This is a genomic window from Actinomadura sp. K4S16 (genome assembly GCF_008327685.1).
In the GTDB taxonomy this organism is placed as follows: Bacteria; Actinomycetota; Actinomycetes; order Streptosporangiales; family Streptosporangiaceae; genus Spirillospora.
The window spans coordinates 57,672-283,117 of sequence record NZ_BDDE01000010.1 but is presented as its reverse complement, the minus strand read 5'-3'; the positions used below and the strand labels follow the sequence as shown (position 1 = coordinate 283,117).

The 225,446-nt window shown below is 73.5% G+C and carries 199 protein-coding genes and 1 pseudogene (2 of these 200 cut by a window edge); 99 read left to right on the top strand and 101 right to left on the bottom strand.

All coding sequences use genetic code 11. The annotated features are described in order from the left end of the window. From K4S16_RS02040 to K4S16_RS02005, 8 genes are all read right to left on the bottom strand, one after another. Positions 1-527, bottom strand: partial view of an RNA polymerase sigma factor SigF gene (locus K4S16_RS02040; RefSeq protein WP_149257082.1) — the 5' portion only. 256 nt of this gene lie to the left of the window's left edge; the window shows 527 of its 783 coding nt (coding positions 1-527); its start codon is at positions 525-527; its stop codon lies off the left edge, out of view. 278 nt (positions 528-805) lie between these two features. Then, complete coding sequence (locus tag K4S16_RS02035; RefSeq protein WP_149257081.1) at positions 806-1,678, bottom strand: alpha/beta fold hydrolase; 873 nt, start codon at positions 1,676-1,678, stop codon at positions 806-808. A 71-nt stretch (positions 1,679-1,749) separates the two neighbouring features. Beyond that, positions 1,750-2,196, bottom strand: coding sequence for a response regulator (locus K4S16_RS02030; RefSeq protein ID WP_149257080.1), 447 nt, complete (start codon positions 2,194-2,196; stop codon positions 1,750-1,752). After that, the gene (locus tag K4S16_RS02025; RefSeq protein WP_149257079.1) at positions 2,193-3,989 is read right to left on the bottom strand and encodes a CHASE3 domain-containing protein; all 1,797 of its coding nucleotides are present in this window, start codon (positions 3,987-3,989) and stop codon (positions 2,193-2,195) included. The genes K4S16_RS02030 and K4S16_RS02025 overlap by 4 nt, the downstream gene beginning before the upstream one ends. Then, positions 3,986-5,263 (bottom strand): PP2C family protein-serine/threonine phosphatase, encoded by a 1,278-nt coding sequence (locus K4S16_RS02020; protein ID WP_235036507.1) that lies wholly within the window; start codon positions 5,261-5,263, stop codon positions 3,986-3,988. The genes K4S16_RS02025 and K4S16_RS02020 overlap by 4 nt, the downstream gene beginning before the upstream one ends. Positions 5,264-5,486: 223 nt before the next feature. Then, a complete protein-coding gene (locus K4S16_RS02015) occupies positions 5,487-5,855 on the bottom strand; it encodes an STAS domain-containing protein (protein WP_149257078.1) in 369 nt (122 codons plus the stop codon). A 67-nt stretch (positions 5,856-5,922) separates the two neighbouring features. Next, positions 5,923-6,270 (bottom strand): STAS domain-containing protein, encoded by a 348-nt coding sequence (locus K4S16_RS02010; RefSeq protein WP_149257077.1) that lies wholly within the window; start codon positions 6,268-6,270, stop codon positions 5,923-5,925. Beyond that, positions 6,267-10,442, bottom strand: a complete 4,176-nt coding sequence (locus tag K4S16_RS02005; protein WP_200841646.1) for a SpoIIE family protein phosphatase — start codon at positions 10,440-10,442, stop codon at positions 6,267-6,269. The genes K4S16_RS02010 and K4S16_RS02005 overlap by 4 nt, the downstream gene beginning before the upstream one ends. Positions 10,443-10,701: 259 nt before the next feature. On the opposite strand from K4S16_RS02005, the gene K4S16_RS45490 reads away from it, so the two are divergent. Beyond that, positions 10,702-12,021 carry a PP2C family protein-serine/threonine phosphatase gene (locus K4S16_RS45490; RefSeq protein ID WP_235036506.1) on the top strand — a complete coding sequence of 440 codons (1,320 nt, stop codon included), beginning with the start codon at positions 10,702-10,704 and terminating at the stop codon, positions 12,019-12,021. Then, a complete protein-coding gene (locus K4S16_RS01995; protein WP_235036505.1) occupies positions 12,018-12,377 on the top strand; it encodes an STAS domain-containing protein in 360 nt (119 codons plus the stop codon). The genes K4S16_RS45490 and K4S16_RS01995 overlap by 4 nt, the downstream gene beginning before the upstream one ends. Before the next feature lie 30 nt (positions 12,378-12,407). On the opposite strand, the gene K4S16_RS01990 is transcribed toward K4S16_RS01995, so the two are convergent. Further along, positions 12,408-13,067 (bottom strand): response regulator transcription factor, encoded by a 660-nt coding sequence (locus tag K4S16_RS01990; protein WP_149257075.1) that lies wholly within the window; start codon positions 13,065-13,067, stop codon positions 12,408-12,410. After that, a complete protein-coding gene (locus tag K4S16_RS01985; RefSeq protein ID WP_149257074.1) occupies positions 13,064-14,206 on the bottom strand; it encodes a sensor histidine kinase in 1,143 nt (380 codons plus the stop codon). The genes K4S16_RS01990 and K4S16_RS01985 overlap by 4 nt, the downstream gene beginning before the upstream one ends. A 165-nt stretch (positions 14,207-14,371) precedes the next feature. Between K4S16_RS01985 and K4S16_RS01980 the strand changes: the two genes are divergently transcribed. Further along, positions 14,372-15,823, top strand: a complete 1,452-nt coding sequence (locus K4S16_RS01980) for an MFS transporter (protein WP_149257073.1) — start codon at positions 14,372-14,374, stop codon at positions 15,821-15,823. Positions 15,824-15,920: 97 nt separating this feature from the next. Here the strand turns inward: K4S16_RS01980 and K4S16_RS01975 are convergent, their stop codons facing one another. After that, entirely contained in the window at positions 15,921-16,412 is a 492-nt protein-coding gene (locus K4S16_RS01975; protein WP_149257072.1) for a flavin reductase family protein, read from the bottom strand. A 121-nt stretch (positions 16,413-16,533) separates the two neighbouring features. Between K4S16_RS01975 and K4S16_RS01970 the strand changes: the two genes are divergently transcribed. The 7 genes from K4S16_RS01970 (at position 16,534) to K4S16_RS01940 (ending at position 22,783) form a co-directional block, all read left to right on the top strand. Beyond that, positions 16,534-17,688 (top strand): FAD-dependent oxidoreductase, encoded by a 1,155-nt coding sequence (locus K4S16_RS01970; protein WP_149257071.1) that lies wholly within the window; start codon positions 16,534-16,536, stop codon positions 17,686-17,688. A 50-nt stretch (positions 17,689-17,738) separates the two neighbouring features. Next, positions 17,739-18,278, top strand: coding sequence for an SMI1/KNR4 family protein (locus K4S16_RS01965; RefSeq protein WP_149257070.1), 540 nt, complete (start codon positions 17,739-17,741; stop codon positions 18,276-18,278). Positions 18,279-18,517: 239 nt separating this feature from the next. After that, complete coding sequence (locus K4S16_RS01960; RefSeq protein WP_149257069.1) at positions 18,518-18,991, top strand: hypothetical protein; 474 nt, start codon at positions 18,518-18,520, stop codon at positions 18,989-18,991. A gap of 155 nt (positions 18,992-19,146) precedes the next feature. Next, complete coding sequence (locus tag K4S16_RS01955) at positions 19,147-19,830, top strand: DUF4389 domain-containing protein (protein WP_149257068.1); 684 nt, start codon at positions 19,147-19,149, stop codon at positions 19,828-19,830. Positions 19,831-19,921: 91 nt separating this feature from the next. Next, positions 19,922-20,962: a zinc-dependent alcohol dehydrogenase family protein gene (locus K4S16_RS01950; protein WP_149257067.1), complete on the top strand. Its 1,041-nt coding sequence runs from the start codon at positions 19,922-19,924 to the stop codon at positions 20,960-20,962. Positions 20,963-21,029: 67 nt separating this feature from the next. Further along, positions 21,030-21,863, top strand: coding sequence for a universal stress protein (locus K4S16_RS01945; protein WP_149257066.1), 834 nt, complete (start codon positions 21,030-21,032; stop codon positions 21,861-21,863). A gap of 53 nt (positions 21,864-21,916) precedes the next feature. Further along, positions 21,917-22,783, top strand: a complete 867-nt coding sequence (locus K4S16_RS01940; protein WP_160160838.1) for a universal stress protein — start codon at positions 21,917-21,919, stop codon at positions 22,781-22,783. Between the two features lie 140 nt (positions 22,784-22,923). Here K4S16_RS01940 and K4S16_RS01935 read toward each other — a convergent pair whose 3' ends face one another. Beyond that, positions 22,924-23,349 (bottom strand): pyridoxamine 5'-phosphate oxidase family protein, encoded by a 426-nt coding sequence (locus K4S16_RS01935; RefSeq protein WP_149257064.1) that lies wholly within the window; start codon positions 23,347-23,349, stop codon positions 22,924-22,926. Positions 23,350-23,464: 115 nt separating this feature from the next. Beyond that, positions 23,465-25,882 (bottom strand): glycoside hydrolase family 65 protein, encoded by a 2,418-nt coding sequence (locus K4S16_RS01930; RefSeq protein WP_149257063.1) that lies wholly within the window; start codon positions 25,880-25,882, stop codon positions 23,465-23,467. Between the two features lie 184 nt (positions 25,883-26,066). Between K4S16_RS01930 and K4S16_RS01925 the strand changes: the two genes are divergently transcribed. Beyond that, a complete protein-coding gene (locus tag K4S16_RS01925; RefSeq protein WP_149257062.1) occupies positions 26,067-26,954 on the top strand; it encodes a universal stress protein in 888 nt (295 codons plus the stop codon). 54 nt (positions 26,955-27,008) lie between these two features. Here K4S16_RS01925 and K4S16_RS01920 read toward each other — a convergent pair whose 3' ends face one another. Both K4S16_RS01920 and K4S16_RS01915 read right to left on the bottom strand, forming a co-directional pair. Next, the gene (locus K4S16_RS01920; protein ID WP_149257061.1) at positions 27,009-27,533 is read right to left on the bottom strand and encodes an HPP family protein; all 525 of its coding nucleotides are present in this window, start codon (positions 27,531-27,533) and stop codon (positions 27,009-27,011) included. Further along, the gene (locus tag K4S16_RS01915; RefSeq protein ID WP_149257060.1) at positions 27,530-30,253 is read right to left on the bottom strand and encodes an HAD-IC family P-type ATPase; all 2,724 of its coding nucleotides are present in this window, start codon (positions 30,251-30,253) and stop codon (positions 27,530-27,532) included. The genes K4S16_RS01920 and K4S16_RS01915 overlap by 4 nt, the downstream gene beginning before the upstream one ends. Before the next feature lie 199 nt (positions 30,254-30,452). Here K4S16_RS01915 and K4S16_RS01910 point away from each other — a divergent pair, with 199 nt between their 5' ends. The 3 genes from K4S16_RS01910 to K4S16_RS01900 are packed head-to-tail and all read left to right on the top strand — an operon-like array spanning position 30,453 to position 32,694. Then, a complete protein-coding gene (locus K4S16_RS01910; protein ID WP_149257059.1) occupies positions 30,453-31,337 on the top strand; it encodes a universal stress protein in 885 nt (294 codons plus the stop codon). After that, entirely contained in the window at positions 31,334-31,831 is a 498-nt protein-coding gene (locus K4S16_RS01905) for a flavodoxin domain-containing protein (RefSeq protein WP_149257058.1), read from the top strand. The genes K4S16_RS01910 and K4S16_RS01905 overlap by 4 nt, the downstream gene beginning before the upstream one ends. Continuing rightward, entirely contained in the window at positions 31,828-32,694 is an 867-nt protein-coding gene (locus K4S16_RS01900) for a universal stress protein (protein WP_149257057.1), read from the top strand. Before K4S16_RS01905 ends, K4S16_RS01900 begins: the two co-directional genes overlap by 4 nt. A gap of 80 nt (positions 32,695-32,774) precedes the next feature. Here K4S16_RS01900 and K4S16_RS01895 read toward each other — a convergent pair whose 3' ends face one another. Next, a complete protein-coding gene (locus tag K4S16_RS01895; protein WP_149257056.1) occupies positions 32,775-33,464 on the bottom strand; it encodes a response regulator transcription factor in 690 nt (229 codons plus the stop codon). 204 nt (positions 33,465-33,668) lie between these two features. Here K4S16_RS01895 and K4S16_RS01890 point away from each other — a divergent pair, with 204 nt between their 5' ends. Further along, positions 33,669-34,676 carry an Acg family FMN-binding oxidoreductase gene (locus K4S16_RS01890; RefSeq protein WP_235036504.1) on the top strand — a complete coding sequence of 336 codons (1,008 nt, stop codon included), beginning with the start codon at positions 33,669-33,671 and terminating at the stop codon, positions 34,674-34,676. Here the strand turns inward: K4S16_RS01890 and K4S16_RS01885 are convergent. Beyond that, positions 34,657-35,091 carry a pyridoxamine 5'-phosphate oxidase family protein gene (locus K4S16_RS01885; RefSeq protein ID WP_149257055.1) on the bottom strand — a complete coding sequence of 145 codons (435 nt, stop codon included), beginning with the start codon at positions 35,089-35,091 and terminating at the stop codon, positions 34,657-34,659. The genes K4S16_RS01890 and K4S16_RS01885 overlap by 20 nt on opposite strands. Positions 35,092-35,236: 145 nt before the next feature. Between K4S16_RS01885 and K4S16_RS01880 the strand changes: the two genes are divergently transcribed. Next, positions 35,237-36,904 carry a GAF domain-containing sensor histidine kinase gene (locus K4S16_RS01880; RefSeq protein ID WP_200841707.1) on the top strand — a complete coding sequence of 556 codons (1,668 nt, stop codon included), beginning with the start codon at positions 35,237-35,239 and terminating at the stop codon, positions 36,902-36,904. Between the two features lie 8 nt (positions 36,905-36,912). Here K4S16_RS01880 and K4S16_RS01875 read toward each other — a convergent pair whose 3' ends face one another. Continuing rightward, positions 36,913-37,497, bottom strand: coding sequence for a hypothetical protein (locus tag K4S16_RS01875; RefSeq protein WP_149257053.1), 585 nt, complete (start codon positions 37,495-37,497; stop codon positions 36,913-36,915). 238 nt (positions 37,498-37,735) lie between these two features. Here K4S16_RS01875 and K4S16_RS01870 point away from each other — a divergent pair, with 238 nt between their 5' ends. Next, positions 37,736-38,299, top strand: coding sequence for a DoxX family membrane protein (locus K4S16_RS01870; RefSeq protein ID WP_149257052.1), 564 nt, complete (start codon positions 37,736-37,738; stop codon positions 38,297-38,299). A 123-nt stretch (positions 38,300-38,422) separates the two neighbouring features. On the opposite strand, the gene K4S16_RS01865 is transcribed toward K4S16_RS01870, so the two are convergent. From K4S16_RS01865 to K4S16_RS01840, 6 genes are all read right to left on the bottom strand, one after another. Further along, positions 38,423-39,904: an AAA family ATPase gene (locus K4S16_RS01865; RefSeq protein ID WP_200841644.1), complete on the bottom strand. Its 1,482-nt coding sequence runs from the start codon at positions 39,902-39,904 to the stop codon at positions 38,423-38,425. 4 nt (positions 39,905-39,908) lie between these two features. Further along, positions 39,909-40,598 (bottom strand): CBS domain-containing protein, encoded by a 690-nt coding sequence (locus K4S16_RS01860; protein ID WP_149257050.1) that lies wholly within the window; start codon positions 40,596-40,598, stop codon positions 39,909-39,911. A 27-nt stretch (positions 40,599-40,625) separates the two neighbouring features. Further along, a complete protein-coding gene (locus tag K4S16_RS01855; RefSeq protein ID WP_149257049.1) occupies positions 40,626-41,069 on the bottom strand; it encodes a universal stress protein in 444 nt (147 codons plus the stop codon). Positions 41,070-41,205: 136 nt separating this feature from the next. Further along, on the bottom strand, positions 41,206-41,985 hold the full coding sequence (locus K4S16_RS01850; RefSeq protein ID WP_149257048.1) for a sulfite exporter TauE/SafE family protein: 780 nt from the start codon (positions 41,983-41,985) through the stop codon (positions 41,206-41,208). 33 nt (positions 41,986-42,018) lie between these two features. Then, positions 42,019-42,603 carry a rhodanese-like domain-containing protein gene (locus tag K4S16_RS01845; RefSeq protein ID WP_149257047.1) on the bottom strand — a complete coding sequence of 195 codons (585 nt, stop codon included), beginning with the start codon at positions 42,601-42,603 and terminating at the stop codon, positions 42,019-42,021. Positions 42,604-42,663: 60 nt separating this feature from the next. Beyond that, complete coding sequence (locus K4S16_RS01840; protein WP_235036503.1) at positions 42,664-44,055, bottom strand: rhodanese-like domain-containing protein; 1,392 nt, start codon at positions 44,053-44,055, stop codon at positions 42,664-42,666. A gap of 253 nt (positions 44,056-44,308) precedes the next feature. Here K4S16_RS01840 and K4S16_RS01835 point away from each other — a divergent pair, with 253 nt between their 5' ends. From K4S16_RS01835 to K4S16_RS01825, 3 genes are all read left to right on the top strand, one after another. Further along, a complete protein-coding gene (locus tag K4S16_RS01835; RefSeq protein ID WP_149257046.1) occupies positions 44,309-44,719 on the top strand; it encodes an OsmC family protein in 411 nt (136 codons plus the stop codon). Positions 44,720-44,816: 97 nt separating this feature from the next. After that, on the top strand, positions 44,817-45,662 hold the full coding sequence (locus K4S16_RS01830) for a universal stress protein (RefSeq protein ID WP_235036502.1): 846 nt from the start codon (positions 44,817-44,819) through the stop codon (positions 45,660-45,662). Between the two features lie 68 nt (positions 45,663-45,730). Next, positions 45,731-46,201 carry a Crp/Fnr family transcriptional regulator gene (locus K4S16_RS01825; RefSeq protein ID WP_235036621.1) on the top strand — a complete coding sequence of 157 codons (471 nt, stop codon included), beginning with the start codon at positions 45,731-45,733 and terminating at the stop codon, positions 46,199-46,201. 155 nt (positions 46,202-46,356) lie between these two features. Here K4S16_RS01825 and K4S16_RS01820 read toward each other — a convergent pair whose 3' ends face one another. The 5 genes from K4S16_RS01820 to K4S16_RS01800 all read right to left on the bottom strand — a co-directional run bounded on the left by K4S16_RS01820 (position 46,357) and on the right by K4S16_RS01800 (position 50,180). After that, positions 46,357-47,205, bottom strand: coding sequence for a universal stress protein (locus K4S16_RS01820; RefSeq protein ID WP_149257044.1), 849 nt, complete (start codon positions 47,203-47,205; stop codon positions 46,357-46,359). A gap of 24 nt (positions 47,206-47,229) precedes the next feature. Continuing rightward, entirely contained in the window at positions 47,230-47,454 is a 225-nt protein-coding gene (locus tag K4S16_RS01815; RefSeq protein ID WP_149257043.1) for a hypothetical protein, read from the bottom strand. Positions 47,455-47,598: 144 nt separating this feature from the next. Then, a complete protein-coding gene (locus K4S16_RS01810; protein ID WP_200841642.1) occupies positions 47,599-48,372 on the bottom strand; it encodes an FAD:protein FMN transferase in 774 nt (257 codons plus the stop codon). Further along, a complete protein-coding gene (locus tag K4S16_RS01805) occupies positions 48,365-48,808 on the bottom strand; it encodes an FMN-binding protein (RefSeq protein ID WP_149257042.1) in 444 nt (147 codons plus the stop codon). Before K4S16_RS01805 ends, K4S16_RS01810 begins: the two co-directional genes overlap by 8 nt. A gap of 13 nt (positions 48,809-48,821) precedes the next feature. Next, complete coding sequence (locus K4S16_RS01800; protein WP_149257041.1) at positions 48,822-50,180, bottom strand: ferric reductase-like transmembrane domain-containing protein; 1,359 nt, start codon at positions 50,178-50,180, stop codon at positions 48,822-48,824. Positions 50,181-50,294: 114 nt separating this feature from the next. On the opposite strand from K4S16_RS01800, the gene K4S16_RS01795 reads away from it, so the two are divergent. Next, positions 50,295-51,035, top strand: a complete 741-nt coding sequence (locus K4S16_RS01795) for a response regulator transcription factor (protein ID WP_149257040.1) — start codon at positions 50,295-50,297, stop codon at positions 51,033-51,035. Then, positions 51,032-52,465 (top strand): cell wall metabolism sensor histidine kinase WalK, encoded by a 1,434-nt coding sequence (locus K4S16_RS01790; RefSeq protein WP_149257039.1) that lies wholly within the window; start codon positions 51,032-51,034, stop codon positions 52,463-52,465. The genes K4S16_RS01795 and K4S16_RS01790 overlap by 4 nt, the downstream gene beginning before the upstream one ends. Before the next feature lie 54 nt (positions 52,466-52,519). On the opposite strand, the gene K4S16_RS01785 is transcribed toward K4S16_RS01790, so the two are convergent. Both K4S16_RS01785 and K4S16_RS01780 read right to left on the bottom strand, forming a co-directional pair. Then, complete coding sequence (locus K4S16_RS01785) at positions 52,520-52,894, bottom strand: hypothetical protein (protein ID WP_149257038.1); 375 nt, start codon at positions 52,892-52,894, stop codon at positions 52,520-52,522. Positions 52,895-53,003: 109 nt separating this feature from the next. Further along, positions 53,004-54,122: a class I tRNA ligase family protein gene (locus K4S16_RS01780; RefSeq protein WP_235036501.1), complete on the bottom strand. Its 1,119-nt coding sequence runs from the start codon at positions 54,120-54,122 to the stop codon at positions 53,004-53,006. An 89-nt stretch (positions 54,123-54,211) separates the two neighbouring features. Between K4S16_RS01780 and K4S16_RS01775 the strand changes: the two genes are divergently transcribed. After that, a complete protein-coding gene (locus K4S16_RS01775; protein ID WP_200841641.1) occupies positions 54,212-56,911 on the top strand; it encodes a bifunctional GNAT family N-acetyltransferase/acetate--CoA ligase family protein in 2,700 nt (899 codons plus the stop codon). Positions 56,912-56,924: 13 nt separating this feature from the next. Continuing rightward, entirely contained in the window at positions 56,925-59,639 is a 2,715-nt protein-coding gene (locus tag K4S16_RS01770; RefSeq protein WP_200841640.1) for a cation-transporting P-type ATPase, read from the top strand. A 56-nt stretch (positions 59,640-59,695) separates the two neighbouring features. On the opposite strand, the gene K4S16_RS01765 is transcribed toward K4S16_RS01770, so the two are convergent. Both K4S16_RS01765 and K4S16_RS01760 read right to left on the bottom strand, forming a co-directional pair. After that, positions 59,696-61,072 carry a wax ester/triacylglycerol synthase family O-acyltransferase gene (locus K4S16_RS01765; RefSeq protein ID WP_235036500.1) on the bottom strand — a complete coding sequence of 459 codons (1,377 nt, stop codon included), beginning with the start codon at positions 61,070-61,072 and terminating at the stop codon, positions 59,696-59,698. 31 nt (positions 61,073-61,103) lie between these two features. After that, entirely contained in the window at positions 61,104-61,673 is a 570-nt protein-coding gene (locus K4S16_RS01760) for a hypothetical protein (protein ID WP_149257036.1), read from the bottom strand. Positions 61,674-61,933: 260 nt separating this feature from the next. Between K4S16_RS01760 and K4S16_RS01755 the strand changes: the two genes are divergently transcribed. From K4S16_RS01755 to K4S16_RS01740, 4 genes are all read left to right on the top strand, one after another. Next, the gene (locus K4S16_RS01755) at positions 61,934-62,659 is read left to right on the top strand and encodes a hypothetical protein (protein WP_200841639.1); all 726 of its coding nucleotides are present in this window, start codon (positions 61,934-61,936) and stop codon (positions 62,657-62,659) included. Between the two features lie 256 nt (positions 62,660-62,915). Continuing rightward, positions 62,916-63,776 (top strand): universal stress protein, encoded by an 861-nt coding sequence (locus tag K4S16_RS01750; RefSeq protein ID WP_149257035.1) that lies wholly within the window; start codon positions 62,916-62,918, stop codon positions 63,774-63,776. A 75-nt stretch (positions 63,777-63,851) separates the two neighbouring features. Further along, positions 63,852-64,784: a hypothetical protein gene (locus K4S16_RS01745; protein ID WP_149257034.1), complete on the top strand. Its 933-nt coding sequence runs from the start codon at positions 63,852-63,854 to the stop codon at positions 64,782-64,784. Between the two features lie 150 nt (positions 64,785-64,934). Beyond that, complete coding sequence (locus K4S16_RS01740; RefSeq protein ID WP_149257033.1) at positions 64,935-65,798, top strand: universal stress protein; 864 nt, start codon at positions 64,935-64,937, stop codon at positions 65,796-65,798. A 73-nt stretch (positions 65,799-65,871) separates the two neighbouring features. Here K4S16_RS01740 and K4S16_RS01735 read toward each other — a convergent pair whose 3' ends face one another. Together K4S16_RS01735 and K4S16_RS01730 are read right to left on the bottom strand one after the other, a co-directional pair. Then, positions 65,872-67,329 (bottom strand): MFS transporter, encoded by a 1,458-nt coding sequence (locus tag K4S16_RS01735; protein WP_149257032.1) that lies wholly within the window; start codon positions 67,327-67,329, stop codon positions 65,872-65,874. Between the two features lie 211 nt (positions 67,330-67,540). After that, positions 67,541-67,957, bottom strand: coding sequence for an Hsp20/alpha crystallin family protein (locus K4S16_RS01730; RefSeq protein ID WP_149257031.1), 417 nt, complete (start codon positions 67,955-67,957; stop codon positions 67,541-67,543). A 288-nt stretch (positions 67,958-68,245) separates the two neighbouring features. On the opposite strand from K4S16_RS01730, the gene K4S16_RS01725 reads away from it, so the two are divergent. After that, positions 68,246-69,130: an ABC transporter ATP-binding protein gene (locus K4S16_RS01725; RefSeq protein WP_200841638.1), complete on the top strand. Its 885-nt coding sequence runs from the start codon at positions 68,246-68,248 to the stop codon at positions 69,128-69,130. Beyond that, positions 69,127-70,773, top strand: coding sequence for an ABC transporter permease (locus K4S16_RS01720; protein WP_149257030.1), 1,647 nt, complete (start codon positions 69,127-69,129; stop codon positions 70,771-70,773). Before K4S16_RS01725 ends, K4S16_RS01720 begins: the two co-directional genes overlap by 4 nt. Here K4S16_RS01720 and K4S16_RS01715 read toward each other — a convergent pair. Next, a complete protein-coding gene (locus K4S16_RS01715; protein WP_149257029.1) occupies positions 70,760-71,341 on the bottom strand; it encodes a flavodoxin domain-containing protein in 582 nt (193 codons plus the stop codon). The two genes, K4S16_RS01720 and K4S16_RS01715, sit on opposite strands and share 14 nt — an antisense overlap. A 138-nt stretch (positions 71,342-71,479) precedes the next feature. Then, positions 71,480-73,795, bottom strand: coding sequence for a heavy metal translocating P-type ATPase (locus tag K4S16_RS01710; RefSeq protein ID WP_149257028.1), 2,316 nt, complete (start codon positions 73,793-73,795; stop codon positions 71,480-71,482). 232 nt (positions 73,796-74,027) lie between these two features. Here K4S16_RS01710 and K4S16_RS01705 point away from each other — a divergent pair, with 232 nt between their 5' ends. Continuing rightward, positions 74,028-74,876, top strand: a complete 849-nt coding sequence (locus K4S16_RS01705; RefSeq protein WP_149257027.1) for a universal stress protein — start codon at positions 74,028-74,030, stop codon at positions 74,874-74,876. 110 nt (positions 74,877-74,986) lie between these two features. Here K4S16_RS01705 and K4S16_RS01700 read toward each other — a convergent pair whose 3' ends face one another. From K4S16_RS01700 to K4S16_RS01655, 10 genes are all read right to left on the bottom strand, one after another. Then, positions 74,987-76,126 carry a site-2 protease family protein gene (locus tag K4S16_RS01700; protein WP_149257026.1) on the bottom strand — a complete coding sequence of 380 codons (1,140 nt, stop codon included), beginning with the start codon at positions 76,124-76,126 and terminating at the stop codon, positions 74,987-74,989. Between the two features lie 51 nt (positions 76,127-76,177). Then, positions 76,178-77,347, bottom strand: a complete 1,170-nt coding sequence (locus tag K4S16_RS01695) for a 4Fe-4S dicluster domain-containing protein (protein WP_149257025.1) — start codon at positions 77,345-77,347, stop codon at positions 76,178-76,180. After that, positions 77,344-77,832 carry a hydrogenase maturation protease gene (locus tag K4S16_RS01690; RefSeq protein WP_200841637.1) on the bottom strand — a complete coding sequence of 163 codons (489 nt, stop codon included), beginning with the start codon at positions 77,830-77,832 and terminating at the stop codon, positions 77,344-77,346. Before K4S16_RS01690 ends, K4S16_RS01695 begins: the two co-directional genes overlap by 4 nt. After that, complete coding sequence (locus K4S16_RS01685; protein WP_149257023.1) at positions 77,829-79,154, bottom strand: Ni/Fe hydrogenase subunit alpha; 1,326 nt, start codon at positions 79,152-79,154, stop codon at positions 77,829-77,831. The genes K4S16_RS01690 and K4S16_RS01685 overlap by 4 nt, the downstream gene beginning before the upstream one ends. Then, positions 79,138-79,926, bottom strand: a complete 789-nt coding sequence (locus K4S16_RS01680) for an oxidoreductase (protein WP_149257022.1) — start codon at positions 79,924-79,926, stop codon at positions 79,138-79,140. The genes K4S16_RS01685 and K4S16_RS01680 overlap by 17 nt, the downstream gene beginning before the upstream one ends. 2 nt (positions 79,927-79,928) lie before the next feature. Continuing rightward, on the bottom strand, positions 79,929-80,792 hold the full coding sequence (locus K4S16_RS01675; protein WP_235036499.1) for an FAD/NAD(P)-binding protein: 864 nt from the start codon (positions 80,790-80,792) through the stop codon (positions 79,929-79,931). Beyond that, entirely contained in the window at positions 80,789-81,271 is a 483-nt protein-coding gene (locus tag K4S16_RS01670; RefSeq protein ID WP_200841636.1) for a cyclic nucleotide-binding domain-containing protein, read from the bottom strand. The genes K4S16_RS01675 and K4S16_RS01670 overlap by 4 nt, the downstream gene beginning before the upstream one ends. 93 nt (positions 81,272-81,364) lie before the next feature. Next, a complete protein-coding gene (locus tag K4S16_RS01665; protein ID WP_149257021.1) occupies positions 81,365-81,679 on the bottom strand; it encodes a hypothetical protein in 315 nt (104 codons plus the stop codon). 117 nt (positions 81,680-81,796) lie between these two features. Further along, positions 81,797-82,420, bottom strand: coding sequence for a class F sortase (locus tag K4S16_RS01660; RefSeq protein ID WP_149257020.1), 624 nt, complete (start codon positions 82,418-82,420; stop codon positions 81,797-81,799). 1 nt (position 82,421) lies between these two features. Next, positions 82,422-82,985, bottom strand: coding sequence for a hypothetical protein (locus tag K4S16_RS01655; protein ID WP_149257019.1), 564 nt, complete (start codon positions 82,983-82,985; stop codon positions 82,422-82,424). A 318-nt stretch (positions 82,986-83,303) separates the two neighbouring features. Between K4S16_RS01655 and K4S16_RS01650 the strand changes: the two genes are divergently transcribed. Further along, positions 83,304-84,155, top strand: coding sequence for a universal stress protein (locus K4S16_RS01650; protein WP_149257018.1), 852 nt, complete (start codon positions 83,304-83,306; stop codon positions 84,153-84,155). Positions 84,156-84,170: 15 nt separating this feature from the next. On the opposite strand, the gene K4S16_RS01645 is transcribed toward K4S16_RS01650, so the two are convergent. Beyond that, positions 84,171-85,523: a nicotinate phosphoribosyltransferase gene (locus tag K4S16_RS01645; protein ID WP_149257017.1), complete on the bottom strand. Its 1,353-nt coding sequence runs from the start codon at positions 85,521-85,523 to the stop codon at positions 84,171-84,173. Positions 85,524-85,735: 212 nt separating this feature from the next. Between K4S16_RS01645 and K4S16_RS01640 the strand changes: the two genes are divergently transcribed. The 8 genes from K4S16_RS01640 to K4S16_RS01605 all read left to right on the top strand — a co-directional run bounded on the left by K4S16_RS01640 (position 85,736) and on the right by K4S16_RS01605 (position 93,237). Next, positions 85,736-85,984, top strand: a complete 249-nt coding sequence (locus tag K4S16_RS01640; protein ID WP_149257016.1) for a DUF1876 domain-containing protein — start codon at positions 85,736-85,738, stop codon at positions 85,982-85,984. Between the two features lie 40 nt (positions 85,985-86,024). Further along, positions 86,025-87,800, top strand: coding sequence for an acetate--CoA ligase (acsA, locus tag K4S16_RS01635; protein ID WP_149257015.1), 1,776 nt, complete (start codon positions 86,025-86,027; stop codon positions 87,798-87,800). Next, positions 87,797-88,846: a pyruvate dehydrogenase (acetyl-transferring) E1 component subunit alpha gene (pdhA, locus tag K4S16_RS01630; RefSeq protein WP_200841635.1), complete on the top strand. Its 1,050-nt coding sequence runs from the start codon at positions 87,797-87,799 to the stop codon at positions 88,844-88,846. Before acsA ends, pdhA begins: the two co-directional genes overlap by 4 nt. Next, positions 88,846-89,874, top strand: coding sequence for an alpha-ketoacid dehydrogenase subunit beta (locus K4S16_RS01625; protein ID WP_149257014.1), 1,029 nt, complete (start codon positions 88,846-88,848; stop codon positions 89,872-89,874). The genes pdhA and K4S16_RS01625 overlap by 1 nt, the downstream gene beginning before the upstream one ends. Beyond that, positions 89,867-91,240 carry a dihydrolipoamide acetyltransferase family protein gene (locus tag K4S16_RS01620; RefSeq protein WP_149257013.1) on the top strand — a complete coding sequence of 458 codons (1,374 nt, stop codon included), beginning with the start codon at positions 89,867-89,869 and terminating at the stop codon, positions 91,238-91,240. Before K4S16_RS01625 ends, K4S16_RS01620 begins: the two co-directional genes overlap by 8 nt. Next, a complete protein-coding gene (locus tag K4S16_RS01615) occupies positions 91,237-91,479 on the top strand; it encodes an acyl carrier protein (protein ID WP_149257012.1) in 243 nt (80 codons plus the stop codon). Before K4S16_RS01620 ends, K4S16_RS01615 begins: the two co-directional genes overlap by 4 nt. Before the next feature lie 123 nt (positions 91,480-91,602). After that, complete coding sequence (locus K4S16_RS01610; protein WP_160160837.1) at positions 91,603-92,241, top strand: phosphoribosyltransferase family protein; 639 nt, start codon at positions 91,603-91,605, stop codon at positions 92,239-92,241. 141 nt (positions 92,242-92,382) lie between these two features. Further along, positions 92,383-93,237: a universal stress protein gene (locus tag K4S16_RS01605; RefSeq protein WP_308800773.1), complete on the top strand. Its 855-nt coding sequence runs from the start codon at positions 92,383-92,385 to the stop codon at positions 93,235-93,237. 16 nt (positions 93,238-93,253) lie between these two features. Here the strand turns inward: K4S16_RS01605 and K4S16_RS01600 are convergent, their stop codons facing one another. Further along, positions 93,254-94,192: a universal stress protein gene (locus tag K4S16_RS01600; protein WP_149257009.1), complete on the bottom strand. Its 939-nt coding sequence runs from the start codon at positions 94,190-94,192 to the stop codon at positions 93,254-93,256. Positions 94,193-94,414: 222 nt separating this feature from the next. On the opposite strand from K4S16_RS01600, the gene K4S16_RS01595 reads away from it, so the two are divergent. Further along, a complete protein-coding gene (locus K4S16_RS01595; protein WP_149257008.1) occupies positions 94,415-94,747 on the top strand; it encodes a histidine kinase in 333 nt (110 codons plus the stop codon). A gap of 73 nt (positions 94,748-94,820) precedes the next feature. On the opposite strand, the gene K4S16_RS01590 is transcribed toward K4S16_RS01595, so the two are convergent. Then, on the bottom strand, positions 94,821-96,620 hold the full coding sequence (locus tag K4S16_RS01590; RefSeq protein WP_149257007.1) for a chloride channel protein: 1,800 nt from the start codon (positions 96,618-96,620) through the stop codon (positions 94,821-94,823). 94 nt (positions 96,621-96,714) lie between these two features. On the opposite strand from K4S16_RS01590, the gene K4S16_RS01585 reads away from it, so the two are divergent. Continuing rightward, a complete protein-coding gene (locus K4S16_RS01585) occupies positions 96,715-97,185 on the top strand; it encodes a CBS domain-containing protein (RefSeq protein WP_200841634.1) in 471 nt (156 codons plus the stop codon). A 108-nt stretch (positions 97,186-97,293) separates the two neighbouring features. On the opposite strand, the gene K4S16_RS01580 is transcribed toward K4S16_RS01585, so the two are convergent. The 3 genes from K4S16_RS01580 to K4S16_RS01570 form a co-directional block, all read right to left on the bottom strand. After that, positions 97,294-98,694, bottom strand: a complete 1,401-nt coding sequence (locus tag K4S16_RS01580) for a DUF1996 domain-containing protein (protein ID WP_149257005.1) — start codon at positions 98,692-98,694, stop codon at positions 97,294-97,296. A gap of 167 nt (positions 98,695-98,861) precedes the next feature. After that, complete coding sequence (locus K4S16_RS01575) at positions 98,862-99,758, bottom strand: RNA polymerase sigma-70 factor (protein WP_149257004.1); 897 nt, start codon at positions 99,756-99,758, stop codon at positions 98,862-98,864. A 116-nt stretch (positions 99,759-99,874) separates the two neighbouring features. Further along, complete coding sequence (locus tag K4S16_RS01570; RefSeq protein WP_149257003.1) at positions 99,875-100,525, bottom strand: TetR/AcrR family transcriptional regulator; 651 nt, start codon at positions 100,523-100,525, stop codon at positions 99,875-99,877. Positions 100,526-100,677: 152 nt separating this feature from the next. On the opposite strand from K4S16_RS01570, the gene K4S16_RS01565 reads away from it, so the two are divergent. Further along, on the top strand, positions 100,678-101,970 hold the full coding sequence (locus K4S16_RS01565) for a cytochrome P450 (RefSeq protein WP_149257941.1): 1,293 nt from the start codon (positions 100,678-100,680) through the stop codon (positions 101,968-101,970). A 95-nt stretch (positions 101,971-102,065) separates the two neighbouring features. On the opposite strand, the gene K4S16_RS01560 is transcribed toward K4S16_RS01565, so the two are convergent. From K4S16_RS01560 to K4S16_RS01545, 4 genes are all read right to left on the bottom strand, one after another. Further along, positions 102,066-103,343 carry a cation:proton antiporter gene (locus tag K4S16_RS01560; RefSeq protein WP_149257002.1) on the bottom strand — a complete coding sequence of 426 codons (1,278 nt, stop codon included), beginning with the start codon at positions 103,341-103,343 and terminating at the stop codon, positions 102,066-102,068. A 9-nt stretch (positions 103,344-103,352) separates the two neighbouring features. Continuing rightward, positions 103,353-103,835: a cation:proton antiporter regulatory subunit gene (locus K4S16_RS01555; RefSeq protein WP_149257001.1), complete on the bottom strand. Its 483-nt coding sequence runs from the start codon at positions 103,833-103,835 to the stop codon at positions 103,353-103,355. 164 nt (positions 103,836-103,999) lie between these two features. Next, on the bottom strand, positions 104,000-105,307 hold the full coding sequence (locus K4S16_RS01550; protein ID WP_149257000.1) for an MFS transporter: 1,308 nt from the start codon (positions 105,305-105,307) through the stop codon (positions 104,000-104,002). Positions 105,308-105,309: 2 nt separating this feature from the next. Then, the gene (locus tag K4S16_RS01545) at positions 105,310-105,831 is read right to left on the bottom strand and encodes a MarR family winged helix-turn-helix transcriptional regulator (protein WP_149256999.1); all 522 of its coding nucleotides are present in this window, start codon (positions 105,829-105,831) and stop codon (positions 105,310-105,312) included. A 161-nt stretch (positions 105,832-105,992) separates the two neighbouring features. Between K4S16_RS01545 and K4S16_RS01540 the strand changes: the two genes are divergently transcribed. Together K4S16_RS01540 and K4S16_RS01535 are read left to right on the top strand one after the other, a co-directional pair. Beyond that, on the top strand, positions 105,993-107,033 hold the full coding sequence (locus tag K4S16_RS01540) for a hypothetical protein (RefSeq protein ID WP_149256998.1): 1,041 nt from the start codon (positions 105,993-105,995) through the stop codon (positions 107,031-107,033). A gap of 190 nt (positions 107,034-107,223) precedes the next feature. Further along, a complete protein-coding gene (locus K4S16_RS01535; RefSeq protein ID WP_149256997.1) occupies positions 107,224-108,297 on the top strand; it encodes a hypothetical protein in 1,074 nt (357 codons plus the stop codon). A 24-nt stretch (positions 108,298-108,321) separates the two neighbouring features. Here the strand turns inward: K4S16_RS01535 and K4S16_RS01530 are convergent, their stop codons facing one another. From K4S16_RS01530 to K4S16_RS01510, 5 genes are all read right to left on the bottom strand, one after another. Beyond that, complete coding sequence (locus K4S16_RS01530) at positions 108,322-108,948, bottom strand: dihydrofolate reductase family protein (RefSeq protein ID WP_149256996.1); 627 nt, start codon at positions 108,946-108,948, stop codon at positions 108,322-108,324. Continuing rightward, entirely contained in the window at positions 108,945-109,421 is a 477-nt protein-coding gene (locus K4S16_RS01525; protein WP_149256995.1) for an SRPBCC domain-containing protein, read from the bottom strand. Before K4S16_RS01525 ends, K4S16_RS01530 begins: the two co-directional genes overlap by 4 nt. Continuing rightward, a complete protein-coding gene (locus K4S16_RS01520; protein WP_149256994.1) occupies positions 109,418-109,753 on the bottom strand; it encodes a helix-turn-helix transcriptional regulator in 336 nt (111 codons plus the stop codon). The genes K4S16_RS01525 and K4S16_RS01520 overlap by 4 nt, the downstream gene beginning before the upstream one ends. Positions 109,754-110,025: 272 nt before the next feature. Next, entirely contained in the window at positions 110,026-111,894 is a 1,869-nt protein-coding gene (locus tag K4S16_RS01515) for an FAD-dependent oxidoreductase (protein ID WP_149256993.1), read from the bottom strand. Positions 111,895-112,020: 126 nt separating this feature from the next. Continuing rightward, complete coding sequence (locus tag K4S16_RS01510) at positions 112,021-112,605, bottom strand: TetR/AcrR family transcriptional regulator (RefSeq protein WP_149256992.1); 585 nt, start codon at positions 112,603-112,605, stop codon at positions 112,021-112,023. 68 nt (positions 112,606-112,673) lie between these two features. On the opposite strand from K4S16_RS01510, the gene K4S16_RS01505 reads away from it, so the two are divergent. From K4S16_RS01505 to K4S16_RS01495, 3 genes are read left to right on the top strand one after another with little or no spacing between them, the layout of a single operon-like run. Further along, positions 112,674-114,209: an NAD(P)/FAD-dependent oxidoreductase gene (locus K4S16_RS01505; RefSeq protein WP_149256991.1), complete on the top strand. Its 1,536-nt coding sequence runs from the start codon at positions 112,674-112,676 to the stop codon at positions 114,207-114,209. Positions 114,210-114,224: 15 nt separating this feature from the next. Further along, the gene (tatA, locus tag K4S16_RS46705; RefSeq protein ID WP_149256990.1) at positions 114,225-114,494 is read left to right on the top strand and encodes a twin-arginine translocase TatA/TatE family subunit; all 270 of its coding nucleotides are present in this window, start codon (positions 114,225-114,227) and stop codon (positions 114,492-114,494) included. 36 nt (positions 114,495-114,530) lie between these two features. Further along, positions 114,531-115,877: an oxygenase MpaB family protein gene (locus K4S16_RS01495; RefSeq protein WP_149256989.1), complete on the top strand. Its 1,347-nt coding sequence runs from the start codon at positions 114,531-114,533 to the stop codon at positions 115,875-115,877. A gap of 3 nt (positions 115,878-115,880) precedes the next feature. Here K4S16_RS01495 and K4S16_RS01490 read toward each other — a convergent pair whose 3' ends face one another. Beyond that, the gene (locus K4S16_RS01490) at positions 115,881-116,486 is read right to left on the bottom strand and encodes a TetR/AcrR family transcriptional regulator (RefSeq protein WP_149256988.1); all 606 of its coding nucleotides are present in this window, start codon (positions 116,484-116,486) and stop codon (positions 115,881-115,883) included. 203 nt (positions 116,487-116,689) lie between these two features. On the opposite strand from K4S16_RS01490, the gene K4S16_RS01485 reads away from it, so the two are divergent. Both K4S16_RS01485 and K4S16_RS01480 read left to right on the top strand, forming a co-directional pair. After that, entirely contained in the window at positions 116,690-117,058 is a 369-nt protein-coding gene (locus tag K4S16_RS01485; RefSeq protein ID WP_235036498.1) for a nuclear transport factor 2 family protein, read from the top strand. A 58-nt stretch (positions 117,059-117,116) separates the two neighbouring features. After that, entirely contained in the window at positions 117,117-117,470 is a 354-nt protein-coding gene (locus K4S16_RS01480) for a maleylpyruvate isomerase family mycothiol-dependent enzyme (RefSeq protein WP_200841633.1), read from the top strand. Between the two features lie 77 nt (positions 117,471-117,547). Here the strand turns inward: K4S16_RS01480 and K4S16_RS44865 are convergent, their stop codons facing one another. Beyond that, a complete protein-coding gene (locus K4S16_RS44865) occupies positions 117,548-119,005 on the bottom strand; it encodes an OmpA family protein (RefSeq protein WP_235036497.1) in 1,458 nt (485 codons plus the stop codon). A gap of 156 nt (positions 119,006-119,161) precedes the next feature. Next, positions 119,162-119,632: a ribosomal protein L7/L12 gene (locus K4S16_RS01470; protein ID WP_149256986.1), complete on the bottom strand. Its 471-nt coding sequence runs from the start codon at positions 119,630-119,632 to the stop codon at positions 119,162-119,164. A 268-nt stretch (positions 119,633-119,900) separates the two neighbouring features. Between K4S16_RS01470 and K4S16_RS01465 the strand changes: the two genes are divergently transcribed. Both K4S16_RS01465 and K4S16_RS01460 read left to right on the top strand, forming a co-directional pair. Beyond that, positions 119,901-120,338 carry a DUF6153 family protein gene (locus tag K4S16_RS01465; protein ID WP_149256985.1) on the top strand — a complete coding sequence of 146 codons (438 nt, stop codon included), beginning with the start codon at positions 119,901-119,903 and terminating at the stop codon, positions 120,336-120,338. 76 nt (positions 120,339-120,414) lie between these two features. Then, positions 120,415-121,029, top strand: coding sequence for a DUF305 domain-containing protein (locus K4S16_RS01460; RefSeq protein ID WP_149256984.1), 615 nt, complete (start codon positions 120,415-120,417; stop codon positions 121,027-121,029). A 107-nt stretch (positions 121,030-121,136) separates the two neighbouring features. Here the strand turns inward: K4S16_RS01460 and K4S16_RS01455 are convergent, their stop codons facing one another. Then, positions 121,137-121,940 (bottom strand): SAM-dependent methyltransferase, encoded by an 804-nt coding sequence (locus K4S16_RS01455; protein WP_235036496.1) that lies wholly within the window; start codon positions 121,938-121,940, stop codon positions 121,137-121,139. A gap of 836 nt (positions 121,941-122,776) precedes the next feature. Here K4S16_RS01455 and K4S16_RS01450 point away from each other — a divergent pair. The 7 genes from K4S16_RS01450 to K4S16_RS01420 are packed head-to-tail and all read left to right on the top strand — an operon-like array spanning position 122,777 to position 129,557. Then, positions 122,777-123,253 (top strand): cupin domain-containing protein, encoded by a 477-nt coding sequence (locus K4S16_RS01450; RefSeq protein ID WP_200841632.1) that lies wholly within the window; start codon positions 122,777-122,779, stop codon positions 123,251-123,253. Further along, a complete protein-coding gene (locus tag K4S16_RS01445) occupies positions 123,250-124,533 on the top strand; it encodes a beta-ketoacyl synthase (RefSeq protein WP_149256982.1) in 1,284 nt (427 codons plus the stop codon). Before K4S16_RS01450 ends, K4S16_RS01445 begins: the two co-directional genes overlap by 4 nt. After that, the gene (locus K4S16_RS01440; RefSeq protein WP_149256981.1) at positions 124,530-125,864 is read left to right on the top strand and encodes a ketosynthase chain-length factor; all 1,335 of its coding nucleotides are present in this window, start codon (positions 124,530-124,532) and stop codon (positions 125,862-125,864) included. The genes K4S16_RS01445 and K4S16_RS01440 overlap by 4 nt, the downstream gene beginning before the upstream one ends. 1 nt (position 125,865) lies before the next feature. Then, the gene (locus K4S16_RS01435; protein ID WP_149256980.1) at positions 125,866-126,141 is read left to right on the top strand and encodes an acyl carrier protein; all 276 of its coding nucleotides are present in this window, start codon (positions 125,866-125,868) and stop codon (positions 126,139-126,141) included. Further along, positions 126,138-127,637 (top strand): methyltransferase, encoded by a 1,500-nt coding sequence (locus tag K4S16_RS46765; RefSeq protein WP_200841631.1) that lies wholly within the window; start codon positions 126,138-126,140, stop codon positions 127,635-127,637. Before K4S16_RS01435 ends, K4S16_RS46765 begins: the two co-directional genes overlap by 4 nt. 55 nt (positions 127,638-127,692) lie before the next feature. After that, positions 127,693-128,403 (top strand): TcmI family type II polyketide cyclase, encoded by a 711-nt coding sequence (locus tag K4S16_RS01425; protein ID WP_160160836.1) that lies wholly within the window; start codon positions 127,693-127,695, stop codon positions 128,401-128,403. After that, positions 128,400-129,557 carry a cytochrome P450 gene (locus K4S16_RS01420; RefSeq protein WP_149256978.1) on the top strand — a complete coding sequence of 386 codons (1,158 nt, stop codon included), beginning with the start codon at positions 128,400-128,402 and terminating at the stop codon, positions 129,555-129,557. The genes K4S16_RS01425 and K4S16_RS01420 overlap by 4 nt, the downstream gene beginning before the upstream one ends. A gap of 24 nt (positions 129,558-129,581) precedes the next feature. Here the strand turns inward: K4S16_RS01420 and K4S16_RS01415 are convergent, their stop codons facing one another. Beyond that, positions 129,582-130,586 carry an adenylate/guanylate cyclase domain-containing protein gene (locus K4S16_RS01415; protein ID WP_149256977.1) on the bottom strand — a complete coding sequence of 335 codons (1,005 nt, stop codon included), beginning with the start codon at positions 130,584-130,586 and terminating at the stop codon, positions 129,582-129,584. A gap of 211 nt (positions 130,587-130,797) precedes the next feature. On the opposite strand from K4S16_RS01415, the gene K4S16_RS01410 reads away from it, so the two are divergent. From K4S16_RS01410 to K4S16_RS01395, 4 genes are all read left to right on the top strand, one after another. Beyond that, positions 130,798-132,378 (top strand): hypothetical protein, encoded by a 1,581-nt coding sequence (locus K4S16_RS01410; RefSeq protein ID WP_149256976.1) that lies wholly within the window; start codon positions 130,798-130,800, stop codon positions 132,376-132,378. 170 nt (positions 132,379-132,548) lie between these two features. Further along, the gene (locus K4S16_RS01405; RefSeq protein ID WP_235036495.1) at positions 132,549-133,706 is read left to right on the top strand and encodes a MoxR family ATPase; all 1,158 of its coding nucleotides are present in this window, start codon (positions 132,549-132,551) and stop codon (positions 133,704-133,706) included. Beyond that, the gene (gene fxsT, locus K4S16_RS01400; RefSeq protein WP_149256975.1) at positions 133,703-138,196 is read left to right on the top strand and encodes an FxSxx-COOH system tetratricopeptide repeat protein; all 4,494 of its coding nucleotides are present in this window, start codon (positions 133,703-133,705) and stop codon (positions 138,194-138,196) included. Before K4S16_RS01405 ends, fxsT begins: the two co-directional genes overlap by 4 nt. Positions 138,197-138,543: 347 nt before the next feature. Next, entirely contained in the window at positions 138,544-138,759 is a 216-nt protein-coding gene (locus tag K4S16_RS01395; RefSeq protein ID WP_149256974.1) for a DUF397 domain-containing protein, read from the top strand. A 90-nt stretch (positions 138,760-138,849) separates the two neighbouring features. On the opposite strand, the gene K4S16_RS01390 is transcribed toward K4S16_RS01395, so the two are convergent. Next, on the bottom strand, positions 138,850-139,059 hold the full coding sequence (locus K4S16_RS01390; RefSeq protein WP_149256973.1) for a DUF397 domain-containing protein: 210 nt from the start codon (positions 139,057-139,059) through the stop codon (positions 138,850-138,852). A 944-nt stretch (positions 139,060-140,003) separates the two neighbouring features. After that, the gene (locus tag K4S16_RS01385) at positions 140,004-140,435 is read right to left on the bottom strand and encodes a hypothetical protein (RefSeq protein WP_149256972.1); all 432 of its coding nucleotides are present in this window, start codon (positions 140,433-140,435) and stop codon (positions 140,004-140,006) included. Between the two features lie 243 nt (positions 140,436-140,678). Here K4S16_RS01385 and K4S16_RS44860 point away from each other — a divergent pair, with 243 nt between their 5' ends. Both K4S16_RS44860 and K4S16_RS01375 read left to right on the top strand, forming a co-directional pair. Further along, positions 140,679-142,436, top strand: coding sequence for a helix-turn-helix domain-containing protein (locus tag K4S16_RS44860; RefSeq protein ID WP_308800772.1), 1,758 nt, complete (start codon positions 140,679-140,681; stop codon positions 142,434-142,436). Positions 142,437-142,490: 54 nt separating this feature from the next. Then, positions 142,491-144,530, top strand: coding sequence for a bifunctional serine/threonine-protein kinase/ABC transporter substrate-binding protein (locus K4S16_RS01375; protein WP_149256971.1), 2,040 nt, complete (start codon positions 142,491-142,493; stop codon positions 144,528-144,530). Between the two features lie 62 nt (positions 144,531-144,592). On the opposite strand, the gene K4S16_RS01370 is transcribed toward K4S16_RS01375, so the two are convergent. Next, a complete protein-coding gene (locus K4S16_RS01370) occupies positions 144,593-146,512 on the bottom strand; it encodes a carboxypeptidase-like regulatory domain-containing protein (RefSeq protein WP_149256970.1) in 1,920 nt (639 codons plus the stop codon). Positions 146,513-146,670: 158 nt separating this feature from the next. Here K4S16_RS01370 and K4S16_RS01365 point away from each other — a divergent pair, with 158 nt between their 5' ends. After that, entirely contained in the window at positions 146,671-148,575 is a 1,905-nt protein-coding gene (locus tag K4S16_RS01365) for a hypothetical protein (protein ID WP_149256969.1), read from the top strand. A 91-nt stretch (positions 148,576-148,666) separates the two neighbouring features. Here the strand turns inward: K4S16_RS01365 and K4S16_RS01360 are convergent, their stop codons facing one another. Genes K4S16_RS01360 through K4S16_RS01345 form a run of 4 tightly spaced genes read right to left on the bottom strand, consistent with a single transcriptional unit; the run spans position 148,667 to position 152,787 of the window. Beyond that, positions 148,667-149,530, bottom strand: a complete 864-nt coding sequence (locus tag K4S16_RS01360) for an SDR family oxidoreductase (protein ID WP_149256968.1) — start codon at positions 149,528-149,530, stop codon at positions 148,667-148,669. Positions 149,531-149,550: 20 nt separating this feature from the next. Then, positions 149,551-150,396, bottom strand: a complete 846-nt coding sequence (locus K4S16_RS46760; protein WP_149256967.1) for a MaoC/PaaZ C-terminal domain-containing protein — start codon at positions 150,394-150,396, stop codon at positions 149,551-149,553. An 11-nt stretch (positions 150,397-150,407) separates the two neighbouring features. Then, positions 150,408-151,568 (bottom strand): acyl-CoA dehydrogenase family protein, encoded by a 1,161-nt coding sequence (locus K4S16_RS46350; protein WP_149256966.1) that lies wholly within the window; start codon positions 151,566-151,568, stop codon positions 150,408-150,410. A gap of 40 nt (positions 151,569-151,608) precedes the next feature. Then, positions 151,609-152,787 carry an acyl-CoA dehydrogenase family protein gene (locus K4S16_RS01345; protein ID WP_149256965.1) on the bottom strand — a complete coding sequence of 393 codons (1,179 nt, stop codon included), beginning with the start codon at positions 152,785-152,787 and terminating at the stop codon, positions 151,609-151,611. 130 nt (positions 152,788-152,917) lie between these two features. Between K4S16_RS01345 and K4S16_RS01340 the strand changes: the two genes are divergently transcribed. Beyond that, a complete protein-coding gene (locus tag K4S16_RS01340) occupies positions 152,918-154,105 on the top strand; it encodes a lipid-transfer protein (RefSeq protein ID WP_149256964.1) in 1,188 nt (395 codons plus the stop codon). A 20-nt stretch (positions 154,106-154,125) separates the two neighbouring features. After that, positions 154,126-154,971, top strand: coding sequence for an SDR family NAD(P)-dependent oxidoreductase (locus tag K4S16_RS01335; protein WP_149256963.1), 846 nt, complete (start codon positions 154,126-154,128; stop codon positions 154,969-154,971). Here the strand turns inward: K4S16_RS01335 and K4S16_RS01330 are convergent. Beyond that, complete coding sequence (locus tag K4S16_RS01330; RefSeq protein WP_149256962.1) at positions 154,947-155,612, bottom strand: TetR/AcrR family transcriptional regulator; 666 nt, start codon at positions 155,610-155,612, stop codon at positions 154,947-154,949. The genes K4S16_RS01335 and K4S16_RS01330 overlap by 25 nt on opposite strands. A gap of 81 nt (positions 155,613-155,693) precedes the next feature. Here K4S16_RS01330 and K4S16_RS01325 point away from each other — a divergent pair, with 81 nt between their 5' ends. Together K4S16_RS01325 and K4S16_RS01320 are read left to right on the top strand one after the other, a co-directional pair. Further along, positions 155,694-156,125, top strand: coding sequence for an SRPBCC family protein (locus K4S16_RS01325; RefSeq protein WP_149256961.1), 432 nt, complete (start codon positions 155,694-155,696; stop codon positions 156,123-156,125). 79 nt (positions 156,126-156,204) lie between these two features. Further along, a complete protein-coding gene (locus tag K4S16_RS01320) occupies positions 156,205-157,848 on the top strand; it encodes an AMP-binding protein (RefSeq protein WP_149256960.1) in 1,644 nt (547 codons plus the stop codon). Between the two features lie 13 nt (positions 157,849-157,861). On the opposite strand, the gene K4S16_RS01315 is transcribed toward K4S16_RS01320, so the two are convergent. The 4 genes from K4S16_RS01315 to K4S16_RS01300 are packed head-to-tail and all read right to left on the bottom strand — an operon-like array spanning position 157,862 to position 162,947. Beyond that, entirely contained in the window at positions 157,862-160,069 is a 2,208-nt protein-coding gene (locus K4S16_RS01315) for an MMPL family transporter (protein ID WP_149256959.1), read from the bottom strand. Continuing rightward, positions 160,063-160,815, bottom strand: coding sequence for a DUF2993 domain-containing protein (locus K4S16_RS01310; protein ID WP_149256958.1), 753 nt, complete (start codon positions 160,813-160,815; stop codon positions 160,063-160,065). Before K4S16_RS01310 ends, K4S16_RS01315 begins: the two co-directional genes overlap by 7 nt. Before the next feature lie 36 nt (positions 160,816-160,851). Next, the gene (locus K4S16_RS01305) at positions 160,852-162,249 is read right to left on the bottom strand and encodes a HAMP domain-containing sensor histidine kinase (protein ID WP_149256957.1); all 1,398 of its coding nucleotides are present in this window, start codon (positions 162,247-162,249) and stop codon (positions 160,852-160,854) included. Further along, the gene (locus K4S16_RS01300; protein ID WP_149256956.1) at positions 162,246-162,947 is read right to left on the bottom strand and encodes a response regulator transcription factor; all 702 of its coding nucleotides are present in this window, start codon (positions 162,945-162,947) and stop codon (positions 162,246-162,248) included. The genes K4S16_RS01305 and K4S16_RS01300 overlap by 4 nt, the downstream gene beginning before the upstream one ends. Positions 162,948-163,147: 200 nt before the next feature. Here K4S16_RS01300 and K4S16_RS01295 point away from each other — a divergent pair, with 200 nt between their 5' ends. Then, positions 163,148-163,552, top strand: a complete 405-nt coding sequence (locus tag K4S16_RS01295) for a hypothetical protein (RefSeq protein WP_149256955.1) — start codon at positions 163,148-163,150, stop codon at positions 163,550-163,552. A gap of 10 nt (positions 163,553-163,562) precedes the next feature. Here the strand turns inward: K4S16_RS01295 and K4S16_RS01290 are convergent, their stop codons facing one another. Together K4S16_RS01290 and K4S16_RS01285 are read right to left on the bottom strand one after the other, a co-directional pair. Continuing rightward, a complete protein-coding gene (locus K4S16_RS01290) occupies positions 163,563-164,393 on the bottom strand; it encodes a hypothetical protein (RefSeq protein WP_149256954.1) in 831 nt (276 codons plus the stop codon). Positions 164,394-164,928: 535 nt separating this feature from the next. Next, the gene (locus K4S16_RS01285) at positions 164,929-166,317 is read right to left on the bottom strand and encodes an FAD-binding oxidoreductase (RefSeq protein WP_149257936.1); all 1,389 of its coding nucleotides are present in this window, start codon (positions 166,315-166,317) and stop codon (positions 164,929-164,931) included. 208 nt (positions 166,318-166,525) lie between these two features. On the opposite strand from K4S16_RS01285, the gene K4S16_RS01280 reads away from it, so the two are divergent. After that, positions 166,526-169,966 (top strand): AfsR/SARP family transcriptional regulator, encoded by a 3,441-nt coding sequence (locus K4S16_RS01280; RefSeq protein WP_149256953.1) that lies wholly within the window; start codon positions 166,526-166,528, stop codon positions 169,964-169,966. A 1-nt stretch (position 169,967) separates the two neighbouring features. Here K4S16_RS01280 and K4S16_RS01275 read toward each other — a convergent pair whose 3' ends face one another. The 6 genes from K4S16_RS01275 to K4S16_RS01250 form a co-directional block, all read right to left on the bottom strand. After that, positions 169,968-170,837: a cytochrome c biogenesis CcdA family protein gene (locus K4S16_RS01275; protein WP_149256952.1), complete on the bottom strand. Its 870-nt coding sequence runs from the start codon at positions 170,835-170,837 to the stop codon at positions 169,968-169,970. A 3-nt stretch (positions 170,838-170,840) separates the two neighbouring features. After that, entirely contained in the window at positions 170,841-171,389 is a 549-nt protein-coding gene (locus K4S16_RS01270; protein ID WP_149256951.1) for a redoxin family protein, read from the bottom strand. Between the two features lie 113 nt (positions 171,390-171,502). After that, positions 171,503-172,240 carry an SDR family oxidoreductase gene (locus tag K4S16_RS01265; protein ID WP_149256950.1) on the bottom strand — a complete coding sequence of 246 codons (738 nt, stop codon included), beginning with the start codon at positions 172,238-172,240 and terminating at the stop codon, positions 171,503-171,505. A 112-nt stretch (positions 172,241-172,352) separates the two neighbouring features. After that, the gene (locus K4S16_RS01260) at positions 172,353-175,163 is read right to left on the bottom strand and encodes an AAA family ATPase (protein WP_149256949.1); all 2,811 of its coding nucleotides are present in this window, start codon (positions 175,161-175,163) and stop codon (positions 172,353-172,355) included. A 157-nt stretch (positions 175,164-175,320) separates the two neighbouring features. Continuing rightward, positions 175,321-176,328 (bottom strand): zinc-dependent alcohol dehydrogenase family protein, encoded by a 1,008-nt coding sequence (locus K4S16_RS01255; protein ID WP_200841628.1) that lies wholly within the window; start codon positions 176,326-176,328, stop codon positions 175,321-175,323. A gap of 36 nt (positions 176,329-176,364) precedes the next feature. Further along, positions 176,365-177,198 carry an alpha/beta fold hydrolase gene (locus K4S16_RS01250; RefSeq protein WP_149256948.1) on the bottom strand — a complete coding sequence of 278 codons (834 nt, stop codon included), beginning with the start codon at positions 177,196-177,198 and terminating at the stop codon, positions 176,365-176,367. 306 nt (positions 177,199-177,504) lie between these two features. Between K4S16_RS01250 and K4S16_RS01245 the strand changes: the two genes are divergently transcribed. After that, positions 177,505-177,816 carry a hypothetical protein gene (locus tag K4S16_RS01245; protein ID WP_149256947.1) on the top strand — a complete coding sequence of 104 codons (312 nt, stop codon included), beginning with the start codon at positions 177,505-177,507 and terminating at the stop codon, positions 177,814-177,816. 127 nt (positions 177,817-177,943) lie between these two features. Here the strand turns inward: K4S16_RS01245 and K4S16_RS01240 are convergent, their stop codons facing one another. Beyond that, positions 177,944-179,368: an MFS transporter gene (locus K4S16_RS01240; protein ID WP_149256946.1), complete on the bottom strand. Its 1,425-nt coding sequence runs from the start codon at positions 179,366-179,368 to the stop codon at positions 177,944-177,946. Positions 179,369-179,480: 112 nt separating this feature from the next. Here K4S16_RS01240 and K4S16_RS01235 point away from each other — a divergent pair, with 112 nt between their 5' ends. Then, a complete protein-coding gene (locus tag K4S16_RS01235) occupies positions 179,481-179,864 on the top strand; it encodes a helix-turn-helix domain-containing protein (RefSeq protein ID WP_149256945.1) in 384 nt (127 codons plus the stop codon). A gap of 50 nt (positions 179,865-179,914) precedes the next feature. Here K4S16_RS01235 and K4S16_RS01230 read toward each other — a convergent pair. Further along, a pseudogene (locus K4S16_RS01230) lies at positions 179,915-181,450 on the bottom strand (carboxylesterase/lipase family protein). Positions 181,451-181,784: 334 nt separating this feature from the next. Here K4S16_RS01230 and K4S16_RS01220 point away from each other — a divergent pair. From K4S16_RS01220 to K4S16_RS01185, 10 genes are all read left to right on the top strand, one after another. Further along, positions 181,785-182,417 (top strand): TetR/AcrR family transcriptional regulator, encoded by a 633-nt coding sequence (locus K4S16_RS01220; RefSeq protein ID WP_149256942.1) that lies wholly within the window; start codon positions 181,785-181,787, stop codon positions 182,415-182,417. Positions 182,418-182,433: 16 nt separating this feature from the next. Next, on the top strand, positions 182,434-183,690 hold the full coding sequence (locus K4S16_RS01215) for a CdaR family transcriptional regulator (protein WP_149256941.1): 1,257 nt from the start codon (positions 182,434-182,436) through the stop codon (positions 183,688-183,690). 70 nt (positions 183,691-183,760) lie between these two features. Beyond that, positions 183,761-184,633, top strand: a complete 873-nt coding sequence (locus tag K4S16_RS01210; protein ID WP_149256940.1) for a serine/threonine-protein kinase — start codon at positions 183,761-183,763, stop codon at positions 184,631-184,633. A 70-nt stretch (positions 184,634-184,703) separates the two neighbouring features. After that, positions 184,704-184,946, top strand: a complete 243-nt coding sequence (locus tag K4S16_RS44220) for a hypothetical protein (RefSeq protein ID WP_160160833.1) — start codon at positions 184,704-184,706, stop codon at positions 184,944-184,946. 362 nt (positions 184,947-185,308) lie between these two features. Beyond that, a complete protein-coding gene (locus K4S16_RS01205) occupies positions 185,309-186,733 on the top strand; it encodes an amino acid permease (protein ID WP_200841627.1) in 1,425 nt (474 codons plus the stop codon). Beyond that, on the top strand, positions 186,730-187,977 hold the full coding sequence (locus K4S16_RS44855; RefSeq protein ID WP_200841626.1) for an arginine deiminase: 1,248 nt from the start codon (positions 186,730-186,732) through the stop codon (positions 187,975-187,977). The genes K4S16_RS01205 and K4S16_RS44855 overlap by 4 nt, the downstream gene beginning before the upstream one ends. Next, positions 187,974-188,909 carry an ornithine carbamoyltransferase gene (argF, locus tag K4S16_RS01200; RefSeq protein ID WP_149256939.1) on the top strand — a complete coding sequence of 312 codons (936 nt, stop codon included), beginning with the start codon at positions 187,974-187,976 and terminating at the stop codon, positions 188,907-188,909. The genes K4S16_RS44855 and argF overlap by 4 nt, the downstream gene beginning before the upstream one ends. Beyond that, positions 188,906-189,889 carry a carbamate kinase gene (locus tag K4S16_RS01195; RefSeq protein ID WP_149256938.1) on the top strand — a complete coding sequence of 328 codons (984 nt, stop codon included), beginning with the start codon at positions 188,906-188,908 and terminating at the stop codon, positions 189,887-189,889. Before argF ends, K4S16_RS01195 begins: the two co-directional genes overlap by 4 nt. Continuing rightward, positions 189,886-191,247 (top strand): NAD(P)/FAD-dependent oxidoreductase, encoded by a 1,362-nt coding sequence (locus K4S16_RS01190; protein ID WP_149256937.1) that lies wholly within the window; start codon positions 189,886-189,888, stop codon positions 191,245-191,247. The genes K4S16_RS01195 and K4S16_RS01190 overlap by 4 nt, the downstream gene beginning before the upstream one ends. Before the next feature lie 305 nt (positions 191,248-191,552). Then, on the top strand, positions 191,553-192,404 hold the full coding sequence (locus tag K4S16_RS01185; protein ID WP_235036492.1) for an alpha/beta fold hydrolase: 852 nt from the start codon (positions 191,553-191,555) through the stop codon (positions 192,402-192,404). A 107-nt stretch (positions 192,405-192,511) separates the two neighbouring features. Here K4S16_RS01185 and K4S16_RS01180 read toward each other — a convergent pair whose 3' ends face one another. From K4S16_RS01180 to K4S16_RS01165, 4 genes are all read right to left on the bottom strand, one after another. Continuing rightward, entirely contained in the window at positions 192,512-193,063 is a 552-nt protein-coding gene (locus tag K4S16_RS01180) for a dihydrofolate reductase family protein (protein ID WP_149256936.1), read from the bottom strand. Between the two features lie 108 nt (positions 193,064-193,171). After that, positions 193,172-193,714 carry an NUDIX hydrolase gene (locus tag K4S16_RS01175; RefSeq protein ID WP_149256935.1) on the bottom strand — a complete coding sequence of 181 codons (543 nt, stop codon included), beginning with the start codon at positions 193,712-193,714 and terminating at the stop codon, positions 193,172-193,174. A 96-nt stretch (positions 193,715-193,810) separates the two neighbouring features. Next, positions 193,811-194,191, bottom strand: a complete 381-nt coding sequence (locus tag K4S16_RS01170; RefSeq protein ID WP_149256934.1) for a VOC family protein — start codon at positions 194,189-194,191, stop codon at positions 193,811-193,813. 49 nt (positions 194,192-194,240) lie between these two features. Then, the gene (locus tag K4S16_RS01165) at positions 194,241-194,993 is read right to left on the bottom strand and encodes an AraC family transcriptional regulator (protein ID WP_149256933.1); all 753 of its coding nucleotides are present in this window, start codon (positions 194,991-194,993) and stop codon (positions 194,241-194,243) included. Between the two features lie 178 nt (positions 194,994-195,171). Between K4S16_RS01165 and K4S16_RS01160 the strand changes: the two genes are divergently transcribed. The 3 genes from K4S16_RS01160 to ligA all read left to right on the top strand — a co-directional run bounded on the left by K4S16_RS01160 (position 195,172) and on the right by ligA (position 198,801). Further along, positions 195,172-195,579 carry a YciI family protein gene (locus K4S16_RS01160; protein ID WP_149256932.1) on the top strand — a complete coding sequence of 136 codons (408 nt, stop codon included), beginning with the start codon at positions 195,172-195,174 and terminating at the stop codon, positions 195,577-195,579. 5 nt (positions 195,580-195,584) lie between these two features. After that, positions 195,585-196,730, top strand: coding sequence for an RNA polymerase sigma factor (locus tag K4S16_RS01155; protein WP_149257933.1), 1,146 nt, complete (start codon positions 195,585-195,587; stop codon positions 196,728-196,730). Positions 196,731-196,809: 79 nt separating this feature from the next. Next, positions 196,810-198,801 (top strand): NAD-dependent DNA ligase LigA, encoded by a 1,992-nt coding sequence (gene ligA, locus K4S16_RS01150; protein WP_149256931.1) that lies wholly within the window; start codon positions 196,810-196,812, stop codon positions 198,799-198,801. Positions 198,802-198,821: 20 nt separating this feature from the next. On the opposite strand, the gene K4S16_RS01145 is transcribed toward ligA, so the two are convergent. The 3 genes from K4S16_RS01145 to K4S16_RS01135 all read right to left on the bottom strand — a co-directional run bounded on the left by K4S16_RS01145 (position 198,822) and on the right by K4S16_RS01135 (position 200,895). Beyond that, the gene (locus K4S16_RS01145; protein WP_268843207.1) at positions 198,822-199,628 is read right to left on the bottom strand and encodes an SAM-dependent methyltransferase; all 807 of its coding nucleotides are present in this window, start codon (positions 199,626-199,628) and stop codon (positions 198,822-198,824) included. Positions 199,629-199,959: 331 nt separating this feature from the next. Further along, positions 199,960-200,433, bottom strand: a complete 474-nt coding sequence (locus K4S16_RS01140) for an HIT family protein (protein WP_149256929.1) — start codon at positions 200,431-200,433, stop codon at positions 199,960-199,962. Between the two features lie 54 nt (positions 200,434-200,487). Next, complete coding sequence (locus K4S16_RS01135) at positions 200,488-200,895, bottom strand: MarR family winged helix-turn-helix transcriptional regulator (protein WP_200841625.1); 408 nt, start codon at positions 200,893-200,895, stop codon at positions 200,488-200,490. 97 nt (positions 200,896-200,992) lie between these two features. Between K4S16_RS01135 and K4S16_RS01130 the strand changes: the two genes are divergently transcribed. From K4S16_RS01130 to K4S16_RS01120, 3 genes are all read left to right on the top strand, one after another. Then, positions 200,993-201,907, top strand: coding sequence for an amidohydrolase family protein (locus K4S16_RS01130; RefSeq protein ID WP_375708316.1), 915 nt, complete (start codon positions 200,993-200,995; stop codon positions 201,905-201,907). Between the two features lie 94 nt (positions 201,908-202,001). Then, a complete protein-coding gene (locus tag K4S16_RS01125) occupies positions 202,002-203,519 on the top strand; it encodes a long-chain fatty acid--CoA ligase (protein WP_149256928.1) in 1,518 nt (505 codons plus the stop codon). A gap of 41 nt (positions 203,520-203,560) precedes the next feature. Further along, a complete protein-coding gene (locus K4S16_RS01120; RefSeq protein ID WP_149256927.1) occupies positions 203,561-206,053 on the top strand; it encodes a tetratricopeptide repeat protein in 2,493 nt (830 codons plus the stop codon). Between the two features lie 71 nt (positions 206,054-206,124). Here K4S16_RS01120 and K4S16_RS01115 read toward each other — a convergent pair whose 3' ends face one another. The 4 genes from K4S16_RS01115 to K4S16_RS01100 form a co-directional block, all read right to left on the bottom strand. Next, positions 206,125-206,541: a hypothetical protein gene (locus K4S16_RS01115; protein ID WP_149256926.1), complete on the bottom strand. Its 417-nt coding sequence runs from the start codon at positions 206,539-206,541 to the stop codon at positions 206,125-206,127. A 23-nt stretch (positions 206,542-206,564) separates the two neighbouring features. After that, positions 206,565-207,173, bottom strand: coding sequence for a carboxymuconolactone decarboxylase family protein (locus tag K4S16_RS01110; RefSeq protein ID WP_149256925.1), 609 nt, complete (start codon positions 207,171-207,173; stop codon positions 206,565-206,567). Next, positions 207,173-207,565, bottom strand: a complete 393-nt coding sequence (locus K4S16_RS01105; RefSeq protein ID WP_149256924.1) for a rhodanese-like domain-containing protein — start codon at positions 207,563-207,565, stop codon at positions 207,173-207,175. Before K4S16_RS01105 ends, K4S16_RS01110 begins: the two co-directional genes overlap by 1 nt. A gap of 131 nt (positions 207,566-207,696) precedes the next feature. Then, entirely contained in the window at positions 207,697-209,178 is a 1,482-nt protein-coding gene (locus K4S16_RS01100) for an MFS transporter (protein WP_149256923.1), read from the bottom strand. A 362-nt stretch (positions 209,179-209,540) separates the two neighbouring features. Here K4S16_RS01100 and K4S16_RS01095 point away from each other — a divergent pair, with 362 nt between their 5' ends. The 5 genes from K4S16_RS01095 to K4S16_RS01075 all read left to right on the top strand — a co-directional run bounded on the left by K4S16_RS01095 (position 209,541) and on the right by K4S16_RS01075 (position 217,972). Beyond that, a complete protein-coding gene (locus K4S16_RS01095) occupies positions 209,541-211,871 on the top strand; it encodes an ATP-binding protein (RefSeq protein ID WP_160160832.1) in 2,331 nt (776 codons plus the stop codon). After that, complete coding sequence (locus K4S16_RS01090) at positions 211,871-212,251, top strand: DUF742 domain-containing protein (RefSeq protein ID WP_149256921.1); 381 nt, start codon at positions 211,871-211,873, stop codon at positions 212,249-212,251. The genes K4S16_RS01095 and K4S16_RS01090 overlap by 1 nt, the downstream gene beginning before the upstream one ends. After that, a complete protein-coding gene (locus K4S16_RS01085; protein WP_149256920.1) occupies positions 212,232-213,548 on the top strand; it encodes an ABC transporter substrate-binding protein in 1,317 nt (438 codons plus the stop codon). Before K4S16_RS01090 ends, K4S16_RS01085 begins: the two co-directional genes overlap by 20 nt. Before the next feature lie 186 nt (positions 213,549-213,734). Further along, positions 213,735-215,801 carry a PQQ-binding-like beta-propeller repeat protein gene (locus K4S16_RS01080; protein WP_149256919.1) on the top strand — a complete coding sequence of 689 codons (2,067 nt, stop codon included), beginning with the start codon at positions 213,735-213,737 and terminating at the stop codon, positions 215,799-215,801. Between the two features lie 14 nt (positions 215,802-215,815). Then, positions 215,816-217,972 carry a serine/threonine-protein kinase gene (locus tag K4S16_RS01075; RefSeq protein WP_149256918.1) on the top strand — a complete coding sequence of 719 codons (2,157 nt, stop codon included), beginning with the start codon at positions 215,816-215,818 and terminating at the stop codon, positions 217,970-217,972. 22 nt (positions 217,973-217,994) lie between these two features. Here K4S16_RS01075 and K4S16_RS01070 read toward each other — a convergent pair whose 3' ends face one another. After that, complete coding sequence (locus K4S16_RS01070; protein WP_235036491.1) at positions 217,995-221,024, bottom strand: glycosyl hydrolase; 3,030 nt, start codon at positions 221,022-221,024, stop codon at positions 217,995-217,997. 290 nt (positions 221,025-221,314) lie between these two features. Here K4S16_RS01070 and K4S16_RS01065 point away from each other — a divergent pair, with 290 nt between their 5' ends. The 4 genes from K4S16_RS01065 to K4S16_RS01050 form a co-directional block, all read left to right on the top strand. Then, on the top strand, positions 221,315-222,625 hold the full coding sequence (locus K4S16_RS01065; protein WP_149256917.1) for an ABC transporter substrate-binding protein: 1,311 nt from the start codon (positions 221,315-221,317) through the stop codon (positions 222,623-222,625). A gap of 114 nt (positions 222,626-222,739) precedes the next feature. Continuing rightward, positions 222,740-223,738 (top strand): carbohydrate ABC transporter permease, encoded by a 999-nt coding sequence (locus K4S16_RS01060; protein WP_149256916.1) that lies wholly within the window; start codon positions 222,740-222,742, stop codon positions 223,736-223,738. Then, the gene (locus K4S16_RS01055; protein ID WP_149256915.1) at positions 223,735-224,571 is read left to right on the top strand and encodes a carbohydrate ABC transporter permease; all 837 of its coding nucleotides are present in this window, start codon (positions 223,735-223,737) and stop codon (positions 224,569-224,571) included. Before K4S16_RS01060 ends, K4S16_RS01055 begins: the two co-directional genes overlap by 4 nt. After that, positions 224,568-225,446: the 5' portion of a GH1 family beta-glucosidase gene (locus K4S16_RS01050; protein WP_149256914.1), read on the top strand. 504 nt of this gene lie beyond the right edge of the window; only the first 879 of its 1,383 coding nucleotides appear in the window; it begins with the start codon at positions 224,568-224,570; its stop codon lies off the right edge, out of view. The genes K4S16_RS01055 and K4S16_RS01050 overlap by 4 nt, the downstream gene beginning before the upstream one ends.

Sequence of the window (225,446 nt, the reverse complement as noted above, 5' to 3'; positions counted from 1 at the left end):
TCCTCGGAGCCGCCGGCCGGGGCGTCCAGGGACAGCGGGCGATAGGCCTCGCTGGCCACCAGCGCGTCGAGCGTCTCCTCCAGGCCGACGCCGAGCCGGTCGGCGAGTTCCGCGGCGGTGGGGGAGCGGCCGTGCGCCGCGGTGAAGTCGGTCATCGCCCGGTGCAGCATCGGGCGCAGCTCCTGTATGCGGCGCGAGACCTTGACCCCCCAGGTCCGGTCGCGGAAGTGCCGGCGGACCTCCCCGGTGACCACCGGGTAGGCGTAGGCGAGGAAGCGGATGCCCCGGGCGGGCTCGAACCGGTTGATGGCGGAGACCAGGCCCACGAAGGCGGCCTGCTCCAGATCCTCCACCGGTTCGCCGCGGCCGGCGTAGCGGCGTGCGACGCTGCGCACGAGGGCGGTGTTGAGCGTGACGATCTCGGCGCGGAGCCGCTCGCGGACGGGATCGTCCGGGGCGAGGCGGTGCAGCCGCTCCAGGAGCTGATGGGTGCGCCGGTCGATCGATTCGCGTCGGTCCGCTGCCAATGATCGCCTCTTCCCGCGGCGCGCGGCGCACGACCTGTGGAGACGTCCTCGGGCGGAGGGAGGCGCCCGCGCGACCACCGTGATCTTTGTATTGGGCAATAATCCGCCGCTCGGTTCCGTACCCGGTATCGGCGTGCTCACACGGCACGGCGGTCCCAGAAGCGGAGAGGCTCTCCGCCATGCGGCGACGAAGGGTCTTCCGGGCGTGACGGCCGAGCCGGGCCGCCCTGTCCGGCCAGGGCGGCCCGGCTCGGCCGGGGGGACTCTCCTGCGGGTTTCTAGGGCGCGTGCCGATCGAGGAAGGCGCCGATCGCGCCGGCCACGGCCTCGGGGGCCTCCTCGGCCATGTGGTGGCCGGAGTCGACGGGGCGGCCGGTGACGTCGCCGGCCCAGTCCCGCCAGATCCGCACCGGATCGCCGTAGAGGTCCTCCAGGTCGTCGCGGGCGGACCACAGCACCAGCGTCGGGCACTGGACGCGGCGGCCGGCGCGGCGGTCGTCCTCGTCGTGCCGGCGGTCGATGCCCAGGCCGGCGCGGTAGTCCTCCAACATGCCGTGCACGGTCGCCGGGTCGTGGATCGCTTCGCGGAAGTCGGCCCACGCCTCGGGGGCCATGTGCTCGTCCGTGGTGGTGTACCAGGCGCCGGGGTCGGCGCTGATGATCCGTTCCGCGGGCTTGTCCGTCTGCCCGAAGAACCACCAGTGCCACCACTCCGCCGCGAAGCGGGCGTCGCAGCGCTCCAGGTGCTCGACCACCGGCAGCCCGTCCATGGCGATCAGCGCGGTGGCCGCCGCCGAGTGGTCCATCGCCGTCCGGAACGCGACCAGCGCACCGCGGTCGTGCCCCGCGACCGCGAACTCGTCGTGGCCGAGCGCCCGCATCAGGGCGACCATGTCCCCGGCCATCGCGCGCTTGGAGTAAGGGGTGTGGCCGGCGTCGGTCGGGGGTTTGGACGACTTCCCGTAGCCGCGCAGATCCGGGCACACCACGCTGTACCGCTCTGCGAGGAGGGGAGCGACCTTGTGCCAGGTGGCATGCGTCCGGGGATGACCGTGCAGCAGCAGCACGGGCTTCCCCGCTCCGCCGTGCCGCACTCGCAGCGTGACCTCACCGACGTCGACATGGTCCAGTGTGAAGCCGTCGAAGAACATCACTGCGCACTACCCGCGCCGCCTTCTGCCAACCCGGCCTCCGGGGCGGGCCAGGCGGTACGGGGCGCGGGTCAGTGGCGGGTCGGGAGGCGGACGACGGTGACGAAGAAGTCGTCGATCTGGCGGATGGCCTTGATGAACTGGTCGAAGTCCACGGGCTTGGTGACGTAGGCGTTGGCGTGCAGCTTGTAGCTGCGCAGGATGTCCTCCTCGGCCGACGACGTGGTCAGCACCACCACCGGGATGGAGGCGAGCTCCGGGTCGGTCTTGATCTCTTCGAGGACCTCGCGCCCGTCGCGCTTGGGCAGGTTGAGGTCGAGGAGGACCAGGTCGGGGCGGGGCGCGTCCGGGTGGTCCCCGCGCCTGTAGAGGTAGTCCAGGGCCTCCGCGCCGTCGCGGACGACGTGCAGGGTGTTGCCGACCTTGTTGTGCTCGAAGGCCTCGCGGGTCATGAGTTCGTCACCGGGGTCGTCTTCGACCAGCAGGACGGTGATGGGCTGGACGGCGGTGCTGGTCACGAACTGGCTCCTTGGAGGTCGGTGGTCGGGGACGGAACGCCGGCGTCCGGCGCGGCGGTGTCGGACGTGGCGGTGTCGGACGTGGCGGTGTCGGAGGCGGCGGTGTCGGAGGCGGCGGCGCCGGACGCCGCGTCGGCGGGCCGGTCGGACTGCTCGGGTTCATCGGGCCGTTCCTCGACCGGGAGGGTGAAGTGGAAGCGGGAGCCCTCCGCGCGGTCGGGATCGAGCCAGATCCGCCCGCCGTGATACTCGACGATCTTCTTGCACAGCGCCAGGCCGATGCCCGTGCCGGCGTAGGCCTCGCGGCTGTGCAGCCGCTGGAAGATGACGAAGATCTTGTCGGCGTACTCGCCGGGGATGCCGATCCCGTTGTCGGTGACGGTCAGGTGCCAGAACCCGTCCTCCCGCTCGCACGTGACGCGGACGACCGCGTCGCGGTCGGGGGAGCGGAACTTGACCGCGTTGCCGAGCAGGTTCTGCCACAGCATGACCATGAGCGTCGGGTCGGCGGTGACCTGCGGAAGGTCATCCGGCCTCTCGATCCGGGCGCCGGCCTCGGCGACGACGTCGTCGAGGTTGGCCAGCGCCTGGTCGAGCGGCTCGTCCAGCGCGAGCGTCCGCTGGTGCTGGTGCAGCCGGCCGACCCGGGAGAAGGTCAGCAGATCGTTGATCAGGACCTGCATCCGCTTGGCGCCGTCCACCGCGAAGGCGATGTACTGGTGGCCCCGCTCGTCGAGCTGGTCGGCGCAGCGGCGCTCCAGCAGCTGGCAGAAGGAGGCGACCTTGCGCAGGGGTTCCTGGAGGTCGTGGCTGGCGACGTAGGCGAACTGCTCCAGCTCGGCGTTGGAGCGGCGCAGCTCGACGGTCTGCGCGTCCAGTTCCGCGGTCTGCCGCTGGAGCAGGCGCTCGCGCTCGGTGGACTGGTCCAGCGCCATCGTGATCCGGCCGCGCATCGCCTCCACCGCGTGGGCCACCTCGCGCACGTCGGCGGGGCCGTGCGCGCCGATGACGTGGGTGAAGTCGCCGTCGGCGACCCGCCGCGAGGCGGTGCTGAGCATGCGCAGCGGCCGGTCCACGGCGTAGTGCAGCAGGGCCGCCAGCAGCGCCGCGGTCGCCAGCAGCGCGATGAACAGGGACGTCAGCGTCCAGTCCCGCACCGCGCGGGTGTGCCGGAGGTCGGTGCGGCTCTCGGCGCGGACCTGGGCCAGGTGGCGGTTCTGGACCGTCCAGGTGGCGCGGACCGTGTCGAAGGAGGACTTGCCGCGCGCCGCGGTGGCGGCCGCCTCCACGCCGGGCCCCCGCTCGTCGACCTGGGCGACCACGACGGCGCCGTAGTCGCGGCGCCACACGCCGATCGCCCGCTGGAGCGCGTCGATGTCGGCGCGGAGCTCGGGCTCGTCGGCCAGCAGCCGCCGCAGCCGGGCGAGGGACTCCTGCTCGGTGGCCACCCCGTCGGTGTAGGGCCGCAGGAACTGCCGATCGCCCACCAGGGCGTAGCCCCGCACGCCGGTCTCCTGGTTCAGCATGGCCATCTGCAGCCGGCTCGCCTCCACCTGCGCCGGTGCGATCCTGTCGACCAGCCGGTCGGAGGCCCGCGCGGTCTCCTCCAGCAGGTTGTGGACCACCACGGCGCCGGTGACGGTGAGCCCGACGATCAGCAGCGCGGCCAGCATGAACCATGCCCGGACGGTCGGTCCGCGCCGCGGCGGGGGGCCTTTCGCCGGCGCCGGCGCGGCGGAACCGGCGGGTTCGCCCGGCTCGGCGTCCTGCACCGTCAGGGGCGGTGTGCTCATGTGGGAGTCCATCCAAGGTGTATGACGGCGACGTCGTCGTCCAGGCCCCCGTGCTGGAGCGAGGCCGCCTCGACGTCGGTGATCAGTGTGTCGACGAAGTCGTCGGGGGAGCGTTCGCGGTGGCCCTGGGCGAGCCGGAGCAGGCCGGTCAGGTCCAGCCGCCGGCCGCCGGCGTCGATCTGGCCTTCGAACAGCCCGTCGGTGAACAGGACGAGGGAGGAGCCGGGCGGCAGCGCGACCTCGTGCTCGCGCCAGGTGCCGAGTCCGGGCACCATGCCCACGCCCAGCCCGCCCGGCGGCTCGACCAGCCGGACCTCGCCGCGCCCGTGCAGCAGGAACCCGGGGTGCCCGGCGCGCACGACCTGTGCCACCGGGCGGTCGGGGAACAGGGTCGCCGTGGTGAGGGTGACGAACATCTCCGAGCCGCCGTCCTCCCCGGCGAGCAGCTCTTCGAGCAGCTCGACCACCCGGGCCCCGCGGGTCCCGGCCAGCACGAACGACCGCCACGCCACCCGCAGGCTGACGCCCAGGGCGGCGGAGGCGGGACCGTGTCCGGCCACGTCCCCGATCACGGCGTGCACCAGGCCGTCGCCGGTCTCCACCACGTCGTAGAAGTCGCCGCCCAGCAGGGAGTGCGCCCGTCCGGGCCGGTAGCGCGCGACGACCCGGAGCCCCGGGTTGGACACCCTCGGGCGCGGCAGCAGCCCGCGCTCCAGCCGGGCGTTCTCCTGGGCCCGCATCTGCTCCACCTGCAGCGCCGCGACCGCCTGCTGGACCTGGCGCCGCTGCACCGCGTAGCGGATCGCCCGCCCGAGCCGATCCGACTCGAGCTGGTCCTTGGACAGGTAGTCCTGCGCGCCGGCGGCCAGGGCGGCGGTCCCCGCCTGCGACTCCGCGAGCCCGGTCAGCACCACCACCGCGGCGCCGGGCGCCCACTCCAGCACCTGCCGGAGCACCGCCATGCCCTGCGACTCGCCCAGGTTCAGGTCGAGCAGCACGCAGTCGGGCTCGGGTTTCGCGGACAGCGGGCCCCGCGCCTCGGGAAGGGAGCGCACCCACTGCAGGGACGCCCGCAGCCCGGTGTCGGCCAGCGTGTCCTCCACCAGGAGCGCGTCGGCGGAGTCGTCCTCGACCAGCAGCACCCGCAGCGGCCCCAGCTCCGGCCCGCCGTCGGCGGCGCCGTCCACCGGGACCGGTATGCGCGGCCCGGGCAGCGCGGGAGAGGTCGCCTCAAGACCGGTCGCCTCCAGACCGTGCGACATCAGTCCGTCCACCACCTCTTCCCCCTCCGCCCCGCCGGTGCCGCGCCGATAGTAGTTGCCTTATGGCAAATATGCATCCGCGGCACACCGCGCTCCGACCCGTCCGCCGCCCGCACGGCCTGCGCGACCGCGACCGTAATGTACCGGTGGTCCTCCGTCCGCCCGGCCGGGCCGTGCCCGCCGGGGTCCACGCCGGACGGCCGCCGTCGCCGCGCGGACCGGCCGGCCGCCGGACTCAGGTCCTCCGCAGGTCGGCACCCGGCGGCCGCGCGCCCGCCAGCGCGTCGTCGAGGGTCGGATGGATGGTCAGGCGCTCGTCGACGTGGGTGATCTGCAGGACGCGCCGGACCGAGTCCTGCAGCGGTCCGGCCAGCACGGCGCTGCCGCCGCGTCCCTCGGCCGCCAGGTAGAACCGCATCAGCAGGCTGAGGCCCACCGAGTCCAGGTAGCGCAGGCCGCTCAGGTCGAGGACCAGGTGCTCGCCGTGCTCGCCGCGCAGCCGGCGCATCTGCTGCTCGGCCTGCTGCGCGGTGTCCAGGGCCAGGTCACCGGTCATCGTGATCACAGTCCGGCCGTCCCGCGCGTGGCCGGTCACCTCGGCCATGGCGTTGCCTCCACGTCGTTCCGCTTTCCTCTGGGTCGGGGTCCGGCGCCACCGGTGCGCCGGGACTTCAGGTGTGGTCGGTCTCGGGCCGCGCGGGCTCGGGGGGTGCGGCCCCGGGGGGCGCGAGGCGGACGGTGGCCAGCTCCGGAAGCCCGGAGAGGGTCAGCACCGGTTCCAGGAGCCGCGGAGCGATCAGTTCGAGATGGTCCGCGTGGGCGAACAGAACGCTCAGTCCCGCGCTATCAAGGTACTCGACCGCGGTGAGGTCGAGGACGAGACCGCCCCTCTCCTCGTGCGCGGTGGCCAGCGCGGCGGCGAGGGCCCGGCTGTTGCTCATGTCGATCTCGCCGACGGCCGTCACGAGCGCCCTCCCGTCCGGGCGCCGGGCGGTCGTGAGGGACAGGGGTGTGCTCATGAGCCGATCCTGGTGTTCATGTGGACGGTGGTTCCGTCCGGTCCTGGCGTGATGGTGAGGTTGCTCATCAGCGCGCGCATCAGCGCGGTGCCGCGCCCGCGGTTGAGGCCGCCGTCCGGGCCGGGCGGCTTCCAGCGGCCGGTGTCGGCGATGGTGAGATGCAGCTGGTCGACGAAGGCCTCGGCCCGCAGCCGGATGGTGTGCACGCCGCCGGTGGGGCGGCCGTGCTCGACGGCGTTGGCGCAGGCCTCGCCGGCGGCGACCAGGACGCCCTGGGCGGTGCGGCGGGGGAGCTGGCACTGGGCGAGCCAGCCGCGCAGCGCCTCCCGGAGCGGGGCGAGCTGCGAGGACTCGGCGGGGAAGCTCACGTCCAGCGGCGCGGGATGCCGGTACAGCATGAGCGCGACGTCGTCGTCGTAGCCGCCCGGTGGGGCCAGGCTCGTCATGATGCGGGTGGCGAGCTCGTCGACTCCCTGCTCGCGGCCGTCCTGGACGGCGTCGCCCACCTGCCGGATGCCCTCGTACAAGGAGCGGCGGCGGCGTTCCACGAGGCCGTCGGTGTAGAGCAGCACGGTGGCCCGGGCCGGGATCGTGGTCGCGGCGACGGGCCGGGGCCGTGCCGAGCCGACGGCGATCGGGACGGACCGGCCCCCGTCGAGCAGCTCGGTGGTGCCGTCCGGCTGGGCGAGGATGGCGGGCGGATGCCCGGCGCTGGAGTAGGTGAGCTCGCCCGTCCGAGGGTCGAGGACGCCGCAGAAGACGGTGGAGCACCGCGCGCCGGGGATGCCGGCGGCGAAGCGGTCGAGGGCCGTGAGGGTCCGGGCCGGCCCGGCGTCCTGCAGCAGGAGGGCCCGGCAGGCGCTGCGCAACTGGCCCATGACGGTGGCCGCCTCCAAGCCGCGGCCGACGCAGTCGCCCACGATGATGCCGATGCGGCCGTCGGGGAGGGCGAAGATGTCGTACCAGTCGCCGCCGACCTCCAGCGGCCGCGCCGCGGGCTCGTAGCGGACGGCGAACCCGTCGGGCAGCTCGGACGGGCCGAGGATGGCGCGCTGCAGGGCGAGGGCGGTCTCGCGCTGCTGGTCGATCAGGTTGGCGCGGGACAGCCCCTGGGCGAGGCGTCCGGCCAGCAGGGACAGCAGCAGCCGGTCCTGGTCGGTGAAGGGGCGGCGGTCGTTCAGGTCGATCCAGAGGACCAGGGTCCCGCGGGGGTGTTCGAGCGTGATCGCGGTGGCGTGCTCGGCGACGGGGGTGAGGGTCGGGTGCTCGCGCAGCGCGGCCATCTCCTCCCGGCGCTCCTCGGGCAGGTCCTGCCAGGCCAGTCCGGGCTCGGTCGAGGTCAGCTCGGGCGGGCCGCCGGTGAAGACGGCCGCCAGCACCCGGTCGGCGTGCCACAGGTCGCGCAGTTCCTCCAGCGCGCCGGCCAGGGTGTCGGGCAGGTTCACGGCCTCGGTGAGGCGCATGCCGAGGGCCGCGAGGGCGCTCTCGCGCTGGATGGCGTAGTGGTCGGCGGTGACGTCCCGGAAGGTGCCGACGATGACGCGCCGCCCGGTCTCGGGGTCGTGGACGTGGTTGTAGGCCACGCTGACCCATACCCGGTGCCCGTCGCGGTGCCGGAGGGAGACGTTGCGGGTGCCGCGCTCCTGCACCAGCATGTCGGCGAAGGCGGCGGCGACCTCCCGGCGCGCCTCGGGATCGGTCTTCTCGTCCGGCCACCAGGGGGGCTCCGGGGGATAGGGCAGCCCGGCGGCCTCGTAGCCGAGGATGTCGGTGAAAGCGGTGTTGAACTCGATGCAGGAGCCGTCCTCGTCGCAGACGAAGAACGCCTCCTGCATGGACTCGACCAGTGCGGTGCGCCAGCGGGCGTGGTGGCCGCGCAGCCGGGCCAGCTCGACGTTGGCCCGCACGCGGGCCAGCAGCTCGGCGGCGGCGAAGGGCTTGAGCAGGTAGTCGTCGGCGCCCGCCCGCAGGCCCTCGATCGAGGCCTCCTGCCCGGCGCGGGCCGACAGCAGCAGCACCGGCAGCGCGGCGGTGCGCTGGTCGGCGCGCAGCGCGGCGACCAGCTCCAGCCCGTCCACGTGCGGCATCATCACGTCGCTGACCACCATGTCGAAGCCGGTCTCGCGGACCGCCTCCAGGGCGGCCCGGCCGTCGGCGACGGAGTCCACCTGGTAGCCGGCGCCTCGCAGCAGCCGGGTGAGGTACTCGCGCATGTCGGCGTTGTCGTCGGCGACCAGGACCCGCGCGGGGACCTCGGGCCCGAGCGCCGGGACCGGCTCGGGCGGCGTCGGATCGGTGGAGTTCGGGTCGCCGCCGAGCTGCTCGGCGGGCAGCCAGCGCAGCGCCTCCTGGACGTAGGGGTCGGCGGTGACCGACGCCGCCGTGGAGGAGCGCGGCGGGGCGACGGCGTCCGGGGGCAGGTGGTCGCTCCCGAACGGCAGCCGGACGGTGAAGCGGGTCCCCTCGCCCTCGGTGCTGGCGGCGGTGATGGTCCCGCCGTGCAGGCCGACGAGCTCCTTGACCAGGGCCAGCCCGATGCCGCTGCCCTCGTTGGAGCGGGCGCGGGTGTGCTCGACGCGGTGGAACCGCTCGAACAGCCGCGGCACCTCGTCGGCGGCGACCCCCACCCCGGTGTCGGCCACCGTCACCTGCGCCATCCCGTCCACGGCGCCCACCCGGACATGGATCGCCCCGTCGAAGGTGAACTTCAGCGCGTTGCTGAGCAGGTTCAGCATCACCTTCTCCCACATGTCGCGGTCGACGTACACCGGCTCGGGGAGCGGGTCGCACTCGACGGCGAAGGCGAGGCCGGCCTTGTCGACGGCGGAGCGGAAGACGCTGGCCAGCTCGGCCGTGACCTCGGCGAGGTCGACCGGCTCGTAGCGCGCCTGCATCCGGCCGGCCTCGATGCGGGAGAAGTCCAGCAGGGAGTTGACGAGCCTGCCGAGGCGCAGCCCGTTGCGGTGGATGACGTCCAGCTCCTGGTGGACCTGGTCGCCCGCGTCGCCCAGCCGGGTGCGCAGCTCCTGCACCGGGCCCATGATCAGCGTCAGCGGGGTGCGGAACTCGTGGCTGATGTTGGAGAAGAACGTCGTCTTGGCGCGGTCGAGTTCGGCGAGCTCCTCGGCGCGCCGCCGCTGCGCCTGGTAGCCGCGGGCGCCGCCGATACCCGCCGCGATGTGCCCGGCGGCCAGCTCCACGAAGCCGCGGTAGGCCTCGTCCATCTGGCGGTACGGGTTCAGCGCGGCCACCAGGAACCCGTACGGCGCGCGGCCCTGCCTCAGCAGCGGCACCAGCAGGGCCTGGTCGGGGGGCTGGGTCCAGTCCCCGGAGGGCAGGACCCCGAATCGGGGATCATCGAGCCGCATCAGCACCGATTCTCCCCGCGCCAGCGCCGCCACGGGCCAGATCGCGTCCGGTTCGTCCACCGCCACCCCGGCGGGGGCGGCCGGGTGGCCGCGGGAGACGCCCGTCGCCCCGGCGAGCCGTGCCGTCCCCCCGTCCTCGAAGAGGTAGGTCAGCGTGAAGGGGAGGTCCTTCCGGTTGCGGTCCAGCTGCCGGTCGGCGAAGGCGAGCGTCTCCTCCTCCGTCCGGATCATGCTCGGGTCGGATCCCAGGTCCCGCAGGGTCGTCATCCGCCGCTCGCCGATGACCCGCTCGGTGTCCTCGTTGACCACGCACAGCATGCCGACCACGTCGCGGGCGTCGTCGCGCAGCGGGCTGTAGGAGAAGGTGTGGTAGGTCTCCTCCGGGTATCCGGATCGTTCGAGGAACAGCAGCAGCCCCTCGTCCCAGGTCGCCTCCCCGGTGCCGAGCACGGTCTCGATCTTGAAGGCGACGGCGTCCCAGGCCTCCGCCCACACCTCGCTCGCGGGTCGGCCGAGGGCCCATGGGTACTTGCGGCCGAGCGTGTCGCGGCGGTACGCGGCGTTGCAGAAGAACGTCAGCTCGGGGCCCCAGGCCATCCACATCGGGAAGCGGGACGACAGCAGGATGTCGACCGCCGTCCGCAGATTCTGCGGCCACCCGCCGGGTGGCCCCAGCGGCGTCGCCGCCCAGTCGACGGCCGCGAGATCCGGGCCGATCTCTCCGGCGGCGGAGAACAGCCCGGCCCCCGCCCGCGGCTCGCGTCCGGCGCCCCCGGCACCTTTGGCGTCCTCCGAAACCGCCACCGCACCCCTCTTCCACTCAGGCGATCACCCACCGCATCCGGCGGACGCCCCGCGCGTCCGCGCACCGCATGGCCAACCCTTTACCCCAGCAGACCCGGAGCCAACAACCGTTTCCCCGGTACCTGGACGTGCGGCGCGCCGCGTCCGCGGTGACCGGCGACCGTCAGATCGCCGCCGAAGTGATAAGCAGTACAAACAGGGTAAAGCCCATCTTCTGGCGGAATCGCCGCCGACCCGTTCCCGACCACAGGAGGTGACGGTGACGGACTCCGGCCGCCACCTCGGACCCGACCCCGCTCTGCCCGGCGAGCGGGAGCGGCTGGCGGCCGTCCGCCGCTACCGAATACTCGACACCCCGCCCGACGGCGCCTTCGACACCATCGCCTCCCTGGCCGCGCGCAGCTGCGGCACGCCCATGGCCACCGTGGGCATCGTGGACCGCGACCGCGTCTGGTTCAAGGCCGTCCACGGCCTGCCCGGCGTCTCGCAGATCGCCCGCGGCCCCGGCCTGTGCGCCTCCGCCATCCTGCGCGACACCCCGTACGTCGTCACGGACGCGCTCACCGACCCCGCGGCGGCCGCCAACCCGCTCGTCCGCGGCGAGCCGGGCGTCCGCTTCTACGCGGCCGCGCCCATCACCACCGCGGACGGCCACTGCCTCGGCACCGTCAGCGTGCTGGACACCCGCCCCCGTGACGCGACCGAGGAGCAGCTGGGCATCCTGGGCGACCTGGCGGCGCTGGTCGCCCAGGAGCTGGAACGGCGGCTGTCCTCGATCTGCACCATCACGGCCGAGCGGACCATGCGCGCCGGAGCCGAACGCCTGGTGCGCACCCTGCAGCGCACGCTCCTGCCGCCCGCCCTGCCCGAGGTGCCCGGCCTCGACGCCGCCGCCGCGTACCACCCCGTCTCCCAGGACGAGGTCGGCGGCGACTTCTACGACCTGTTCCCCCTGGACGACGGGCGCTGGGCGTTCTTCCTCGGCGACGTGTGCGGCAAGGGCGCCGAGGCCGCCGCCCTGACCTCCCTCACCCGCTACACCCTGCGCTCCGCCGCCATCTACGACCCCGACCCCTGCGCCGTGCTCGGGAACCTCGACGCCGTCCTCAAGGGCGAGTACCAGAGCGACCCCCGGTTCTGCACCGCCCTGTTCGGGGTCATGGCCCCCGAACCGGACGGCTCGTTCGCCGTGACCCTGGCCGGGGGCGGTCACCCGCCCGCACTGGCCGTCCGCGCGGACGGCACGGTCGACACCGTCCCCACGCCCGGTGGGCAGCTCATCGGGATACTGCCCGAACCGCGCTTCGCCCAGGCAGACGTCCGCCTCGCCCCAGGTGACGCCCTCCTGCTGTACACGGACGGCCTCACCGAAGCCCGCACGCCGGACGGTGCGATGCTCGGAGACGAGGGTCTGACCGCCCATCTGACCAGCAAGCCCAGTGACGGAGCGGATAATCTGCTGGCGAACATCCATAAACTTCTCACGGAACTGGGCGCGGGAGTCGGTGACGACACGGCGTTGCTGGCCCTCTCCGTGCCCCGCCGTCCAGCCGCGTCCGGACAGGAGCCTCCTCGGTGACCGAGCCCACCTTCACCGTCAACCTCCCGTCCGAGGGAGCGGAGGTCCCCGTGCTGCGCGTCGCGGGAGACCTCGACTACCACACCGCCCCGCGCCTGCGGGAGGCGCTGGAGGCCTTGCCGCTGGCCCCCGGGGGCGGCGCCGTGCTCGACGTGACCGACCTGAACTACTGCGACTCCACCGGCATCACCGTGCTGATCGCCGGCTACCGCCGGGCCCAGGCCGCGCAGAGCAGGATCGTGCTCGCCGGGCTGAACCCCGACCTCACCCGGGTCTTCGAGATCACCGGGCTCGACCAGGTCTTCGCCTTCCACCCCACCGCCGACGAGGCCGTCAAGGCGCTGCGCGAGCAGTGAGGCCGCGCGAGCAGTGGGGCCGCGGCCGCGTCAGCCGCGCCGCGGGGTGACGAGGCCGGATTCGTAGGCGAACACCACGAGCTGGGCGCGGTCCCTGACATGCAGCTTCGCCAGGACCCTGCTGACGTGCGTCTTCGCGGTGGCCGGGCTGATCACCATGTGCGCGGCGATCTCGTCGTTGGACATGCCGCGGGCCACCAGCACGGTGACCTCCCGCTCGCGCCTGGTCAGCATGTCGAGCCCCTCGGGGGCGGGCTCGGGGCGGCGCGCGACGTACTCGCCGATCAGGCGGCGGGTGATCGCGGGGGACAGCAGCGCGTCGCCGCGGGCCGCGACCCGCACGCCCTGCACCAGGTCGGCGGGCTCGGTGTCCTTGACCATGAATCCGCAGGCGCCCGCGCGGAGCGCGTTGAAGACGTACTCGTCGAGGCCGTAGTTGGTGAGGATCACTACGTGGACGCCGCTCAGCCGCCGGTCCGCGGCGATCAGCCGGGTCGCCTCGATGCCGTCCATCACCGGCATCTGGACGTCCACGAGGGCGACGTCGGGCCGGTGCTCGACGGCGAGCGCGACGCCCTGCTCGCCGTTCGCCGCCTCGGCCACCACCTCGATGTCGTCCTCGATCTCCAGCAGCGCGCGGAAGCCGCCGCGGATGAGCGCCTGGTCGTCCACCAGCAGCACGCGGATCACGAGGGCTCCCCGAGGGGGAGCTCGGCGCGGACGGTGAAGCCCCCTTCGGGGCGGGGCTCGGCCCGCAGCCGGCCGCCGAGCGCCGCGACGCGCTCGCGCATGCCGAGCAGGCCCGTGCCGGGGACGGGCGGCGCGGCCGGGTCGGCCTTGCCGTCGTCGTCGACCTGCACGATCAGTTCCCCGCCCGCGTAGTCGATGCGCACCGCCGCGGCCGCGCCACCGGCGTGCCGCGAGACGTTGGTGAGCGCCTCCTGGACGATCCGGTACGCCGCCCGGTCCACCTCGGGCGGCAGCTCCCGCGGCGTGCCGGAGACCGTCACCGTGGCCGGCAGCCCGGTCGAGCGGGCCCGCTCCACCAGGCCGTCGAGCCGGTCGAGACCGCTGCCCGCGGACTCGCCCTCGGGCTGGTCGGAGTCGCGGAGCACCTCCAGGGTGGCGCGCAGCTCGCGCATGGCGTCGCCGCTGGCCTCCTGGATGGCCAGCAGGGCGGGCGGCACGTCCTCGCCGCGCCTGCGCGCCAGGTGGACGGCCACCCCGGCCTGCACCTTGATGATCGAGATGCTGTGGGTGAGCGAGTCGTGCAGTTCCCTGGCGATGCGCAGCCGCTCCTCGCCGGCGCGCCGGCGGGCCGCCTCCTCGCGGGTGCGCTCGGCCTCGGCGGCCCGCCGCTCGGCCTCCTCCAGGTACGCCTGCCGGTGCCGGGCCACGGTCGCCGCCACGCCGGCCGCCGCGAACCAGCCGACCAGCAGCGAGAGGCTCTGGAGGTCGCGCAGCGACCCTTCGGCGCTGGGCAGCCCCACCATCAGGCCGGCGCCCAGGAAGGCCGCGCCCACCAGCGCCGTGGCCAGCCGGTGGCCCGCGCTGAAGGCGGCGAACACGGCCACGATCACGGGAAAGGCGGCCGCCGGGCCCGGCCGGACGTGCGCCGCGAGCGCGAGCATGCAGCCCGCGCTGCCCACCAGCGACACCAGGGGCGCGCGCCGCCAGGCGACGAGCACGAGCGAGCCGGCGAGGGCGAACGCGAGATCGAGCATGCCCGCGTGCGGGGTGATGGCCACGACGAGCGACAGGAAGAGGGCCATCGCCACGGCGAGCAGGCCGTCCTCGGCGAGCGGCCGCCACCGGTTCATGGAGCTCATTCGTGCAGATTAGGACTCTTTCCGGCGAGATTCCTCGGCGTCGCGGCGGAGAAATCCACTACTCCCCGCGGTGTAGCGGTGCCGTTCGTACGCCGCGGGCGTCAGGGCTAGAAGCCATCCCCGGCCCGATGACCGTCGACCTGCTCGAACACCACGATGTCGGGCATGCACACGAACGAAGTGAAGGACGCCGCCCGCCCCGGGCCGACGCTCGCCGCGGTGGCCGTCGTGCAGTTCATGGTGTCGCTGGACCTGTCGGTGGTGAACGTCGGGCTCCCGCAGATCGCCGCCGGCCTCGGTTTCAGCGCGGTGGGCCTGACATGGGTGATCCACGCCTACGCCCTCTCCTTCGGAGGGCTGCTCCTGCTGGGCGGCAAGGCCGCCGACAGGTACGGCCGCAAGCCCGTCCTCCTGCTCGGCCTCTGCCTGTTCGGCCTGGCGTCCCTCGCCGGGGGACTGGCCCAGGAACCGGGCCAGCTCGTCGCCGCGCGCGCCGCCCAGGGGGTCGGCGCCGCCGCACTGGCGCCGGCGGCGCTGGCGCTGCTGAGCGCGACGTTCCCGTCGGGCCGGGAGCGGGTCCGGGCGTTCGGGATCTGGAGCGCGATGAACGCCGCCGGCGGCGCGTTCGGCGTCCTGATCGGCGGCGTGCTCACCGAATACGCCGGATGGCGCTGGGTGATGCTGGTGAACGTCCCGATGACCGCCGTCGCGCTGGCGCTGGCCTGGCGCGGTGTCACCTCCGGCCCGGCACCGGACCGCGCCCGCCGGCCGGACGTCCTCGGCGCGGTCCTGGCCACCGCGGGGATGACCCTGCTCGTGTTCGGCATCGTCCGCACTGACCGGCACGGATGGACCTCCCCGACCACCCTGGCGACCCTGGCCGCCGCGGCGGTCCTGCTCGCCGCCTTCCTCTGGCAGGAGCGGACCACCGCCCGGGAGCCGCTGGTCAGGCTCGGCCTGTTCGCCAACCGCTCGGTGGCCGGCGCCAACACCTTCAACCTCCTGGTCGGCGCCGCGATGGCCTCCTCCTTCTACTTCATGTCCCTCTATCTGCAACGGGTCCTGGGGCACGGACCGGCTCTGGCCGGGACCATGTTCCTGCCCTTCGCCCTGGGGGTCGTCACCGGATCGGTGCTGGCCGTCAAGCTCGGCTACCGGCTGGCCCCCCGGACCCTCCTGGTCGCCGGCGGGCTGCTGACCGCCACCGGGTTCGCCTGGTTCGCCATGATCAGCTCGGACGGCGCGTTCGCCACCGATGTGCTGGGGCCCTCGATCGTCGCAAGCGTGGGCTCCGGGCTCTGCCTGGCGCCGGTCGTCTCCATCGCCACCGCCGGCGTCGCGTCCCAGGAGACCGGCACCGCCTCGGCGCTGCTCAACAGCTCGCGCCAGATCGGTGCCTCCCTCGGCCTGGCCGCCCTCGGCACGGCCGCCCAGCACCGCACCGGCGGCGTGCCCACACCCGAGGCCCTCAACGACGGCTACGCGCTCGGCCTCGGCCTCGGCGCCGCGCTCCTGGCCGCCGCCGCCCTGATCGCCCTCGCGGTGCTGCGCCGGACCGGCCCGCCGGCGCGGACCGAGCAGATCGGCGACCGCGACCTGGTGCCCGTCCAGGACTGACAGGCCTCACCGCTCAGCAGACCACCCCAGAAAGGACCGTGCCAGGCGGCTGAGCCACCGCGGGTCCGGTGCGAGGCCTCGGGCCTCGGGGGAGCGGTCAGCCGGCCTCGTGGCCCGGTTCGAGATCGGGCAGCGTGCGGAAGGTGAGCGGGGCCGTGTCGGCCCCGATCGCCACGTCGACCGGGGCCAGGAGGAACCCGGTGTGGTCGCCGAGCTCGACGCGCTCCTCGATCCGTCCGACGAGGCGGCGGGGGGCGTCGGTGAGCAGGGGCACCCCTTCCGGACCCGGCCGCCAGGAGCAGCGGGCGAACTTGTCGATCTCGTCGCCCGTCCGCTCTCCGAAGAGCGCCGCCAGCCGCTGCTGCTCCTCGCTCCGCCCGAGGACGTGCACGGCGAGGACGTTCGCCGCCTCCGCCGCCCGGTAGGTGCGGTTCCGCCGCGACAGGCACACCAGGAACCTGAACGGTTCGATGCTGGTCTGCGTGGTGAACCCGACGAGGCAGCCCGCCCGCGTCCCCGTGCCCGGATCGACGGTGGTCACCACGAACATCGGGTAGTCGAATCCGGCGACGAACTCATCGCTGTCCATCCGGTCACCCTATGGTGGTGCGGCCGGGGCGAGATCCGAGGCCGCGGGGGTCGCTCCCCGACCTCAGGGGCGGGCGACCGCGTTCCCGGCGACCGGACACGCTGAGAAGGAAGGCATCACGATGAGCACGTTCGTCGTCGTCGGGGCCGGCCTCGTCGGTGCCGCGACCGCGTGGCAGCTGGCCCGCCGCGGCCACGAGGTGACGGTGCTGGAGCGTGACACGCCGGCCAACGCCATGGGCAGTTCGCACGGGTCCGCGCGGATCCTCCGGTACGGCTACGCCGATCCGTTCTACGTCCGGATGGTCGTCGACGCACGGCGCGAGTGGGACGAGCTGGAGCGGCTGTCCGGCGAGCGGCTCTTCACCCGGACGGGCTCCCTGGACGCCGGGGCGGCCCGCGACCCTGCGGCGCTGGCCGCGGTGTTCGCGGAGGTCGGCGTCGACCACGAACTGCTCACCCCGTCCGAGGCCGCCGCGCGGTGGCCGCGGTTCCGTTTCGCGGGCGGGGCCGGTGTGCTCTGGCACCCGGCCGCCGGCGTGGTCGACGCGGAGACCGCGGTGTCGGCCATGCTGCGGCTGGCACGGGCCGAGGGCGCCCGGGTCGAGACCGGCCGGCCGGTGGCGTCGGTCGAGCGGGCGGGCGCGGGCTACCGGGTGGCGGGTCCGGACGGCCGGGCGGTGGAGGCCGAGAAGGTCGTCGTCGCCGCCGGCGGCTGGCTGCCCGACCTGCTCGGCGGCCTCCCGCTGCCGGAGGCGTTCCTGTCGGCGTTCCCCCCGCTCCAGGTGATGCAGGAGCACGTCTTCCACTTCCCCTACCGGGAAGCCCCGTCGGAGACGTGGCCGACGTTCATCCACACGGAGGCGGCCATGCTGGTCTACGGCCTGCCCGGTGGCCGGGACGCCGTCCTCCCCGGCGGCCGGAGCGGCCAGAAGGTGGCCGTGTTCAACGGCGGGCGGCCGGTCCGGAGCGCCGCCGCGCAGGACGGCGCGATCGACCGGGCGAGCCGTGAACGGATCACCGCCTACGCCCGGCGGGCCCTGCCGGGCGTCGTCCCCGAGCCGTACGCGGAGACCACCTGCCTGTTCACCAACACCCCCACCGAGGACTTCGTGGTCGACGGCGCCGACGGGATCACGGTCGCCTCGCCGTGCTCGGGGCACGGCGCCAAGTTCGCGCCGCTGCTCGGCCGGATCATCGCCGAATCGGCGGCGGGCGAGCGCGCGGCCCCGGACCGGTTCCGGGTGGGCGGCGGACGTGGGGCTCCGCCTCCCTGACGGCCCCGGTCCCGGCCTCGGGGGCGACGAAGATCGCGTAGCCTGCCGGGATGACGGAGACGCCTGAGGACCTCGCGCTGCCCCCCGCCCTCGCCGAGGTGGCCGAGATCGGCTTCGAGTGGGAGTGGGACGAGGAGACCGACGAGGCGCGCGGCTGCGACTTCGAGCTCTACGACCGCTTCGAGGAACCCGCCGAGACGACGTGGTGGTTCCGCCTGTGGACCGGCAACCCCGAAGCGGACGGCGGCGAGTTCCGCTTCTTCGGCACGACCGGGGCCGGCGACTACACCGGCTTCTGGCTGGCGCGGCCCGGCGCCCCGGTCACCGGCCAGCCCGTGGTCTACGTCGGCTCCGAGGGCGATCGCGGTGTGATCGCCCGGGACCTCGGCGACCTGCTCTGGCTGTTCGCCGCCGGTCTCGGGCCCAGAGAGGCCTTCGACGACCCCGGCTCCCCCGCGGAGCCGAACGACGCCTTCCGCGCGATCGCCGAGCGCCACGCCCCGGGCCGCCGCTCGCCCACCGAGATCGTGGCCGCCGCGCAGGCGGAGTTCCCGCACTTCCCGGACCACATCGAAGCGCTGTGCCGCTGAACCCGCTGTGCCGCTGAACCCGCTGTGCCGCTGAACCCCGTGTGCCCGTGAACCCCGTGTAGGGCTGAGGGGGAGCCGCCCCGCCGGCGCCGCGATGCCGGGCGGGTTCGGGACCTTTGTCCTTTCGCGCGGGACCTCTCTCCCTACCCGCCCGCCGCCCGGAGCCGGGATCGTCGAGGTGCGCGGCGGCCAGGACGGGCACGGCGGGCCGGCGTGCCGCCACGGGACGGAGAGGGCACATGAGCGGCACAGGTACGGGTGTGATGGAGCGGGCGGTTCCGGAGGACCGGCTGCGCGAGCACCACCGGCGCTGCCTCCCCGCGCTGAGCAGGCTCAGGCTGGTGGCGAGGAGCGGCCTCGGGACGGGCGTCGACGTGCGGGCCGCCACCGCCGAGGTCATGGCCGAGCTGGGCGCCGCCGAGGCCGTCCTGCTCGACACCCTCGCCGGGAGCGTGCGGCAGGAGGCGCTCGCGCACTTCCTGGCGTGCCGCGTCAACCGCCTCACGATCGTGGCCGAGCACGCCGTCGCGACGGCGTCCGCCGGGGACCTTCCGGCCCTGCGGCGCCTGCTCTACCAGTTCCACGCCCTGGCCGAGGCCATGTGGAAGGTGCAGCTCGGGCTGCAGAGGCCCGAGACGCGTCCCGCGACCGCGACGCGACCGGACCTCCGGGCCGCCCAGGCGCCGCGGAGGGGGCCGGCGGCGCGGACCTGACCGCCCCCCACCGGGCCGTCGTCGCGCACGGACCTAGGTCCTTCCGGGTACGGACGTTCCTCCCTACGCCGCGGCGGGCCGGAAGCCGACCGTGGGTCTAGGACATGCCCGGTCGCACCGGGGCCGCCGGGCGCTCGCCTGAGGGGGAGGTCGAGATGGACGGTCGAGACATGCCGGTCCACGTCGAGGGGCGGCTGGAGGAGCCGCTGTCGCGGTGGCTGTGGCTGGTGAAGTGGCTGCTCCTGATCCCGCACTACATCGTCCTGTTCTTCCTCGGGATCGCGTTCACCGTGCTCACCGTGGTCGCGTTCTTCGCGATCCTGGTCACCGGCCGGTACCCGCGGGCGATCTTCGACTTCGACGTCGGGGTGCTGCGCTGGGCGTGGCGGGTGGCCTTCTACGGGTACGGCGCGCTGGGCACCGACCGGTACCCGCCGTTCACGCTCCAGGACGTCCCGGACTACCCGGCCCGGCTGCGGATCGACTACCCCGAGCGGCTGTCGCGGGGGCTGGTGCTGGTGAAGTGGTGGCTGCTGGCGATCCCGCACTACCTGGTGGTCGCGGTCTTCACCGGCGGCGGCTACGGCGGGGAGGACACGGACTGGGACGCGCCGAGCCTGGTCGGCCTGCTGGTGCTCTTCACCGCCATCGCGCTGCTGTTCACCGGCCGCTACCTCCGGGGCGTCTTCGGGTTCGTGATGGGGATGGACCGGTGGATCCTGCGGGTGGCCGGCTACGCCTTCCTGATGACCGACCGCTACCCACCGTTCCGGCTCGACATGGGCGGTGCCGAGCCCGAGCCTGAGCCCGGGCCGGTGCCCGCGGCGCCGGGACGTTAGGCCCGCCCGGCGGGACGTTAGGCCCTGCCGCCGCCGCACCGCCGGATCCGACCCTGGTAGCGAACCTGAGGACGGATGAGGGAGGCTCGCCATGCGAGCGCTGGTGTACCACGGGCCCGGCCGCAAGTCCTGGGAGGACGTGCCCAAGCCCGAGATCGTCGCGGACGGCGACGCGCTGGTGCGGGTGGACGCGGTGACCATCTGCGGCACGGACCTGCACATCCTCAAAGGGGACGTCCCGGCGGTGACCGACGGGCGGATCCTCGGGCACGAGGCGGTCGGCACGATCGAGGCCGTCGGGCCGGGCGTCAAGACGGTCAAGCCGGGCGACCAGGTGCTGGTCTCCTGCATCACCGCGTGCGGCACGTGCCGGTTCTGCCGCGAGGGCCGCTACGGGCAGTGCCTCGGCGGGGGCGGCTGGATCCTCGGGCACAAGATCGACGGGACGCAGGCCGAGTACGTGCGGGTGCCGTTCGCCGACACCTCGGTGCACCCCCTGCCGCCCGGCGTGCCCGCGCAGGACGTGCTGATGCTGGCCGACATCCTGCCGACCGGCTACGAGGTCGGCGTGCTCAACGGCGCCGTCCGCCCCGGCGACGTGGTGGCGGTCGTGGGCGCCGGCCCGATCGGCCTCGCGGCGATCATGGGGGCGCGGCTGTTCAGCCCGAGCCACATCGTGGCGATCGACCTGGCCGACAGCCGACTGGAGGCGGCCAAGCAGTTCGGCGCCGACAGCACGGTCAACAACTCCCGGCAGGACGCCGTGGAGGTGGTGCGCGAGATGACCGACGGGCTCGGCGCCGACGTGGCCATCGAGGCCGTCGGCGTCCCCGAGGCCTTCGAGCTGACCGTCGCGCTGGCCCGGCCCGGCGGCCACATCGCCAACATCGGCGTGCACGGCGCCCCGGCCGCGCTGCACCTGGAGGAGCAGTGGATCCGGGACATCACCATCACCACGGGCCTGGTGGACACCTTCTCCACGCCCACCCTGCTCCGGCTCGTCGCCGGACGCCAGCTCGACGCCGGACGGTTCGTCACCCACCACTTCACGCTGGACGAGTTCCCGAAGGCCTACGAGGTCTTCGCCGACGCAGCCCACACCGGCGCCCTCAAAGTCGTCCTGACCCGCTGAGCCCGGCCGGCCGCCGACCGGGCGCCTTCCAGGCCCGGCCGGCGGGACGGCTCGGAAAGGAATCACCATGCCGACTCGGATCATCGTGGGGATCGACGGCTCCGCCCACGCCTGGCAGGCCCTCGACTGGGCCTCCGACTACGCCGTCCGGCACCGGATGCCGCTGGAGCTGGTCCACGCCTCCCGGGCGCTGGTCGACGACGGGACGATCCCGCCGGACGCGCTGCGGCGGCTGGCCGCCGAGCGGGAGGACCTGCTCGGCGAGGCCCGGCAGTACACGCTGAAGGTGCATCCGGACCTCGACATCGAGATGCGGCTCGTCCGGACGGATCCGGGGACCGCGCTGGTGGAGGGCAGCGAGGACGCGGCGCTCGTGGCCGTGGGCTCGCGGGGCCTCGGCGGGTTCGAGGGGCTGCTGTTCGGGTCGGTCGGGCTGTACACCGCGGCGCACGCCCGGTCCCCGGTCCTGGTGGTGCCGCGCGCGGCGCCCTACCCCGCCGACGCCCCGGCCCTTGTCGTGGTCGGGATCGAGGGGAGGCCGGGGGAGCGGGCCGTGCTCGCCTGGGCCTTCGAGGAGGCCTCCTCGCGCGGCGCCGGGATCCTGGCGCTGCACGCCGTGGGCGCGGAGTTCGGGTCCCCCCGCCGGAGGGTGCTGGAGGACCTGGAGCTGTCGGAGGCCCTGGCCGGCCTGCGCGAGCACCACCCGGACGTCCGGGTCGAGCAGCTCGTCTCGGACCGCACGCCGCCCCAGGCCCTCGTCGAGGCGTCGCGGTCCGCCGCCCTCGTGGTGGTCGGAGCCGCCCGCCGGACGGGGCTGGTCGGCATGGCGCTGGGCCGGGTCAACCACGCGGTCCTGCACCACGCGCAATGCCCGGTGGCCGTGGTGCCCATCGACCAGTGACCGGCGCCGTCCCGGCGGGACGTCCGCCGGAGGGACCGAAAGAGGAGTTGACCATGTCCGATCCGATCATCGTCGGGGCCGACGGCTCCGTCCCGTCCGAACGGGCCGTGGCCTGGGCCGCCGACGAGGCCGCCCGGTACGGGCGCGAACTGAAGATCCTGCACGCGGTGGAGCGGTGGGGCTACGACGTCCCGCTCAACACCGCTCCCGGCGAGGTCGTCTTCCTGTCGCGGGAGGGCGAGGAGGTGCTGGCCGCCGCCGAGCGCGTCGCGCACGCCCGGAGGCCGGAGGTGCCGGTGACCCTGGAACTGGCCTCCGCGCGCACCGTCCGGGCGCTTGCCGAGCACTCCGAGGAGGCGTTCGAGCTCGTGGTGGGCCACCGCGGCCTCGGCGGGTTCGCGGACCTCGTCCTCGGGTCGGTCGGGCTCGGCGCGGTCCGCCACGCCGCCTGCCCGGTCGTGGTGGTGCGGGGGGAACCGGCCGCCGACCGCCGTGAGATCGCCGTGGGGATCGGCCTCGGCGACGACTCCGCGGCCCTGGAGTACGCGTTCCGCGCCGCCGCGGCACGGGACGCCCGGCTCCGCGTCGTGCACGCCTGGCCGTTCCCGGCGGCCCTGGACGAGCCCGGAGCGGGCGTCGACATCCGCCGCGTCGAGGAGCGGGCCCGGTGGCGCGTCATCGAGGCGCACGCGCCGATGCGCAAGCGCTTCCCCGGCGTGGACGTCGTGGAGGACATCGTCCAGGACAACCCGGCCGCCGCGCTCGTCTCCGCGTCCCGCGACGTCGACCTGGTGATCGCGGGTTCGCATCCCCGCGAGGGCCTGAACGTGCCGCGCAGCCGCGCGGTTACGCACGGGCTCCTGCACCACGCGCACTGCCCGGTCGCCGTGGTCCCCGCCGCGGGCACCCCCGCGACCTGAGGGAACCGGACACGGCGAACGCCGCACGACCAAAGGCCCGGCGACCACCGGGCCTTTCGTCGTGTTCAGGGTGTTTGTGCTCAGGGCTTTTCGTCAGGGGCGAGTAGGAGGCCGGGCGGTGCCGTCCGCCCCGGGCGGAGTCAAGCGGCGGTCTCGCAGTCGCCGGCGGAGACGGCTCCGACGCGCAGGCCCGTGACGCGCTGGCAGGACACGCGGATGAACTCCGGGTCCGTTCCGGCGGTCCAGGGCAGGAGGGCCTCGTGGGCGCCGTCCCCGGGATCGGGGACGATCCGCGCCCGGCCGATGGCGGTGACCGACCAGCCGGTACGGGAGGCGGCGTCCAGGTCGTCGGCCTGGAACGCCACGATCGCGCCGCGGGTCGCGGCGACCAGCCGGGAGCCGCGCGGCACCGGGATGACCACGTCCCCGCCGTCGATGACGAAACCGACCGGAGCCACCGCGGGCAGCGCCTGCTCGGTGAAGACGATCCGGCCGACGGCGGCGGTGCTCATGAGGCGCAGGCACTCCGCTCGCGAGAGGCCTGCCGCCCCGTCCGCGCTCCTCATGGCTTCCTCCTTCATGACTCCATGCTCGCCGCCGCCCGCGAGGGAGGGCAGAGGTCCAACGTCACCGTGCCGGACGCCGTCGGTCCCCTTCCGGCCGGGCCTTTCGCCGCCCGGCTCAGCCGATCGCCGGCGGCGGCCTTCCGGCCAGCAGGGGGCTCTCCCAGGACGTGCCGGGCTGGATCTCGACGTCCTCGGCGCCGTAGGAGACGCGGATGGGGGAGGCCGCGCCGGGGCGCAGGGCGACGCGGACCAGGTCCTGGCGGCAGGTCAGGTCGACGCCCCAGTGGCCGCGGTAGCGGAGCCCGAGCCGCAGCTCGCCGATCGCGGAGGGCAGCCGCGGCTCCAGCCGCAGCGCGCCGCCCCGGGTGCCGACGCCGGCGTGGCACCGCTGGACGAGGTCCACGGTGCCGGCCATCGCGCCCAGGTGGACGCCCTCGGAGATCGTGCCGTGCGGGCCGCCGGTGATGTCGGCGAACAGCGATTCGAGGAAGACGCCCCAGGCCTCGTCGCCGTCGGTGTGCGCGAGGAGCCACGCGTGGACGAGCGAGCTCAGCGTCGACCCGTCGCTGGTGCGCGGCAGGTAGTAGGCGATGGTCCTGGCGGCCAGTTCGGGCCCGTACTCGTACCCGAGGCGCCGCAGGACGGCGTCCACCTCGTCCGGCGAGAGCACGTAGAACAGCATCAGCACGTCGGCCTGCTTCGACGCCTTGTAGCGGTTGGGCGAGTCGTCCTCGGCCTCCAGGATCCGGTCCAGCCGGCGGATGTCGCCGTAGCGCTCCCGGTAGCGGGCCCAGTCGAGCTCCTCCAGGTCGCCGTAGCCCTCGAACTGGCTGATCACTCCGGTGTGGAACGGGACGTACATCTTGCGCGCCACGTCCTCGAACCGGGTGATCTCCTCGCGGGTCAGCGCGAGCCGCTCGCGCAGCTCCCCGCGGCGGTCCTCGGGGAGCACGGCGAGCGCCTCCAGCGCCCGCTCCAGCAGCCAGGCGGCGAGGACGTTGGTGTAGGCGTTGTCGTCCAGGCCCGGATGGTCTCGTCCCGGGTAGGCGTCGTGGTACTCGTCCGGGCCCATGACGCCGCGGATCGAGTACCGGTCGGTGGAGTGGTCGTAGACGGTCAGGTCCGCGAAGAACCGGGCGACCTCCAGCATGATCTCGGCGCCGTACTCGGCGAGGAACTCGGCGTCGCCGGTCGCCTCGTAGAAGCGCCAGACGTTGAGGGCGATCGTCAGGCCGACGTGGCGCTGCAGGTGCGTGTGGTCGGGCAGCCACCGCCCCGACCGCGGGTTGAGGTGGACCAGCTGGGTCTCCTCGCGGCCGTCGGCGGCGCTCTGCCACGGGTACATCGCGCCGCGGTGCCCGGCGGCCGCCGCCGCGCGCCGGGCCGCGGGCAGCCGCCGCCACCGGTACAGCAGCAGGGCCCGGGCGATCTCGGGGAACCGCATGGTCAGGAACGGGAGGATGAACACCTCGTCCCAGAAGACGTGGCCGCGGTAGGCCTCACCGTGCAGTCCGCGGGCGGGGACCCCGACGTCGAGGTCCACGATGTGCTCCGACACGGTCTGCATCAGATGGAAGATGTGCAGGTTGAGGATGCGCTGGACCTCGATCTGGTCGACGCTCAGCTGGCAGCGCCGCCACAGCCGGCTCCACGCCAGCGTGTGCCGCTCCAGCAGGGCGTCGAAGCCGCCCGCCCCGGCCGCGGCGTCCAGCGCCGCCTCCCCGCACTCCTCGATGGCGCGGTCGCGCGAGGTGAAGACGGCCGCCACCTTCTCGATCGTGACGTGCGCGCCCTTCTCGGCGTCCACGGTCAGGTCCTGCGCGACCAGGCCCGCCTCGGCGAGCCGGACGGCCTTGGCGGGGACCGACACCCGGGTGCGGGCCGCGACCCCGACGCCGATCTTCGATGAGACGGTGGAGGCGCGCAGCAGGAGCAGCTCCGGGTCGCGCTGCGGCGGCGGTTCCTCGCGGGTGAGATGGGTCCCTGGCAGATTCCGGTACCGCTCCACGCCGGCGTTGGCGACCCGTCCGTCCACCCCGGACCGGATGTGCAGCGCGCCGCTCCAGTCCTCGGCGACGATCGTGGTCTCCAGCGCGGCCAGGTGCGGCTCGTCCATGGACACGATCCGGCGCTGGGCCAGGCGGAACGTCCGCCCCGCCCGGTCGCGCACGCGGACGAGCCGGGTCAGGACGCCGCGCCGCAGGTCGAGTTCCTGCCGGTAGGACAGGAGCCGGCCCTCGTCGAGGGCCGCGTCCGGATCGAACCACTCGCCGTCCTCGGCGCGGAAGGTCAGCGGCAGCCAGTTCGGCATGTTGACGAGGTCGGCGTTGTCGGCGTGCAGCCCGCCGACCTCGGCCTGGAGCCGGTCGTAGCAGCCGGCGACGTAGGTGCCGGGATAGTGGACGCCGTCCGCCGAGGACTCCGGCGCGGCGCCCCGGGTGGCGAGGTAGCCGTTGCCGAGGGTGCACAGCGCCTCCCGCAGCCCCTCCGCCGCGGGATCGTAGCCGTCGTGGGCCAGGATCCACCGCCTCATGGCGTCTCCTCACCGTCGTCCGAGCCCCTCCGGTGGGCTTTCCCCCTCTCACGCTGGCACCGGCCGGCGGCTGCCCGGCAGTACCGGACGACCCGGCGCGGCGGGACCTTCGGCCCCTCCCCAAAGGGTTCTGACCGGCGAAAACTGAAGGCGAGACCGTCGTTCGAGGGAGGGGACCGGACGGATGGCCGCGCTGACGAGGGCCCAGAGGTCGAACGTCCTGTTCGGCTACGACGGGACCAAGGAGAACGACCCCGCGCTGCGCTGGGCGGTCGAGGAGGCGCGGCTGCGCGGGCTCGACCTGGAGCTGTGCTATTGCTGGCACTGGCCTTACCCGAGCGGCCACGTGGACGCCGGGGTGGAGGCCATCCTCCAGCGGGCGGGGGAGAACATGCTGCGCAAGGGCGCGCGCCGCGCTCGCGACCTGGGCGCGCAGGGGAAGGTCCGCACGCTGCTGAGGCGCGAGCCCGCCTGCGAGACCCTGGTGCACGAGTCCGACGACGCGGAGCTGATCGTGGTCGGCTCGCACGAGCGGCACCGGCTGCCCGAGGGCTCGACGGCGGTGGAGCTGCCCGCGCGGACCCGCCGCCCCGTGGTCGCCGTCCGCGACGCGGGCGGGGACCGCGGCCTCGTCGTGGCCGGCGTCGACGCGTCGGCGCACGCGGACGCGGCGGTGGGGTTCGCCATCGAGGAGGCGGCGCTGCGCGACTGCGACCTGCGCGTGGTCCACGGGGCGTGGGAGCCTGGGGCCGTGCCCGCGAGCGACCTGACCCTGTTCACCGACAAGGCCCGGCTGTACCAGGCGCGGGCCGCGATGCTGGAGCGGACCGTCCATCCCTGGCGGCGGCGGTACCCGAAGGTCCATGTGGACGTCTCGCTGCTGCTGGAGCCTCCGCGCGAGGTCCTGCTGGCCGCCGCCGCGGACGCCGACCTGCTCGTGGTGGGGGACCGCGGTACCGGGAGCCTCGACCCGCTGCTGCTGGGCGCGACCAGTTCGGCGATGCTGCACCACGCCCCGTGCTCGGTCGCGATCGTCCCGTCGCCGCGGTACGCCGCCCAGCGCGTCGCCTGAGGCGGGCCCTCACCGGCCGCCTCGGGCACCTTGCCGCGGGGCGGTCGGCAGGGATCAGTCGGGTTCGATGGGGCTCCGCCCCGGATGGCGCGCCGGCGCCTCGCGCGGGAGCACGGGCTCGATCCGGTACAGGGACGGCATGCCCCCGGAGCGCGCCGGGATCTCGCGGTGCACCCCGGCCAGGGCGCTGATCAGGTCCCGTGCGGTGATGAGGCCGGCCAGCGCGCCGTGCTCGTCGGTCACCGCCACGTAGTCCTTGTCCGACTCCAGCATGGCCAGCGCCGCGTCGGCGACGGTGGCCGACGGGCGCACCGTCGCGGCGGGCCGGGACGGCAGGAGGTCGGTGACGGGGCGGCGGGCGTCGCGCGGAGCGGTGGCGCTCCAGGTCGAGGTGAGGGTCTGGGCGTCGAGGACGCCGAGGAAGCCGCCCTCGACGTCGGTGACCGGCAGGTGGTGGATCTCGGCCCGGCACATCAGCTCCCAGGCCATGATCACCGACTCGTCCGCGGCGATGGTGAGCAGGTCGCGGCTCATCAGCTCGGCGGCGGTGCGCTGCTCCAGGGGCGGGCTGGCGGTCATGGGTCCTCCTCGGGGCCGGACGGAGTGCCTCCGGCTCCAGCCTCCCGCCGGGCGGTGCCCGGCGGCAGGGGCGAACGTCCCGGACCGGTGGCCTGGAGGGCCGGATCCGCGCCCCGCTGGACGTACTTGAGAAGCTCGATCGCCACGTAGGAGATGACGGCGATGACGACGATGCGGCCCCAGGCGGCGCCACCGAGCGGCGCGGAGTGGAACAGGTCGTTCATGAAGGGCGCGTAGGTGTAGAGGGCCTGGATCGCTATGAGGGCCAGGACGCTGGCGCCGACCCAGGGGTTGCGGCGGACGCCGTGCCACAGCAGCGGGCGGTCCAGCGAGAGGCAGTTGAACAGGTAGGTGAGCAGCGTCAGCGCGAAGACGTTGACGACGATCGTCTGCGCCACCGCCGGGCTCGCCCCGTGGGCGCGTTCCCAGTGCTGGAGCCCGAACGCGCCGGCGAGCAGGATCGCCGAGACCAGCAGGATGCGCAGCGTCATCGCGCGCGTGAGCAGCGGCAGTGACGGGTCGCGGGGCGGGCGGCGCATGATGTGCTCGTCCTTCGGCTCCACGGAGAACGGCAGGCCGAGCACGAGCACCGCCGTCATGTTCAGCCAGAGGACCTGGAGCGGCAGGACGGGCAGCGCCGTGCCCGCGACGATCGCCGCGACCAGCACGAGCCCGAGCCCGATGTTGGACGGCAGCGCCCAGACGATGAACTTCACCAGGTTGTCGAAGACGCCGCGCCCCTCCTCGACGGCCTGCTCGATCGAGGCGAAGTCGTCGCCGGTGAGCACCATGTCGGCCGACTCCTTGGCGGCGTCGGTGCCCGTGCCCCCCATGGCGACGCCGATGTCGGCCTGCTTGAGCGCGGGCGCGTCGTTGACTCCGTCCCCCGTCATCGCGATGACGTGCCCGGAGTCCTGGAGGATCTGGACGAGCCGGAGCTTCTGCTCGGGGGAGACCCGGGCGAAGACGGTGGTGGCCTGCACGCGTTCGGGCGAGACGTCGGCGGTGAGCTCGGCGCCCGTCATCACCTCGCCGTCCAGCCCGACGCGGGTTCCGACGGCGCGGGCGGTGGCGGCGTGGTCCCCGGTGATCATCTTGACCTGGACGCCGGCGTCGTGGCAGGTCCGCACGGCCCGGGCGGCGTCCGGGCGGGGCGGGTCGAGCATGGCCTGCAGGCCGAGGAAGGTCAGCGGCGGCGGCTCGTCCAGGCCGGGGCCCTCGGCGCGCCCCCGGGCGAAGGCCAGCACGCGCAGCGCCTGGCCGCCGTAGTCCTCGGCGCGGGCGTGGACCGCCGCGTGGTCGAGCGGGACGGGTGCGCCGTCCGGACCGGCGGCGTCCTCGCACAGCTCCAGGATCCGCTCGACCGGGCCCTTGACGTAGACGGTGCCGTCCTCGTGCAGGGTGGCCATGTAGCGCCGCTCGGCGGTGAACGGCAGCGTCGCGACGCGGCCCGGCGCGCGGTCGAGGCCGGCCTTCGCGGCGCTGGTCAGCAGGGCGCCTTCGGTCGGGTCACCGGTGATGTGCCAGCCGTCCGCCTGGTGCAGTTGCGCGTCGTTGCAGCCGAGGCCGGCCAGCAGCGCCTCCCGGAGCGCGGGATGGGCGGCAGTGTCGACCTCCCGCCCGTCCTGCTCGATCGCGCCCGTGGGCGCGTAGCCGGTGCCGGTGACGGTGTAGTCGCGGCCGCCGGCGGTGACGGCGGTGACCGTCATCTGGTTCTGGGTGAGTGTGCCGGTCTTGTCGGTGCAGATGACGGTGGTGCTGCCGAGCGTCTCCACGGCGGGCAGGTGCCGGACGATGGCGCCGCGGCGGACCATGCGGGAGACCCCGAGCGCGAGGGTGATCGTGACGACCGCGGGCAGCCCCTCGGGGATCGCGCCGACCGCGAGGGCGACCGCGGCGGTGAGCATCTCGGTCGCGCCGCGCCCGCGGAGCACGCCGATGAGGAAGGTCAGCGCGGCCAGCGCCAGGATCGCCACCGTCACGATCTTGCTGAAGTCGGTGATCTTGCGGGTGAGGGGCGTCTGGACCGCGCCGGTGCCCTGCACCAGCCGGTGGATGCCGCCGAGCTCGGTGGCCGCGCCGGTCGCCACCACCAGGCCCGCGGCGCCGCCGGCCGTCGCCAGCGTGCCGGAGAAGGCCATGCCGGTGCGGTCGGCGAGGGCGGCCTCGTCCTGCGCCGCGGTGTTCTTGGCGACGGGCACCGACTCGCCGGTGAGCGCCGACTCGTCCACGGCGAACTCGTCGGTGCGCAGCAGCCGCAGGTCGGCCGGGACCTTGTCGCCGGCCTCCAGCCTGACCAGGTCGCCCCGCACCAGCCCGGCCGACGGCACGCGCTGGGCCGCGCCGTCGCGGACGACCAGCGCCGTCGTCTCGGCCATGGCGGCCAGGGCGCCGAGAGCCTTCTCCGCGCGCGACTCCTGGACGAACCCGACGATGGCGTTGACGACCACCACACCGAGGATCACCAGCGCGTCGACGTGCTCGCCGAGCAGGCCGGTCACCAGCGCCGACACCAGCAGCACGTAGATCAGCGGGCTGTTGAACTGCAGGAGGAACCGCACGACCGGGCCGCGCCCGCGCGCGGCGGGCAGCGTGTTGGGACCGTCCCGCTCCAGCCGCCGCGCCGCCTCGGCGGAGGCCAGCCCGTCGGCGGCGTCGCCGCCGAGCTCGCGCACGACGTCCTCGACGGGCCTGCGGTAGGGCGCGGGAGCCGTCGTCATCGGGCCGTGCGGCCGCCGCCGCGGGGTCCGGCGGTCTCGGGGCCGTAAGGGACGTTCATCGTCGCACCTCCTGCCGCAACCATATTGGCCGCTCGCGGCGGCGCGGTTCAGGGCCTAAGGTCCCGGCGCCCGCGGACCCACGACTCTGACCACCGGCCCCCCGGGCTTGTGAGGCTTGGGGATCTGGAGGTGGAACACGATGGATGGACCACATGTCCTGGTCGGGTTCGACGGTTCGCCGGCCGCCGGGCGCGCCCTGCGCTGGGCCGCGACGGAGGCGTCCCTGCGCGGCGTGCCCCTGCGGGTCTGCCACGCCTGGACTTGGCCCTATCCGCCGGGACCGCGGGGAGACGAGGCGCAGGAGATCGTCCGCGGCATGGGGGTCATCGCCCTGGAGGACGGTGTCCGGATCGCCCGGGAGACCGCCCCGGACCTCGACGTGCGGCCCCTGCTCGCCGAGGGCACGCCGTCCGCCGCGCTCCTCGGGGCGGCGCGGGACGCCGAACTGATCGTGGTGGGCGCCCGCGGCGCGGGCGGTTTCGACCGGCTGCCGCTCGGCTCCACGGCCGTGCACGTCCCCGCGCACGCCGATCGTCCCGTCGTCGTGGTGCCCGCCCATGAACCGGCACGGGTCGAGAAGCGGATCGTCGTGGGCGTCGACGGGTCGCCCGCGAGCCGGGCCGCGCTGGGGTTCGCCCTTCGCGAGGCGGCGCTGTGGCACGCCTCGGTGACGCTGGTGTGCGCATGGTGGGACCCCGCCGTGCTCCCCGGCCCGGACCGCCTCCCGTTCACCGATCCGCGGGGGCTCAAGGAGGAGGCCAAGGCGCGGTTCGCCGCCGCGGTCGCGCCCGTCCTGGCCGCGCACCCCGAGGTCGCCGTCGAGCAGCGGTTCGTCCTGGAGCGGGCGGGGCGCGTCCTCGCCGACAACGCCCGGGACGCGATGCTGCTCGTGGTCGGCGACCGCGGGATCGGATCGTCCCCCAAGACCGCCCTCGGCGCCGTCACGCGGTCCGTGCTGCACGAGGCGCCGAGCCCGGTCGCGGTCGTCCACGACCGCGACACGCAGGTGAAGGAGTCGTCATGATCCGAGTACTGGTGGCGTACGCCTCCGAGCGCGGAGGAACCGCCGAGATCGCCGAATGGGTGGGCGCCGCGCTGCGCGAGGCGGGCGTGGAGGCCGACGTGCGGCCCGCCGGAGACGTCGAGACGCTCGACGGGTACGACGCCGCAGTCGTCGGCGGCGCCCTCTACGTCGGGCGCTGGCATCGGGAGGCGCGCCACTTCGTCCGGCACCACGCGGACGAGCTGGCGCACCGGCCGGTGTGGCTGTTCAGCAGCGGTCCCCTGGACCGCAGCGCCGAGGAGCGCACGGTCGACCCCGTGTCCGGCGTCGCCAAGTTCGCCCGCCGCCTCGACGCCCGCGGCCACGCCACCTTCGGCGGGCGGCTGGCGCCCGACGCCAAGGGCTTCATGGCCGCCAAGGTCGCCCGGACCGCGTCCGGGGACTTCCGCGACCGCGACCGCGTCGCCGAGTGGGCCGCCGGCATCGCCCGCGAGCTGCGGAGCGTGTCGGCATGAACAGGATCGTCGTCGGGGACGACGGGTCGGAGCCGAGCCTGCTCGCGATCGACTGGGCCGCCGACGAGGCCGCCCGCAGGGGCGCCGCGCTGCACGTGGTGTACGTCGTCACGCCGTGGCTGTTCGACGTCCCGACGGATCCGGGCGCGGCCCAGGTCCGGGAGCGGCTGCTCGACGGCGGCCGGGACATCGTCGAGCTCGGCGTCGCGCGCGCCCGCGACCGCGTGCCCGGGCTGGAGGTGACCGGCGAGCAGACCGGCGGGCAGCCCGCCAAGGTGCTCGTCGAGCAGGGACGCGACGCGGTCATGGTCGTGACCGGCTCCCGGGGGTCCGGCGGTCTCTCGGGGCTGCTGCTGGGATCGGTGGCGATGCAGGTCGCGACGCACGCCACGTGCCCCGTGGTGGTCACCCGGGCTCCGAACGCGGACGTCCGGGGAGACGTCGTGGTCGGCGTGGACGGCTCTCCGGCCGGGGCGGACGCCGTCGGGTTCGCCTTCGAGGAGGCGGCCCTGCGCGGGGTGCGGCTGCGGGCCCTGTCGGCCTGGTCGCACCCGGTCCCCTCGGGCCGGGGCGACATGCAGCCCCTCGTCTACGACCGCGCCGTCGTCGCCGCGGAGGAGGAGCGGGTCCTCGCCGAGTCGCTCGCCGGCTGGTGGGCGAAGTACCCCGACGTCGACGTGGTGTCCGAGGCCGTCCACGGCGGGGCCGCAAGGGTCCTGGCGGGGGCGTCCGTCCACGCGGGCCTTCTGGTCGTCGGCTCACGGGGGCACGGGGGCTTCGGCGGGCTCCTGCTGGGGTCCGTCGGCCACGCGATGCTGATGCGCGCGCACTGCCCGGTCGCCATCGTCCGCGGACGCGGGTGACGGGGATCGTCCGCGGACGCGGGTGACGGTTTGGGAGGGCCTGGCCCGGCCGCCCCCCCAGGATCGGCCGGGCCAGGGTTTCAGCCGCGCCCTTCCCGGGACTGGGCGCCGTCGGCCTTGAGCTGCGCGGCCAGCGCGGCGGCCTGGGTCCGGCGGCTCATGCCGAGCTTGGCGAAGATGTTCGAGATGTAGTTCTTGACCGTCTTCTCGGCCAGGAAGAGGCGCTCGCCGATCTGCCGGTTGGTCAGGCCCTCCCCGATGAGCTCCAGGATGTGGCGCTCCTGCTCGGTCAGGCCCTTGAGGGGGTCGGTCTTCTCCTGGCGGGTGCGGAGCCGTTCGAGCATGCGGGCCGTGCTGCGCGGATCGAGCAGGGACTGCCCGGTGGCGACGGTGCGGACGGCGCCGACCAGGTCCGAGCCGTGGATCTGCTTGAGGACGTAGCCGGACGCGCCCGCCATGACCGCCTCGAACAGCGCGTCGTCGTCGTCGAAGGAGGTCAGCATCAGGCAGGCCAGCTCCGGCAGCTGGGAGCGGAGCTCGCGGCAGACGCTCACGCCGTCCCCGTCGGGCAGGCGGACGTCCAGGACGGCCACGTCGGGCCGGACGGCGGGGATCCGCGCCAGCGCCTCGGCCGCGGTGCCCGCCTCGCCGATGACCTCGATGTCGTCCTCGGCGGACAGCAGCGCGGCCACTCCGCGGCGGACGACCTCGTGGTCGTCCATCAGAAAGACCCGGATCGTCCCCGCGTTCTCTGGCGTCTCGGCGGTCATGGCTCTCGTTTCCTCGGTCCAGTGGTGACGGAATGGACGCTACCCCGCCGACCGGGCCGTCCCCCAGTCAGCGGACGTCCCGCCCCCGCGGGACGAACGTCCCGACCTGACGCGCGTCCCTGCGCCCCTTCGGGACGGACCTTCGGCCCTGCCGCAGGTCAGGTCGCGCGGGCGAGGCTGAAAGGTGACGGAAGGGAGCCATCCATGCAGACGAGGTACAGGACTTCCGCGGACATGGCGGAGGACATGCGCCGCGCCGTCGAGGACGCCCTGTGGGCGCCGTCGGTGCACAACACCCAGCCGTGGCGGTTCGGCGTGCGCGGCTCGCGGATCAGCCTGCGCGCCGACCCGGACCGCCGCCTGGGGGTGGCGGACCCGAAGGGCCGGGAGATGCTGATCAGCTGCGGTGCCGCCCTCTACAACCTCCGGCTGTCGCTGCGCGCGCAGGGCTACGAACCCGTGCTGCGGCTGCTGCCCGACCCGGACCGCCCGCACCTGCTCGCCGACGTGCATCTGGAGCCCGGCGAGGAACCGGACCAGCAGACCCTGGGGGAGTACGCGCAGATCCGGCGCCGGCGCAGCCACCGGGGCGCGTTCCGTCCGGAGACCGTCCCCGCCGGGGTCCTCACGGCCATGCGGTACGACGTCGAGCGCGAGGGCGCCCGGCTGATCGAGGCCGTCGACTCGCACGTCAAGGGGGCCCTGGCCGCCCTGACCGACGCGGCCGAGCACCTCCAGCGCCGCACCCCCGCCTACGCGGCGGAGATCAGCCGCTGGGCGCCGTCGCCCCGGACGGCCCGCAAGGACGGCATGCAGGAAGGGGCCTACCCGAAGCAGACCCCTGAGACCAGCCCGAACTTCCCCACCCGTGACTGGGCGCGGGGCCAGGGCTGGGGGGCCGAGCCCCCGCACCCGGGCCAGCCGGGGGTGGCCGGGGTGGCGCTGCTCCTGGTGTCCGACGGCGAGGGGCCGGCCGACTGGCTGCACACGGGCCTGGCGCTCCAGCGGGCGCTGCTGAGGGCGGCCGAGAGCGACCTGGCGGCCGCCTTCCACACCCAGGCGCTGGAGGTGCCGGAACTGCGCGCCTTCATCCGCGCCCACTTCTGCCGGGACGCCTACCCGCAGATGCTCCTGCGCATCGGCGTGCCCGAGGGGGAGGGGCTGGAGACCGTCCGGCGGCCCATCGACGACGTCATGATCGTGGAGCCTTGAGCGGGACGCGGTCGGGGATCCGGCGGCCGGTGATGAGCCGGGGGCGGATGACGATGAACTGGTCGCGCTCGCCGGGCGCCCAGCTGCGGAGGGGGAGGGCGGAGAGCCGGGCGATCTCGGCGGGCTCGGTGGCGCGGCGCGCGGGCCCCACCGTGACCACCGACCAGCCCTTGCCCGCGTCCGCGTCGATGTCGTCGATCTCGAAGGCGACGATCGTGTCGGAGGCGGCGGTGGCCAGTCGCGAGGCCGACGAGGTCTTCACCACGATGTGCTCGCCGTCGAAGACGTAGTTGACCGGCTGGACGGTGGGCAGCGCCTGGAGGGTGAACACGATCCGGCCGATCGCCGACCGGCGGAGCAGTGACCGGCATTCCCCGTCGTCGAGGATCTCCATGCCGCTGTGGTCGAGATGCATGCCCTCCAGGGTGACGCATCGGTGACCAAGGTCATCAGGGACGAAGGTCCCTGACCTGACTTCTAGCCCCGCGCAGGGTAATACTGGACCTGTGGCACAGGATTCGGGCACCGGTCATGACAGGGCACGACTGATCCTGCCGCAGATGCAGCTCGACGACCTGCTGTCGGAACTGCAATCGCGGCTGGAGGCGGCGCGCTCGACTCGCGACCGCGTGCACGCGCTGCTGGAGGCCGTGGTCTCCATCGGCAGCGAGCTGGACCTCGAATCGGTGCTGCGGCGGATCACCGAGGCGGCCACCACCCTCGTCGACGCCCGCTACGGCGCCCTCGGCGTGATCGACGAGGAGGGCGAGCACCTGGTGCAGTTCGTCACCGTGGGCGTGAGCGACGAGGAGATCGAGGCGATCGGCCACTGGCCGCACGGGCACGGGATCCTGGGCCTGCTGATCCGGGATCCGCGGTCGCTGCGGCTTCCGGACCTCGGTGAGCATCCCGCCTCCAGCGGGTTCCCGGCCAACCACCCGCCGATGCGCACGTTCCTGGGCGTCCCGATCCGCGTGCGGGACGAGGTGTTCGGCAACCTCTACCTCACCGAAAAAGCCGACGGCGGCCAGTTCGAGGAGGAGGACGAGGTCGTGGTGATCGCGCTGGCCACGGCCGCCGGCGTCGCGATCGAGAACGCCCGCCTGTACCAGGAGACGCGCCGCCGGGAGCGGTGGCTGGAGGCGTCGGCCGAGGTGTCCACCGCGCTGCTGTCGGGCACCGACCCGCACGAGGTGACGAGGCTGGTGGCGCAGCGGGCGCAGGAGATCGCCGAGGCCCGGCTCGCGACCGTGGCGCTGGTGGAGGACGGCAGCAGCCACCTCGTGGTGGAGGCCGCCCGCGGTGCGGACGCCGAGCAGTTGCAGGGCCTGCGGGTGCCGCTGGAGGAGTCGGTGGCCGGTCCCGTGTTCACCGAGGGGGTCGCCCTGCGGCTGGCCAACGGTGAGAAGGCGGCGCGCGAGTCGAACGTGCCCATGCGGGTGCCGGTGGGTCCGCTGCTGGTCGTCCCGCTGGGGCTCGGCTCGGCGGCGCGCGGCGTCATCTCCGTGGCCAACCCGCCGGGCGGGGCGCTGTTCTCGGAGGGGACGCAGCGGCTGCTGGAGGCGTTCGCGGGCCAGGCGGCGGTGGCCCTGGAGCTGGCCGAGCGCCGCCGCGACGCCGAGCGGCTCGCGCTGCTGGAGGACCGCGACCGGATCGCCAAGGACCTGCACGACACCGTCATCCAGCGGCTGTTCGCGACCGCGATGGGGCTGATGGCGGCGATCAAGATCACGCAGAAGCGGGAGGTCGCCGTCCGGGTGCAGCGGGCGGTGGACGACCTCGACGACACGATCCGGCAGATCCGCTCGTCCATCTTCGCGCTCCAGGGCCCCGAGACCGACGAGACGTCGCTGCGCAGCCGGGTGCACGCGCTGGCCGACAGGGCGGCCGAGCACCTGGGGTTCGCGCCCTCGGTGCGGCTGGACGGCCTGCTGGACACCTCGGTCGACGAGGAGATCGGCGAGCAGCTCCTGGCCGTCGTCCGGGAGGCCATGTCGAACGTCGCCCGGCACGCCCAGGCCACCGCGACGGCCCTGAACATCGATGTCGGGGACGACGTCACGGTGCGGGTGGAGGACAACGGCGTCGGCATCACCGAAGGCGGCCGCCGCAGCGGGCTCCGCAACATGGAGGCCCGTGCCGAGGGGCTCGGTGGAACGTGCACCGCCGAGCGGCGCCCTGAGGGCGGCACGGTGCTGGTCTGGCGCGTGCCCCTCAAGCCCGCCTGACCGGAAGGTCACGGGCCGATGCGGTGGTTGTCGAGGCGTGCCCAGTCGGCGTCCCACATCCGGTAGCGGCTCCGGTCGCACCGCGCCCGGACGAGCCAGTAGAAGCCGAGCAGGGGCAGTCCCGTGGCGAGGACGACCCCCGTCCCGTTCACCGCGGTGTGGACGACCGTCTGCGCGTGCCGGCGCGGCGGCGTGATCGAGACGCCGTCGGGCCCGGCCCACAGGATGAGGCGCTCCCCGACCGAAGCTCCCCGCCATGTCGTGTAGTCGGCGGTCCGCCGCGTCCCGTTCGGGTCCGTCCAGGCGACGGTGACCGTGCGCCTGCCTCCCGGGTCCTGCACCTTCACGATGGTGGCCTCGACGCGGTGCCGGGTGGCGGCCTGCCGGTGCTCGGCCCGCACCCCTGAGCCGTAGGCGGCCCGGACGGCATGGGCCACCAGCGGCGGCGTCGCACTGAGGAAGACCATGAGCAGCAGCAGACCGAGCCTCCACTGGATCCGGTCCACACCGCGCCGCAGGTCGTTGCGGTCGAAGCCGCAGCTGCGCCGCCGGCGGTCGATCCGCTCGCGCCAGCGGCCGGTCCGTGCTCGCATGGTCGTCGCTCCCATGACGCGGTCCCTTCACCTTCCCTCCATGGCGACGCTACGCATCCGGGGCCGGCGGCCGCAGAGGCGGAAGCCCCTCGCGCCCGGGACCTCCCGGGTCCTCCGGCCACCGCACCCGGGGACCTTCGTCCCGCCGATCGTGCGCCTAACGGTCCTACAGGCAAAGGCCGGTTCAGGATTCAGTAAGAGGTGACGAGATCAACGAAGTGATGGAAGGTGAGAGGCGATGGCACTCTCCGAGCACAAGACCCACGTGGGACGCGACACCCTCATCCGCGTGGTCACCCCCAAGCCGCTGACCGAGTCGCCCGCCGCCCGCTACATGTGGGCCGCCGCCCGCTTCGCGCTCGGCTGGATCTTCTTCTGGGCGTTCCTGGACAAGACCTTCGGGCTCGGCCACGAGACCCCCGCCGCCAAGGCGTGGATCGACGGCGGCAGCCCCACCGAGGGGTTCCTGGCGCACGCGCCCGTCGGACCGTTCGCCGGCTTCTACCACGACATCGCGGGAGCGGGCTGGGCCGACTGGCTGTTCATGATCGGGCTGGCCGGCGTCGGCGCCGCCCTCATCCTGGGCGTGGGCATGCGGATCGCCGCCGCGGCGGGAGCCGCCCTGCTGGTCATGATGTGGTCGGCCGTCCTGCCTCCGGAGAACAACCCCTTCATGGACGACCACCTCGTCTACGCGGTCCTGATCATCGGCCTGGCCCTGGTCAGCGCCGGCGACACCCTGGGACTCGGCCGCTGGTGGGGGAGCACCCCCCTGGTCAAGCGCCTCCCCTTCCTCAAGTGACCTGATCCGCGACACCCGAGGGGCGCTCCGAGAGGAGCGCCCCTCGTACGCGTGTCCGCGGCCGTCGACACCCGGTGAGCGGGAGAGCCGGGGATCGGATCCGGTGTCCGGCGCCGCCGCGCGTCAGGCGGAACGGCCCGCCTGCGAACGCGCAGGCGGGCCTGCCGGGTGGTGGAGGGCGGCGAGGGCCTGCTCGACCGCGTGGGGAAGCTCCCGGGCGGTGTCAATGGCGATCGATCCGGGCCAGGGCGCGGAGTCGGCGCGCATGGCGGCGGCGATGCCGGGGTCGGCGTCGGAGGGGCCCCGGGGACGGGTCCGCATGCGCTCGGCGCAGACGGCCTCCGGTGCTTCGCAGCGCAGCGAGGTCAGGTGGGCGTGCTCGTGCTCGGCGACCGCGGCGACGAGGTTCCGGTTCTCCTGGGACGTCCAGGAGGCGTCCAGGATGACCGTCTCGCCCATGCGCAGCAGCCGGGCGGCGCGCGCGGCCATCTCGCGGTAGGTGCGCCGGCCCCATTGCGGGGTGTAGATGCCGGAGCCGTAGGACGCCGCCGCCGGCGCGGTGGGCGCCAGCCCGGCGAGCTCCTTGCGGATCCGGTCGCTGCTGAGCAGTGTGCAGCCGAGCCGGTCGGCCAGCGCCCCGGCCAGGGACGTCTTCCCGGTGCCCGGGAGCCCGCCGACCATGATCAGGCCGACGCGGCCGGCGCGCAGGTGGCGCAGCGCGACGTCGGCGTAGGCGCGCGCCTCGGCGGCCGCGTCCGGGGCGCCCTGGCCGTGCCGCAGGCACGCCACCTTGGCGCGGACGAAGGCGCGGTAGGCCACGTAGTGGTGGCGGAGCGAGGGCGGAGCGGGGTCGGCGGCGAACTCGGCGTACCAGCGGAAGAAGCGCTCCGCGTCCTCGGGGGCGCCCAGGCGTTCGAGGTCCATCGCCAGGAACGCGGCGTCGTCCAGGCCGTCCAGCCGGCGGAGCCGCTCGTCGAACTCCAGGCAGTCGAGGATCCGCGGCCCGTCGTCGAGGCAGAAGATGTCGCCGGCCAGCAGGTCGCCGTGCCCGTCGACCACGCGGCCGTCGGCGATGCGCGCGTCGAACAGGGGCTCGCGGCCGGCGAGGAACTCGTTCGCGAGCTCCTCGGTCTCGGCGGCGGCCCCGGCGTCCAGGACGGTGCCGTGGAAGGGCCTGACCTGGTCGAAGCTGTCGTGCCAGCGGCCCCGGACGGCGTCGCGGGTCTCCTGCGCCGCGATGGCGGGGCCGCGCGGCGCCCTCGCGTGCCAGGCGGCCAGGGTCCGCGCGGTCTCGCGCAGCGCGTCCCGCACCGGCGCACCGGCCGCGACCAGGGTGGACAGGCGCCGGTCGGCCGGCATCCGCCGCATCACCACCAGGTGGTCGCAGACGCCGCCGTCCGGGCCGTGGACGTCGGCGACGCCGAGGTAGACGTCGGGGGCGAACCGCCGGTTCAGCCTGACCTCCTCGTGGCACGCGCGCTCGCGCAGCTCACGGGTGCTGAAGTCCAGGAACCCCAGGTCCACCGGCTTCTTGAGCTTGTAGGCGCGGTCCCCGACGAAGAAGACCACGCCGATGTGGGTCTCGGTGACGGCGGCGCCTTCCACCGGCTCACGCCCTCGGATAGGCGGTGGGGAGGGTGTCGTCGTAGTCGTAGCCGAGGTTCTGGACGACGTCGACGACGCCCTCCGTGGCGGCGGTCATGCGCACGATGATCGGGATGAGGCTCTTCTGCTCGACGCGGCCGGTGAGGTGGACGACCCCCTCCTGGACGCGGACGTGCACCTCGGCGGGGTCCTGCCAGAGCCTGCAGACCAGCACGTCGTCGATGATCTCGTCGCGGACGGCGGCGTCCGAGCGGTGGAACACCGAAAGCAGGTCGCGGCGGGCCACGATCCCGGCGAGCCGGCCGTCCTTGCGCACGACGGGCGCGGCCTTGAACCCGTGGGCGTTCAGCAGCCGGGCGGCCTCGGCGACGGGGGTGCCCGGCTCGACGGTCACGACCGGCGCGCTCATCAGGCCGCGGGCGTCGACGGCGGCGGCCTTGGCCCGCGCCCGGGCCTGCGCCTGGGCGAACCGCCGCAGCGCGAGGCGGCGCGGTTCCGCGCCGGCCGGCCGCTCCTGCTTGCGCAGGAGGTCGGCCTCGGTGACGATGCCGGCGAGCCGGCCGTCGTCGTCCACGACGGGCACCGCGCTGATGCGGCGCTCGGCCAGCGCGTCGGCGATCTCGACGAACGGGGTGTCCTCGGAGACCGTCACGACGTTCTTCGTCATGACGTCCCCGACCGTGCGGCGTTTCATGGCTCTCCTCCCGGGCTTCGCTGGGCCTCAGCGGCTCTCGCCGACGGCGGCCCTGTGGTCCGCGCAGATCACGACCTCGCAGCGCGCCCGCTCCCGCACGACGGGGACGGTGTCGCCGCCGAGCGGATTGCCGTACTCGGAGTGCAGCCGGGCGCCCACCACCAGCAGTTCGGCGCGCTCGGCCGCCTCGACCAGCGCCTCGCCCGGCTCACCGGAGAGGACGCGGAGCCTGGTGGTCAGGTGCCGGGACCGGGGGATCTCGCGGGCGACCAGGCTTCGGAGCGCCAGCCACTCCCTGACGGCGCGCAGCGGGCGCCGCACGGGGGTCTCACCGGGCTTCAGGACGCGGACCACGTCCAGGCGCGCGCGCCGCTCGGACGCCTCGCGGGCGGCCCGGCGCAGGGCGGCCATGGAGTTGGGGGAACCGTCGACCCCGACGACGACGGAACGCTGTTCGGGCACGACCCACATCGGCGACCTCCTCAGTCACCCCCACCATCCCGCGCGGGACGGTCCGCGGATCAGTGCCGAGCGTCCCGCCGGGCCGGGACCTTCGGCCCGGGCCGGGCACCGGCCGGCCGGGCGCCGCCGGGTCGTCCGGTGCGGGTCATCCGGTGGCGCCCGGATTGAAGACGGCCTGCGCGGCGACGAAGGCCGCGACCGCGAAGACCAGGTAGGCGAACCAGCGCCGCAACCGGTCGGCGTCCAGGCGCCGGGCGAGCCGGGCGGCGCCGAGCGACCCGGCGACGGCCGCCAGGGTGAACGCCGCGACGATGCCGTAGTCCAGCGCCCCGTCCCCGGCGTGCGCGGCGAAGCCCGCGGCCGAGTTGACCACCACGATGACCAGCGAGGTGCCGACCGCGACGGTCATGGGCAGGCCCAGCCCGACGACCAGCGCGGGGATGATGAGGAAGCCGCCGCCGACGCCGAACAGGCCGGTCAGCACGCCGACGATCGCGCCGGCGCCGATCGACTTGGGCAGGCAGCTGCGCCAGTCGACGCCGCCGCCCGGCAGGGCGCACGACCCGCCGAGCCGGTCCCGCTCGGCCAGCATCCGCCAGCCGGCGGCCACCATGAGCGCCGCGAAGCCGAGCAGGACCGCCTGGTCGGGCAGGAGCCGGTTCAGGGCGGCGCCGCCGAAGGCGGCCACCGCTCCGGCGGCCCCGAAGACGCCGGCGATCCGCCATCGCACCTGCCCGGCGCGGACGCGGGGGAGCGCGGCCGTGGCCGAGGAGATCCCCACGACCAGCAGCGAGGCGGGGACCGCCGAGGCCAGCGGCAGGCCCGCGCCGTAGACGAGGGCGGGGACGGCGAGGATGGAGCCCCCGCCGCCCAGGAGCCCGAGCAGGACGCCGATGAGGGCGCCGAGGACGAGCGCGGTCAGCATTCCTTCACCTCCTGGGCGGGCGTGGGGGGCGCGTCATAGGCGGTCCGCGGCGAGGGCGTCCAGGATGGCGGACATGTCGCTCTTCGGCCCGCGGTTGTAGGGGAGCTTGGACAGGACCATTCCCATGGCGCAGGTGTTGGACAGCGCGGCGAACGTGAGGCCGCCGCCGATGGCCCCCGCGACCCACTTGGCGCGCGGGACGGCCGTGCTGGCCAGGACCGAGCCGAGCACGATCGAGCCGGCGACCAGGCGGACCTGGCGCTCCAGGTCCCAGCGGGCGCGTCCCGCGGCGACCTGCTCGCCCGCGGCCTGCCAGGCGCCGATGCCGCCGCGCAGGACGCGCAGGTTGGGCAGGCCCGCGGACGCCAGCGCCTGCGAGGCCTGGTCGGCCCGCTGCCCGGAGCGGCAGACGAGCACCACCTGCTCGTCGAGGTGGGCGCGCAGCTCCGCGCGGTGCTCCCGCAGCAGGTCGAGCGGCACGTTGTAGGACCCGGGGATGTGGCCGGTCTCGAACTCGCCCGGAGTCCGGACGTCGATGAGCCGCGGCCGGTCGCCGGAGTCCAGGAGCTCGCGCAGGGCGGGGACGTCCACGGTGGACGCGGAGGGCGGAGTGGTCACGAAGTCTTCTCCCGTGTGTCGGTGGCCGGTGGCCAGTGGCCAGTGGCCAGTGGCCAGTGGTCAGTCGTCGGTGGTGGCGAGGCCCGCGGCGCCGGCCTCGGAGTAGTCGTCGTCGATGTGCACGGCCCGGCGTCCGGCCCGCCGGAGCAGGCTGGTGGCCGCCGCGGCCCGGTACCCGGAGCCGCAGTGCACCCAGACGGTCCCGTCGGGCACCTCGTCCAGCCGGTCGGGCAGCTCCGGCAGGGGGAGGTGGACGGCGCCCTCGATGTGCCCGTCCCGCCATTCGCCGGCCAGGCGCACGTCCAGCACGGCGTCCGGCGGCGGCAGGTGCCGGGGGACGCTGCCGGACCGGGCGGCGGCCAGGTCGGCGAACGTCGCGACGGGCGTGTCCGCCAGCCTGGCGGGGTCGCCGCCGGCCCACTGCTCGGGCGTGCCGGAGGCCGCCGCGGCCGGACGGTCGATGCCGATGCGGGCCAGTTCCCGCTGGGCGTCGGCGATCTGCTCGGGGCTGTCGCCGAGCAGGGTGAGGGGCGCGCCCCACGGGGCCAGCCAGCCGAGCCACGTCGACATCGCCCCGTCCAGGCCGAAGCTGAGGGTTCCGGCCAGATGCCGCTGGGCGAAGGCCTTGCGGGAGCGCAGGTCCACGACCCATTCCCCGGCGGCGACCCGGTCGCGCAGCTCGGCGGCGTCGGCGACCCGCGCGGGGGTGAGGTCGATCAGGTCGGCGCCGGCGCCGTTGCGGACGCCCATGTGCGCGTAGTACGCGGGATAGGCGTCGAGCCCCGCGAGGGTCTCGGCGACGAAGTCGTCGGCCTCCAGGCGCAGTGCCGGGTTGGCCCGCCTCTCCTGCCCGATGGTCGAGGAGGCGGCGTCGGACTGGCCCGCCGAGCAGAAGCTCCCGAAGCCGTGCGTGGGCCAGACGTGCGCGCCGTCGGGCAGCAGGTCGGCCAGGCGCCGCGCCGAGGCGTGCTGCCGTTCGGCCAGCAGGTGGGCGTGCTCGGCGCCGAGCAGGTCGGTGCGTCCGGTGGTGCCGAACAGCAGCGATCCGCCCGTGAAGACCCCTTCCGGCCCGCCGGGTCCCGACAGGATGTAGGACAGGTGGTGGAAGGTGTGGCCGGGGGTGGCGACGGCGCGGAGGCCCAGCGCGTCGGAGACGGCGATCTCGTCGCCGTCGGAGATGCCGGTCCGGTCGAACGCGACGTCCTCCTCGGCCGAGATCACGTAGGCCGCCCCGGTCGCCTTGGCCAGTGCCAGTCCGCCGGAGACGTAGTCGTTGTGCAGGTGCGTCTCCAGGACGTGCGTGATGCGGACGTCCAGCCGCCCGGCCAGGGCGAGGAAGCGGTCGATGTCGCGCTGCGGGTCGACCACCAGGGCCACCCGGCCGTCGTGGGCCAGGTAGCTGCGGTCGCCCAGGGACGAGGTCTCGACCACCTGGACGTGTACCATCGGCATTCACTCCTCATACCCGTATGGGTATCTGTCGCTGACATCGCGGCCCGGGTCCTGTCCGCTCGCCGGGCGACGGGCGGAACCGCCGCGGTTTCCGCGTTCGGTCTCCACCATACCCCTAGGGGTATGTGTCCATGGGTGAGTTACCTCACCTCCGCCGGGACCTCCGGCGGGACCTTCGCCTCTACCTGCGAAGACTCCCCAAATCGAGACTGGGGCCCAAACGAGGCAACCGCCAGTGAGGGAGGTGGCACCGATGAGCGAGATGCTGGTCGTCCACCGGGAGGACGACGCCTTCGCGGTGATCGTCCGCGACCACGTCATCCATGTGGACCAGCCGTACATGCTGGGAGGAATGGACGCCGGACCGACCCCGGTCGAGTTGTTCGTGGCGTCCCTCGCCGCCTGCACGGCGCACCACGCGCGGACCTACCTGGTGCGGCGCTGCCTTCCCGCGAACGGGCTGGAGGTCACCGCCGACTACGCGATGAGCCCGGAGGGCCCCGCCCGCGTGACGCGCATCGAACTGCGCCTGCGGCCCCCCGTCCGGCTGCCCGACTGGGAGGTCGGGGGACTGATGGAGGCGGCCATGGCCTGCACCGTCAACAACTCCATCATCGACACCCCGCGCATCGGAGTGCGGCTGGAGTCCGAGGTCGCCGCCTGAGCCGGCGCCAGAGGTCCCGCAGGCGAGGGGCCGTTCGGCCCTGGGGCCGTGCGCGGGCGGGCCGGTGCAATGGAGGCGGACCCAGGAGGTGGGCGTCATGAGCCACGTGGTCGTCGGATACGACGGAACGAGGGAGAGCGGGCGGGCCCTGCGCTGGGCGGTGGAGGAGGCCCGGCTGCGGCGGCTGCCGCTCACAGTGTGCCATGCCTGGCGGTGGCCGTATCCGGTGAGCTACATGGACTACGAGGGCCTGGCCATCGTCCGCCGGATGGGCGAGCACATGCTCGACCACGGCGTGGCGCTGGCGCACGAGCTCGCCCCCACTCTGAAGGTGCACAAGCGGCTCGACACCGGGGGTCCCTACGACGCGCTGGTGAACCAGGGACCGGACGCCGAGCTCATCGTCATCGGGTCCCACCCTCCGGAGGAGACGCCGGTCGGGTCGACGTCGCTGAGGGTGCCGGCGAGGGCGGGCGCTCCGGTCGTGGTCGTGCGCTCGGCCGCGCCGCGCGACGGCCGGGTGGTCGTCGGCGTGGACGGCTCCGCGGGCGCGGACGCGGCGCTGGCGTTCGCCTTCGAGGAGGCCGCGCTGCGCGGCTGGCGGCTGCGCGCGGTGTACGGGTGCTGGGAGCCCGGAGCCGCCCCCGACGGGGACCTGTCGCTGTTCGGCGACGAGGACAAGCTCCGCCACGTGTGCGGAGCGGTGCTGGAACGGGCGGTCGCGCCCTGGCTGGTCAAGTACCCCACCGTCCAGGCGGCGACGTCGCTGGTGCTCGAGCCGCCCCGGGAGGCGCTGCTGGAGGCGGCGGACGGCGCCACGATGACGGTGCTGGGCGCGCGCGGGGCCGGCGAGGTGCAGCCGCTCACGCTGGGCGCGACGAGCGACGCGCTGCTCAAGCACGCCCCGTGCACGGTCGCGATCGTCCCGCAGCGGGTCGGATAGGACGGGAGCCCGTCCCCGTGCCGGGGACGGGACCTCTGGAACATCGAAGGTAGGCGAGTCGAGTGAGCATGGTGACCGCGGCGGATCTCGCGCGCGAGCCGTTCTTCGAAGGCATGCGGAGCCTGGACCTGTCCAGGCTGGCGAAGGCGGGGCGGCACACCGACATCCCGGCGGGGCGCCGCATGTTCGCGGAGGCCGCCCCGGCGGAGCGGTTCTGGCTCGTCCTGGACGGGATCGTGGCCGTGGACATGCGCGGCCCCGAGGGCGGGACGCTCGTCATCGACACCTTCGGGCCCGGATCGGTGGTGGGCTGGTCCTGGCTGTTCCGCCCGCACCGGTGGCGGTTCGGAGCCGTCGCGAGCACGCCGGTCCGGGCGATCGAGTTCGACGGCAGGCTGGTCCGGACGCTGAGCGCGGTCGACCCGGCGCTTGGCTACGAGCTGACGCGCCGCTTCGCCGAGCAGGTCGTCAGCCGCTTGGAGGCGACCCAGACGCGGCTCGCCCGGACCGCACCCGAGGCGCTGGGGCAGGCCGGCTGACCGGCGCCCGACCCGATCGGCGCCTGATCCGATCGGCCACAACGCCCGCCCGCCGGAGGCCGGGGCCGTCCGGCCCCGGCCTCCGGCGGGCGGGTCGCGCGTTCTCGGCGCCTCCTCCGTTCGGCGCCTCCTCGGTTCAGGGGCCGGGCCGCCGCTCAGGCGTAGGGGCGGACGACGGCGACGGGGCAGTGGGCGTGGTGGATCACGCCGTGGCCGACCGACCCGAGCGGGAACGACCGGCCCCGGGACCCGACCACGACCAGGTCGGCGTCCGCGGAGGCCTGCGCGAGCATCTCCACGGGGTGGCCGATGACGACGTCCTCGACGACCTTGAGGTCCGGATGGCGCTCGCGCCACGGTGCCAGGGCCGCCGCCAGGCGGTCGTAGCGGGCGTTGGCGGCGAGCTGCACGTCCACCCCGGAGCCGACGGGGGGCGCGGCGGGCCGCCAGGCGTGCAGCACGCGCAGCCGGGCGTCCCGGGCGGCGGCCGCGGCGAACGCGTGGTCGAGCGCCGGTGCGGGGTCCTCGGCCAGGTCCAGGCCGACCACGACCTCGCCGAGCGGGGTGTCCGAGTGGCCCCGGACGATGACCACCGGGCCGGGGTAGTGCCCGGCCAGGTCCAGGCCGGTGGAGCCGAGCAGCAGCGAGGCGAAGCCGCCCCGGCCGCGGTGGCCGACGACGACCTCGGCGGCCTCGCCGGTGTAGTGCCGCAGACCGCCCGCCACGGTCCGGTCGTGGACGAGCATGGTCTCGACCTTGAGACCGGGGTGCCGGCGCAGGGCGACGTCCCGTCCGGCGCGCAGCACCGGGTTCCACGAGTCCACGAGCGAGGCGACGTCGCCGCCGGTGTTCCCGGGCGCGGTCTTCGTGGGGGTCTCCAGGACGTGCAGGATGTGCAGTTCCTTGCCGAGGCGCGCGGCCTCCTCGGCGGCCCAGCCGATGGCGCGGTCGGAGGGGGCGGACCCGTCGGTTCCGACGAGAACGGCCGTTCTTTGGGTGGACATGTGCTTCTCCTGGGGGTACGGGGGTCAGCGACCGGCGGTGGGGGTGAGCGGCGGAAGCAGGAGCAGTTCGTGCGCCTGCCGCGCCGTCGGCGCCGTGCCGCCGCGGTCGGGGGTGTCCAGGGGCGTGCCCTCCAGGGCCGCGGCCAGCAGCCGGGCCGCTTCGGTCAGCGCGGCGACCTGCCGCTCCAGCACCGCGACGCGGTGTTCCAGAGCCGGGACGGACGAACCATGAATGATCTGCCTCGCCATCGCGAAGCTCCTTAACCTCGGCGAGCCGCCCCGACGGCGGCCAACGGTGCCGACTCAAGCGTCGATCACGCGTCCGCGCGCCCGTAGGGACCTTGGTCCCCGCCTCGGCGGCGACGGTCCCCCCCCGCGTCCCGGACGCGGACCTCAAGCCCGGTCGCCGGCGAGCAGGGCGATGCCCTCGAAGCCGGGCGTCCACCAGAGGCGGCCCTCGGACGACACGCCGAGCGCCTCGACCAGCGGGCAGGCCTCCGCCCAGGCCTGGGCCGCGTCGCCCATGACGAAGGCCGCGGTCGCGAGCGCGTCGACGTCGGTGAGGTGGCGTCCGACCAGCGTGACGGAGGCGAGGCCCGCGGCGGGACGCCCGGTGCGGGGGTCGATGATGTGCCGCCCGCGTTCGGCGGTTCCCGAGGTCGCGACGGCGATGTCGCCACCGGACACGACGGCGATGAGCCCGTCGCGGTCGTGCGGGTCGGCGAGGCCGAGCCGCCAGGGTTCTCCGGGGCCGGCCTCGCCGCGCGCCTGGATGTCGCCGCCGCCGTTCACGCAGTGGTCGTGCGCCCCGGCCTCGTGCAGGATCGTCGACGCCCGCTCGATCGCCCAGCCCTTGACCAGGCCGCTGGGATCGAGCCGCCCCCCGGGTTCGCAGGTGAACGCGCCGCCGGTCATCCGTCCGATCTCCGCGCAGAGGCGCAGGACCTCGGCGACCTCGGGGGCGCAGTCGCCGAGCCCGGCGCGGCCGTCCGCCAGCCGTGTGATCTGGCTGTCGGGGCGGTAGGGGGAGAAGACGCGGTCGACGTGGTGCAGCCAGGCGACGGCCTCGGCGAGGCCCGCGGTGACGGCCGGCGAGCGCGGTGTGCGGATGTCGAAGGAGAACACCGTCCCCATCACGTGCTCGACATGGCTGATTCCCTCAGGCACGGGCTTTGTCCAGAGCGCTCTGCAAGGAGGTGATGTACCCCTCGCTGGTGTAGGTGGCGCCGGAGACGGAGTCGATGCGCGCGTTCCCGGCCTTGAGGGCCTCCTTGGTGAGTTTGGGCAGGGCGAACGCGGCGATCTCGCGGTCGCGGCCGTTCTCCGAGGGGGAGCGCAGGACGCGGACGCCGGTGAGGTGGCCGGAGGACATCTTGATCTCGACCTGGACCGGGCCGTAGCGGGTGTCGACGGTCTGACCCCGATAGGTCCCGTTCGCCAGGTTCGCCCCTCCGCCGCTCGACCCTCCGGTCGTCCCGGTGCCCGTTCCGCCGCCCGCGGTGGCGGGCGGGGTGGCGGGGGCCTCCTGATGGTGCGGCTTCAGCGACAGCAGGAGCACGACCCCCGCGATCGTCGCGCTCGTGGTGAACACGGCTCGGCGCATGTGGTGGGTCCCCTCAGAACTCGAAGGATTCGGTACGGACGTGGCGGCGCCGCACGCCTGCCTGCTTGAGTGCGCGGTGGGCGGCGGTCATCATGCCGGGAGGGCCGCACAGGTAGACGTCCCGGTGCCGGATGTCGGGGACGAGGCCCCGCAGCGCCCGGCCGGTCAGCGGCAGGGAGTACTGGGACGGCTCGTCCACGAAGTAGTAGGCCTGCGCGCCCCGCACGCGGGCGATGTCGTCAAGTTCGCCGCGCAGGGCGAGGTCCTCGGGGCGCCGGGCCAGGTAGACGAGGGTCACGTCGCCGGGCAGGGTCTCGAACAGCGTCCGCAGCGGGGTGATGCCGACGCCGCCGGCGATCAGCAGGGCCCGGTCGTGGCTCGGCCGCGCTCCGGTGAGCCCGCCGTAGGGCCCCTCCGCCCACACCCGCGTCCCGGGGCGGAGCCGGGCGAGGGCCTTGCTGTGGTCCCCGGCCTCCTTGACGGTGATCCGGAGCCGGTGCCCGCGGGCCGGTTCGGACAGCGAGTAGGGGTTGGCCGTCCACCAGTGGCCCGGGGCGAGGAACCGCCAGCGGAAGAACTGGCCCGGCTCGGCGCGCAGCTCGTCGAGGCGGCGGCCGCTCATGTAGACCGAGAAGACCCCGGGCGCCTCGGCCTGGACGTCGGTGACCCGCAGCCCGTGCCGGAGCCCGCGCACCGCGGGCATCAGGAACCGGAACCAGGCGAGGACGACGGCGACGCCGATGTACAGGGTGTACCAGGCGGCCTTGGCCCAGGGCGATCCGGCGAACTGGGCGCCGTTGGCGAGCTGGTGCGAGAACGCGAGGAAGATCGCCAGGTAGGTGGCGAAGTGCAGGTAGTGCCACGTCTCGTAGCGCATCCGCCGCCGGGCCGCCCTCGCGGAGGTGATGCCGACGCCGAGGAAGAGCAGGAACCCGAGCGTCCCCTTGAGCATCTCGGGGTAGTCGACGACCACCCTCGCCGTCTCGTGGACGACGTCGGTCCGGGCCGTGACCGCGTACCCCCAGATGATCAGGAGGGCGTGCGCCAGCGCGAGGAAGACGGTGTACCGCCCGCCCATCGCGTGCCAGCGCGCCAGCCGGTCGGTGCCGACCCCGCGCTCCAGCGCCGGCACGCGGGCCATCAGGGCCAGCAGGACGGCGCAGCCGTATCCCGCCAGCAGTCCGGTGACGCGCCCCGCCTCCGTCAGCCAGCCGTCGAGGCCGGTGATCGGGCCGGTGCTCCGCCACCACAGCGCCAGCACCGCCACGGCGCCGGCGTAGATCAGCACCTGCGGCCACCAGGGCGGGATACGCCACGCCGACCGCCGGGCCTGCTGGGGCGGCCGCATGATGTCGTACCTGGTCGTGGTCATGCCGGCCACCCTGCCAACGCATTTTCTGCGTTCCCTCTGACACCATGGGAGAACGCGCATCTCAGAGCCTTTTCAGAGGAAAGGCAGAGGTTGGAGAGGGATGCTGAGCGGACCATGACGAACGACGAACCCGTGGTGGCGGGCTTGCAGCGGGCCGACGGGACACCCGTACGGGTCCTCGTGGTCGACGACGAACCGGATCTGGCGGAGGTGCTGTCGCGCGTCCTGGCCTCGGAGGGCTGGGCGGTGCGGACGGCCGGCGACGGCGCGGGCGCGCTCGCCGCCGCGCGCGACTTCCGCCCGGACGCGGTCGTGCTGGACGTGATGCTCCCCGACATCGACGGCCTGCAGGTGCTTCGGCGGCTGCGAGCCGACTCGCCCGACGTCTGCGTGCTGTTCCTGACCGCCAAGGACGCCGTCGAGGACCGCATCGCCGGCATCACCGCGGGCGGCGACGACTACGTGACCAAGCCGTTCAGCCTGGAGGAGGTCCTGGCGAGGCTGCGCGGGCTGCTGCGCCGGGCGGGCATGGCCCGGCAGGCGGGCGCCGGTCGGCTGCTCACCGTCGGCGGCCTGGCCATGGACGAGGACGCCCGGGAGGTGACCCGCGAGGGCGAGGTCGTGGAGCTGACCCCCACCGAGTTCGAGCTGCTGCGCTTCCTGATGCGCAACCCGCGCCGGGTCCTCAGCAAGGCCCAGATCCTCGACCGCGTCTGGGACTACGACTTCGGCGGCCAGGCCCATGTCGTCGAGCTGTACATCAGCTACCTGCGCAAGAAGATCGACGCGGGCCGCGCGCCGATGATCCACACCGTGCGCGGGGTCGGGTACGTCCTGAAGCCGGGGGCTCCGTGAGGGGCCCGCGCACGCTGCGGGCCCGGCTCACCGCCGGACTGCTCGTCCTGCTGGCGCTGAGCTGCCTCGCCGTGGGGATCGCCACCGCGACCGCGCTCGACCGGTTCCTCGTCGGCCGGCTGGACGAGCAGCTCACCGCGTCCGGCGGGCGGTTCCCGGCGAGCCTGGAGCACGAGCGGCGCAAGGACGCCGACGACCGTCCCGACACCCGCGGTCAGGCGCCGGGGACGTTCGGCGCGCGGCTCTTCGGCCGCACGGTGACGGAGGCCGCGGTCGTGCGCGACAGCTCCGACGAGCCCGTGCCGCTCGACGCCGCCGACAGGCGCGCCCTGGCCGCCCTCCCGCCCGACGGCCGGGGGCGTTCGCTCGACCTGTCGGCGCTGGAGGAGTACCGGGTGATGGCGCTGCGCGGCGACGACGGGGACGTCCTGGTCACCGGCCTGCCGCTGCGGCCGGCCGAGGAGACGCTGCACCGCCTCATCATGGTGGAGGCGGTCGTGTTCGCGGCCGTGCTCGCCGCGGCCGGGATCGCGGCTGCGGCCTGGGTCCGGCTGGCCCTGCGCCCGCTGCGGCGGGTCGCCGCGACCGCGTCCCGGGTCACCGAGCTGCCGCTGGCCAGCGGCGAGGTGGCGATGCCCGAGCGCGTCCCCGACACCGACCCCCGCACCGAGGTCGGGCAGGTCGGCGCCGCGCTGAACCGGATGCTCGGCCACGTCGAGAACGCGCTGGCCCGGCGGCACGCCAGCGAGGAGCGGCTCCGGCGGTTCGCCGCCGACGCGAGCCACGAGCTGCGCACCCCGGTCGCCGCGATCCGCGGCCATGCCGAGCTCGCCCTGCGCATGCCCGAGCCCGTCCCGGACGAGGTGCGGCACGCGCTGGGGCGCATCGAGGCCGAGTCGGTCCGGATGTCCGAACTGGTCGACGACCTGCTGCTCCTCGCCCGCCTGGACGCCGGCCGGCCGCTGGAGGCGGACCCGGTCGACCTGACCCGCATCGTGCTCGACGCCACCGCCGACGCCCGTGCGGTCGGCCCGCGGCACCGCTGGGAGCTGGTGCTCCCGGAGGAACCGGTGACCGTCACCGGGGACGCGCGCCGGCTCCACCAGCTGGTCGCCAACCTGCTCGCCAACGCGCGCGCCCACACGCCCCCCGGCACGCACGTCACCGTGCGGCTCACCGTCCAGGGAGCCGCCGTCCTCCTCGACGTGGAGGACGACGGCCCCGGCATCCCGGCCGAGCTGCGCGAGGAGATCTTCCAGCGGTTCGTCCGCGCCGACAAGGGCCGGGCGCGCAGCGCGGGCGGCACGGGCCTCGGGCTGGCCATCGTCCAGGCGGTGGCCGCCGCCCACGGCGGCCGCGCCGAACTCGTCGCCGGAGAACACACGCTCTTCCGCGTGACGCTCCCGATCTCGAAGGCCGAAGCCCCGTAGCGGGGCTTCGGCCCTGGAGCCCGGCGCTCGCGGCGCGCCGGCGACCGCGTGTTCCTACAGCGGCGCGCCCTCGCCGGTCGCGCTGGTGTGCCCGCGAGCCCTGCGGCGGGTCTCCCTGTACTGGGCGGTGCTCTCCACGCGGGCGCGCAGGCGGGTGCCGGCCAGGCTGACCGCCTCCGGCATCGAGGCCGCCGCGGCGTGGGCGTTGACCGGCAGGCCGTTGAGGTCGACCCGGAACGAGGCCAGGCAGGGCCGGGGGACGGCCGGGTCGTGGAGAACGCTGAGCATGGCCTTCGCGTACAGGACGGGACGCGGGGCATGAGCCAGCGCTCGGGCGACGGTCTCGCGCGCCTGCCGCAGGTCCTCCTGCGAAACGTCCTTGCTGGTCGCGAACTGGATGTCGAGCTCGTTCGGAGCTGTGGCGGGCAACGTGGGCCTCCCTATTCGCACGGGCCGGTGACACCAGCATTGGGCTCGTGCAGGGGGCGCCCCAGGGACTTTGGTCCCTCCGGGTGCGGCCTTAGGACCGCCATGGGACTCAGCCGAGAGCCAGGATCCGCATGGCCAGGCGAGCGGTCCGGCCGCCCTCCTCCTCCGCCACACCGAGCGCCGTCCGCACGTCGAGGTCGTCGAGGAGCGCCCGTTCCACGGCGGCCTCGGCCGCGGTGGAGGAGTTCCCCCGGCCCGCCGCGAGATGCAGCCGCTCCAGGTCGGCCGCGGCGCGGTCGAGGGCGCCGGGCGTGTAGTCCCACTCCCGTGCCCAGGGCTCGGTGAGGAGCATGAACCGGACGGCCGCGGCCGGGTGGTCCTGGACCAGGTCGGAGACCAGCACCAGGTTCCCGGTGGACTTCGCCATCTTGACGCCGTCCCGGCACACCATGCCCACGTGCAGCCAGGCTCGGGAGAACGGCCGTACGCCCGTCAGCGCCTCGGCCATGGCGGCCTCGTAGGCGTGGTGGGGGAACCGCAGGTCGGCGCCGCCCGCGTGCAGGTCGAGGGCCGGGCCGAACGCCGTCATGGCCATCGCGGCGCACTCGGCGTGCCAGCCGGGCCGGCCGGCGCTCCAGGGGCTGGGCCAGGCGGGCTCGCCCGACCGCGACGGCCGCCACACCGCGACGTCGAACGGGTCCTCCTTGCCGGGGTCGTCGGGTGCGTCGCCGTACTCGGCGAGGAGGTCGTGGGCCCGGCCGGCGTCGAGGCCGGCGCGCTGCGGGACGTCTCCGCCCCGGAACAGGACCGCGCCGTCCCGGACGTAGGCGAGGCCTGCGGCGAGGAGGCCCTGGGCGAGCGCGACGACCTCGCTGACATGGGTGTGGGCGCGGGGCTGGAGGTCGACGGCGTGGACGCCGAGCACCTCCAGGTCGCGTTCGAAGTAGAACTGCTGGACGGCGGCGAAGCTGTCGTACGGACTGCCCGCGCGGTGCGCCGCCTGGTCCAGCACGTCGTCGACGTCGGTGACGTTGCGGCACACGCGCACCTCGGCGCCGGCGTGCCGCAGGACGCGTGCGGCGACGTCGGCCCAGACGAAGGTGCGGGCATGGCCGAGATGGGTCGCGTCGTAGGGGGTGATCCCGCAGACGTACATGCGGGCGGGGCCGACGACCGGGAGGGGCCGGCCGCCGATCCGGAGGGTGCGATCGGGTGCGTTGAGATCCACGAGAGCGCCGTTCGTCAGGGTGGCAGGGCACCTTACTCCCTCCCGTCCTACCCCGGGCAAGGCTTCCCGGCCGGGGGACGAAGGTCCCGATGACCGGTGACCTTGGGGCGCTGACCCGCCGGGCCGCCCCGTCCGACGCTGGGGGCATGACCGAGAGCCTTTCCGGCGCGCGCGTGTTCGCGCTGCTGACCGATGGAACGCAGGTCGAGATCAGGCGGCTGGGCGAGGCGGACCGGGAGGCGGTGCGCGACCTGCACCGCGGGCTGCGGGAGGAGAGCCTCTACCTGCGGTTCTTCGGCCTCAACCGGGCCGTGGCCGAGCAGGTCGCGGCGCGGGTCTGCCGCGCGGACGGCGCGGGCCACGCGGCGCTCGGCGCGTGGCTGCACGGCGAACTGGTCGGCGTGGCGGAGTACGAACCGACCGACGTGCCGGGCGAGGCCGAGTTCGCGATGGCGGTCGCCGACCGGATGCACCACCGGGGGGTCGGCACGCTGCTGCTGGAGCACCTCGGATCCCTGGCCCGCTCCCAGGGGATCGTGGCCTTCCGCGCCGACACGCTCGCGGAGAACACCGCGATGCTGCGCGTCTTCGCCGACGCCGGGATGGCGGCGCGGCGCCGCTCCGCGGGGAACGTGGTCGAGCTGACGCTGCCGCTGGTCTCCGACGAGGGATACCTGGACGCGGTGGCCGAACGGGAGCGGCGCGCGGACGTGGCGAGCCTGGAGCCGCTGCTGCGGCCGCGGACGGTCGCGGTCGTCGGGGCCTCCCGGCGGCCGGGGACGGTCGGGGCCGAGATCCTGCGCAACATCCTCTCCGCCGGGTTCGGGGGCGCCGTGTACGCGGTGAACCCGCACGCCGCCGGCGGCGACCTGCACGGGGCGCCCTGCGTGGCGACGCCCGCCGACCTGCCGGAGCGGCCCGACCTGGCGGTCGTCACCGTGCCCGCCGGCGCCGTGGTCCGCGCGGCGGCCGAGTGCGGGCGCGGCGGGGCCCGTGCGCTGGTGGTGGTCAGCTCCGGGCTCACCGCCGTCCAGGGGCGCGACCTGCTGGCGGTCTGCCGGGAGCACGGCATGCGGCTGGTCGGCCCGAACTGCCTGGGGACGGCCAACACGGCGGTCTCGCTCGACGCGACGTTCGGCGCCGCGCATCCCGTCCCCGGGAGCGCGGGGGTGGTGGTGCAGTCGGGCGGTGTCGGGATCGCGCTGCTGGAGCAGCTGTCGCGGCTGGGGGTCGGGATCTCCTCCTTCGCCTCGGTCGGGGACAAGTACGACGTCAGCGCGAACGACCTGCTCATGTGGTGGGAGTCGGACGAGACGACCCGGGTGGGGATCCTGCACGTGGAGTCGTTCGGCAACCCGCGCAAGTTCGCCAGGACGGCGCGGCGGGTGGCGGCCCGGATGCCGTTGCTGACCGTCCTCGCCGGGCGGTCGGCGCCCGGCACGCGGGCGGCGGCCTCCCACACCGCGGCCGCCGCCACCCCGGAGATCACGCGGCGGGCCCTGTTCCGGCAGGCGGGCATCGTCGCCACCGACGACCTCGGGGAACTGGTGGACGCGGCGGCGCTGCTGGCGACCCAGCCGCTCCCGGCGGGGCCGCGCGTCGCGGTGGTGTCCAACGCGGGCGGGGCGGGGGTCCTCGCGGCCGACGCCTGCGCCGACGCGGGGCTCACGGTCCCGGTCCTCGGGCCGGCCACCCGGCGCCGCCTCTCCGCGATGCTGCCCCCGTGCGCGGCGGTCTCCAACCCCGTCGACACCACGGCCGCGGTCTCCGCCGAGCTGTTCCGGGAGGCCCTCGACGCGGTCGCCGCGGACGAGTCCGTCGACGCCGTCCTGGCGCTCGTGGCGCCCACGGCGCTCGCCGATCTGCGCGGAGCGCTCGGCGGCGGCGGCAAGCCGGTCGCCGCCGTCGTGCTGGGGCAGGCCGAGACCGTCAGGGTCAACGAGATGGGCGTCCCCTGCTACGCCTATCCGGAGAACGCCGTCCGCGCGTTCGCACGCGCCTTCTCCTACGCGCGGCGGCGGGGCCTGCCGCCCGGCACGGCCCCCGTGCTGCCAGGCCTGCTGCCGGTGGAGGCTGCGGCCGTCATCGACGAGTTCCTGTCGGCGGAGCCGGAGGGCGGCTGGCTGCCGCCCGTCGGCACCTTCCGGCTGCTGGAGTCCTACGGGCTCCCCCTCGCCCCCTGGTGCTGGGCGCGGACCGAGGACGAGGCCGCCGCGGCGGCCCGCGAGATGGGCGTCCCGGTGGCGATGAAGGCGCACGTGCCCGGCGTCGTGCACAAGACGGCGGCGGGAGCGCTCCGGCTGGGCCTGGACGGAGAGCGGGAGGTACGAGAGGCCTTCCGGGGCCTCGCGGGCCGGTTCGGCGAGGACCTGAAGGGCGTGGTCGTCCAGGCCATGGTGGAGGAGGGCGTCGAGGTGCTGTGCGGCGCCGTCCAGGAAGAGGTGTTCGGGGCCGTCGTCGTCTTCGGAGCGGGCGGCATCGACACCGACGCGCTGGCGGACCGCACCGCGCGCCTCGCCCCGCTGACCGCGCAGGAGGCCGACGACCTGATCCGCGAGCCGCGCCTGTCGGCCCTGCTGCTCGGCCATCCCGCCCGTCCGCCCGGCGACGTCGCCGGCCTGCGCGAGGCCCTGCTGCGGCTGTCCAGGCTGGCGGCCGACCACCCCGAGATCGCCGAACTCGACCTCAACCCCACCGTCGTCCGCCCGGACGGGGTGGTGGCCGTCGACGCGCGCGTGAAGGTCGTGCCCCGGCGCGCCTGGGACCCCTACCTGCGCCGCCTCCGCTGAAGGGGACGAGATCGTGAGACATCACCAGGAGACCGTGCGGCACCACCACCAGGGCCCCGAAACCGCCGCGGACGAGGCCGTCTCGACCGCCGACCCGCGCGAGCCCCTGCCCCGGCTCCGCAAGGAACTGCGGACGGGGGAGCGCGGGCTGTCTGAGCGCGAGGCGGCCCGCAGGCTGGCGGTCTACGGCGCCAACCAGGTCCGGCGGCGCGAGAAGCGATCCCTGGCCAGGCTGCTGTCCGCCCAGTTCCTCCACCCTCTGGCGCTACTGCTGTGGGGCGCGGCCCTGCTGGCGTTCGTGGCGGGCATGGCGGTGCTGGGCTGGGCGATCCTGGCCGTGATCCTGGTGAACGCGGTGTTCGCGCTGCTCCAGGAGCACCAGGCCGAGCGGGCCGTCGAGGCGCTGGCGGCCTACCTGCCGGAGAAGGCCCACGTCGTCCGGGACGGGACGGCGCGGGCGGTGGAGGTCACCGGCCTCGTCCCGGGAGACCTGATCCTCCTGGAGGAGGGCGACAAGGTCCCCGCCGACGCCCGGCTCACCGAAGGGGCCCTGGAACTCGACCTGTCGATGCTGACCGGCGAGTCGGCGCCCGTGGACAGGGTGGCGGCGCCGGCCGAGCAGGGCGTCGCCCTGCTCCACGAGCCCAATCTGGTGTTCTCCGGGACGACCTGCACCGGGGGAGAGGCGCGGGCGATCGTGTTCGCGACCGGCGGGCACACCGAGCTCGGCCGCATCGCCGCGCTCAGCCAGCGCGCGCCCCGCGGGGAGAGCCCGCTGGAGGCCCAGGTCAAGAAGGTGGCCTGGCTGATCGCCGCGGTCGCGGTCGGGATGGGCGTGGTGTTCCTGCTGATCGGGGCGCTGGTCGGCCTGCCGCTGACCGACGCCCTCATGTTCGCGATCGGGCTGCTGGTCGCCAACGTGCCCGAGGGCCTCCTGCCGACCATCACCCTCGCGCTGGCGGTCGGGGTCCGGGTCCTCGCCCGGCAGGGCGCGGTCGTCAAGCGGCTCAGCGCCGTCGAGACGCTCGGCTCCACCAACGTCATCTGCACCGACAAGACCGGCACCCTCACGCAGAACCGGATGCGGCTCCAGGCGTACTGGACCCCGGACGGCGGCACGGTCACGGCGCCGGAGCGACCGCCGCCCGCCGAGCTGGTGCGGGCGATGACCGAGTGCACCACGGTCTCCTACGACGAGGCCGGCGACCTGCAGGGCGACCCGACCGAGATCGCCCTGGTCCTGGGCGGCGGTCCCGACGCGCCCGCCCGCCTCACGGCGCGCGACGACCGGCGCCGGGCCGCCTTCCGGTTCGACGCCCGCCTGCGGATGATGTCCGTCGTCGCCCGGCGCGACGACCACCTGGCCGTGTACGCCAAGGGCGCGCCCGAGGCCGTGCTGGCCCGCTGCTCCGGCGCGGACCGGCACGCGGTCATGGACGTCGTCGACGAGCTCGCACGCCGGGGCCTGCGGGTGCTGGCGGTCGCCGACCGGGGCCTGCCGCCCGGCGCCGCCCCGCCCGAACGGCGGGAGGACGCCGAGACCGGGCTGCGCCTCCTCGGGCTCGTCGGGCTGTACGACCCGCCGCGCCCGGAGGTCGCGGACGCCGTGCGCCGCTGCCACGGCGCGGGGCTGCGCGTCCACATCGTCACCGGCGACAACGGCGCCACCGCCGCGGCCGTCGCCGCGGAGGTCGGCATCGGCGTCCCGCGCCTGCGCGTGGTCGCCGAGTCGGAGAAGGTGCACGACCACGAGCTGGACGAGCTGCTGACCGGCGACGACGAGATCGTCTTCGCGCGGTCGTCGCCGGAGACCAAGCTCAAGGTCGCCGACGCGCTGCGCGCCCACGGCCGGATCGTGGCGATGACCGGGGACGGCGCCAACGACGCCCCGGCCCTGCACCAGGCCCATATCGGCGTGGCGATGGGGCGCTCGGGCACCGACGTCGCCCGCGAGGCGTCCACGATGGTGCTGACCGACGACAACTTCGCCACGATCGTGACCGCCGTCGAATCCGGCCGGCGCGTCTACGACAACGTCCGCAAGTTCATCCTCTACATCTTCGCCCACGCCGTCCCGGAGATCGTCCCCTTCCTGGTGTTCGCGCTCAGCGGCGGCCTGGTGCCGCTGCCCCTCACGGTCCTGCAGATCCTCGCGATCGACCTCGGCACCGAGACGCTCCCCGCGCTGGCCCTCGGCCGCGAACCCGCCGAACCCGGCATCATGGACCGGCCGCCCCGCCCGTCGTCCCAGGGCGTCATCTCCCGGGACATGCTGATCCGCGCGTGGGGCTACCTCGGCCTGATCTCCGCCGTCCTGGTCATGTCGGTGTTCTTCTACACGTTGTGGCGGGCCGGCTGGCATCCCGGCGACCCGACCGGCACGGGCGCCCCCCTCCACCACGCCTACCTGACCGCCACCACCGCGACGTTCGCGGGCCTGGTCACCTGCCAGATCGGCACCGCGATGGCCTCCCGCACCGACCACGCGTCCCTCCGCGAGGTGGGGCTCACCACCAACCCGCTCCTGCTGGCCGGCATCGCCTTCGAGGTCCTGTTCGCCGCCGCCCTGATCTACCTGCCGCCCTTCCAGCACCTCTTCGGAACCGCCGCCCTCCCGCCGGACGTCCTGGGCATCATCGCCGCGTTCCCCGTCATCGTCTGGGCGGCCGACGAGTACCGCCGCCACCGCCGCCGCGCCCGTGCCGTCCCGGCGCCGAGCGCCGGCTGACCAGGGGCCCGGGCCGACGCACCGGCGCGGGCGGTGGAGGGGCGGTCCCCGCAGTTTCAGGCCGTGGGATGCGCGGCCCGCGCCGCTTCCTTGACGAGCTCGTCGACGCCGTCGCGGATCCCCGCGCACAGGGTCCGCAGATCGGGGAGTGCGTCGTGGTCGCCGGTGATCCCGAACGACAGGACGCCGTCGTAGGAGACGATGCCGACGGACACGCGCAGCCCGGCGACGATCGGGATGTAGGGGTCCATCTCCAGCATCCGCCGCCCCATCGCGTACAGCGGGAAGGAGGGGCCGGGGACGTTGGTGACGATCGTGTGGACCAGCGGCTGCCGCAGCCGCAGCGCCGTGTGGGCCGCCACCGAGAACAGGCCGGGGGCGCCCCCGAGGAGCTGGAGGAAGGCGTCGAGTCCGGCGGCCTGGTCCGCGCTCTTCGCGCCGTCCATCTGCTCGCGCAGCAGCCGCAGGCGGCGCACGGGGTCCGGCTCCCCGCAGGGCAGGTCGGCCAGGACCGCCGACACCCGGTTCGCCAGGACCCCGCGTTCGTCGGCCGACCGGACCGAGACGGGCACCAGCGCGCGGACGGTCGAGTCCGCGGTGAGTTCGCCGCGGGCGGCCAGCAGCGTCCGGAAGCCGGAGGCCGTCGCGGCCAGCGCGACGTCGTTGACCGAGCCGCCGAAGGCGCGCCTGATCCGGGCCACCTCGTCCAGGCCGGCGGAGGTCCGCGACCAGCGCCGGAGCGGGACGGTCGGGCCGTTGAGGGAGGACGCGCCGGGGCCGGTGAGGCGCGCGGCGTAGCCGGGCACCGCGCCCGCGACGGTGATCGAGTCGCGCAGGGCCGGGAGGAAGAGCCGGGCGGCCTGCCGCCCGAGGCCCTTCAGCCGGTCCGCCACGGCGCTGCGGACGACCGCCCGCCCGGACGGCTCCGGCGCGGGCGTCCACAGCCGGGGATCGGCGGGCGACCAGCCGGGGCCGGCGTCGAGCAGGACGCCCAGCAGGTCGATCCCGGCCAGCCCGTCGACCATGCAGTGGTGCACCTTGGAGATCAGCGCCCAGCGGCCGTCCCGCAGGCCCTCGACCAGCCACACCTCCCAGGGGGAGCGGGTGAGGTCCAGCCGCCGGCCGAGGACGTCGCCCGCCAGCTCCTGCAGTTCCTCCGGGCCGCCGGGCGCTGGCGCCTCCACGTGCCGGACGTGGTCGGCCATCCGGAAGCGGCGGTCGTCGACCCACACCGGGTGCGCGAGGCGGAGCGGGACCGTCCGGACGCGCTGCCGGCAGCGGGGCGCGAACCGGAGCCGGGCGAAGATCTCCCGCTCCAGCTCCGCGTGGCCGGGGGCGGGGCCCTCGAACACCGTCACGGTGCCGATCTGGAGCGGCGTCGTGTCGTTCTCGGCGAAGAACATCCCCGCGTCCAGCGCGTTCATCCGCTGCATCGTGCACCTCCGGCGTGCGGTCTCCGGCCTGCTAGGCCGAGCGGGAGCGGCGGTCGAAGTCGGCCCATTCGTCCTCCCACCGGCGGTAGCGGCACCTGTCGCAGCGCCGGCGGACCAGCAGGTAGAAGGTGAGCAGCGGCAGCCCCGTCACCGCCGCCGTCGCCGCGCCGGCCGACGCGTCGTCGCCGATCGTCCGCACGTGCTTCCGCGGCCCGGTCTCGCCCAGACCGCCGTGGGGTCCCGCCCACAGTTCGCGCCGCTCGCCGAGCCGCGTCGCCTTCCAACTCGTGTAGTGGCCGGTCCGCATGGCGCCGTCAGGTCCGGTCCAGACCACCGACACGTCGCGCCCGGACTCCAGCGGCCTGACGCCGACCACCGTCGCCTCGACCCGGTGGCGCGTCGCGGCCTCGTACCGCTCGGCGCGGACCCCCGCCGTGTGGACGGACCGGACGGCGTGCGCGCAGGCGATCGGGGCGACGACCAGGAAGACCAGGAGCAGGAGCAGCCCGACCCGCCACTGGACCCGGTCCACGCGGCGGCGCAGGGGGTTGCCGTCGAACCCGCAGCGGCGCCGCAAGCGGTCCGCACGCGTCTGCGTCATGGCCTGCTCCCCGGGTCGATGCCCGAACGACCTCGGAAGTCGCCCGGAACGGCGTACACCAGCAGCCTTTCTCGGGGGCGCACCGGGCGCCACGGACCGATGTCCCCACCCCCGGACCCGAAGGTCCCTTCCGGCCGGTCCGCCGAACCTCCCGGGGCGGAGGGACGAACGTCCCGCGGCCGAGGTGGCGAAGGCCTCTGCGGAGGCGCACTGCCGCCCGGCAGCGTGGGACGGAACGGTCATCGACAGGGGGAGGGCACGTGAAGAGCACGAACGTCCGCAGGGCCGCGCTCGCCTGCGGCGCCGCCACCGCCTATGTGTTCGCGCTCCGCCCCACGCTGCTGTGCTGGGGGGCCACCTACAGGGAGGCGGGCGCCCGGTATCCGAGCGACGATCTGATCGAGAACGCGACGAGCCAGTCGACCATGGCCACCTCGCTGCCCGCGCCGCCGGAGGCGGTCTGGCCGTGGCTGGTGCAGATGGGGAACGGCCGGGCCGGCTGGTACAGCTGGGACCTGCTCGACAACGGCGGGCGGCCGAGCTCGGACCGCGTCGTCCCCGAATGGCAGGACCTGGCGGTGGGCGACCGCCTGCCCGCGGTGCCGAGCGGGGAGATGTACTTCCGGGTCGAGGTCCTCGACCCGGGCAGGACCCTGGTGCTGCGCAGCGACCTGGAGCTGCCGTCCGGACGGTCGTTCGACCCGCGCGGGCCGCGGCCCAGGGCGTACTCCGACGGGATCTGGGCCTTCCATCTCCGCCCGCTCCCCGACGGGTGCACGCGGCTGGTCGTCCGGACGCGCGGCCGCGGGGAGCCCTCCGTCCCGAACCGGCTGTTCGCCTGGCTCTTCGGCGAGCCCGCGCACTTCGTCATGCAGCAGCGGCAGTTCCGCAACCTCCGGCGGCTCGTCGCCGGCCGCGCGGCCGCGGGGCCGGAGGGCGCGGAGACCGGCGCGGCCCGCCGAGCCGACCTCCGGCCGCTCCGGTAGCGGCCGCGGGCCGGGCGGTGAACGAAGGACTTTCGTCCCTGGCCCGGGCCCCGGAGGGGCGGTGGAATGGAGTAGGGCGAGAGAAGTCGAGGAGGAAGGGACGGAGAAGTGGGAGACCACGCACCGTCCATCTCGAAACGCTGCCTAAGCGGCGGAGGGCTTCTCCCGCCCCCAACCATGTTCCGCGGACGCCGCCTCCCGGCCACCGGCCGTGCGCGCCGTCCGCGGACGCGGCCGGAGGGGACGGAGGGGCCCGATGTCTGACGGAGGCACTGCCCGCGAGGTGGTCGTCGGCTTCGACGGATCGGTCTACGCCATGCAGGCGCTCGACTGGGCGCTGGACGAGGCGGAGCTGCGCGGGTCGCCGCTGGTGCTGTGCCACGCGTGGCACTGGCCGTACCAGGGGGTCGCCCCCGAACTGGAGGAGGCGGGCCGCCGGTCGCTGCACGAGGCGGCGCAGCACGTGCTGGCCCACGGCGTCGAGTGCGCCCGGGAGCGCACGGCCGGGGTCGCGGTCCGACCGGTCTCGGAGGAGGGGTCGGCGGCGGAGCGGCTCACGGAGCTGTCGGCCGGCGCGGAGCTCCTGGTGCTCGGATCGCGCGGGCTCGGCCGGCTCGCGCGCGTGCCCGTCGGCTCGGTCGCCGCGCACGTGGCCATGCACGCCCGCTGCCCGGTCATCGTGGTCCGGGGAGTCGGCGCGCTGCCCCGTCCCGAGGACGTGCGGCCGGTCGTGGTCGTGGTGGACGGCTCGCCGGCCGCGGAGAGCGCGCTCTCCTTCGCCGCGCGCGAGGCGGAGCTGCGCCAGCTGCCCCTGAAGATCGTCTACTCGGGCGCCGAGGCCGAGGAGGCGCAGGGCCCCGCGGTCCGGCACTCGTCCGCGCACGACCCGATGGAGCGGGCCGTGGCGGTCGTCCAGGAGCGGCACCCGGACGTCCTCACGCACCCCGAGAACCCCCTCGCGCCGCCGCCCGAGGCGCTGCAGGAGGCCGCGCAGGAGGCGCGGCTCCTGGTGGTCGGGGCCGCGCACCCCGCGTTCGGTTCGGTGGCCCAATGGCTGCTGTACAACGCGGTCTGCCCCATCGCGGTGGTCCCGCCGGAGAGCGCCGGCGATTTCTGAGATCTGCCCGAACGGCCCCACAGGACCGGACCTTCGAACCTTTCTCGGGGGCGGGCGCGGGCGGACGCTGGGATCATGAGGACGGACGCCGAGAGCGGCATGAGGGACCTGCGCCGGATCGTGTCGGGCGGACCGGCGCCGAACGCGTTCGAGATGCCCGGGGTGCGGCTGTCCGACGTCCTCGTCCGCGCACCCGTCCCGTACGTGCGCCCGCTCGTGGCCTGGCTGCAGGAGAGGCCGCCTTACGCCCTCGCCCTGACCGACCGCGAGGGCGCGGACATCGAGATCCATCACGGCGGGCTCCAGCAGCGGATCGTGCGCACCGCCACAGGCCCGGACGACGGCGTGAGGCGTGCCGTCCGGGGATCCGGAAGGCGGCGCGACCGCCCGGCGGACCCGGACGAGCGCAACGCCGTCCGGGTCGCGGAGGCCCTCTGCGACGGGCTCCTTCGCAGTCCCGCGGAACTGCTCCTCCTCGCGGGCGACATCCGCGTGGTGTACGACATCGACAAGCGCATCCCGGGCGGGGTGCGGCGCAGGGTCTCCGTCCGGCATGTGCCGTGCGTCCTCACCCGCGAGGATTCGGGGCGGCGCCTGGCCCCCCGGGTCGACCAGCACGTCCGCGCCTGGGTCGCGGAACGGAACCGGGGCCTCCTGGCGCGCATGGCCGAGGCGGGCGGGTCGGCCGACTGGGTGGTGGAGGGCGCGGCGGCGACGCTGGACGCCCTCTCGCGCGGCCGGGTCCGCGCCCTGGTCGTCGTCGACGACCCGGCGGACCGGCGCATCGCGTGGTTCGACCGGGCGTCCGGCCGGACGGCCCTGAGCCCGGACGCCTGGACGCGTCCGGGCACACCGGCGGACGGCGACCCCGTGATCGAGGCCGCCCCCCTGATCGACGTCGCTCTGCGGGCCGCGCTGCTCGCCGGAGCCGACGCCCGGCTCGTTCCACCGGGCACGCCCCACGCTCCGATCGAGGGCATCGGCGCGCTCTGCCGTTTCGGCGGTTGACGGGGCCCGGGGCCGGGGGCCGGCCCGCGAGAGGCCCTCGGCCGGAGGGCCGAAGGTCCCTGTTCCTCCGGACCGTCGACCCTCCTGCGGCACGCCCCCGCAGGAGAGGCTGAGATCGACCAGGCAGGAACCCTGAAGGGGAGTTCACTCATGAACGACGAGCAGATCACCGGTGTGGTCGTGGGCTACGACGGCTCCACGGGCGGTGTGCAGGCACTGGAGTGGGCCGCGGGCGAAGCCCAGGCCCGGGGACTCTCCCTGACGGTGCTCCATGTGTGGGACGTCTACGTCGGAGGGCCGATCGCCATGCCGGTCGTCGACCTGCGGGGCGTGGCTGAGGAGAACCTCAACAACGGTGTCGCGCACGTCCGCGAGGTCGCGCCGGACCTGAGCGTGCGGGGGGTGCTGGCCCGGGGGCAGGCGGCGGCCAAGCTGATCGAGGCCGGCCGCGGCGCCGACATGATCGTGCTCGGCCCGCGCGGGCTCGGCGGCTTCGCCGGACTGGTGCTCGGCTCGGTCGGCGCGCAGGTGGCGGCGCACGCCCCGTGCCCGGTCGTGGTCGTCCGGGGCGAGCTCGTCCCGCCGCCGGAGCAGGTGCACGGCCACGTCGTGGTGGGCGTCGACGGTTCGCCGGCGTCCCGGGAGGCGCTCTCGCTGGCCTTCACCGAGGCCGGCGCGCACGGCTGGGACGTCCACGCGGTGATCGCCTGGGAGGCGGTGCCCGAGAGGGTGAACCCTCCGCTGGTGGACGAGGCCGGGATGCGCGAGGCGGCGCAGGCCCGCCTGGCCAGGATGATGATCCCCGCGCGCGAGCTCCACCCCGACGTGAAGGTCCAGTCCGACATCGTGACCGGCCAGCCGCGCGAGGTGCTGATGAGCGCCGCGGAGGAGGCGCGCCTGCTCGTCGTCGGCTCGCGGGGCCTCGGCGGCTTCCGCGGCCTGCTGCTCGGCTCGGTCAGCCACGCCCTGGTCCACCACGCGCCCTGCCCGGTCGCGGTCGTCCACGCGACCTGAGCGGGCACGGGCATCCCTGCCCGGTTCCTCCGAAGGCTCCGGGGGCCGCATCGCGGCTCCCGGAGCCTTCCGGTCAGTGCCCCGGGGCGTTCTCGTGCTCCGTCCGCGGTGCGGGCGCGGGCGCGGGCTCGGGGCGCGGGGCCCGCAGGGTGACGGCGGCCAGTGCCGCGCCGGCCAGCGCGACCAGCGCCGCCCCGGTGAACGCGGCGGAGAAGCCGTCGGTGAGCGCGGGCAGGTCGCCGAGCCGGCCGGCGCCGAAGGATGCGGCGATGGCGGTCATCGCGGCCAGGCCCAGCGCCGAACCGACCTGGTAGCCGGTGTTGACGATGCCGGACGCCAGGCCGCCCTCCTCCGGGCGGGCCGCCGAGATCGCGATGCCCAGGGAGGGGATGAAGGCCAGCGACATGCCCAGCGCGGCGACCAGCGACGCGGGCAGGACGTCCACCCAGTAGTTCCCGTCCGGGCGGATCAGCGCCAGCCAGCCCATCCCGGCGGCCAGCACGACCAGCCCGGTGACGGTGGTTGCCTTCGGACCGAGGCGGCCGATGGCCCGCGGCGCCAGGACGATCATCCCGAGCATGATCAGTGCGGTCATCGGGACCAGCGCGGCGCCGGAGGGGAACGCGCTGTAGCCGAGGACCCGCTGCAGGTAGAGGTTCAGGAAGAACCACATCGGGATCCACGCGCCGCCGAGCAGGAACTGGGCGAGGTTGGCGGCGCCCAGGTTCGGCGCGCGGAAGATCGACAGCGGCATCAGCGGGCTGCGGCGGGACGCCTGGACGGCCAGGAACACGCCGAGCAGGACCAGCCCGCCGGCCAGCACCGCCCAGGTCGCGGCCGCGCCCCAGCCGACCTCGGGGGCGCGCACGACGGCGAAGACGACGGCGCCGAGCCCGGCGGTGACGGTGAGCGCGCCGACCACGTCCACCGATCCCCGGGCGCTCCCGCCGCCGCCCGGCATCAGCGCCGGCGCGGCCGCCAGCGCCAGGACGGCGATCGGGATGTTGATGTAGAAGACCCACGGCCAGGACGCGTACTCGGTGATGACGCCGCCGAGGAAGACCCCCGCGGTGCCTCCGGCGGGGGCCGCCGCGCCGTAGAGGGACAGCGCCTTGGTCAGCTCGCGCGGTTCGGAGCCGAACAGCATCATCAGCAGGGTGAGCGCGGCGGGCGCGATGAGCGCGGCGCCGACGCCCTGCAGGGCGCGGCCGGTCAGCTCGACGGCGACGGTGCCGGCGGCGCCGGCCACGGCCGACCCGGCGAGCAGGACCACCCACCCGGCCGAGAACAGCCGACGGGCGCCGAACAGGTCCGCCAGCCGGCCGCCGAGAAGGAGCAGTCCGCCGAAGGCGACGACGCAGGCGTTGAAGACCCAGGACAGGTCCTCCTGGGAGAAGGCCAGGTCGTCCTGGATGCGGGGCAGCGCCACCCCGATGATCGAGGTGTCCATGATCACCATGAACTGGGCGGCCGCGATGAGCGCCAGCGCCCACCAGCGGCGGCCGGCGGCGGGTGCGGAACGAGTGGACATGTCCCCTCCTATGTACCCCTAGGGGGTATCTCTGCAAAGTGCGGCTTACCCTACGGGGGTATATCGGGAAGAGCAAGGGCTCATCGAGGTGCTCGAAGGGTGATCTGAGGCACGTATACGGGGTAGGGGTAGAAGGTGGAGGGGCGCCGACCGGAAAGCCGAGGGCCTCGGATCGAGTGCTCGATCCGAGGCCCTCGGCTCTGCTCCGGTGCTACCTCTCGACGGGGATCCGCTTGGCCTCGGCCTTGACGGCCTCGGACACCGGCACGCGGACGGTGAGGATGCCCTTGTCGTAGGACGCCTTGATGTCCTCGACCCTGGTGTCGGCCGGGAGGGTGAAGGACCGGGTGAAGGAGCCGTAGTGGAACTCCGACCGGTGCGCCTCCTTCTTCTCCTCCTGGCGTTCGGCGTGGATCCGCAGCACGCCGCCGGCGACGGTGATGTCGACGTCCTTGTCGGGGTCGATGCCGGGCAGCTCGGCACGGATCACCTGGACGCCGTCGTCCATGTAGTCCTCGACCCGCATGGCCTGGCCGCCGCCGCTCCGGAACATGGCCAGCGGGGACTCGATCCAGTCGAACAGGTCCGGGAAGATCCCACGCGTCTCGCGCCGCTCCATCTCGCTCATGATGCCTCCCTCGGCTCGCGGACATCCGCCGCCCGGGGAGCGTCCTTGCCGCGTCCCCGCCGCCGGGGTGCCCGACTTCATGCTCGCTCCGCCGGCACCGGGCCCCTACGGACTTGGGTCCCCTCGGCCCGGGACGAAGGTCCGTCCCGCCCGCCCCGGAACCGCGCGCGGGCGGTGCGCTTCCGCGCTCCGCGGTCGGGGCCATCGGCGCCGCCTTCGGGACCTTCGGCCGCTGCCGACCGCTGATCATCCGCCTACCGTCGGGCATGGGGGGCGAGGAGGTGCGCGGTGGACGCGTGGGCGATACGGACCGAGGGCCTGACGAAGCACTTCGGGCGGGTGGTCGCGGTGGACGGGCTGCGGCTCGAGGTCGGCCGCGGAGAGATCTTCGGCTTCCTGGGGCCGAACGGCGCGGGGAAGTCGACGACGATCCGGATGCTGCTCGGGCTCGTCCGGCCGACGGCCGGCCAGGCGTGGATCATGGACGTGCCCGCCGGGGACGTCGAGCGGGCCCACCGCCACGTGGGCTACGTGGCGGGCGACGTCGCGCTCTGGCCGCAGTTGACCGGACTGGAGACGCTCACCTATCTGGGCCGCCTGTCCGGACGCGTCGACGTGCCGTTCCGGGACGAGCTCGTCGAACGGCTGCGGTTCGATCCGGGGAAGCGGGCCCGCTCCTACTCCAAGGGGAACCGCCAGAAGCTCGCGCTGATCGCGGCGCTGATGACCCGGCCGGACGTGCTGCTCCTGGACGAGCCGACGGCCGGTCTCGACCCGCTGATGGAGGCCGAGTTCCAGGCGCTGGCCAGGGAGGCCGCAGGCCGGGGGCAGACGGTCTTCCTGTCCTCCCACATCCTCGACGAGGCCCAGGACGTGTGCCACCGCGTGGCCATCCTCCGCGACGGGCGGCTGATCGAGGTCGCCGCGCTGGAGGACCTGCGCGGGCTGGGCGGCACGGTACTGGAGGCGGTCGTGGACGGCCCGGTGCCCGACCTGTCCGGGGTGCCCGGCGTGACCGGGGTGGAGCCCATCGACGGAGGCGTCCGCGTGTCCGTCACCGGGTCCCCGTCCGCCGCGCTGTCCCGGCTGAGCGCCTGCCCGCTGGTCCGGCTCCGCAGCCACGAGCCGACGCTGGAGGAGATCTTCCTGAGCTACTACGAGGGGGAGAGATGACCAGGGCCGCCCCGGTCCAGCGCGCCGTGACCCGTCCGCGCGCGGAGCGACACCGCCCGGCGGACGCCCCCGCCGCCCGGCTGACCCTGCGCCTGGTCCGGCGCGGGCTCGGCTGGCTGGCGGCGGCGGTCGCCTTCTACGTCGTGGTCGAGGTCCTCACCTACGAGCAGACGTATCCCGACAGGGCCTCGCGGCAGCGGCTCGCGGCGCTGTCGGACGACCCCGCGATGCGGATGCTCCAGGGCGTCCCGCACGCCGTCGACACGACCGGCGGCTTCGTCGTCTGGGACGCGGGCTGGGTGCTGGCCGCGGTGGTCGGCATCTGGGCGCTGCTCGTGGCGGGCCGCCTGCTGCGGGGCGAGGAGGAGTCGGGGCGCGCCGAGCTGGTCCTCGCCGCGCCGATCCGCCCGGCGCGGGCCGCGGCGGTACAGCTCGGCGTCCTCGCGGGCGCCGCGGTGGTCGCGGGCGCGGCGGCGGCCGTCCCGCTGGCGGTGCTGGGGACCGGCGTGGCCGGCTCGCTGCTGTTCGGGCTCGGGCTGGCCGGATTCGCCGCGACGTTCGCGGCGGTCGCGGCCGTGGCCGCCCAGCTCTTCCCGGCGCGGCGCCGGGTGACCGGCGTGTCCGCCGCCGCCTTCGGCGCCCTCTTCCTGCTCCGGATGGCCGCGAACAGCGCCGACTCCCGCGGCGGGCTGCGCTGGCTCACCCCCTTCGGCTGGCTGGACGAGCTGCACCCCTACCGCGATCCGAACTGGGCGGCGCTCGCCGTCACGCTCACGGCACCGGTCGTCCTCGGCGGCGTCGCGGTCGCGCTGCGGACCCGCCGCGACACCGGGGGCGCGCTGCTCAGCGAGCCGGACCACGCCCGGACGCGGCTCGGGCTGCTCGGAAGCCCCGCGGCGTTCGCCTGGCGCAGCACCCGGGGAATGCTGGCCGGCTGGCTGCTCGGCATCGCCGCGTACGCGTTCGTCGCCGGCGCCCTCATCGCGACCGTGCTCGACTTCGTCGCCGACGACCCGAACTACCAGCGCGTCCTGGAGCGGATCGGCTGGGACGCCGGCGACGTCGCCGACGGCTTCGTCGGCGCCATGGGCGTCCTGATCGGCCTGCTGATCGCCCTGTACGCGTGCTGGCGGATCGGCGCGGCCCGCGCCGAGGAAGCCGCGGGGCGGCTCGACCACGTCCTCGTCCGGCCCGTCACGCGGCGCCGCTGGCTGGGCGGGCACGTCCTGCTGGCCCTGGCGTCGTCGCTGCTGCTCGCGCTGGCCGCCTCGGCCGCGATGTGGGCCGGCGCCGCCGCCACGGGCGCCGACGTGGGAATGACCGACACCTTGGCCGCCGTCCTCAACCCGCTCCCGGTGGTGGCCCTGGCCACGGGCCTCGCGGTGCTGCTCTTCGGCGCCCGGCCCCGGCTCACCGTCCCCGGCTCGGCCGCGGCGGTCGTCGCCGCCTATCTGATCGAGACGATCGGGCCCGCCCTGGGCTGGCCGGACGCCGTCCTGGACGCCTCCCCGTTCCACCACCTCGCGCAGGTCCCGGCGGAACCCTTCCAGCCCGTCGCCGCCGCCGTCATGACCGCCCTGGCGGTGGTGCTCGCGGGGGCGGGCCACCTGCTGTTCGAACGGCGGGACCTCACCGGCGAGTGATCGGCCGCTGGGGCCGGTCACCGGCGGGCCGTACGGGCCGCGTGCCCGGACGGCTGCGCTCGCGGAGCCCCGGCCGCGGCTCGATCGTCGAGGCCCACGCGTCGATCCGCGCCCAGTCGCGGTAGTCGCCGTACCGGCTTCCCATCGCCCTGAAGAGCAGGTGCCCGACCAGGGACGTGTGCTCGCGGCGGAAGACCCCCGAGAACAGGCGGTGGTCGCGGGCGGTGACCAGTTCCTGGAGCTCGTCCTGCACGAGGCCCTTCTCCTTGGCCCCGAAGTTGCGCCACGGGCCGCGCAGCGCCGCCGGCATCCCGACGCTGAAGAGCCACACCGGCCGGCCGGCCAGGGTGTCGCGTTCGCGTTCGAGGAAGTCGACGGCCTCGGGCAGCCAGGCGCGGTCGTGGATCGCGCTGCCCAGCACGAACGCCTCGTAGGCGCCGGCGTCCTCCACCTCGGCCATGGAGCGGACGTCCACCTGGAAACCGCGCTCGGCCAGCAGCGTGCCGATCCGTTCGGCGATGCTCCGTGTGGAGCCGTGCGCGGTGGCGTAGCCCACCAATATGGTCATTTCTTCACCTCCGGCGGTGTCTCACCCTCAGCTTCGGCTCTGCCCGCGCTCGTCCCCAGGGCCGAACGTCCCGCGACCGGCCGTTCAGGCGGGGGCCGGAAGTCCCTCCGGCAGGCGCCGGACACGCTCCCCGGCTCGTCAGGGTTCGGCGGGGCCGTGGACGTCGGCGAGCACGAAGTAGTTCTCCTCCTCCTGGGCGAAGTGCAGCCGGAGGACGGCGTAGAGCTCCTGGACGGTCCGCCTCAGGTCGCCGGCGGGCTCCGGGGACGCCGGCGCGGCGCGGAGCTCCTCCAGCAGCGCGCCGACCCGCCGGGCCAGCTCGGCGATCTCGGTGTGCCCGCGGCTCATCGCCCCCGTGGGGTCGGAGCCGCCGAGGACGCGCGCGACCGCCGGATAGAGCAGCCGCTCGTCCTTGCGCTCGTGGGCCGCGAGGTCCGACAGGAAGCCCGACAGCGCCTCCGCGGCGGTGTCCCGCTCCCGCCCGGCGGGGCCCGCGGCGGCGTCCGCCAGCGCGGGGAGCCGCTCGATCCGCGGCCACAGCGCCTGGTGCTCCTCGTCCAGCCGCCGGACGAGGTCGGCCTCGTCCCCGCGAAGGCGCGGCGCCCGGTCGCGCCCCGGGCCGAGCACGCGCAGCGCGGACAGGATCGCCGCCACGTCGATGCCCTCCTGGAGCAGCGCCCCGGCCGCCGGGGTCAGGAACCCGAGCGCCGCGACGATCATCGCGGCCAGCGACAGCCCCATCCCGGCGAGGACGCTCTGGCGCGCGACCGACCGGGTGCGCCGCGCGATCGCGAGGGTCTCGGCCACCCGCTCCAGCCGGTCCACGGTGATCACCACGTCGGCCGCCTCGGACGAGGCCGTCGCGCCCCGGGCGCCGAGCGCGACGCCGACGCCCGCGGCCGCCAGCGCGGGCGCGTCGTTGACCCCGTCGCCGACCATCACGGTGGGCGCGCGGGCGCTCTCGTCCCGGGCGACCTCGACCTTCCCGGCCGGCGAGAGCCCGGCGTGCACGGTGTCGGCCCCCACCAGTTCGGCGATCGGCCCGGCGACGTCCGCGCGGTCGCCGGTCACCATCACCGCGCGGCCGATGCCCGTCCGGCGGAGCAGCCGGAACGTCCGCGGCGCGTCCGGGCGCATGCGGTCGCGCAGCAGCAGGACGGCCGCGAGCCGCCCGTCCACCCCGACGAACACGGTGATCGCGCCGCGGGCGGCGGCGCGGCCGCGGACCCGGTCCAGCCACGCGGCGTCGGCGCGGCCGGCCCAGCTCGCCTTGCCGACGCTCACCCGGCGCCCCTCGACGGTGCCCCGGACGCCGCGGCCCGCGCGCTCCTCGACGTCGGACGGCTCGGCGAGGCGCATCCCGCGCTCGCGGGCGCCGCGGACGATCGCCGAGGCCAGCACGTGCGGGGACACCTGGTCCAGCGACGCCGCGAGGAACAGCGGATCCTCGCGGCCGGCCGGATCGGCGGGGATGATCTCGGAGAGCGCGGGCCGCCCGGTGGTGACCGTGCCGGTCTTGTCGAACAGCAGGACCCGTGCGCCCGCGAGCCGCTCCAGCGTGCCGCCGCCCTTCACCACGACGCCCCGCCGGGCGCACCGGGACAGGCCGGAGACGAACGCGATGGGCGCCGCGAGGATCAGGGGGCAGGGCGTGGCGACGACCAGCACCGCGACCGCCCGGACCGGGTCCGCGGCGGCGATCCACGCCGCTCCGGCCAGCACCAGGGTGACCGGGATGAACACGGCCGAGTAACGGTCGGCCATCCGGATGAACGGCGCGTTCTCGGCCGCGGCCTCCTCGGCCAGCCGGACGATCCCGGCGTAGGTGCTGGACCGGGCGTCGTTGGTGGCGCGCAGGTCGAAGGGGCCTCCGGAGTTGACCGTGCCGCCGCGCACCACGTCCCCGGCGGGACGCTCCACCGGCAGGGACTCCCCGGTGAGCGTGGACTCGTCCAGCACCGCCGTCCCGTTCTCCACCAGTCCGTCCACGGGCACGGTCTCCCCGGAGCGGACCAGCAGCAGCTCGCCCGGCCGCACCTCGGACACGTCGACGGTCACCAGGCCGCTCTCGCTGCGGCGGTGCGCCACCCGGGGCGCGAGCGCGAGCAGCGCGCTGAGGTCGCGGCGGGCCCGCCGCCCGGCGCGCTCCTCCAGCAGCCGCCCCCCGGTGAGCATCACGGCGATCACGGCGCCGGCGAGGGGCTCGCCCACGGCGATCGTCCCGCCCAGCGCGAGGACGGCGATCACGTCGCTGCCGAACCTGCGGTGCCGCAACCCGTCCACGACCCACCACACGGCGGGGATGAGCGCGACCACCGTCGTCACCAGCCAGATCAGGTCTCCCGCGCCGGCGCCGACCGTCCAGCGGACCGCGGCGCCCGCCGCCAGCCCGCCGGCCGTCAGGACGAAGAGCAGTTCGTGAGCGTTCCGACCGAACGCGGTCTTGACCGCCATCCACCTCGCCGCCTGTGTGAGTCCTTTTCGTCCACGCTCCCAGGCCGTGCCCGGGGCCCCCAGGGGCGGTCGGCTCGCGGCCGGTGGGACGAGGGGGTGCCTGACATGGGGACCTTCGTCCCTAGGGGGCGCGCCGGAGGGCGAGGGAGCGTGGAAAGGAGCGGCCGTGCCGCTGTGCGCGCCGGATCGCCTCGGAGGAGGCGATCGCCGCCAACGCATGTGAGGAGACGCGATGTCCGAGCCGATCGTCGTCGGCACCGATGGTTCCGACGAGGCGGCGAGCGCCCTCGACTGGGCCGCCGCCGAAGCCGCCTTGCGCGAGCGCCCCCTGCACATCGTCCACGCCGTGGAGAGCTGGCCCTACAAGGCGCCGCTGTTCGCGCCGCCCGAGACCGCCGAGCGCATGACCCGCGCGGGGCGCATGGTCCTGGCGGCGGCGCGCGAGCGCGTCAAGGAGCGGTGGCCGGACCTCGAGACGACGACCGAACTGGTCGCCGAGGAGGCGTGGCAGGCCCTGCGGGCGCAGTCCGAGAAGGCGTTCGAGCTGGTGGTGGCCAGCCGCGGCCGGGGCGGGTTCGCCAGCCTGATGCTCGGGTCCACGAGCCTGCGCCTGGCCGGCCACTCCGCGGTGCCGGTGGTGATCGTCCGCGGCGACGCCTCCGACACCGGCGAGGTCGTCGTGGGGATCGACCTGGCCCAGGAGGCGGGCCCGGTGCTCGAGTACGCCTTCGAGGCCGCCGCGCTCCACGGCGCCCGGCTCCGCGTCGTCCACGCGTGGCAGACGTTCGCGACGCTGATCGAGGCCGGCTACGCCGTCGACGCGGAGCAGATCGAGCAGGACCTGCGCAAGGAGGTCACCGCGGTCTGCGAGCCCGTGCGGAGCAGGCATTCCGGGGTCGACGTCGCCGACGAGGTCGTCCTGGAGCACCCGGTGACCGCGCTGGCCAACGCGTCGCGGAACGCCCGCCTGGTCGTGGTCGGCGCCCATGACCGGAGCTGGACCTCTCCCCGGCTCGGGTCGACCTCCCACGGGGTCATCCATCACGCGCAGTGCCCCGTCGCCGTCATCCCCGCCGGCTGATCCGGACGGAACATCGGCAGCGGCCCGGGGCCGCTGCCGATGTTCCGTGTCCAGCAGATGTTCTCCATGTCGTCCGGGTGGAGAACCGCGGGTCCGCGCTGGGGCGGGGGTCAGGCGGCGGCGGGGCTGCCGCGCCGGAGCCGGGTCTGGCGCATCATCCGCTGGAGGTCCTCGGTCGTGACCATCCCGACCAGGTGGTGGTCGGCGGCGACGGCCGCGACGAGGTCGCCGACGACGGGGGCCATCTGGAGGAGGACGTCCACGGGCCTCTCGGGGTCGACGACCCGGTCGGAGCCGAGCGGGACGCTGAGATCGCCGAGCGTGGCGCCGGTGTCCCAGGCCGGGACGCGGGTCAGCCGGTCCGAAGTGACGGCGCCGACGGGCTCGCCGGACACGCTCACGACCGGGAACACCGACTGGCGGGACGGCACCGCCACGTCCCGGATGAACGGGGCCGCGGCCTGCCAGGTCCAGCCGTTGTCGGGGTCGCGGGTCATGATGTCGGCGACCCGGAGGTCCCTCGCGGCCTCGCGGAGGTCCGTCCAGCGCTCCTCCGCCCGCGCCGAACTGGAGATGAACCATCCGATCAGGGCCAGCCACAGCCCGTTCCACCAGCTCCACAGCAGCAGCATCAGCAGACCGGCGCCGATCATGACGCGGCCGAGCGCCAGCCCGGCGTGCTGGGCGGTGCGCGTCGCGCGCGGCTTGTCCCCGCTCCTGCCCCACAGCAGCGCGCGCAGGATGCGCCCGCCGTCCAGCGGCGCCCCCGGAAGCAGGTTGAACACCGCGATGAGGACGTTGGTCACGGCCAGCCAGCTCAGCGAGGCCGAGACGATCACGGGGGCGCCGAGCGCCTCCCCGGCCTGCCAGAGCCCGGCGAACACCGCGCCGGCGACCGCGCTGGTCAGCGGGCCGACCCCGGCGATCTGCAGGTCGGCGCGGGCGGTGGCCGGCTCGCCGTCCAGCTCCGCCAGGCCGCCCAGCGCCCACAGCGTGATCGAGCCGACTCCCACACCGTGCCGACGGGCGACGATCGCGTGCGCGACCTCGTGCGCGGCCAGCGATCCCATGAACAGCACCGCGGCCAGGACGGCCGCCGTCCAGCGCACGCCGGGTGACGCGGCCGGGTCGGCGGCGGGCAGTACCGAGCGGCCGAGGATCTCGGTGATCAACAGCATGATCACCAGAACGGACCAGTGCATTCCGACCGGGATCCCCCGGAAGGTGCCGAACCTGAACGTCTGCTTCATCACGAGCCTCCTACCGATGCCTTCAGGCTCGCGCCGCGTTCCGCCCGGCGGTCAGGGGCGAATTTCCCCTCCCGGTGGGCCTTTCGACCCCTCGGGCCGGCCCGGGCCCTCCCCGGCGGCCTCGGTGCGCAGCGCCGCGACCTCGACGGTCAGATCGATGCCGACCGGGCACCAGACGATGCACCGGCCGCAGCCCACGCAGCCGGAGGAGCCGAACTGGTCGTGCCAGGTGCCGAGCTTGTGGGTGAGCCACTGGCGGTAGCGGCTCCTGGGCGACGCCCGGACGTCGCCCCCGTGCAGATGGGTGAAGTCCGGATCGAAGCAGGAGTCCCAGAGCTGCCACCGTTCGGCGTGGTCACCGGTCAGGTCGGTGGTGTCGCTGACCCTCGTGCAGAAGCAGGTCGGGCACACCATCGTGCAGTTGCCGCAGCTCAGGCAGCGCTCGGACACCTCGTCCCAGCGGTCGGCGTCCAGGGTCCCGGCCATGAGCTCGCGCAGTCCCAGGGCGGGCATCTCCCGGCCCATCCGGCCGGCCGCCGCCGCCACCTCCGCGCGCGCCCGGTCGACGTCGGCGGGCTCGGCGGGCGCCGATTCCACGTCGTCCATGAGGGCGGCACCCGCCTCGGTGGCGACGTCGACCACGTAGCGGAGGCCGCCGTCGCCGGCCAGTTCGGTCAGCGCGAGATCGTAGCCGGGGCCCGCCTGCGGGCCGGTGCCCATGGAGGTGCAGAAGCAGGTCCCGCCGGGCTCGGTGCAGTTGACGGCGATGATGAAGTTGTCATGCCGCCGTGCCTCGTAGGAAGGGTCGACGTGGCGGCCGCCCAGGAGCACGCGGTCCTGGATCGCGATCGCGCGCAGGTCGCAGGGCCGGACGCCGAGCAGTGCCAGCCGGGCCGGTTCGGGTCTCCCGTCCCTGACCTGGAACCCGTCCTCCGTCCGGTCCGCCTCCCAGAGCTTGACCCTCGACCGGTGCAGGAACGGCTTCCAGGACTGCGGCCCCGCCGCGTGCGCGAACGCCGCGCCGTCCTCCCGCCGGCGCAGCCGGTAGGCGCCGGCTTGGAGCGTGACGCCCCAGCCGTACGGCAGGCGATCGGCCGAGTCGAGTTCCTCCAGGACGATCGCGTCGTTGCGCACGGTCGGCCCGATGACGGTGTAGCCGGCCCGGCGCAGCGCCTCGCACAGCGGGCGCAGACTCGTCAGTTCGAGCGCTGGTGCGGTCATCCGCTTCTCCTTCCTGCGTGGTCGGCCGCGGGGAACGCGGTCCCGCGCCGGGACGCGAGCGCGGCGGCCAGGCGGTCGGCGACCGCGCCGGCCGCGGCGGCGACCCGCGGCGTGAGCCCGCGGCCGAGTCCGAAGTCGGCCCCCTCGATCGCGAGGACCCGGAGCCGGGCGGGCATCCGGCCCATCGCCGACCCGAGCGCGACGGCGTCGCCGAGGCCGAGGGCGTGGTCGGTGACCGGCCGCGCCGTGAGGGCGGCGGCACCGGCGTCCAGCTCGTGGACCCTGCCGGGCTCGGGCGGATCGGCCCGCACGGCGTCCACGACGATCGCGAGGTCGGCTCCCGCCCACAGGTCGATGAGCCGCGCGGGCTCGCCGTCGGTGACCGCGAGCCTCGCCTCCGTACGGCCGCGGAGGGCCGCGACGACGGCGGGTCCGGCGCCGTCGTCGCGGCGGAGGTCGTTGCCCACCCCGATCACGGTGATCACGACCGCTCCACGGTCAGGTCGAGGAAGTGGGTGGCGCAGGAGATGCAGGGGTCGTGGTTGCGGATCGCCTGCTCGCAGCTCCGGGTCAGGGCCTCGTCGTCGAGGTGGAGGCGGGCCGCGACGAAGCGGCGCAGGTCGTCCTCGATGGCCGCCTGGTTCTGCGACGTCGGCGGGATGATCCTGGCCGCCCGGACGAGGCCGTCCGGACCGAGGTCGTAGCGGTGGTAGAGCAGGCCGCGCGGGGCCTCGGTGGCGCCGTGGCCGGTCCCCTCCCGCGGCGGCACCGGCACGGCCGGACGCGGCGGCGGCTCATAGGCGTCGATGATCCGCAGCGCCTCGTCCGCCGCGTAGACGACCTCGACGGCCCGGACGAGGATGCTGCGGAACGGATTCCGGCACTCCGGGCCGAGCCCGGCCCGGTCGGCGGCCTCCAGCGCGAGCGGGGACAGCAGGTCGCGGTTGAGGGAGTAGCGGGCCAGGGGACCGGTCAGGTAGCGGCCGCCGCCGGTGAACCGGGCGTGCAGCGCGGTCGAGTGCGGGACCTGCTCCTCGACGACGTTCCGCTCGAACTCGGCGACGGGGAACGCGGGCCCCGCGCCGCGGCGGACGATGCCGCCCTCAAGGGGGTAGCGGTCGGCGGACAGCGCGAGGAACTCGTGGCCGTGGGCGAAGTCGGGGAACTCGAAGCCCGCCGCCCATTCCACGGTGGCCAGGGCGTCGTCGCGCGCCACCCGCAGGGTCTCGGCGAGCGGGGCCAGCTCGGCGGGCGCCGGGGTCCGGTGGAACCCGCCGACCCGGACGTTCACCGGGTGGATCGCGCGGCCCCCGAGGAACTCCATGAGCGCGTTCCCGGCCTTCTTCAGCCGCAGCCCCCGCTCGACGGCGGCGCGGTGGTCGCGGGCCAGCTCCACCGCGCCGGGACAGCCGAGGAAGTCCGGTGCGTGCAGCAGGTAGATGTGCAGGGCGTGGCTCTCGATCCACTCGCCGCAGTAGATCAGGCGGCGCAGCTCGCCGAGGGGGCCGTCCACGGTCACGCCGCAGGCGGCCTCGATCGCCTGGCAGGCGCTCATCTGGTAGGCGACCGGGCAGATCCCGCAGATCCGGGCGGTGATGTCGGGCGGCTCGGTGTGGGCGCGGCCCCGCAGGAAGGCCTCGAAGAAGCGCGGCGGCTCGTAGATGTCGAGCCGCACCTCCTCGACGTGCGTGCCCCGCACCCGGACGTACATCGCGCCCTGGCCCTCGACCCGCGCGAGGGCCCCGACGCGCAGTGTCCTGTCCCTGCCGTGCGTCTTACTGCCGTCCTTCTCACTGCGGTGCGTCATCGCTGTGTCCCCCGGGCGGGGCCTCCTCGCGGAAGTCGGCGACGTTGAAGGTGGACAGCAGGCGGTCCGCCTCCTCGCCGGTCATGTCGAGCCACGGCAGCAGGCCGCGCGTGTTCGGCCGCCCCCCGCTCCACGCGGGGGCCGGGCCGAAGCAGCCGTAGCAGCCCCGCGCGTACGCCGGGCAGATCGCGCCGCAGCCCGCCTGGGTGATCGGGCCCAGGCACGAGGTGCCGTGGGCGACCATGACGCAGACGTTTCCGCGGATCTTGCACTCGAAGCAGACGCTGTGCACGGGGACGTCGGGCGGGCGGCCCGCGAGGTGCGCCGCCAGGACCTCCAGGAGCTGGCGGCGGTCGATCGGGCATCCGCGCAGCTCGAAGTCCACGCGCACGTGCGCGGCGATGGGCGTGGACGTCGCGAGCGTGTCGACGTACTCGGGCCGCGCGTAGACGACGGAGGCGAACTCCTCGACGTCGGCGAAGTTCCGCAGCGCCTGGACACCCCCGGCGGTCGCGCACGCGCCGATCGTGACCAGCTTCCGGGAGACGGCCCGCACGTGCCGGATGCGCTCCAGGTCCGCGGGCGTCGTGATCGACCCCTCGACCAGCGACACGTCGTACGGCCCTTCCCCGGCGGCGCTCGACGCCTCCAGGAAGTGCGAGATCTCGATCTCGCCGGCGAGGGCGAGCAGCTCGTCCTCGCAGTCCAGGAGGGTGAGCTGGCAGCCGTCGCAGGAGGCGAACTTCCACACGGCCAGCGTCGGTCGGCCCATGGCTAAAGCTCCCTGACGGTCATGAGCGCTTCGGCGCGCGCATAGGGCACGACGGGCCCGTCCCGGCAGACCAGCAGCGGGCCGAGCTGGCAGTGCCCGCACCAGCCGACCCCGCACCGCATGTTGCGCTCCATCGACAGCCGGACGTTCCCGGGCGGCACCCCGAGGCCGGTGAGCGCCCGCCCGGTCAGGCGCATCATGATCTCCGGGCCGCAGACGAAGGCGGCGGTCCTGGCGGGGTCGACGTCCGCGGCGCCCGCCAGGGCGGTGATCACACCGACGTGGCCGGTCCAGCCGGCGTCCGGCCGGTCGACGGTCACCTCGACCTGGGCGCCGCGCGCCCGCCAGGCGTCCAGCTCTCCGGTGAACAGCAGGTCGCCGGGGGTCCGGGCGCCGACCAGGACCGCGACGCGGCCGAACGAGTCCCGCTCGGCCAGGGCCCGCAGCACCACCGGCCGCAGCGGGGCCAGGCCGATCCCGCCCCCGGCCACGACGAGGTCGTGTCCGCGGGCGCCGTCCAGCCCCCAACCGGTGCCGAGGGGGCCCCGCAGACCGAGGACCTCGCCGGGCCGCGTCCCGCACACGGCCCGGGTGACGGCGCCGACGGCCCGGACCGTCAGCTCCAGCACCGCTCCGGTCCTCCGCGACGGGGCGGCCCCCATGCCGGGCCCTATGCGGCTGAGGGAGATCGGCGCCTCGCCGATGCCGAACGCGTACGTCATCGTGAACTGGCCCGGCGCGGGCTCCGGAATCGGCTCCCCGACGGGCTCCAGCGCGAGCGTCACCGTGTCGGCGGTCTCCGCCCGCCGGGCCGTCACGCGGTACGGGACGGGTGCCATGGGGTGGTGCGCGGCGGCCGGGTTCACGCCGGCCGATCCGGGGCCGCGTACAGGTCCAGGACGCGGACCCGGGTGGCTTCGAGGCGGTCCAGCAGCACGGCGCCGAACCGCAGGGTCAGGTCGTAGCCGAGCCGGAGGTCGGCGGCGCACAGCTCCCGGACCTCGGCTCCCTCGAACCGCAGGGCCCGGACCGGGCCCAGGGAGACGGCGCCGAACCTCCAGATGTGCGGAGGGAACATCCACGACCATCCCAGCACGGAGGAGGGCGGCAGGGTCTCCACCACCACCGCGCCCCGTCCGGGGACCTGGAGATCGAGGGCCACCGTCCCGGAGCGCAGCAGCCAGAAGTGCCCGGCGGCCCAGCCCTCCTCGAAGAAGCGGTGCCCCGCCGGGACGTCCATCGCCGTGGCCGTCGCGGCCAGGGCGGCCAGGTGGCTGCCCGGCATGCCGGCGAAGAACCGCTCCTCGGCGAGCGTCTCGCGCGTGCCGCCGTTCGTTGCCTCCACCTGCCGTGACCTGCCCTTATGGCGGGCCGCGCATACCGCGGCGATGGTCAAGAACAGGGCCGGTCGAGAACAAGGGCGGAGTGGGGGACCGGGTCAGCGCGCCGTGCGCAGCAGTTCCCCGGCATCGGGGTCGGCGACGGGCAGGCCCGCGCCGTCGAAGACGACGGCCCCCGCCTCGTCGAGGGTCCCGCGCGAGAGCCGGTAGTGGTGGACGCACAGATGCAGGTCCACGGGCCGGTGGTCGCGGCCGGTGATCGGCAGGACCGCCACCACGGCGGGCTTGGCCAGGCAGCAGCACGCCCGGTCCGTGAGCCGCGGCACCACGGCCGGCGCGGGGGCCTCCCGTCCCGGCCGCCCGCTCCGGCCCGCGCGGCCGGCGATGGTCTGGGTCGAGAACTTCGTAGCCATGTCCTCACCGTCCCCGTCCACCGCGCCGGGGGGCAGGGCCGTCCCGACATCGATTCCGGGACCAACGGCCCACGCCCCCGGAGGACGCGGGTCGGCGCCCGCCGGCCCCGGAAGGCTTCATCCCGTGGAGCCGACGAGGACGCCGTAGGCGATGATGTTGTCCTTGTAGCTGCGCTTGACCGGGTCGAACTCGCCGCCGCAGGTCATCAGCCGGATCGTGGGGTCGGCCGTCGGGCCGTAGACGCGCTCGGTCGGGAACCTGGACTTCGGGACCTGCTCGACGGAGGCGATCCGGAAGACCGCCGTGCGGCCGTCCCGGCGCAGCACCCTGACCTGCGCCCCCGGCCTGAGGCGGCCGAGGTCGTAGAACACCGCGGGGCCCGACGCGCGGGTGTCGACGTGGCCGTAGAAGGCGGCCGGGCCGCGCTCGCCCGGCGCCGCGCCGCCGTTGTACCAACTGGTGAGCCCCGGTTGACTCAGTGACGGCTCCTGGACGGTGCCGTCGGGCTTCAGCCCCAGGGACAGGACCGGCGCGTCGACGCCGATGGCGGGGATCCGGATGCGGACGGGCGCCGAACGCGGCATCGCGCCGGCCGCCGGCGGGTTGGGTGAGGAACCGCCGGAGCCGCCTCCGGGCACGCCCGGGGGGCCGCCCCGGTCGAGCCCGAAGACGACCAGGACGACCCCGATGACGACGGCGGCGGCCGCGAGCGGCAGCCACACGCCGCCCCACCGGCGCATCTCACGCTCCGCCCTGGCGGCGCCGACGCAGCGCGAACGTGCCCGCCGCGGCACCGGTGCCGATCAGCAGCACCCCGCCGAGCAGGAACGGACCGGACACCGAGGTCGAGCCGCCACCGGTCTGCGGCGGGCCGGACGGCGTCGGGTTCGGGGCGGGACTCGTGGGCGCCGGGCTCGTCGGGGTCGGGCTGGGCGTCGTCGCCTGCGTGATCAGGAGCGAGGTCGACGCGCTGACCGCGGTCCCGTCGCAGAGCAGGTTGACGGCGTACTTGCCCGCCTTGGCCTCGGCGGAGGTCTTCAGCGTGAGCTTCGGCGCCCCGTTGAAGGCGCCGCCTCCCGCGAAGGCGTCGGACTTGACGACGGCCTTGGCCGTCCCGTCGGCGCAGACCGCCGCCACGGTCACCGGGGCGCCGCCGACGGGAACCGAGGCCGGGACGACGCTGACGGTCGCCGCGGGGGCCGGGGGAGTGGGTTCGCTCGTCGTGGGCGTCGGGCTCGGCTCGAAGGGAGCGAGCGCCAGCGCCGCCGTGAGCACGGGGGTGAGGGCGAGACCGAGGGGCAACATGATCCACCTCCTGCGCACCGCTCAGTGCGGGCGCCTGGTGCCGTTGGGGCCTTGCCTCACCAGTGCAGGCCGCCCGGCCTGGGGGCTTCAGGGACGAAGGTCAGATCGTTCGGGGACCAACGGCCCACCCCGGCAGGGCTCCCGCGGAGGGGGTTCCGGCGCTTCGGAGCCCAAGGCCTGCGAACCGGGAGGTCGGTTCGGGGGCGCCGGGGCGCCGAAGGTCCCGGCCGCGGCGGACCTTGGTCCCTGTCCCGCGCCCGCCGGTCCGGCCAAGGCTGGAAACCGGCCGGGAGTAGACGGGTGATCGCCGGAGGAGCCATGTCCGCACCGATCGTCGTGGGGACCGACGGGTCCGGCCCCGCGGGCCGGGCCGTCGACTGGGCGGCCGACGAGGCCGCGCTGCGGCACCGGCCGCTGCACATCGTCCACGTGGCGGAGATCTGGCCGTACCAGCTCCGCCGCTTCGCCCCGCCGGACGAGGCCGAACGCGTCTCGCCCGCCGGGCACGCGGTGCTGCTGGAGGCCGAGAACCGCGTCCGGGCGCGCCGTCCCGAGCTGCGGGTGACGACCGCCCTGGTCGTCAACGCTACGCAGGACGCGCTGCGCGACGAGGCGGAGAAGGCGTTCGAGCTGGTGCTCGGGCACCGCGGGCACGGCGGCTTCACCGGACTCCTGCTCGGCTCCACCACCCTGCGCATGGCCGGGCACACCGCCGCCCCCCTGGTGGTCGTCCGAGGGGAGGGCGACGGCCGCGGCGAGGTCGTGGTGGGCTACGACGTCGCAGAGGAGCCGGGGGACGCGCTGAGGTACGCCTTCGACGCGGCCGCCGCCCGCGGGGCGCGGCTGCGCGTGGTCCACGCGTGGCAGCTCTCGGTGGACATGGCCGAGGCCGGATACGCCATCGACGAGGAGCGCCTCAACGACGAGCGTCGGGCACGTGTCATCGAGGCCTACGCCCCGCTGTACGACAGGTATCCGCTGGTGGACGTGGTCAACGACGTCCTCGTCGGGCACCCCGTGTCCGAGCTCTGCAGGGTGTCGCGGACGGCGGACCTGGTCGTCCTCGGCGCGCACCCCCACCGCCTGGGCCTCTTCCGGCTCGGCTCCGTCGGCCACGGCGTGATCCATCACGCCGAGTGCCCGGTCGCCCTCGTCGGCCGGTTCGGTTAGGGCGCCGGCCCCAGGTCACCCGCCTTCGAGCGGGCCGCTCCCGGCGGCCCGGTATCCGGCGGCGAGCTCCTGGTAGAGCCGGTCCCGGGCGTCCTGGAGGCGCGTGCTCAGCCGGACGGGACGGGTCTCGGGCCCCCGGAGCCGCTTGACCCGGTCGGGCAGCGCGGCCAGGTCGGCGGCGCAGCGCTCGCGTGCGCGGTCGAGCGGCTCGGCGTCGGCGACGCGGCGTCCGGCCGCCATGACGGGGACGAGCAGCGGCTCCAGGCCTTCGGGGGCGGGCTCGTCCCGCAGCGCGACCACGTCCCCGTCCGCACTCCGGTAGACCTGCTTGGCGCACGGTGCGGTGATCTTGCCGGTGGACAGCTTCATCACCGGCCGGTCCTCGTAGGCGACGAGCTTGTAGGCGCTGTCGAGGTAGGGGGCGTCGGCGGACACGCCCATCTTCGTCCCCACCCCGTACACGTCGATCGGCGCGCCGGCGGCGGCGAGGTCCGCGATCCGGTACTCGTCGAGCCCGCCGCTGGCCACGATCCGCGTGCCCGTCATGCCGGCCTCGTCCAGCATCGAGCGGGCCTTGACCGCGAGGTCGCCGAGATCGCCGGAGTCGAGCCGGATCCCCGCCAGGGCCGGCAGCCCGGCCCGGCGGGCCGTCCGGATCGCGGCGGCGACCCCGCCGAGCGTGTCGTAGGTGTCGACCAGCAGCGTGGTGCGCTCGGGGAAGTCGGCCGAGAAGGCCGCGAACGCCTCGCCCTCGCCGGGGAAGGCCTCGACGTAGGAGTGGGCCATCGTGCCGGTCGCGGGGATGCCGTACCGCCGGGCGCCCTCGACGTTGCTGGTGCCGGCGAAGCCGGCGAGGTAGGAGGCCCGCGCGACGGCCATCGCGGCGTCGACCCCCTGCGTCCGGCGGAAGGAGAAGTCGATGACCGCCGCCCCGCCGGCCGCCCGCACGCAGCGGGCGGCCTTCGTGGCGACCGTGGACTGGAAGGTGATGTGGTTCAGCAGCACGGTCTCCACCAGCTGGGCCTCCGCGATCGGCGCGGTGACCTCGAGAAGGGGCTCGCCGGGGTAGACGACACGCCCCTCGGGCACGGCCCGGACGTCGCCGGTGAACCGCAGGCGCTCGAACGCCCGGAGCGAGGCGTCGTCCAGCCCCTGCTCGGCGGCCAGGTAGCCGAGGTCGTCCTCGGAGAAGCCGTAGTCCTCGACGAACGACAGGCAGTCCTCCAGGCCCGCGGAGATCAGGAATCCCCGGTCGGGCGGCAGCTTCCGGACGAAGAGGCTGAACGTGGCCGGTCCGGTCATGCCGCGGCGCAGATAGCTCGCCGCCATCGTCACCTCGTACAGGTCGGTCAGCAGTCCGCCGCTCATACGATCAGTCCTCGCGTGTCGGTCCGCGGCTGTACGGGTTGGACCCTGCCCGTCCCGGCCCGGTACGCCCGCCTCCGTCCGTCCCGCCCGGCGGGGCCGAAGGTCCCTTTCCGGAGGGCGCCGACCTCGGGATTCGGGACTTCCGCCCCTAGGGGCGCCGCCGGCCGCGCTCCAACGATGGAGGTTGAACGGCCGAGCGAAGGAGGTTCGCCATGAAGGCCAAGGAATGGAGCGTCGAGCTCTACATCACCGAGGACGGCCCGGACACCGTCGCGCACGCGGTCCTGATCAGCGGCGACAAGAAGACGACCGGGCGCGGGCAGGCGCGGCGCAACCCGGTCGACCGCGAGGTTCCGGAGATCGGCGACGAGCTCGCCGTCAGCCGGGCGCTGGCCGATCTTGCCGGCCGGCTCCAGGGCCTCGCGAGCAAGGACATCGCCCAGTTCGCAGGCCCCGCGTGAACGCCGCGAGACCGCGCTCTCTTCCGATGAGGTGAGCCGAATGGGCCGGCAACCCGTCACCAGGCCCGGCCGCCCGGGCCTCCCACCGAACCTGGACGACTACGAGAGGGTCTACGACCGCTTCCGCTGGGACGACGCGCGGGCCGCCATGGACGGCCTCCCGGGCGGGCGGGGGCTCAACATCGCCCATGAGGCGGTCGACCGGCACGCCGAGGGGCCGCTCGCCGACCGGGTGGCCCTGCGCTGCCTGGACCGCCACGACCGGGTCACGGAGCTCACCTACGCGCGGCTGCGGGACGAGACCTGCCGGTTCGCCAACGTGCTGCGCGCGCTCGGGGTGCACCGGGGGGACCGGGTGTTCTCGCTGCTGGGCCGCGTCCCGGAGCTCTACGTGGCGGCGCTCGGGACGCTGAAGAACACCAGTGTCCTCTCGCCGCTGTTCCCCGCGTTCGGGCCGGAGCCGATCCGCGACCGGCTCCGGCTCGGCGACGGGAAGGTGCTGGTCACCAGCCCCGAGCTGTACACGAGGAAGATCGCCCAGATCCGGGACGAGCTGCCGGGGCTGGAGCACGTGCTGGTCGTCGGCGGCTACGAGGCGCCGCCCGGCACGGTCTCCTACCAGGAGATCATGGACGACGTCGCCCCGGTCTTCGAGATACCGCCGACCGACCCGCAGGACATGGCGCTGCTGCACTTCACCAGCGGCACCACGGGACGGCCCAAGGGCGCGGTGCACGTCCACGAGGCGGTCGTGGCGCACCACGCGACCGCGGCCTTCGCGCTGGATCTGCGCCAGGGGGACGTGTTCTGGTGCACGGCCGACCCGGGCTGGGTCACGGGCACCTCCTACGGGATCGTCGCCCCGCTCACCCACGGGGCGACGCTGCTGGTGGACGCCGCGGAGTTCGACGTGCGGCGCTGGTACCGGATCCTGGAGGAGCAGCGGGTCTCGGTCTGGTACACGGCGCCGACGGCGCTGCGGATGCTCATGCGTTACGGGGCCGAGCCGGCGCGCGCCCACGACCTGTCCGCCCTGCGGTTCGTCGCCAGCGTGGGGGAGCCGCTCAACCCCGAGGCCGTCGTGTGGGGCGTGACGGCCTTCGGGCTGCCCGTGCACGACAACTGGTGGCAGACCGAGACCGGCGCGATCATGATCAGCAACTACGCGTCCATGGAGATCAGGCCCGGCTCGATGGGGCGTCCGGTGCCCGGCGTGGAGGTCGGGCTGCTGGAGCGCGGCCCGGACGGGCGCGCACGGGTGTCGGCCGACGGAACGGTGGCGGTGGCGCGCGGTCCGGAGGCCGAAGGCGAGCTCGCGCTGCGGCCCGGATGGCCGTCGATGTTCCGCGGCTACCTGCACGACGACGCGCGCTACGCCAAGGCGTTCGCCGGCGGCTGGTACCTCACCGGGGACATCGCCCGCCGGGACGCCGACGGCTACTACTGGTTCGTCGCCCGCGCGGACGACGTGATCAAGTCGGCCGGGCACCTCATCGGGCCGTTCGAGGTCGAGAGCGCGCTGATGGAGCACGAGGCCGTCGCCGAGGCGGGGGTCATCGGCAGGCCGGACCCGGTCGCGGGGGAGGTCGTCAAGGCGTTCGTGACCCTGCGGCCCGGCTACGAGGCGGACGAGGCGATGCGCCGCGAGCTGATCGCGTTCGGCCGCCGCAGGCTGGCGTCCCTGGCGCCCAAGGAGATCGCGTTCGACCGGCACCTCCCGCACACCCGCTCGGGCAAGGTGATGCGCCGGCTGCTGAAGGCGCGCGAGCTCGGGCTTCCCGAAGGGGACGTGTCGACACTGGAGCGGAGCCCATGACCAGGAAGAAGAGGACCGAGCCCGGCGGCGCCGCCGGAGGGGGCGGCGGCCGGGCGGCGGACGCGGCGGCGCGGGAGGCGGCGGCGAAGCAGCGCCGCGGCCTGCTGCACGAGATGCTGCGCATCCGGCGCTTCGAGGAGCGCTGCGTCGAGCTGTACAGCGCGGCCGAGATCCGCGGGTTCATGCACCTGTACATCGGTGAGGAGGCCGTCGCCGCCGGGGTGATGCCGGCGCTCGGGCCGCAGGACGCCGTCGTCACCACCTACCGCGAGCACGGGCACGCCCTCGCGCGCGGGATCCCGGCCGAGGCGGTCATGGCGGAGATGTTCGGCCGGGTCACCGGCTGCAGCCGCGGCCGCGGCGGCTCGATGCACCTGTTCGACGCGGCGACCCGGTTCTACGGAGGCAACGCCATCGTGGCCGGCGGGCTGCCGCTCGCGGTCGGGCTGGCGCTCGCCGACCGGATGCGCGGCGACGAGCGCGTCACGGCGTGCTTCCTCGGGGACGGGGCCGCCGCCGAGGGCGAGTTCCACGAGTGCCTGAACCTGGCCGCGCTGTGGCGGCTGCCGGTCCTGTTCGTCTGCGAGAACAACCGGTACGCGATGGGGACCGCGCTCGCCCGCGAGCACGCCGAGACCGACCTGGCCCTGCGCGCCTCGTCCTACGGCCTGGTGTCGTGGGCCGTCGACGGCATGGACGTGCTCGCGGTCTCCGCGGCCGCGCGGCGGGCGGCCGAGTCGGTGCGCTGGGGCGGGGGCCCGCACTTCCTGGAGATGCGCACCTACCGGTACCGCGCCCACTCGATGTACGACCCGGACCGCTACCGCGCCAAGGCCGAGATCGAGGAGTGGAAGCGCCACGACCCGATCGACGCCCTGGCCGCCCGGCTGCGCGCCGACGGCGACCTCGGCGAGGACGACCTCACCGCGATGGACAAGGAGATCGCCGCCGAGATCGACGGCGCGGTGGAGGCGGCGCGGAAGGCGCCGCTGGAGCCGGTCGCCGACCTGGCGCGCTTCGTCTACTCGGAGAAGGCGGTGCGGTGATGACCACCACCCAGGCGCGGTCCGGCGCGCCCGCGCCCGCCGAGCACGGCGGGACCACGTACCGCGAAGCCATGCGGGCGGCCCTGCGGGAGGCGCTGGCGAAGGACGAGCGCGTGTTCCTGATGGGCGAGGACGTGGGGCGCTACGGCGGCTGCTTCGCGGTCAGCCTCGGCCTGCTGGAGGAGTTCGGGCCCGAGCGGATCCGCGACACGCCCCTGTCGGAGTCGGCGTTCGTCGGCGCGGGCATCGGCGCGGCCCTCGCCGGGATGCGCCCCGTCGTGGAGATCATGACGGTCAACTTCAGCCTGCTCGCGCTGGACCAGATCCTCAACAACGCGGCGACGCTGTCGCACATGTCCGGCGGGCAGTTCGGCGTCCCGCTGGTCATCCGGATGACCACCGGGGCGGGCCGGCAGCTGGCCGCCCAGCACTCGCACAGCCTCGAAGGCTGGTACACCCACATCCCCGGCCTGCGGATCGTCGCCCCCGCGACCCTGGAGGACGCCCGCGGCATGCTGTGGACCGCGCTGGAGGACCCCGATCCCGTGCTGCTCTTCGAGCACGGGTCGCTGTACGGGATGTCCGGCGAGCTGCCGCCAGGCGCGGGCGCGGTGGACATCGACCGCGCGGCGGTGCGCCGGGCCGGCGCGGACGTCAGCCTGATCACCTACGGCGGGACCCTTCACAAGACCCTGGAGGCCGCCGAGACGCTCGCCGCCGAGGGCGTCGAGGCCGAGGTCGTCGACCTGCGGTCGCTGCGCCCGCTGGACGACGCCACGATCATGGACTCGGTCCGCCGCACCCACCGCGCCGTGGTCGTGGACGAGGCGTGGCGGTCGGGGAGCCTGTCCGCGGAGATCAGCGCCCGCATCACCGAGCAGGTGTTCTACGACCTCGACGCGCCCGTCGCCCGCGTCTGCGGCGCCGAGATCCCCATCCCCTACCCCCGGCACCTGGAGGAGGCCGCGCTGCCGCAGCCGGACGACGTCGTCGCCGCCGCGCACCGGGTGGTGAGCGGCGATGCCTGACTTCACGATGCCCTCCCTCGGCGCCGACATGGACCGCGGCACCCTCACCGAATGGCTGGTCAAGCCCGGAGACCGGGTGCACAGGGGCGACACCGTCGCCGTCGTCGAGACCGACAAGGCCGACATCGAGGTCGAGTGCTTCGACGACGGCGTGGTCGACGCCCTCCTCGTCGAGCCCGGCGCCAGCGTGCCGGTCGGGACCCCGCTCGCCCGGCTGAGCTCGACGGCGGCGCCGCCGGGCGGCGCGCTCCCTCCCGCCCCTCCCGCCGCTCCCGAGCCGTCCGGCGCCGCGGCGCCCGCGGCGGGCCCGGCGCGGGAGCGGAGGAAGCCGTCCCGTGCTCCCGCGCACCGGCGGGCGGCGACCCCGCTCGTCCGGCGCCTCGCCGAGGAGCGGGGCGTCGACCTGGCGTCGGTGCACGGCACGGGGCACGACGGCAGGATCATTCGCGCCGACGTCGAGAGGGCGACCCGCCCGGCGGGCCGGCCGAAGGCGTCGCCCCTGGCCCGCCGGATCGCCGGCGAGCTCGACGTCGACCTGGGCCGGGTGCGCGGGTCGGGTGCCCACGGCGCCATCCGGGCCGACGACGTCCGCGCCGCTGCGGGCGGCCCGCGCCCGGCCGCCGAAGCGCACCCCGCCGCCGAACCGCACCCGGCCGCCGAACCGCGGAGGGCGGCCCCCGCACGGCCCGCGGCGGCGGACAAGCAGGCCGCGATGCGGCGGGCGATCGGCGAGCTGATGGCCCGGAGCAAGCGCGAGATCCCGCACTACTACCTCGGCACCACCATCGACATGGGCGCCGCGACGGCCTGGCTCCAGGCGCGCAACCGCGAACTCCCGGTGTCGGGGCGGATCCTCCCGGCCGCGCTGCTGCTCAAGGCCGGTGCGCTGGCGGCGCGGGAGGTCCCCGAACTCAACGGCCACTGGCTCGACGAGGCGTTCGTCCCCGGAGAGGGCGTCCACCTCGGCATCGTCACCGCGCTGCGCGGCGGCGGGCTGGTGACACCGACCCTGCGCGGCGCCGACGAGCTGTCCCTGGACGACCTGATGGCCGCGCTGAAGGAGATGCTCGTCCGCGCCCGGACGGGCCGGCTGCGCGGGTCCGAGCTGAGCGACGCGACGATCACCGTCACCAACCTGGGCGACCGGGGCGTGGAGTCGGTGACCGGCGTCATCTTCCCGCCGCAGGTGGCCCTGCTCGGCTTCGGCAGGATCGTCCAGCGGCCGTGGGCGGTGGACGGGCTGCTGGGCGTCCGCCCGGTGGTCACCGCCACGCTGGCCGCCGACCACAGGGCCACCGACGGCCACACGGGCGCGCGCCTCCTGGAGGCCGTGGACCGGCTGCTGCAGAGCCCGGAGGAGCTATGACACCCCGAGAGGCACGCGACCTGGCCGCCCGCTCGCTGGAGAAGGCGGCCCCCGACGTCGACGCCGCGACCGTCGGCGGGGACGCCGACCTGCGCGAGGACCTCGGCCTCGACTCGCTCGACTTCCTCGGCTTCGTCGAGGGGCTGAGCGACGGCTCGGGCCTGCGCATCGACGAGGACGACTACCCGGAGCTGGCCACCCTGGACGGCTGCGTCGCCTACCTGACCCGCCGCACCTGACGCCCGCGGGCCCTCGGCGGGGCCGGGACGAAGGTCGGGCCGAGGCGGGCCGATGCGCCCTGGAACGCCGGAGGCCCGCACCGGATGCTGGTGGGTGGAACGGCCAGGAGCGAGGTGGGGGCGATGTACTCCGATCGGCGGGACGCGGGACGGCAGCTCGTTGCGAACCTGCGGCGGTACACGGGCGGGGACGTGCGGGTCCTGGGCCTCGCGGGGGGCGGTGTCCTCGTGGCGGCCGAGGCCGCCGCGCTGCTCGGCTGCGCGTTGGACGTGCTGGTGGTGCGCGAGTTCGCCGTCCCGGGGATTCCCGGCGTCGTGGGCGCGGTCGGCGAGGGCCGGGCGCGCGTCCTGGACGAGGACGCCGTCCGGCGGTCCGCGGCCGGCGAGGGGCGGATCGGGGAGCTGGAACGGGCCGCCCGCGTCGAGGCGCGGGCGCTCGGGCTCCGGCTGCGCGGGGGGCGCCCGCGCCTGCCGCTGGCCGGCCGGGACGTCATCGTCGTCGACGACGGCGCGGCCTCCCGCCCGGTCGCGGAGGCAGCGTGCCGCGACGCCCGTGCGCAGGGCGCGGGGCGGGTCGTCTTCGCCGTGCCCGCGGCGGCGCCCGCCACGCTCGACCGCCTGTGGACCGTCGCCGACGAGGTGGTCTGCCCGCTCTCGCCGACGTTCTTCGTCGCCGCGAGCGACTTCTACCTGGACTTCGCGCCGGTCTCCGAGGCCGAGTCCGCCCGGCTGCTCGAACGGGCGGCCGAGCACACGGCATGAGCCCGCCCCCGGCGCGCCGGGGCGGGCTCGACCCGCCCGCGGGGAGCGCGGTCCTTTTCCGGGGGGCGGAACGGGGCAGCATCTCGTTGAGGCGGTGTCCTCGCAGGTACGCGGCGCGGACTCGCGGTTGGGGGGATTGTTGTGAACGGTCCGATCTTGGTGGGGGTGGACGGGTCCGAGACCGGCACCCGGGCGCTGGACTGGGCGGCCGGCGAGGCCAGGGTCCGCAGGGTCGCCCTCCGCCTCCTGCACGCCCTCCCGCAGGTCCGCGGCGGCACGGCTCCCGGCATCGAGCAGGAGCCCGAGTGGGGTGCGGCGCGGCGGTTGCTGGACGAGGCCGAGGAGCGGGTGCGCAGGCGCATGGAGGGCGTCGAGACGTCGAGCGAACTGGTCGTCGACGACGCGGCGAGCGCGCTGGTCGCGCGCGCCCGGGACGCGGGGCTGGTGGTCGTCGGCACCCGTGGCAGCGGCGGCCTCGCCGGCCTCGTCCTCGGCTCCGTGGCCTTCAAGGTGGCGGCGCACGCGCCGGTCTCGGTGGCGCTCGCGCCGGCCCTGCGCGAGCCGACCACCGGCCATGCCGAGATCGTCGCCGGCGTGGACGGGCCGTCCACCGGGGCGGTGCTGGCCGAGGCCTTCCGTGAGGCGGCGCTCTGGCGGGCGCCGCTGCGGGTCGTCCACGCCTTCCGGTTCTTCCAGGTCCCCGATCCGGTGCACTCCGCCGAGCTCGCCGCGCTCCTGCGGCACCACCGGCAGGCGGCGGAGGCGCGGATCGAGGAGGCGCTGGCCGACTGGCGGACCCGGTTCCCCGAGGTCCAGGTCACCGCCGAGGTGGTCAACGACAGCCCCAGGAAGGCCCTGCTCCAGGTCTCGGCCGGCGCCCAGCTCGTCGTGGTCGGCCCTCATGACCACAGGGACCCGCTCATGCCGCTTGGATCGGTCGCCTACACGGTGATCCACCGGTGCGGCCGTCCGGTCCTCATCGCCCGGCCCGCGTGACGCGTGTTCGGGCTCTTCAGACCGTCCCGCCGCGCGCCGAGGCGCCCGCTGCCTCGGGCGTCCTGCCGCGTCCGGTCCCCTGCGCGGGCACCACCGCCACCGGGCAGGGCGCTTCCTGCAGCGCGGCCTGGGTGACCGGGCCCAGGAGCGTCTGGGGTCCGGCGCCGATCCCGCGCGCGCCCATGACCAGCAGCGCCGCGCCGTGGGCGGCGCCGAGCAGGGCCCGCCGCGGAGTGTCGACCATGAACTCGGTCTCCAGCCGCACCTGCGGGTACCGGGTCCGCCAGGGGGCGATGTCCTCCTCGAACCGCGCCATGGCCTCGCGCCTGATCACCTCGGGATCGCTGAAGGGGACGCGGTCCGGTCCGCGGAACGCGGAGGGGTCCCACCAGCTGCACACGGCCGTGACGGACGCGCCGCGCAGCGCGGCCTCCTCGAAGGCGAAGCCGATGGCCGACTCGGCGCCCGGCGAGCCGTCCACCCCGACGACGAGCCGCTCGCCGTCCGGTCGTGCGGGCGGCAGGTCCGGCCGGACGACGATGACCGGGCGATCGGCATGGGACGCCACCTGGACCGCGGTGGAGCCCACCGAGAGTCCCTCGAACCCGCCGTGCCCACGCGAGCCGAGCACGACCATGTCGGCCTCGCGGGACGCCTCCAGCAGCACGGCCGAGGCCCACCCCCGGTCCAGGCGCCAGCGGACGTCCAGGCCCTCGGCGAGGCCGTGGGCCTTGCGCACGCCGTCGTCCGCCACGATGGCCCCCGCGCCGCGGAGGACCTCCAGGGTGTCCTTGTCCGGCAGACGCAACGGATAGGGCCAGTGCCAGGCGTGGCAGACCGTGAGGGGCAGGCGGCGGGACAGAGCCTCCCGCACCCCCCAGCGGAGCGCCTCGTCGGCGGCGGGCGACCCGTCGTATCCGACCAGGACGGTGCCCGTCCTCTCTCGATCGTTCATGGCCGATCCCTCCCCCTGTCGGTGCGTCCAGCCTTCCCGGCGAGGAGAAGGCGCAGGTAGGGGCCGCTGTCCCCGGTTCGGGGGACCTTCGGCCCTCCGCTTCGACCACGGACGCCGGCCGCCGTGGAGCGGGCCCCCGAATTGTGGACAGAGTCGGCAAAACGCCTACAAACTCGGGCAGTGCGGGCGTGGCTCGCGGCGCGGTCCGGGTAGTTCTCCCAGATGACCTACCCGTCACCTGCGCCCGGGCGCGCCTACGGATCGGGTGACGCCGCCGGCCGTGCCCCGCCCGCCCAGCAGGCCGCCGATGCGCTCGCCCGGCAGCTGGGCTCCGACGCGCAGCGCGTGGCCCGCGACCTCGCCGACCAGATCACCCGCCGGCTGTTCGCCATCGGCCTCGAACTGAACGGCGCGCTGGCCCGCATCCAGGACCCGCGTGCCGGCCAGGGCGTCCAGGCGGCCCTGGCCGTACTGGACGACACCATCGCCGAACTGCGCCGCGTGGTCTTCGACCTGCGCACCGCCCCCCGGCACCCGGACGCACCGGACCGCTGAGGCCGCACCCCGCCGACCGGCGCGGGGAACCGGACCGCCTCCCGTCCTCAGGACGCGACGAGGCCGCCCCCTCTCACACCTGCGCCCCCAGAGCCCCTTCGGGGGCGTGGAGGGCTCGAAGGACGGCCTGGTGGGTGATCCAGCCGGAGAGGACGGTGCGTTCGGGGTCCAGGACGGGCACGCCGGTCCCGTCCGTGGACGTCAGGACGTGAAGGGCGTCGACGAGCGGCATGTCCGTGGTCAGCGGCGTGGGCATCTGCGCCAGACCGCCGGCGGCCGGCGAGCGCCCGGTGTCCGTCCGCGACTCGGTGTCGGCCAGCGCTTCGGCGACCGCACGAGCGGTGACGACCCCTTGGTAGGCGCCTTGGCCGTCCAGAACCGGCAGAGCACCATGCTCGGAGAGGGCGAGCAGCCGGGAGGCGTCCGCCAGGGCGAGCGTGGCCGGCAGCGGCTCGGGGACGGCGTCCATCACACCGCCGACGCGACGGGTCATGCGGGGGTCGGCCGGTGCGGCGTCCAGGTCGATGCCGCGGCGGCGGAGCTTGAGGCTGTAGATGGTGTCGTCCGACAGGTGCCGGCCGACGAGGGCGGCCACGACGATCGCGGTCATCATCGGCAGGATGATGGAGTACTCGCCGGTCAGCTCGAAAAGGATCACCACGGCGGTGATCGGGGCCCGGGCGGCGCCGGCGAACACCGCGCCCATGCCCACCAGCCCGTAGGCGCCCGGTGAGGTGGTGACCGAGGGGGCGAGTTGGTGCGCCGCCGCGCCGAAGGCGCTGCCGAGCATCGCGCCCATGAACAGGCTCGGCGCGAACACCCCGCCGGAACCGCCGATCCCGATGGTCAGGCTGGTGGCGAGGATCTTGCCCACGAGCAGCAGGAGCAGGAACCCGATCACATAGCGGCCGTTCACGGCGTCCTGCAGCACGGGGTAGCCCACGCCGTACATCTGCGGGAGGGCCAGCAGCAGGCCGCCCAGCAGCAGACCGCCCGCGGCGGGCCGCAGCCATTCGGGCCCCCGCCAGAGTGTGTCGCACACGTCCTCCACCGTGTACAGGGCGCGGGTGAACCCGACCCCGGCCAGGGCCCCGAGCAGGCCGAGCAGCGCGAACAGGAGGTACTCGACCGGGTGGGCGACGTGGAAGTCAGGCGGCGACATGAACGAGGCCGAGCCGAACACGGCCCGGCCGATCACGCTGGCCGTCACGCTCGACAGCACCACCACGCCGAACGACTCGACGGTGTAGTCGCGCAGGATCAGCTCCATCGCGAAGAACACCCCGGCCAGCGGCGCGTTGAAGGTCGCGGCGATGCCGCCGGCGGCGCCGCAGGCCACCAGGATCCGCAACCGGTTCTCGGCGACCCTCACGACGCGGCCCAGCGTGGAGCCGAGCGCCGCGCCGATCTGCACGATCGGCCCCTCGCGCCCCACCGAGCCGCCCGCCCCGATGGTCAGCGCCGAGGCCAGGGACTTGACCACCGCGACCTGCGGGGCGATGCGCCCGCCCCGCTGCGCGACGGCGAACATGACCTCCGGCACGCCGTGGCCGCGCGCCTCGGGGGCGAACCGCTGGACCAGCGGCCCGTACACCAGCCCCGCCACCGCCGGCACGAGGAGCACGAAGAACGGCCCCAACCACGGCAGCCGCGGATGCGCGTCCCGTCCGGCCGCGGAGTAGTCGCCGTGCCCCGTCAACAGGTGGGTGAACGCGGTGATGAGCTCGCGGAAGACCACGGCGCCCGCTCCGGCCCCGCATCCGACCAGCAAGGCCAGCAGGACCAGGCCCCACTGGGTCTCGCGGACCTTCGCCGGCAGGCCGCGCGCCCCGCCCTCGACCGGTATCCGTTCCCCTGCCGAACCCTCGCCCACTCACCGGCCCCTTCCGTCGGTTCACCGAGCTAACTATTGCATTATGCAATACGCTGCCCGGTTCGGGTCCGGGGCGGTCGGCTACGTTGGAGCCGTGCGCGCACGAGACCTCGCCGTCGACTACCCGACCGTCACGCCGGACGACAGCGCCCTGGACGCGGCCCGGCTCGTGGCCGAGCATTCGCTCGCGGGGCTGATCGTCGTCGACCCCGACCGCCGCCCCGTCGCGGTGATCCCGGGTTCGCGGCTCCTGCGGGCCATCATCCCGCCGCACGTCCGGGACGACCCCGCGCTGGCCCGGGTCTACGACGAGCGCCACGCCGACAAGCTGTGCGCAAGGCTCGGCGACAGGACCGTCGCGGACCTCCTCGTCGAGGACCGCAAGGCGCTGCCCGTCGTGGACGCCGACGCCACCGTCATGGAGATAGCCAGCGTCATGGCCGCCGACCGCAGCCCCGTCGTCGCGGTCAGCGGCGAGGCCGACCGCACCGACGCGCCCATGATCGGCGTCATCACCGTCGCGCACTTCCTCGACCGGATCCTCCCCGACCGTCCGCCGAGCTGAGCCGTCGGACCTCGGCCCGGCGTCGGCCCTTCCGAGGGCGCCGTCGTCGCCGTCGGCGCGGCGGCCATCGCGAACCGCGGTGCACGGCGGGATGGCCGGCCGGGAGGTTCAGCACCTCCGGTTGCGGTTGACGCACTTGGCGACCGCGGCGTTCAGCCGCTTGGACATGACGTTGATGTAACCGGCGTGGTCGGTGATGGGCTTGTGCTGCTCGGTGGCGAAACCGTCCACCGCGAACCGGACGTCGCCGTCGTTCTTGGGCGCCGTGTTGGGGATGCCCTTGTAGACGAGCGCCATGGTCAGATGCGGGATGGCCTTGAACCCGGCAGGACACCTGCCGTCGTCCTCGGGGAAGACGGCGTGGGCGCGGTGGTTGGCGCTGTCGGTGTTCTTCCCGTCCCAGCAGCTCGGCTCGTCGAAGAAGCGCACCACATCGCTGCCCTTGGGGCAGAGCGGGTACTTGTCGGTGCGCCTGTCGGTGAAGCCGGTGCAGGTCCAGGTCGCCTGCGCGTTGGCGGGCCCCTTGGAGAACGCCTTGGCGTCACCGGTGAACAGCCGCAGGAACCGCGGCATGGCGGTCACCTTCCCGCGCGGGCTGCCGCTGTAGCGCAGGATCACCTTCGAGGGCAGTACCGCGGTGCCGACGTTGTTCTTGTCCTTCTCCGCGGCGCCCTTGCCCGCGTCGCCCTGCCGGCGCACCCGCAGCACCGGCCAGAAGTAGGTCGACTTCTCCGCCTTGATCCGGCAACTGGTGCCGGCGGCGGCCAGGCTCGCGTCGGTGGAGAACGCGTCCGTGGACAGGTTCCCGACGTAGTCGTGCAGATGCTCTGCCCCGTTCGGCACGCCGGGGGAGATGATGATGTTGTCGGTGTTCTGGTGCTTCTCCTTGTCCGTGCCGCACCGGGAGGTGAAGCTGCCCCGCGAGGCCTTCCGGTTCGGGCGGACCTTCGTCCGGACCGGTCTCACCTTGCGGATGTCGATGAAGTCGGCGGCGGCCGGCCCGACGACTCCGTTGCCCGCCCCTGCGCCGCCCTGGCCGCCGCCATCCTGGCCGCTGCCGCCGCCCTGTCCGCCGCCGGTCAGCCGGCACCGGGCGAGCGCGCCCAGAGCGGGGGGCTGCTGCCCGGCGCGCTGGAAGCTGATGGCGATGCGGTCGAGGGCCGCCGCGCGCTTGTCCTCCAGCGGCTTCAGCACCGCGTTCACCGCGAGCTGCCGTCCGCCGCGCTCGGGCAGGCTCTTCAGCCTGCGGTTCGCTTCCGCGATCTGGGAGTCCAGCAGCGCCAGTTCACGCGCGACCTCGGCCTGCTGGGACGCGGGCACCCGCGGAAGCCGCGGCTTGACGGCGGGACAGCTGACGCTCTGGGGCGCGGCCCCGTCGGCGGACGACAGGCTGGTATCGGCCGACCGGCCACACCCCGCCACCCCGGTCGCGACCATGGTGAAGCCCGCGCCGAAAGCGAGGAAGGCAATGGATCTCTTCTTGCGTCGTGCACGCACGGAGCGCTGCATCTGGCACCTTCCGCTTCTTCACAAGATCCCCGCTACCGCAGGCGGTACGTGCGCGGCGCCGAGAACGTTCACCCATGGGGGAACCGCTCCGGCGTGCGGCGGGACCGCTGCGGCGGAGCGGCTCAGCGCGAGCCGCCTGCCGCGGGTGGTCCGCCCGCGGCCGGTGCTCAGCGGAGGGTGAGCGCCGTCTCGGACTCGACGCGGGTCAGCTTCTCGGGGTTGCGGACGTAGTAGAGCCCGGAGATGCGGGCGTCCTCGACGCGGACCGCCAGGACGCCGTCGAGTTCGCCGTCCAGCCGCAGGACGAGGGCCGGGCCGCCGTTGACCACGGCCACCTCGGTGGTGATCTTGTGCCGGATCCGGCCGGTGCCGCCGATGATGAAGCGGGCCACCTTCGCCGCCCCGGTGACGGGCCGCGGCGCGGCCTGCTTGAGGCCGCCGCCGTCGCCCATCAGGACGACCTCGGGGGCGAGCACGTCGAGGAGGCCCTGGAGGTCGCCGGTCTCGACCGCGCGCCGGAACGACTCCAGGGCCGCCCGGGTCTCGCCCGGCGAGACCGCCTCCCGCGGGCGGCGCGCGTCCACGTGCCCGCGGGCGCGGTGCGCGATCTGCCGGACGGCCGCGGGGCTCTTGCCGACCGCGTCCGCGATCTCGTCGTAGCCGACGGCGAAGACCTCGCGCAGCACGAAGACGGCGCGCTCGGTCGGCGACAGCGTCTCCAGGACGAGCATCAGCGCCATCGACATGCTCTCGGCGAGCTCGACGTCCTCGGCCACGTCCGGTGAGGTGAGCAGCGGCTCGGGCAGCCAGGGGCCGACATAGGACTCCCTGCGGCGGGTCATCGTGCGCAGCCGGTTGAGCGCCTGCCGGGTCGTGATCCGGACCAGGTAGGCGCGCCGGTCGCGCACCTGCCCCAGGTCGACCTTGACCCACCGGAGCCACGTCTCCTGGAGGACGTCCTCGGCGTCGGCCGCGGAACCGAGCATCTCGTAGGCGACGGTGAAGAGCAGCTTGCGGTGGGCGACGAAGTCCTCGGTCGCCGGGTCGGCGGCGTGGTCGCTCATGGCATGGTCCTCCCGTTCGCGCGCTCGTTCACTGGACACCGGCGGCGGGCCGTTCGTGACGTCCGCGCGAGTGCGCTCCGTCACAGCGGCGGCGTGGCTGAGGCCCGTGCCGCCCCTCAGCGGAGGCGGTGGTGGAGGGGCGCGGCCAGCTCGATCGTGCTCATCATGAGGGCGACGGTGTAGTCGATCAGGTGGTCGCGGTCGACGTCCAGTTCGCCGCGGAACCAGGTGCTGAACAGCTCCCAGAGGCCGGCCGTGAGGGTCAGGCCGGTCAGCTCGACGTCGATGTCGCGAAGGAGGACCTGGTCCAGGGTCTCGTGGGTCTGCGCGGTGAAGATCGCGGCCATGCTCCGGAAGATCTCGATGCGCCGCCCCTGGAGCAGGGGGGAGGACGGGAACGCGTGGGTCAGGATGTGGGCGCGGCGCGGATCGCCGGTCAGGAAGTCGAAGATCGCGGTCACCACGGCGCGGGTGCGGGCCTGCGGGTGGCGGGGGGCGCCGCGGGCGGCGGACAGGATCACGTCGGTGCCCTGGGCGACCTGGTCGTCGACGATCGCCAGGAGCAGCGCCTCCCGGTCGGGGAAGCTCTCGTAGAAGTAGCGGTCGTTGAGCCCGGCCTCGGCGCAGACCTTCCGCACGGTCGTGGCGGCCCACCCCTGGGTGCCCAGCAGTTCCAGCCCGGCCGCCATCAGCGCGGCGCGGCGGCGGGACCGGCGCTGCTCGGCGGGCACGCCGCCGTAGGGGCGCGCACGGGAGGTCTCGGTCACAGCCCCGATTGTGCCGCATCCCTTGACTTCGCCCCTAATTCTGGAGACGGTACACACCAGAAATATCTGGTGTGTCGCTTCACCAGAAATCTCGGTCGCGACGAGACGGGAGCGTGAGGTCGGTGGCCACGGAGATCCCCCCACAGCTGACCATGGCGGACATCGACCTGGGCGATCTGCGCTTCTGGACCCGGCCGCTGGAGGAGCGGGCGGAGGCGTTCGCCGTGCTGCGCGCCCAGCCCGCGCCGGTGCTCTTCACCCTGCCCAAGATCCCGTTCCTGGGGCAGAGCCCGGGGTCGTGGGCGCTGGTCCGCCACGCCGACGTGGCGGAGGCCAGCCGCAACCCGGAGGTGTTCAGCAGCGAGCCCAGCGCCACCAGCCCTGCGGACATGCCCCGCTGGATGGACGGCTACTTCAACTCCATGATCGACATGGACGATCCGCGGCACGCCAAGATCCGCCGGATCGTGTCCCGGGCGTTCAGCCCGAAGATGCTCGCCAAGGCCGAGGACGACATCGCGCGGCGGGCCGCCCGGATCGTGGACGAGCTGATCGAGGCGGGCGGCGGCGACTTCGTGTCCCGGGCCGCCGCGCGGCTGCCGGTCGAGGTCATCTGCGACATGCTGGGCATCCCCGCCCGCCACCACCGGCGGGTGGTGGACCTGACCAACATCATCGTCGGCTACAGCGACGCCGAGTACGTGGGCGCCACCGTCGAGTACAGCCGCGGCACCGCGCGGATGGGCCGGCTCGGCACGCTCCGCATGCTGGGCACGGTGGCGTCGGCGGGCTTCCGGCTGCATCGGCTGGCGGCCCAGCTCGGACGCGAGCGCAGGGCGTCGCCCACCGGCGACCTGACCTCGGCGCTGGTGAACGCCAACGTCGACGGCGAGCGGCTGAGCCCGCGCGAGTTCGCCGCGTTCTTCCTGCTGCTGGTGGTGGCCGGGAACGAGACCACCCGCAACGCGATCGCGCACGGCCTGAAGCTGTTCACCGACCACCCGGACCAGCGCGATTTGCTGCTGGCCGACTTCGACGGGCGCATCGCCGGGGCCGTCGAGGAGATCGTGCGCTACAGCAGCCCCGTCATCTCCATGCGGCGCAACCTCACCCGCGACCACGAGATGAACGGGCACACCTTCCGCAAGGGCGACCGGGTGACGCTGCTCTACTGGGCCGCCAACCGCGACGAGTCGGTCTTCACCGACCCCGACCGCTTCGACATCACCCGCTCACCGAACCCGCACGTCGGGTTCGGCGGACCCGGCCCGCACTTCTGCCTGGGCGCCAACCTGGCCCGGCGGGAGATCACCGTGATGTTCCGCGAGCTGTTCACCCGTCTGCCCGACATCACCGCGGGGGAGCCCGACCGTCTCCAGTCCGGCTTCATCAACGGATACAAGCGCCTGCCCTGCACCTTCACGCCTCCGCGCCCCCGGGGCTGAAACGGCGGCGGCCGTTCCCGCCCCGGGGGCGGCGCGCCGGCGAAGACCGAGGCGGCGCCCGCGGTGGTCGGTCCAGAAGGCGGCGCGGGAGCGGTTCACTGCCCGCGGGGCGCCGCCGAGCCGCTCACGGTGCCCATGTCGTCCCGTTCGTCGCCGCGGTCGTCGGCGGTGCCCCCGGACCGGGGGACCGGCACGCGCTTCTCGCGGTCCTCGCGGGCCGGCCGGGTGCGGCGCCAGCGGAGGAAGGGCTCGACGCCGCGGGCGATCAGCGGCCCGGCGATCGCCAGGATCAGCACGTAGGCGGCGGCCAGCGGCCCGAGCCGGGGATTGATGCCGGCGGACACGGCCAGCCCGGCGATGACGATGTTGAACTCTCCGCGCGGGACCAGCGCTGCCCCGGCGCGCAGGCGTCCGCGGGAGGCCACCCCCGCGCGGCGGGCGGCCAGCCATCCCGAGGCGAGCTTGGTGGCGATCCCGGCCGCGGCGAGCAGCGCGGCCACCCCCAGCACGGGGGGCAGCTGGCCGGGGTCGGTGTGCAGGCCGAAGAACACGAAGAACACGGCGGCGAACAGGTCCCGCAGCGGTGCCAGCAGGTCGCGGGCGGTGTGGGCCAGCGGTCCCGACAGGGCGATGCCGACCAGGAACGCCCCGACCGCCGCCGACACCTGCAGCTGCTGGGCCAGGCCGGCCACCAGGAGGGTCAGCCCCAGCACCTTCAGCAGCAGCACCTCGTCGGTGGGGCTCGCCACGAACCGCTCGACCAGCTTGCCGTGCCGAAGCGCGATGAACAGGATCAGGGTGATGGTGGCGGCGGCGATGCCCAGGGTGGTCGCCCCTGCGACCAGGGAGGCCCCGGCCAGCAGCGCGGTGAGGATCGGCAGGTAGGCGGCCATCGCCAGGTCCTCGAACACCAGGATCGACAGCACCGCCGGGGTCTCCCGGTTGCCCAGCCAGCCGAGGTCCCCCATCACCTTGGCGGTGATCCCGGAGGAGGTGACGTAGGTGACGCCGCCGAGCGCCACCGCCGCCACCGGCCCCCAGCCCATCACCAGCGCCACCGCCACCCCCGGCGTGGCGTTGAGCAGCAGGTCGGCCAGCCCCGCCGGAGCCGAGGTGCGCAGCGTTCCGACCAGTTCCCCGGCGGTGTACTCCAACCCGAGGGTGAACAGGAGCAGGATCACCCCGACCTCGGCGCCGAGCGCCACGAACTCCTCACTGGCGCCGAGCGGCAGGATGCCGCCTGAGCCGAAGGCCAGCCCTGCCACCAGGTACAGCGGGATCGGTGAGATGGAGAAGCGGACCGCCATCGCGCCCAGCAGGCCCAGCGCCAGGACGATCGCGCCCAGTTCGATCAGTTGTGTCGCAGCGTGCATAGATCCCTCTCACCCGCCGTGCAGGATGGCCGCGACGGCGGCCGTTCCCTCGTCGGTGCCGACCACCACCACGACGTCCTCGGCGCGGAACTCGAAGTCCGGTCGCGGGCTGGCGATGACCTCGCCCTCGCGGACCACCGCCACGATCGAGGCGCCGGTACGGGTCCGGGCCCGGGTGTCGCCCATCCGGCGGCCCACGTACGGCGAGGCGGCCGTGAGCGGGATCTGCTCGGTCATCAGGCCGTCGACCTGCCGGTTCAGCTCGGCCAGCCGTTCCACCACGCGGCCGGTGCCCAGCAGCTCGGCCAGGGCGTTGGCCTCCTCGTCCGCGAGCGCCACCGACACCACGCAGGTATCGGGATCGTCCTTGTCGTAGATCACCAGATCCCGGCGGCCGGTGCGGTGCGACACCACCCCGATCTGGCGGCCCCGCCCGGTGGTGAACACATGCCGCAGCCCGATGCCCGGCAGCGATGTCCGCTCGACGTCCATGGCCCTCTCCTGTTTGCTCCGTGATCTCCGTGGCCGGCCCGGCCGCCCCTGATCGCCGCCAATGAGGTTCCGAACATGATTTCAGAGCCGACCGGAACACGACATTAGGTGAATTCCGCGGTGGCCAGTGCAGCTCACGGATGGGGCGAGGGCCTCGCCCGCCCTCATCCGGGCCCCTCCGCGACCGGCGGCTGGGCCTGGATCGCGGGCGGTCGGACGTGGTCGCGCTCGTGCACGAGCCGGTGCCGGCGCAGGGGGCGGTTGGAGAGGCCGACGGAGACGACGGCGGCCGCCGCGGCCAGACCGCCCGCGAGGAGGGCCGCCGGCGCGGAGGTGAGGGACGCGAGGAGCCCGCCGCGGAAGTTGCCGATCTCGGGGCCGGCGACGCCGATGACGTGCTCGACCGAGGAGACCCGGCCCCGGTAGTGGTCGGGCGTCTCGATCTGCACCAGCGCGCCGCGGGTGACCACGGCCACGGTGTCGGCCGCGCCGGCGGCGGCCAGGCAGCAGAGGGCGAGCCAGAGCGGCGCGGCCAGGCCGAAACCGGCGAGGGCCAGGCCCCACACCGTGGCCGCGACGAGCTGGACCAGGGCGCTGCGGCGGAGCCGGGTGACCGTCCCCGAGAGCAGGCCCGCCGCGAGCCCGCCGACCGCGAGCGCGGACAGGAACAGCCCGAGCGTCCGGGGGTCGCCGCCGAAGCGGAGCTCGTTGACCACGGGGAAGAGCGCGACGGGCATGGCCAGGACGGTGGCGGCGAGGTCGATGCTGAAGGACCCCCAGAGGATCGGGTGCCGGAAGACGATCGCCCAGCCTCCCGGAAGCGGCCCCCGACCGGGCCGTCCCGCCTGCGGGGAGCCGTCGGCGCGCGGCGCGGGCATCGCGGGCAGCCGGATCACGGCGGCCAGCGACGCGGTGACGGCCAGGGCCTGGATCGCGTACGCGGCGGGGTAGCGCCACTGCGCGAGCACGACGCCCGCGATCGCGGGCCCGACCAGCATGGCCGCCTGGAAGGCGATGTTCTGCAGCGCGAGCCCCGCGGCGACCTGGTCGGCGGGCAGCAGCCGGACGGGGAAGGTGCGCCGGGCCGGGGCCCCGAGCGCCGCGCAGCCGGCGCCGGCGGCGACCAGGGCCAGCAGCAGCGCCACCGACCGGTTGCCCGCGGCGGCCTGCGCCGTGAGGGCCAGGGCCGCGAGCGCCTGGCCGCCGGTGGTGGCGCGGACGAGGCTCCTGCGGTCCATGGCATCGGCCAGCGACCCCCCGACCAGGCCGAGGACGAGCATCGGCCCACCCGTGGCGAGCCCGATGGCCCCGGTCCACAGCGGGCTGCGGGTCAGCTCCCACACCTGCTGCAGGACGGCGACGACGGCGATCTGCCCGCCGATCGAAGCGAGGGACGACCCGAGCCACAGGTCGCGGAACGCCCGGCTGCCGCGCAGCGGACGGACGTCGACGACCGTCTCGCGCCAGACCACGGCTACTGCTCGGCCGGGGCGGCCGGAGGCGCGGGATGGGGGAGCGGCGCCTCCAAGCGGGAGAGGATCCGGTCCCGCATCGGCCGCCGGGCCAGCGCGCGCTCCAGTTCGGCGACGACGCCGCTGAGCGGATGGGGCACCTCGTCGTCGAGTTCGGCGACCGCCGCCTCGGTCGCGCGCCATTCGGCCTCCAGGAAGGGGACGAGGCCGCGACCGCGGTCGGTCAGGGTGATGCGCCGCGTGCGGGCGTCCGCGCCGGGCTCGGAGTCGACCAGTCCCTCGCGGCGCATCGCCGCGATCGTCTGGCTCATCGCCGAGTGGGAGCGGTCCAGCGACTCGGCCAGTTCGCGGATCGTCAGCGGGCCGGTATGGGCGAGCCGGATCAGGGGGTAGGCGAACCGGGGGCGGACTCCCCGGATGCCGCGCTCGGTGTACAGCGATTCGATCTGGGCGTCGATGGCGGTCAGCAGGGCGAACAGGCCGCTCCACCGCCCGGGCGCCGCGGTCGGGTCCGAAGATGTCACAGCGCTAATATAACAGCGCTCATGCATTCACCCCGGCGGGGCCGCGGAGTGCGCCCAGACCTGGAGGGGAGGCGCCTCCCTCTGCCGGGGGAGGCCTGTCGGCCTGTCGCGGATGAGGCTGGGCCCTGACGTTCGTCGAGGCGTTGAGGGCGAGGGAACACATGACGGAAGCGCCGGCCGGCCGTGCCCTGCCGCTGACCGGATGGTGGCGGCGGTGGCCTTCGTGGGCGGGATACGCCGCAGCCGGATGTGCCGCACTGTACGGAGCGGCACTCCTGGCGGGCGCGCTCGCGGGACGCCTGTCGGTGGTCGGCGTGCCCGGCTCGGCCCTGCCCGCGACCGCCCTGCTGCTGGTCGGTGCGGTGTTCGCGGCCGCCACCGTCCGCCCGTGGGGACGGGCGCTCCCGGTCCGGGTGGTCTCCGCGGGCGTGTGGACCGCGGCCGCGTCGGCCTTGGCCGGCAGCTGCTTCGTGCTGCTGAACCTGATCGAGCTGGTGCTGACGGGCTCCGTCCGCGACCGCGGCGGGGACGGCGACTGGTCGGGCTTCGCCGAGCGGCTGTGCTTCGCCGCGGTCGGTGCCCTCTTCGCGGCCTCGGCGGTGTCGTGGCGCCGCCGGACGGCCTCGGCCTGCACCCGCTGCGGACGGGTGCACACCCGGCGGACGGCGGGCGTGGAACGTCCGGCGCCCCAGGCCGCGCCGCGCAGGGTGCGCTGGACCGCCTACGCCGGCTGCGCGGCGTTCGCGCCCTACTTCACCCTGCACGCCCTGGGCACTCTCGGCGGCTGGGCCGAGGTCGAGGACCACTACACCGACGGGCCACGCCCTTACATGCTGCTGGTCCTGCTGCTGCTCATCGGCCTCGCGGATTTTCTCCTGCTGGGCCTGGTCCGCCCCTGGGGCATGGTGTTCCCGCGCTGGGCGCCGTGGCTGGCGGGCAGGCGGGTGCCCAGGTTCCTCCCGCTGGCGCCGGTCTGGCTGATCGCCCCGACGCTGGCCCTGTACGGCGCGGGAGGCATGGTCCTGGGGATCCTCCTCGACACCGGGGCCGTCGGCTCCGACCCCCATTGGCCGTCTCTCGGCGAGGCGGCCTCGCTGGCCTTCGGGGGATACGGCTGGGCCCTGGCCATCGCCGCCGTGTCCTACCAGCGCCGCACCCGCCCCCGCTGCGCCGTCTCCCCGGCGTCTCACCAAAAATCGTGAATTCCGAAGAGCGGCCTATTCCTGGCCACTCGCGGGAAGCGGGTTTCCGGCACGTGGGACGCCATGCGTTCCGGTAAAGAATGATCTCGCATTGTGCAGCGATATCGGCAATGCGGGCGTCTCGTCGCGGGCGTGTGTTCAGATGAGGCGGAAGAAGGATCACTTCGGACCCGCGTGGGGGGACAACGGCATGAGGCATCGGGGAGCTTGCATTGCGGCGGCGGTCGGTGCCGCCGCCGTCGTCGCGTCGTTCGGTCATGCGTCGGCCGCGGACCGGCGTCCGGGATCGGTGCTGGCCGAGGAATCGTTCACCAGGGCCACCGCGGATTCGCGCTTCGTCGGGTACGGGTCGGCCTGCCTGACGGGCGCACGGCGCGGGAACCCCCCGGCGGAGGCCGCGAACCATCCGCTCGGGGGCTGCCGCCGGGATCCGGTCGGTCCGGTGCCGCCGGGCGGCGCGGCGCCCCGCGGATACCTCCAGCTCACCGACGCCCACGTCGAGCAGACCGGCGCCGTGATGTTCGACTCGCCGATCCCGGCGAAGGACGGCCTGGAGGTGACCTTCGAGCAGTGGCAGTACGGCAACACCACGCGGGGGCCCGCCGACGGGATCTCGTTCTTCCTGACCGACGGCGCCCGGCGCCTCGCCACGCCGGGCGCGTTCGGCGGAAGCCTCGGCTACGCCCAGAAGCAGCCGGGCGGCAGCCCCGACGCGCAGTTCGTCCCGGGAGTGGACGGCGGCTATCTCGGCATCGGCCTCGACGTCCTCGGGGAGTACTTCGGCGACGGAGAGGGGCGCGGGAACGGCTGCGACCGCCGTTCTCCCGCCGGGACGGCGTTCCGCCCGCCCGCTCCCGGCCCCAACATCGTGACCGCGCGCGGCCCCGGAAACGGCACCACCGGCTATTGCCTGCTCGCCGCCTCCACCGAGAATTCCACGCGGAACGGCCCCTGGCGGTCGTCGCTTCCGGGCCGACTCCACGGCGACCTCAAGAAGATGCCCGCCAATGCCACGCCGGAAAGGGCCGAAAAGCTCCTGGAACCGGTGAAGCGGATCGTCCGCGTGGCGATCTCACGCGGACGGAACCCGGTCGCGACGGTCGACATCGACTTCCGGAACGGCGACGGGTTCAAGCGGGTGCTGAGGTTCGCCGCTCCGAAGCCCGTCCCGAGCACCGTCAAGTTCGGTTTCGCCGCGTCCACGGGGCCGCTGACCGACGTGCAGCTCATCCGCCGGGTCGTCGTGCGCTCTCAGGATCGCTAGCCGGAAGATCGCCGGGGCGGCTGCTCAGGCGAGCGCGGCGACACCTTCGTACTCGCCTTGGAGCGCTTGGCCCGTGGTCTCGTATTCGAGGAGCAGCAGGCCCTTCGGGGTCGCCTCGTGGTGGACGAGCCGCAGACCGGTCGGGACGCCCGGCGCGTCCAGCAGGCGCCGGCCGGTCCGGAGCACCGCGGGTGCCACCACGAGGCGGAGCGTGTCGACCAGCCCGGCCGACAGCAGCGCGTCTCCCAGCCGGGCGCTGCCGTGCACCTGCAGTTCCCGCCCCGGCCGCGCCTTGAGTGCCGCGACCGTCTCCACTGGATCGCCCGCGAGGACGGTGGTGGGGTCCCAGGTCCCTTCGGCGAGGGTGTTGGACACGACGTACTTCGGCAGCGTGTTCATCCGTTCGGCGAACGGGTCGGCCGGGTCGGTGATCTTCGGCCAGTCGCGCGCGAACGCCTCGTAGGTGCGCCGGCCGAGGAGCAGGCCGTCGGCGAGGTCGAGCCAGCCGGAGACGCGCCGGACGAACGCCGGGTCCAGGTGGGGGACGAGCCAGCCCCCGCGGGCGAAGCCGCCCGTGGTGTCCTCGTCCGGCGAGCCGGGGCCCTGGCTGACCCCGTCGAGCGTGACGAACTCGGTAAGGGTGATCTTCATCGTGCGGTCGTCCTCTCGGTGAAGGCGGCCAGTTGGCCGGCGACCGTGCCCCAGCCGTCGGCGAAGCCGAGCTTGTGGTGGTGGGCGCGGGCCTCCGGGTCGCCGTGCCGGACGACGAGCCGGTAGTCCGTGCCGTCCGGATGGTCGTCCAGCGTGATCGTGGCGGTCATCGGGACCGGCGCGGGGTGCGCGGGCCGCCACGTGCTGTCGACCGCGTTGGTGAACACGATCCGGCGGGCCTCCTCGACGGCGAGGAAGCACGCGTCCATGTGCGGGACGAACGCGGACCCGTCCTCGCTCAACCGCGTGACGAACGCCCCGCCGGGCCGCGGTTCCAGGCGGTCCACCACGCAGCGGGCCGGGGCGGGGACCCACCACTGCGCCAGCTGGGACGGGTCCGTCCAGGCGCGCCAGACCGCCGCGCGCGGTGCGCGGATGATCCGCTCCAGGCCGAGGTCGAGTTCGGGATTCATGGCCTTTCCTCCGGGTCGGTGACGAACTGGTCGAGGCGGTCGGTGCGCCCCTTCCAGATCCGGCGCTGCTCGGCGAGCCAGTCGTCGACGAGGGCGAGCCGTTCGCGGTTGAGCGCGCAGGTGCGCACCCGGCCGGACTTGACGGTGCGGATGAGCCCGCTCGATTCGAGGGTCCGCACGTGCTTCATGAACGAGGGGAGTGTCATGGGGAACTCGCGGGCGAGGTCGCCGACGCTCGTGGGCCCGCGGCCGAGGCGCCGCACGACGGCGCGCCGGGTCGGGTCGGCGAGGGCGACGAACACGCCGTCCAGTTCCGCCAAATGCTGTGCCATGCGGCTAAGTATTGCGTCCCCGCGATGGTTAGCGCAAGAGCTAAGTATCGGGGAGGGTGCGCGGCACCGGCCGAGGAGCCGGCCGAGAGCGAGCAGCGCGGTCAGCGCGAAGACGTAGGGACAGGGCGTGCAGGCGAGGGCGCGGGGCGAGGGGCCGATGCCCGCGGCCCCGGCCGGCATCATCTCCCGACCTCCCAGGCCGCCCGCGGCCCTGGCCTGTCGGCGCGCTGGGCCGGGCCGCGGGCGGCGGCTCACCGGGGGAACCGGCCGGACTACGGCTTGGCCGGGTCGTACAGGTCGAAGAAGTTGGCCTCGCCGCGGTCGAAGCGGCGGTCGTCGTCGTCGAAGAAGCCCTTGAACTCGTTCGGCTGGTAGAGCTTGAACAGCTTGGCCGGGGTGCCGTCGGCGCCGGAGGCGTCCAGGATGGCGTTGGCGGCCTTGCGTCCGGCCTCGTTGGCGCCCTCCATGGTGGCCAGGTTGATGTCGGCGCGGACGTAGTCGGAGGCCAGGAACAGGTTGGGCAGGGCGGTGGCGGCCTCGGGCCGGTAGTTCCAGGAGCTGGGCTTGTTGATGAGGAGGGGCTCGTCGTTGGCGACCTGCGGGGTTCCGTTCCCCGTGATGGCCGGGTCGATGAAGTAGGAGTGGATGTTGGCGTCCTGGAGGACGATCCCGTTCCAGGGCAGGGCCCTGCGGAGCTGGGCGACGACCTCCTTGAAGATCTGGTCGGAGGTGCAGTCCTTGGCCGCCTTGCCGTAGAGGATGCCGGGCTTGTCCCAGGCGGACAGGTCGATCGACAGGCACTCGTTGACCTGGCCGTTGCCGTAGGTCGTGCCGAACTTCTTCTTCCAGAACTGGGCCTGGCTGATGGAGGTCAGCGCCCACGGCTGCCCGGCGTAGGCGACGTGCCCCTTGGCCAGGTCGATCGGCTGCCGCAGGTAGATCATGATCCCGTTCATCCAGTCGGTCGTCAGCTCGCGCAGCGACTTCAGGCTCGGGTCGACGGCCAGGATCTGGTCGTTGAGCAGCGGCACGGCGCGCTCGACCGGCACCGCCAGCACGTAGTAGTCGGCGTCGACCGTGCTGATGCCGGAGGCGCCGGTGACCTGGGCCCCGCTGATCTTCTTGTCCTGGACGTCGAGCCGCGTGAGGGTGGCGTCGGACTGGAAGGTCACGCCGAGCGACTTGAGGTAGGCCACCCACGGGTCGATGAGCGCCTCGTTGGTCGGGGCGTTCAGCAGCCGGTCGGGCGCCTTGTAGCCGCCCAGGCCGAGGGTGCTGTAGACCCACGCCTCCGCCATCAGGCCCATGGTGTGGGCGTTGGCCTTGTCGGGCTTGGCCGCCACGAGGGTGCCGGTGAACATCTCCACCAGCAGCTCGTTGTAGGCCTTGGACATCTTCTCGGCGTGCACGAACTGGGAGAAGCTCATGTTCTCCCACTGCTGGTAGCGGCGCTTGGGTCCGCTGGTGACGAACGCGATCATCTTCTGGAGGAAGTAGCCGACCTCCACCACCGGGACGGCCCCGGCCACGTTGAGCGCGGTCTGCAGGAAGGCCAGCAGCGAGTCCGGGCTGAGCGTGCCGATGATGCTGCCCTTGGCGGGCAGGGTGAACTTGGTGCCCTTGTAGAACGCGGCGACCTGGTCGCCCGCGACCAGGTTGTCGAAGGCCTTGCCCCCGCCCGGCAGCGGGATCCGGGACATGGTGTCGGGGAGGTTCTGGTAGAAGCCGGGGAAGAACCGGAACCCGTGCTCGGCGGGCAGGTCCTGGCGGCCCCCGCTCGCGGTGTTCGGGACGGGCATGCTGCGGCACTTGCCGCCCCAGGCCTTGCGCTCGTAGACGGTCACCTGGAAGCCGCGCTCGGCCAGCTCGTGGGCGGTCGACAGCCCGCCCATCCCGCCGCCGAAGATCGCGACACGGCGTCCGGCGGCCGCGCGGCCGGTCCGCGGGGCGCGGCGGGCGGCGGGGACGGCGGCCTGCGCGACCCCGGAGCCGAGGGCTCCGGCGGCGGCGACGGCTCCGGCGGCGGCGATCGCTCCGGTGACGAACTGGCGGCGGCCCAGCCCGCCGCCGGCGCCCGGTCGCCCGCTCGCCGGCGGCTCGCTCTGCGACGACGGGGTCTGCGATGGAGTCCTTTCCTCCACGGCGCACTCCTTGGGGGTGGTTGCTAACCGACACTCATGTCGGTTGTGGATGGCCCCTCACTATGAGCACGCCGCCGCGCGGCGTCAACCCCTTCGCGTGATCTCGTTCCGGGGGAGCGCGCCGGGTCACCGCGGTCTGCCGAGTCCGTTCCACAGCAGCCTCACCACGCCTTCGACCAGCAGGGATCTGGGCATTTCGGGATTGCGCTCCCACCACTGCGCCACCCCGTCCAGGCCGGTGATGATGAGCTCCACCATCGCCTCGGCGATCGGTTCGCGGGGGTCGACGCCCATCGCCCGCATATCGTCGGCGAGCAGGGCGGTCACCGCCTGGGCCCGGGACTCCCGGATGCCCTGGCGGACGATCCGGATCTCCGGATCGTTCTCGTTCGCGTGGTCGAAGAGAAGTCTGCGCCCGGCGGACCCGGTTTCGGTAAAGCTGAAATACGCATCGATGGTCGACCGCATCCGCTCCTCGGCGGGTCCCACCGCGGTGATGCGGGCGCCGACGTGACTCATCAGCGCCGTGTTCTGCTCCTGCATGACGGCCAGCAGCAGGCCGCGCTTCGACGGGAAGTGGTCGTACACCACCGTCCGCGCGACTCCGGCGTGAGCGGCGATCTCGCTCAGCGACGTGCCGTGGTAGCCCTTGCCCGCGAAGAGCTCCAGTGCGGCCGCCGTGAGGAGCGCCCGCCGCGCCGGCCCCCGCATCCGCGTCCTTGGCGGATCTTTCCGCATCGTCTTGACTCCCGTCCTCCGGTGCGGCCACCCTAACCGACATGAGTGTCGGAAAAACGCGAGCCGCGGGCGGCGGACGGCCGCCGCGGCGCGGAGGCGGGCCCCGGACCGGGCGCCGCCCGGTCTCGATCGCCGTCGTCGGCAGCGGGTTCAGCGGGATCGGCCTGGCCATCGCCCTGAAGAAGGCGGGCTTCGAGGACATCACGATCTTCGACAGGGCGGACGGGCCGGGCGGCGTCTGGCGCGACAACACCTACCCCGGCGCCGCCTGCGACGCGCCGTCCCACCTGTACTCCTACTCCTTCGAGCCCAAGTCCGACTGGGCGCGCCGGTTCGCCGAGCAGCCCGAGATCCTCGCCTACCTGCGCCACTGCGCCGACAAGTACGGCCTGACGCCGCACTTCCGGTTCCGCACCACGGTCACCGACGCCTACTTCCACGCCGCGACCGAGCGCTGGCGCCTGCACACGAGCGACGGCGAGGTCCACGAGTTCGACCTGTTCGTCGCCGCATGCGGGCAGCTGTCCAACCCGTCCGTGCCGCGCCTGCCCGGACAGGACCGGTTCGGCGGGACGATGTTCCACTCCGCCCGCTGGAAGCACGACCACGATCTGGCGGGCAGGCGGGTCGCCGTGGTGGGCAACGGGGCCAGCGCGATCCAGTTCGTCCCGCTCATCGCCCCCGCCGCCGAGCGGCTGACGGTCTTCCAGATCGAGGTGCACTGGATCAGCCGCAAGCCCGACCGCCTCTACCCGCGCTGGCGGCACGCCCTCAACCGCCGCCTGCCCGCGGTGCAGCGGCTCTCGCGGCTGGGCGTCTTCCTGTGGTTCGAGTGCGTCCTCAACCCGGCGCTGATCTCCCCGCGCGGCCGCCGCGTCCTGTCGCTGCCCGTCCGCCTGCTGTGCCGGTACGCGCTCCGGTCGGTCCGCGATCCGGAGCTCCGGCGGCGCCTCACGCCCCGCTACGAGCCGGGCTGCAAGCGCATCCTCACCTCGAGCGAGTACTACCCGACGCTCAACCGCCCGGACGTCGCCGTGGTGGACAGCCCCATCGTCGAGCTCACCCCCGCCGGGGCCCGGACCGCCGACGGCGGCCGCCACGTCTTCGACACCCTCATCTGGGCCACCGGGTTCCGCTCCCAGGACTTCGTCGCGCCGATGCGCGTCTTCGGCGCCCACGGGCAGGAGCTCAACGCCGCCTGGAAGGACGGCGCCCGCGCCTACCTCGGTCTCGCCGTCACCGGCTTCCCCAACTTCTTCCTCATGTACGGGCCGAACACCAACGTCGGGTCCGGCTCCATCGTCCACATGCTCGAAAGCCAGGCCGCCTACATCGTCCAGGCGGCCCGCCTCCTCGCCGGCGGGGTGACCTCGATGGACGTCCGCGCCGACGTCCTCGACCGCTTCGACGCCGCCGCCCAGGACCGGCTGTCCACCTCCGTCTGGAACCAGGGCGGCTGCGACAGCTGGTACCTGGACGCCGACCACCGCAACACCAACAACTGGCCGGGCTCCATGACCGGCTACCGCCGCCGCACCCGCCGCCTCGATCCGACCGACTACCACCTCGCACACTGACGGAAGGGGACCGCCATGGCCGGCCTCGGCGCCAGCGAAATGCTCATCATCCTGGCCGTCGTCCTGCTGCTCTTCGGTTCGGCGAAACTCCCGCAACTGGCCCGCTCGCTCGGACGCTCGGCACGCATCCTCAAGACCGAGACCCAGGGCCTGTACGACGACGAACCCGCCGACCGCCCGGCCGAGGGCGGCCCGCAGCCGCCCCCGGGACGGCGGGCCGCCCTCCCGCCCGGACGTCCATCGGGCACGCCCGCCGAATACGGCGAGACCGAACGAGCGGGCTAGCGGGATCCCCTGCCTCATCGCCACCTGGAGAACCCGATGTCAACGCTGAACAGCGGAGCGGACGCCCGGCCGGACGCCGACCGGCATCCCTACGACTACTACTACCGGGAAGGCATGCTCCTGCGGCCCCCGCCCGAGACCGCGGCGGTCTCACCGCTCTGGCTGACCGAACCGCACATCGAGCAGTTCTCGCCCTGGATCCCGGTGCGGGCCGTTCCCGCCCGGACACCGCTGACCCGGCTGTTCGACGACCACCGCTGGCAGGGCGACGAAGTGATGGACGCCGTCGTCCTCGCCTTCACCAAGACCGGGATGTCGCGAGGCCGCCGGATGTTCGACCACGCACTCGACCACGGCATCGACACGGTCGCCGACCCGCCGCCCGCGCTCGTCGACCTGTTCCGCCGCCTGGACGATCCTCCCGACTGGTTCGACGCCGGCGCCTGGGAGCGGGGACGGCGGCTGTGGATCAACGCGTCCCTCTCCGGCAAGCTCACCATGATGCTCAGCGACGCCATGGGCACCTTCGTGGGGGCCGAGGTGTCCTCCGCGACCGGTCAGACCCGCCGGTTCCTCGCCGACTTCCGCAGACGCGAACTGGAGACCGTCACCTGGTTCCACAACGTCACCCGCCCCGGTGGTGCCGACCGGCACTCCCCGGTCTTCAAGAGCATCGTCAAGGTCAGGCTGATGCACGCCCAGGCACGACTCGCACTGCGCCGGATCTGGGGCGACGAGCACTTCGCCCGGCACGGCAACCCCATCTCCAACGCCATGACCATGGGGGCGGCGGTCACCTTCGGGCTGCTCCCGCCCTTGTTCGACCACGCGCACGGCCGCCGGATCGCCCCCGCCGACCTGGACGACGTCATGCTGTACTGGGCCTACATCGCCCACCTGATGGGCGTGGCCGACGAACTCGTCCCGCGGAACGCCGTCGACGGCCTGCGGATGGCCCACCACATGATCCTCACGGCGGGCGGCCCGACGGAATGGACCGACATCACGGTCAAGGCCGCCTGCGACCACGTCCTCAGCGACAACCCGGTGCTGCGGCGCCTGCAGGTCCACGGCGCGGCCCCGCTGCTCGGCCTGGTCTCGGCCCTCACCGGCGAATCCCTCGTCCGGGCCCTTCTCCGTGCCTCCCCTTTCGCGACGGTGCGCCTCCAGCCTTGGCAGGGCATCGCCCGACGCCTCGTCCACCTCAACGTGGCCATGCGCCGAGTCGGCGACCGCCTGCCGAACGCCCAACGCAGGATGGAGGCGCGAACCCGCGACGGCGACGCCTGGCAGCGCAGGGGCGTCGCCATGGTCTCCAAGATCGCCGCCCGGTCCGGAGTCACCGGCACCCCGTACGACCACCACGACGGCAGCGTGGGCTGACGTTCAGGTACCCAGCCCGGTCCAGAGCAGCCGCATCGCGCCTTCGACCAGCATGGACCTGGGCATGTCGGGGTTGCGCTCCCACCACTGCGCCACCCCGTCCAGCCCCGAGATGATCAGCTCGACCATGGCCTCGGCGATGGGTTCGCCGGGCTCGACCCCCACCGTGCGGATGTCGTCGGCCAGCAGCGCCGTCACCGCGCGGGTCCGCGACTCGCGGATGCCCTGCCGGACGATCTGGACCTCCGGGTCGTCCTCGCCGGTGCGGTCGAACAGCAGGCGCCGGGAGTCGGGACGGCTCTGCGCGAAGCTGAAGTAGGCCTCGATAGTGGAGCGCATCCGGTCCTCGGCGGTGCCGGACGACCGGATGCGGGCCCCGACGTACTCGATCAGCGAGGCGTTCTCCTCCTGCATCACCGCCAGGAGCAGGACGCGCTTCGAGGGGAAGTGGTCGTACATGACCGTCCGCGCCACCCCGGCGGCCGCCGCGATCTCGCCCAGGGACGCGCCGTGGTACCCCTTCTCGGCGAAGACCTTGACCGCCGCCGCTGTGATCAGAGCCCTGCGGGCCGGCGCCCGCAACCGCGGCTTGGGAGCGGCATCGGCCATCGCTGCAGTTCCTCCGTAGGACGGTGAACGACCATTATGGTCCCTGGCCAGCCCGAACCGCGCCCGCCGACGGGGAGGACCGGCGCCCTTCGCGCCGAACTCGCAGACGGAACGATGTCGAGAACCCGCCGACCGCTCCGACCGACCTGCAGGGGAGCCGCCGGTGCATGCGGCGGCGCCCATCGGGTTCGAAGGAGAAGGCAATGTCACGCAACATCGAGACCGTCAACACCTACCTGGACGGCTTCCGCAAGAACGATCACGAGCAGATCCTGTCCTGCCTGACCGACGACATCGAGTGGACCGTCTTCGGCGCCTTCCGCCTGACCGGCAAGGAGGCCTACGACAAGGCCATCGACGGCCCGCCCGGACTCCTCGACCCGCCGCGCCTGGAGGTCGTGCGGATGGTCGAAGAGGGCGATGTCGTCATGGCGGAACTCACTGGGACGGTGGAGCGCGCCGCGGGCGGCGAGATGCGCATGTCCATGGCGGAGGTGTTCGTCATGCGCGACGGCAAGATCGCCGAGCGCCGCGCCTGGGTCGTCGAACTGAAGGAGAACGACCACCGCTGACACGGCGTTCCGCCTGTGATGAGTTCTCGTCGGGGCGTGAGTCCTAGGTGCGGACGTGATGGCGAGCCTGGGAGAAGCCGTGAGTGATGTGTGGCCGATGGTGCACACGGAGCGTGCCGCGCTGATCGAGGACCTCTCGCACCTCGATGCCGAGCAGTGGGAGGGACCGTCGCTGTGCGACGGGTGGACGGTGCATGACGTGGTGGCCCATCTGGTCGACACGGCCCATACGACGCGCCTCGGTTTCGTCGTCCGCCTTGCGCAGGCCCGGTTCGACTTCCACCGGCAGAACGCACAAGAAGTGGAGCGGGAGCGCGGTGCTTCTTCGCTGCCGCTGGCCATCTCCGGGCGACAAGGGGCCCTGGACGAGTTCGCCGGATCGGGGGTCTCCGCCCTGGCGACGGCCGCCTGAGGCTTCGCTTCCGGGAAACGGGCAGCGGAGCGTCAGGCGGCCACGCCCTTCGCCGTCGGCGGTGTGCGGGGCGTCGGCTAATTGACCGCGACGCCCTTCAAGCGGAGCCCTTCATGGCCGGACCAGGGGAAGTCGATGTCCACGGTCCGGGCCTCGGCCGGAAGCCGGTAGACGCCCGAGTAGGTCACGCTCTCCCCGGGGTCGAGGACCTTCTTCGCGTCACTGCGGATCAAGGAGGCGCAGACGCATTCCTCGCTCGATGCGCGCAACGGGTAGTACCAGACGCCACTGGCCGTGTCGAGGACGGAGATTCCGTCAGCGCTCTGCGACGTGGGCGTCATCATGTCGTGGTACTGGAGGTCCAACTCGAACGCCGAGCCCACGTCCGCCTGGGACTTCCCGTTGTTGCGGAGCGTCCAGACGAAGGTGGTCAGGCCTGACTGGTCGCGATGCAGGGAGTTCACTTCGACCTGCAGGTTCTTGGCCTCGGGCGCGGTGAAGGCCGCCGTCTTGGACGAGGCCGGCTTGCCGGGCGTCCAGCGGTAGGGCTGCCCGCCCGCCGTGGTGGGAGGAGGCGGCGGCATGGTGAAGCTCGCGGTGACCCGGCGGTTCTTGCGGCGCCCGCTCTCGCTGTCGTTGGACGCCACGGGGTCGGCTGATCCGTGTCCGGCGGTCTGGAAGGTGACGCCGGTGCGGGTGACCAGCCGCTTGAGCCGGTCGGCGACGGCCTTGGCGCGCCGCTCCGACAGCGGTCGGTTGATGGCGTCGTTGCCGCTCGAGTCGGTGTAGCCGTCGATCTTGACCGTGCTGCCGCGGGACGAGTCGACCTGCTGGGCAACGCCGCGCAGGAGCTTGTCGGCCTGCGGTGTCAGATCGGCCTTGTTCAGGGCGAACAGCACGTCCGACGACAGCCGCACGGCACGGTTGTCGCCGTCGTCGTCCACGGACTGGTCGTCGCCTTGGGCGACCCCGGCCACGGTGAGGATGCGCGGCGGCGCCAGCGACACCGAGGCCGGGTCCTTCTGGTCCGGCAGCGCCCGCAGCGGGCCGTCACCGATCGGCACGTCCTGCATCGGCACGGTCAGGGGGAGCGTCACCGTCACCCTCTTCACCGCGGCGGGCGGAGCGGGGAAGACCGCGTAGACGTCCAGCGAGGCACCGGGCGGGAGCCCCTCGGCGCCGAGCGCGGTGCACAGGCACGTGCCGTCGGCCGTCCTCAGCGGCATGTAGAGCTTGCCGCCGATCCCGTCGAGCAATCCGATCCCGTTCGCCTCCAGACTGCGGATGTCGCCCTCACGGCCGCCCTCGAACAGACTGATCCGCAGCTTCAGTTCGCTCTGTCCATCGTTGACGACGCGGAATTGCCCCGTGACGGTGTTGGCGGAGGTCCTGCTCAGCTTCAGGAGTTCGACGTGCGCCGGGCCCGAGTCGTGCGCCATCGGGACCGCGAAACCGGCCTCGGCGGCCGCCTTGCCGGTCTTCTCCGGGCCGCCGGAATCATCGTCACCTCCATCGCCGCATGCGGAGATAGCCAAGAGAAGGGCTAACGCCCCCGCTCCCACGCGGCAGGCTCGGGCCTGCCCCTGACCACGTACTCCCATTTCCCTGCTCCCCGTTCCACTGAAAGAGTGGTGATACCGGCGGAGGAGCGCCTTGTGGCGGCGGCTCTTCCGTGTCCCCGCTGCCGACGGTCAGCGGAGTGCCTCGATGAAGCGGTGCGCCTCCTCGCGCTGCATGCCGGTCTCGGCGCAGACGAGCGCGATGGCCGATTCGTAGTCTCCGGCGGCCTTGAAGGCCCGTACCCGGTCCGACAGCACGGGCCTTTCCTCGGGCGGCTCTGCGGGGACCCAACCGGCTCGGACGGCGTCGACGTACTCTTTGGCCCCTCTCGTCCCGAGAGAGGTCTCCCGCTTGACGAGTTTCACCGCGTCCTTCCCTCTCCCTTCAGCGATCAGCGCGCGCGCTTTGGCCTGGACGTCGACCGGAACCGACCGCGCATACGCCTCACCTTTGAGGCCGTCCACGTAATCCTTGGCCTCTTTGAGCCCGAGCCCGGTGACCTGCCGGATCAGCTTGATGGCGGGAATCATGTCGCCTCCGGCGACCAGGGCGATCGCCTTCTCCCTGGCCTCGGGAATGACGTACGGGACGGGCTGCTTCACTCGATCAACTCCTCCGTAGGCGGTCGCCCGATTCTCGTGCGGCGACTCGTGCGGACGAAAGCGGACGAACCCTTTGACGGTCGCGCGCTGAATACGGTTGCCAGGCTGATACCTGTCGGCCCTCTCACCCGCGCTCGTCCAGAACGGCCGGCGTGGCGGGGAGGTATGGCCTCAGCCGATGCCTGCCGATCGCTACGCTGTTCCCAAGGATCGGGGAGCACGGCGCAGAGAGAGCGCGGCATCCGGGGCGGTACGAGCGGAACGGCGGGTGGGACGGCTGAAGGGGGCGACGGAGCACTCTCCGCGTCAGCGCGTCCTCCGGGCGGTGTTCGGCCTGTGCGTGCTTTTCGGCCTGCTGGCGATGCACGGCTTCCAGGCCGCATCGAACCCGGCCGACATGAGCGGCGTTCCGCTGACGTCCATGGCGGCCGGGCACGCCACCCCGGTCGGGGGCGCGATGGCGGAGCACCATTCGCCTCATGGTGAGGGAACGGGCGGTCACCACTCCGACCACCCCGACCATCCCGGCGGCCAACTCTGCCTGGCCATGCTGACCGTGCTCGCGGTCGCCGCGGCCATCCTGGCGCTGCACCTGCGGGCGTCGCCCGCCGTGGCCGCGCCCCGGTCTGCACGGGTCCGGATCCTGCTGGTGGGGCGGCCGCCGCCGCGACCGTCCCTGCATCGGTTGAGCGTGCTGAGGCTGTGACAGGTCTTCGGCGGTGCCCGCATGGGCGTCGTCGCCGACCACCGATCACAGATCTCGACACGAAAGGCACACCACGATGAAGCGAGCGTTCGCGCTCGTGACCGTCCCGGCCATGGCGATCGCTCTGGCCGCGTGCGGTGACGGCAAGGACTCCCACGGAACGACGGGGCACTCGACGTCCGCGAGCTCGCCACCCGCTTCGGGCGGCGCGCAGGCGGGCCGGCACAACGGCCAGGACGTCATGTTCGCGCAGATGATGATCCCGCATCACCGGCAGGCGGTCGAGATGGCCGACCTCGCGGCCACCCGGGCCTCCTCCGCGGAGGTGAAGTCCCTGGCCGCCGAGATCAGGAAGGCGCAGGCGCCGGAGATCGAGCAGCTCTCCGGGTGGCTGAAGGACTGGGGCGCTCCGGTTCCCTCACCCGGCATGACCGGCATGGGCGGCATGCACCATGGCGGCACGGACGGCATGATGAGCGAGCAGGACATGAAGGAGTTGAAGGCGGCCAAGGGCGAGGCGTTCGACAAGGCGTTCCTGGAGATGATGATCGAGCATCACGAGGGCGCCGTGGCCATGGCCAGGACCGAGGAGTCCGCCGGGATGTTCCCGCCGGCCAAGCGGATGGCCGGGAGCATCGTCTCCTCGCAGACCGCCGAGATAGCGAGGATGCGAACCCTGCTGAAGCAGTAACGGCCGTCCTGCGCGAGGCGGGTGGGGCCGCGCCCCGCCCGCCTCGTTGCAGTCCTCGCCGTATGGTGCGCTCCTGCTCGCGCACTGCGAGGCGGGCGCGGGACGGGTCAGCGCTTGCGGCCGATGCCCCCGTACATGTGGACGTGGGCGTCCGCGACCTCGGACGCCGCCTGGTCGGGGTGCCAGTGGTTCACGAGCACGATGCCCGGGTCGAGGATCTCCAGGCCGCCGAAGAAGCGCTCCACCTCGGGCTTCGTCCGCGCCACCAGCGGGATGCCGTTGGCGTTGTAGGCCGCCACGCCCGCCGCGACCTCTTCCGGTGCGCTGTCGGCCGTGCAGGTCGACAGCGCGAGCATGCTGCCCGGAGCCAGGGGCTCCATCAGGCGGTCGATGATCCGCTGGACCTCGGCGTCGTCCGGCATGAAGTGCACGATCGCGATCAGGCTCAGTGCGACGGGCAGGCTCAGGTCGAGGGTCTCGCCCAGGCGGCTGGAGCCCAGGATCGCGTCGGGATCGAGGAAGTCGGCGTCGAGGTAGGTGGTCCTGCCCTCCGGCGCGCTCGTGAGCAGAGCGCGGGCGTGGACCAGGACGATCGGGTCGTTGTCGACATAGACGATCCGCGACTCCGGCGCGACGGCCTGGGCCACCTCGTGCAGGTTGGGGGAGGTGGGGAGCCCCGTGCCGATGTCCAGGAACTGCCGGATGCCGAACTCATCGACCAGGCGGCGGGTCATCCGCGCCATGAAGTTCCTGTTGGCGCGCATGGATTTCGGGAGGTTGGGCCAATCACCGACGATGTTCGCCGCGGCCGCCCGGTCCGCCGGGTAGTTGTCCTTGCCGCCGAGGATGTAGTCGTAGACCCGGGCGGAATGGGGGATCTCGGTGTTCAGGTCCACCTGGTCTTCGGTCACGTCTGCCCCTCGGATCGTCCCGACTGCCGCCCAAGATCACTCTAGAGGCCGCATCGGCGTCCGGTGCACGGATTCACCCGCATTCACCCCGCATTCACTCGCATCGGTGAGCCCGAGGCGGTGCCCATGCCGAGTGCCGGCCGCGGCCGCCGTCGCCCGCGGTCCCCGGCTGCCGCGGCCGACCGCCTCTCGCTCGGTCGGCCGACCGGCACGGTGCCGGCGGGAATCCCGGGCATTCCGCTTTCGGGTGTCCGCGAACCGTCAGGGAATCCTGCCTTCCAGGCCGCCCCGAAGACAATTGATCCGTCCTGGTGAGAGTACTGGAGCGAGAGTGGTCCAAGAACGCCTTCATTGAACGTGCAACCGTTCCGGGTGGCATCGCGGCCGCCGTTTTCGTCGAAATCGACGCCCGTGTTTCTCGTGTCGTCCGATGCGATCGACTTATGGCGAGGCGATCCGGATGGAGCCGTGGCCCCGATCTTCGGGGCCACGGCCATGATGGTCTTCCTGGCAGCTCAGAAGTGATGATCGCCAGTGCCGTGATCGACGACCTCCACGGCTGAAAAGCCAGCGAACCGCGTTCATCTGGCGAGCCGCCCAGCTCGGGCATACGGAGTAATCGACTCAAATCAAATTCCCTTTTAGGGGGGGCCGGTGGATTTGCAGAGTGCCTCGCAACAATCTACCTGCGGCCAGTAATTGATCGTCAATTCCTGGTTATAAGAAGAGTGTTCGCGCGGTTCTCCGAAAGGAACGCCCTTGATGACCCGCACCTTCGTCCCCCTCGTCCCCCGCTCCGCCGGCCCGGTCTCGCCCAGAAGGCGGGGCGGGACGACGTGACCGCTCTCGAAGCCGTCAAGGTCGGCGCCGGCGACGTCGTCCCCAACCACCGGCTCGGCGGCACCGTCCGGGTGCTCCTGTCGCCGGGCACGGCCCGGACGACGGCGGGCTTCATGGCGCTCCTCGAACTGGAGCCGGGTGAGCGCGTCAGCGAGCACTACCACCCGTACACCGACGAGCACGTCTACGTCTGCGACGGGCGGCTTCTCGTCACCGTCAACGGCGCGGAGCAGACCGTGGGCCCGCGGGAGTCGCTGCTGATCCGGCGGGGCGCCCGGCACCGCTACGAGAACCGCGGCGACCGGCCGGTGACGGCCGTGCTGTTCCTCGGGCCGCTGGCGCCGAGCCCCGAGATGGGGCATGTGGAGACCGCGGAGCCGCCCGGCGACGGGCCGCCCCCGTCGGTGGACGCGAAGCCCGGGCCGGCGATGGATGCGGCGCCGTCCGCCGCGGGCACGCGGGAGCGGGCATGAGCGAGTGCCCGGCCCGTCCCGTCGCGATCACCGGGATCGGGGTCCTGGCGCCGGGCACTCCGGGCACGGGCGGGTTCTGGGAGACCGTCACCGGCGGCAAACCCGCCTTCCGCACGATCACCGCCTTCGAACCGGGGCCCTTCCGGTCCCGGGTGGCGGCGGAGATCGACTTCGACGCCGGCCGGCACGGGCTGACGCCCCGGCAGCGGCGCCGGATGGACCGCGCCGCCCAGTTCGCCGTCGTCACCGCCCGCGAGGCCCTGGCCGCCTCCGGGCTCGGCTCCGGCGGCCTCGACCCGGCCCGCACCGGCGTGGTCGTCGGCAGCGCGGTCGGCTGCACCGGCTCCCTGGAACGCGAGTACAGCGTGGTCAGCGACAGCGGTCGTCTCGCGGTGGTGGATCCGTCGTACGGATCGCCGCACCTGCCCGACTACCTCGTCCCGACGTCCGTGGTCCGGGAGGTCGCCTGGGAGGTCGGCGCGGAAGGCCCCGCCTGCATGGTGTCGACCGGATGCACCTCCGGACTGGACGCCCTCGCGCACGGGGTGGAGATCATCCGCGAGCGCGCCGCGGACGTGGTGCTGGCCGGGGCGTGCGAAGCCCCCATCTCCCCGATCACGGTGGCCTGCTTCGACGCGATCCGGGCGACCTCCCCCGACAACGACGACCCCGAGCGGGCCTGCCGCCCCTTCGACGCCACCCGGGCGGGGTTCGTCCTCGGCGAGGGCGCGGCGATGCTGGTACTGGAGGACTCCGCCGCCGCCCGCGCGCGGGGCGCGCACGTCCACGCGGAGATCCGCGGGTTCGCGTCCCGCTGCAACGCCTACCACATGACCGGCCTGCGGCCCGACGGCGCGGAGATGGCGGAGGCGATCAGGAGCGCGCTGGCCGAGGCTGGCGTCCCCGCGAGCGGCGTCGACTACGTCAACGCGCACGGGTCGGGCACCAGGCAGAACGACCGGCACGAGACGGCCGCCTTCAAACGCGGGCTCGGCGCGGAGCACGCCTACCGGGTGCCCGTCAGCTCCATCAAGTCGGTGGTGGGCCACTCGCTCGGCGCGATCGGCGCGATCGAGGTGGCGGCGTGCGCGCTGGCCATCGAGCACGACCTCGTCCCGCCGACCGCGAACCTCCGGAACCGGGACCCCGAATGCGACCTGGACTACGTTCCGGTGACGGCGCGGGAGCAGCGGGTCGACACGGTGCTCACGGTCGGCAGCGGATTCGGCGGCTTCCAGAGCGCGATGGTGCTCAGCGCCCCGGGACGGTGGCCGGGATGACCGGGACCGCGGCGACCGCGAACGGGGAGCGCGCGGTCATCACCGGGCTCGGCGTGGTGTCGCCGAGCGGCCTCGGCACCGAGCGCCACTGGGCCGCGACGCTCGCCGGGCGCGTCGCGGTAGGGCCCATCACCCGGTTCGACCCGAGCGGCTACCCGGTGCGGCTCTCCGGCGAGGTCCCCGGGTTCGTCCCGGACGACCACCTCCCCGGACGGCTGCTGCCGCAGACCGACCGCGTCACCCAGCTGGCCCTGACCGCCGCCGAATGGGCGCTCACCGACTCGGGGCTGTCGCCGTCCCCGGAGGACTCGCTGCGCTACGGCGTCGTGCTGGCCAACTCGGCGGGCGGGTTCGAGTTCGGCGAGAACGAGCTGCGCAAGCTGTGGTCGGCGGGGCCGAAGAAGGTCAGCGCGTACCAGTCGTACGCCTGGTTCTACGCGGTCAACACCGGCCAGATCTCCATCCGGCACGGGCTGCGCGGCCCCTGCGGCGTCCTGGTCAGCGGCCAGGCCGGGGCGCTGGACGCGATCGGGCAGGCCGGCCGCGTGCTGCGCAGGGGCGCCGACGGCGTGCTGACCGGCGGGTTCGAGGCGCCGCTGTGCTCGTACGCGGTCACTGCGATGGCGGTCGGCCGGGACGCGATGACCGCTCCGCGGCTGTCCGCGGGCGACGACCCGGCGACCGCCTACCGCCCGTTCGCCGCCGACGCCACCGGGCACGTGATCGCCGAGGGCGGCGCGGTCCTCGTGCTGGAGCGGGAAGGCCGCGCCCGCGCCCGCGGCGCCCGCCACTTCTACGGGCGGATCGCCGGGTACGCCGCGACGATGGACCCGCCGCCCGGGTCGGGCCGTCCGGGGACGCTGCGCAACGCCGCGGCGCGCGCGCTCGCCGACGCGGGCGTCGCCCCGGAGCGGATCGACGTGGTGTTCGCGGACGCCGCCGGAAGCCCGGAGCTCGACCGGGCCGAGGCCGAGGCGCTCACCGCCCTGTTCGGCGCCGGCGGGGTGCCCGTGACAGCGCCCAAGGCGATGACCGGCCGGATGTCGGCGGGCGGCGCCGCCGTGGACGTCGCGACCTGCCTGCTGGCCATGCGCGACGGGCTGATCCCGCCCACCGCCGACGTCCGGCCCGACCCGTCCTACGGGCTCGACCTGGTCACCGGGCGGCCGCGGCCCGCCCGCATCGACCACGCGCTGGTCCTCGCGCGCGGCGAGGGCGGATTCAACAGCGCTCTCGTCCTGGCCGCGTGCACGCCCGCGAACCCGTCCGAGGCCGGACCACGCGGTCCGCGGACGTCCCGCGCCCCTTCCGGAACCGAACGCTGGAGCTGAGATGGCCCAAGACGGCCCGATAACCCTGACCGACCTGGTGACCGTGCTGCGCGCCTGCGCCGGCGAGGCCGACGGCGTCGACCTCGGCGGCGACATCGCCGACCGGGAGTTCGCCGACCTCGGCTACGACTCCGTCGCGCTGATGGAGGTGTCCGCGCGGATGGCCGAGCGCTTCGGCCTGGAACTCGACGAGGACGCGCTGTCCGACCCCGCGACCCCCGCGGAGATGCTCCGCCGCCTCAACCGGGCCGCGGCCGCGGAGGGGGAGGTGCGATGACCGCGTGCACCGACAACCACATCCTGGTGGACGCCCCCATGGACCTCGTATGGGAGCACACCAACGACGTGGCGGGATGGCCGGAGCTGTTCACCGAGTACGCCGCCGCGGAGATCCTCGAACGGGACGGCGCCTCGGTGACGTTCCGGCTCACCACCCACCCGGACGAGCAGGGCAGGGTCTGGTCGTGGGTGTCGCGGCGCACCCCGGACCCCGAGACGCGGACCGTCCGCGCCCACCGCCTGGAGACCGGGCCGTTCGCGTTCATGAACATCCGCTGGGAGTACCGGCAGCAGCCGGCGGGCGTGCTGATGCGGTGGACGCAGGAGTTCGCGATGAAGCCGGACTCCCCGATCGGCGAGGACGCGATGCGCGACCGCATCAACCGCGGCACCGTCGAGCAGATGGCGCACATCAAGGCGGTCCTGGAGGACCGGGCCCGCGCCCGCGGAGGCGACGGGTCCGGCGGGGACGCCTCCGGCGACCTCCACGCGCGGCGCCTGCTGTACCTGACGTGCGGCATGCGGCTGGCCGCGGTGGTGAGCACGCTGGCGGAACTCGGGGTGGCGGACCTGACGGCGTCCGGACCGCGGTCGGTCACCGACCTGGCCGCGGCCACCGGCACCCTGCCGGACGCGCTCTACCGCCTGCTGCGCTGCGCCGCCTCCGTCGGGATCATGGAAGAACGGCCCGACGGGCGGTTCGCGAGCACCCCCCTCTCCGACGCGCTGCGCGCCGACGACCCCCGCAGCCTGCTGCCGCTCGTCCTGCACAGCGCGCGGCCCTTCGTGACCAAGCCGTTCGGGGCGCTGGCGCACAGCGTCCGCACCGGCGAGCCCGCGACCGTGCCCGCGCTGGGCTCCGACATCTGGCACTACTTCGAGGACAACCCCGAGGACGGCGCCCACTTCGACCGCACCATGACCACCCTCGGCCGCTGGGAGACCGGACGGCACCTGGACGTCGTCGAACCCGAGCGGTTCCGCCGGATCGCCGACCTCGGCGGCGGGCAGGGCCACTTCCTCGCGGCGGCGCTGGAGCGGGCGCCGGACGCGTCGGGCGTGCTGTTCGAACGGCCTGCCGTCGTCGCCGCAGCGGCGGAGGTGCTCGACGCGCAGGGGGTCGCCGAGCGCGTCACCCCGGTCGCCGGGGACTTCTTCACCGATCCGCTGCCGGACGACTGCGACGCCTACGTGCTCAAGGCCGTCCTGCACAACTGGCCGGACGAGCGGGCCGCCGAGCTGCTGACCGCCGTCCGCAAGGCGATCGGTGACCGGGAGGCGCGGCTGTTCATCGTCGAGCACGTGGTGGCGGAGGGCAACGGATGGGACCACGCCAAGTTCCTCGACCTCGACATGCTCGTCCTGTTCGGCGGCCGGGAGCGGCGGCTGGGGGAGTGGCGGCGGCTGCTGGCCCGGTGCGGGTTCGCGCTGGCCAACCGTCCCCCGGAGGGGCGCTGGACCGTTCTCGAATGCCGCACCGAAGAAGCCGCGTGACCGAGTGCGCCGCACCAGCGGCCGGCTCCCGGACCCGATGCCAAGGAGGACGAGCATGCTCCCGTACGCCCCGCCCCCGACCCACCGGGCGGTCATGGTCCGAAAGATCGCGCCCGGCGCCCGGGACGCCGTGGCGGCGGCGTTCCGCGAGCACGACCGCACCGACCTGCCCCGCCGCATCGGCGTCGCGCGCCGGACCCTGCTGACCTACCACGACCTGTACATCCACCTGGTCGAAGGCGACGCGTCGTTCAAGGACGCGCTGTACGCCGCGGCCGACGAGCCGCTGTTCCGCGAGATCGACGCCAGGCTCGCGACGCTGCTCGTCCCCTATGACAAGGACCGCCCGGCCATGCGCCAGGCGCAGGCCGAGGAGTTCTACCACTGGTCGGACGACCGGCGGAAGGCGACGTACCGGCTGCTGCTGGAGATCCGCATGGACGAGGCGCGCGGCACGGAGTTCGAACGGGTCTGGCACCGGATTTCCGCCGTCGCCGCCCGCCACCCCGGCTGCGTCGCGCAGTCGCTGTCGCGCGACGCCGCGGACCCCGGCACCTACCTCCTGGTCAGCGACTGGACCGACGAGGCGGCCCACACGAGCTTCGTCGAATCGCCCGAGCACCGAGCGGTCGCCGCCACGTTCCGCGACCTGGGCGCCACCGTCCGGGCGACCCGCACGCACATCCGCGACCATGTCGACTCGGACAACCCGTCCCGAGAGGAAAGCACCGCCCAGGCGTCGACGGCGGGGCAGGGAGAGCGATGACCGCGGAGACACCGCCCCTGATCGGCGACATCCGCGCGCCGGGCCCGGTCGCGCGCGTGCGGATGCCGTCGGGCGACATCGGGTACGTGGTGACCCGGGCGGCCGAGGCGCAGCACGTCCTGGCCGACCCGGCGTTCAGCAGCGCGGCGTCGTTCCTTCCCCGCACCCCCACCGACGCCGACGGCGACCCGGTCGGCGCCGGCCGCGTCCTGTTCGACATGGACCCGCCCGAGCACACCCGGCTCCGGCGGGTGGTCGCCAAGGCGTTCACCCGCCGCCGCGTCGAGTCGATGCGGGAGGACATCGCGGACGCCGTCGACGGACTGCTGGACGAGATGGCCGCGGGCGGGCAGCCCGCCGACCTGGTCCAGTCGCTCTGCGCGCCGCTGCCGCTCACCGACATCTGCCAGCTGCTCGGCGTCCCCTACAAGGACCGCGCCTCCTTCCGCGCCTGGGCCGAGACGATCGTGTCGGTGCGCGGCCACACCCAGGAGGAGATCGACCGCGTCCGGGCGGCGATCTACGGCTACATCGTCGAACTGGTCGCGGCCAAGCGAGCCGAACCCGCCGACGACCTCCTCAGCGACATGCTGACCGCCCGCGACCGGGAGGACCGGATCACCGAGCGGGAACTGGTCAGCCTCGCCGTCACCCTGCTGATCGCCGGGCACGGCCCCACGATGAACCAGCTCGGCCGCTGCGCGCACGCTCTGCTGACGAGTTCCGGGATGTACGCCGCACTTTGCCGTGACCCGGACTTGGTGGAATCGGCCGTCGAGGAACTGCTGCGGACGGTGCCGTCGGTGCCCGTCCCCACCCCCCGCCTGGCACTCCGGGACGTGGAGGTGGGCGGTGTGACGATCCCCGCCGGAAGCGTGGTCGCGGTGTCGGCGATAGCGGCCAACCACGATCCCGCCGTCTTCACCGAGCCCGAGGTGACGGACCTCGGCCGCACAGACAACAAGCACATCACCTTCGGCCACGGCCCGCACTTCTGCATCGGATCCCACCTGGCCCGAACCGAGCTGCGCACCGCCCTCACCGCCCTGACAAGGCGCTTCCCCGACCTGCGCTTGGCCGTCCCGCCCTCAGCCGTCGAATGGCGCAAAGACTCCCTTTTCCACGGCCCCCTGGAACTCCCCGTGAACTGGTGATTCAGCCGCCTTCACCCTGGGATGTCAGGGGGCGCGGCCGATCAGTCTGGCAACCGTGGCGTCCAGGGCCTGGACCTGTGACGACTCCCCGGCGTAGGCGTGGACGAGCGCGAGGAACTCCTCCAGCCCGCCGGGGAACTCCAGGCACGTGCGGACGATGGAATGGACGTCCAGGTGGGGCTGCGTGCGGCGCGGAATGCGGATCGCGATGTCCTTGCGCAGGTCGTCGACGATCTGCTGGCGGCCCTCGGCCGTCGTCAGCAGCGGAATGTCCATGAGGCGGTCCACGATCTCGAAGAGCCCGGGGGCGCGGGGGCCGTCGGCCTCGTCCGGCAGAGGGCGGGCCTCGGGCCCGGGGGCCGCCGGTCCGCTGCCGTTGGCCGGAAGCGGCCCCACTCGTGCGGGCGTCCCCGCCGATGCCGGCGAGCCCCCGCCGCGAACGCAGAGCCAGGCGGTGGTGTCGGTCTCCTTGAGGTGCACGCCGATCGGACTGAACTCCGTGGGGTCGATGGCGCCGCGGCCATGCTGGATCACCGCGCCGTAGAACTCGTCGGACGCGAGGACCCCCAGGTCGGCCGGTACGGCGGCGAGGGCCTCCTTGAAGGACGGCGCGTCCAGGAGCCGGCTGACGTGGTTGACGGTGGTGCCGACCATGCCGTTGTCATCGGTTTCGAGCGGCCCGCTGTGCAGCGCGATCCGCAGCCGCATCCGCGCGTGCTCCGCCGCGAGTTCGTTGTGCCTGCGGAGGGCGCCGCGCAGGTGGTCGGGCAGCGGGTGGACGAGGCGGGCCGGGTCGCAGGACGGCGGCAGCACGACGATGGCCCCGTCGCCGCGATCCTCCCGGTAGCAGTCCTCGAAGGGCAGGCCCGACGCCTCGAAACAGTTCCGCAGAGTCTTGTAGAGGACCTCCCGCAGATGGCTCTGGACGTGGTCGGGGCGTTTGCCGAAACCGATGATGTCGCAGACGAAGAGCGTGCAATGGCCGGTCGGGGTCCACCCGGTCCCCGCTTCTCCGGAGCCGTTCCGCATGACCTCTGATGCCCCTTGAAGTTGGATTGCCCCCAACTGTGCACGCACGGTGCTCGCTCCGGCAAGTACCGTGCCGAGCGGCCGTGCCGGTGAATGGGCGCCGTTGCGGTTGTGTGGTAAATCCCATTGTGTCCGGCGACGCAGAACTACCGGATGATCGCGGCCTACATTGACTGGCGGAACGGCCGAGGGGCGGGAAGGCAGACGGCGCATGGCGGACGAGGAGACGAGGTCACCGGCCCTGGTGCCGCAGACGGCGATGTCCTTGGGGCATGCGCAGGAGCAGATCCGCACGGAGCCGTCCACCGCCGACATCGTCGCGCTGCTCACTGACATACCGGATATGCGGGAGGCGGGCGGGCGCTCCATCGTCGTGCATTACATCAGCGAGCACGTGCGCGCGCCGCTGCTGCTGCCGGACCATCCGCAGCCGAGGTATTACCTCTACAACCTCGTCCTCGCCTGCCGGGAAATTCCCGACGGGCTGCAGTTGCTGGTCCGCGCGGTCGAGTTCGTGGCCGGCCCGACCGCGGCCGTGGCGCGGCTCAAGCGCATGATGAGCCCCGTCCGCGCCCACTTGGAACCGGTCGTCGAGACCCAGATCGAGGACCTGCTGACCGGCCTGCGGATACGGTCCCTCACCCGGCTCTATGTGGCCGCCACCGGGAACAGCATCGCCACCGTCCCGTTCCGGCTCACCGACGCATGGGACGCGTTCTCAGCCCTCCTCGACCACAACACGGCTCCCGGCAAACCCTCGCCGCACCTCATATTCGTCGCGATGCTGCTGCAGACCATGCAGACACGGCAGTCGGCGGGAAACGCCGGGACCGAGGAGGCATGGCGGCTCAAAAGGCTGCGCGAGTGGCTGGCGATGCAGACGGAGCAGCTGCGCGGCGACGGCAACGTCGCGCAGGCCGATTACCTCGACCGGATGCGGGACCGTTCCGGGGCGCTCGCGACGCGCGCCGACAAGCCCATCTACCTCATCATCCAGCTCGAACCGCTGCCGGACCTCGTCGGGGACGAGATGATGTGCCGGCTCTCGCACTGGCGGCAGATACACCCGCTCGAATGGCGCCCCGAGCCGGGGGAGGACCGGGTGGTCCCGCTGAGCGCGGTGCGCGAGCACGTCGGCGACCTGATCCACGAGGCCGAGCGCGGCTGGGCCTACGAGCTCGACGACTCCCTGGTGCTGGAGTTCGTGCTGCCGCTGCACATGATCAATCTCGATGTGGACCAGTGGACGCGTGACGTCTCCGAGATGCCCGATCCGCCCCCGCTCGGCGCGGAGTACGAGATCCTCGTCCGGTGCCAGGAGAGGCTGCGCGAGCTCGGGATTCACCGCGCCTGGCGGCAGCGCTGGCAGGTGCTCGTCGAGGCCGTCGACGGCGTCACCTACTGGGCCGCTCCGGGGGAGCCCGCCCACCCGCGTCCTATGGGCGATCGGCTGCTGAGCAGCCGGGAGATCGTCGCGTGCGTGCTGAGCGGCCCGCCCGATCGCGAGCCGGGCCGGAGCGAACTCTGGAAGGCGCTGCGTGCGGGAGTGCCCGTGGTGCTCTGGCACCGGGCGGATCAGCTCGCTCCGGAAACGCGGGAGGCGGTGCGGCAGGTCGTCGACCGTCCCGACATCAGGGGCCTGCCCACCGACATCAAACGGCTGCGGGGAAACGCGCCGCCCTCGGAGGTCCATAATGGTCGCTCCGCCTTGGAGGTGACCCTCCTATGGGACGACCCGAACCACTTCTTGGACGATGCCCGTGCTCTGCGGGCCCCGGCATCCCGGACGTGACAGTCAGCGCGAGGCGACCGATAAACGGTCGCGGCCGTCCGCGTCCTTCAAAGCCTTGCGAAGGGTCGCCGCAAAGGGGATGCTCGACCTAAGGTGGCCTTCACCGGTTCTGCCCGAGTTCGAACCTCCATCGCAAGGACCCATAGCCACATCAGAAGGGGACATCGTCGATGGCCGCTGACGAGCCGCCCGAGGTCCCTCACCCTCGTGACGCGCCCATGCCCGCCGGCCCGGGAGACGCCGCAAAGGACGCCCGTGCCGCGTGGTGGATCTATCGCGGCAACGGGCGCCCCCTGCCGGCCGGACGGTTCGCCGCGGCACTGCCTCCGCCGCCCCCCTGGCGCGCCTTCGACGGCGGGCCCCCGCTCCCGCCTCCGCCCGACGACGAGCGCGACCTCGTCCGCCGGCTCGGCCCCGTGAGCGCGCGGCCGCGGCTGGCCGACCCCGCGGAGGTCGACGCCGTCAACGCCGCGCTGTTCCTGCGGCGGCCGCTTCTGGTCACCGGTGAGCCGGGCGTCGGGAAGTCCACCCTCGCCTACCGGATCACCCGCGAGCTGGGGCTCGGCCGGGTGCTGCGCTGGCCCATCGGCAGCCGGAGCACGCTGCGCGACGGACTCTACGAGTACGACGCGATCGGCAGGGCGCAGGACGCCGCGACGGGCCGCAGGAGGCTCGCGGGCCAGGCCGGGGACTTACCGGAAGCGCAGGTCGAGGATGATCCGACCGTCGCCGCTCTGACCGACGCCGGAGTGGGGCACTACCTCAGGCTCGGCCCGCTGGGCACCGCGCTGCTGCCTTACGAGCTGCCCCGCGTGCTTCTCATCGACGAACTCGACAAAAGCGACATAGACCTACCGAACGACCTTCTCGACGTTTTAGAGGAGGGCGAATACGGAATCACCGAACTCTCCCGCATCAGTGCCCGCGAACCCGTGGTGAGAGTCCACACCGCCGATCCGGACGGGACGGCGGAAATCGCGCGCGGAAACGTGCGTTGCCGCGCGTTTCCCATCGTGGTCATCACCAGCAACGGCGAGCGCGAGTTCCCGCCCGCTTTCCTGCGCCGGTGCCTGCAGTTCTCGATGAAAGAGCCCGACGAGACCCGGCTCGCCGATATGGTGGCGGCGCACTTCGCCGAGCGCTCCGACGAACGCACCCGGCGGCTGGTGCGCAGTTTCCTGGAGCACCGCAGGAGCCACCGCGGGCTCGCCGCCGACCAGTTGCTCAATGCCGTCTACCTCGCGGCCTCCGGCGCGCGGGATCCGGACCCCGGCTGGGAACGGCTTCTGGATCTGATCTGGCAACGGTTGGAAGTGGCGCCTGAGTGAGCGAACGGATCGGAGACCGAGCGGCGCAGGGCGCGGGACGTTCCGACGCCCCGGCCGGTCCTCCCGTTTGGCACGAGGTCTCCGACGCCATCTGGCTGGCCGCGCAGATGAACGCGGCCGCCCTCGCGGCGGGCCGCGAAGGCGGCGACGCCGCCCGGCGCGCACCTCGGGCCGAGCCCCCGCGGGCGCCCGGCGGCGGATCCCCTGACGCCGATCGCGCCGGCCCTGCGGAGGGCGACTCCCGGAACGGGGCTTCGCGCGACACCTCCGGCCGCACGGCCCCGCCGACGCCGCCCGCGATCAGGACGCCGCCGGCGACGCGTAACGGAGTGGCGGCCGGTCCACCGGCCCCTCGGCCGCATCGAGGGCCGGGCCGGAACGGACATGGCGCGCCCGCGCCTTTTCCCTTCCCCGTGCGGAGCGATCCGTTCACCGGAGTACGGCCGCTGGCCGACCGCCGCCGCCTCGAACAGGCGCTGCGCCCCTTCAAACGGGCGGTCGCATCCCGCCGGGGCGAACTGGAGCTGGACGACGAGGCGACCGCGATCCGCGCGGCCGAGGACGGGCTCTGGCTGCCCCAGACACGGCCCGTCCCCGAACGCTGGCTCGATCTCGACGTCGTCGTGGACGACGGGCGCCTGGCCGCGCTCAACCGGCCGACGACCGATCGGTTCATCGAATGCCTCGGGGCCGTCGGCGCCTTCGGAATGATCCGTACGCACCTGCTCGACACCGACGCCTCCGGGACGGCGCCGCTGGCGCTGCGCGAGCCGGGACCGCTGGCCGCGGCGCGCGATCCCGCGGGGCTCGCCTCCCGGGGCCGCCGTGACCGGCGGCTCATCCTGGTGCTGACGGACGGGATCGGAGACGCCTGGCACTCGGGGGCCGCGCAGCGCCTGCTGGCCGGGTGGGGGCGGCACGCCCCGATCGTGGTGATCAATCTGCTCGCCCGGCGCCAGTGGCGGCGCACGGGTCTCGCCACCCGGCCGGCCAAGCTCTACACGGCGGCGCCCGCGATCGCCAACCGCCTCTACCGCGTGTGCTACCCCGCGCCGCCGCTCGGCGGTGACCCGGGGACCGCGGCGCCGCAGGCGGACCGTGCGCAGGTCCACGTGCCCGTGATCGAGCTGGAGCCCGGCCAGCTCGCCGGCTGGGCGGCGTTCGCCGCGGCGCGCCGCAGCGACTGGCACGGCGCGGTCGCCGTCTGCGGAGCGCCCCCGGAGCCCTCTCCGGCCGTGGATATGGCGGACATGCCGGAGTTTCCGGCCACGGAGGCGTCGGCGCCCGAGATCGTCCGGCGGTTCCGCGCGGCGGTCAGCCCGACCGTGTACGCCCTGGCGGTGCACCTGGCCGCGGCACCGCTGAACGCTCCCGTCATGCGGCTCGTCCAGCGCACCATGCTCCCGGAGTCGCGGCCCTCGGACCTGGTCGAACTGGTCGGAAGCGGGCTGCTGCACCGGGTCCGGCCCGAGCCCGGGCCGGAGGCGGACGCGCGGGAAGAGGTCGTCTTCGACTTCGCTCCGGGCATCCGCGACGAGCTCCTCGCCGGAGGGCGCCGTTCCGACACGACACGGGTGCTGACCACGGTGGCCCGGCATCTGGGCGACCGCGTCGCCGGACTCCGCGAGTTGACCGACCTGGTCACCGCGCCGGAGCGGGATGAAATGCCGGAGTTGACCGCCGAACTCGTGCCGTTCGCCGTTCCGGTCCTCCATGCGCTCCGAGCGCTTGCGGGGCCTTATCTGAGACCTGCCAGTGTTCTGGACGCCAAACTGCACGGCAAGGTGCTGGACGCAAAGCTCCACGCCAAGTTTGACCCCTATTATGGAAAAAAGGATAGAGTCGTACGGGATGCGGGAAGGACTGGCTCCATGCAGTCGCTGGATATTGCCGCTCTCGACGAGCTCACCGGAACTGAGGATACTCTCAAGCCCCCCCACCTTGGAGTCGGTGTGACAGTTCGAGATATCCCGGAGAAAGTTGGGCGCAAGGCGGGCGAGCCGCCGCCCGTCTGGGGTAACGTACCTCCCCAGAATATCAGCTTCACCGGGCGAGAAGAGCTGCTGGAGCAGCTGCATGAGCGTCTTTCGATGGGCACGACCGCGGTCCTGCCCCAGGCGTTGCACGGAATGGGTGGAGTCGGCAAATCCCAGATAGCCATTGAGTATGTGTACCGCCATATGGCGGATTATGATGTGATCTGGTGGATCAGATCGGAACGGCCCGGTCAGATCCAGCAGGACCTCGCCGAACTGGCCGCCGAACTCGACCTTCCGGTCAGCCAGGAGGTCAACGTTGCGGTACCGGCCGTCCGCGAGGCGTTGCGCCTCGGCCGCCCCTACCGCAATTGGCTGCTGGTCTTCGACAACGCCGAGGAACTGCAGGACGTCAGGGACTTCTTCCCGACCAACGGCCCGGGCAAGATCCTCGTCACCTCCCGCAACCAGGAGTGGACCAAGGTCGCCAACTCGCTCGAAGTGGACGTGTTCGCCCGGGATGAGAGCAAGGCGCTGCTCCGCCTCCGGGGGCCCGAGCTGGCCGACGCCGAGGCGGACGAGCTCGCGGAGGTGCTCGGCGACCTTCCGCTGGCGATCGCCCAGGCCGGAGTCTGGCTCGCCGAGACGGGTATGCCGGTCGACGAGTATCTGCAGCTCTTCCGGGAGAAGCACGAGAAGGCGACCGAACTGCTGGCGGACGCCGCGCTGGTGGCCAACGAGCTGCCGGTCGCCGCCGCCTGGAACGTCTCGCTGGACCGGCTGCGGACGAGTGACCCCGCGGCGCTGCAACTCCTCCAGGTCTGCGCGTTCTTCGCGCCGGAGCCGATCTCGCTGCGGATGCTGTCAGGCGCGCGCAACGTCGAAGGTCCTCCCGAGCTGGTCGAGGCCCTGGGCGATCCGGTCAGGCGAGGGCGTGCGATCCGTGCGATCAACCGGTACGCGCTGGCCAGGATCAGCCACAAGCACAACACGATCATGTTGCACCGGCTGGTGCAGCGGGTCCTCGTCGGCCAGATCCCCGCAGGGGACGCGGAGGAACTCCGCCGGTGCGGGTACCAGCTGATGGCCAACTTCGACCCGCGCGACCCGGCCCTGCCGGCCAACTGGCGGCGCTACGCGGACCTGCTGCCCCACATCCACTACTCGGGCATCGTCGGCTTCGACGACCCCTGGACGCGCCGGCTCGTCCTCAACGAGATCGACTTCCTTTTCCAGTGGGGCGACCACCGCGGCTTCCTCGAACTGGCGGAGACCGCGGTCAAGACCTGGACGGAGACGCTGGGCGAGGGGAACGAGCAGACGCAGGAGGCCATGCTCCACCTCGGCCGCGCCCTCCGCCTGCAGGGTCGGTTCGAGGAGGCGTACGGCCATCACGTCCGGGTCCGCGACCTGCGTGCCGAAGAGTACGGCGTGGACGACGAGCGCACGATCGAGGCGCAGCGCTTTGTTACGACGGACCTGCGATATCTGGGGCAGTTCAAGCAGGCGCTCGAATACGACAAGCGCTCCTTTGAAGCGCTGCGCCGCATGTACGGCGAAGATGACCCGATCACGCTGCAGCAGGCGCATCTCTACGCCATCAGCCTCCGCCTCAACGGTGATTTCCAGGAAGCCTGCGATCTCGATAAGCAGACCTACCAGCACCTGCTGAACGTCTTCGGGGAGAACCACGGTCGGAGCCTGTCGTCCCTGGCAGCGATCGCAGTGGACGAGATGGAACTGGGCCACTTCGATGTCGCCAGGGAGCTGACCCGGCAGCATGCGCAGCGTCTCGAGTCCGCCTTCGGCAGCAGCTTCGCCGGTCTCGCCGAGAGCCTGACGGCGTTCTCCGTCATGGAGCGCAAAGCGGGTGACCACGAACGCGCACTCGACCTCTCCACCGAGGCGCTCGAACGCTACAACGAGCGGTACGGGGGGTACCACCCCGGCTCGATCTCCGCCGCGCTGAACCACGCGGTGAACCTGCGCCAGGTCGGCCGGCTCGCCGACTCGATCCACCTCGCGCGGGTGACGGCGCAGAACTTCCTGCGGATGTTCGGTCCCGATCACCCCAACACACCGAGCGCGAACATCAACCTCGCGGTCGCCCTCCGGCTGAACGGACAGCTCGAAGAGGCCAAGAAGCTGGACGAGACGGCGCTGGTGGCACTGACCCGGGTTCTCGGTATCGATCACCCGCGCAGCATCGTCTGCGCGATCAACCTGGCCAGCGACCACTACGCCATCGGCAATTTCCCTGAGGCCGTGGAGAGGGACCGAGAGACGCTGGAGCGGGTGCAACGTGTCCTGGGGGAGGAGCATCCCACCGCACTTGCATGCATGCTCAACCTCGGGCTCGATTTGCGCGCGCTAGGCGAGGAGCAAGAGGCCGAGACGTTGACGGCGCGGGCCATCGATGGCATGCGCAGGGTGCACGGACCCCAGCATCCGGCCACCGCGGCCGCGCAGGAGGGAGCCCGCGCGGACTGCGATATCTATCCGATTCCGGTCTGAGTCGAGAACGGAGGGCGCCGAAAGTGCGACTGTCTTCCGGTCCCCTGCTTCTGACTTGGGGTTGTTTCAATACCGGGTGAGTTGGGTAGAAATGATCGTCCGTGCAACTCGCCCGATGGTGTTGGGACGCAATTTTCCGGATCTGGACACGGGTATGCTTCCCACGTATAGTAGGGGAGCAAATTTGCCATGCCCACACGGATTGTTTGTCTTTGGTAATTGTCGGCGATCGCGTGAGCGTCGCGGGAAACCAGCCGATCCGCCCGCCGAGGGATCGGGCTCGCGGACACCGCCGTCCCCTCTCTCGCCGAGAACCACCGCGATGCTCCCCGAGGACGGAAGAGGTAATGGGCGGTCAAGGAGACTGGGACAAGGCGTCCTGGCGTAAGAGCAGCAGGTCTGGCGATGATGATGTGACGGGATGCGTCTCCATTGCCGTTTCCGCCTTGTACGGAGCTGTCCGAGACACCAAGAACCCTTGCCGGACGACCATCGTCCTACCCAAGGTCGTCTTACGCGGGATGCTGAACGAGATTAAAAATGGAGGCTTTGACCTGCGGTGATGCAGTCGCTCTATCGGTTGGAGGCGCGGTGGTCGCCGGTGCGCTCATCGCGAGGTCCACTGCGGGATCCGCGCCTCCGCCTCCGTCCGCTCAGGCCTGGAAGCGGTCGGACTTGACCGCTTCCATGAACGTGCGCCAGGAGTCCATGGACAGCGACAGCCGCGGGCCCTCCGGGTCCTTGGAGTCGCGGATGGCGCGGGTGCTGCCGAGCGACGCCACTTCCACGCAGACCGCGAGGTCGGGGTCGCTGCTCCGGCTGCTCTTTCTCCAGACGGGTGCGGGCGCATTAGTATGACTCATGCGTAAATGCTCCTTGTGAAGAATTCCGGCGCCACCAGTAAACGCTAAGGGCCGTGCCCGGGTGGCGCTTGACGAGATTAATCTATCGTATCGAACCCGCTATTCGGAACGACCGAATCCGACCGAATCGTAAGGCTGAGGAGGTATCGGCATTCTCGGGCGGGAAGTAGTTTAGTGTCTGGTGTTGCGCGGCAAGGTGTAGATGTCTGATGAAATGACAGTATCCAATCCTGTGGGCGCGGTCTGTGGCGTGCTCGCCGTGCCGAGGGGATCGCCAAGGCCCCGTACTGCGGCGCCAAGGTGAGGCGGCCGCACCAATGCGGGACCGCCGTCACCCGGCATGGACCTCGCCGCGCACAACCGGATTCTCGTTGTGCATCCGGTCGACCCGGCCGACCTCATCGCCGGCGAGTGTGACCAGAGCGCCCCCCGGTGGAGCCCACCACGGGTGCGGCTGGTGGCCCCGGGCGAGCCGGCTTCCCGTATTTCATAAGCCTGAACGGGGCCACGTCCACCCCAGGCGCCAGGTGTCCGCAAAAATGCGCTTCGCTCTGAAAAATATCCTTGGCGAATCGGACACCGACCGCAGAAAGTAACGGGAAGCCGCTGGCCGCGATCGGCGGCCTCTGCACCTGGGCGAGCATCCTTCGAGGAACTCGACGACAAGGAAATCGACGGCGTCATTGGCCGGATCACCTGGCTCAGGCGGCGGCGGCCCCGCCGGGGCGTGGGCGGCACTCGCCGCTGCTGGTGCGGGGCGTGATCGAGGTGGTGAGCGCCGCTCGCTGTGTGCGGTGCGACGTGTGCCTTGAGGACTGCGGATGCAGGACCGTCGAACGGATGAGCGGGAAGAGCGTCCTGCCGTCGACCTTCGAGGTCTGACCGGCCGCCGCGCCGGCGGTTTCGGGGCGCTCCTCCCGCCTCGTCTCAGGCCCGGTGCGGGCCTAGTAGGTGATGTAGATGTGGGAGAAGGCCACCGCGTTCCACGCGCGGAACTGGGGCGTGAAGGCATTGTTGCCGATGGGGACCTGGCACACCCCGCCTCCCGAGCCGCACTTGACCCAGTAGGCCTGCCCCCGGGTGTTGTACGTCTTCACCTGGAGGGCGGCGTACTTGTGGGTCGCGGTCCACCGGAAGCTGTGCCAGGCGCCGGGGTATCCGATGAGCCCGCACGAGCCCTTGGAGTAGGTCCAGCGCTTGGGGGTGGCGGGGAGATTGCCGCCGCACCGGCCCTTCGCGGCGGACGCCGTGGCAGGCGCCGCGACGGTCGTCTCCGGCGCGGCCGCCGAGGCCGAGTCGATGGGGCTCAGTGCCCCGGCGGCCGCCAGTGCCAGGCTGGAACCCAGCACGATGGTCTTCTTCAAGGTCGCTGACATCGCTTCCTCCTTGAGGCGGCTCCGGCATGAGCTGAAAGCCTCGGCGTTGACCGGAGCCGCGGAACGGAATCGCCGATGCCCTCAACGTGGCCCGCGGCCGCCGTCGTGTGCACCCGCCCGGCGTCCCGTGGGATCCCATGGGATGCGGGACGGTCCTGACCTGCGACGGCGCCACGGGGGTCGGCGGCCGCCGGGACGGGGTGGACGCCCGTTGCTTTGACGGTCCGCTCCGGTACGCTCACTGTGGGCAGCGACGTGGACCAACCGCCCGGCCGTGGCGCCGGAGGTCGGCGAGGAGTCGGAGTGAACGGGACGGAAGACCTGTCACCGGACCAGGCCTTAGCCGCGGGGCTGAAACGACTCAAAGCCGAATCGGGCTTGAGTTTCGGGAGGCTCGCGGCCCGCACGAACTACAGCGCGTCCTCTCTCGAGCGCTATGTCAACGGCAAGGCGTTGCCGCCGCGCGGCGCCGTTGAAGCGCTGGCCGCGGTCTGCGGAGGCGACGCGCGAAGCCTGCTGACGCTGCTGGAACAGGCGGAGCAGGGGCACGGGCAGCGGATGGCCGAGGGGAAACGGACCGTCGATCCCGGCGCCCCCTCCCCGCTGCAAGGGGAGTGCGAGCGCCTGGCCCGGGCCGTCGTGGCCAGGGAGAGCCGGGTGCGGCACCGTCTGCTGCGGGGGTTCCCGGCCCCCTTGGTCACCTTCGAGGCCGCCGGGTCATGGCGGAGCGGGCCATCCCAGGGGCCCGGGGACGACGCCCCCGGCGGAGATTCCTCGTCGGTCGGGTCGTTCTTCTCCGCCCTGTCGTGCCGGCGGTTGGCGATCGTCGGTGAGCAGGACTCAGGCAAGACCCTCCTGGGGATCGAGTTGGTCCTCCAGTTGGCGGCTCCGCTGGTCGATCCCGAGCAGGAGCCACCCCGGGTCCCCATGGTCGCGCTGCGGCTGCCGGGGACGGACTGGCGTCCGGGGCTCGGCGTGGAGGAGTGGCTGGTCGACCATCTGGTCACGGAGCTGAACACCGAGCCGGACACCGCCGCCGAACTCGTGGCCGCCCGCCACGTGCTGCCGGTCGTGGACGGGCTCGACCTGCTCGACGACGCCCCTCCGGCGCCGCCGCGCAACGCCGCGGCCCTGGTGGCCGCACTCGACCGCTGGGCCGACGTCACCGGCAGGGGCCCCGGCGCGCTGGTGGTGGTCTGCTCAGACGAGCGCACCCGCCAGTTGGAGCGGCTCGGCGCGTCCCTCGACGCGACGACCAAGGTCGGCGTCCGGCCGCTCCGCACCACCCAGATCCATCGCTTCCTGCACCGGAAGATCCCGGCAGGGCACCCCGCGGCGGCTCTGCGGGAGGCCCTGCTGAAGGTGTTCGCCACCTCCAAGACGACCGGGGCGGGGGCCGCGCTGCGACGGCCCTGGCGTCTGCTGCTCGTGGGCGCCTCCATCGCCGCCCGCACCTCGCCATCGGAAGCCGGGGAGCCCGAAGCGGCCGCCGCGCTGCCGAGCGACCGGGAGCTGCTGCGGGTGCAGATCGACCTGGCCACCCGCGCGGACGCCGAGAACGGTCGTCCGACCTACGACCCCGACCGCGTGTACGCGTGGCTGATGAACATCGCGGCCCAAGCCGACCGCGACGGCACCGCCACCGTCGACCCCCGCGGTCTGGGGCGCATCGCCGGTCTGCGGCGCTTCGGGCTCACCCTGTTCGTGATCGCGTTCGCCCTGGGCGCGGCCGCCGGCGCGGCGGTGACGCCCGCGGCCGGCCCGGCGGTCGGATCACTGGCCGCATCGGTCGTCGCCGGAGCGTTCGTGCTGTGTGCGCTCTGCGCGCCACCGCTCCGGTGCCGCGTCGGCCTCCTCGCGGCCTTCTGGGGCCGGCTCTTGCCTCTGGGAGTGAACAGATTCCTTCGCTGGTGCGGCGAGGCGGGGCTGCTCAGAGTCACCGGCTCGATGTACCAGCTCCGCCACCACGGGCTCAACGTCCACGACTCGGTCCGACCATGAACCCGCCGCCGACCGACCCCCCGCCTGCCCACGATCCGCACGTCTGGGACACCCATGGAACTGCCCCCGGGAGTAGAACCGCTTCGCCCGTCCGATCCCGGTGCCGTCGGCGCCTACCGGATCCTCGGCGTCATCGGGGAAGGCGGCATGGGGGCGGTGTACCTCGCCCGCCACGACGGTGAACCCGACGCGCCGCTGGTGGCGTTGAAGCTGGTGCACCCGCGGCATGCCGACGATCCGGGGTTCCGCGACCGGTTCCGCGACGAGGTCGCCAACGCCCGCCGCGTCTCCCCTTTCTGCACCGCCCAGGTGCTCGACCAGGGCCAGTTCGGGCTTCGGCCGTACATGGTGACCGAGTACATCCAGGGGATCTCGCTCGCCAGGCGGCTGGGGGAGCAGGGGCCTCTGCCGCCCGCCGAGCTCCAGGGCGTGGCCGCCGGAGTCGCGGCCGCCCTGAGCGCCATCCACGCCGCGGGCCTGGTGCACCGGGACCTCAAGCCGGCCAACGTGCTGCTGTCCATGGCGGGCCCGCGCGTGATCGATTTCGGCATCGCCCGCGCACTGGACGAGAAGGGCGGCCGAACCGAGCACGGGCTGGTCATCGGGACCCCGGGGTGGATCGCCCCCGAGCGCCTGAGCGGGAGATCAGGTCCCGCGGGCGACGTCTGGGCCTGGGGATGCCTGGTCGCCTACGCCGCGACCGGGCGGCACCCCTTCGACGAGGGCCCGGGACGGGACCGCACCAGAACACCTTCGCTGGGCCTGCTGCCGCCGCCACTGGACGAGCTGGTCCCCGCAGCACTGGCCGCCGACCCCAGGCGACGGCCGACCGCGAGGCGACTGGTGGACCGGCTGCATTCCTCTCCTGCGAGACCGTCCGGTGAGCGGCCGAACGGCCGGTCCCGGCTCCGCCGCCGGGGGGTGGTCATCGGGCTCACGGCGCTGGGGACGGCGGCGGTGCTCGCCGGAGGAACGCTGGCGGTCGTCGCGATCGGCGACTCGCCGCCGGAGGAGGTCAAGGTCGGGTTCCTGGGCGCTCTCAGCGGTGAGTACTCGACGCTCGTGGCCAACGCCCGGAACGGGACGCTGATGGCGATCGAGGAGCGCAACCGCGAGCGGCCGGGCCCCAAGGTCACGTTGACGTCCTACGACACCGGTGCGGGCGTGGCCCGGCTCCGGAAGTCGGTGGACCTGGTCAAGAAGATCGACGAGGACCGCGTGGCCGCGGTGATCGGGTCGCCCTTCTCCGACGAGTCGGCCCGGGCGGGGGAGGCGCTCGACGCGGACGGGATCCCCGCCGTGTCGCCCTCGGCGACCGATCCGGAGCTGACGTCGAAGGGTTGGAGGTACTGGCATCGCACCATCGCCCCCAGCACCCGCCAGGCCACGGGGATCGCCGACCTGCTCGGCCGCGCGTTTCCGCGAAGCAAGGCCTTCATCGCCTACGAGGACGACACCGCCTACCGCGTTCCGGCCGAGGACGCCCGGATCGCGTTCGAACGGTATGGGCTGCCGGTGGAGTCCGCTGCGTTCGTCGGTGAAACAGCCGACTCCACCGCTCGGCGCATCGCCGAGGCGCGCGCGAAGATCGTCCTGTACTTGGGTGGAGCCACCTCAGGGCAGCGGTTGATGGACGCGATCAGGAAACGGAAGGCCAGGCCCCTGCTCGCGGGCGACGACGAATCACTGGGCCTGCGCGGACGCGGCATCGAGGGGCCCGATGCCGAGGGAATGGTGATCGGCTGCACCTGCCTCCTGCCCTACCGCGGTCCAGGGCTGACCCCGGAGATGGAGAAGTTCAGGGAGCGGTACCGTGCCCGATTCGGCGCGGAACCGGGCTTCTATTCGGTCGAGGGCTACATGGCCGCGCAGACGGTCCTGGCCGCGGTCAAGGCGGGGAGGACCGGTCGCGACCAGATCAACTCCTATCTCGGCTCCGCCCAGGTGCCGGTACTGGGGAGGACGGTCAAGTTCGACGCGCGGGGAGACCTCGCCGACCCGCCGGTCTACGTCTACCGCCGCAAACGCGGAACCATCGAACTCCTGGGAGACTCCCGCTCCGTGCCGCCCACCGCGGTGCGGACCCCCGCCTGAGCCGCCCCTCCGGAGCGAGACCGGTGGGGCGCGCGCCATGCGCGTCCCACCGGTGGTGGAGCTCAGCCGGTCGAGGGACGGGTCGACGCCGGTTTGAAGCCGCCGGCCGTGGCGGTGACCTTCGGGCTGCCGGCGGGGACGTAGGCCACGCCGTCCGCGTCGGTGGTGACCGTTCCGGACGCGGTGGAGACCGCGGCGCCGCGGACGGGACGGGGGGTCGGGTCCTGGGGGACGGTCGCGGTGACGCGGACCCGCACGGTTCCGGCAGGCGACCGGCCGCCGGTGGCGACCGCCAGCGGCGGCTGGTGGATGCCGGGGCAGTCGGCCTGGGTGGGGACGCCCGAGAGGCGGCGTCCGTTGATCTCGCTCTCCACGGTGCCGGTGAACTTCGCGGGCGGCCGGACGGTGAGCGAGCCGCGCAGGTGGCCGTGGTTCCGGCCGGTGGCCTTGAGGTCGGCCTTCCACGTGGCGACCGCGGCCGACAGCGGGGTCGTCAGCGACTCGGTGCCGGTGACGAAGCTGCGGCCGTCGTCGGAGTAGCGGTCGTACCGGACGCTCCACGATCCGGCCAGGAAGGTGCCGGTGAAGGTCAGGCGGGCGGTGCCGCCCTTGGCCCCGTGGACGGTCCGGTCGCGGATCTGGCGTGACGCCACGCCCCGGTACTTCAGATAGGGAACGGTCGACTTGGACAGGTCCAGGGTGTCCAGGTCGACCACCGGGGTGGGCTTGACGGGCTTGCGCGTGGGGAAGCGCAGCGTCCGGACACGTATCTCTGGATCGTCGTCCTTGCCGCCGGTCGTGGAGGTCACGTGCTCTTCGGCGATGACCGCGCGGGTGCCGTCGGGGAACCACGCCCAGGAGCGGATGGCCCAGTCGTCGGCGGTGACGATCGGCTGGCCGCCGTAGGTGCCGCGCTGGCCGGCGCGGTCCATCAGCCACCGCTCGTTCATGCAGCGGCGGTTGTTCCACAGCCCGACCCGGCCGATCTGGGCGAAGGCCGCCATGTCGATGAACGGCGGGCGCTGGAGCTGCGTGAACACCTCCATGCGGTCCAGGCCGCGGGCCGAGGTGTAGGCGAGCCACCGGTCGTCGGGGGTCGGGTCGATCATCTCGTTGTAGTCGAGGTCGGTGGTGAGCCGGCGGCGCTGCCCGGTGGCCATGTCGAGCGCGACCATGTCGTAGTTGAGGGCGGTGAGGGTCGTGCCGGTCTTCAGGGTGCGCCCGCCGTCCATCCACTGGCCGGCCTCGTAGTAGGCGCCGGCCGCGGCCCAGTCGGCGGGGTCGTCGCCGAGCCGGAAGGCGGGGTTCACGACGCGGGGCTCGACCACGTGGTAGCCGTCGGGGCGGCGCACCAGGCGGCCGATCGTCATCCTGGGGCCTTCGAGGGTGCGGACCTCGGTCCAGCGGATGTGCTTGCCGTCGGGGTGGATCTGGGTGGCGCGGTTCTGGGCGCCCTCCTTCAGCCCGGGGATGGGGAAGCGGACGGGCCGGGTCGTGCCGGTGCGACAGTCGTAGACGCTCGGCTTGCATTCCAGCACCTCGTACTGGACGTCGCCGATGCCGCCGCTGGAGCCTCCGGCGCCGGAGTCGTCGGGAACCTTCTCGACCCACAGGCGCTTGCCGTCGGGGAACACCTCCTTGCCGCGAGCGGTCTTCAGCTTCCCGCAGGTGACGCAGCTGAACCCGGTCCCGTCGGTGTTCATCGCGGCGACCTGCTGGGACCCCTGGTAGACGACGCTCAGGATCAGGTGCCGCCCGTCCGGGGCGAGAGTGACGCCCTGGGAGGAGGTCAGCTTCACCCCCGCGGGCAGCGGCACGTCCCGTTCGACCTCGAACGGCTCCAGCGGCGGGGTGGCGGAGTTCTGCGGAGCGGCGGCGGCGAGCGACACCGGGCGGTCGGGCGCCAGGCCGTTCACGGCGGCGACGGCGAGCAGCGCGCCGGTGGCCGCGGCGGCTCCCAGCACCATGCCGCCGGTCCTCACGGATCGTATGGTCCTCATGGCCGCTCACCCCAGCAGGGCCGGATGAGAATCGGTCGTGAGAAGCTCCGGAAACGCGCATGAGCGGGCGCGGGGGAACTCACACGGAACTCCCATCGCGTTGCCGACCGGTTCCGATCAGCGTCTGGTCGGCTCCCCGCATGAACCGAAGACCTTCTCGTCTCATCCCGGCGGTGGCCGTCCTCGGCGCCGCGACGCTGGCGGCCGGCTGCGCGGAGGGCCCGTCCACGAGTGTTCTCGCCGGGCGCACCCGGACGACCGTGCCGGCCCCGCTCGAACCCATCGAGGTGACGTCCACGGTGAAGATGCCGCCGGGGGTCACGCTCGACTCCGGGCAGGCCAACTCCGTGAAGCTCATCGACCACGGCCGATGGGCCATCGCCAACATCACCTACCAGGGGAAGGCCCAGGTAGGCGCGGTGAAGCTGGACGGCTCCGGCGGTTTCAGCTGCATCAGCTGCGGGGTGCTGGACGGCGCGCGGGAGGCGTCCCCGTTCCCGGACGGCAGGCGCGCGCTCATGTCGGGAGCCGCGGACGGCACCGGCGACATCGACCACCAGGTGGTGGAGTGCACGCCCAGCCTGCACGACTGCCGCAGCCGCACCGTGCTTTCCGTGAAGCTGCCGAGGGACGGGCTCAAGCAGGGGGCGCAGAACAGAGAGCCCCGACTGCACCCGGACGGCAAGCATCTGACATGGACCGAGGTCAGGATGACCGAGGGCCCGGTGATGCTGCTGGGCGGTCTGGAGCGGCGCCCGGACGGGTACACGGTCACACGGCCGCGCGTCCTGAACCCCGCCTACCGCCTGGGCACCGACCCGGCCGGATGGATCGAGGGCGGCCGCTACTACGAGACCGGCGGCGGCTGGCTCGACGGGGGCCGCACGCTGGTCTACCGGGCGACCGGCACCGCGCTGAACTACGACATCTGGGAGCTGGACCTCGCGACGGGCGCCCGCCGCAAGATCACTGAGGATCTCGACTACAACGAGATCTACGAAGGCTCTCCCGACGGCGGCAGCAGCGCTTACGCCTCCGCCCGGGGCCTGGACCGCATGGACGCCTTCACCGCCTTCCAGCGGCCGACATTCCTGGACACCACCGCGTTCGCCCAGATCGGGCGGGCCGCGCTGTGGAACAACCGCCGCTGCATGAACGAGCGCTGGCTGATGGACCGCGAGGGCCAGCGGGACGGCTACGGCGGGCAGCCCGTCGTCCTGCGGGACGGCTGGGTGATCCGCGGCTGGGACTGGTTCCCCGACGGCACCCGGGCCGTCGTCACTGAGGAGCCGTTCACCCCGACGGCGGGCGGCGGGAGCCCCGGCGACGTCCGGATGGAGATCATCCGGTTCCCGTCCCGGCGCCCCACCGCGCCGAAGCCGGCCGTCGACCTCGACACGGTCGACTACGCGCGCTGGTCGGTGCCGTACGGGGACTACCGGGGCCTTGCCTCCCGGCAGGTGCACGGGAAGAAGGCCAAGGGGCGCCGCTCCGGCACCGCGACGTTCGACTTCACGGGGACGTTCATGGCCGGGCGCTGGTCGGTGCGCTACGACCGGTACTCCGACGACGGCCGGACGTTCGTCACCGGGACCGAGTCGCTGACCACCCCGAGCCCGACGCTCGTCGGGACGTGGGCCGCCGACCTGAAGGCCACCGGCGAGCACCCCGGGTACCTGCGCGGCAGGTTCACGGTCTACAAGCCAGCCAAGTTCCGGGGAACGGTCGAGAGCGAGGTGGACGGTGTGCGCCGCAGCGGACTGCCGACCCAGGCCGACTGCCCGGGGGTGAAGCAGCCGCCGCTGGAGGTCGCCCCGGTGTCGGCGGGCGCGAAGGGGATCGTCGTCCGGGTCACCGCGCGAGTCCCCGAGGATCCGCAGGCCCGCCCGGTGACCGGCGCCACGGTCACCGCCGGGGGCATGCGGGCCGTGACCGGCGATGACGGCATCGCCCGGCTGCGCGTTCCGGCGGCCGGGCCCGGCGGAGTCCGCGTCGCGGCCGCGGCCGGCGGGTTCCGGTCGGCGTCGACTGTCGTGCACGGCTGAACGAGGGCCGGACGGGGCGAGTGGCGCGTTCTCGCCCCGTCCGGGGTCCTTGGCGGCGGTGACCGCCGAACGCCCTCGGAAGGGCGGGGGATCAGCCGAGCGTCTGCCGCACCAGATCGATGGTCCACGGGCCGTCGGTGGTGTGCTGCTCGCCGAGCTGCCAGTTGACCGCGGGCGCGATCATCCCGCCCTGGACGGCGAACAGCTGCCCGGTGAGGGGGCAGTCCGCGGCGGCCAGGTAGGCGACGAGGGGGGAGACGTTGGCCGGGTCGAAGGCGTCGAATCCCTCGTCGGGCGCGGCCATCAGGGCGGCCGTGCCGGGTGAGGCGGTGGTCAGCCGGGTGCGGGCGACGGGGGCGATGGCGTTGACCCGGACCCCGTAGCGGCCGAGTTCGGCGGCGGCGACCAGGGTCAGCGCGGCGATCCCGGCCTTGGCGGCGCCGTAGTTGGCCTGGCCCGGGTTGGGCAGGAAGGTGCCCGAGCCCGAGGCCGTGTTGACGACGGCGGCGTTCACCGCCTCACCCGCCTTGGAACGGGCCTTCCAGTGCTCGGCGGCGTGCCGGAGCACCCCGAAGTGGCCCTTGAGGTGGACGCGGATGACGCTGTCCCATTCCTCCTCGCTGAGCTGGGCGATGAAGCGGTCCCGCAGGATGCCGGCGTTGTTGACGACGACGTCCAGGGCGCCGAAGGCGTCGACGGCCTGCCGGACGAGGGCGGCCGCGCCGTCCCAGGTCGCGACGTCGTCGGTGTTCGCGACGGCCTGGCCGCCGGCGGCGTTGATCTCCTCGGCGACCTGCTTGGCCGGGCCGAGGTCGGACCCGCTGCCGTCGCCGGTGCCGCCGAGGTCGTTGACGACGACCCGGGCGCCCTCGCGCGCGAACAGCAGCGCGTGCTCGCGGCCGATGCCGCGGCCGGCGCCGGTGATGACGGCGACGCGGCCGTCCAGTGCTCCCATGGTTGGTGTCCCTTCCGGTGTCAGGAGATCTCGGCGAGGCCGTCCTTGATGACGACGTCGCCGGAGCTGGAGGTGGTCTGGAACGCGAACGTCCCGGGGGCGGTCTCGTGGAGGGTGGTGGTGATGTCCTGGCCCGGCAGGACCGGCTTGGAGAAGCGGACCGCCAGCCGCCGCAGCCGCGTGGGATCGCCGCCCGCCGCGGCGGCCACGACCGCGCGCGAGGTGAACGCCATGGTGCACAGGCCGTGCGCGATGATGCCGGGCAGGCCGGAGGCCTTGGCGACCTCCTCGTCGAGGTGGATGGGCATCGGGTCGCCGGACGCCTCGGCGTAGCGGAACGTCTGGTCGTCGTCGATGTGCTGGGTGACCTCGGCGAACGGCTTCTCACCGGTCAGGGCGGGCGGGAATCCGTGCGGGGGCGCCATCATCCCGGCCGACTCGGCGGCGGTGAAGCCGCGGAAGAACGACGTCATCCACTGCTGGTTGACCGGTTCCCCGTCCGAGGTGCGGGTCTCCACCTTGATCGACACGGTGGTGCCGGACGGCTTGGCGGCGTACCCGGTCGGCTGTGCGCGCGACACCAGGGTCATGCCGGGGACGATCGGCCGGTGGAAGCGCATGTCCTGCTCGCCGTGCACGACGAACGGCAGAAGTTCGCCCGGAGCCACCGCCAGCACGGACGGGATCAGCCCTTGGAAGACCGGCACGATGGCGAACACCGGGGGCGCCAGCTCACCGGAGGCGTGCAGCGGGTGGTCGTCGTTGGTGGCCTCCGCGTAGGCGATGGTCCGCTCCCGCTCGACCTCGAACTCGAACGGCTCGGACCATACGCCGAGCGCCTCGGCGTTGAACTTCGGATCGCTCATGGCTCTCTCCTCTAAAGACGGGCTCCGCCGAGGCGGGCGAGGGCTTCGGGGGACGGTTCGAAGGCGCCGGCGAGCAGGTCGAGGGCCACGCGTTCGGCGGCGAAGCCCTCGCCTCCGTACAGCAGCCGCGACAGCAGCGCCCGCCGGTAGAAGAGGTGGGCGTCGTGCTCCCAGGTGGCGCCGATGCCGCCGTGCACGGCGATGCACGTCCTGGTGGCGTATCCGGCGGCGTGCTCGCCGGCCACGCGGGCGCATCCGGCGGCCCGGGTGAACTCATCGGGGGCGTGCTCGGCGGCGTAGCCGGCGTAGTACAGCAGCGCCCGCACGTTCGCCCCGTACCTGAGGATGTCCACGAGCTGGTGCTTGACGGCCTGGTAGGAGCCGATGGGCCGGCCGAACGCCGACCGGTCCCGGGCGTACCCGACCGCCATCTCCTGCACGGCCTCGCAGACGCCGAGCGCCTCGGCGGCGGTCAGCGCCTGCGCGAGGTCCCAGGCCCGTTCCAGGTCGGACGGCTCGGCCGTCGGCGGCGCCGCCTCCGCGCCGTCCAGGGTGAGATGCCCGAGCGGGCGGGTGGCGTCACCGCGGACCAGCGGCTCGACCTTCACGCCGCCCGCGCCCGCCTCGACGAGCACGGCGGCCACCCCGTCGGGCCTGCGGACGGGCACCACGAGCAGGTCGGCGCCGGGCAGGTCGGGGACGAACGCGACGCGCCCGGTGACGCGGCCGCCGTCGAGTTCCGGCAGTGGCCCGTACGGCCTGGCGGGGTCGCCGGTCTCCACCAGGAACGGCTCGTCGGCGACGGGCGGGCGGGCCGGGACGTACACGGCGCGCCGCCGCCCGGAGGCGAGGGCGGAAAGGTCGGCCCCGGCGGCGTGCAGTACCGACACGGCGGCCAGGTGGCCGACCAGTCCGGTGGCGGCCAGCCGGCGCCCGCACTCGATAAGCACGAGCATGGCGTTCAGCGCGCCGAGTTCGTGGCGGCCGTCCTCGTCGGCGAGCAGCCCGGTCCAGCCGCCGCGCACCGCGACGCCCCAGGCGGGCGCCTGGCCGGCCTCGCCGGGGCGCCCGTCGAGCCCGGCGCGGGCGGCCGCGAGGGTGTCCGTGCGGGCCAGCGCCTCGCGGGCCGCCTCGCACAGCATCTCCTGCTCCTCGGACAGTTCGAAGTTCACGGTCTCTCCCGTTCGGTGGCCGGTGGGGACGCGGGCCGGGTCATGAGGCCAGGTCCTGGAAGGGCACGTCCTTGTCGGCGCGGGGCTCGGCGGGCAGGCCGAGGACGCGTTCGCCGATGGTGTTGCGCAGTACTTCGTGGGTTCCGCCGCCCGAGCGCAGCCCCTGGAGCTCATGCATGAGCCGTCCGGACGGCCCCTCCAGGGACTCCGGCCCCAGCAGCTCGAACTGCAGGAGCAGCCCCTCCATGGCCGCGTCGATCAGCGTGATCTTTCCGAGCCCCGCCTCGGGACCGGGGACCCTGCCCCGGTCGACGGCGGTGAGCGCCCGGTAGGCGGTGTAGCGGAGCGCGTAGAGGTCGGCGGTCAGCCGTCCGAGGCGGCGCAGCACGTCCGGGCGGCGGACCTCGGCGGTCCCCACCAGCGGCCCGAGGAACGTGTCGGGACCGACGCCGACCTGGTCGATCGCGGTCAGGAGGGTGAAGCGCTCGTACATCAGGCAGGTCATCGCCACCGACCAGCCGGCGCCGACCTCGCCCACCACCGCGTCCGCGCCGAGCGCCACCCCGTCGAGGAAGACCTCGTTGAAACCGGCCTCACCGCCGATCTGCCGGAGCGGGCGGACGGCGACGCCGGGCGCGCGCATCGGCACGACGAACATCGTCAGGCCGCGGTGCTTGGGCACGGCGGGGTCCGTGCGGGCCAGCAGCAGCCCGAAGGCGGCGTGCTGGGCGTTGGTCGTCCAGACCTTCTGGCCGTCGAGCCGCCAGCCGCCGTCCCCGGTCCGGGCGGCGCGGGTGCGGACGGCGGCCAGGTCGGAGCCGGCCGCCGGCTCGGAGAACAGCTGGCACCACATCTCCTCGGCGTGCAGCAGCGGCCGCAGGTGCTGCTCCTTCTGCGCGGCCGTGCCGTGCGCGATCAGCGTGGGGCCGAGGTTGCCGACCCCGATCATGTCGAGCACGCCGGGCAGGCCCGCCGCGCCGAGTTCGGCGTTGACGATCGCCTGCTCCATGGGGCCGAGGCCCTGGCCGCCGTACTCGCGCGGCCACATGATCCCCGCGTAGCCGGCCTCGGCCAGCCGCCGCTGCCAGGCCCGGAAACCCGCGACGTCCGCGACGTGCAGGCCGGGCGCCTCCGCGGGGGCGTGGCGCGCGTTCTCTTGTAGCCAGCCGCGCAGCCGCGCCCGGTAGACCGCCCGTTCGGGGGTGTCGTTGAGGTCCACCTGTCCTCCCTCGGCATTCGTTGGCGAGCAGGATACATACCGAGCTGAACTTAAATACAGTCTTGACTGTTTTTCTTTTGGCGGCCTACTGTCATCCCGCCGGACAGCGGCAGGGACGCGAGGGAGAGCGATGAGCGTCAGGACATACGTCATCGGCGTCGGCATGACGAAGTTCGAGAAGCCGGGCAGCCGCGACTGGGACTACCCCGACATGGCCCGCGAGGCGGGCACCAAGGCGCTGGCCGATGCCGGCGTCCCCTACGACGAGATCGGCCAGGCGTACGTGGGCTACGTCTACGGCGAGTCGTGCGCCGGGCAGCGCGCCGCCTACGAGCTCGGGCTCACCGGGATCCCGGTGGTGAACGTCAACAACAACTGCGCCACCGGGTCCACCGCCCTGTACCTGGCCCGGCAGGCGGTGCGGCTCGGGGCGGTGGAGTGCGCGCTGGCGCTGGGCTTCGAGAAGATGAAGCGCGGCTCGCTGGCGATGACCTACGACGACCGCGCCCAGCCGACGCTGCGGCACTTCGAGTCGATCGCGACCAAGTACGACTTCACCGGGGCCCCGCCGGCCCCGTGGATGTTCGGCGCCGCCGGGCGCGAGCACATGGAGCGCTACGGGACCACGGCGGAGCAGTTCGCCAAGATCGGCCACAAGAACCACCGGCACTCGGTGAACAACCCGTACGCGCAGTTCCAGGACGAGTACTCGCTGGAGGACGTCCGGAACGCGCCGATGGTCTACGAGCCGCTGACCAAGCTGCAGTGCTCGCCGACCTCCGACGGCGGCGCCGCCGCCGTCATCGCCGGGGAGCGGTTCGTGGACGCCCATGGCCTGTGGGACCGGGCCGTCGAGATCGCCGGCCAGTCGCTGGTCACCGACACCCCGGCCAGCTTCCGCGGCGACGCCATCGACGCGGTCGGCCACCAGATGACGAAGAAGGCCGCCGACCTCGCCTACGAGCAGGCCGGCGTCGGTCCGCGCGACGTCCAGGTGATCGAGCTGCACGACTGCTTCTCGACCAACGAGCTGATCACCTACGAGGCGCTCGGCCTGTGCGGGGAGGGGGAGGGCGGCGCGCTCGTCGACTCCGGCGACAACACCTACGGCGGACGGTACGTCGTCAACCCGTCCGGCGGCCTGATCTCCAAGGGGCACCCGCTCGGCGCCACCGGGCTGGCCCAGTGCGCCGAGCTGACCTGGCAGCTGCGCGGCGAGGCGGGCAAGCGCCAGGTCGAGGGAGCCACCGCGGCGCTCCAGCACAACATCGGCATCGGCGGCGCGGCCGTCGTCACCCTCTACCGGCCGGCCGGCTGAGCGGCCCGGCGGTAGGCGTGATGGCGATGCCGGAGCAGTCGCTGGTGGCCGTCACCGGCGGCGCCCGCGGGATCGGCCGGGCGACGGCGGCGGCGTTCGCCGCCGCCGGAGCCCCGGTGGCGATCGGGGACCTGGACGGCGCGCTGGCCGAGCGCACGGCCGACGAGCTGGGCGGCCGGGCCGTCGGGCTCCGCCTCGACGCCGCCGACCCGGACTCCTTCGCGCGTTTCCTGGCGGCGGCCGAGGAGCGGACCGGGCGGCGGCTGCGGGTGCTGGTCAACAACGCGGGGATCATGACCACCGGCCGCTTCCTGGACGAGGCCGACGCGACCGCCGACCGGATGGTCGACGTCAACCTGCGCGCGGTCCTCATCGGCTCGCGGCTGGCCGCCCGGCGGCTCGTCCCCGCCGGGCGGGGGCACATCGTCAACGTCTCCTCGATGGCGGGCAGCGCCGGCTTCCCCGGCCTGGTCACCTACTGCGCGACCAAGTACGGCGTGCTCGGGCTGTCGGAGGCGCTGCGGGCGGAGCTGCACGGCACGGGGGTGGGCGTGACCGTGGTGCGCCCCGCCGTCGTGCGCACCGAGCTGTCGGCCGGGGTGGCGGTGCCCCGGGGGATGCGGCGCCTGGCCACCGTTGAGCCCGAGGACGTCGCGCGGGCGATCGTGGCGGCGGTGAGCCGGAACGCCCCGGACGTCTGGGTGCCCGCCGCGTTCGGGGGGCTGATGCGCCTGACGCTGGCCTGCCCCCGCCCGCTGCGGACTCCGCTCGCCCGCGCCGCCGGGCTGGGCCGGTTCGCCATCGGCGCCGACCCGGCGGCGCGCGCCGCCTACGACCGCCGCTACGGGGACGGGGGCTCCGGATGACCGGCGTCCCCAGCCCACCGGTCGGTGATCAGGCGGAGCCGCTCCTTGGCATGGGCCCAGCGCGCGGCGGCCCGCTCCGGCGGGCCCGGGTTGACGAAGTCCAGCATCCGCAGGCCGCGGATCGCGTCGAGGACGAGGTAGAGGTCGCCGCGGAACCCGGGGTCGGCGGCGTCGCGGCCCAGCATGCCGCCCAGCTCGGCGACGCTGTCGAGGACCATGCGCTCCAGCGCGGAGACGTGCTCGCGCAGGTCCGGGTCGGTGCGGGCGGCGTTCCACAGCTCCATGGACGCCTCGAACAGCGCCCCCTGATGGGCCTCCCACAGGACGTCCAGGAGTTCGCCCGCCCAGTCGTCGCCGCCGGGCAGCCGGCCCGCGCCCCGCCGCTCCCGCAGCTGCTCGGTCCGCTTGGCCGCCAGATGCCGGACGGCGCCGATGACGAGGTCGTTCTTGGTCGGGAAGTGGTGGACCTGGGCGCCTCGCGAGACGCCGGCCCGCTCCACCACCCGGGTCGTGGTGGTGCCGTGGTAGCCGTACTCGACCAGGCAGTCGACCGTCGCGTCCAGCAGCGCCCGGCGCGTGGCGGCGGTGCGCTCCTCCTGGGTGCGGTGGGTGCGGGCGGGTCTTCCGGTCGGCGCGGGCATGCGCCGGAGTCTAACCCAGAAACAAACAGGCCGAACTGAATGTAACAGCGGGCGGCGCCGCCGCCCTGGAAGGAGAGCACGATGCCGAAGGCGACCATCAGCGCCGACCTCGCCCCCGCCCCCGAGCGGATCTGGGAGGTGCTCGCGGACCTGCCCCGCATGCCCGAGTGGTTCGCGATGCACGAGAAGTTCGTCACCGAGCCGCCCGCGGCGGCGAGCGCCGGGGCCGCCTTCAAGCAGGGCGTGAAGATCATGGGCATGCCCGGCGACGTCGAGTGGACGGTCGAGACGGCCGACGCGCCGAACCGGCTGGAGATGTCGGGCAAGGGACCGATGGGCATCACCCTGCGGACCGCCTTCACCGTCGAGGCGTCCGGCACCGGGTCGACCGTCACCTGCGATATGGAGTTCAGCGGCGGCATGCTCGCGGGCCCCCTCGGGATGTCGGTCCAGAAGGAGGCCGCCAAGAACACCGAGGAGTCGCTGGCCAAGCTCGGCGCTCTCGCCGCGTGACCCGGGGGCGCCGCGGGCGTGCCCCGCGGCGCCCCGCACCGCTGGACGCCCCCCGCCGCTTGGAGAGGAGACGGACGCGATGCTCGGCATCTCCGCCGCACTGGACGGCGCGCACGCCCTCCGGGTACTGCACCGGGCCGGAATGATCAGCCTGCCGGCGCTCGGCGGGCTGCCCGCCGCCTGGCGGGACGTGCGCCGCTGGGGGCCGGTCGCCGGGGCGATCCGCATCGCCGCGGCTCGCACCCCGCACCGGACCGGACTGGTCGACGACCTCGGGCCGCTGACGTTCGCCGACCTCGACCGGCGCTCCGACCTGCTGGCGGGCGCCTGGACGGACCTGGGGATCGGTCCCCGCGACGTGGTCGGCGTGCTGTGCCGCGACCACCGGGGGCTGGTGGACGCGGCCCTGGCCGCCGCGAAGCTGGGCGCCCGGCTGGTACTGGTCAACACGGGGCTCGCCGGACCGCAGGTCGCCCAGGTCGCGAAGGGCGAAGGGCTGACGGTCCTCGTCCACGACGACGAGTTCGGCACCGCCGCCGCGTCCGTCCCGCCGTCCGTCCGCCGCTTCACGGCCTGGACGGACGGAGAGCGGGGAACCGGCGGGCGGCAGGCGCCTCCCGCACTGGAGTCGTTGATCGCCCAGGCTCCCGCACGGACGCTGCGCCCGCCCGCCCGGACCGGCGGCGTCGTCCTGCTGACCAGCGGCACGACCGGCGCTCCGAAGGGCGCGCCGCGCCGGGTCGGCTCGCCGCTGGTGATCGCGCAGCTGCTCGACCGCGTGCCGCTGCGCGTAGGCGAGTCGACCCTCATCGCGGCCCCGCTCTTCCACGGCACCGGGTTCGCGCACCTGATGGTCGCGTTCGCCTTCGGGTCCACCGCCGTCGTCAGCCGCCGCTTCGACGCCGAGGCCGCCCTCCGCGCCCTGGAGCGGCACCGGTGCAGCGCCGTGATCCTGGTGCCGACCATGCTGCGGCGCATCCTCGACCTCGGCCCGGATCCGCGGTCCAGGCACGACCTGTCCGCGCTGCGGATCGTGTTCGTGGCCGGCTCGGCGCTGCCGCCGGATTTGGGCGACCGGGCGATGGCGGCGTTCGGCGAGGTCCTCTACAACCTGTACGGCTCGACCGAGGTCGCCGTCGCCACCGTGGCGACCCCGGCCGACTGGCGGGCCGCCCCGGGGACCGTCGGCCGCCCGCCGCACGGATGCCGGGTCCGGCTGTACGGCGAGCGGGGGCCGGTCGCCCGCCCGGGGGAGCGCGGCCGGATCTTCGTGGGCAGCGGCCTCGGCTTCGCCGGATACACCGACGGCCGGAGCCGGGAGACGCGCGACGGGCTGCTCGACACCGGGGACGTCGGCCACTTCGACGCCGCCGGGCGGCTGTTCGTGGACGGCCGCGCCGACGACATGATCGTCTCGGGCGGGGAGAACGTCTACCCCGGTGAGGTCGAGGACCTGCTCGCCGCGCACCCCGGCATCGTGGAGGCCGCCGTCGTCGGCGTCCCCGACGCCGAGTTCGGGCAGCGGCTGCGCGCCTACGTGGTGCCCCGCGACGGCGCCGGGCTGACCGGCGCGGACGTGCGCGCCCACGTCAAGGCCAACCTGGCCCGCCACAAGGTGCCCCGGGACGTGCTTCTCGTCGCCGGACTGCCCCGCAACGCCACCGGCAAGCTGCTGCGCCACCGCCTCCCCGGCCTGCCCGGAGAGGCGGGGGAGAGGCGGTGACGGGCCGGACCGCTCAGGGCAGGCCGGCGGTCCGGGGACGGTCGCCTGACTCGCGCCGCCCCGCCGCCGGCGGCGGGGCGTCCGCCACGGGCGGGGGCGGGGCATGGGAGCCGATGCCGGACTGCGGGAGCACCCGGTCCAGCCACCCGGGCAGCCACCAGTTGGCGCGGCCCAGCAGGACCATGGCCGAGGGCACCAGGAGCCCGCGCACCACTGTGGCGTCCACGGCCACCGCGACGGCCATGCCCAGCCCGAACATCTTGATCACCGGGTCGTGGTGCGGCAGGAACCCGGCGAACACGCCGACCATGATGAGCGCCGCCGCGCTGATGATCCGGCCGGTGGCGGCCAGCCCGCCGGAGACCGCGCGGCGGTCGTCCCCGTGCCGCAGCCACTCCTCCCGGACGGCCGTCAGCAGGAACACCTCGTAGTCCATCGACAGGCCGAAGAGCACCGCGAACAGCATCATCGGGACGTAGCCCTCGATGGGCACCGGCCCGTCCAGGCCGAGCAGCTCCACCCCCCAGCCCCAGGTGAAGACGGCGGTCAGCGCTCCGTAGGCGGCGCCGATCGAGATCAGGTTCATCACGGCGGCCTTGACCGCCACGACCGGGGCGCGGAAGGCCGCCAGCAGCACCGCCGCGCACAGCGCCAGCACCACCCCGATGATCAGCGGCATCCGGGAGCCGGCCCGGTCGGCGAGGTCGGCGTGCGCGGCGACCGGCCCGCCCACATGGACCTCGGCGCCCGCGGCGGGCAGCGCCCTGATCCTCCGGACGAGATCGGCCGTCGCCGGGTCGGCGGGCGCCGTGTCCGGGGTGATGCGAAGGACCGCCGCCGTCCCGTCCGCGCCGAGCCTCGGCGCGGAGACCGCGGCGACCCCCGCGGTGCGGCGGATCGAGTCGGCGAGCCCGGTGATCCTGGCGTCGTCCGGGCCGGCGGCCTTGGTGGCGGGCACCGCGACCACGGTGAGCGGTCCGTTGGAGCCCGGCCCGAAGCCCTCCGCCATCAGCTCGTAGGAGCGCCGCGGCGCGCTGCCGGCCGGGTCGGAGCCCGCGTCGACCTGGCCCAGCGTCATGGCGGTGACCGGCGCGGTCAGGACGGCCAGCAGGGCCGCCGCGCCGATCAGCACCCGCCAGGGGCGCGCGGTCACCCGTCCGCCGAGCCGCTCCCACACCGCCGACGGCGCGTGCGAGCCGCCCCGCCCGCGGCGCACCCGCAGCGCGTCGATCCGCCCGCCCAGCACCCGCAGCACCGCCGGCAGCAGCGTCACCGCGACGGCCACGGCGACGGCCACGACGAGCGCCGACGTCCACGCCAGGGTGCGCAGCACCGGCACGCCGCCGAGCAGCAGCCCGCTGAGCGCGATCACCACGGTGGCCCCGGCGAAGACCACCGACGCGCCGGAGGAGGTGACGGCCGCGCGCACCGCCTCCGGGACCGCCGATCCCCGCGCGAGCAGTGTCCGGTAGCGGCTGAGCACGAACAGGGAGTAGTCGATGCCGACCCCCAGCCCGATCATCGTGGCGAGGGTGGCCGCGACCGGCGGTATCGCCGTGGCGTGCCCGAGCAGCCCGACGGCCCCGACCCCGCAGACCAGCCCGGCCAGGGCCATCGCGATCGGCAGCCCGGCCGCGACGGCGCCGCCCAGCGCCGCCAGCAGCACCACGACCGCCACCACCAGGCCGCCGGCCTCCCGGGCGGCGCCGCCCGACCGTTCGGCGGCCTCCGCCAGCCGCCCGCCGGGCACCGTCTCGACGCCGGCCGCGTCCAGCGGGGCGGCGGCGTCCTCGATCCGGCGGACCAGGGCGCGGTCCACGTCGCGGGCCCGCACGTCGAGCGCGATGGTCAGGTAGCCGGTGCGGCCGTCGGCGGAGACGGTGCCGGCCTGCCGCGAGGCCGGGGTCGCCCTCCGCACGTGCGGGACGGCCTCGATCCGCTCGGCGGCCCGCGCCATCGCGTCGCGGCGGGCGGGGTCCTCCAGCGTTCCGGCGGCGGCGTGCAGCACCAGCGTCCCGGACGCGTCGTCCGCCTCGCCCGGGAAGGCCTCCGCCTGGACGTCGGCCGCCCGCTGGGCGTCGCTGCCGGGAAGGGACAGGGAGTTCTCGGTGGGCCGCCCGAAGACCAGCGCGGCCGCCGCGACGGCCCCGATCAGGACGAGCCAGACGGCGATCACCGTCCAGGGGCGGCGGGCGCACATCGCGGCCACGAGCCTCAGCACGCGCGGCCCTCCTTGCCCTTCCCGCCGGCGGTGAGGCTGACGTCGTCGGCGGTCATGCCGATCCGCACCCCGTCACCGGTCACCTCGGCCGAGGAGTAGCGCAGCCCGGCCGGCAGCTCCGGCAGCTCCCGGCCCAGGTCGGGCTGCTTGGGCAGGCGCTTCATGAGCTGCTCGGCGGGCACCAGGCGGCCGAGCACCTTGACGTAGCGGGGCTGGAAGTCCAGGCTGCGGCCGCTCAGGCTCGGCTCTGCGAGCACGGTGACCGGCAGCTCCATGCCCGCCCGCGCGACCCGCGTCTCGACCGCCAGCATGCCGTTGTCGTAGCCGAGCCCCTGGACGCGGGGCGCGTCGCCGTCCCCGCCCTTGCCGGCCAGCATGGAGTTCAGCGACGAGAAGGAGACGACCGCGTCGGCGGTGACCCGCTCGACGGCGGCCTTGCCGCCCGACGCCTGGCGCACTCCGCGCAGGCGGGCGTCCAGGCTGCTGACGGTCAGCTCGCCGCGCCGGACGTTCCGCGCGGATATCCGGACGTCGTCGAGATGGCCGGAGAGCCCCTGCGGCAGGAACGGGAAGCCGCCGAGCACGACCTGCGGCCGGTCGGAGGTGTGCAGGTAGCAGCCGGCCCGGCCGGCCAGCCGGTCCGCGGCCCGGTCGGCGGCGAGCCGGTCGGCGGTGCACGCCAGGGCCAGCGGCAGGACGGCGACGGCCGCCACGACGGCCGTCCGGCGAGAGGGTCTGGGAATCATGGCCCCACCCGACCAGCCGGATCTCAGAGCCCGTCGTCAGGACGATGAGAGATCGTTCAGAGGTCCGTGGGAGGGCAGCCGGACCCGGACCGTGGTGCCCTTTCCGCGGGTGCTCTCGATCCCGGCCGACCCGCCGTGCGACCGGGCGATGGCGGCGACGATCGGCAGCCCGAGACCGCTGCCGGACGCCCCGCCGCGGGCTCCCGCGCCCCGGTAGAAGCGGTCGAACGCCCGCGCCACCGCCTCCGGCGGCATGCCCGGCCCCTCGTCGGACACCTCGACCACCGCCGTCCCGGCCTCCGCCAGCACCCGCACCGTCACGGGCGTCCCCGGCGGAGTGTGGGCGCGGGCGTTGCCGAGCAGGTTGGCCAGCACCTGCCGCAGCGCGTCCTCGTCGCCGGTGATCTCGCAGGACTCCGGCGCGCGCAGCGTGATCGGCCGGTCGGGCTCGACGGCGAGGGCGTCGGAGACGGAGTCGGCGGCGACCGCCGCGAGGTCCACCGGCCCGGGGCGCGGGATCGGCTCCTGGTCCAGCCGGGCCAGGTACAGCAGATCGTCGACGATCTTGGACATCCGGGCGGCCTCGTCGTCGGCGCGCCGCACCGCGTCCGGCCGGTCGGCCAGCGTCACCACGCCGTGCCGCAGCATCTGCAGGTAGCCGCGCACCGAGGTCAGCGGGGTGCGCAGCTCGTGGGAGGCGTCGGCGACGAACTCCCGCAGCCGCTCCTCCGAGCGGGCGCGGGCCTCGATCGCGGTCTGGATGCGCGCCAGCATGCCGTTCACCGCGATCGACAGCCGCCCGGCCTCGGTGCGCGGCGAGGAGACCGGCACCCGGCGATCCAGGTCGCCGTCGGCGATCGCGCCCGCGGTCTCGGTGATCGTCTCCAGTGGCCGCAGCCCGCGACGGATGACCAGCCGGGCCGCGCCGGCCAGCAGCGCCAGCACCGCCAGCCCGGCCAGCGCCTCGATCAGCAGCAGCCGCCGCACGGTCTCCCCGACCGGCCGCAGCGGCAGGCCGATGACCGCCGTGGCGCGGCCGTTCGGCGTCGTGAAGGACACCACGCGGAACCGGCCCGCGCGCCCGGCGTCGACGTCGGCCGGGGCGGAGGTGCCGGCGGCCGGGGCCGGAGGCGCCCGTTCGCTCAGCACCCCGGGGGCCAGCTCGGGCGGCCCCCCGATCCCGCTGATCGTGCCGTTCTCGCGGCGGATCTCCACGACGTACTCGGTGGGCGCCACCGCCGTGCGCAGTTCGTCGCGGGACCCGTACCGGACCACCGCGTTCTGCCGGGCCACGATCGCGGCCGCGCGCAACTGGCCGTCGACCCTGCCGACCAGGTACGAGCGCAGCGCCAGCGTGCTGGTGGCCCCCGCGACCACCAGCGCGCCGGCGGTGAGCACGACGATCCCGATCAGCAGCCGCGTCCGCAGCGTCACCTGCCGCCCGCCCCGCCCTCGCGCAGGACGTACCCGAACCCACGCTGCGTGTGGATCAGCGGCGGGCCCAGCGGATCGAGCTTCTTGCGGAGGTAGCCGACGTAGGTGTCGACGACGTTGGAGGTGCCGCCGAAGTCGTAGTCCCAGACCGCGTCGAGGATCTGGGCGCGCGACAGCACCCGCCCCGGGTTGCCCATGAGGTAGCGCAGCAGCTTGAACTCGGTCGGGGACAGGCGGACCTGGGCGCCGCCGCGGCGCACCTCGCACAGGTCCTCGTCCAGCTCCACGTCGGCCACTTTCAGGACGGCCCCGGGAGGCGAGTCCTCGGGGGCGACCCGCCGCAGCACGGCCCGCACGCGCGCGAGCAGCTCGTCCAGCGCGAACGGCTTCGTCACGTAGTCGTCGCCGCCGTAGGTCAGCCCTGACACCTTGTCGGCCCGGCCGTCGCGCGCGGTCAGGAAGACGATCCCGAACCGGTGGCCCCGGCCGCGCAGCGTCCGGCACACCTCCAGGCCGTCGATGTCGGGCAGCATCAGGTCCAGCACGATGAGGTGGGGGTGCTCGGCCTCCGCCCGTTCGATGGCCCCGGCGCCCGTGGACGCGGTGGTCACCTCGAACCCGTGGAAGGCCAGCGCGGTCGCCAGGACGTCCGCGATGTTCGGTTCGTCGTCGACGACGAGAATCTTCTGACCAGGCATGACGCGCCCATCAAAGCACGTTTCGATGAGAGAACCCTGTGAGCGCCGGCCGCTCCCGGTCCCGAGCGCGGCCCGGCCGAGCGCCGCGGATATGCGTAATCGCATCTTTCGGGCGAATTGCGAGCAATTTGACCGCGACTTTCTCTTTGAAGATCGCGACATGATTGACCCGCGGCCGGACCCGGTTCTACATTGGCCCCATGAGGCGAGCATTGCTAGTAACGGGGGTCGCGGCTCTGACTCTCGCGGGGGCGGCCAATGCAGCCGACGCGGAAGTCCACGCGTCTCCGGAAGCCGCAACGGCGCATTCGATCCCGGTCGCCGGTAACGACGCCCAAGAGGTCAAGTGCTACGTCCACTCGGACAAGAGGCGCGGCTACACGTTCCGCGTCCGCAAGGCGCCCAGAACCAGTGCCGGCGTTATCGTCCAGTATCATGGCAAAAAGCTTATCGGCTGGAAGCACGGGGCCAATTGCCCGCAGGTCGAGGGGGGCACCTACCGGTGCTCGGCCGGGGAGCCCAAGGACAACCAGTGGCTGGTGGTCAACTACAAGGGCCGCAAGGGCTACGTCGCCGCCGCCTGCACGGGCGGCATAGGCGCCTGAACACGGGAGGTCAGGGGCCTTCGCGGCGGAGGACGAAGGACTCCTCCGGATCGCCGTCGTCGGTTCCGGCACCTACCGAACCGACCGCCCACAGAGTGCTCGTCCCGGGCACGGGGGCGAGGTCGGACCGGTTGACGCGATTGAGGTCGTCCTCCGCGGAGGCGTCGGTCATCAACTGCGGGCCGTATTCGCGAGTCCATGCTTTCCCGTCGTGGTGCAGGAAAAGCATCTGGTTCCTGTGGTCGAGGTCGACTCCGCTGACCCACACGTCGTTCCGGTCCTTGCCGACGGCCGCGACTCCGTGGAGTTCGCCGATTCTGAGCGGCACCTGAACCCGGGACCATGCCGAGCCGTCCCAGTGCATTACCAAAGGACGCTCGCAGTCGTCCCCATAGCAGTGACTGAATCCCACCGCCCACACATCGGACGGTGAGGCCTGCCATATTCCGGTCAGTTCGCCCTGCGGAATGCCGAGCACCTCCTGCCGCACCGGAGCCCTGCCGTCGAGTGCCTCGTGGTAGACCAGCGGCCCCTGCGGAGCGTTCTCGTCGCCTGCGGATCCCACGGCCCAGAGTTGTCCGTCCTTGACGCTGACCGCGTTGAGTTGCCCGAGCCCGCCGCCGATCCCCGTCCGGACGTGCCGAAAGGCCTGCCCGTCCCACTCGGCGACGACCCCGCCGTCCCGGCCCGACCCGGCGAACCACGCCCTGCCGCCCGTCGCGGTCACATCCGCCAGGTGATAGCCGTCCCGGTCGCCGAACGGACGGTGGTCGCTCCAGCGCAGCCCGTCCCAGTGGGAGGCGAATGCCGGGCTCGGCCCCGCGTACGCCGCCCCGGTCATCCACACGTCATCCGGACGCGCGGCGCTGAGCCCCGTCGCGAAAGGCCCCTTGCCGCCACTGGCGGCTCGCGGTAGCGGAGCCTCACGCCAGCGCTGACCGTCCCAGCGCAGGAGAACGGTCGCACCCGAGTCGTTCTCGCGGGCGTCCTGGTAGCCGAGAGCCCACGCGTCCCGGGGGCCGGTCGCGGAAACTTCGATCAGGCCCGAGTCCCCAGCGAGTCCGCGGCCCGGGACACGCGCCCACGCGGCCGAGACCGGAGCCGGCCCGGACGGCGCAGCGGATCCCGGGGAGGCCGCGCCACCTGGCGGCCGGCGGCCGGACGAGCCGGCGCACGAGCACAGAGCCGCCAGAAGAACCCCGGCGACCGCGACCCTTGCGGCGCGTCCGGCGATCATGGCGCTCAACCGTACAGCAACCCCCGGGAGCCCGAACGGCGCTCGACGACGCGCTCCGCTCGCGCCGAGAGGCGATCTGTACGGGCGGGCATTGCGTCCTGGAGGAGCCGGGCGGCTCCTCCAGGACGATCGCCGCTCGTTAGCCGAGGGCGGAATCCGGGACGCCGAGGGAGTGGCCGAATCGGAACATCCCGGTCGGGTCGTAGACGGCCTTCAGCTTCATGAGGCGCCGGTGGACGTCGGCCGCCCAGACGGTCGCGACCTGCTCGGGGGCCGTCGCCGCGCCCTGGAAGTTGAGGAGCGCGCCGCCGGTCGTCCACGGGCGGACGGCGTCGAGGACGCGTTCGCCGAGCGGCCGCACCAGGGCCTCCATTTCCTGCGGGGGCGGCGGGGCGAGCACGAGCAGCGAGTACGCCGCCCCGCGCCCGCCGACCGCGTTGGGGACCCGCGGCGCGCGGGCCACCGCGCCGCCGAGGTGGCGCACCTCGACCATGTGCGGCGGGAACTCGGCGCCCGGTCCGGCCGTCTCCAGCAGCGCCTGGACCGCCTCCACGGTCAGCTCGCGGAACAGCGCGCCCCGCTCCCACACGGGCATCGGGTCGGTCGGGTCGTTGTGGATCGAGCCGATGGCCGTGTACGGCATCACGCCGACCGTGTCGATGATCGCCGGGGCGACCGACCGCATCGGCGCGAGCAGCCGCTCGCCCTCGGCCTGGTCGCCGACGTGGGCGACGCGCAGGTGGACGACGAACCGGCCGCGCAGCGGCGGCGGCAGCTCGTCCACCGGCGGCAGCCGGAGCAGCGCGACGGACGTGGTGGTCGACTCGGGCAGGTCGCGGGACCACTCGCGGTAGGCGTGCAGGACCCACGACGCGTCCTCGCCGGCGTAGAAGATCCCGCCGCCGTACAGGTTTGCGACGGGGAAGAGGTCGATCGTCATGGCGGTCACGATCCCGAAGTCGCCCTTGCCCCCGCGAAGGGCCCAGAAAAGCTCCGGCTCGGTGTCGGCGTCCGCGATCCGCTTCCGGCCGTTGGAGGTCACGACCTCCAGGGACCGGACGTGGTCGGCGGCGAAGCCGTAGGTCCGCGCGATCGGTCCCAGGCCGCCGCCGAGCGTGTAGCCGACGGCGCCGACGGCGGGCGCCGAGCCGCAGAGCGGGGCGAGCCCGAACGGCGCGGCGGCCTCGATCACCTCGCCCCAGGTGGCGCCCGCCTCGACCCGGGCGGTCCCGGCGGCCGAGTCGACGGCGACGGCCCGCATGCGGCTGGTGTTGACGACGAGCGCCCCCTCCACGGGGGCGACCGAGCCGTGCCCGGTGGCGTGGACGGCGACGGGCAGCCCGTACCGCCGGGCGAACCCGACCGCCGCCGCCACGTCGGCCGCGCCCGTCGCGCCGACGACGACGGCGGGGCGGTGCCGGACCGTCAGGTTGAACGGCGCGACCTCCCGGTCGAGGCCGGGGTGGCCGGGGGTGAGGACCGGGCCGAAGACCTGCTCGCGAAGGCCGTCGAGGTCCGGGAGGGACATGGTGGTCACGGTGATCTCTCCTGTTCGGGATCTTCTCGGCGGTGCCGAGCGGCGGGTGGCGCATCTGTTCTCGCAGGCGGCACTTGGGGCACCCTTTTGCGTGGGTTACATTTGGCCTGTTCGGTGCCGTTAAGGCCGGACACAAGCCGTCCTTAAGCGGCGGCCGGGCGGCCGGCGGAGGGGACACGGGGCACCACGGCGGGGGCGGGTGGAAGGCGATTTCGAGCGGGGGGCCGGCGCTGCCACCGGGCCGCCGCGGTTCCGGGTCCTGGGGCCGCTGGAGGTGACCGACGCGGCGGGCGCGCCCGTCGTCGTGGGATCGGGCAAGCTGCGCGCGCTGCTGACGCTGCTGATCGCGGACGCCAACCGGGTCGTGTCGGTCGACCGGCTGATCGACCGGCTGTGGTCGGGTGAGCCCCCGGCCTCCGCGGTGGGGACGCTCCAGGTCTACGTCTCCCAGGCGCGGCGGCTGCTCGACCCGTCCCGCAAGGCCCGCGCGGGCACGGGCGCGATCGTGACCCGTCCACCCGGCTATCTGCTGAGCGCGGCGGACGGCGAGGTCGACACCGAACTGTTCGCCGCCCTGGTCGCGGACGGCGAGCGGCTGGTGGAGCGGGCCGCCCACCCCGCCGCCCTGGAGGCCGTCGACCGCGCGCTGGCGCTGTGGCGCGGCCGTCCCTTCGCCGACGTCGCGGAGGACCCCGACCTGGCCGGGCATGCCGAGGCCATGGCGGAGCTGCGGCTCCGCGCGCTCGACTGCAGGGCCGCCGCGCTGCTCGGATGCGGCCGCCCGGACATGGCCGCCGCGGCCGCCGAGGCGCTCGTCCGTGAGGAGCCGCTCCGGGAGCGGTACTGGGCGCGGCTCATGCTCGCCGCCTACCGCGACGGCAGGCAGGCCGACGCGCTCAAGGCGTACCAGGACTGCCGCCGGCTGCTGGACGAGGAACTCGGGCTGGTCCCGGGGCCCGAACTGGCCGACCTGCAGAGCGCGATCCTGCGCCGCGACCCCTCACTCGGCGAGGTCGCCACCGCGGCCCCCGTCCAGAGGGCCGCCTCCGTCCTGGAGGCCGCCTCCGTACTGGAGGCGCGGACCCCACCGGCCGTCCCGCAGCCCGTGCCGTTCGGAAGCACCGAGCAGACGGCCGGCGCCGACGTCGAGCCGGCGGCGCCGCAGGCCGCGGGTGCCGTGCCGGGGCTCGTCGGACGCGAACGCGAGCTCGCCGAGCTGCGGGCCGGGATCGAGGCGGCCCTCCGGGGCACCGGGACGATGGTGCTGCTCGAAGGCGAGGCGGGGATCGGCAAGACCACGCTCGCCGAGGCCGCCGCGCGGCTCGCCCGCGAGCGGCACATGAACGTGGTGTGGGCGCGGGCGGTCGAGGACCTCGGAGCCCCGCCCTTCTGGCTCTGGGAACAGGTGCTCCAGGAACTGGGCGTGGAACGGCCCGCCTTCGCGGCCGGGGCGGAGGACCGTCCGGCCGGCCTCGCGGGAGGCCGCGCGGCCACCCGGACCCAGGACCTCGCGATCGAGCGCTTCCGCCTGCTGGAGGCCATCGCCCGCGCCGTCGTCGAAGCCGCCCGCACCGGTCCGCTGCTGCTCGTCCTGGACGACCTGCAATGGGCCGACGCGGGATCGCTGCAGGCGCTGCGGCTGCTCATCGGGCGCCTGCGGGGCCTGCCGTGCGGCGTCGTGGCGACGTGCAGGTCCACCGACGCGCTCGACCCGGCGGCGCTGGAGGACACGCTCGCCCTGCTGGGACGCGAGCGCGCCGTCCACCGGCTCCCGCTGTCCGGGCTCTCCGTCACCGAGATCGAGACCCTGCTCGGCGGGCACGGCGAGGGGCTGCCGGACGCGGCGGCGGTGCGGGAGCGCACCGGCGGGAACCCGTTCTTCCTCGCCGAGCTGCTCCGGTTCCACGACGACGCGGACGGGCGCTCCCGGTCGCAGGTGCCCGCCACCGTCCGGGACGTCGTGGAACGCCGGTTCGAGCGGCTGCCCGAGCGCACCCGCGTCCTGGTGCGGCTGGCGGCGCTCGCGGGCGCCGAGATCGACGTCGGGATCCTCGCCCACGCCGTCCGGATGGAACCGGCGCAGGTGGTGACCGCGCTGGAACCGGCGTTGGAGAGCGGGCTGCTCCGGCACGACGAGGAGACGTGGAAGTGGCGGTTCGTCCATGACATCTCCCGGGACGCGCTGGCGGCGCGGCTGGCCCCCGGCGAGCGGACGCAGCTGCACGCGCTCCTCGCCGACGCCATCGAGGCCGTCCACGGAGGAGACGGCCGCCTGGACGACCTGGCGCGGCACCGCTTCCACGCCGCGGGCGGCACCGCGTCCGAGCCCGCCTTCCGCACCTGCTCCCGCGCCGCCGACGAGGCCCGCAGGCGGCTCGCCTTCGACCAGGCGGCCCGGCACCGCGAGCGGGCCCTGGCGGTGCTGCCGCCGGGCGGGCGCGGGGAGGACCGCCGCTACCGGACCCTGATCACCCTCGTCGAGGAGCTGCGCCTCTCGGGCGACGTGCGCGGCGCCGACGCGGTGCTGGACGAGGCGGTGGAGATCGCCAGGCGGGCCGGGGACCGGGAGCGGCTCGCCGACGCCGTGTCGATCCTGGGCGGGGTGACGCTGTGGAACTGGCGCGCCTACGGCACCGTCGACCCCGGCTTCGTGGCGCTGCTGCGGGAACTGATCGCCGAGACGCGCGACCCGCGCCGGCGGGCGGAGCTGCTGGGCACCCTGGCCGTCGAGCTGTACTACGGCCCCGAGCGCCCGGAGGGGGAGCGGCTGGCCGAGGAGGCGGTGGAGATCGCCCGGCGGATCGGCGACCCGGTGCTGCGCGGCCGGACGCTGAACAATTACGTCATCGCCTCCTGGGTCCCGGAGCGCGAGCCCGCCAGGATCGCGGCGCTGGAGGAGTCGCTCGCGCTCGCGGGCGCCGGGCTGCCGGCCGACACCGAGGTGATCGCGCGCATGCACCTGCTCTCGGTGCACCTGAAGTTCGGCCGGATCGCCGAGTACGAGGACGGCCTGGAATGGTCCGGGCGCGTGGTGCAGAGCCTCGGCATCCCCGAGCTGGAGCTCCAGCACACCTACCAGGAGGCCGGGTACGCGATCTTCCGCGGCGACGGAGACACGGCCCTCGAACTGATCGAGCAGGCGTACCGGCAGCACCGCCGCACCAGCGTGTGGGGCGCGCAGTGGGCCCGCCTCATGCAGCTCACCGTCCTGGACCGGACGAGGGGGCGGGTCCCCGGCCGGCTGGACGAACTCCTCGCCGCGGCGCCGCACGCGGAGAACACGGCGCTGCGCCCCACCGCCGTCCTGGCGCTGCTGGACGCGGGCGAGCGGGAGCGCGCCGAGCGGCTGCTCCGCCGCTGGGGCCTCGACCGGGTGCCCCGCGAGCGGACCTGGGCCTCGGACTTCGAGCACGGCCAGCTCGGGGAGATCGCCGCCGTCCTCGGGACCCCCGACCCGGCGGCCATGTACCGGCTGCTGCACCCGTACCGGGACCGGCTCCAGGTCGTCGGCTCGGCCCTGGCCTGCGCCGGCTCCAACCACGCCGTCCTGGCGAAGCTCGCCGAGCGGCTCGGCCGCCCGGACGCGGCCGCGGAGCACCTCGCGCGCGCCGCCGCCGCGCCGGGCCCCCGGACCCCGTGACTCAGCCCGGACGGCCCGCCGGCTCCGTCTCCGCGGCCGGCCCGGCCGTCCGGTGGCGCCGCAGCATGCGCGCCGCCGCGGTCCCGGCCGTGAGGGCGGCGAAGGCCGCGGCGATCCACCAGATCCCGAGCCGGTCCACCCAGTCCGACAGCGCGCCCTGGATCTCGGCGGCGGCGCCGACGACGGAGGAGCGGGCCGGGGCGCCCGCGAGGACCCGCGCCTCGTACCAGCCGTAGTAGGCGACGTAGAGTCCCGCCACCACCAGAAGGACACCGCTTGCGCGCGAGACGTGCGGCAGGATCCGGCGGGTGCGCGCCACGGCGGCGTCGCGCGCCAGCGCCACCAGCATCGACAGCAGGCCCACGACCAGTCCCATGCCGACGCCGTAGGCGGCGAACGCCGCCAGCCCCGCGACCGCCCCGGTCCCGCCGGACACCAGCCCGGTGACGGCCAGGAACGGTGCGATGGTGCACGACAGCGAGGCGACGGCGTAGGAGACGCCGTACCCGTAGAGCCCCGCGAGGGACCCCGACAGCCCGCCCACGCGGAGCCGCGGCAGCCGGAGCAGGAGCTCCCGCCCGGCCGCGAGCCATGCGCCCAGCGCGACCAGGGCCACGCCCACGACGATGGTGAACCAGGGCAGGTACTGCTGGATCGAGGTCGCGGCCACCGATATCAGCAGCCCGAACGCGCCGAACACGGTGACGAACCCCGCGGTCATCGCGACCGACAGCCGAAGCGCCCGCCGGACGCCGCCCGCGCCGGGCGCCGCGACCAGCAGCGTCAGGTAGGACGGCAGCAGCGCGAAGCCGCACGGGTTGAACGCCGCCACCGACCCGGCGGCCAGCGCGAGCGAGATCTCCCTCTGCACGGATCAGCCGAGGAGCGCGTCGACGTGCCGGCGCAGCGCGGCGCCGTCGAGCGGGCCGGAGGCCTTGCTCTTCGTCCCGTCGGGTGCCATGAACACGTACGACGACTGCGTGGTCACCCCGAAGTGGGAGTACAGCTTGCCGGTGCGGTCGTCCAGCTGGACGAGGTCCCGGGTGCCCGTGCGCGAGACGAACCCCTTCAGCTTGCCCGCGTCCTTCTCCAGGCCGCCGATGCCGACGAAGGAGACCTTGTCCCCGTACTTCGCGGCGGCCTCGGCGACGTCCGGGCCCTCGGCGAGGCAGTTCGGGCACCAGGGCGCCCAGAACCAGAACACCGCCGGCCTGCCCGCCAGGCTCGCGCCGTCGAACGGCTTGCCGTCCAGCGTCTCGCCCTGGAAGCGCAACGGCGCGGGAGCGCGCTCGCCCGCCGCGCCGGACGCCGCCGCGGACGGGCTCCCGGCCGCCGAACCGCCCGGCTCCGCGGCGCCCGTAGCCCCGCCGCCCCCGCACCCGGCCAGGAGCAACACGATCCCGACCACGATCAACTTCTTCATGCAGGCCACGCTAACGACGCAACCGCCTGATGCTCCTTACAAACCGGTGACGCCCACCCCGGCGGTCTCCAGGCGAGCCGGTGGGGTGCAGGGCGTGTTGTTCCCGGTGCGGGTCAGGTTTGGGCGGTGGGGCGGATGATGAGTTCGTTGACGTCGACGTCGGCCGGCTGGGCGATCGCGTACGCGATGGAGTCGGCGATGGCGGAGGCCGGGATGGCGAGTTGTTCGGCGGCGGCCCGGGCGGCGGCCTGCGCCTCCGGGGCACCGCCGCGGTCGGTGAGTTCCGACTGGGTGAATCCGGGGCTCACGACGGTCACGCGGATGTCCCGGCTTTCCTGCCGCAGCCCCTCCGAGAGCGCCCACACCGCGTACTTGGTGGCGCAGTAGACCGCGGCCGTGGGGTCGACCCGGTGGGCGGACGTCGAGGCGACGTTGACGATGTGACCGGTGCCCCGGGCGCGCATGAGGGGGAGGACGGCGGCGATCCCGTGCAGGGTGCCCCGCAGGTTCACGTCGATCATCTGGTTCCACTCGTCGATGCGCCGGGCCTCCAGCCTCGACAGTGCCATCACGCCGGCGTTGTTGACGAGCACATCGACGCGGCCGTGCCGGTCGTGGGCGGCCTCGACGAAGGCGCGGACGCTGTCGAGGCTCGTCACGTCGAGCTCCCGGTGGTCGCACCGGCCGCCGGCGGTGCGGATCTCGTCGGCGAGCGTCTTGAGGCGGTCGAGGCGCCGCGCGCCGAGCACGACGTGGTGGCCGTCCGCCGCAAGCCGGCGGGCGGTCGCCGCGCCGATGCCGCTGCTCGCGCCGGTGATGAGAACGATCTTGCCTTCGGAAGCGGTGTCCATCGGGGCTCCTCGCGGTGTGACTGGTCAGGGAAGACCAGCCTCGGCGGTGGAGCGGTGGCGAACATCGGTCAAACGACTCGATGAAGGCCGGGCGGCGCCGTGCCGTCCAGCGCTACGGGGAGGCTTGCCCGTTGCTCATGTCGGTCAGCGCGTCGCGGAGGGCGGCGCGGGAGGCGATGCCTAGTTTGGGGAAGACCCGGTAGAGGTGGGCGCCGACGGTCCGGGGGGACAGCGACAGCAGTTCGCCGATCTGCCGGTTGGTCATGCCGGTCGCCGCCAGCTCGGCGATCTGCCGTTCCTGGGGTGTGAGCGCCGCTCCCGGTCCTGCGGCGGACGGGCGCCGCTTCTGGCCGGTGGCGTGCAGCGCGGCCTCGGCTCGCTCGGCCCACGGTGTCGCGCCGAGATCGGAGAACAGCCTTCCCGCGCGTTCCAGGTGAGGACGGGCGGCTCGCATCGCGCGGTCCTTGCGGAGGCGCTCGCCGTAGGCGAGTTCGAGGCGGGCCAGCGGGAACGGCCATCGCGCCGACCCGGGGTCGCAGACGAGCGGCTCGAACAGGTCGGGATAGGAGTCGTCGTCCGCCACCAGCGCGGCGGAGGCTTCGCACAGGAAGCGGAGCCGGGGCGAGATGCCGGCCAGGTCGGCCTTCGCGGCGGCGCGGACGTGCGCGCGGGCCTCGTCGCCGTGGCCGCTGCGCACGGCGGCCTCGACGGCGTCCATGACCGTCCAGACCGTGACCTGCTCGTGCGGCGGGAACGTGCCCAGCGGGCAGATCGAGGTGTAGTGCTCGTACGCGTCCTGGTGGCGTCCCTGGGTGAGTGCGGCCAAGCCCTCGATGTTGGACGTGAAGGTGCGCACGGCCATGGCGTTGCGCGGGATCGCCCACTGGTGCATCCGAGCGCGCGCACGGGCGATGTACTCGAAGTCGCCCCGGGCGGCGGCCAGCAGCATCCGCGGGTTCTGCGCTCCCCAGACCAGGATCTCGTAGCCGTGCTCCTGGCAGAGGGCGATGCCCTCGTCGGCCAGGGCGCCCGCCTCCTCCCAGCGCCCTTCGAGGAAGGCGCCGACCGCCAGCATGATCAGGGCTTGGACGGCGAGCGCGACGGCGCCTCCGCTCGTGCCCTCGGTCGCCGCGCGTTCCAGCGCGGCGCGGGGGACCCGGTCGACGTACTGGCCCGCGAGGGCGACCGTGACGACCAGGATCGCGTTGGTCTCCTCGTCCAGGCCCGCGACCAGTGCGTCCAGTTCGCGCAACTGCTCCGGCGCGGACCGCACGGGATCGCCGAACGTCGCCGCCGCGAGCCTGAACGGTGCGGTGAGCAGCGGCGCCAGCCGGGCGACCGCCTCGTCGAACGGCTTCCACAGCTCCGGGCGGCCGCCGAAGGTGCAGATCATCATGAGGGTGCGCAGCGCCTCTTCCAGCTCGGAGGCGTGCTCCGGGACGGGGTCCGCGTGGTCCAGCGCGCTGACGAGCATCTTGTGCGCGGTGTCGATGTCGCCTTCGCTGTTGAGCAGATGGGCCGCGGCGGCGTTCGACGCCTGCAACGTGCTCGTCACCCCCGGATCGGCCGTCCGGGCCCGCTCCAGGAGCGCGCGGGCGCCCGCGAGCGTGCCGGCGAAGTTGGCCCCGATGTAGGCGGCCTGGGCCAGGCTGCGGGCCTTCTCGGACGGGTCGAGGGTCAGGTCGGCGGCGCGCAGCAGCAGCGACACCGCCTGCACCGTGTCACCGCGTTCGAGCGCGGCGTCCGCGACCTCGACGAGCAGGTGGGCGACCCTGTCGTCGGGGCCGAGGGCCGCTTCGGCCAGGTGCAGCGCCCGCACGTCCTGGCCCGCCGCCAGCCGGGCGAGCCGCTGGTGGGCGGCCCTGCGCTCGGGCGCGGTGGCCAGATCGACGACCGCGGACCTGATGAGCGGATGCGCGAAGAGCAGCCGGTTGGCCCGCCGGTCCACCGAGGCCAGCCCGCTCACCTCGGCGGGGGCCAGGTCGGCCGAGGACCCGGCGACGACCTCCGTCAGGCCCGTGCCGTCCCCGTCGCCGAGCGCGGCGAGCAGCAGCAGCCGCCGGGTGGGCGCGGGCAGCGCCGAGACCCGGCGCTCGAAAAGCCACGTCAGCCGGACGCTGAGCGGCAGGGTGGGCGGCAGGAAGTCGGCTCCGCTCTCCTGCGCCGCGGTCAGCGAGCGGGGCAGTTCGATGAGGGCCAGCGGGTTGCCCCCGGCGTCGGCGAGGATGCGGTGCCGGACCGACGAGTGCAGGTTCGGATGGCGGCGGCGCAGCAGGCTGAGGGCGTCGTCGTCGCCCAGGGGCGGCAGGGCCAGTTCCGGGACCGACGCGCGGTCGAAGAAGCTCTCGTGACCCGTGCGCTGTGACAGCAGCAGGCCGACCCGGAGACCGCCGATCCGGCGGGCCACCAGGTTGAGGACCACGACGCTCGGACGGTCGACCCACTGCAGATCGTCGACCACCAGCACCAGCGGCGCCGTCGAGGACAGGCGGCGCAGCCAGTCCAGCAGCGCGCTGGTCAGCGCCAGGCGGCTGGGAGGATCTCCGCGATCGAGTCCCAGCGCGGTCGCCAGCGCGGCGCGGTGGTGCCCGGGCAGCTCCGGCAGGGTCTCCACGACGGGCAGCATGAGCTGGTGGAGCCCGGCGAAGCTCAGCCCGGTCTCGTACTCGGAGCCGGACGCCCGAAGGACGCGGGCGCCCATCGACTCGGCCTGCCGCGCGGCGGCGTTGAGCAGTTCGGTCTTGCCCATGCCCGGGTCGCCGGTGAGGAGCTGTGCGCCGCCCTCGCGGACGGCGGTGCGCAGGAACGAGGTGAGCGCCGCCGTCTCCGGCGCCCGCCCCACGATGAGGCGCTCGGCCGCGCCACCGCCGGATTCGTGGTCGGCCACGAGCACCCCCGCGTAGTCGGGCCGCAGCCCCGGCATGCGGCTCGAGCGCGGGCCGAGAGACCGGGAACCTGACCGCCACCAGCGTATTCGAAGTGCCGGGCGGCATGCTCCTCGGAACGGTCTCCTGCTCGTCGGCACGCCGCCGGCCGCGCGTCACGGGCGACGGCCCGGACCCGCGGCGGCGGCTCTCCGGCTAGGTGAGGCGGACGACGACCTTGCCGGCAGGGACGCCCTGGGCGACCTCCTTCAGCGCGATGTCCGCGTCCTGCAACCCGTATCCGTCTCCGTGGAGGATCGGATGCAGCGCGCCCTCGGAGGCGAGCGCGGCGGCCGACGCGAGTATCCGTCCGTGGGCGGCCCTGCCCTCACCCTCCAGAAGGGGGAGGAGGGTGAACACCCCGGAGTAGCTCGCACCGCGGAAGGAGAGCGGCGCCAGACTGTGGGTGCCCCAGCCGAGGCTGCTGACGACATGACCTGTGTAGCGCTTGACCGCTGTGAACGAGCGGTCCAGATTCGGGCCTCCCAGCGTGTCGAAGACGATGTCGAAGCCCAGGCCGCCCGTGTGCTCGCGCACGTACTCCTCGACCGGGGAGCTTTCGAAGTCGATCGGGACCGCCCCGAGCCGGCGCAGGGTCGCGGCCTGAAAGGCGTGCCCGGTCGCCCACACCCGCGCGCCCCTCGCCGCGGCGAGCTGGACCGCCAGATGCCCCACTCCGCCGGCGCCGCCGTGGACGAGGACCGTGTCCCCGCCGCCCACCCGGGCCCGGTCGACCAGCCCCTCCCAGGCGGTGATGACCGCCAGCGGCGCCGCGGCGGCCTCCTCCATCGTCCACCGGGCCGGCTTGCGCGCCAGCAGCGAGGCGTCCACCGCGGCGTACTCGGCCAGGCTCCCCTGCACCCCGCCGACGCCGCCGATCATCCCGTAGACCTCGTCGCCGACGCCGAAGCCGCTCACCCCCGGCCCGGTGGCGGCGACGACGCCGGAGGCGTCGAGCCCGAGGACCGCCGGCGGGCGCACCCGGGCGTGCGCGGCCTCGCCCGCGGCGATCTTGGTGTCCAGGGGGTTGAGGCCGGCCGCCGCGATCCGGACCAGCACCTCGCCGGGGCCCGGCGAGGGCACCGGCAGTTCGGCGAGCTGGAGCGGCTCGCCGAAGGCGGCCAGGATCTGGGCCCGCATGACGGGCGGGGACGATGTGCTCATGGTTCGGATCTCCTCGGTGTCGCGGCTCCGCGGCCGTCAGGCCTTGATGAAGTCGAGGAGGGCGGGGTTGACGACCTCCGGGTGGGTCCAGGCGATGTTGTGCGGGCCGTCCTTGACGGTGACGAACGTCAGTCCGGGGATGAGCGCCGGCAGGCGCGCGGCCGTGGCCTCGTAGGGCAGGATGCGGTCGGAGTCGCCGTGGACCACCAGGGCCGGCACGTCGATCGCCGCGAGGTCGGCGCGGAAGTCGGTGAGCCAGGTGTCCACGCACGCGTGCACGGCGTACGGCCCGGCCTGCAGTGCCATGGCGAAGGCGGCCTGCCAGGCGGGCTCGCTGATCCGGGTCCCGCCGAGGATGTCGACGTTGAAGAAGTCGTCGAGGAAGTCCTTGAAGTAGCCGGGGCGGTCGGCGACGATCGCGGCCTTGATGCCCTCGAACACCTCGCGGTCCACGCCCTCGGGGTTGTCGTCGGCCTTGAGCAGGTACGGCGGGACGGTCGCCAGCAGCGCGACCTTGCCGATCCGGTCGGAGCCGTGGCGGCCGAGGTACCGGACGACCTCGCCGGTCCCCATGGAGAACCCGACCAGGACGACGTCGCGCAGGTCTAGGTGTTCGAGCAGCGCGTGCAGGTCGTCGGCGAAGGTGTCGTAGTCGAACCCGACCGTGGTGCGGCTGGACTCGCCGAACCCCCGGCGGTCGTAGGAGACGACCCGGTGCCCGGCCTCGAGCAGGACGCGCTCCTGCTTGTCCCAGGACCGGCCGTCGAGGGGGAACCCGTGGATGAGGACGACGGGCCGGCCGCTGCCGTGGTCCTCGAAGTGGATCTCGATGTCGTGGCCGTTCTCCCGGCCGACGCTCAGCTTGGTCATGACGTGCCCTCCTGGCTGGTGCGGTTGCTGCGACCAGTCTTCGTGCGGCGGGGACGCCCAACATCAGTTGGATGACCTAACCGGGACCGGCCGTTGCTCGCAGCCGTCTTCGCCGATCAGGGCTCGGCGCTGCGCACGACGCGCACCCGGAACTGGGCGCCCCTGCCGTCCTGACGGCACATGCGGTCATTTGACCGATGTTGGAGCGCGTTCGTGCGGCACACGATGACCGAGGCCGCTCGGAAGCGCAATCGTCCGGCGCCGACACTCCGAGGCCACCGCCACGAACAGCGACCAGGAGCAGAAATGACCGAGACGTTGGAAGTGACCACACTGCGGCCGGCCGACGGTCTCACGTCCGCCGACTTCGTCAAGGCGAACGATGACATCAACGAGTACCTGAAGCGCCGGCCCGGGTTCCTTTGGCGCCGCATTGTCGAGACCGCGGACGGCCGCATCATCGACATCGTGGCCTACGACAGCCCCGAGCACGCCCGCTCGGGCGCGGCCGGCATCACTGGTGAGATGTCGGGTTCGCCCGTGCACGACACCATCGACCACTCCAGCGTCGACTGGCAGATCACCACCGTGCTCCAGCACGTGCCAGGCCCGGCGTAAGGCATGCCCGCCCTTTCGGAGCGGGGAGCCTGACCATGAGCGACACCTCCGCAGATCGACGAGCCACACTCCCGGCAGGCGCCGGGAGTGTGACGTCGGGCGGATTCGCCGACCCAGGTCGGAGGTGTCAGCCGGTGCGCGGTGCCGGCTTGAGGGTGAGCGCGACGAGGAGCATCGCCGCCATCCCCGCGGCCGCCGCGAAGGCGGCGTTGCGCACGCCCGCCGCCACCGCGGCCTCAACGGCCTGGTCGGCCGCGTGCGAGGCGTTGGCGATGGCGACCAGGACGGCGAGGCCGACGGCGGAGCCGACCTGCTGGCCGGTGGACGCGATGCCGGATGCGATGCCCTGCTGCTCGCCGGGCACGCCGGAGGTGGCGGCGGCGAACATCGAGGTGAAGGTGACGCCGCCGCCGACCGCGAAGACGGCGAGTCCGGGGATCAGGGTGATGTAGCCGGTGTCGGGCGCGATGGCGAGACCGAGCAGCACCGTGCCGAACGCGACGGTGGCCATGCCGACGATCAGCGTTGTGCGCATTCCCAGGCGGGTGAGGAGCTTTCCGGCCAGGGCGTTGCCGCAGAGCACGATGCCCATCGGCAGCAGGAACGCGGTCCCGGTCTCCAAGGCGCCGTATCCGCGGGCTTCCTGGAAGTAGATGGTCAGGAAGTACAGCATCGAGCCGAACGTCGAGGTGAACAGGAAGGTGATCGTCACTCCGGCCGCCATGCCGCGGTTGCGCAGCAGCCGGAGCGGCATGAGCGGGTCGCGGGTGCGCGTCTCGATGAGCACGAACGATGCCAGCAGGGCCAGCGAGCCGGCGGCGGCGAGCAGCGGACCCGACGTCCAGCCGGCCTCCGGTGCCTGGACGAGTACGAAGACGAGGAGGGTCGCGCCGCCGGTCGCGGTGACCGCCCCCGGCAGGTCGAAACGCCGTCCGCCCCGCCGCGGCGCGTCGGACGGGATGAGGAGGAAGGCCAGCGCGATCGCGGCGGCCGCCAGGGGGACGTTGACGAAGAACACCGACTCCCAACCGAACGCCTCGGTCAGCAGGCCGCCGAGCAGCGAACCGAGAACGAGGCCTCCGGCGCCGGAGCCGGACCACACGGCGAGGGCGCGGTTGCGTTCGCGCCCCTCGGCGAACATCGTGTTGACGAGCGACAGGGTGGCCGGGAACAGCAGTGCTCCGCCGAGCCCCTGGGCGCCGCGGGCGATGACCAAGGTCTCCGCGGTCGTCGCCAGCCCGGCGACGGCCGAGGTCACCGCGTAGACGCCGAGCCCGGCGACGAACATGCGGCGCCGCCCCAGGATGTCGCTGGCCCGCCCGCCGAACAGCAGGCAGCCGCCGAACAGGACCGCATAGGCGCTGACCACCCATTGCAGGCTCTGGGAGGTGAACCCCAACGCGTCGCCGATCTGGGGGAGCGCGACGAACACGATGTTGTAGTCGATCGAAATGATCAGTTGCGCGAAGGCCAGCAAGGCCAGCCCGAGCCCCGGACGGTGTTGCCGCCGCTCTGGCGAACGTCGCTGTTCCGCGGTGGTCTGAGACGACACGCAAGCCTCCTTCGAAGCAGGGGGTTGTACGGGCCGGAGCGGCCCGTACAACTAAGCTAGCGTAAGTGGCTTACAGAAGTATAGTTACTTGCGGGCCGGGTAGCATGACGCCATGGCCGCCAAGAAGCTGGAAGAGGACTACGACCTGCGGCCGGGCTTCTGTGCCGGCTACCACCGCGGAGTCGAGCTGATCGGCCGGCGCTGGAACGGGGTCATCCTTCGTGAGCTCCTTCTGGGCGCCACCCGGTTCAGCGAGATCCGGCAGCGCATCCCCGACCTCACCGACCGCATGCTGGCGACGCGGCTGAAGGAGCTGGAGTCGGCCGGGATCGTGAAGCGGACCGTGCACGACGAGACGCCCGTCCGCGTGGAGTACGGCTTGACGGAGATGGGCCGGGACCTGCAGGACGCCGTGGCGGCGCTCAACCGGTGGGCGAGCCGGTGGATTCCGGTCGAAGGCGACGACGACGGCCACCCGCCGCCCTCGGACCGGTGACCGCTGCGATCAGCGGCTCGCCGCCGCCCGGTTCGCAGAAGGCCGCCGGTTCAGTCGGGGAGTGCTGCCCAGAGGTCGCAGTGGTGGTCGCGGGCGAACGTGCCGAACGGTCCCGTTCCCTGGGAGGTAAGGCGCTGTGTCGGTGACGTCCCGGACGTGAGGGCGGGCCAGACGGGGGTGCCGGAGGTGTTGGGGTCGCCGGTCCTGGCGAACGCCGTCCAGTAGCTCAGCATCTGCCGCGACAGCCGCTGCTGGTCCGGGTTCAGGCCGGGCAGCGGCGGGAGGTTCTGCACGGTCCTGAACAGGTAGAACAGTTCCGAAGCGTGGTAGTCGCCCAGCGGCATCAGCGGGTCGAGGCCCGACAGGGGCGGGCGGGGGTCGGCGAACTCGTACCGGTAGACCCGCTGCCCGGCGTTGGCCGCGGCCCCCTGGGCGGTGAACAGCGCCGGGCACGCGAACAGACCGTCGGTGGTGAAGTCGGACAGGGCGAGGTCCGCGTTGTCCGCGGAGGCGGGCGGGTAGGCGGCGCGCATCGCGTCGGCGGCCCCGGGTGCGCTGAGCCTGATCGCCTCATCGAGGTCCCCGGCCTGCGCACGCCGGAGTTTCTGCAGGTGGTAGCCGAAGGCGGTGAAGAGCCGGCCCTCGTTCCCGTTGCTTCCGATGATCAGCGGCACCTTCTGGTAGCGGCCGGCCCTGATCGCCGGAGCGGCGGGTTCCCTGATGACGCGGCCGTCGATGACCGGTGTCCAGTCCAGGTTCCGCCCGAACATGCCGGCGAAGTCGCCGACGAACCGGTCCGCGGGCTTGCCGCGCAGGCACGCCACCACCGTCCGCCGGTCGTTGCAACCGAGGGAATCGGCGAATCTCCGGCCGGTGCCGTAGGCCTTCTCCCGGGCCACCGGGCCGAGGGGCGTGCCGACGCATCCGCCGCTTTGGGAGATCGCCTTGTCGAACAGCCCTCTCGCCGCAGGGGAGATCAGTTGCATGCAGACGCTGTGGCCGCCCGCCGACTCGCCGAAGACGGTGACGTTGCGGGGGTCGCCGCCGAAGGCGCCGATGTTGGCGCGCACCCACCGCAGCGCCGCCTGCTGGTCGAGGAGCCCGTGGTTCCCGGTGGTCCCGGACTCGCGGGCCAGGCCGGGCAGCGCCATGAAGCCGAGCGGCCCGAGCCGGTAGTTCATCGACACGACGACGGCCCGGCCCGCGGCGACGAGCGGGGCCGGGTCGTAGCCCGCGCCGGAGCCGAGGATGTAGGCGCCGCCGTGGATCTACACCAGCACCGGCAGATGGCGCGATTCGGCGGCGGGCGGTGTATAGACGTTGAGGTAGAGGCAGTCCTCGCTCGTCCTGCCCAGCGGTACCGGTTGCGGGCACAGCGGGGGCTCGCGGGTGGCGTCCCGGACGCCCGGCCACGCTCCGGGCGGCTGCGGCGGCCTGAACCGCCGGGCGCCCGTGGGCGGCGCCGCGTACGGGATGCCGAAGAAGGTCCGGCCGGCGGCATCGGCCTTGCCGCGCACCGTGCCGTCCGCGATGTGGACCAGTTCCCCCTTGCCCCGGTCCAAGGCGGACGCGGCCACCGGGTTCATGGCCGCCAACGTCCCGAGCAGCAGAAGGGACACGATCGCAGGGAGGATTCTCGGGCGCCGGCGGCGGGGGAGTTCCATCACCACACTCCTGATCGACGGGTCCGCCGACCTTAGGCACCGTCCCTGACCGGTGACCACGCCCGAATCCAAGAATCGAAGGCGCCCGCACTGTCACAAGCGTGACAACGCCCCCGTCGCAGCACAGCCCTCGCCTGGTCGGGGCCGTGGCCGGAGCGGGACGGTCACGGCGTCCGCGCACCGGAGGAGGGCATGGTGCGCCGGTCCGGGTCGTTGACACTTGCTCGTTTATTGACAGTCGTCCATTATTGGGCGCATGCAGGCAGACTCATCGGCGGCCGTGCCCGTCCTGGACCGCCGGGTCCGCCGTTCGCGCTCCGCGCTCATCCGGGCGGCGATCGCCCTGGTGTCCGAGAGGGGGACGGCGGCGGTGCCGCTGTCCGACATCGCCGAGGCGGCGGACGTGAGCCGGCAGGTGGTGTACCAGCAGTTCGGCAACCGCGACAGCCTCCTGCTGGAAGCCGCGCTCGACCTCGCCCGGCGGGAGCTGCTGCCCGGTCTCGGCGAGCTTGCCGACATCTCGGACGTACGGGTCCCGGTGCTGGCGGTGGCCGGGCATTTCGCCGACCATCGGCCGTTCTACCGTGCGGTCCTGACCGGGTCCTCCGGGTTCGGCCTCAACAAGGCGCTGACCGGGTTCTTCATCCCGTACAACCGGCACATCGTGCAATTGCTGGGCGGCGGGCGCCTCGGCCCCCAGGAGGCGGAGGACCTCGCCGCCTTCCTCACCGGCGGCTGGGCCGCCCTGATCAACGACTGGATCGCGGACGGCGACGATCCCCTCGACCCCGCGCGGTTCACCGACCGGCTCGTACGGATGGTGGCCGCCGCCATCGATGTGATCGCAGGACCCTGTGCCGCCCGCGAGGACGAGCGGCCGGGCGGGTGAACGCGAGCAGGCACAGATGAGCCGGTTCTTCAGCGCGGCTTCGACACCGGCACCGTCCTCCTCGGCTATGGAGTGCGCCCTCGGCGGCCGGGAGTTCGCTCAGTACCTCCGGGTGCACCTGCCCGACCTGCCGGAAAGAGTCACGGAGGACGTCTGGCGAGCGTTGCCCGTGATCGCCCGGGCCTTCGGGCACGCCTCCGGGCATGAGGCCATGCCCGTCATCGACCAGGAACTACGCACGTTCGTCAGGGGCCTCTCGGACCTGACGGGGCCGCCTGAAGAGCAGGCGAGGACGCATCGTGCGCTGGGACGCAGCGCCTACTTGCACGGCATCGGCCCGGACCTGCTGCAAAGTGCCTACCATGCGGGCGCGCGCTTCGCCTGGCGCCGCCTGGCCGACGTCGCCCGGACGGTCGGCGCGACCGCCGACCAGCTGTACGGCCTGACCGAATCGGTTCTCGCCACCGCCGAAGAACTGTCCGCCCATGCACTCGCCGCCTACACCGACCTGTCGCACCCCGACGCCGACATCATGCGCGGCGAACGTCGGCGCCTCCTGCGGGTCATCCTGGCCGGGAACGGCGCCGTCGCCCCCGAGGTCCTCGTCCAGGCGGCACGCACCGCGCAGTGGACCATCCCAGCATCGGTCGCCTGCGTCGTCCTCGACCGACCCTGGGAAGCCGAGCGGCAGCTCTCCCCGCCGCTCGATCCCGACGTGCTCAGCGACCTGCACCGCCCCGAACCACTGCTGATCCTGCCCGGACCGGACCGGCCGGGCCGCATCGAAAGGCTCCGCCGCGGACTGCGCGGCATGCGGTTCGCCGTCGGCACCCAGGTTCCCGTGCAGGAGGCGGCGCAGTCGCTCCGTACCGCCGAACGCGCCCTCGCGCTCCTTCGCAACGGGACCTTCTCCGACCTCGACCACGTCCGCTGCGACGACCATCTGCCCGCGTTGCTCCTGCTCAGCGACGAGCACCTGGCGCGGCAACTGGTGGGACGCCGCTTGGCCGCGATGGACGAACTCGAACGCGACCCGCGCGAACGGCTCACCGAGACCCTCCTCGCGTGGCTGACCACGGGATCGCACGCACAGGCCGCCGTCCGCCTCCGCCTGCATCCCCAGACCGTCCGCTACCGGATGCGTCGGTTGGAGGAACTGTTCGGGCGGCGACTCCACGACCCCGCATGGCGGTTCGAGATGGAACTCGCCATTCGCGCCGATCGGTTGCTCTCGCGCTTCGGCGAAGGCCCGCCCGGTGGCACGGCGCTCTGACCTCACCCCTGCGTGAGCATTCCGTCGCATTAGGAAGACATCCATGTCTGTTTGACGGCATGATGTCACCGTGACCGATGAGGAGATCGCGGAGCGTGCTCGGGCCGGGCGGCTGCTGGGAGGCCGGTACCGGCTGGCCGAATCGCTCGGTTCGGGCGGGTTCGGGCAGGTCTGGAAGGCGAACGACGAGACGCTGGGCGTGCCCGTCGCCGTCAAGGGGATGCGGCTCCCTCCGGGGACGGACGCGGAGCAGGGAGAGCGCCTGGCGCGTGCGGAGCGGGAGGCGCGCAACGCTGCCCGGCTGCGCGACCACCCCAACATCGTGACCGTGCACGACGTCGTCGTGGACGGCGGCGTGCCCTGGATCGTGATGCGGCTGGTGACCGGCCGGTCCCTGGAGCAGCGCCTCCGCGAGGAGGGGCCGCTGCAGGTCGAGGAGGCCGCCAGGGTGGCGACGTCCCTGCTCAACGCGCTCGGCGCGGCCCACGCCGCCGGGATCCTGCACCGGGACGTCAAGCCGGCCAACGTGATGCTGGCCGACAACGGCGGCGTCCTGCTCACCGACTTCGGCATCGCGGTCCACCAGGCCGACACCGCGCTCACCGCGACCGGCCTCATCATCGGGTCGTCCGAGTACCTCGCCCCGGAACGCGCCGACGGCGCAACTCGGCGCGGCCGCGTCCCGCGCTCTCAACCGCCGCCAGGCCGTACTCGTCGCCGCGTGCGGTGCCGCGGCCGTGGCGGGGACGGCGGCCGCGGTCCTGGTGGCGGTGTCCGGAGTCGGTTCGCCCGCCGACGACCGCCCGGCGTCGGCCGCTGTGACGACCTCGCCCGAACCGGTCCCGACCGACGCCAACGGCATCCCCGACCCCTGCGCGACGCCAGACGGCGAGACCAAGCGCACGTTCAAACTGTGGGCGGGCGAGCCGCAGGGGACCGGTGAACCGGGGACGGGCAAGCCCTGGCTGCGGATGTGCCGGTGGTCTCCGCCCGGCTGGGGCTCCGGGCACCTCATGCTCACGTACGCCTCCCTTGAGATCACGATGCAGAGCGGAGCGACCCGCTCTCCCGCGTCGGGGCCGGGCCTGCCGCCGTCCGCCCAGATGGCGCGCAGCTCCACGAACTGCCTGATCCAGTGGCCCGCCTCCTTCGCCAACGTCGGAGTGAACGCCTACAAGCCGGACGCCTCCGGCTCGGACATCTGCGAGCAGGTCACGAGTTTCGCCGGACGACTGGCTCCCAGGATCCCCAAGTAGGCGGCGAGGACGGCGGGCGCCGCCGCCGTCCGAGGGTGAGCCCGGCCGCCCGGGCGGCTCGGCCCTTTCGCATGCCCGCGAAAAACCGCCGGCAGAACAATTCCTTCAAGTAGGCGGACGAGGTCGCTAACTGTCGTCCGCCGATCTCATGCATTCGTGTCATGCCCCAGTTCGGCTGCCAGGAGATGGTGAAGGGGTGCTATCGACCCCATCACTTTGAAGGCGCGAATGAGCATGCATCGTGAAGGACAAGACCAGACGGGCTTCCCCGAGCGGGCCGCCGTCGCATTCATCGAAATGCGTGCGCGCGGGCCGTTGAGCGATCGGAGCCGCGGCGCCCTGCCGCGCCGGAGGAGGCAGTCATGAGTGTTCAGCCGGCCCGCCGGAGGCTGGGACCGTGGATGGCCACGGCCCTGGTGGTGGGCAACATGATCGGGTCCGGTGTGTTCCTGCTGCCCAGCTCGCTGGCCGAGTTCGGGCCGATCAGCCTGGTCGCGTGGGGGTTCACGGCGGCGGGGGCGATCCTGCTGGCGCTGGTGTTCGCGCGCCTGGCCCGGGCCTACCCGCGCACGGGTGGTCCTTACGCTTACGCGCGCCGCGCGTTCGGCGACTTCGTCGGGTTCCAGACCGCGTGGGGCTACTGGATCGCGGTGTGGGCGGGGAACGCGGCGATCGCGGTGGCGTTCGTCGGCTACATGGCCCACTTCTGGCCTTCGCTGGCCGATGACAAGGTCCTGGCGGCGGCGACCGGCCTCGCGGCGGTCTGGGGGCTGACGGCCGTCAACGCCTACGGGGTCCGCCATGGCGGGGCCGTGCAGCTCGTCACCACCGTCATCAAACTCGTCCCGCTGCTGCTGATCGCCGTCGGCGGGTTGTTCTTCATCAAGTCGGGGAACTTCGGGGAGTTCAACGCCAGCGGGCAGGGCGCGTTCGGTGCGGTGACGGCCGCGGCGGCGCTCACCCTGTGGTCGTTCATCGGCCTGGAGTCGGCGACGGTGCCGGCCGAGGACGTGCAGGACCCGCAGAAGACCATCCCGCGCGCGACCGTCGCCGGGACCGCCCTCACCGCCCTGGTCTACATCCTCGGCACCGTCGCCGTCCTCGGCCTCGTCCCCGCCGCCGCGCTGGCGAACTCCACCGCGCCTTTCGCCGACGCCGCCGACGCCGCGTTCGGGGGATGGGCCGCCGACCTGGTGGCCGGGGGCGCCGCGATCAGCGCGTTCGGCGCCCTGAACGGATGGATCCTGCTGCAGGGCCAGATCCCGTTCGCGGCGGCGCGTGACGGGCTGTTCCCCCGGGTGTTCGCGCGCACCGGGCGCGGCGGCGTCCCGATCGTCGGCCTGGTGGTCTCCAGCGTCCTGGTGACCGGGCTGATGCTGATGAACTACAACGCGAGCCTGGTCGACCAGTTCACCTTCATCATCCTGCTGGCCACCCTGACCACCGTGATCCCGTACGCCTACGCGGCGGTCGCCGAGCTGGTGCTGCTGGCCACCGACCGCGTGGCGTTCTCCGGCGGGCGGTTGGCGCGGGACGCGGTCATCGCGCTGCTGGCGTTCGGCTACTCGGTCTGGGCGGTCGCCGGGTCCGGATACGAGGTCGTCTACAAGGGCACGCTGCTGATCCTCGCCGGGATGCCCGTCTACGCCTGGCTGAAGTACCGCGACCACCGCTCCCACGACCAGGTCGTGGAGGCCGAGGTCGAAGAGGCGGTGGAGGAGGCGGAGGAGTACGGCCCGCCGCCCGGCCTCCCCGACAAGCCCGAACCGCCCGTCCAGGTCGCATGAAGGGACCGACTCCTGTGTTCACCGTCACCTCTGAGGTGGGGCGGCTGCGGCAGGTGCTGCTGCACCGCCCCGACCTGGAACTGCTGCGCCTCACCCCGGCCAACAAGGACGACCTGCTCTTCGACGAGGTGCTGTGGGCCAAGCGCGCCCGGCAGGAGCACGACGTGTTCGCCGACACGCTGCGCGAGCGCGGCGTCCAGGTCCACTACCTCGCCGACCTGCTCGCCGAGACCCTCAAGCTGGACCAGGCCCGGGCCCAGGTCCTCGACCACACCGCGTCCGAGACCGCCCTCGGCCCGACCCTCGCCGGGCCCGTCCGCGCCGCGCTGGAGGACCTCGACCCCGCCGCCCTCGCCCGCCACCTCATCGGCGGACTCACCAAGGCCGAGATGGGCCTGGCCGCGCACAGCCTGCTGCTGGCGTCCCTGGACGACGGCGACTTCGTGCTGCCGCCCCTGCCCAACCACCTGTTCACCCGCGACCCCTCCGCCTGGATCCACGGCGGCGTCACCCTGCACCCCATGGCCAAACCGGCGCGGCGCCGCGAAACCCTCCACCTCAGCACCGTTTACCGGCACCATCCCTTGTTCACCGACCGGGAGCCCCCGGTCTGGTACCCCGGCGCGGACTTCGCGCTGCCCTCGATCGAGGGCGGCGACATCCACGTCCTCAGCCGGGACCTGGTCCTGGTCGGGATGAGCGAGCGGACGACGCCGCAGGCCATCGAGCTGCTCGCCCAGCGGCTGTTCACCGCGGGCGCGGCCCGCAGCGTCATCGCCGCGCAACTCCCCAAACGGCGGGCGTTCATGCACCTGGACACCGTGATGACCATGGTCGACCGGGACGCCTTCACCGTGTACCGCGGGCTGCCGCCGCTGCGGTCCTACACCCTCACCCCCGGCCACCACGGCGACGAGGTCCTGGTCCAGGAGAACGAGGCGCTGTTCCCCGCGATCGCCCGAGCCCTCGACCTGCCGCGCGTCCGCGTCCTGACCGCCGAGCAGGACGTCCGCGCCGCCGAACGCGAGCAGTGGGACGACGGCGACAACGTCCTGGCCGTCGAGCCCGGCGTCGTCGTCGCCTACGAGCGCAACGTCACCACCAACACCATGCTCCGCCACCACGGCATCGAGGTCGTCACCATCCCCGGCGGCGAACTCGGCCGCGGCCGCGGCGGCCCCCGCTGCATGAGCTGCCCCCTCCAGCGCGACGAAGCGATCCCCACCGGCGAGGTGACACCGTGAAAGACCTGCTGCGCGCCGCCGACCTGACCGGCGACGACCTGACCCTCCTGCTGCGGCTGGCGGCCGGTTTCCAGACGGCGCCCGAGTCGGCGCCCGACCTGCTCGCCCACCGCATCGTGCCGATGTACTTCGCCAAGCCCTCCACCCGGACCCGGCTCTCGACCGCCGCCGCGGTGACCCGCCTCGGCGGCACCCCCGTCAGCGTCGGCCCCGACGAACTCCAGCTCCGGCGCGGCGAGACCATCCCCGACACCGCCCGCGTCATGGGCTCCTACGCCGCCGCCATCGTGATCCGCACCTTCTCCGACACCGACGTCGCCGACCTGGCCGCGGCGGCGCCCGTCCCCGTGGTCAACGCCCTGACCGACGGCCACCACCCCCTTCAGGCCGTCGCAGACCTGCTCACCGTCCAGGAGCACTTCGGACACCTGCGCGGCCACCGCATCGCCTACGTCGGCGACGGCGGCAACGTCGCCCGCAGCCTCATGGAGGCCGCGGCCATCGCCGGCATGGACGTCACCCTCGCGACGCCCCCGGGCTACGCGCCGCCGGACGAGGCCGTCGCGTTCGCCGCCGCCCAGGCCGACCGAAGCGGCGGAGCCGTCACGCTCACCAACGAGCCCATCGAAGCGGTCAAGAACGCGAGCGTCGTCTACACCGACGTCTGGGTGTCCATGGGGGATCCCGACGACCAGCGGGAAGGCCGCGTCAGGGCGCTCGCGCCGTACCGGGTGGACGAGCGGCTCATGGGCCACGCCCGCGACGACGCCGTCTTCATGCACTGCCTGCCCGCCCATCGCGGCCAGGAGGTCACGGCCGAGGTCATCGACGGCGAACGGTCGCTGGTCTTCCGGCAGGCCGCCAACCGGCTCCCCGCCACGCAGGCGGTGCTGAGCGCGCTGCTCACCGAGCGGCTGGAGGGACGGCGGTGAGGATCGTCGCCGCGCTCGGCGGCAACGCGCTGCTGCGCCGCGGCGATCCGCCGGAAGCGGCCGTGCAGGTCGCGCACGTCCGCGAGGCCGTCGAGGGGCTGGCCGCGCTGGCGGCCGGCAACGAGCTGATCATCACCCACGGCAACGGCCCGCAGGTCGGGCTGCTGGCCGTGGAGAGCGCCGCCGACCCCGCGCTGTCGGCCCCCTATCCGCTCGACGTGCTCGGCGCCGAGACGCAGGGCATGATCGGCTACTGGCTGGTCCGCGAGCTGCGCCGCGCCCTGCCCGGCCGTGAGATCGCCGCCCTCCTCACCGAGACCGCGGTCGACCCCCGCGACCCCGCGTTCGGCGCCCCGACCAAGTTCATCGGCCGCTCCTACGGCGACTCGGAGGCCGAGCGGATGCGCGCCGAGCACGGGTGGGCCATGCGCAAGGACGGCGCCGCCTGGCGCCGCGTCGTCCCCTCCCCCGAGCCGCGCGACATCGTCGAACTGCCGACCATCGCCCGGCTCACCGACGCGGGCTGCCTGGTCGTCGCCGTCGGCGGAGGCGGCGTCCCCACCGGGGGAGACCACCGCGGCATCGAGGCCGTGGTGGACAAGGACCTGGCCGCGGCGCTGCTCGCGACGAGGCTGGGGGCCGACGCGCTGCTGCTCCTCACCGACGTTCCCGCGATCATGCGTGACCACGGCACCCCGCACGCCCGGCCCATCGGCCACATCACGCCCGGCCTGCTGCGGAGCCTGCCGCTGCCGGCCGGCTCGATGGGCCCGAAGGCGGAGGCGGCCAGCCGCTTCGCCGAGCACCGCCCCGGCGCCGTCGCCGTGGTCGGCGCGCTCGCCGACGCGCCCGCGCTCCTGTCCGGAGCCGCAGGCACACGAATCGAGAACCGTCACACGAGTCCGAGGACCACGGCGTCCCCGGGACCGGGCGTTGACGGCCGGCGGCAAAGCCGGACAAGGGAGGGGAGAACAGCATGAGCGAGAAGGCCGATGTGGTGGTGGTGGGGCTGGGCCCGGGCGGCGAGTACGCCGCGGGCGCGCTGGCCGAAGCCGGCCTGGACGTGCTGGGGATGGAGGCGGAACTCGTCGGAGGCGAATGCCCGTACTGGGGATGCGTCCCCAGCAAGACGATGATCCGCGCCGGGAACGTCCTCGCGGAGGCCGGCCGCGTCGCCCGCCTCGCCGGCGAGGCCAAGGTGGTCCCCGACTGGGGCAAGGTCGCCGGCCGCGTCCGGTCGGAGGCCACCGGTGGCTGGAACGACCAGCCGGCCGCCGACCGCCTGGCGGACAAGGGCGTGCGACTGGTCCGGGAAAGGGGCCGGCTCGCGGGCGCGCGCCGGGTGACCACGGGGGACCGCACCTTCGAGGCCGCGCGCGGCGTCGTCCTCGCCACCGGCTCCCATCCCCGCATCCCCCCGATCCCGGGCTTGGAGACGACGCCGTACTGGACGAACCGGGACGCCATCGCGGCCGAGGAGGTGCCCGCCTCGATGCTCGTGCTCGGCGGCGGCGCGATCGGCGTCGAGCTCGCCCAGGTGTTCGCGCGCTTCGGCTGCACGGTCACCGTCCTGGAAGGCCAGGAGCGGCTGCTCGCGCAGGAGGAGCCGGAATCGGGAGACCTGGCGGCGAAGGCGCTGCGGGCCGACGGTGTCATCGTTCGCACCCGCACCCGGGCCGTTCAGATCGAGTACGACGGCACGACCTTCGAGGCCCTCCTCGAAGGCGGTCTGGAGCCGATCCGAGCCGAACGCCTCCTGGTCGCGACGGGCCGGGTCACGGACCTGGCCGCGCTGGCGGTCGACACCGTGGGGATCGATCCCGCCGCGCGGGCGGTGCGCACCGACGGGCAGCTGCGGGCCGGGGAGGGGCTGTGGGCGGTCGGCGACATCACCGGACACGGCGCCTTCACCCACGTCTCGATGTACCAGGCGCAGATCGCCGTCCGCGACATCCTGGGAACCCCCGGACCCGACGCGGACTACCGGGCGCTGCCCCGCGTCACCTTCACCGACCCCGAGATCGGGGCCGTGGGACTGACGGAGCGGCAGGCGCGCGACCGGGGCCTGCGGGTGCGCACCGGCTCGGTGCCGATCGCCTCGTCCGCGCGCGGCATGATCCACGGACCCGGCAACGGGGGGTTCGTCAAGCTCGTCGAGGACGCCGACCGCGGTGTCCTGGTCGGCGCCACCTCCGCCGGCCCCACGGGCGGCGAGGTGCTGTACGGGCTGAACGTCGCCGTCCACAACGAGGTCCCCACCGACCGCCTCAAGCACATGATCTACACCTATCCGACCTTCCACCGGGCCGTGGAGGAGGCGCTGGACGCCCTCCACTGATCCCCGCGCCGTGGCGGCGACCCGTGACCGCACCGGGCCGCCGCCACGGGACCACGATCGATCCCTCAAGGAGCCCCTCGGCCCTCACCGCGGCCGTGTGCGGGCTCCTTTTTGCGCGTTTCTTGCCGTCAAATGGATTCACGCGAGAAGTGTCACAGAACAGAGGGGTGTCCGGTCATATGTATGGATCGCCCACCAGGTGCTCGCCTCCGGCGCGGGATTCCGTCATGGCGCGGAGAGAAATCTTCTTCTTCGCCCGCGCCATTTCGGTCCTGGAGGCCGTCCGAAGCAGAATGGAGAGAACCATGACCAGTCCGCCCACCCACTCGGCTTTCAGTATCAGAAGGCGCCCCTACACCACGATGATCGTTCTTGCCGCGGTCGCGCTCGTTCTGGCGAGCCTCAGCCCGGCGTCGAGCGCCTTCTCCCAGGAACGCCGCTCGGCGAAGCCGACGATCGTGCTCGTGCACGGAGCCTGGGCCGACGCCTCGAACTGGAGCAAGGTCATCCCCAGGCTCCAGGGCGACGGGTACACGGTCGTCGCGCCGGCCAACCCGCTGCGATCGCTGTCCGGCGACGCCGCGTACCTGAGGACCTTCCTGGAGTCGCTGCGGGGCCCGATCGTCCTGGTCGGGCACTCCTACGGAGGTGCGGTGATCACCAACGCGGCCACGGGGAACCCGAACGTCAAGGCGCTGGTCTACGTCAACGCCTTCGCGCCGGACGAGGGCGAGAGCGGGACGGCGCTCGCGGGGCCGGACTCCGCACTCTCGGTCGACCCCACCACGGTGTTCGACTTCGTGCCCGCCACTCTTCCGCCCACCGCGACGACCGACCTCTACCTCAAGAAGTCGACCGTCTTCACCTCGTTCGCGACCGGCCTGAGCGCGCAGGACAAGGCGCTCGTGGCGGCCACCCAGCGGCCGGCCACGCTCGGCGCGCTGAACGAGCCGTCCGGGGCCCCCGCCTGGAAGCAGATCCCGTCCTGGTACCTCATCGGCACCCAGGACCTGATCATCCCGCCCGGTGCCGAACGGGCCATGGCCCAGCGGGCCGGCTCCACCGTGACCGAGTACGACGCCGGGCATCTCGGTCTGCTCTCGGCCCCCAGGACCGTCACGCAGGGGATCGAGCGGGCCGCGAGGGCGGTCCAGTAGAAGCCGCCTCGGCCGACCATGAGCAACGGCCGTCCGGTTCCGGGTCCCGTCGGACCCGGGACCGGACGGCCGTTGCCGGTCTGCGACGTCGAGCCGTCTCGCGGGGCTCAGGCCTCGGGGGCGTCGGCGTTGGTGTAGACGAGGTGCACCACGCCGGTGTTCTCGAAGGTGGTCGAGGAGACCAGCTTCAGCGGGACGGTCTCGCCGTCGGTGAAGAGCTTGGCGCCGTGTCCGACGACGATCGGGTGCACGAGCAGGTGCAGTTCGTCGACCAGGCCCTGCCCGAGCATCCAGCGCACCAGCGCGGCGCTGCCCGTCGTGCCGAGGTGGGTGTCGGCCTTGAGCGTGGTCAGCTCAGCGGCGACGTCACCGTTGATCAGCGTGGAGTTCTCCCAGGCCGCCTCGGTCAGCGTCGTGGACACGACGTACTTGCGCGCGCTGTTCATGGCCTTGGTCATCGGGTCCGCCGGGTCGGCGGTGGGCCAGTAGGAGGCGAACCCCTCGTAGGTGTGCCGGCCGAGGAGGGTCGCCTCGGCTCCGCTCATCAACTCGCCGACGACGGCGCCCATCTGGTCGTCGAAGTAAGGCAGGTGCCAGGTCTCCGGCGATTCGATGACACCGTCGAGGGAGATGAAGAGGCTGGACTTGATGGATCCCATCGGGATGCTCCTTCTGCTCGCGTCCACGGCCGGGGCCATGGACGAGGACCGTCATCCACAGGTCGAACGGCGTCCCGGCGGATCGACACGGCGCCGAAGAATTCTGCGTCAGGGGTGATGCCAGGGAAGACGGACGGGAGTCCCGCCGCCTCGTCCGGCGAGCAGGTCGGTGAGGAGCGCCGCGAGCCGCAGCGGGTAGACGGGTTCCGGTGCCATCTCCAGTTCGCCGACCGGCCACCAGCGGTGCTCGCTGATGTGGCGGCGTTCCACGTCGGTGAACCCCGCGGTGTCGATGTCGGTGGCGGCCGTCCGGTACAGGAAGTAGTCGTCACGGAAGACCCCGCTCACCCATCCGGGGAAGTCGGCGTATCCGGACGAGAAGGCGACCGCGGGGCCCAGGTCGCCGGGCGCGGCCACCAGGCCGGTCTCCTCGGAGAGTTCGCGGGCGGCGGCCTCGGCGAGCGTCTCACCGTCGTCGACGCCACCGCCAGGAGTGATCCAGCAGTGGCCCGCCTCGGGCTTGCGGTGGACGCGAGGGAAACGGAACAGCAGGATGCGCTCGGCGTCGTCCACAAGCAGCACCCTGGCGGAGCGGCGCCGGTACTGGTCGGGTTGGTACTCGTCCGTGCCGTTCGCGGCCACCGATCCCATGCCGCCAATCTTGGCGTATGCCGGGTCTCGCGGCCATCGACGACCCGACGAAGCGAGGGCGGCCTCGAAGACGGGACCGCCCTCACCGCGGCGGGTTCATCCGGAGGGGGTCCGGCGGACGATCCAGACATGGCCGAACGGGTCGCGCAGGCGGCCCATTCGGCCGTACGGGTGGTCCTCGACGGGGTAGATCACGGTGGCGCCGCCCGCCTCCATGCGGGCGGCGACCTCGTCGGGATCGGGCACCTCGAGGTTGATGATCACGGGTGAGCGGTCGAGGCCGAGCGCGGTCGGTCCGGCGTCGACGGAGTCCTCGTCCTTCAGCGTGAACTGGACGTCCCCGAGGGCCAGCCGCACGTTGACGATCTTGCCGTCGGGCGTCTCGGAGCGCTCGGTCTCCTTGACGCCGAGCGCGGTGGTGAAGAACTCGACGGCACGGACCGCGTCGTCGACGACGAGTTTCGGAAAGAGGTTCATGGCTCCATCGTGGGGGCCGCCCGCGAGCCCCGTATTGGACGAATTTCCCTCAGAGCGGTACGTGGTTCGGCTGGCCGGGGGAGCGGGGCCGGTACTCGGTCGGCCGCAGCCCGGCGAAGTCGTGGAAGTCGCGGATCAGATGCGACTGGTCGGCGTACCCGCAGGCGGACGCCAGTTCGGCCCAGTCGACCGGCCGGTCGTAGGGGATCCGCCGGAGCGTGCGCTGGAACCGCCGGACGCGGGCGAAGCGCTTGGGCGTCAGGCCGACGCGGTCGTGGAAGAGGCCGATGAGCCGCTTGCGCGTGCAGCCGAGCCGGTCCGTCACCTCCCCGACGGGGACGCCCCGGTCGAGCGCCGCGACCGCGGCCTCCAGGGCGGGATCGCGGTCCAGGCCGCCTGCCTCGAGGAGGATCGACTCCAGCGAGTCCAGGATCTCGGCGGGGCCGCCCGCCTCCAGGAGGCGTTCCCGCACGAGCGCCCCGGAGCGGCCCCAGATGTCGCTCAAGACGACAAGCCCGGGCTCCGCCGGGAAGAAGGGGAACGCGCCACCGGGCTTGAACACCACCCAGGCGAGGGCCCGCTGGTCCGCCGTGTCGATCACCGAGGGCCGGGACGTCGCGCCCAGGAAGGCGGCCCCACCGGCGCCGCCGGCGAACGCGTCGGCGTGCAGGTTGACGAACAGCTGGGCGCAGCCGGTGGGGATGGACCGCTCGCGGACGGCCGGGCCGTCCGACTCGCAATAGCCGAGGCCCGCAACGAACGGTACGAGGGCCGGATGGGAAGGCCCGCGATGAACCTGCACGCCTCCAGCCTAAACGCGGCCGGCGCGGAGCCCCTGGGCGGACGGCACTGGCGAGATGGCACCCGAGCGGCGGAGAGTGGGGGAAGAATAATCTCGCGGGGATGTCGAGAATCCGTGCCCGGCTCCGTCCCCGCAGCGAACACGGCCACCGCGGCCGTACCGCACCAAGGAGGACCTGATGGCCAAGTACCTGCTGCTCAAGCACTACCGGGGCGCGCCGGCACCGGTCAACGACGTGCCGATGGAGCAGTGGACGCCGGAGGAGATCTCGGCCCACGTGCAGTACATGGAGGACTTCGGCGCCCGGCTGGAGGCCACCGGCGAGTTCGTCGACATGCAGGCGCTCTCCCCGGACGGCATGTTCGTCCGGTACGACGGCGAGGGCCGGCCGCCGGTCACCGACGGCCCGTTCGCGGAGACCAAGGACCTGATCGCCGGCTGGTACGTGATCGACGTCGAGACCCGGGAGCGGGCGATCGAACTGGCCGGCGAGCTGTCCGCGGCCCCGGGTGCGGGCGGGAGGCCGATCCACGAGTGGCTCGAGGTGCGCCCGTTCTTCGCCGCACCCCCGACCATCACGGAGTGACACAGGTGGACGAGGCCCGGCTGCGGACCCTCACCCCCACCGTGATCGGCGTCCTCGTCCGCCGCGGAGCCGACTTCGCGGCGGCCGAGGACGCCGTTCAGGACGCCCTGGTCGAGGCCGTGCGCGTATGGCCGCGGGACCCGCCGCAGGACCCCAAGGGCTGGCTGGTCACCGTGGCCTGGCGCAAGTTCCTCGACGCCGCCCGCGCCGACGCCGCCCGGCGGCACCGGGAGCTGAGCGTCGACGCGGAGCCCGCGCCCGGCCCGGGCGAGGCGGTGGACGACACACTGCGGCTGTACTTCCTGTGCGCGCACCCGTCCCTGACACCGGCCTCGGCCGTCGCGCTCACGCTGCGCGCCGTCGGAGGCCTGACCACGCGTCAGATCGCGCAGGCCTACCTCGTCCCGGAGGCGACCATGGCCCAGCGCATCAGCCGGGCCAAGCGGACCGTCTCGAACGCCCGGTTCAACCGGCCGGGCGACGTCGCCACCGTGCTGCGCGTGCTCTACCTGATCTTCAACGAGGGCTACTCCGGCGACGTCGACCTCGCGGCCGAGGCGATCCGGCTCGCCCGGCAGCTGGCGGCCATGACCGGCCACGAGGAGGCCGCGGGCCTGCTCGCGCTCATGCTGCTCCACCACGCGCGGCGCCCGGCCCGCACCGGCCCCGACGGCAGGCTCGTGCCCCTCGCCGAGCAGGACCGCGGCCGGTGGGACACCCGCATGATCAGCGAGGGCGTCCGCATACTCCAGGCGGCCCTCAGCCGCGACCGCCTGGGCGAGTTCCAGGCCCAGGCCGCGATCGCCGCGCTCCACGCCGACGCTCTGACGGCCGAGGAGACCGACTGGGTGCAGATCGTCGAGTGGTACGACGAACTGGTGCGCCTCACCGGCAACCCGGTGGTCCGCCTCAACCGGGCCGTCGCGGTCGGGGAGGCCGACGGCCCGCGGGCCGGACTGGCCGCGTTGGCGGAGCTCGACCCCGCCCTGCCCCGCCACACCGCCGCCGCGGCCTACCTGCACGAGCGGGACGGCGATCTGGTCACCGCGGCACGGCTCTACGCCGAGGCCGCGCGATCAGCGCCCAACCTTCCCGAACACGAACACCTCACCCGGCAGGCCGCACGGCTCAACGCACGACTGCGCGGTTGAAGCACGCACGGCAGGCCTCCCGCCCCGGGCCGGGGCTCGGGCGGAGCGGACTGTCGGTGCCATCGCGTTTAATCGAGGCGTGGACGTTGGAGAGCGCATCGCCGAGCTGACCGCCCAGGTCAAGCGGCTGAACGACCTGTACTACGGCGCCGGCGACAGCCCGCTGCCGGACGCCGACTACGACGCGCTGAAGGACGAGCTGGCGGCGCTCGTCGCCGAGCACCCGGAACTCGAGCCCGCCGACAGCCCCCTCGGCAAGGTCAACGCGCCGGCGGAGCTGACGGGGCCGACCGTGCGCCATGCGCGCCCGATGCTCTCGCTGGCGAAGGCGACGAGCGAGGAGCAGATCCGCGCGTTCTGCGAACGGTTCGGCGGCCAGGTCTTCCGCGTGTCGGAGAAGCTCGACGGCCTCTCGCTCAGCGTCGTCTACACCGACGGGAGGCTCGACCACGTCGCGACGCGCGGCACCGGCACGGTCGGCGAGCTGGTGACCGAGAAGGTGCGCCACGTGATCCCCGGCCTGCCGACCGAGATCGAGGAGCCCGGGCGCGTGGAGGTCCGCGGCGAGGCGGTGATGCTGCGGTCGGTGTGGGCGGCCTACAACGAGGCGCACCCGGAGCGGACGCTGACCAACCCCCGGTCGGGCGCCGCCGGGACGCTGGTCCTGAAGGACCCGGAGGCCGCGGCGAAGGCCAAGCGGCTGCTGCGGTTCTTCGCGTTCGGCGCCGACCGCGGAGGCGTCGCGATCGAGGTCCCTGCGGGCTTCGAGCCGGTCGCCCAGTACCTGGGCGGCAGTGCCGAGCAGGTGATGGACGCGATCCACGAGATCGGCGGCCGCCGTGACGGCCTGGACTACGACATCGACGGCGCGGTCGTGCGGCTGCACGAGCCGGCGGCGTTCGACGCGGCCGGCTTCAACAGCGCCGAGCCGCGCGGAGCGATCGCGTTCAAGTACCCGCCGGAGGAGAAGCTGACGACGCTGCTGTCGGTCGAGTGGCCGGTCGGCAAGATCGGCCGCGTGCCGCCGCGCGCCAAGGTGGCGCCCGTGTTCGTCGGCGGTGTGACGGTGGAGAACATCACCCTGCACAACCCCCGGCTGATCCGCGAGCGCGACCTGCGGATCGGCGACACGGTGGCGGTCGTGCGGCGCGGCGACGTCATCCCGTTCGCGGGCCGCTCGCTGCCGGAGCGGCGCGACGGGAGCGAGGTCGAGATCGTCCCGCCGACGCACTGCCCGTCGTGCGGCTCCGAACTGGAGGTCCGCGGCACCGGCGAGGAGCGCTGGTGCGTGAACCTGCAGTGCCCGGCGCAGGCGACGCGCCGGCTGATGCACTGGGCCTCGCGCCCGGCGGCCGACATGGAGGGCGTCGGCGACGTCTGGATCGAGAAGCTCGCCGAGGACGGCGTGCTCAAGCGCCGCAGCGACTTCTACGACCTGACGGCCGAGCAGCTGCTCGACTACGAGCGGATGGGCGAGGTCAGCGCCGGGAACATGGTCGACTCGATCGCGTCGTCCAAGGGGATGGGGCTGCGGCGCGCGCTGATCGGGCTGGCGATCCCGATGGCCTCCGAGGGCACGGCCAAGCGCCTGTGCCTGGCCGGCTACGAGCGCATCGAGGACGTCGCGGCGGCGACGGCCGAGGACCTGGTGGCGATCCGCGACATCGGACCGAAGGTCGCCGAGAGCGTCGTGGCCTTCTTCGCCCGCCCGGACGTCCTGGAGGAGATCGCCGCGCTGCGCGAGCGCGGCGTCGACCTCGACGTCCTGGACGAGGACCGGCCGGTCGACGCGGCCGCCGCCGGCGACTCGCCGCTCAAGGGCAGGTCGGTCGTCATCACCGGCGCGTTCACCGACCCGCGCTCGGGCGCGAAGATCAGCCGGCCGGACGTCACGCGCCTGGTCGAGCAGGCCGCGGCCACGACCGCCTCGTCGGTCTCGGCCAACACCGACTACCTGCTGGCCGGAGACAACGTCGGCGCCTCAAAGACCGGCAAGGCCGAGAAACTGGGAGTCAAGGTCGTCCACCAGGACGAACTATGGCGCTGGCTGACCGAATCCGGCGTCATCTGACCCCACCACCGCCGCGGAATTCAGCTTAGGCGGCCGATGCCGCCGTAGAGCCATTTGCCGACCTGCTTGGCTGGTTTGTCTGTTTCGTCGTCTTCGGGGTTCCAGGTGTCGATGGTGACCAGGCCCGGATCGACGAGTTCGAAGCCGTCGAAGAAAAGCGCGATGTCTGACCTGTTGCGGAAGTAGATGGGGGTGGGGGTGGCCGCGTAGGCGTTCTCGATCTGGTCGACGGCCGCCGGGGCGTGCCCTTCCGTCGTCACATGCGTCGCGGCCAGGTGGCTGCCCGGCGCCAGGGCCTCGCGCAGGGGGGCCATGACGCCCTCCCGCTCCTCCAGGGTGAGGAAGTGGGTCATGGCGATCATCAGCACGCCGACCGGGGCAGTGAAGTCGATCAGGCCCGTGCTCCTCGCGTGGTCGAGGACGTCGGCGGGCCGGCGCATGTCGGCCTGGGCGACCGTGGTGAACTCGTTGGTCGCGAGGAGCGCGCGCCCGTGCACCAGGACCACCGGATCGCTGTCGACGTACACGACGCGGGCGTCCGGGATGATCTCGTGGGCTATCTCGTGGGTGTTGCCGACGGTCGGCAGCCCGGAGCCGATGTCCAGGAACTGCCGGATTCCCCGGCGCGCCATGTACCGCACGGAGCGCCGCAGGAAGGAGCGGTTCTCCTTGGCGAGCTCGCCGATCTCCGGCATGGCCCGCGCGACCCGTTCCGCGGCCTCCCGGTCGACCTGGTAGTTGTCTTTCCCGTTGAGGTAGTAGTCGTACATGCGAGCGACGCTCGGCCGAGTGAGATCGATCTCCGGTGTCGAACCACCCTCGGCCACGTGCGCCTCCGCTCAAGATCAAGTTATTGCCGAAGCGAGCCCGGCCCGCCTTCCGCAAGGCGGCCGCGTCACCCGGGACGGTCGATCGCGTCCGGTGCAGCCCCCTGCAACGGACGGGACATAACGAGACCTCATGGTCTCCGATAGGGAATATAGCGCGATTCCTTACGACGATGAGGTGCCGGACGAAACGAAAGTCCACATTCCCTCGCTGGAACCGACGTGCCGGTTGCAGGCCCGGTACGGCAGGGGAGGGGGAGCAGGCGCCGGGGGCGGTTCGGGCGGCGCGCGGACCGCTGTGCTGCTGCGTGCGCTCGACTGGGGCGCTGTCTCACGCTTCGTCCAGCGAGCAGGACAAGACGGCTCGAAGCCGCCTGCACACCGCTTCCACCTCGGTCTCGTCCGGCACCGCCCCTTCGCGGAACATCGCCATCTGCAGTGCGGGCCCGAACGCGTCGAACCGGGCCATGTCGGCCTTCACCGCAGGCTGGACCACGAAATGCAGGTGACCCGGCACGGCATTTGCATGGGACCAGAGGCACACATAGACCTGCTCCGGCTGGACGGCCTTCGTCACCGCTGCGGCCACCCGCTGGAGCAACGGCCCCAGGGCCGCACTCTCGACATCGTTCAACTCGGCGACATGGACGACGTGCCGCACCGGCTTGACCACCAGCGTTCCCAGTCCGAGCGGGCCCACCGAGTGCTCGACGACCCAACCCGACCACTCCGCCAGACGGCCTCCCGGAAGAGGACGGACCCCGGAAAGAAGATCGCATGCGAGGCACTCGGCGACAGGTTCCATGGGCCCAATCCTCCATGCTTTGCCGCCGATGAGGCGGCGACTCGTACGCTGCGTTCAGGAGAGGGCGCGCCAGGCTCGGGACAGTGCTCGGCGGAACTGCTCCTCCTGTCTTGGCGACAGGTCGTCGATCATGCGCTCCTCCAGTCGGCGGACCGGCTCGGCGAGGGCGGCCAGCAGCGCGCGGCCGGAGCCGGTGAGGTGGATGGTCAACTCCCGGCGGTTGGTGGGATTGCGCTCGCGTTCGATGAAGCCGCGGGCCTCCAGGGTGCGCACCATGTCGGCCGTCGACTGGGCCGTGACGAACGAGTCGCGGGCGAGCTGGGCGGTGGACAGCCCGTCGTGCCGTTCCAGGACGGTGAGGGCCGTGTACCGCAGCGCCGTGATGCCCGCCGGTCGGACGATCTCGTTCAGGCCGGAGCGCATGGCCGGTTCCAGCGGGTTGACCATGTAGAGCAGCGACATGACACTGCGAAGTGACAGGAATCCTGCCGGTAGGGGAGGGGTGACGGCGTGCGGCCGGACGGCGGAGCCGCGTGCGTGAGCGGGCTCGGAGTGGCCTGTGGCGAAGGGCCCTGACGTGGCGGGCCTCGCCATCGACGTCGACGAGCTGATCGCGATCGACGTCCACACCCACGCCGAGGTGTCCAGGGACGGGCACGCGTCGCTGAGCCCGGAACTGCTCGGGGCCTCGGAGAAGTACTTCAAGGCGCACGGGCACCGGCAGCCGACGATCGAGGAGATGGCCGCCCATTACCGGGAGCGGAGGCTGGCCGCGGTGGTGTTCACCGTGGACGCCGAGCACGCCACCGGGTGGCCGCGCATCTCCAACGAGGAGGTCGCCGAGAGCTGTGCCGAGCATCCCGACGTCCTCATCCCGTTCGCGAGCGTCGACCCGCACAAGGGAAGGGCCGGCGTGCGCGAGGCCCGCCGCCTGGTCGAGGAGCACGGTGTGCGCGGGTTTAAGTTCCACCCGAGCATCCAGGGCTTCGCCCCCGACGACCCGCTCGCCTACCCGCTGTACGAGGCGATCGAGGAACTGGGCGTCCCGGCGCTGTTCCACACCGGTCAGACCGGCATCGGCGCGGGAGTGCCGGGCGGCGGCGGCATCCGGCTCAAGTACTCGAATCCGATGCTGGTCGACGACGTCGCGGTGGACTTCCCCGACCTGCGGATCATCCTCGCGCACCCCTCGTTCCCCTGGCAGGACGAGGCCCTGGCGGTCGCCACGCACAAGCCCTACGTGTACATCGACCTGTCGGGCTGGTCGCCGAAGTACTTCCCGCCGCAACTCGTCCGCTATGCCAACACCCTTCTCAAGGACAAGGTGCTGTTCGGCTCCGACTACCCCGTCATCACCCCGGACCGCTGGCTCTCCGACTTCGGCGCGCTCGAGATCAAGCCGGAGGTACGACCCAAGATCCTCAAGGAGAACGCCGCCCGCCTGCTCGGCCTCAGCGCCGGCGAGGAGCACTGATGACCACCGCCACCGGGTTGGACGGGACAAGGACGCGTGGCGGTGACTCGGCCATGGCTCCCGTCCGTGGCCGAGGTCCGGATAGGGGGACGAGATGCTGAACCTGGGAACGGGCTCGTGGCCCATGCGCAGGGCGCGGCGCGCACCGGAGCGGGTCGCGCTGCGCTACCGGGACCGGGAGATCACCTTCGGCGAGGTCGCCGAACGGTCGACCCGGCTGGCGCACGCCCTCGCGGAAAGGGGCGTCGAGAAAGGCGCCCGCGTCGCCTACCTCGGCCACAACCATCCCGCGTTCGTCGAGTCGATGTTCGCGGCCCACCTGCTGGGCGCGGTCTTCGTGCCGCTGAACTTCCGGCTCGCCGCCCCCGAACTCGACTACATGCTGGGGCAGTCCGGGACCGAGATGCTGATCCACGCGCCCGAGTGCGACGCGGCGCTCGGCGGACTGGAGTCGTACACGGGAGCCAGGGTGCCGCTGGCCTCGGAGTACGAGGGCCTCCTCGCCGGCGGAGCGACCGAGCCCATCGACGTCCCGCTCGGGCTCGACGACCCGGCGCTCATCCTCTACACCTCGGGCACGACCGGCCGGCCGAAGGGAGCCGTCCTCACCCACGGCAACCTGGCGTTCAACACCTTCAACATGTTCGTCGACGTGGACATCCGCGAGGACGAGGTCGCGCTCGTGGCCGCGCCCCTCTTCCATGTGGCGGCCCTGAACCAGCTGCTGCTGCCGACCTTCATGAAGGGCGGCACGTCGCTGCTGATGGAGGGCTGGGACGTCGACGGCTGCTTCGACGCGATCGAGCAGCACGGCGTCACATGGGTCTTCGGCGTCGCGGCGATGTTCGCGGGGCTGGCCCAGTCGCCGCGTTGGGCCGCGGCCGACCTGTCCTCGCTGCGCCACGTCATGTCGGGCGGCGCGCCGATCCCCACGTCGCTGATCCGCGCGTATCAGGAGCGCGGCATCGTGTTCTGCCAAGGCTACGGCCTGACCGAGACGGCACCGGGTGCCACCTTCCTCGGCGCCGAAGGCAGCATCGAGAAGGCCGGTTCCGCGGGCACCCCGTGCTTCTTCGCCGACGTCAAGGTCGTCCGCCCGGACCTGTCCGAGGCCGGTCCCGGCGAACCGGGCGAAGTTCTGATCAGCGGGCCGAGCGTCACCCCCGGCTATTGGGACGACCCCGGGGCGACCGCGGCCGCGTTCACCGCCGACGGCTGGTTCCGCTCCGGCGACGTGGCCTTCCGCGACGAGGACGGCCACCTCACGATCGTGGACCGGCTCAAGGACATGTACATCTCCGGCGGTGAGAACGTCTACCCCGCCCAGGTCGAAGCGGTCGCCGCCGGCCATCCGGCCGTCGCGGAGTGCGCGGTGGTCGGCGTCCCGGACGAGAAGTGGGGCGAGGCCGGGGCCGCCTTCGTCGTCGTCCGCCCGGGGGCGTCGCTCGTGCCCGACGAGTTCCGCGCCTTCCTGCGCGAGCGCCTGGCCTCCTTCAAGGTGCCGTCCCACGTGCACCTGGTCGAGCAGCTGCCGCGCACAGGCTCCGGCAAGGTGAGGAAGTCCACCCTGCGAGCCCGGTACGCGACCGCTTCCCGTCCACCGACCTCGTGAACCTGTGGGGATCCGCCCGCTGAGAACGGGATACTCCAAGGGTGGGATCGGACGTGTTTCCGGACGAGCTGCGGGCGGCGGGGGTGACGCCCCGTGAGCTGGAGATCTTCTGGCTCGTCGGGGACCGCCTGCACAACTGGGAGATCGCCGACGCCCTGCACGTGTCGGAACGGACCGTGGAGAGCCACGTGTCGGCCCTCCTCCGCAAGCTCGGCGGCGCGGACCGGCAGGCCTCCCCGAACCGGCAGGTCCTGGTCGAGGCGGCGGAGCGGCTGAAGGCGCTCCGGGACGCCGCGCCCCGGCCCAAGCCGATCTCCTCGTTCGTCGGGCGGGACAAGGAGATCGACGACCTGCGCCGGCTCGTCGGCGCCAACCGGCTGGTGACGCTGACGGGGCCCGCCGGGACCGGCAAGACCCGGCTGGCGCTGCGACTGGCGGACCTGGTGACCGCCCTGCCGCCCGCCGTCCTGGTCGACCTCGCCCGCGTCCCGCGCGGGCAGAACGGGGAACGGGAGTTCGCCGACGCCCTCGGCCTCGTCGCCGGGGACCCGGGCCGCCCGCGCGCCCGGATTCGCGCCGCGCTCGCGAAAGGGCGGCACTGGCTCCTCGTCGACAACTGCGAGCATGTGGCCGACGGTGCGGCGGCGCTCCTCGCGGACCTGCTGGCCACCACCCGCGGCCTTCATGTGCTGGCCACCAGCCACGGGCCGCTGCGGGTGGCGGGGGAGGTCGTGTACGAGATCCCGCCGCTGCCGGTCCCCGGGGAGGGGGACGATCCGGCGGCCGTGCTGAGCGCGGCGTCCGCGCGGCTGTTCGCCGACCGCGCCGCCGCGGTCTCGCCCAGCTTCGCGGTCACCTCGGACAACGCCCGGCACGTGGCGGTGATCTGCCGCCGGCTGGACGGCCTGCCGCTGGCGATCGAACTCGCGGCCGCCCGGACCCGCGTGTTCTCCGCGGCGGAGCTGCGGACCCGGCTGGACGACCGGTTCGCGGTGCTGACCGACGGGGCGCGCGGAGCGCCGGCCCGGCACCGCACCCTGGAGGAGGCGCTGAACTGGAGCTACGAGCTCCTGAGCGGGGAGGAGCGGCTGCTGTTCGAACGCTGCTCGGTGTTCCCGGCGGCGTTCGACTACGACACCGCGACCCGGGTCCTCGGCTACCCGCCGCTGAGCCCGGCCGTCCTCGTCCAGGTCTTCCCGCGCCTCCTGGACCGCTCGTTGATCTCGCGGCGCCGGCAGGACCAGGCGACCGAGTACTGGCTACTGGACAGCGTCCGCCAGTTCGCGCACCGGCGACTGGAGGCGAGCGGGGCCGCCGAACCGGCACGCGAGCAGCACGCCCGCCACCACCTGGGGCAGGGCGTGGCCGCGCTGACCGGCCTCTGCGGGCGCGACCAGGCCGCCGCGCTCCGCTGGTTCGGGCGCCACTGGGCGGACCTGCGGGCCGGGATGCGGTGGGCCCTCCAGCAGCCGGAGCCGACCCTCGCGTGGGAGTTCCTCGCGGGCATCTGCACCGGATGGGAGGTGCTCGGCGCCCGCGGCGAGCTCTTCGAATGGCTCGACACGCTGCTCGAGCGCCCGCTCCCGCAGGGCTCCCTGGGCGTCCGAGCCGCGATCACCTGCGCCTTCCTGCTCGACTACCAGGACACCGAACGGGCGCGGGCCTACGCCGAGCAGGCGTATGAGCGCGCCGAGAACGCCTCGGAGCACGACCGGGCGCTGGCCCTCCTCGCCCTCGGCTGGACGTCGAGGGCGGCGGCGGTGGCGCAGGGCAGCGAGTTCGAGGTCCTCGAACGGGCCGTCGCCCTCTTCGAGCGGCTGGACGACGACTGGCACCGTGCTCTGGCGCTGTTCCGCCTAGGCCTGGCCGTGCCGGACACCCCGGCCGCCCTGACCCGGCTGGCGGAGGCGGCCGACCTCTTCGACCGACTCCACAACCCGGTCAAACGCTCCAATTGCCTCTTCCATATGGCCAACCTCGCGATCGAGGACCGCGTCCGTCTCGACGAGGCCGCGACCTGGCTGGCCGAGGCCGGCCGGCTGGCCGGGGCCGGCGGCAACGAGCACGAGCGCCTGCACGCCGAGATCGCCCTCGCACGGCTCGACCAGGCGCGCGAGGACCACACAGCCGCCGAACCCCGGTTCACCCGGCTGCTCACCGAGTTCCGGCAGATCGGCGACCTGCGCTGCGCGGCGCGGTGCCTCCACGGCCTCGGCGGCGCCGCGGCCTCGGCAGGCGACCACGGGCGGGCCCGGCGGCACTTCGCCGAGGCCCTCGAGATCGCCGTGGGCCTGGGCGACCGGAACGTGCTCGTGACGAGCCTGCTCCTGCTCGCCGACTCCGACCACGCGACCGGACGCCCCGACCGCGCCGCGATCCTGCTGGGCGCCGCCGAGAATCTCGCCCCGACGCCCACCGAGACCCCGGAGCCTCCGCTCCGGACCGCCCTCCGCGAATACCTAGGACCCACCGGGTTCGCCACGGCCCTTGCCACCGGCCGAAGCACCCCGCTCACCGCCCTGCACTCACTGTGAGGGAATCCGCCGCGCTCATGTAGTTCTTGTCTTTCGCGACCGTGTGCCCGAGTGGTCGAGAAATCGTCCGGTCACGGCCCCGTGAGGCGGCCGAGGCACAGGACATAGCCTTTGCCGCCGACCTCGCCCTTCCAGAAGGCGCTCGTGGCACCCGGGAAGGGACGGCAGATGGTGCTCGAGCCGACGGAGAACTGAACCTGCGTCTTGTTCTCGACCTTGCCCACCACCTTGAACGCGGCGTTGGAGTCGGTGCACCTCACGACCTTGACGCTGTCGCCGTCCCGGGCGACGCAGTCCCCGGCCTTGGCCGCGTCAGGTGCGTTCTTGGTGGCAATCCGGACGAGCACGAGAGCACCGATGATCGCGAGGAGGAGCACCATCCCGGCGATGCGCTTTGCGGCCCTTCCCTTGCGTGCGCGCGGCGGAACCGGCGGCTGGTGCTGATACGGCTGACCAGAGGTCGGGTACGGAGTCGGAGGGTTCGCCATCACGGCCACTTTCATCGGAGTCGTCAGGTGAGCTTCGAGGGCTCGTCCTCGATCGGACGGCCGTAGGTCACGGCGTCGAGGACGGCCGGGGGAGCGGTGGCGCGGAAGGCGGCATCAGGGCGTGCGCCGAGCGCGCCGTTGACGGTCGAGAACGCGATGCGCAAGGCCGCGAACACCGTGATCGCGAAGATCTCGGGATCGTCCCAACCGGCGTCGCGCAACTCCTGGACGTCTTCCCCCGCGGTGGCGTGGGGGCTGCCGGCGACCTTCCGCACCCAGCCGGCCATGGCCCGCTCCCGGGCGGTCAGCCCATTGTCGGTGCCGCGGAGCACGGCGGCGGCCGTGCCCGCATCGCTCGCCTCCGCCAGCCGGGAGCCCCAGGCCAGCGAGCAGTACGAGTCGCCGGCGGCCGACGCGCACGCCGCGACGAGGACGCCCCGTTCCCGGAAGCTCAGCCCGGCCGCCGTGCCGGCCTCCCGGAGCAGCTCGAAGAGCCCGGCGACGAGGTCGGGCCGGTAGGCCCACAGCCTGGAGGTGTTCATGACGTGGCCGGTGTCGGCGACGTCCTCGTCGAACATGTGCCGCGCCTCGTCGGTCGGGGGAGGGGCGGCGAGGAAGCCGATCTCCTTCATCACCGTTCCGCCGCGAAGGTGACCGGCCGCCCCTGCTCCTTCCACGCGGCCAGCCCGCCGTCGAGGTGTGCGACGTCGGTGTAGCCGAGTGCCTGCAGCGTCTGCGCGGCCAGCGCCGACCTGCCGCCGGAGGCGCAGTAGAGGATCGTCCGCGCGGAGGGGACGAACTCCTCGCGGTGATACGGGCTGGCAGGATCCGCCCAGAACTCCAGCATTCCGCGGGGCGCCGCCACCGCCCCCGGAATGGCGCCCTCGCGGCGGACCTCGTCGGGCTCGCGGAGATCGACCAGCGTCACCCCGCCGCCCTCCAGCGCGTCGGCGACCTTTGGCACCGACATGTTGCGCACCTCGTCCCGTGCACGGGCCACCAGATGCCGGACGGAACCGCTCATCGCCTCACCTCGAACTCTCGGGTGTCCATGCCTTCCATCTGACAGGGGTCCGGCACGAGGCGCATCCGTGCTCAGTACGGAGACGGCTTCCGTGGAGCGCCGCCATGCGCATCCCCGTCCGACCTACGGGATCAGGCGACGGCTTGCTCGATCGCTTCGCCGGTCGTTGGTGTCGGGGACGGTTCGGGGCGGCGGGTGAACCTGAGAGCGGCCACGATGGTGAGGGCGATCCCGATGGCCGCGGCGAACACCGCGGTCCGCAGTCCGTCGGCGGTGGCCGCGCGCAGGGCGGGTCCGGTGACGCCTTCGGTGGGGGAGTTGGCGATGGCGACCAGGACGGCGAGGCCGACGGCACCGCCGACCTGCTGGGTCGTGGAGGCCACCGCGGAGGCGATGCCCTGCTGGTGGCTCGGGGTGGCGGCGGTGGCCGCGCCGAACATCAGGGTGTAGCCCGCGCCCTGCCCGACGCCCAGCACGATCAGGCCGGGCAGCAGGCTCAGGTAGGAACTGCCGGTGCCGAGGCTCGCGCCCAGGATGAGGGTGCCGGTGCCGCCCACGGCCAGGCTCGCCAGCATCGCGGTGCGCGGGCCGCGGGCCGTCGCCAGACGCCCGGCGATCTGGGATCCGGCGACGATGGCGGCCATCGGGACCAGGAAGGCCAGCCCGGTGTGCAGCGCGTCGTATCCGCGCACGGCTTGGAAGTGGACGCTCAGGAAGTACAGCAGGGTGCCGAACGTGCCCATGTACAGGAACGTGACCAGTGCCCCGGTGGACAGGTCGCGGCCGCGTAGCAGCCGCAGCGGCAGCAGCGGGTCGGTGCTGCGGGCCTCGATCGCGGCGAACGCCCCCAGCAGCGCCGCGCCGAGCCCCGCCGCACCCACCACGGACGGCGCGTCCCAGCCGGACTCGGGCCCCTGGACGAGGGCGAACACCACCAGGGTCGTCCCGGCCGTGGCGGTCAGCGCGCCGGCCACGTCGAACCCGCGGCCGGCCCGCCGGGCGGTGCCGCGCGGGACCAGCGGCAGCGCCAGCAGCGCCGCCGCGGCGGCCAGCGGCACGTTGACGTAGAACACGGCGGCCCAGCCGAACGCCTGGGTGAGCACGCCCCCGAGCAGCGAGCCCAGGATCATGCCGCTGCCGCCGGCGGTGCCCCACACCGCGAAGGCGCGGTTGCGTTCGCGTCCCTCGGCGAACCCCGTGGACACCAGCGTCAGCGTGGCGGGGAACAGCAGCGCCCCGCCCATGCCCTGCACCGCTCGCGCCGCCACCAGCGGCACCGGGGAGCCGGCCAGCCCGCCCGCCAGCGACGCCGCCGCGTACAGCGCCAGCCCGGCCACGAAGACGCGGCGCGGACCGAACAGGTCGACCGCGCGGCCGCCCAGCAGCAGGAACCCGCCGAAGGCCACCGCGTAGGCGCTGACCGCCCATTGCAGGGTCTGCGCCGAGAAGGCCAGCTCAGAGCCGATCTCCGGCAGCGCCACGTACACGATGTTGTAGTCCAGGGAAACGATCAGCTGGGCGAACGCCAGCAGTGCCAGTGCCGCGGCCGGTCGCCGGAAGCGCGCCGGTCCGTTCCGGCCGGCTGCCGTTCGGAGGTCGTTCTCATGCGTCATGACCACCACGCTAGGAACCCGATAGACCTTGGATCGGGTGCATTTCGAGACTGGAATCACGGGTCAATCCGGGGAAACCGATCGCGGGCGCGGTCCTGGTCCCCCGATGGCCGGAGAGGCCGGCTCGGGATTGGACCTCCAGGCGTCCGGCGGCCCCTTGCCTCCGGTGGACCGCTGGCCGGATCGCGCCATTGACCTGGCATATCGCCAAATAACACGAATGTAACAATCCAAGCCAATGGCGCAAAAAGGGCGAGTGGTTCGCCATGGTGGGCTACGTTCGGCAGCGCAAAAGTGAGCTGCGTCACAGTGATCAAGCGCGGATCGGCGGGACGCGGACGCTGCCGGCGACGGGAGGCGTGATGGCGCGGCGAGCACGTTCGGTCCGGACGAGAATCGTCACCCTCCTCGTCCCCCCGATCATCGCGCTGGTCGCCCTGTGGGCCTTCGCGGCGGCCACCACGCTCGGGGACGCCCTGCGGCAGGCGCGGTCGCGGACCTTCACCGAGAAGGTCGTCCGGCCGACTGACGCGATGATCGACACGCTGCAGGACGAGCGGCGCATGTCGCTGTCCTACCTCGGGGACGATTCCACCATCGGCCGGTCGGGCTTCGACGCCCAGCGGGCGAAGACGGACCGGACCCGGGCGGCGTTCCGCAGGTCGGCCGCGGACCCGTCCATCCGCGGCGCGGCCACCCCCGAGACCCGGCGGCGGATGGTCGATCTGGCCGCCTCCCTGAGCGACCTGGAGAGCGTCCGCGACTCGGTCGACCGGCGGCAGATCAACCGCGCGCAGGCCCTGGCCCGCTACACCGGGTTCATCGACCAGGCGGCCGAGATCTACGACGAGACCCGCTCGTCCGACGAGCGCATCCTGCGCGACACGCGGGTCCTCGACCTCCTGGAGCGGGCGAGGGAGAGCCTGTCGCGGGAGGACGCGCTGATCACCGGCGCGCTGACGGCGGGAAGGCTGAGCGAGGACGAGCACCGGTGGCTGGTGGAACTGGCCGGGACCCGGCGCTTCCTCTACGGCGACTCGACCGGTGCCCTGGCCGACGGCGACCGCCGGCGGTACGAGGCGATCATCGCCGGGCCCGAGTTCAGCCTGTTCCAGCAGCTGGAGAGCCGGCTGATCCAGGTGGGCCCCACCGAGGGGCGTCCGCCGGTGGACGTCGGAGCCTGGCACACCTCCACGGAGGCGGTGGACATCCAGCTGGCCGAGCTCTCGTCCCGGATCCGCACGGCCACCGCGGCGCGGGCGGCCGACAAGGCGGACTCGGTGCTGCTCCGCCTCGCGCTCGCCGGCGGCGTCGGGCTACTCGCCGTGGTGGCCGCCATCGTCATCGCGGTCCGGATGGGGCACCGGCTGATCCGGGAGAGCCGCGGCATCGCCGACGCGGTCGCCGCCTTCACCCGGGACCGGATCCCGGCGATCAGCGAGCGGGCCCGCCGCGGGGAGCCCGTGCCCGGGGAGGACCCCGGGCCGGCGACCGAGTTCGCCGTCACCGAGATCGGCAGGATCGACGCCGCGTTCACCGAGGCGCGCATGGCCGTCGTCCGTGCGTCGGAGAGCGAGGCGGCCGCGCACAAGCGCATCAACGACGTCTTCCTCACCCTCGCGCGGCGGAACCAGTCCCTGCTGCAGCGCCTCCTCGGCCTCCTGGAAGGGATGGAGCGCGACACTGAGGACCCGGACGCCCTGGCGGCCCTCTTCGAGCTCGACCACCTGGCGACCCGGATGCGCCGGCACGCGGAGGGCCTGGTCATCCTGTCCGGACGGCCGTCCGGGCGGAGCTGGCGCCACCCGGTCCGGCTGATGGACGTCGCGCGCGCGGCGGCGTCGGAGGTGGCGGACTACACCCGGGTCGAGGTCGTGCCGATGGGACGCACGGCCCTGTCCGGCCGCGCCGTCGCCGACACCATCCACCTGCTGGCCGAACTGATCGAGAACGCCGCCGTGTTCTCCCCGCCCACCACCAGGATCCGGGTGACCGGCGGGGAGGCCGCGCATGGTTTCGCGATCGAGGTCGAGGACCGCGGGCTCGGGCTCTCCGCTGAGGAACTGGAGCGGCTGAACGGGCTGCTCGCCACCGATCCCGAGCTCGACTTCGACGACTCGGTCCGGCTGGGGCTGTTCGTCGTGGCGCGGCTCGCGGCCCGGCACGGCATCAGGGTGGTCCTGCGCTCCTCGCCCTACGGGGGCGTCGTCGCGATCGTGCTCATCCCCCACGAGCTCGTCGTCGAACTGCCCGCCATGGGGGAGGGGAGCGCCGAGGACGGCTCCGGCGAGCACAGGTCGCTGGTCGCCGTGTCCGGCATGGCGGAGACGGCCGGGGAGGGGCATCGGACCCGGTCTGCTCCCGGCCCGGTCCCGGCTGTCGAGGGGGCGCCCGCCCCGGACCCGCTCGCCCTGGAGGGAGGCCGCGAGGAGAGCGGCGCGGAGACCGGGCAGGAGGCCGAGGGCGAGCACGGACTGCCCAGGCGGCAGCGCCAGCGGAGCCTCGCCCCGCAGCTCCGCGAGGCACCGCCCGAACCGGGCGGCGCCGCACCGGTCGACCGGCCCCCGGAGGCCGCCGGGCACCTGCTGGCGGAGATGCAGAGCGGCTGGCGGCGCGGCCGGGCGGAAGCCGGCGGCGACGCCGGCCCGGCCGTCCCCGGGACCCAGCCGCCGCCCGGCTCCGGCGGTGAGTAATGCCCGGGGAACCGGACGAACTGTGGGTCGACGAGCAGGCCGGGCCCGTCGTCCGCCCCTTCGCGGTGGCGAGGGGCAGGACACGGCAGCGGGGCGCCGCGCTGGACCTCATCGCGGTGGTCGTCACCGCCGAGGTGCCGATGCCGGACCCCCGGACGCTCGGACCGGAGGACGAGCAGATCCTCGAACGCTGCCTGCGGCCCCGGACCGTCGTCGACCTGGCGGCGGACCTGCGGCTGCCGGTCGGGGTCGTCCGCGTGCTGCTGAGCGACCTGCTGGACCGCGGGCTGGTGACCGTACAGCGGCCGGCGGCGCCCCGGACGGGGCCCGCCGACCGGCGTCTTCTGGAGGAAGTGATCAATGGTCTCCGTGCGCTGTGACCTGCCGCGGGTCAAGGCCCTGCTGGCGAGCGCCGTGCTGCTGGCGACGCTGGGGACCGCCGGATGCGGCGACTCGGACGGCCTGCTCGCGTCGAGCGCGCCGGGAGTGACCCGCGAGCCCTGCCCGCACGCGGTCAACGAGGGGCACGGCTGCATCTACCTCGGCACCCTGTCGGATCTGAGCGACGGGCCCTTCAAGGCGCTGGGGGTCCCGGTCACCCGGGCGCAGCGCGCCTTCTGGGACCGCGTGAACCGGCAGGGAGGCATCGCCGGCTACGACATCGACGTGGTCACCTACGTCCGCGACAACCACTACGACCCGCGGGTGCAGGCCAGGGCCTACAACGAGATCAAGGGCAAGGTGCTCGCGCTGGCGCAGACGCTCGGATCGCCGGTGACGGACGCGATCCTCGGCTCCCTGCGGGCGGACGCGATGGTCGCGCTGCCCGTGTCCTGGACGTCGAAGTGGGAGTTCGAGGACAACATCCTGGAGTCGGGAGCCTCGTACTGCTTCGAGGCGATGAACGGCGTCGACTACGGCGCCGACCACCTCAGGGCCAAGAGCGTCATGGCGGTCCACTACGCCGGGGACTACGGCGACGACGCGGCCGCCGGGGCGAGGATCGCCGCCGCGGCGCGCGGGCTCTCCTTCACCGACGTGCCGACTGCCCAGGGGCAGCCCGGCAAGAGCAGCGCGGAACAGGAGGAGGCCGTGCGGGCCATCCTCGGGAAGAAGCCCGACCTCGTCGTCCTCACCACGAGCCCCGTCGACGCGGCGACCATCATCGGCAAGACCGTCCGGGGCGGCTACACGGGGCATTTCATCGGCGACAACCCCACGTGGTCGAAGGGCCTGCTGCAGAGCCCCGCGATCGACGCGATGAAGGAGCGGTACATCCAGGTCGCACCGTGGAAGCCGTTCGCGACCGATTCGCCCGGCCACGCCGCGATGCGGCAGGCGGTCGGCAGGGTCGAACCGGACGACGCCTACACCACCGGATGGGTCCTGTCCTACCCGCTGAAGGCCGCCCTTCAGCGGGCGATCGAGGACAAGGACCTGAGCCGCGAGGGGCTGCTGAAGGCCGTGCGCTCCATCAGGTTCGTCGACTACGAGGGCATCCTGCCCGCCGAGGCCGGGAACTCCTCCGGCTCCCCGAACTCCTCGGCCTTCCGGCAGACGGTGCTCGGCAGGCCGGACCAGCACGAGTTCACCGGCATCAAGGTGATGACGGACTTCGCGGCAGGCCCGACAGCCCGGAGCTACCAGCTGAACGCCCCCTGCTACACCACCGGCTGACAGGCGCCCTTCTCCCCGGTCCGAGCAGGGGTCGCAAGGGCCCGGCGAACCGCCGCCGCGTCTGGGAGAATCCACCGGTCTCACCGCCGATCCGTGCGAACGGGGCGGTGCGCACCGGCATCTCACTCCACGGACGATCATGCGGTCCGCGGAGGGCGCGGGACGGGGAGAGAGGGTGGGGCGGGCATGGAGCCGCTGCGGTCCGGTGATCCACGGCGGGTCGGCGGCCACCGGCTGCTGGGCAGGCTCGGCACCGGCGGCATGGGCCAGGTGTTCCTGGGGCGTTCGCCCGGCGGGACGCTGGTGGCGGTCAAGCTCGTCCATCCGCAACTGGTCGAGGATCCCGACTTCCGGGCGCGTTTCCGGCGCGAGGTCGATGCCGCCCGGGCCGTGAGCGGCGCCTTCACCGCGCCCGTCGTCGACGCCGATCCCGACGCCGCCCTGCCGTGGCTGGCGACCGCGTACCTGCCGGGCGTCCCGCTGGACCTGGCGGGAACGCTGCCGGCCCCCGCCGCCGTCGTGCTGGGCGCCGGGCTCGCCGAGGCGCTGGTGTCGATCCACCGCGCCGGCGTCGTGCACCGCGACCTCAAACCGTCCAACGTCATCCTGGGGATCGACGGGCCCAAGGTGATCGACTTCGGCATCGCCCACGCCGCGGACGCCGCCGCCGTCACCCAGGCGGGCTTCGCCGTCGGGTCCCCGGGCTTCATGGCGCCGGAGCAGGCCCGCGGAGCGCCGACGGGGCCGGCCGCCGACGTCTTCTCCCTCGGCGCGGTGCTGGTCTTCGCCACGACGGGCGCCGGCCCCTACGGGCAGGGACCGCCCCACGTGCTGATCTACCGCGCCGTGCACGAGCGGCCGCGGCTCGGCGCCGTCACCGACCCGGCGCTGCGGGCCGTGGTCGAGGCCTGCCTGGACGCCGACCCCTACAGGCGACCGACCCCGGACCGGCTGCTCCACCAGCTCGCACCCCTCGTGCCGCAGAGCACCGACCTGCACGGCGTCGGCTGGCTGCCGGACACCGTCGCCGCTCGCGTCCTCCAGGCCGGAACGGACGTGCCCGACCTCCCGCGCACGGTGCCCGCGACGGGCGGGGAGCCGGGGCGGCGGCGGTTCCTGCTCCTGGGCGGGGCGGCCGCCGGCGTCGTGCTGGGCACCGGGGGAGTCGTGGCGCTGGTCCGGGCACTCCAGGAGCCTTCGGACGGGCCCGGCGCGCGGACGCCGACCGTGCCGTCCGCCGCGTCCTCCGTGCCGGCCGCGCCTGCTCCCATGCGAGACGGCAAGGTGCTGTGGAAGCGCTTCTCCGGCGACGAATACCTCGTCTCCACACCGGCGGTGGCAGGCGGACAGGTCTTCGTGGGCAGCGAGAAAGGGGGCCTGCTGGCATTCGACGCCAAGTCCGGCAAACCGCGGTGGAAGTACCGGACCGCACGGCGGATCGTCACCGGTCCCGCCGTCGCGTCGGGCCTCGTCTACGCGCTTTCCCAGGATGGCGTCCTGCACGCGGTCGATGCCCGCACGGGCAGGCTCAGATGGCAGCGTACGGTCGGGGGCACCCAAGCGGACCCCCTAGTCGCCGGGGGGCTGGTTTACTGCGGCGGCGACGCCCTCCAAGCGCTCGACGCGTCCGGGGGCGCCGTCCGATGGCGGCGCGGCGGGGCCGATCGGACCCCCGCCGTCGCCGACGGGGCCGTATACGCTCCCGGCCGTAAGAGCCTCACCGCCTACGACGCGTCCACCGGCCGGCCCCGATGGACGTACCCGTCCCCCCAGGGCGTCCAGGACACCGCGGCGGCGAACGGCATGGTCTGCTTCGCCGACTTCCAGGGCGAGAAGGTCCACGCGGTCGCCGCCCGTACCGGCAAGCGGCGCTGGACGTTCGACATGGGCGAGACCGCCACCTCCCGCCCGGTCGTGACCGACCGCCTGGTGTACGTGTGCGACTACGGCGGGAAGGTCTCCGCTCTGGATCCCGCCACGGGGACGATGCGCTGGCAGGTCCAACTGGACGGGCAGATCCACGAGAACCCCGTCCTGACCGGCGGCGTCCTGTACGTCCCGAGCGGGGTCTATTCGGACGGATGCGTGTACGCGGTCGAGGCCGCCACCGGCCGCAAGGTGTGGCGGTTCCAGACCGACGAGGGCATCGAGTCCGGTGTGGCCGTCGGAGAGGGGATCATCTACGCCGGCTGCAAGGACGGGTACCTGTACGCTCTCGACGCGCGCGGTGGATCAAGCACCGCGACCGGCTGAGAGACGGAGAACCGATGTCCGCGACACGTCCGGGAGACCCGCGGCAGGTGGGGCCCTACCGCGTCGTGGCCAGGCTGGGCGCGGGCGGCATGGGGCAGGTCTTCCTCGGCCGCTCGCCCGCCGGCCGGACGGTCGCCATCAAGATCATTCATCCGGCCATGGCGGAGGACGGCGACTTCCGGGCCCGGTTCCGGCGCGAGATCACGGCGGCCCGCGCGGTCAGCGGCGTCCACACCGCCCCGGTGGTGGACGCCGACCCCGACGCCTCGCCGCCGTGGCTCGCCACGACGTTCCTGCGCGGGCTCTCCCTGGAGGACGCCGTCGCGGCGCACGGGCCGCTGCCGCCCCCCGCGGTCCGCGCGCTCGGCGCCGGGCTCGCCGAGGCGCTGGTGTCGATCCACCGCGCCGGGATCGTGCACCGCGACCTCAAACCGTCCAACGTGATGCTCACGCCCGAGGGCCCGCGCGTCATCGACTTCGGCATCGCCCGCCCGAGCGAGGCCACCGCGCTGACGCGGACCGGCGTGGCCCTCGGCACCCCCGCCTACATGTCCCCCGAGCAGGCCGCCGGCGAGGCGGTCGGGCCGCCGTCGGACGTGTTCTCGTTCGGCGCCGTCCTGACCTACGCCGCCACCGGTGCCGGCCCGTTCGGACGGGGCGCCGTCCACGAGCTGGTGTACCGCGTCATGCACCTGCCGCCCTACCTGGACGGCGTCGCCGATCCCGGTCTCCGCGCGCTGATCGCGGCATGCATGGACAAGGATCCTGCCCGCAGGCCGGGTGCCGACTGGCTGCTGGCGCAGCTGTCCGACGACCCGGCCGCCGCCGCGCAGGGCACGCAATGGCTCCCGCCGCCCGTCGCGCACGACGTCGCCCGGCGGGGCGAGCCCGCCGCCCCCCGCGCCCCGGGCCGTCGCGTCTTCCTGGCCCTCGGCGCGGGCGGCGTCCTGGCGGCCCTGGCCGCCGGCGGGACCGGCGCCTTCCTCCTGCGACGGGACGACTCCCCGGTCCGCTGGACGTTCGAGCTGCCCGACAGCACGTACATCAGGACGCGGCTCGTCGCGTCGGGCCGGACCGTGTACGCGTTCGGCTCCGCCGGGCTGGCCGGCCGCACGTTCGCGCTCGACGCCCGGACCGGGAAGCAGAGGTGGCAGGCCGACTTCACAGCGGCCCGCGAGTCGTCACCGGCCCTGCTCGGCGGCCGGGGCTTCCTCTACGACTCCACGGGCCGGGAGGCCGTGGTCGGGTTCGACGAGGCGACCGGCAAGACCCTCTGGACCCAGCCGCTGAAGACCTTCGGACTCGCGCCCGCCCTCGTCGCCGCGTCCGGGGTCGTCTGCCTCACCGGCAGCAGCGGCACCGGGGAGTACGGGCTGTACGGGTACGACGCCGCGAGCGGCCGGCCGCGCTGGCAGTACCGCGTGGACGGCCTGCTCCAGACCCAGGCGGTGCTCTCGGGCGGCATGTGCTGCTTCGGCACGGGGAAGGGCTTCGTCTACGGGATCGACCTCGTCACCGGCAACGCTCGCTGGCAGGTGCGGACGGGCGCCGGCTCCAGCACGACGCCGATGGCGGAGGGCGGCGTGGTGGTGGTCATCACCGAGGACGGCTCCGTCCTCGGCCTCGACGCGGCGACCGGCCGGAAGCGGTGGAGCGTCGCCCTCGGCGGCGCCGCGGCGTCCGAGCTTGGGAAGGGAGCCCCGGCGGGAGTCGCCGGCGGCACCGTGTTCGTCGGCGGCCAGGACGGGACCCTCTACGCCATCGATCCGGCGTCCGGGCGCCTGCGGTGGAAGCGCTCCGTCACTGGCGCGGCCGGCAATGAGGGGTCGCGCGACTTCCTGGTCCCCGCGGTGGGCGGAGGGCTCGCGGTGGTCACCGACAACGACGGCCGGATCGTCGCCCTGGACGCCGCCACAGGCACGCCCCGCTGGGAGCGCGAAGTCGGCCAGGGGCAACGCGAACGACCGCTGATCCTGGGATCGCTGGTGTACTACGGCGCCGTCGACGGCCTGTCGGTGCTTGATCTGCCGACAGGCCGCCTACGTCGCCGCTTCGATTTCGAGGACGTCCTTCGCACGGTGGGTACGGCGCAGTACTACACCGCGATGGGCGGCACGGTGTACTGCGTCGTGGACGGTGCCGTCGTCCAGGCGATCCGCTCCGAGCCGTGACGCCGCCGAAAGGGGAGTGCGGTCAGTTGTAGGGGAGGGTGACGACGGACTTGTCGCCGGTGCCGAGGGTGGTCGGGTTGGTGCCGATGGCGTTCCAGACCTCGATCCTTACGGTGCCGCCGTCCAGGTCGCCTAGAGACCCGGTCGCCGACTCCAGGCCGGTGCGCTGGGTGTAGTGCTCGTAGCCGGGTACCGGGTCGGTGGCGAAGTAGTGGTAGGTCTCCACCCTGTCCCAGGTCCCGTCACCGGTGCGGTCGTAGGAGATCCGCACCTGGGGGCCGTTCCCCACCGCGGTGCCGGCGTCGACCGCGAGATCCAGGGCGGTGGCGCCGCCGTTGTACTTGAGGGTCACCCCCTCGGCGGTGAAGGTCACCGGGTCGGTCGGCGTCCCGTCGTGGGTCTGCCCGCCGGCGGACGCGAGGGTGGCGGTGCCGGTCGTGCCGGGGGCCGGCAGCACGCTCCCGTCGCTCTGCGGGTACAGGGTCGGCTTCCAGGGCGTCCCCGTGGGCGTGACCGTCGGCGTGATCGTCGGCGTGGGCGTCCCGCCGTCGTCGCCGCCTCCGGTCGCACTGCCGCCGCTCCATTCGTTCGCGCCGGAGGCGACGGTCTTGCCGGGGGGCACGGCGAGGGTCGTGCCGTCGGAGAAGTGGACGGTGAGGTCCGTCGAAGTGATGTTGGAGGCGACGTACGTCCGTTCGCCGTTCTTGGTGAAGACGCTGCTCAGCGGGCTGTCCGCGGTGACGCTCGTGTCGACGTGCCCCAGCGCGGCCAGGTTGCGGATCCAGTGGAAGGTGTGCGCCTTGCTCTCACCCTCCTCGGACGTGAAGCCGCTGTTCGCGCGGAAGTCGGCCAGTGCCCTGTCCCCGTCGCCGAGCGCGAGGAACTCGTACCAGATGTCGGTCCAGGAGAGAGGCTGAGTGGCTCCGCTGTTGGTCAGCATGTCCTTGTAGTCGGTGAGCACGTAGTCGGGGTCGTATCCGAGGTACAGGTGGCCGCCGGTGACGGGCAGCAGGTTGATGCCCTGGATCTTGGCGGGATCGGCGGAGAACCAGGTGGAGTACGCCGCGCCGTCGCTCCACACCATGCCGACCTCGTTGTGCGGGAAGTCGCGGGGGAAGACCTGGTCCTTGGTGTCGAACCAGTAGTCCTGGATCGCCGCCGCCTGCGTCGTGTACATGTAGATGCCCGCGTCGCGGACGGCCTTGTTCCCGGTGGCCTGGCCCCATTGGATCAGGGCGTTGTCGAAGTTCATGCCCTCCGACGACGACTCCTGGTTGTTGCCGGCCGCGAACGACCCGTGCCCCGACGCCCAGTCGTGGCCGCCGTAGATGTCGAAGTCCCGCAGGTAGGGGAACCGGGTGTCGGTGCGGTCGTAGTTGTTCGCGTCGCGGATCAGCAGGTCGACCATTCCGCCGTACCGGTCCTCGGACGCCCACTGGGGGTCGAACTTGGCCAGGGTGGCCGCGGCGGCGATGTAGTAGCCGTAGTGGAAGTGGTGGTCGTTGAGCTCCTGGTCCGACCCGTAGGAGGCCGGGTAGCCGATGAGGGTGCCCCAGTTCCGGTCGTAGTAGAAGAGGTGCGCCGTCTTCCCCGGCGAGGCGGTGAACCAGTCGGTGAGCTTGGACCTGATCGCCGACAGGGCGGCGTCGCGTACCGCCGTGTTCCCGGTCTGGTCGGCGATCTCCGCGAGGCGGGCGGCGCGCCCCAGGCCCTTGCCGGTCCAGTACGTGTCGTCGCTGACCTGCTTGGTCGGGTCGGACTTCTCGGCGGCGAGGTAGTTCTGCAGCGTGGTCGCGTCGGATCCGCCGGAGTCCGCGACCGCGGGCACCTCCGGGAGCACCCCGTGGAAGACCATCGAGGTGGTGAAGGACTCGATCCCGGTGAGCACCTTGAGGGCGCCGCGCGGCGAGACGTACGTCTGCGGCAGCGGGGTGCCCGACGCCAGGTACCGCCACTGGTGGGGGAGCAGCGCCGCGACCGTGCCCGTGCCGCCGCCTTCCATGGCGGTGGTGGTGTAGGTGTAGGTCGTCGTCACGGTGCTCTTCGCCTCGTCGTACCGGTAGGAGGCCTTGGTGCCGGTGACGTGGTCGTATGCGGACTTTCCGTAGGTCGTGGCCAGGCTCTTGCGGTCGTCGTCGCTGGCCGACGCGGTGGTCGGCAGGACGGCGACGGAGAAGTAGTCCTTCCCGGCGAGCGACGAGCTGATCGTCGAGCCGCTGACCGTCCAGGTCGCTCCGGACGGGGCGTAGGCCGCGTAGTCGTGGCCGTTGATCGTGTAGCCGATCCAGGATCCGCTGTTGGACCAGACCGTCGGGGCGGCCCCGCCGGAGGCGGTGAGCTGCGCGTTCCCTCCGGACGTGCGGAAGTACGCGAACGGCAGGCCCTTGCCGACCGTGGCGCGCAGGGAGCGCGCCCCGTCGCTGAGGTACGGGCTGACCGTCCAGTCGCTCCAGCCGTCGACCTTGACGTCGGGGGCGTTCAGCTGCGCCACCCCGGCGACGAAGTCCTCGCGGTAGGGGAAGTGGTACTCGCCGGGACCGGTCGCCGAGCCGCTGATCGACGGCGTCGTGGTGTAGGAGAACCCGAGGCCGCCGGCCTGCGCGCGGAAGGTCAGCGGATTGGCGGCCAGCGGCTCGCCGTACGCGCAGTTCGTGCGCTTCCACAGGATGGACGACCACCAGTCGTTGGTGGGCACGGCACCGGACGGGGCGTTCGCCGTGACCCACTGGCGCGGGTCGGTCGAGATCGAACCGCAGCCCGAGGGCAGCGGGCCGACCTGGGTGGTGGTGTAGCCGCCTGCGCCGACGGTGTCGGCGGCGGCGTCGCCGGGACGCAGGGCCGCGAAGCAGAGGACTCCGGCGACCAGCACGGCGACGCCGGCGGCGAGCAGGGCCTGGTACGGCCGCCTCGCGCCGGCGGGGCCGCGGGCGGTGCCCGGCGGCGGTCCGGAAGCGGGGGCGCGGCCGGGCGCGGAGAGCGCACCGAGCAGGCGCGCGCGGGCGCGGCTCGGCCGCCGGCGACCTGGTGGCCGGGACATGTCGGACGCGTTCATCGTTGACGCCTCCCAAGATCTGTTCCGCGGGGCGTCCGGAAGCGGACGCCGTGCGGAGGGGGGTGGGTTGGAGGGCGGGCGGGGTTCGCGAACGGCGCCACTGAGAGAGCGCTCTCACACAGGAGAGCGCAATCTTGCGGCGCCGTCAATACCGAATCCCGGACACGCGCGATGGGAGGGCAATCCAGGTTTCTTGTAGGCGAACCCGTTGACAGCCGACGCGGCGACGCCCCACTCTCTTCGGAGAGCGCTCTCTCACCAACAGACGCACACTCGGCCCGGGAGGGTTCATGAGATCGGCACTGGGCGGCCACCGCGCCCGTCCCCGCACGCGAGGAGGGGCGCCCGCACGGGCCCTCGCCGCGACCATCACCGCCGGCGCGCTGCTCCTCACCGGAGCCTGCGGCGGATCGTCCGCCTCCGGCGACGAGGACATCACGCTCTCGGTCGGCCTGTTCGGCGACTTCGGGTTCGAGCCGCTCTACCGGCAGTTCGAGCAGGCCCACCCGAACGTCCGGATCAAGGAACGCCAGGCCACCTACGACGACCACCACACCAACCTGGCCGCGCACATCGCGACCGGCAGCGGCGCGGCCGACGTCGAGGCGATCGAGGTCGGCTACATCGGCACCTACACCGCGCAGCCGCAGCGGTTCGTGGACCTGCGCAAGTACGGCGCGTCCAGCCGGCAGAGCGAGTACCTGTCCTGGAAGTGGCAGCAGGGCGTCGCCGCGAACGGCGCCGTGATCGGGCTGGGCACCGACGTGGGCGGCCTGGCGCTGTGCTACCGGCGCGACCTGTTCGCGAAGGCCGGGCTGCCGGCCGACCGCGAGAAGGTGTCCGCGCTGTGGCCGAACTGGCAGGCGTTCCTGGCCACGGGCCGGCGCTTCGCCGCGAAGGCCCCGTCCGGCGTGAAGTTCGTGGACGGGCCAGGCGAGTTCTTCCGCGCGATGGTGGCACAGGCCCCGGAGGGCGTTTACGACCGGCAGGACAAGGTCGTCGCGGCCACCAACCCCGCCGTCAAGCAGGCGTGGGACCTGTCGACGCAGATGGTCTCGGACGGCCTGTCGGCCAAGCTGACCTCCTTCACCCCCGCGTGGGACACCGGCTTCGCCAAGAGCTCCTTCGCGACCGTCGCCTGCCCGGCCTGGATGATGGCCTACATCCAGGAGCACTCACCGGGCTCCTCCGGCCGGTGGGACATCGCCGCGATCCCGGGCGGCGGCGGCAGCGCGGGCGGCACCCACCTCACGGTGCCGACCCAGAGCAAGCATCAGAAGGAGGCCGCCGAACTGGTGCAGTTCCTCTCCGCCGCGCCGCAGCAGGAGGCGGTGTTCAAGGCCATCGGCAACTTCCCCTCGCTCCCGGCGCTGTACGACAAGCCCGAGGTCCGCGACTACACCAACCCGTTCTTCAACGGGGCGCCGGTCGGGAAGATCTACGCCGACTCGGCCAAGAGCCTCGACCCGCAGCACCTCGGTCCGGCCGAAGGCCAGGTCAGAGCCGCCATCGGCAACGGCCTGACCCGCGTGGACCAGGGCAAGCAGTCCCCTGACCAGGCCTGGAAGCAGGCCCTCGACGACGTGTCGAAGGTCAAGTAGCCCGCCGGCGTGACGGCGCACCGGCGGGTCCCCGGTTCCCCGGGGATCCGCCGGCCGCACGCGCCGATCCCGGAGCCCGCGCCGCGTCCGGGCGGGCTCACGAAAGGATCTTCCATGGCCCTGCGCCAGACCGATTCGCTCCCCACGACCAGGGGCCGGCGGCGAACCGGCCCCACCCACGCCCGGCACCGGCCGAGCGGCTCACGATGGAACCGGTTCGACCGCACCGTCAGCCCGTACGCCTACGTCTCGCCCTTCCTTGTGATCTTCGCCGTGTTCGGGCTGTTCCCGCTGCTGTACACGGCCTGGGTCGCGCTGCACGAGTGGAGCCTGCTCAAGGGCGACCAGGGCTTCGTCGGCCTCGACAACTTCCGCGCCCTGCTGTCCGACGGCAACTTCTGGAACGCGGCGTTCAACACCGCGTCGATCGGCGTGCTGTCGGCGGTGCCGCAGCTGCTGCTCGCGCTGTGGCTGGCCCACCTGCTCAACCGGCCGCTGAAGGCGCAGACCTTCTACCGCATCACCCTGCTGCTGCCCAACGTCACCAGCGTCGTCGCGGTCGTCGTCATCTTCAGCCAGCTGTTCGGCCGCGACTACGGCCTGATCAACATGGTGCTGACCCACCTCGGCGCCGGCCGCGTCGACTGGCAGGCCGGCACCGCCTCCAGCCACGTGGCCATCGCCCTGATGATCATCTGGCGCTGGACCGGCTACAACGCCCTCATCTACCTGGCCGCGATGCAGGCCGTCCCGCGGGAGCTCTACGAGGCGGCGACCATCGACGGGGCGTCGCGGCTCAAGCAGCTGCGCTCGATCACCGTGCCGATGATCAAGCCGACCATCCTGTTCACGATGATCGTGTCCACCATCGGCTCGATGCAGATCATGGCCGAGCCGATGCTGTTCGGCGCCCAGGTCGGACCCGCCGCGATCGCCACCGGCGGCGCGGGCCGCAAGTTCCAGACGCTGTCGCTCTACCTCTACGAGCTGGGCTTCCGCAACTTCGACTTCGGCTACGCGTCGGCCGCCGCCTGGCTGATGCTGCTGCTCGTCATGGTCGCGGTGGGCGTCAACTTCCTGCTCGCCCGCCGCATGAAGGGAGGCCTGTCATGACCGGATCCCGCACCAGCGGCCTGCTGACCCACAGGCTGACCCACCTCACGCTGATCGGGGTGGCGTTCTTCTCCGCCTTCCCCATCTACTGGAGCGTCATCGTCGCCTCGCAGGACAACAGCGCCATGGCCGAGGTGCCGCCGCCGCTGATCCCGGGCGGCAACCTGTTCGCCAACATCGCCAAGGTCTTCGACACCGCACCGTTCGCGCTCGCGCTGCTGAACTCCCTGATCGTGGCGGGCTCCATCACCGCGTCGGTGGTGTTCTTCTCGACGCTGGCCGGCTTCGCGTTCGCCAAGCTGCGCTTCCGCGGCCGGAACCTGCTGCTCGGGCTGACCATCGGGACCATGATGATCCCGACCCAGCTCGGGATCATCCCGCTGTACATGCTGATGATCAAGCTGCACTGGACCGGCACCCTGTACGCGGTCATCGCCCCAGCCCTGGTCAACGCGTTCGGGGTCTTCTTCATGACCCAGTACCTCTCCCGGGCGCTGCCGACCGAGCTGCTGGAGGCCGCGCGCGTGGACGGCTGCGGCAACTGGCGGCTCTTCTGGCACGTCGTGGCGCCGGTGGCGCGCCCCGCCGCCGCCGTCCTCGGCATGCTGACGTTCATGACGGCCTGGAACGACTACTTCTGGCCGCTGGTCGTCCTCACCCCGGACGACCCGACCGTCCAGGTCGCGCTGTCCGCCCTCGCCAGCGGCTACGTCCAGGACTTCACGCTCGGCCTGGCCGGCACCGCGGTGGCCACGCTGCCGCTGGTGCTGGTCTTCGCCCTGCTCGGCAAACGCATCATCGGAGGCATCATGCAGGGGGCGGTCAAGGGATGAGCACGCGCACCGACACCGACACCGGCGCGTCCGGCCGGACGCTCGCCTTCCCACCCGGGTTCGTATGGGGCGCCGCCACCGCGGCGTACCAGATCGAGGGCGCGACCGGCGACGACGGGCGCGGCCCGTCGATCTGGGACGTCTTCTCCGCCCGGCCCGGCGCCGTCGCCGACGGCCACACCGGTGAGGTCGCCTGCGACCACTACCGCCGGTACGCCGCCGACGTCGCGCTGATGGCCGAGCTGGGGCTGCCCGCCTACCGCTTCTCGATCGCCTGGCCGCGGGTGCAGCCCGACGGGTCCGGCCGGATCAACCCGCGCGGCCTGGACTTCTACGACCGCCTGGTCGACGAACTGCTCGCGCACGGCATCGACCCGTACGCCACCCTCTACCACTGGGACCTTCCCCAGGCGCTCGAGGAGCGCGGCGGATGGGCCGACCGGAGCACCGCCCTCAGGTTCGCCGACTACGCGGCGGCCGTCCACGAGCGGCTCGGCGACCGGGTCACGGTCTGGACCACGCTCAACGAGCCATGGGTCGCGGCGTTCCTCGGCTACGCCTCCGGCCTGCACGCGCCCGGGCGCCGGGACCCCGCCGCCGCGTTCCGCGCCGCCCACCACCTGCTGCTCGCCCACGGGCTCGGCACGGCCGCGCTGCGGGCCGGTGGCGCGCCGCAGATCTGCCTCACCCTCAACCTCTCGCCGGTCATGGGGACGGACGAGGACGCGGTGCGGCTCGTGGACGGCCTGGTCAACCGGCAGTTCCTCGACCCGGTGCTGACGGGTGCCGTGCCGTCCGACGTGCGGGAGATCGTGGCGAGGCACGCCGGACTCGGCCACGTCCTGGACGGAGACGACGAGGCCATCGCCCAGCCG

What these genes read in the sequence shown, in the direction of transcription:
- K4S16_RS02035 (WP_149257081.1), bottom strand. Translation starts at nt 1,678, where the DNA reads ATGTTCTTCGACGGCTTCACACTGGACCATGTCGACGTCGGTGAGGTC.
- K4S16_RS02025 (WP_149257079.1), bottom strand. Translation starts at nt 3,989, where the DNA reads ATGAGCACACCGCCCCTGACGGTGCAGGACGCCGAGCCGGGCGAACCC.
- K4S16_RS02015 (WP_149257078.1), bottom strand. Translation starts at nt 5,855, where the DNA reads ATGGCCGAGGTGACCGGCCACGCGCGGGACGGCCGGACTGTGATCACG.
- K4S16_RS02010 (WP_149257077.1), bottom strand. Translation starts at nt 6,270, where the DNA reads ATGAGCACACCCCTGTCCCTCACGACCGCCCGGCGCCCGGACGGGAGG.
- K4S16_RS01985 (WP_149257074.1), bottom strand. Translation starts at nt 14,206, where the DNA reads ATGAGCTCCATGAACCGGTGGCGGCCGCTCGCCGAGGACGGCCTGCTC.
- K4S16_RS01980 (WP_149257073.1), top strand. Translation starts at nt 14,372, where the DNA reads ATGCACACGAACGAAGTGAAGGACGCCGCCCGCCCCGGGCCGACGCTC.
- K4S16_RS01975 (WP_149257072.1), bottom strand. Translation starts at nt 16,412, where the DNA reads ATGGACAGCGATGAGTTCGTCGCCGGATTCGACTACCCGATGTTCGTG.
- K4S16_RS01970 (WP_149257071.1), top strand. Translation starts at nt 16,534, where the DNA reads ATGAGCACGTTCGTCGTCGTCGGGGCCGGCCTCGTCGGTGCCGCGACC.
- K4S16_RS01965 (WP_149257070.1), top strand. Translation starts at nt 17,739, where the DNA reads ATGACGGAGACGCCTGAGGACCTCGCGCTGCCCCCCGCCCTCGCCGAG.
- K4S16_RS01960 (WP_149257069.1), top strand. Translation starts at nt 18,518, where the DNA reads ATGAGCGGCACAGGTACGGGTGTGATGGAGCGGGCGGTTCCGGAGGAC.
- K4S16_RS01955 (WP_149257068.1), top strand. Translation starts at nt 19,147, where the DNA reads ATGGACGGTCGAGACATGCCGGTCCACGTCGAGGGGCGGCTGGAGGAG.
- K4S16_RS01950 (WP_149257067.1), top strand. Translation starts at nt 19,922, where the DNA reads ATGCGAGCGCTGGTGTACCACGGGCCCGGCCGCAAGTCCTGGGAGGAC.
- K4S16_RS01945 (WP_149257066.1), top strand. Translation starts at nt 21,030, where the DNA reads ATGCCGACTCGGATCATCGTGGGGATCGACGGCTCCGCCCACGCCTGG.
- K4S16_RS01940 (WP_160160838.1), top strand. Translation starts at nt 21,917, where the DNA reads ATGTCCGATCCGATCATCGTCGGGGCCGACGGCTCCGTCCCGTCCGAA.
- K4S16_RS01935 (WP_149257064.1), bottom strand. Translation starts at nt 23,349, where the DNA reads ATGAGGAGCGCGGACGGGGCGGCAGGCCTCTCGCGAGCGGAGTGCCTG.
- K4S16_RS01930 (WP_149257063.1), bottom strand. Translation starts at nt 25,882, where the DNA reads ATGAGGCGGTGGATCCTGGCCCACGACGGCTACGATCCCGCGGCGGAG.
- K4S16_RS01925 (WP_149257062.1), top strand. Translation starts at nt 26,067, where the DNA reads ATGGCCGCGCTGACGAGGGCCCAGAGGTCGAACGTCCTGTTCGGCTAC.
- K4S16_RS01920 (WP_149257061.1), bottom strand. Translation starts at nt 27,533, where the DNA reads ATGACCGCCAGCCCGCCCCTGGAGCAGCGCACCGCCGCCGAGCTGATG.
- K4S16_RS01915 (WP_149257060.1), bottom strand. Translation starts at nt 30,253, where the DNA reads ATGACGACGGCTCCCGCGCCCTACCGCAGGCCCGTCGAGGACGTCGTG.
- K4S16_RS01910 (WP_149257059.1), top strand. Translation starts at nt 30,453, where the DNA reads ATGGATGGACCACATGTCCTGGTCGGGTTCGACGGTTCGCCGGCCGCC.
- K4S16_RS01905 (WP_149257058.1), top strand. Translation starts at nt 31,334, where the DNA reads ATGATCCGAGTACTGGTGGCGTACGCCTCCGAGCGCGGAGGAACCGCC.
- K4S16_RS01900 (WP_149257057.1), top strand. Translation starts at nt 31,828, where the DNA reads ATGAACAGGATCGTCGTCGGGGACGACGGGTCGGAGCCGAGCCTGCTC.
- K4S16_RS01895 (WP_149257056.1), bottom strand. Translation starts at nt 33,464, where the DNA reads ATGACCGCCGAGACGCCAGAGAACGCGGGGACGATCCGGGTCTTTCTG.
- K4S16_RS01890 (WP_235036504.1), top strand. Translation starts at nt 33,669, where the DNA reads ATGCAGACGAGGTACAGGACTTCCGCGGACATGGCGGAGGACATGCGC.
- K4S16_RS01885 (WP_149257055.1), bottom strand. Translation starts at nt 35,091, where the DNA reads ATGCATCTCGACCACAGCGGCATGGAGATCCTCGACGACGGGGAATGC.
- K4S16_RS01880 (WP_200841707.1), top strand. Translation starts at nt 35,237, where the DNA reads ATGCAGCTCGACGACCTGCTGTCGGAACTGCAATCGCGGCTGGAGGCG.
- K4S16_RS01875 (WP_149257053.1), bottom strand. Translation starts at nt 37,497, where the DNA reads ATGCGAGCACGGACCGGCCGCTGGCGCGAGCGGATCGACCGCCGGCGG.
- K4S16_RS01870 (WP_149257052.1), top strand. Translation starts at nt 37,736, where the DNA reads ATGGCACTCTCCGAGCACAAGACCCACGTGGGACGCGACACCCTCATC.
- K4S16_RS01860 (WP_149257050.1), bottom strand. Translation starts at nt 40,598, where the DNA reads ATGAAACGCCGCACGGTCGGGGACGTCATGACGAAGAACGTCGTGACG.
- K4S16_RS01855 (WP_149257049.1), bottom strand. Translation starts at nt 41,069, where the DNA reads ATGTGGGTCGTGCCCGAACAGCGTTCCGTCGTCGTCGGGGTCGACGGT.
- K4S16_RS01850 (WP_149257048.1), bottom strand. Translation starts at nt 41,985, where the DNA reads ATGCTGACCGCGCTCGTCCTCGGCGCCCTCATCGGCGTCCTGCTCGGG.
- K4S16_RS01840 (WP_235036503.1), bottom strand. Translation starts at nt 44,055, where the DNA reads ATGCCGATGGTACACGTCCAGGTGGTCGAGACCTCGTCCCTGGGCGAC.
- K4S16_RS01835 (WP_149257046.1), top strand. Translation starts at nt 44,309, where the DNA reads ATGAGCGAGATGCTGGTCGTCCACCGGGAGGACGACGCCTTCGCGGTG.
- K4S16_RS01830 (WP_235036502.1), top strand. Translation starts at nt 44,817, where the DNA reads ATGAGCCACGTGGTCGTCGGATACGACGGAACGAGGGAGAGCGGGCGG.
- K4S16_RS01825 (WP_235036621.1), top strand. Translation starts at nt 45,731, where the DNA reads ATGGTGACCGCGGCGGATCTCGCGCGCGAGCCGTTCTTCGAAGGCATG.
- K4S16_RS01820 (WP_149257044.1), bottom strand. Translation starts at nt 47,205, where the DNA reads ATGTCCACCCAAAGAACGGCCGTTCTCGTCGGAACCGACGGGTCCGCC.
- K4S16_RS01815 (WP_149257043.1), bottom strand. Translation starts at nt 47,454, where the DNA reads ATGGCGAGGCAGATCATTCATGGTTCGTCCGTCCCGGCTCTGGAACAC.
- K4S16_RS01805 (WP_149257042.1), bottom strand. Translation starts at nt 48,808, where the DNA reads ATGCGCCGAGCCGTGTTCACCACGAGCGCGACGATCGCGGGGGTCGTG.
- K4S16_RS01800 (WP_149257041.1), bottom strand. Translation starts at nt 50,180, where the DNA reads ATGACCACGACCAGGTACGACATCATGCGGCCGCCCCAGCAGGCCCGG.
- K4S16_RS01795 (WP_149257040.1), top strand. Translation starts at nt 50,295, where the DNA reads ATGACGAACGACGAACCCGTGGTGGCGGGCTTGCAGCGGGCCGACGGG.
- K4S16_RS01775 (WP_200841641.1), top strand. Translation starts at nt 54,212, where the DNA reads ATGACCGGTGACCTTGGGGCGCTGACCCGCCGGGCCGCCCCGTCCGAC.
- K4S16_RS01765 (WP_235036500.1), bottom strand. Translation starts at nt 61,072, where the DNA reads ATGCAGCGGATGAACGCGCTGGACGCGGGGATGTTCTTCGCCGAGAAC.
- K4S16_RS01760 (WP_149257036.1), bottom strand. Translation starts at nt 61,673, where the DNA reads ATGACGCAGACGCGTGCGGACCGCTTGCGGCGCCGCTGCGGGTTCGAC.
- K4S16_RS01750 (WP_149257035.1), top strand. Translation starts at nt 62,916, where the DNA reads ATGTCTGACGGAGGCACTGCCCGCGAGGTGGTCGTCGGCTTCGACGGA.
- K4S16_RS01745 (WP_149257034.1), top strand. Translation starts at nt 63,852, where the DNA reads ATGAGGACGGACGCCGAGAGCGGCATGAGGGACCTGCGCCGGATCGTG.
- K4S16_RS01740 (WP_149257033.1), top strand. Translation starts at nt 64,935, where the DNA reads ATGAACGACGAGCAGATCACCGGTGTGGTCGTGGGCTACGACGGCTCC.
- K4S16_RS01735 (WP_149257032.1), bottom strand. Translation starts at nt 67,329, where the DNA reads ATGTCCACTCGTTCCGCACCCGCCGCCGGCCGCCGCTGGTGGGCGCTG.
- K4S16_RS01730 (WP_149257031.1), bottom strand. Translation starts at nt 67,957, where the DNA reads ATGAGCGAGATGGAGCGGCGCGAGACGCGTGGGATCTTCCCGGACCTG.
- K4S16_RS01720 (WP_149257030.1), top strand. Translation starts at nt 69,127, where the DNA reads ATGACCAGGGCCGCCCCGGTCCAGCGCGCCGTGACCCGTCCGCGCGCG.
- K4S16_RS01715 (WP_149257029.1), bottom strand. Translation starts at nt 71,341, where the DNA reads ATGACCATATTGGTGGGCTACGCCACCGCGCACGGCTCCACACGGAGC.
- K4S16_RS01710 (WP_149257028.1), bottom strand. Translation starts at nt 73,795, where the DNA reads ATGGCGGTCAAGACCGCGTTCGGTCGGAACGCTCACGAACTGCTCTTC.
- K4S16_RS01705 (WP_149257027.1), top strand. Translation starts at nt 74,028, where the DNA reads ATGTCCGAGCCGATCGTCGTCGGCACCGATGGTTCCGACGAGGCGGCG.
- K4S16_RS01700 (WP_149257026.1), bottom strand. Translation starts at nt 76,126, where the DNA reads ATGAAGCAGACGTTCAGGTTCGGCACCTTCCGGGGGATCCCGGTCGGA.
- K4S16_RS01695 (WP_149257025.1), bottom strand. Translation starts at nt 77,347, where the DNA reads ATGACCGCACCAGCGCTCGAACTGACGAGTCTGCGCCCGCTGTGCGAG.
- K4S16_RS01685 (WP_149257023.1), bottom strand. Translation starts at nt 79,154, where the DNA reads ATGACGCACCGCAGTGAGAAGGACGGCAGTAAGACGCACGGCAGGGAC.
- K4S16_RS01680 (WP_149257022.1), bottom strand. Translation starts at nt 79,926, where the DNA reads ATGGGCCGACCGACGCTGGCCGTGTGGAAGTTCGCCTCCTGCGACGGC.
- K4S16_RS01665 (WP_149257021.1), bottom strand. Translation starts at nt 81,679, where the DNA reads ATGGCTACGAAGTTCTCGACCCAGACCATCGCCGGCCGCGCGGGCCGG.
- K4S16_RS01660 (WP_149257020.1), bottom strand. Translation starts at nt 82,420, where the DNA reads ATGCGCCGGTGGGGCGGCGTGTGGCTGCCGCTCGCGGCCGCCGCCGTC.
- K4S16_RS01655 (WP_149257019.1), bottom strand. Translation starts at nt 82,985, where the DNA reads ATGTTGCCCCTCGGTCTCGCCCTCACCCCCGTGCTCACGGCGGCGCTG.
- K4S16_RS01650 (WP_149257018.1), top strand. Translation starts at nt 83,304, where the DNA reads ATGTCCGCACCGATCGTCGTGGGGACCGACGGGTCCGGCCCCGCGGGC.
- K4S16_RS01645 (WP_149257017.1), bottom strand. Translation starts at nt 85,523, where the DNA reads ATGAGCGGCGGACTGCTGACCGACCTGTACGAGGTGACGATGGCGGCG.
- K4S16_RS01640 (WP_149257016.1), top strand. Translation starts at nt 85,736, where the DNA reads ATGAAGGCCAAGGAATGGAGCGTCGAGCTCTACATCACCGAGGACGGC.
- acsA (WP_149257015.1), top strand. Translation starts at nt 86,025, where the DNA reads ATGGGCCGGCAACCCGTCACCAGGCCCGGCCGCCCGGGCCTCCCACCG.
- pdhA (WP_200841635.1), top strand. Translation starts at nt 87,797, where the DNA reads ATGACCAGGAAGAAGAGGACCGAGCCCGGCGGCGCCGCCGGAGGGGGC.
- K4S16_RS01625 (WP_149257014.1), top strand. Translation starts at nt 88,846, where the DNA reads ATGACCACCACCCAGGCGCGGTCCGGCGCGCCCGCGCCCGCCGAGCAC.
- K4S16_RS01620 (WP_149257013.1), top strand. Translation starts at nt 89,867, where the DNA reads ATGCCTGACTTCACGATGCCCTCCCTCGGCGCCGACATGGACCGCGGC.
- K4S16_RS01615 (WP_149257012.1), top strand. Translation starts at nt 91,237, where the DNA reads ATGACACCCCGAGAGGCACGCGACCTGGCCGCCCGCTCGCTGGAGAAG.
- K4S16_RS01610 (WP_160160837.1), top strand. Translation starts at nt 91,603, where the DNA reads ATGTACTCCGATCGGCGGGACGCGGGACGGCAGCTCGTTGCGAACCTG.
- K4S16_RS01600 (WP_149257009.1), bottom strand. Translation starts at nt 94,192, where the DNA reads ATGAACGATCGAGAGAGGACGGGCACCGTCCTGGTCGGATACGACGGG.
- K4S16_RS01595 (WP_149257008.1), top strand. Translation starts at nt 94,415, where the DNA reads ATGACCTACCCGTCACCTGCGCCCGGGCGCGCCTACGGATCGGGTGAC.
- K4S16_RS01580 (WP_149257005.1), bottom strand. Translation starts at nt 98,694, where the DNA reads ATGCAGCGCTCCGTGCGTGCACGACGCAAGAAGAGATCCATTGCCTTC.
- K4S16_RS01575 (WP_149257004.1), bottom strand. Translation starts at nt 99,758, where the DNA reads ATGAGCGACCACGCCGCCGACCCGGCGACCGAGGACTTCGTCGCCCAC.
- K4S16_RS01565 (WP_149257941.1), top strand. Translation starts at nt 100,678, where the DNA reads ATGGCGGACATCGACCTGGGCGATCTGCGCTTCTGGACCCGGCCGCTG.
- K4S16_RS01560 (WP_149257002.1), bottom strand. Translation starts at nt 103,343, where the DNA reads ATGCACGCTGCGACACAACTGATCGAACTGGGCGCGATCGTCCTGGCG.
- K4S16_RS01555 (WP_149257001.1), bottom strand. Translation starts at nt 103,835, where the DNA reads ATGGACGTCGAGCGGACATCGCTGCCGGGCATCGGGCTGCGGCATGTG.
- K4S16_RS01540 (WP_149256998.1), top strand. Translation starts at nt 105,993, where the DNA reads ATGACGGAAGCGCCGGCCGGCCGTGCCCTGCCGCTGACCGGATGGTGG.
- K4S16_RS01535 (WP_149256997.1), top strand. Translation starts at nt 107,224, where the DNA reads ATGAGGCATCGGGGAGCTTGCATTGCGGCGGCGGTCGGTGCCGCCGCC.
- K4S16_RS01530 (WP_149256996.1), bottom strand. Translation starts at nt 108,948, where the DNA reads ATGAAGATCACCCTTACCGAGTTCGTCACGCTCGACGGGGTCAGCCAG.
- K4S16_RS01525 (WP_149256995.1), bottom strand. Translation starts at nt 109,421, where the DNA reads ATGAATCCCGAACTCGACCTCGGCCTGGAGCGGATCATCCGCGCACCG.
- K4S16_RS01520 (WP_149256994.1), bottom strand. Translation starts at nt 109,753, where the DNA reads ATGGCACAGCATTTGGCGGAACTGGACGGCGTGTTCGTCGCCCTCGCC.
- K4S16_RS01510 (WP_149256992.1), bottom strand. Translation starts at nt 112,605, where the DNA reads ATGCGGGGGCCGGCGCGGCGGGCGCTCCTCACGGCGGCCGCACTGGAG.
- K4S16_RS01505 (WP_149256991.1), top strand. Translation starts at nt 112,674, where the DNA reads ATGAGTGTCGGAAAAACGCGAGCCGCGGGCGGCGGACGGCCGCCGCGG.
- tatA (WP_149256990.1), top strand. Translation starts at nt 114,225, where the DNA reads ATGGCCGGCCTCGGCGCCAGCGAAATGCTCATCATCCTGGCCGTCGTC.
- K4S16_RS01495 (WP_149256989.1), top strand. Translation starts at nt 114,531, where the DNA reads ATGTCAACGCTGAACAGCGGAGCGGACGCCCGGCCGGACGCCGACCGG.
- K4S16_RS01490 (WP_149256988.1), bottom strand. Translation starts at nt 116,486, where the DNA reads ATGGCCGATGCCGCTCCCAAGCCGCGGTTGCGGGCGCCGGCCCGCAGG.
- K4S16_RS01485 (WP_235036498.1), top strand. Translation starts at nt 116,690, where the DNA reads ATGTCACGCAACATCGAGACCGTCAACACCTACCTGGACGGCTTCCGC.
- K4S16_RS01480 (WP_200841633.1), top strand. Translation starts at nt 117,117, where the DNA reads ATGGCGAGCCTGGGAGAAGCCGTGAGTGATGTGTGGCCGATGGTGCAC.
- K4S16_RS01460 (WP_149256984.1), top strand. Translation starts at nt 120,415, where the DNA reads ATGAAGCGAGCGTTCGCGCTCGTGACCGTCCCGGCCATGGCGATCGCT.
- K4S16_RS01445 (WP_149256982.1), top strand. Translation starts at nt 123,250, where the DNA reads ATGAGCGAGTGCCCGGCCCGTCCCGTCGCGATCACCGGGATCGGGGTC.
- K4S16_RS01440 (WP_149256981.1), top strand. Translation starts at nt 124,530, where the DNA reads ATGACCGGGACCGCGGCGACCGCGAACGGGGAGCGCGCGGTCATCACC.
- K4S16_RS01435 (WP_149256980.1), top strand. Translation starts at nt 125,866, where the DNA reads ATGGCCCAAGACGGCCCGATAACCCTGACCGACCTGGTGACCGTGCTG.
- K4S16_RS46765 (WP_200841631.1), top strand. Translation starts at nt 126,138, where the DNA reads ATGACCGCGTGCACCGACAACCACATCCTGGTGGACGCCCCCATGGAC.
- K4S16_RS01425 (WP_160160836.1), top strand. Translation starts at nt 127,693, where the DNA reads ATGCTCCCGTACGCCCCGCCCCCGACCCACCGGGCGGTCATGGTCCGA.
- K4S16_RS01420 (WP_149256978.1), top strand. Translation starts at nt 128,400, where the DNA reads ATGACCGCGGAGACACCGCCCCTGATCGGCGACATCCGCGCGCCGGGC.
- K4S16_RS01415 (WP_149256977.1), bottom strand. Translation starts at nt 130,586, where the DNA reads ATGCGGAACGGCTCCGGAGAAGCGGGGACCGGGTGGACCCCGACCGGC.
- K4S16_RS01410 (WP_149256976.1), top strand. Translation starts at nt 130,798, where the DNA reads ATGGCGGACGAGGAGACGAGGTCACCGGCCCTGGTGCCGCAGACGGCG.
- K4S16_RS01405 (WP_235036495.1), top strand. Translation starts at nt 132,549, where the DNA reads ATGGCCGCTGACGAGCCGCCCGAGGTCCCTCACCCTCGTGACGCGCCC.
- K4S16_RS01395 (WP_149256974.1), top strand. Translation starts at nt 138,544, where the DNA reads ATGGGCGGTCAAGGAGACTGGGACAAGGCGTCCTGGCGTAAGAGCAGC.
- K4S16_RS01390 (WP_149256973.1), bottom strand. Translation starts at nt 139,059, where the DNA reads ATGAGTCATACTAATGCGCCCGCACCCGTCTGGAGAAAGAGCAGCCGG.
- K4S16_RS01385 (WP_149256972.1), bottom strand. Translation starts at nt 140,435, where the DNA reads ATGTCAGCGACCTTGAAGAAGACCATCGTGCTGGGTTCCAGCCTGGCA.
- K4S16_RS01375 (WP_149256971.1), top strand. Translation starts at nt 142,491, where the DNA reads ATGGAACTGCCCCCGGGAGTAGAACCGCTTCGCCCGTCCGATCCCGGT.
- K4S16_RS01365 (WP_149256969.1), top strand. Translation starts at nt 146,671, where the DNA reads ATGAACCGAAGACCTTCTCGTCTCATCCCGGCGGTGGCCGTCCTCGGC.
- K4S16_RS01360 (WP_149256968.1), bottom strand. Translation starts at nt 149,530, where the DNA reads ATGGGAGCACTGGACGGCCGCGTCGCCGTCATCACCGGCGCCGGCCGC.
- K4S16_RS46760 (WP_149256967.1), bottom strand. Translation starts at nt 150,396, where the DNA reads ATGAGCGATCCGAAGTTCAACGCCGAGGCGCTCGGCGTATGGTCCGAG.
- K4S16_RS01340 (WP_149256964.1), top strand. Translation starts at nt 152,918, where the DNA reads ATGAGCGTCAGGACATACGTCATCGGCGTCGGCATGACGAAGTTCGAG.
- K4S16_RS01335 (WP_149256963.1), top strand. Translation starts at nt 154,126, where the DNA reads ATGGCGATGCCGGAGCAGTCGCTGGTGGCCGTCACCGGCGGCGCCCGC.
- K4S16_RS01330 (WP_149256962.1), bottom strand. Translation starts at nt 155,612, where the DNA reads ATGCCCGCGCCGACCGGAAGACCCGCCCGCACCCACCGCACCCAGGAG.
- K4S16_RS01325 (WP_149256961.1), top strand. Translation starts at nt 155,694, where the DNA reads ATGCCGAAGGCGACCATCAGCGCCGACCTCGCCCCCGCCCCCGAGCGG.
- K4S16_RS01320 (WP_149256960.1), top strand. Translation starts at nt 156,205, where the DNA reads ATGCTCGGCATCTCCGCCGCACTGGACGGCGCGCACGCCCTCCGGGTA.
- K4S16_RS01310 (WP_149256958.1), bottom strand. Translation starts at nt 160,815, where the DNA reads ATGATTCCCAGACCCTCTCGCCGGACGGCCGTCGTGGCGGCCGTCGCC.
- K4S16_RS01300 (WP_149256956.1), bottom strand. Translation starts at nt 162,947, where the DNA reads ATGCCTGGTCAGAAGATTCTCGTCGTCGACGACGAACCGAACATCGCG.
- K4S16_RS01295 (WP_149256955.1), top strand. Translation starts at nt 163,148, where the DNA reads ATGAGGCGAGCATTGCTAGTAACGGGGGTCGCGGCTCTGACTCTCGCG.
- K4S16_RS01290 (WP_149256954.1), bottom strand. Translation starts at nt 164,393, where the DNA reads ATGACCGGGGCGGCGTACGCGGGGCCGAGCCCGGCATTCGCCTCCCAC.
- K4S16_RS01285 (WP_149257936.1), bottom strand. Translation starts at nt 166,317, where the DNA reads ATGTCCCTCCCGGACCTCGACGGCCTTCGCGAGCAGGTCTTCGGCCCG.
- K4S16_RS01270 (WP_149256951.1), bottom strand. Translation starts at nt 171,389, where the DNA reads ATGAAGAAGTTGATCGTGGTCGGGATCGTGTTGCTCCTGGCCGGGTGC.
- K4S16_RS01265 (WP_149256950.1), bottom strand. Translation starts at nt 172,240, where the DNA reads ATGGACACCGCTTCCGAAGGCAAGATCGTTCTCATCACCGGCGCGAGC.
- K4S16_RS01260 (WP_149256949.1), bottom strand. Translation starts at nt 175,163, where the DNA reads ATGCCGGGGCTGCGGCCCGACTACGCGGGGGTGCTCGTGGCCGACCAC.
- K4S16_RS01255 (WP_200841628.1), bottom strand. Translation starts at nt 176,328, where the DNA reads ATGAGCACATCGTCCCCGCCCGTCATGCGGGCCCAGATCCTGGCCGCC.
- K4S16_RS01250 (WP_149256948.1), bottom strand. Translation starts at nt 177,198, where the DNA reads ATGACCAAGCTGAGCGTCGGCCGGGAGAACGGCCACGACATCGAGATC.
- K4S16_RS01245 (WP_149256947.1), top strand. Translation starts at nt 177,505, where the DNA reads ATGACCGAGACGTTGGAAGTGACCACACTGCGGCCGGCCGACGGTCTC.
- K4S16_RS01235 (WP_149256945.1), top strand. Translation starts at nt 179,481, where the DNA reads ATGGCCGCCAAGAAGCTGGAAGAGGACTACGACCTGCGGCCGGGCTTC.
- K4S16_RS01220 (WP_149256942.1), top strand. Translation starts at nt 181,785, where the DNA reads ATGCAGGCAGACTCATCGGCGGCCGTGCCCGTCCTGGACCGCCGGGTC.
- K4S16_RS01215 (WP_149256941.1), top strand. Translation starts at nt 182,434, where the DNA reads ATGAGCCGGTTCTTCAGCGCGGCTTCGACACCGGCACCGTCCTCCTCG.
- K4S16_RS44220 (WP_160160833.1), top strand. Translation starts at nt 184,704, where the DNA reads ATGCTCACGTACGCCTCCCTTGAGATCACGATGCAGAGCGGAGCGACC.
- K4S16_RS01205 (WP_200841627.1), top strand. Translation starts at nt 185,309, where the DNA reads ATGAGTGTTCAGCCGGCCCGCCGGAGGCTGGGACCGTGGATGGCCACG.
- K4S16_RS44855 (WP_200841626.1), top strand. Translation starts at nt 186,730, where the DNA reads ATGAAGGGACCGACTCCTGTGTTCACCGTCACCTCTGAGGTGGGGCGG.
- K4S16_RS01190 (WP_149256937.1), top strand. Translation starts at nt 189,886, where the DNA reads ATGAGCGAGAAGGCCGATGTGGTGGTGGTGGGGCTGGGCCCGGGCGGC.
- K4S16_RS01185 (WP_235036492.1), top strand. Translation starts at nt 191,553, where the DNA reads ATGACCAGTCCGCCCACCCACTCGGCTTTCAGTATCAGAAGGCGCCCC.
- K4S16_RS01180 (WP_149256936.1), bottom strand. Translation starts at nt 193,063, where the DNA reads ATGGGATCCATCAAGTCCAGCCTCTTCATCTCCCTCGACGGTGTCATC.
- K4S16_RS01175 (WP_149256935.1), bottom strand. Translation starts at nt 193,714, where the DNA reads ATGGGATCGGTGGCCGCGAACGGCACGGACGAGTACCAACCCGACCAG.
- K4S16_RS01170 (WP_149256934.1), bottom strand. Translation starts at nt 194,191, where the DNA reads ATGAACCTCTTTCCGAAACTCGTCGTCGACGACGCGGTCCGTGCCGTC.
- K4S16_RS01160 (WP_149256932.1), top strand. Translation starts at nt 195,172, where the DNA reads ATGGCCAAGTACCTGCTGCTCAAGCACTACCGGGGCGCGCCGGCACCG.
- K4S16_RS01140 (WP_149256929.1), bottom strand. Translation starts at nt 200,433, where the DNA reads ATGGAACCTGTCGCCGAGTGCCTCGCATGCGATCTTCTTTCCGGGGTC.
- K4S16_RS01135 (WP_200841625.1), bottom strand. Translation starts at nt 200,895, where the DNA reads ATGTCGCTGCTCTACATGGTCAACCCGCTGGAACCGGCCATGCGCTCC.
- K4S16_RS01125 (WP_149256928.1), top strand. Translation starts at nt 202,002, where the DNA reads ATGCTGAACCTGGGAACGGGCTCGTGGCCCATGCGCAGGGCGCGGCGC.
- K4S16_RS01115 (WP_149256926.1), bottom strand. Translation starts at nt 206,541, where the DNA reads ATGGCGAACCCTCCGACTCCGTACCCGACCTCTGGTCAGCCGTATCAG.
- K4S16_RS01110 (WP_149256925.1), bottom strand. Translation starts at nt 207,173, where the DNA reads ATGAAGGAGATCGGCTTCCTCGCCGCCCCTCCCCCGACCGACGAGGCG.
- K4S16_RS01105 (WP_149256924.1), bottom strand. Translation starts at nt 207,565, where the DNA reads ATGAGCGGTTCCGTCCGGCATCTGGTGGCCCGTGCACGGGACGAGGTG.
- K4S16_RS01100 (WP_149256923.1), bottom strand. Translation starts at nt 209,178, where the DNA reads ATGACGCATGAGAACGACCTCCGAACGGCAGCCGGCCGGAACGGACCG.
- K4S16_RS01095 (WP_160160832.1), top strand. Translation starts at nt 209,541, where the DNA reads ATGGCGCGGCGAGCACGTTCGGTCCGGACGAGAATCGTCACCCTCCTC.
- K4S16_RS01090 (WP_149256921.1), top strand. Translation starts at nt 211,871, where the DNA reads ATGCCCGGGGAACCGGACGAACTGTGGGTCGACGAGCAGGCCGGGCCC.
- K4S16_RS01085 (WP_149256920.1), top strand. Translation starts at nt 212,232, where the DNA reads ATGGTCTCCGTGCGCTGTGACCTGCCGCGGGTCAAGGCCCTGCTGGCG.
- K4S16_RS01080 (WP_149256919.1), top strand. Translation starts at nt 213,735, where the DNA reads ATGGAGCCGCTGCGGTCCGGTGATCCACGGCGGGTCGGCGGCCACCGG.
- K4S16_RS01075 (WP_149256918.1), top strand. Translation starts at nt 215,816, where the DNA reads ATGTCCGCGACACGTCCGGGAGACCCGCGGCAGGTGGGGCCCTACCGC.
- K4S16_RS01070 (WP_235036491.1), bottom strand. Translation starts at nt 221,024, where the DNA reads ATGAACGCGTCCGACATGTCCCGGCCACCAGGTCGCCGGCGGCCGAGC.
- K4S16_RS01065 (WP_149256917.1), top strand. Translation starts at nt 221,315, where the DNA reads ATGAGATCGGCACTGGGCGGCCACCGCGCCCGTCCCCGCACGCGAGGA.
- K4S16_RS01060 (WP_149256916.1), top strand. Translation starts at nt 222,740, where the DNA reads ATGGCCCTGCGCCAGACCGATTCGCTCCCCACGACCAGGGGCCGGCGG.
- K4S16_RS01055 (WP_149256915.1), top strand. Translation starts at nt 223,735, where the DNA reads ATGACCGGATCCCGCACCAGCGGCCTGCTGACCCACAGGCTGACCCAC.